Origin of the sequence: Litorilituus lipolyticus, assembly GCF_006439335.1 — a bacterium.
GTDB classification, from domain to species: Bacteria; Pseudomonadota; Gammaproteobacteria; order Enterobacterales; family Alteromonadaceae; genus Colwellia; species Colwellia lipolytica.
This window is the reverse complement of the sequence record NZ_SAWY01000009.1, coordinates 1-227,456: the sequence shown is the minus strand read 5'-3', so window position 1 is coordinate 227,456 and position 227,456 is coordinate 1. Positions and strand designations below refer to the sequence as shown.

Sequence of the window (227,456 nt, the reverse complement as noted above, 5' to 3'; positions counted from 1 at the left end):
AGGCCTCATATGGCCTTAAAATACAAAACGCCTGATGAAATTCATCAGGCGTTTTAGAAAAAAGTGTCAACCTATATCAGGACAACACAGGTCTTTAGAATATCTCATCTAGGAAAAGTAATACCCGCTTTAAAAAGCTCATCATAAATACTCTTCATTGCAATAGTGTTTTCAGTTAAAGAATCATTCCATTTACTTCTTTTATCAAAACCTAGCTCACTGATTTTAAAATAATGATCCGTATTTAAACCACTTGCATCAAGGCATGACTTTGTACACCCTAAATCACAACCATCGATGGCAATGATAGTTCTTCCTGACTTAGCAAGCTCTAAAATGGGTGGGACTTTGCCGATCACACCTGAAATACATGACATTTCAGCGATACCATCACCATCGAGGTTTAAAGAGATGTTATGCGCCATTTGTGCCAAGTTAGAGCAACCTGAACATGAATAAACAATTGGTTTTTCTTTGTTATCGTTATTTATTTTATCTCTGATATTTACGATATTTTCCACAAATTACTGCTCTCTTTCTAGGTGCTGCTATTAGCAAACACTATTATGAATATTTTACCTTTCGCAGTATAGCAACGAGCTAGTTAAAAGATTTGATTTAGATCAACACAGAAACAATACCCATATAAATAGTCTGGTTAATGGATAGCTGCTCAAAAAACTTCATAGAAAATAAGTTAGCGAACTTCATTACTAAGTGTGAGAGTCAACATTTCAGTTTCCTTATATTTCACTAAATAATAAAGCTTTTAGTCACCGGTATCATAGATGAGTGTATTCTATGGATAGTTTAATGTTTATTAATAAATAAAATGAAGTGGTAAAGAATACAAGAGATATAAATAAAAAGTCCATAATGAAGACATTACGGACTCGATATTTTTGTAGTGATTAGTTTTTCAGATCTTAATCTGAATAATTTATTTACCTACTCTAGAAATTACTCTGATAGCAGAAACATAGCAAACAAACATCAATAAAAAGCCCATGAGAAGTAAAGTTTCATTAACCATGAAGTGCTCGCCCGCTAAACCAATTGACGACATAAAAGTTGCAGCTAAAGAAATAACTACCAATGTTTGTTTTGCACTCAACCCTGCTCTTTGTAGTAAGTGGTGTAAATGATCTCTGTCAGGTTTAAACGGAGACTTGCCATTTTTATATCGGCGTACTACGATAGCTAGCATATCCATTAGCGGTATAGCACATATCCACAATGCTGTTACAGGCCTAAAAGAAGCTTGCTCTCCCTGAGTTCCCATTGTCAATAACCATATAACACTCAAACCAACAAACATACTACCAGCATCGCCCATAAATATCTTTTTAGTTTCTTGCTTAAATATTCCTAAGTTGAACATTAAATAAGGTAATGTGGCTGTCGCAAGTATCAAGGGGTAGCTTAAATAATCAGTTTGACCACTCATTAAGAATAAAATGGCAATAGAAACAAAGGTATTAATACTTAAACTACCAATTAATCCATCTATACCATCAATCATATTGTAAGCATTAATTACCACGATAATAGATAAATAAGTGAAAACAATACCAAAGGGACCGAGGGAGATATTACCTAATTGAAACAAGTTCCCTAAGTTCTCAATATAGCCACCAACGCCATATATCATAAGGCTTGCGATAATTATTTGACCGACTATACGTACTCTAACTCGAAGATCAAACTTATCATCAAGCGCACCTATAAATACCATCATAGCAGATGCTATCAAATACATGCGTAATTCAAGAGTGTTTGGTAACCATAGTAAACTTGCAGCTAAAACAGCGAGAAAAATAGAAATACCGCCAATAAGTGGAATGTTGCCATCATGCAACTTTCTGGCACTTGGCTTATCAACTAAACCAACTTCTATGGCTACTGGTTTAAAAAACTTAATTGCAAAAAAAGCAAAGAAAAAAGTAGTTATGATTGTCGCAAGAATATACATTCATCATCCAAGCAGTTTTAGTTATGTTATCCAACATCAATGGAGTATCTGCTCTAAATAAAGCAAATTTTTCCGTATTATAAGCTAAACAAGGTAAAAGTAAATGTATAACTCTAAATCACTACCAAAAACAAACACTTTTAATACAATTTAAACAGTTTTTAAATAAGATACCTAATTAATAATCACTTAACTCTAGACGAGTATTGCATATAATCAATAGCATTGCCTTATCGATTTCTTTAGCTATTTTATTTATCTGCTTGATAACGTCTATATTCCACTTATAGCTGCGATAGCAACGGCAGTGTTATACATGATTGTCGTTGCACTGGTCCATAGTGACAAATTGTTCATATATTCCGCATCTAATGGTACAACTACAGTATCGCCGGGCTTCATATTACTACTAGCATCACTTGCAAACCAGTTGGCACTTTCCATCATTTTAATACTGCCATTTGCTGAAATGATATATATCCTATCATTATCTGCTCGTTTCTTGGTGCCACCACTTTTAGCCAGATAATCTTCTGCAGATAAGTTTTCATCATAAATATGTGATGATGTCACTTGTACTTGACCAATAACATTGATTGAATTTTTCTTAGTGGGTACATAGAGCACATCACCATCTTCTAATAAAATATCATAATTATTTTCTTCTATGACATTAGGTAAATTTACAACTAAACGACCAACTGGCTGGACTTTAGCCATATCTGCTAACATCTTCTGTACTTCTGCATAAGATTGGGAATAATCGGTATCAGACAATGACTTTGATGCCATTTCAATACGCAAGTCAGCAGTCAACTTTAATAAGTTTTGCTGTTCTAACTCTCTAAGTTGCACACGCGTAAAAACAGAGCCTTCTTGATGAGCAAAAGAAGTAAAGCCACCTGCTTTCTCAATCAAATCAGATAAGCGTTCACCACGACGGATGGTGTATTTTCCTGGGAAGACAAACTCTCCACGAAGCTCGACCACGTGGTTTTCACTCCATGCAGGAATTTGATGTATATTCAATCGATCTTTTGAAATAAGTTTTATGTTCTCTGTACCATCTTCTTGTAATGCCTTCCCTAAATCAATTCCAAGCGACTCTTTTACAACACTCTTATTTTGTAGTTTATTTCGTGTAATATCGGCTTTTGCTAAATAAGCTGATTCGGTCAAACCTCCAGCAGCTACAACTAGATCATCAACTTTAGCATTGATAGTTAACGGGTATATTCCTGGAAATTTTACTGCACCATCAATTTCAACTAATTGAATCGGCGCCCCAGCTCTACCTTGCTGCTTAAGCTTTTCAATAATAGGAATTAATAAACGTTGTCTAGAAAATAGTGCTAGCTGCTGAATATCTACTTCTTCTTCAAGCTCACCACCAGTCATTTGTTCAATAGATTGCTTTAATAATTTTTCAGTTTCTGCTGCCGCTTGTTGCTCTAAAGTAAATGCTTCAATACTTTCTTCATCACCATACTTTTCCCAAAACTGTTTGGTTTTATAGGAATCTTTAGCTAATTGTTGCTCTTTTCTTGTTAACTCATCTTGAGTGTAAGCTAAATTATCTAGCTCTATATTTGAGGTTGTCATTTTGGAAAGTCGTGAAAATATCACAATTTTATCATTTGAGTTTAACTCAATATTATCTTGGGAAGCTGAGCTTGATAACGCCTTAACTATATCAAATTGCAATACTTCAATATTTTTAGCTAAATCAATTTCGCGAATAACTAAGCAATAGTTTAAATCTGCATCTGCAAGAAAATGTGAATCAATACCTTTAAGGATATCGGTCACTTTAATACCTTGATGCCATTGGTATTTTCCTGGTCGACTGACTGCACCCAGTAAAGTAATCGATTTATCAAACATACTTGATGACTTTAATACCCTAATCTCATCACCAGCTTGCACTAATTTAGCTAAATCAGCTGGTTGAGATAAATCAACATTAATAACACTTCTTAAAGATTGCTGACTAAATCGCTCGACAATCGTTGATTTGGCGAATGCTGAAGGCAGTAAACCACCAGCCATAGAGACGACATTTTGAAAATCATCACTATCAACAAGTTCATATATTGCTGGACGTCTAACCTCACCTTCAATGCTTACACGACTCCCTACAGGTGAAACAAAAACAACATCGCCTGATTGAAGTAACATATCATCACTTGAATCCCCTTTTATCAGCAAGTCATACAAATCAAGGGTCTTTATAAGCTTTCCTGCCCGTTTAAGTTGTATATTTCTTAACGAACCGATCTCACTGATACCACCGGCAGCGAAAATAGCATGTGTGATACTAGATAACGAACTCAAGGTATAGGGGCCTGGCTTATGCGCTTCACCTAAAACAAAAACACGCATTGAACGCAATTCTGCCATACCAATAATTACTTCAACACCAATAACTTTTTCTTTAATTTTAGCTTTTAGTAAGCGAGTCATATCTGCATATGTTAGACCTGCTACGTTAAAAGGCCCATAGCTCGGAAAAATAATAGTACCTTCTCGAGTCACTTCAAGCTCAGCTTCTCTATTTTCTTTACCGAAAACTTGGACAGATATACGGTCACCTGGCCCAACAATATAATCAGCGGGTATAGCAATATCCATTGTCGGTGCAAATGTCTGTGGCGCATTTGCAAAAACCTCATAGCCAAATGGCTTTAACTCTTTAATTAATTCATCTTCTTCAGCTTCATCTTGCTCAGGAAACATAGGATTTCCTTGCGCATCAAACTTAGTCCCTCTGGGGTAAGATCCTGTTGGTTCAATTGCAGATGAACTTGAATCGCTTTGAGAAAGTTGCTTGCGTATAGTGTTGATATCAACCCCCATACTTTTTGCAAGCGCTTCTTGTTGTGCCGCAGGGAGTTTTTTGAATTGTTCTATTTGCTGCTGACTTACTTGCATTGCATCTGCAGGTAAAATCATAGAAAAACTTATTAACAAAATGAACACGAAACTCAACGAAAAGTTATCGATTAAATGATTTTTTCTTCTTAGTAAAAGTTTAAGCATCAACTCAAAGTCTTCCTGTAATACATGAAACTGATCGCATCAATAAGTCTTATTAAAAAATAATCAAACCAATACGATAAAAGCAGCCACGAAGTTTATCAGCATATTTACAACTGAACAACAAAGGCTCTCAAAATATTCATTGGTTTACCTTTTCATATTAGCGACATATAAATGACATAAAATCATGGCGATTATATTTCTAGATTCTATAGGAAAGATTTCTCTACAATGTTTTATACTTTTAAGCTATTGATTAGAAGTCAGACTTGCCTTTACCTACTCACACAGGTATAACAGCTCACTAGATTCATTTTTTCGATTGAATTAATGCATTTTGTCAATGCAGATTACGCAAGAATTATAAAATTTAGGATAATTATATGAACAAACCTAATGTTGGAACATTTCTAGGCCACCCGAAAGGATTATTCCTTTTATTTGGTACAGAGATGTGGGAACGCTTTAGTTACTATGGTATGCGCGCAATTTTAGTACTTTATCTAGTAGATTTAGTCGAGCGTGGTGGTTTAGGCTTCACTCGTGGTGACGCTTTAAGCTTGTATGGTACATTTACCATGCTTGTATACTTAACACCGCTCATTGGTGGTTGGTTAGCTGATAACATATTAGGACAAAGACGTTCTATCATTATCGGTGGTGTCTTAATGGCGCTTGGGCAATTTGCTTTAGGTACACCACACGCATATGTTCAAGGCATGGAACTTGAAATGTTCTATTTAGGCTTAGCATTACTTGTTTGTGGTAATGGTTTATTTAAGCCAAATATCTCTACCATGGTAGGTGACTTATATAATGAAGGTGATCATCGTCGTGATGGTGCTTTTACAATTTTCTATATGGGTATTAACTTAGGTGCTGCAATTGCACCATTAATTGTTGGTACTATCGCTGAAAAAGGCGAGTGGCAATATGGCTTCGTTGCAGCTGGTGTTGGTATGGTTATCAGTGTCATTATGCAACTTACATTTGGTAAAAAATATTTGGGTGATATCGGTGTTGAGCCCGCAGCCAAATTAGCGCTTAAAAACAGTACATCTGATAAGAAAGAACCATTAACAGCTGAAGAAAGAGACCGTATAAAGGTTATCTTTATCATGGGTGTATTTACTATCATCTTCTGGGCTGGTTTCGAACAAGCCGGCGGTCTAATGAACTTATTTGCAAACGAATATACCGATAGAATGATTGGTGCTTTTGAAGTACCAGCGAGTTGGTTCCAATCTGTTAATGCTATCTTTATCGTTATCTTTGCTCCTATCATTGCATCCGTATGGGTAAAAATGGGCGATAATGAACCCACTTCCCCAGTTAAGTTTGCCTTAGCTCTAATTTTATTAGCTGTTGGTTTCTTCTTTATGATTGGTGCTACATTACAACAAGGTGGTGATGTTAGCGTAAAAACCTCTATGATTTGGTTAATCTTAGCTTACTTATTCCATACCTTAGGTGAATTATGTTTATCTCCTATTGGTCTATCAATGGTAACTAAGCTTGCTCCTCTTCGCCTTGCATCATTGTTAATGGGTATTTGGTTCTTCTTTACTGCACTTGCAAACAAAGTTGCAGCCTTTGTTGGTTCATTTATCGGTGAAGGTAATGAAGCTGCGAATAATGCTTTAGCTATATTCTCTGGCATTGCTATTACTGCAATTGTTTCAGGTATCATTATGTACATGATCAGTGGCAAGTTAGTTGACTGGATGCATGGCGCTGAAGGTACTCACACTGATAACATAGAAGAAAAATTAGAAGAAGAATTAGAAGTAACTGCAACACACGAAGGTGTATCTAAGCAGCATAGTTAATTTAAAATCTAATATTTAAAGATTGATAAAAGCTGGTAGACTTCTACCAGCTTTTTTTATACCCGTAATTAATGAAATGACTGAAGACTTAAGAACCACACTACGTAAAAGCATTCGCAGTAAGCGAAATCAGCTTACTAATGCAAGTCAATTACAAGCAAGCCAAAACTTGACCAAGCAACTTACATGTCATCCTAATGTACTATCAGCTAAGCGAATCGCTATTTATTTAACTAACGACGGTGAGTTAGACCCTCATCCTTTCATTGAGTGGTGCTGGCAACAACAAAAAGAAGTGTATTTACCAGTCATTCACCCATTTAATAAGCATAACCTACTCTTTTTGCGCTATAAAAGCGATACAGAGCTGATAAAAAACAAATTTAACATTAACGAACCTAAGCTTAATGTTATTGACGTTTGCCCCAGTAAAAAGTTAGACATCATATTTACGCCGCTAGTTGCCTTCGATAAAAATGGTGCAAGGCTTGGTATGGGAGGAGGCTTTTACGACAGAACATTATCAAGCTGGTATAACAACTCAACTAAAAGTGCCAATTACTACCCTATTGGACTTGCACATGATTGCCAAGAAGTAGAGCAAATACCTGTAGAGTGTTGGGACATTCCACTTCCTGAAATTATTACCCCAACAAAAAAACTGCAAACGAAAGTTCTTAGTAAGTAATCATTGTTGGCAATGGCTTTATTAACTGACGGTGATATAATCGCCTGCCACAAATTAAGTAAACAAACAGTGCCTTCTCACTTTAATTACTTAGAACATTTTAAATTCGCTTAAACAAAATATTACTATTAAGGGTAGCGTAATGACTCAAGATGAAATGAAAAAAGCCTCAGCTGTTAAAGCATTAGATTTCATTGAAAATGACACTATTGTTGGTGTTGGAACAGGTTCAACCGTTAATCACTTTATCGATGCTTTAGCTACCATAAAACATAACATTAACGGTGCAGTTTCTTCATCAGAAGAATCAACCAAGCGATTGCAAGCACACGGTATTGAAGTTTTTGACTTAAATAGCATTAATACTCTTGATGTTTATGTCGATGGGGCAGACGAAATAACAAAACATATGAGTATGATAAAAGGTGGTGGAGCTGCATTAACACGGGAAAAAATCGTTGCTGCTGTTGCCAAAAAGTTTATCTGTATTGCTGATGACTCAAAACAAGTAAAAGTATTAGGCAACTTCCCACTGCCGGTAGAAGTAATTCCTATGGCTAGAAGCTATGTCGCCCGAGAATTAGTAAAACTCGGTGGAGACCCTGTTTACAGACAAGGTGTGGTTACTGACAATGGTAATGTTATTTTAGACGTTCACAATATGAGTATCGTTGATCCTAAAGCACTTGAAGATTCTATAAATTCCATTGTTGGAGTGGTAACTAATGGCTTATTCGCCCAGCGAGGTGCAGATATATTAGTACTGGGTTCAGCACAAGGCGTTGATATTATTAAATAAAATCAAAGCCACACAATAAAAACCAATTTTTTAGCATAATTATCTAACATATAGCAAATTTTCACTTTAGAGTTTATATTCTATATGCTATGTTTAATTCACTTTAGATATCTAGACATCTAAAGTGAATTGCTAAATAGATAAATTTAGCTCAACCTTAATAATTATTTCTACTAAGAAACAACCAGTGAAGCCTATTCTTATGAACAATGTGAATCAAAATTCATTAGCGAAAGACAAAATAAAAATTTTATTACTCGAAGGAGTCCATGAAAGCGCATTGGAAGAGTTGAAACATAAAGGCTACTCCAATATTGAGTACTTAAAGACTTCACTTTCCCAAGAAGAATTAATTGAAAAAATCACCAGTGTGCACTTCATTGGTATCCGCTCAAGAACCCAATTAACTGATGAAGTATTAAGCCATGCCAAAAAACTTGTTGCCATAGGCTGTTTTTGTATCGGGACAAACCAAGTAGACATCGGCGCGGCACAACGTCGAGGTATTCCTGTGTTTAATGCACCATTCTCAAACACACGCTCAGTTGCTGAACTCGTTCTTGGTGAAACGCTACTATTACTACGTGGTATTCCGGAGAAAAGTGCAAAAGCTCACCGTGGTGAATGGTTCAAATCAGCCGCAGGCTCAGTTGAAGCCAGAGGAAAAACATTAGGTATTATTGGCTATGGCCACATTGGTACTCAATTAGGAATACTTGCAGAAACCCTTGGTATGAGAGTTCGCTTCTATGATATTGAAACTAAATTACCTTTGGGTAATGCAAGTCAGGTGTTTTCGTTACCAGCTCTACTGGCTGAAGCAGACGTTGTTAGCTTGCATGTACCTGAAACAACTCAAACTCAAGACATGATCGGTTCAAGTGAGTTTGCCGCCATGAAAGATGGTGCAATATTCATCAACGCTTCTCGTGGTACTGTTGTCGATATTGATGCCTTAAGTGAGGCCTTGAGTAGCAAAAAAGTCGCTGGTGCAGCAATCGATGTATTTCCAGTTGAGCCAAAAGGTAATGATGAAGAGTTTATTTCCCCTCTTCGTGCTTTTGACAATGTTATTTTGACACCACATATTGGTGGTAGCACTAAAGAGGCACAAGCGAATATTGGCCTTGAAGTAGCAAGTAAACTAGCTAAATACTCAGATAACGGCTCAAGCTTATCTGCTGTAAACTTCCCAGAAGTTTCATTGCCTGAGCATTTTGTGCCGGGTGAGGCAAGTATCAGTCGATTATTGCATATTCATCATAACCAGCCGGGTGTATTAACCAAAATTAACCAAGCTTTTGCTGAGCACAATATTAACATTGCTGCACAGTATCTACAGACAGATGATAAAATTGGCTATGTGGTTATTGATATTGAAACATCAAATAGCACTCAAGCTTTAAAATCACTTAAAGCAATTGATGGTACGATAAGAGCAAGAATACTCCACTAGTAACTAGTTTTTTAATACAATAAACATTACAAAACCTCAAAAAAATGGTCACTCTTTAGTGACCATTTTTATTTACATCATCGTTTAAGTACTTTAGCTATTTACAATATCAAAATAACTATTTTAAACTGATTGTTGTATGAATGGTCGAACCATCTTGATGATCTGGTTCAAACCAACGTGCAGTAACAGATTTAGTATAAGTCCAAAAACTGATCACTTGTTTACCATTAGGTCCTAAGTCACCTAATTTTGAACCTCTTGATCCTGTGAAGCTGAAATAAGCAACTGGTACTGGAATAGGTACATTAATACCCACCTGACCCACATCTATATCATTTTCAAACTTTCTAGCAGCCCAACCTGATGAAGTAAATATTGAAGTACCATTACCATTTGGATTTGCATTAATAATTTCAATAGCTTCGTCTAACGTTTCGGCTTCAAGTACACATAATGCAGGCCCAAAAATCTCCTGTGTATAAATATCCATATCGGTGGTTACATCAGTAAATAGTGTTGGACCAACAAAGTTACCATCAGGATAACCTTCAACCTGACAATCTCTGCCATCAACTAATAATGTTGCACCTTGTTCAACACCTGAATTTAAAATATTCACGATTCGGTTTTTTGCTTGTGGTGAAACCACTGGTCCTAAATCAGCATCACGTTGTGTTCCTGGTCCAACTTTCATTAACTTAGCTCTTTCTGCTATTTCAGGAAGCCACTTCCGAGATTCGCCAACCAAAATTGTTACAGGGTTAGCCATACAGCGTTGACCCGCTGCACCAAATGCTGAACCAAGCAAATCATTAATCGCACGATCTTTATTGGCATCAGGCATAATAACCATATGGTTCTTAGCCCCCATCATTGATTGCGCTCTTTTGCCATGCTTAGCAGCGTGATTATATACTTTAGTACCTATATTTGTTGAGCCAATAAATGAAACAGCTTTAACTTCTTCACTTTCAATTAATTGATTCACAACATTAGCATCACCGTGAACAACATTTAACACACCAGCCGGGATGCCCGCTTCAAGAGCAAGCTCGACAAATCTAATGGTTGAAGAAGGATCTTGCTCGGACGGCTTCAATACAAAGGTATTGCCACAAGCAATTGCCGGAGGAAACATAAAGGCTGGTAACATTAATGGGAAGTTAAACGCGGTTATACCTAAACCAACACCCAAAGGCTTGTTAAGTGTATAAGTATCAACACCCGTAGCAGCATTATTTGCCATTTCACCTAACTGTAAGCGCGTTACCGAACAAGCATTCTCTATCGCTTCTAATGCTCTACCCACTTCACCTTCTGCGTCGGGTAATGTTTTACCGTGCTCTAAGGTAACTAGCTCTGCTAGCTCTTGTGTATGCTCTTTCACCAACTGTTGAAAATTCAACATAATACGCATTCTATTGGTTAGTGACACTTTAGACCAAGACTTAAAGGCTTCTTGCGCAGAGGCAACAGCAGCAGCAACTTCCTCAGTAGTAGCTACAGGCACTCTTGCGACAACTTCTTGCGTTGCTGGGTTTAATACATCTAACCAGGTATCTGATTTAGAACGAACTTTTTCCCCACCAATAATCAGTGGAACTTCTTTAATAGTCATAGCAGCCTCAATTAATAGTAATATAGTATTTAATTTATTTATCTATCTAAGGTAGTTTGTATAGTTCTCAACCACAATAAACATAAGCGCAACATACTTTGCATTTTTGCAAATGGCACATTATTTATGTATTATTGCACCATGAATTGGGATGATATAAAAATATTTCTAGAAGTTGCCAGAAGTGAGCGTTTATCAACTGCGGCTAAGCGGCTCAGCATTGATGCGTCTACACTCTCTAGACGAGTGCATAAGCTCGAAGAAAAATTATCAACTAAACTTTTTGAGCGTACGGTTGAAGGTCATAAGCTAACACAAGATGGCGAAAAACTATTACAATATGCTAGGCAAATGGAACTTAATGCCAATCAAGCGCTAAAGAACATAACTGGCGATAACATTCATAATAGCGGACAAGTTAGGATTGGGGTCACCGAGGCTTTTGGTAGTTTCTTCATTGCCCCACATTTAATTGAACTTCAACAATCATTTCCCAACATTAATGTCGAACTTTTACATTTTGCCCGTAATATAAAAATCAGCAGGAATGAAGCTGATATTGCAATAGCTGTAGAAAAACCTAAAAACACCTCAACTATTATAAGCAAACTATGTGATTATCAGCTGCAGCTCTATGGACATAAAAGCTATTTAGATAAAGTAATGGGACGAATAGATCCATCACAGTTCTCAAGTTATCGCTGGATCAGTTACGTTGATAACTTGTTATATACTGAGCAGTTATCCTATTTAAAAGAGCTAGATGCCAATATTAAACCTCACTTTCAAAGTACCAGTATTACTAGCCAATACACCGCAATAAAAAGCGGTTTAGGTATTGGCATACTTCCCTGCTTCCTCGCTGAACAGGATAACTCTCTGATCAAATTGTGCCCTAATGAAGTAAACGTCATGCGAAGCCTATATTTAGTAACTCACCCTGAAAGTAAAAGGCTATCTCACGTAAATACCGTTTGGCAATACTTAAAGCAACTGGTTAGTGATCAAAAAGCACTCCTACTGCCAGAGCATTAGTAATGCACGCTAAAATATTTTACGTTTAGCTTAATGTGTTTATATATGCCTGATAGTTCTCAAGTGCTTTGGGGTTGCCCTTATTACGTTGGCAGACACTTTTTTGATATTGATAGTTAAAAACATCAAACCATAAATCAAGTAATTTGGCATTTTGCTTCTCACCAAGCATATCTAAAACTCTGGCAGCGACATCAGCCGTTGAGAATTGGTGCTCTAACTCTGTTTTTCTCACTGTATATCTCGAGTCTTCGCCTACAGGCGATTGTTGAGTGTCATGCGATTCTTTATAGGTTTTCGCATCAAAGCTAACCAATGGGAAATTATTTAGATACGGGCTTTTACGAAACATTTTTTTTGCTTCTCGCCAACTGCCATCGAGCATGATAAATAATGGTTTTTTTCCTTTTTCACAAACAACCTTATTCGTTTGTACTTTTCTTTCCGCACTTGCATATTCACTCGGAAATATAATCATAGGCTGCCACTTTTCATCATTCAATAATGCCAGTAACTCTTGGTTTTCTTGAGTTCTAGACCACAAATAGGCATATGTGTCTGGGATAATATCAGCAATGAGTTTACCTGTATTGCTCGGTTTCAGTACTTCCGTATCATACATTAGCAATAAAAAACCAGCATTAGACTGCAGAGTATTACATGCATGCTTTGGTGCCAAAGAACATATACAAAAACGCTTTGCTAATCGGCAATACTCACAACGGATGACCCTTTGTCCTCTTGCTTTGTATGTGGTTGTACTTAAACTTTTACGATATTGATATAAATGATGAACTGCGTGCATAAAAATAGTGAAATAAAAAAAGGCCTATCAATTATACCAGTGATAGGCCTTAAAGTTGAGTTTAGTTACGTTTGAGAACACTCTACTTCTTTTATATTACATTAATTGTTCATCTTTTTTATCATGAGCATCATGGTTATTTGAGTTAGTCGAAATAACATTTATTGTTGATAATTCATCAATACTTAATTTCATTTTCTCTTCTAACATATCTATTGCTAACGCTGAATCACATAATGCCTCTGCTTTTTCCTCTATCTTTTCTGCACGTGCTTCCATTTGATGCTCGATATTTTCACCGAAATTTTCCATCCGGGCTTCAAAGGCATCTGTGTCACCGCCTGAGAATAGCATTTCTTGTCCTACTGCAACCAATAAAGTTCCCATAGAATTCATCACGGCTTTTTCAACTACCGATTCAATCCGCTCTTCAAATTCTTCACCAAAAAACTCACCATCATTGATGCCATTTTCTCCAATAGTAAAACCGTGCTCCTCAGAAAACTTGGTAGATACATCTTCACGAACCAAGGTTAATTCACGTGTTAACTCTGTCGCAATATCATTACCTTCCCCTAGTAATTCATTAAACGCTAAGTTTACTCCCGTTACCGCTAAATCAACGCCCTCAATAGCAATAGATTGTATTTCAGGTACCATAGCTCTAATACTGGTTGAGTATTCATTGACTAATTGCTGCTGTGAGTCATTTAATTCTACTGCTTCACCTTGAACAATCAGCTCATTGTTATCGACTATTTTATAAATTGTTTCATCATGCTTATCTAAAAATGCAATAGTGCTTTTATCAATACGAAAACCTGTATCTAGTTCAACATTACATGAAGAGTCATGTGCAAATACAGCGCCTGAAGTTAATGTGGCTGCTAAAGTTGCTACTACAATCGATTTATTAAATAATGTACGGCTGTTTGATAAAGTCTTCATATGATAATCCTAGCTTATTTAGCATTTAAAAATTGTAGTTAATTATTGCAATTAACTTAATTGACTTTAATTACAATCAAAAGTGATGCCAAAAATAAAAACACTGCAAAATCAACATAATAAGTAAAAATAGTAATATTCCATTGCAGCGAGAATAAAAGTAATTAGTCAAAAACACTAAATACTGGTCAATAATTTATTGATTGCATTTCATGCAAACGAGATTGACAACGAGCAAATTCAAAAGCAAGCTCTTGCCCTTTATATAACTGGTCAATAGGCACTGCTGCACTGACTATCAGCTGAATGTTTCTATCGTAAAACTCATCAACTAAAGCGATGAAACGCCTTGCTTCATCATCAAGTGCCTGTAATTGATCCAAGAAATGACCTTTTCTTTGATAACTATCTTCTACACCTGAAGCCACTTTAGAGAGAGTTTTACCACTAAATTGTGGGATATTACTGATGAAAACAATCTGATATTCATTGGCAATATTAATATAATCAAGCTGACTTCTTGGGCCTGAGCATAAATCGAAAAAATCAAACCAAATTAACTTTCCTGTACGACATATAAATTTAATTTCACGATTGTTTACTTCAATACAGTGGTTGTGCTCAATATTTTCTTCTCTCAACATTAGTGAATTAAAATACTGTGCTATCTTTTTATTACCTTGCTCCGCCACTGAAAAATATCGTTTGTCGATATCAGTTTCATCATGAGTTAATCGATGATCGGTATCACCATCAATTGAAATAATATGACAATGTTTTTGAATTTGTTCAATTGTCGGGATAAAGCGCTCTCGTTGAAGTCCATTTTTATAAAGTTTCTCAGGATGACAATTTGATGTGGCCACAATAATAACACCATTATTGAATAAGGCTTCAAACAGGCCTGCTAAAATCATAGCATCACCAATATCAGCAACAAAAAACTCATCAAAGCACAACACTTGCACGTCTAGCGCCCAGCGCTTAGCAATTTTCTCTAAAGGATTTATTTTATGCTTATCTCTGGCTGAAATTATTGCCAGCTGATGATGGACATCAGCCATAAAGCGATAAAAGTGAATACGCCTTTTACGAGGAGTTGTTAATTTTTGGTAAAACAAATCCATTAACATGGTTTTACCTCGACCTACACGCCCATGAAAATATAGTCCTTTTATTGGGGTGTTCACTTCAGGGTAAATGCTGTGACTAAAAAAATAACTGCTTAAACGAGTTTTTAACGATGAAAAAGGAAAAGTAGGCGTTTGAACAGCTTTATCATGCTGTTCAATATCATGAATTAAATTATCTAATGCCTCAACAGCAAGAAGCTGAGCCGTATCAATATCAAGCTCACCTTCCTCAATTTTTTGTTGATAAGCGACTTTCATAGAAAGTAGGTTAACTGACTAAATGTCTCACTTTAAAGCTCTTCCCTTTCATTTTGCCATTGGCTAATTTTTTTAACGCAGGTTTTATAACAGTTTTCCTAACCGCAACATAAGCTTTGTTGTCAAAGACGTTAATTTTACCGACTTGATTGCCATTAATGCCTTTATCACCTGTCAATGCCCCTAAAATGTCACCAGGACGCACTTTCTGCTTTTTACCGCCATCAATTTGAATGGTTGCCATATTAGCGCTAGGCCTTGGCAAGGATAATACTTCGTTCGAAGGCAGTAACTCAGGTTGAATAACTTTCTCTAAGTAGTCTTCTAATAACGCCACTTTATAGCTTTCTTTATCGCTAAATAGTGAAAAAGCTAAACCTTTATTTCCAGCTCTGCCTGTTCGACCAATTCGATGAACATGCACTTCACTATCTCTGGCAATATGATAATTTACCACCAAATCTAAATTATCAATATCTAGTCCTCTCGCGGCTACATCGGTTGCAACCAGTATTGCCGCACTTTTATTGGCAAAGCGTAATAGGGTTTGATCTCTATCTCGTTGTTCTAAATCACCATGTAAAGCAAGCACACTAAAACCATCACTATGGAGCATGCTAGCAACGAGCTGAGTTTCTTTCTTGGTATTACAAAATATGACGCTTGAATCAACTTGATTATCAAGTAGTAATAACCTTAATGCACCTAAACGATGTTCATCATCTTCTACTTTGAAAAACTTCTGCTCAATATTTGACTTTTCATCAGTTGAAGTAACTTCAACCATAACAGGATCAGTCATAATGCTGTCACTAATTGCTTTGATTTGCTTTGGATAAGTTGCACTAAATAACAATGTTTGTCTTTGTGTAGGGCTTCTATCAATTATATTATCTAAGGCTGCTTGAAAGCCCATTTCAAGCATTCTGTCAGCTTCATCTAATACAAGTAAATTCAAATCATCAAGGTTTAATGTCCCTTTAATCACATGCTCTTCTATTCTACCTGGCGTACCAACAATAATATGTGCGCCATGCTCTAATGAACCTATTTGTGGACCAAAAGGTGTGCCGCCACACAAAGTCAGAACTTTTATATTATGAATAGCTCTGGCAAGCTTTCTAATTTCTTTCGCGACTTGGTCGGCAAGCTCTCTTGTTGGGCATAACACCATAGACTGAATACGAAAACGTTTAACATTTAACTTATTTAACAATGCTAAACCAAAAGCTGCTGTTTTTCCTGAGCCTGTTTTACCTTGGCCAATGACATCTTTACCTGCCAACATATCTGGTAATGATTGAGCCTGAATAGGAGTCATCTCATGATACGCTAATGATTTTAGGTTACTAACCAATGCATTATCTAAAGTTAATGATGAAAATGACTTATTATTGCTGGCACTATTGCTCATGGATATTCCTAAGTTTTTTAGCTCATGACTTTTATGAGCAACTATTTGCGCGCATAATAGCAGCAAAGTGCTATATACTCTAATGAATTAAATTTTAAAGTGTCACTGACTTAACGTAATTGTGCCAAGAATATACTCAGCAATGAATTCGCTTAATCAAGCTAGCTGAAAATCAAGAGAATAAAATGAACAGAAAGAAGAAAATTAAAAATACACTGAAATTGAAAGCAAAAAAAGCCAACGCTAAACTACACAAAAGTAATAAGCCAAAATATATTTCAAAAGCTGAGCGCGCTAGAATCGCACAAGAGCAGCAAAAAGAGTTCACTACTCCCTCAGCAGAACAGCCTATTACCGAAGAAAAGGCTTAATAACGCTAGTTTTCTAAAAAGTTTAGACAAAAAAAACGCTTAGCTCTCACTAAGCGTTTTTTAGCAATGAAGTTTAATTAAGCTTCAGTTTGCCCTTTTAATTTTTCACGCATTCGCTGTACTAGCATATAAAAATACGGAACCAGCAGAGTACCTAATATAGTCGCTGAAATCATTCCAGCTAATACCGTGATACCAAGAGAAACCCTACTTCCTGCACCTGCGCCAGTTGCGAACACTAACGGTAACACCCCAAGAATGAAAGAGAAAGCCGTCATTAATACCGCTCTAAAACGCATTTTAGCTGCAATTAATGCCGCATTAAATATAGTTTCTCCAGCAGCGCGTTGCTCCATGGCAAACTCAACAATAAGTATTGCTGTTTTAGTCGATAGCCCTATAAGTAAGACTAAACCTACTTGAGCATAAATATTGTTAGCTAAACCAACAGTATAAAGTGCTAACATCGCGCCAAACAATGCTAACGGCACAGCTGAAATCACAGAAAACGGTATACTCCAACTTTCATACTGCGCGACTAAAAACAAGTACACAAATACAATAGCTAAACCGAAAATCACTGGTGCTAAATCACCCGCTTCAATTTCTTGTTTAGACTGGCCTGCCCATTCATAAATAAAACCTTGAGGTAATTTATCTGCTAACTCTTCCATGACTTGAATCGCTTGACCTGAGGAGTAACCTTCAATTGCTTGACCTGTAATACTCGCACTACGATATAAATTAAAGTGACTTATCGTCGTTGGCCCTAATATCGGGGTAAGTTTAGCTAAAGTCGTTAATGGAACCATTTCATTATCATTGTTACGAACATAGTAATAACGCAAATCTGAAGGCTCTTTACGATATTTAGTTTCTGCTTGAATAGTCACACGATACGTTCTACCAAACTGACTAAAGTCATTTATATACAAAGAACCTAATTGTGCCTGTAACGTGACAAAAATATCTGACAAAGCAACACCCTGTGCTTTAGCTTTATTCCTATCAACTTCTAAAAAGTATTGCGGTACATTGGCTCTGTAAGTACTAAATACCCTTGTTAGTTCTGGACGCTGATTCGCTTCATAAATAAGGCCATTCATCACTTGCGCAAGCTGTGCAGGATCACGACCCTCACTGTCTTGAAGTTTAAACTCAAAGCCTGAACTATTACCTAAACCAGGGATTGGCGGCGGGTTAAACACCATAATTTGTGCATCAGGCATTGTCCATAATTGCCCCATTAATCGAGGTATTAACTGCCTTAAGCCAAGCTCAGGTGCAGTTCTATCTTCCCAATCTTTCAGAGTAATAATTGCTAAACCATTATTCGAACCAGCACCACCTAACAGTGAAAAACCTGAGACGGTAATTAAATCTTCAACCGCCTCATCATTAGTAATAATAGGGGTAATTTTATCTAACACGGTTTGTGTTCGATTACTTGAAGAAGCATCTGGTAATTGAATATCAACAAACAAGTAACCTTGGTCTTCATCAGGTAAAAATGCTGTAGGCACTGTTTTAGTCAACAAACCTGCACCTATAAAGACGATTACAACAAAAATACCAACACGAGCCACACGTTTTAGAAAAAATGATACAACTTTACTGTAGCCTGCGGTTGAATTAATAATGATTCGTTCAAAAGGTTGCAACCACTTGATTGGCTTCATTGTTTCGGCACTAAGCAATACACTACATAGCGCAGGACTTAATGTCAGTGCATTAATTGAAGAAATTATTACAGCAAAAGATATTGTTACAGAAAACTGCTTATATAGCTCACCAGTAATACCCGGCATAAACCCTACAGGAACAAACACGGCAAGTAACACTAAGGTTGTAGCTATGATTGGCCCTGAAACTTGCTCCATAGCCTTTGTAACAGCTTCTTTAATCGGCAGTTTTTCTTCTTTTAAGATACGTTCAACATTTTCAATAACAATGATGGCATCATCAACGACAATACCGATAGCAAGCACTAAACCAAATAAAGTAATGGTGTTAATTGAATATCCCATTAAAAGCATAAAGGCAAAGGTACCGATTAACGATACCGGTATTGCCAATGTAGGAATAATTGTTGCTCGCCAGTTTTGCAAAAACAAAAATACTACAAGAACAACAAGCGCTACCGCTTGATATAATGTTACTTTTACTTCTGCAATAGAGCGATCAATAAACTCTGTTGTATCATAAGGAATGACATACTCTAAACCATCAGGAAAACGCTCAGAAAGCTTTGCCATTTCCTGCTTAACTAAATCTGCGACTTCAGTCGCATTAGCATCAGGCAATTGATAAATAACCAAGAAAGCTGTTTCTTTTCCATTTAACCTTGCTTGTGTTGAGTAATCTTCCGCACCGAGCTCTAATCGAGCAATATCAACCAATCGCACAAAGTTCCCATTTTTTTGCGCTTTTATAATTGTCTGACCAAATTCTTCAGGTGTTTTTAAGCGCCCTTTTGCTTGAATTGAATATTCAAATTGTTGATTTGGAAGAGTTGGGCTTGAGCCTAACTTACCCGCAGCAACAATCATATTCTGCTCTTGTAATGCTTGTTGTACTTCTGCAACGGTTACATTTAAAGATGACATTCGTTCTGGGTTCAACCATGCTCTCATGCTGTAGGTCATTTCACCCATAACTTCAGCCGATGCAACGCCGTTAATCCGCCCTAAAGGCTCAACTAAATAATTTGTCGCATAGTTACTTAAAAAGAGTTGGTTGATTCCAGGTTGATCAGAATATAAGTTTACCCCTAGCAACATACTGCTAGATTTTTTCTTTACGTCGACACCTTGACGCGTAACTTCGGATGGCAATGAACTCGTAGCTAGTGCAACTCTGTTCTGCACATTAACTTGAGCAATATCACCATCAGTACCCACTTTAAAAAATACGGTAATAATAGCGGCACCATTATTACTGGCTGAAGATTCGATATAGAGCATATCTTCAACACCATTAACTTGCTCTTCAATAGGTCGAATAACAGACTCTTCTACTACTTGAGCACTTGCTCCTGGGTAGACAGCAGCTATTTGTACTTGCGGGGGAGTAATTTCAGGGTACATATTTACAGGCAATACGCCCATAGCAATCAGACCAGCAATAGAAATAACAATAGAAATTACAAAGGCAAACTTAGGACGATGTATAAAGGTTTTACTAATCATCAAATTATCCTTTACTCATTAGCACTTGACGGTAAGTCAGACGGTTTTTCATCGCTTATAGTCCCAGTAATCGCATCAACATACTTTTCAATGCCCTGCACTTCTATTCCTGGTCTTACTTTTTGCAATCCTTCAATGATAACTTTCTCACCAGCTTTCAACCCTTCTTCTACAACCCACATAGCATTAATTCTACGGCCTAAAACAACATGACGCTGCTTAACAGTACTTTGCTCGTCTACAACTAGAACAAATTTACCTTGTTGCCCTTCTTGAACTGAAGCCTGTGGAATTAACGCCATAGTTTCCTTTTGCTTGCTTTCAGCAATGAGTGTGACGAATAAACCAGGAAGAATGATGCCATTTGGGTTATCAAATACAGCTCTTAACTCCACTGTTCCCATTCCTTGCTCAATACTTGTATCAGCAAAATCCAACTGGCCTTCATGTGGGTATTCTGAGTTATTTGGCAAACGAATTGATATGTTTAGTTCAACATCCTCTGCGGCCCTAGTTTTTTGATGTGATTGTAAATAGGAGATATAAAGGCTCTCTTCAACTTGAAAACTAACATACATAGGATCTGTCAGTGTTAATGTTGCTAATGCATCGCTTGAAGGACCAACAACGTTACCTACGTTATAGTTAACCTTACCTATTCGCCCTGTAAATGGTGCCTTAATTGTGGTGTAGCTTAAATTAAGCTCAGCTTTTTCTAATGCGGCTCTTGCAGATTTGACTCCTGCTTTAGCTTGAGATTCTTCAGTGGTTAACCTATCAAAATCTGATTGTGAAATGTAACCATCTTCAATTAATTCTTTTGCGCGCTTTAGGTTTCTAACTGCATTATCTTCACCCGAGAGTTTGCTATTCAAGTCAGCTTTAGCGGATGCTAATGCAGCCTTATATTCTGCTGGGTCAATTTTTAACAGTATTTGTCCTTCTTTTACTAAAGTGCCTTCTCTGAAGTGACGTTCAAGCAACTCGCCTTCAACCCTAGCGCGTAAATTCGCCTCTCTTGAAGCCTCGGTTCTTGCTACAAACTCACGGTAAGAGCCAATTTCTTCAGTACTAATTTGGTAAACAGATACTGCTGGTGCTGGCATTTCTACTTTTTCTTGTGCTTCACCACAAGAAAACAGGCTTATCGATAAAAAGCTAACGAAAAGCGCTGAAGCGATATTTACCTGTTTAAATGAATGCTTAAACATCAATATTTTTCCTTTTAATGATACAGTGTCGAACTTGTATGATTATGACACAACTCTTTATCAATAGAGACTTTTTAATTAAGATTAATATCTAGAAAATGTTAGGTAACTATAATTTAAAGGCAAAAAAAAACTGCGAGATAATCGCAGTTTTTTATATCTAATGTTAAGACTAAACTAAATTCATCTCTTGAACTTTCTCATGAGCTATATCTGGGGTTGTCGTATCTGGTTTAGCATGTAAATTTGCTTTTAATTGCCCTTTTCGATGCTTTAACGCCGCATCAAGCTTTTTAGCAGCTGAAGAAATTGCAGGATACATAACATCATCACTTCCTGTAGCTGATATTCGACCGCCTTCGTAATTTGTGGTTAGCTCTACTTGGTGCTTATTATGAACTTTCGAAATAATCACATCTAAAGTAATTAATGTTGGGAAATGGCTAGCTATTTTTGAAAATTTTTCCTCGATATGTTCTTTGATTGAATCAGTAACTTCTACATGATGACCAGAAAGATTTATTTTCATAGGTATTCCTTTTAAACGGTTACTTAGTGTTCTAATGCTATTTAATTGAGTGGGATTAACCACTTAATATAGAACTGAGGGCAAAGAAGAAAAAATCAATATAAAGTCTCACTTTATTCTCCATTACCCTGTAATAAAAATAGCGTATAACTTTCAGGATTACTATTGATCTGATTCAATAATATCAATTTAAATTAACAAATTTTTCAGATTGTGTAGCAAATGGCTTAAAAAACAAACTGCATCACAATTAAAGCAAAGAGTCCTGCCAAAATATCATCGAACATAATGCCAAAGCCACCTTGGAGTTTTTTATCAATAAATGATATTGGCCACGGTTTAATAATGTCAAAGAAACGGAAAAGTAAAAAACCTAAAATAAGGCTTTCTATTGAAAAAGGAACCATAAACATAGTAATAAGAAAGCCTGCAATTTCATCCCAAACTATCGCAGGATGGTCATGCACACCTAGCTCATCTGCTGCTTTACCACAGATATAGACACCTGCAATACAAACCAAAATGGTAGCCAAAGCATAAAACAGTGTGGAAAAGTTTATAAGCACTAAATACAAAGGAATCGCGGCAAGCGTTCCAAAAGTACCCGGCGCTTTAGGTGCTAACCCACTACCAAACCCCAATGCTAAAAACTGTATCGGGCTCGCTAAATTAAACAAGTTCTTTTTATCATTTGATGTCATGTTAATTCAATTATTAAGCTTAAACAGAGCTCAATTAAGAGAAGTGCTCAAAGCCTGCTGAGTTGATAGGAACAGCTTTGTTATTTAACGTTGTGGTTATAGTTTGGGTTGCATTCAACTGCCCTATACAAGTTAAACGTACCCCAGCGTTAGATAACGCAGTTTCAACACCAACTTTATTTGCTTCTGACACAGTAAAGAGCAATTCATAATCATCTCCGCCTGCTATAGCAAGGTTAATTGCATCTTCTTCTAATAAACTATTTGTTAGTTTTTCAGATAATGGTAATGCGTCTAGAACTATGTTTGCTCCCACATTTGATGCTTGGCAGATATGACCTAGGTCAGAAATAAGTCCATCGGATAAATCAATGGCGGCTGATGCATAGTCTCTAATAATTTCACCAGCAAGCACTCTAGGTTTAGGATAATTAAGTTTTTCTATAAGAGGACCAACAAAGTGCTCCTCAACAGTTACTTTCCCTAGAATATGTTGCAAAGCGAGTGCAGCTTCTCCTAGTTCACCTGTAACATATAACCAATCCCCTGCTTTAGCCCCTGCTCTTGATAAATATTGATTCTCAGGAACTAATCCTTGAGCAGTAATAGTGATACTCAAAGGACCTTGAGTCGTATCACCACCAATTAATTCAACATTAAAGAATTCGCACAGTTCAAACACACCAGCACAAAACTCTGCAATCCAAGCCTCATCAACACTGGGTAAAGTTATAGCTAGTGATATCCAACTAGGTTGAGCACCCATTGCTGCTAAATCAGAAAGATTTACCGCAACCGACTTATGGCCTATAGCTCTGGCTTCAGTATCTTTAGGAAAGTGAACACCTTCAACTAGAGTGTCTGTTGTCACGACAATGTGTTGGTTCTCACTTGACGCAACAACAGCACAATCATCACCAATGCCCATAACAACATCTTTTCGTTTTACATTCTGCTCTGCAAAAAAATGTTTTATTAATTCAAACTCTTTCATATCTACTTATTCTTGAGGGCGAATTAACTTAACTGCTTTATCCAAAACGCCATTGACGAACTTATGACTATCATCCGCAGCAAAAGATTTAGCTAACTCTATAGCTTCATTAATGACCACACGATAAGGTACATCCGTGCAATCTTTTAGTTCAAAAACAGCAACACGAAGGATCGCTTTTTCAACTTGATCAATATCATCAAGTGGACGATCAACATGAGGTGAAATTAATGCATCAATCTCACTAATATTACTCGTTACGCCGCGCAACAATAACTGAAAATATTCAATATCAAAACGTCGTTTGCTGTTATCCGTTATAAAGTTAACTTCAACATCCGATACTGAATTTTGACTAAGTTGCCATGAATAAGTAGCTTGAACGGCTAATTCACGTGCTTTTCTTCTTGGGGATGGTTTCACAATAGATTCCAGTTAATTTTAAAATTAAATTTTAGCGAGTACATTGACCATTTCAAGAGCACCAAGTGCAGCTTCTGCACCTTTATTACCTGCTTTGGTCCCTGCTCTTTCAATTGCTTGTTCAATTGAATCAGTAGTAATGACACCAAAAGAAACAGGTATCTCAGACTCTAAACACACTTGAGCTAAACCCTTATTACATTCACCTGCGACAAAATCAAAATGCGGTGTACCACCTCTAATCACTGCACCAATAGCAATAATTGCATCATAACTACCTTTATTTGCAGCTTTCTTAGCGACTAATGGCAGTTCATAAGCACCTGGAACTTTCACTATTGTGATATCTTCATCTTGAACATTTCCGTGACGCTTTAATGCATCAACAGCACCATCTAATAAACTGTCTACAATAAAGTGATTAAAACGTGATACTACGATAGCAAACTTCTTTCCTTTTGCTTCGAATGAACCTTCAATAATATTCATTTATGTATTTCCAATAAGGTTGTAAAAAAATTTTGCGCAATTCTATCAAATTGCGACTTGATTAGGTACTCGTTTATCAAAATTGAGATATTTATTTATAAACCAAAAGTCTATTCGTCAAACTCATCAAGCAATGCATCAATTTCTGCTTCTTGATCTTCATCAATTATAATAGGAGGGTTACCATCATATAGTCGGTAATTCATATTTTGAAAATATGCATTTTTAATAAATTCATATGGATCAGCAGACTCTAATAATATCTGCTCTTGGTCTCTAACAGCTGCACGTTTCTCTAGGGCTAAAATACTTAATCGCGCGATATTTGGCCAAAAATCTATTACCGCCATCGGCCAATATAAACCATCAACGTAGTCACCAACCTCTTCTCTAACAGAACTTGGACCAAGACCTGGAATGACCAAAAAAGGGCCGTTACCTACTCCATAACTTCCCAAAACTTCACCAAACTCTTCTTGTTCTCCACTCCAACCAAAATCACTGGCTGGATCATAAAACCCGAGTAACCCAATGGTGGAGTTTAAGGTAAACCGACCTGTACTTTTAGCGGCCTCTTTAAATTTCAGTTGCAATAAATTGTTAATAATACTCGCAGGTTCATTTAAATTGAGCGCCATATTGTACAAACCAGTACGTACAAATGGTGGAGTATAAGTGACGTATAGTTCTGATGCTGGCTTAGCTAAATATTTATCTACATAATCCCATGTAAAAGTCCACAACGGGCGGTTTATTACCTCTAATGGATCACGGCTATCATCATAACTAACTGTTACTTTTTCACCAGATACTTGTTCCTCTTCTATTGCCGAAGTTGATGAACATGCTGATAAAGATAATAAAAAAACACATAAAGAAAGCCGAATAAAAAATGTCATCATGGTATTCACTAAGCTTAAATCCTTGCCTTAGTCTGTTAGGGGTTAGAATGTAATGAGATAGCCTCATCACAGAATAAAAATTTTGCAGAGTTTAACATGGAATTCTGTTCACTGCTAAAGGCAGTTTTAAAGATTTATATGGTGCTATTTCGTTGAAGGTAGACAGAGAGTAACATTTCTGCTTCAGCACGTGGAAGTTCGCATTCAGCCATAATTTCTTCTATATCAGCACCTTTTTCAGCCAATTTAAAGGCTCTAGCATAAAACTTGTCATGACCTTCGCCTTCTTGTAGCTGCTGTATTTGTTGCTGATAAGACTGTAACTGAGCCTGTATTGTTTTTATTCGATGCTCTAACTGTTTTGATACTTGGGTTGTTTCAAGTAAGTCATGCTCACTTTTGCTGACAACATTATTTACTTGTAACTGTAATGTATTCACCACTCCTTGTAACTCATTAACCATTAAGTCATTTGCTTGTTGCTGAGCATGCAAAAGCTTAACGCTTTTATTTTGTTTTTTAAAAGTAAAAACACAATAGATAACAACAAGCAGTGAAACCAATAAGCCACACACTGCAATAATAGGAACAGCCAATAAAGACATTAAAGTTAATACCCAGTTTGAAGGAAAGTTGATGATTTTACCTTAAAAAAAATAAATTCATCAACTTTAGGCAAATGATGTGACGTTTTAAAACTGCTTTAACTCATCCCACTCATCATCAGAGAGTAGTTTATCTAAATCCACAAGGATTAATAATTCTCCATCTCTGTTTGAAACACCTTGAATAAATTGTGCACTTTCTTCATTACCAACATTTGGTGCAATATCTATTTCAGAAGCTTTTAAATAAACAACCTCAGCTACACTATCGACTAATATACCTATTACTTGCTTTTCCGACTCAATAACAACAACTCTGGTATTATCAGTAACATCGCACGGTTCGAGGCCAAAGCGCGAGCGTGTATCAATAACGGTTACAACATTTCCTCGTAAATTTATAATCCCTAATACGTACAAAGGAGCGCCTGGAACAGGGGCAATTTCACTGTAGCGCAATACTTCTTGTACTTGCATAACATTGATGCCATAAGTTTCATTCTCTAACTTAAAAGTGACCCACTGCAATACTTCGTCGTTTACGTCGATATTCTCATTGGAAATTCGTCTTTCATCAGACATAACATTTGCCTCTTATATTATCAAAACCACTAAATTTATTTATCTTGATGGATACCACTACCATCATCTAATAATTTTATTAACGCATTCACATCTAAAAGTGCACACATTTTTTCTTTTACCAAACCCGCTAACCATGGTCGCTTACTTGATGAGTCAAGCCACTTTACTTCGTCTTGTGTTAACGTCACTGTATCTACTAAATGTTCAGCCATCAATCCCCAATGGCTCTCGTTTAACATTATAACATATTGATAGTTCAATGAATTAACAAGTTGTTCATCACATTTCTCAGGCATGACCCAACGAGCAGTATCTACAACATTTATTTTCTCATCACGGTGCAGCATAACACCTTTAAACCAATCAGGTTTCCCCATTAAGCTATTGGTTTTATGAACTTTATGTATTCCACCGAGTTCAATTAACGGAACAGCAATCATCAAACCTGCCACATCAAAAAACATCGCCTGAAAATCACCTTCTCTATATGTTTTCTCTTTGACCTTCGCTTGTTGAGTACTTGCCAGACTTTTCTGTGTTGTAATAGGCTCTGCCACTTTATTAGGTTTTGCCGTTACAGGGGCTTGCTCAACTGGCTCTACAACACGGGGAGTCGTGTCAACTTGCTCAATAGAGGGCTGAACATTATCAAGTAGTTTTTCTAAAGATTTATCTTTTACTTTTTCTGTTCGAGGAACCCTATTTGATATTATAGATTGCTGTTTTGAAGGCTTGATTTCATTTTTTTCAGGTAAGTCAACATCTGTCAATAATTCTGACAGATAATTTTTCATTACTTTTTTACTGGCAGATAACGATTTAGCCATTTAACTGCTCGCCTTTATTCTGTTTTTCATTTGACTCATTAAATAATCCAATAAACTCTTATAAGCAAATGTACCTCGTGAATTTGAGGCATAGTCTGATGGTACTTGCTGAGCCACACTTGCGTTTCTAAAGTTTGTGTCAATTGGCACAACACCTGGCCATACTTTATCAGTATAGACTTCCTGCAATTTTTTATATGCTAAAATGGATGCTTTTGTCCGCTTATCAAACATAGTTGGCACTATGGTAAATTGAAATGGCTCATCTTGTTCACCTTGCATGATCTCCATGGTTTTAATCATTCGATCTAAACCTTTTAATGCAAGAAACTCTGTTTGAACAGGTACAATAATTCGATCGGCAGCCGCTAATGCATTGACCATTAGCACCCCTAACACAGGCGGGCAATCCATCAGCACATAGTCATAATCATCTTCTAGCTTCTGAATTGCTTTCTTCAAAACTAAGCCCATACCACCTTTAGTACCTAATGAGCGGTCCAATGTTGCAAGCCCCATTGTTGCAGGTAAGATATCAATATTACTATATTTACTAGGACAAAGACTTTGAAGGATTTGCTCTTTTGACGACACCTGTACAAATAAGTCATACACACTTAAATCTAAATCTTCTGATTCGATGCCAAAATAGTAACTTAATGATGCATGAGGATCTGTATCTACTAGCAATACACGATGATCACGCTCAGCTAATAAGCCAGCTAAGGCAATAGTAGTCGTTGTTTTTCCAACGCCACCTTTTTGATTTGCTACAGTCCAAACTATCAAGAGTACATCCTAATTATTATCATTATCTTGTTTTATATTACTATCTTCTTTCTTCTGTGCGCTTTTTTCAGTAGCGCCATCGTTTCTTGTAGTAATTCTAATCCCGCCATTATCTAATCGAATCACTTTTATCGAATTATCAACTTCTTGTAATTCATTATCTTGCTTTATATTTTCAACTTCATCTAAACTTATAGTAGGTGTATTAAGTAAATTTGACTTTTCTAACCCATATTTAGATATGGCTACTACAACTTTTCTATTTTGTGCTCTGCCTTCAGCCGTTTGATTATTAGCACTGGGATAGTACTGTCCATAACCTTCGATAGCCATTCTGGCTGAATTTAACTCAAGGTCTTCAAATAATCTCAAAATAGCTGTAGCACGATGTACTGACAACTCCCAATTTGATGAATATATTTCATTATTTATAGGTTGATTATCCGTATAGCCTCTCACTCTAATGAAGTTACTGACACCACCAACAACATCATTTATTACGCTAATTATTGCCTTTGCCGAATTTGTTGGCGATGAAGATCCACTGGGGAAAAGAAGACCACTATTCAACTCAATTTCTAGCCAATCCCCGTCTATTTGCAATTGCGCATAGCCAGACTCAACAATGTCATATAAAGCAGTACTTAATTCTTCTTGCAATGAATCTAGGTTTGAACCGGTAACTGCATCTGAAATATTAGATAAGTCTTGCTTACCCGACACTAATTCAGGACCAGCTACATCAAGAATACTATCACCGTATAAACGTTTATTGGTTTTGCTACTATTTACCATAAGCAAATCATCGCCATGCCCTACATTCTTTGGCAATAGTTCATTTGCTTGAAAAATTCTACCTATCGACTCTGTTATCGTCTCAAATGGTTTCTCATTAACCATCGCCATGGCATATAACACAACAAATAAAGCAAAAAGTAATGTCATATAATCAGCATAAGAAATAAGCCAACGATGGACATTGTCATGCTCTATTGAATGACGTCTACGTCTGAGACGATTCATTAACTCAACCTAAAAGCCGATAGTTTATTTTCAATAGCATGAGGATTTTCACCATTTGCAATTGAAACTAGACCTTCACAGATCATTTCTCTATACATAGTTTGCTGATGAATAATTGCCCTAATTTTATTTGCTATAGGCAAATAAAGTAAATTCGCAAACCCGACACCATATATTGTCGCTATAAACGCAGTTGCAATTCCTTGACCTAAAAGCTCAGGCTCAGTTAAATTTGACATAGCATGAACTAAGCCTAAAACAGCACCTAAAATGCCAATAGTAGGACTATACCCACCCATTGATTCATATACATTTGCAGAACGAAGATTATGTTCGCGGTATAAATCTAAATCTAACTCAAGAGACGTACGAAAGTTATCTAACTCAACACCATCTACTAACAAATCCAACCCTTTTTGTGTATATGGTTCCTCTACATCAAGTGCAATATCTTCTAGTGCTAAATAGCCCGATTCTCTTGCCTTCTCTGCCCAAAACACAACATCTTCTATTCCCTGCTCAACATCGTAATTTGGAGGAAAGAAAACCCATTTTAATAAAGATAAAGCATGCTTAAACTGACTTAAAGAAGATTGCAGCATGACTGCGCCTAATGTCCCACCAAAAACAATGATGAAAGCGGGTAATTCAAAAAGCGTAGAAAGAGCCCCTCCGTCTAGAGCAAAACCTAAATAAATTGCAATAATCGCAATTAATAAACCGGCAATACTTAACTTATCCACAGCCAACTTCCTTGCTCATCGAACTAGACATGGCATCTAACGGTAAAGATAATGCGGAAATCCCTGCTTTATCAATTGCTTGAGGCATTCCATAAACGACACATGATTGCTCATCTTGAGACCAAATAGTTGCACCTCGAGCCTTTAACATTTTTGCACCATCTCTACCATCTGACCCCATGCCAGTTAAAATGACGGCTAACACCTTACCAGAGAAAATTTTCGCTGCTGAGGCGAAGCTAATATCTACACTCGGCTTAAATGTTATTTTTGCAGAGTTATCATCGACAATTTTTATTTTTGGGGAGGACTCTGATCCAGATAAAATCATCTGTCGCCCTCCCGGAGCTAAATATGCACAACCAGGTTTTAATACATCACCATCACTAGCTTCTTTTACAGAGATTTTGCACAAACCATTGAGTCTATTAGCAAAAGCGGAAGTGAATGCCGCTGGCATATGTTGAACAAGAATAATAGGTAGAGGAAAGTTTCTATCAAATTGGGTGAGTATTTTTTGCAAGGCAACAGGCCCGCCTGTTGAAGTTCCTATGGCGAGTAATTTGTATTCCTTCCCCGAGCTTTTTTTAACAAAGTTTACTTTATTGTCATTTTCAACTCGAGTTGTTCTTTCTGTACGAGGAGAAGCAATTGAACTCTTTTGAGTTACATCTTTTGTTGAAGCTTTAGCAATACTCGAACTAAATACACGTTTAGGTCGAATTGAACTTCTCTTTCTTGCAATTTCAACTACTCGTTGTCTTAATAAATTTCCCGCTTCATCACTATCTTTGGCAATGTCACTAAATTTTTTGGGTAAAAAATCCAAAGCACCTGCGTCAAGCGCCTCTAATGTTGCTTTTGCTCCTTGATGAGTTAAAGAGGAGAACATAAGAATGGGAGTTGGAGACTTCTCCATTATCTGTTTCACGGCATCAATACCATTGAGTACTGGCATTTCAATATCCATGGTAATGACATCTGGTTTCAAGGACACAGATTTATCAACGGCTTCTTGCCCATTAACAGCAACATCAATAACCGTTAAGTTTGGATCTTTGTTAATTATATCAGTGACTCTACGTCTGAAAAAACTTGAATCATCAACAACAAGTACCTTATATGGCATTTAATATCTCTACATAAAATAAAACAAATTACTTGCTAGAATCAAAAAAGTTAAGAGCGTAGCTTCTTATTAACAGGTGATTTTTTAGCATAGAATTTCAGCATATTTGGAATATCTAAAATTAAAGCAATGCCACCATCACTAGTAATCGTAGCACCCGCCATACCTGGTGTACCGTGTAACAACCTATCTAACGGTTTAATTACCACCTCTTCTTGACCAATCAACCTATCAACTACAAAGGCAACTTGCTGGTTTCCTAATTGAACTATAACAACGTGACCTTTTTCTCGTGACTTATCAACAAAGTTACGTACAAGCCATTGATCTAAATAAAATAGTGGTATCGCTTTTTCTCTAACAATAATAGTAAGCTGACCATCAACACTATTAGTATTAGATAAATCCAAATGAAATATTTCATTTACAGCTGCAAGAGGTAAAGCAAAGGTTTGCTCACCAACAACAACCATTAAGGTAGGCAAAATGGCAAGTGTTAAAGGCACTTTAATCTCTAAAACAGTACCAACACCGAGTTCTGAATCTATGTTAACTGTACCATTTAATTGTGTGATTTTTGTCTTTACAACATCCATTCCCACACCGCGACCTGAAACTTCTGAAATCTCCGTTTTTGTCGAAAACCCAGGCGCAAATATCAAGCTGAACGCTTCTTTATCAGACATTCTAGCAGCAGCATCATGATCTAAAACGCCACGCTCTATTGCAATTTCTTTCAGTTTTTCAGCATTCATACCTGCACCATCATCTTTGATGGTTAACAAGATGTGATCACCTTCTTGTGAGGCTGATAAGACAACAGTACCCTCTCTAGGTTTACCTAAAGATTCTCGTATATCAGGTTCTTCGACACCATGGTCAACAGAATTTCTAACTAAATGCACCAAAGGATCAGCTAACGCTTCAACTAAGTTTTTATCTAAATCAGTATCTTCTCCTTCTAATACTAATTTAATATCTTTCTTTAAGCTTCTCGCTAAATCTCGTACAACTCGAGGGAAACGGCCAAACACCTTCTTAATAGGCTGCATACGAGTTTGCATGACAGCGCCTTGTAAGTCCGTTGTAACGGCATCTAAGTTTGATACAGCTTTCGTTAGATCTTCATCATCCGAAGTCAAGCCAAGACTAGTTAATCGGTTTCTTACTAAGACCAACTCACCTACCATATTCATTATTTGGTCAAGGCGTTTTGTATCCACCCTTACGGTGGTTTCGCCTTGAGAGCTTGCTTGTTGAGGAGCTTTTTTAGCAGACTCTTGTTTTGGTTTTTTAGCTGCTTTAGGAGCAGTAGAGGAAACAGGACTAGGCTTAGGAGTAGGTTTTTTCGCTGGTTTAACAGCTGGCGGAATATCTACTTTGGCCACATCTTGCTTAGATGACTCAACGATTTTTGGCGCATTACCTTTTCCATGCAATTCATCTAACAGAGATTCAAACTCATCATCGTTTATTTCATCGCTTGAACTTGCCACTGCCGAACTAGATGAATCACTAGATTCAGCAGAAAAGGCACCCTGACCATGAAGTTCGTCTAAAAGCGATTCAAATTCATCATCAGTAATTTCATCACTGCTGCTATCTTGCGATACTTGGGCGGAGGTTTCTTCAGTGTGCGAAGATGTTCCTGAACTTACTGCTTGAACACTTCCTGAGCCATGTAATTCATCAAGTAACTTTTCAAATTCATCTTCTGACATTTCATCAACAGCACTGTCTTGGCTATCATTTCCTGAAGACTCAGAGACAGGTGACACAACGGGAGTATCAGCAACAGGTGCTGCAGACACCTCTTCTTCCCCTTCAGGAGTACTTAAACGATGTAGTTCAGCAAGTAAATCAGCATCAGCAGCAACTAGAGGCTCTCTATTTTGCACTAACACAAACATATCATTGACAGTATCAAGCGCTGATAAGATTGTATCCATTAATTCTGGAGTAACGCTTCTTTGACCGTTGCGAAGCAAATCAAAAATATTTTCAGCACCGTGACATACATCAACAAGTTCAGTTAAGCTCAAAAAGCCCGCGCCACCTTTAACCGTATGGAAGCCACGAAATATTGAATTAAGTAAGTCAGCATTATCTACGTCATTTTCTAATTCAACCAACTCCTCTGAAAGTGATTCTAAGATTTCACCCGCTTCTACTAAAAAGTCCTGTAAAATTTCTTCATCTGCTTCAAAAGACATGCAGTAACTCCCACTAAAATCCTAAACTAGATAAAAGATCATCAACATCATCTTGATCTTCTACAACATCATCGCGATTATCTTTGTTAACAATAGGCCCTTCAACAAGGTTTTCCCCAACCTTAGGTTGGTTACTTTCTTGGTTATTACTATCTTCAGATGCAATACCAAACGCTGTTAACATATTAATTAAGCTGTCTTCGACTTCTCTAACTAAATCAATAACTTTTCTAATAACTTGCCCCGTTAAGTCCTGAAAATCTTGAGCCATCAAAACGTCGGTCATTAAAGTATGAATTTGCGTTGTTTCACGATTAGTTATTTTTAAAAGCGTATCAATATCTAAACAAAGCGCTTTGAACTCTTTAAGATCAAGCTCATTATTCATTAACTTATTCCATGAAGGGTTAACTTTTTGTACTTGATCTGAAATAACATCAACAACGGGAAAAATCGATTCAACAGCATCCATGGTTTTATTTGCCGCTTCTTCTGTACGATCAATAACATAATTCAACCGCTCTTTAGCATCTGGTATGTCGGCAGTTGCTAAGTCATTTAGTCTTGAGTCCAGTTGAAAATTAGTTAATGAATCATGAAGCTGGCGAGTAAGCTTACCTATTTCAGCAAAAAGCTCAGAGTTGATTGGATTTTGAATTTCAGCAATTAACTCATCAGCTTTATCTTGCTGATCAGTTTCCAAATATTCAACCAATGACCTAGCTTGCTCTAAAGAGATCCGCCCCATCATAGCTATACTCATGCAAAGTCCTTAATACTTATGCAAACTTACATTAGTAAACAAAAAGTTATGCTGTATCACATATGAGAAACCAGCATAGCTTATCTTGTAAACCAGTTAGTGCAAAAATCAACCTAATCGTTCAAAAATTTTGTCCAATTTGGTTTTCAGTGTCGCAGCAGTAAATGGTTTTACAATATAGCCATTAACACCCGCTTGAGCAGCCATAACGATTTGCTCTTTTTTCGCTTCTGCTGTAATTAGTAACACTGGTATATGAGCCAAACTAGCATCGGCACGAATTGCTTTTAATAGGTCAATTCCTTGCATGCCAGGCATATTCCAATCAGTAACTACAAAATCGAAATCACCACCTTGAAGCATTGGTAGTGCGGTACTGCCATCATCAGCTTCTTGAATGTTGGTAAAGCCTAAATCGCGCAACAAATTTTTCACTATACGTCTCATGGTTGAAAAGTCATCAACAACAAGCACTTTCATATTTTTATCCAAGGCACCCTCCGGCGAAACATTCAAATTTATAAATATTAACGGTAATTATTAGTTTACTCAACTTTGCCAAGATTGCATACGAGCTTTTAATCGATGCATTGCTTGACTATGAATTTGGCTAACTCGAGATTCACTAACATCGAGAACTTGTCCAATTTCACGTAAGTTTAATTCTTCATCATAATATAGTGACAGTACTAAAGCTTCTCGCTCTGGTAAAGACTTAATACATTCAGATAAACCTTTTTTAAAGGCTGTATGCTCAATGTTTTGATATGGATCATCGACTTGAACTGAATCACTATAATTAATAGCATCTTCATTCACCCCTAAGTCATCAATGCCCAAGATCTTACCTGTACTAACCTCACTTAATATATGATGGTAGTCATTTAATGAAATATCAAGTTTTTCAGCAACTTCTACATCAGAAACATCACGACCTAGTTTGGCCTCCAGTTGCTTGATTGTTTCACTAACCATTCGACTATTTTTATGAACAGAACGCGGTGTCCAATCACCACGTCTTATTTCATCTAGCATAGCACCACGGATACGAATACCTGCGAAGGTTTCAAAACTAGCGCCTTTAGTATTATCAAAATTATTGGCGGCCTCGAAAAGGCCAACCATTCCCGACTGGATTAGATCATCAACTAAGACACTTGCCGGTAACCTCGCAAGTAAATGGTAAGCAATTCTTTTTACTAAAACAGTATGCTGCTCTAACAATTGCGACTTATCAATTTGGTTATTGTAAGTAATAGCTTTTACCACGTAATTTAATTCTCACTATATAGTTCAAATTTAATGGGTTATTAATTGCTCTATAAAAAACTCTAAGTGCCCTGATGCTTGTTGGGGTATTGGCCAATCATTTACTTTCTTTGCTAATTTTGTAAATGCTTGTGCAGCAGGGGATTGAGGATACGCTTCAACAATAGCTTGTTGTTTTCTTACGGACTTCCTAATATTTTCATCAAAAGGAACCACAGCGACTAACTCTAAAGCCACATCTAAAAACCTATCTGTTACTTTGGTTAGTTTAGCAAAAAGTTGTTGACCTTCATTGGCAGATCTAACCATGTTTGCCACAACTTTAAACTTAAATACTCCATGATCGCGACTCAATAATTTCATTAAAGCGTAGCAATCTGTAATTGAGGTTGGTTCATCACAAACCACTAACACAACATCTTGTGCTGCTCTTGTGAAGCTTAACACCATATCAGAAATACCCGCAGCGGTATCAACTAGCAAAACATCAAACGATGTTTGTATCTCACTAAAGGCTCTAATTAAACCAGCATGCTCTGAAGGGGTTAAATCTACCATCGATTGAGAGCCTGAAGTAGCAGGAATAATTTTTACGCCTGCTGGACCATCAATAATGATATCGTCCAACTCGCACTCTCCCGATAGTACATGAGATAGATTACGCTTAACTCTCAAACCGAGCATAACATCAACATTAGCTAAGCCTAAATCAGCATCTAATACCAATACGCGTTTACCTTGTTGACCTAAAGCAATTGCGGTATTTAATGAAACATTGGTTTTACCAACTCCACCTTTACCACCTGACACAGCAATAACTTTAACTTTTTGTAATTCTTGCATTTTTCTTAAGCCGCTCGCTTGATCGATCATTAAAATACTACTTCTATAATAACTTTTAGCTTAACATAGCTAAACCATTGCTGCTCCGGGAATAGGCATGGACTGCATACGGGCAGAATTGGCTCTCGCTGATTTAGTTGCCATCTTATCTGCAAGAGTAACCAATTTCTCAGCATTTGCAACTTTAATATCTTCAGGAACCCTTTGTCCATCAGTAAGATAACCTATCGGTAAACCATTTTGTACAGAAGTGGTAATTATTTCACCAATACTTAAGCTTTCATCGAGTTTGGTATAAATGCAACCTGATAACGGAACTTTTCTAAACCTATCAACATTTTCTTGCATTACTGCTTGCTGGGTATTTGCTGCAAGTACAAGGTAATTTCTGATACGAACGCGAGCATTTGAAACAAGAGCCGATAGTTGCTCAGCTAACCTCATGTCTCTTTGCCCCATTCCAGCAGTATCAATTAAAATGAGTTTTTTCTTAGCAAACTGCTGCAAAAGCGTATCTAACTCTTGACTATCTTTCGCTAACTTAACCTGACAACCAATAATTTTTCCGTAAGTCGATAATTGTTCAAAGCCAGCAATTCTAAATGTATCTGTTGAAATTAGCGCGACTTGCTCATGACCATGTACTTGAGCAAAACCAGCTGCAAGTTTTGCAATAGTTGTTGTTTTACCCACACCTGTAGGTCCTACTAGAGCAACGACACCACCACGCTGTATGATATCATTTTGTGTGGTGTTAATTTGTTTAGCAATAAGTTGTTTAGCCTGTTCCCATGCAACTTGTTCACCGATTTGTTCAGGGACATATCCTGCTATTTGATCCGCTATCTGTTCACTTAAGCCAAGGTTTAACAGCTTGTTCACTAATACCGCTCTTTGAGGATCTTTTTGAGCCATATCTTGCCACATCAAGCCAGAGACTTGATGCTCCAATATAGCCCTTATAGATGCCATCTCTTGCTGCATTTTATTAAAGTCTTGTGTTGAAACCTGATTACTTTCTTGTTGAGCGCTATTGCTGCGATAAGCCGCTCCTTTAATTGAAGGTACTGATGTTATGCAGTCATCGGTATCATCTAACGTATCATTGCTCTCACTTGCTGATACCGGTGTTTCAGTCGGTGCAGGAATAATGCCTTCAGGGGTTGAATGTTTAAGACGTTCTGTGAAACTTTTCAACTGCTGCTCAATATCATCTTCTGGCATAGCAACCTTTTCGATATTACCGATACTTGGTTGCTCTTTTTGTACTTGCCTTCCTAGTAGGGCAGCTAAACTATCAACTGGAGGTTCCGACTGATTGGCATTATCAGAAACAGGAGCTGGTGCTTGCTGACTTAGATGGACAACATCTTCATTTATTTGAGGGGGTTGAGGAGGTGTTGCTATTTGAGGCTCAACTGCTGAAGGTGCTTGGTTGTAATCAACCGCCGCCATTAACTCAATACCTTCAGGTATTTTCTTATTCGACATAATTACAGCATCAACACCTAGCTCTTCTTTAATCTGTGCTAATGCAGTGCGCATATCTTTGGCAACATAACGTTTAATTTTCACATCCAACCCCTTAATACATCGATAACTCAGCAATCACTTTAGCGAAAGTACAATATTATTGACCTATGGCACTAACAATCCTAATTTGTTTATCGTCTGGCACCTCTTGGTATGAGATAACGCGTAAACTTGGTATTGTATATTTCACAAATTTAGAAAGGACCGAACGTAATATTCCAGATGTTAGTAGTATCGGACTATCTCCAGCCATTTCTTGCTGTTGTGCACCATCAGTTAATGATTTTTGCAAGCGCTCTGCCAAACCTGGCTCTATACCTGCACCATCATCTCCCGCCATTTGCATTGACTGATGCAACATCTGTTCCAGCTCTGGCGCCAAAGTTATGACAGGTATTTCTTGTGCTGAGCCTACAAGGTCTTGAATGATAAATTTCCGTAATGTGATCCTTACTGCAGCCGTTAACACTTCTGGGTCTTGGCTCTTGGGACCATATTCAACTAGAGTTTGCACAATAGAACGCATATCTCTAACAGCAACACCTTCATTCATTAAGCTTTGTAATACTTTTACCACCGTACCTAGAGTTAACGTATCTGGTATAAATCCTTCGACCAATTTAGGGTAACTCTTCGCGAGTAAGTCTAGTAAATTCTGTACTTCCTCATGTCCTAATAATTGTGCGGCATTATTCGTTAATATTTGACTTAAGTGAGTCGCTAACACAGTAGCAGCATCAACCACGGTATAACCAAGTGTTTGAGCTTGTTCACGCTGATTTTGATTAATCCATACAGCATCTAGACCAAATGCAGGATCTTTGGTCATAGTACCTTCTAATTGACCAAATACTTGACCAGGATTAATAGCTAATTCTTGATCATGTTTAATTTGAGCTGTTCCAATTGTCACACCCATTAAAGAAATTTGATAACTATTAGGATCTAAATCGAGATTATCTCGAATATGTACAGCTGGAACTAAAAAACCAAACTCTTGTGATAATTTTTTTCTCACCCCTTTAATACGACCTAGCAATTCACCACCTTGGGCTTTATCAACTAGAGGGATTAAACGATAACCAATCTCTAAACCAATAACATCCACATGGTTAACGTCATCCCAATCTAATTCTTTTACCTCATCTTCTTTTTGCTTAGTTTCAGCCTCTTCTTCATGAGCAATTTGCTTTAATTCAACCGCTTTTTTTGCCTTATGTTTAGCACCAAAAAATGCACTACTTGCTATAATCGCTGCAAAGAATAAAAAAGCAAAGTGTGGCATACCAGGAATGATACCCATAATAAACATTACGCCAGCAGCAATATAAAGTGACTTCTCTTGGCCAAGCTGTGAACTAACTTGCTCACCCATATCTTGTGAGGTATTTTGACGTGTAACCACAATTGCGGTACCAACCGATAGCAGTAATCCTGGGATTTGTGCAACTAAGCCATCACCAATAGTTAATAAGGTATATATTTGAACCGCTTCATCAAATGAAAGGTCATGCTGTACCATACCTATTACAAGGCCGCCAACAATATTAATAAAAAGGATTAAAATCCCAGCAATGGCATCACCTTTTACAAATTTACTTGCACCATCCATTGAGCCATAGAAGTCAGCTTCACTGGTCACTTCAATACGACGTTCTCGTGCTTGATCTTGGGTAATAAAGCCAGCATTTAAATCCGCATCTATTGCCATTTGCTTACCGGGCATCGCATCTAGGGTAAATCGAGCTGTTACCTCGGCAATTCGCCCCGCACCTTTTGTTACAACAACAAAATTAATAATTATTAGAATTAGGAAAACGACGAGACCAACAGCATAATTGCCACCGATTACCACGGAGCCAAATGCCTCTATCACCTTACCTGCAGCTGCAGTTCCTTCATGCCCCTCTAGTAATACAACACGAGTACTTGCAACGTTTAAGGCTAAACGTAAAATTGTTGCCACCAGCAATACAGCCGGAAACGAGCCAAAATCAAGAGGTTTCAAGGTGTAAACGGTGATTAGTAGAACGACTAAAGAGAGCGCTATATTAAAAGAAAACAATATGTCTAGTAGCCATGGAGACATGGGTAAAATGACCATACCAAGGGCGGCCATAACCAATAATGGTGTTCCAAGACCTGTAAAATGGTTTAATTTCTTTTTATCAAATCGATTAAAATAAGCAGCTAATTGCATTGAATACTTCATGTTATTTTTTTGACACTAAGTTGGAATCAGCAAAACTTGTACCAAGAAAACACTTTAGATTTTTACGAGCAATTTTTTAGCTGTTAATACTTAAATTCGTCTGGAATAGGTAGGTTCTTTGCGATTGGAATAGGCCTTTTAGCTCGACCTTTTTTATGTTCATTTAACTGGAATATAAAGGCTAGAACTTGAGCAACAGCAGCGAACAGCTCTTCAGGGATATCTTCTCCTACCTCTGCACTATAATACAGAGATCTGGCCAAAGCGGGGGCTGGAATAATTTCAATTTGATGCTCTTTAGCTATCGTTCTAATATGAATTGCCATTTCATCTACACCTTTAGCAATGACAACTGGCGCTCCTCCAACCTTGGCATCATATTGCAAAGCAACTGAGTAATGAGTCGGGTTAGTAATCACCACATCAGAATTAGGCACATCAGCCATCATTCTTCGCTGAGAAAGTTCATATTGTGTGCGCTTAATACGTCCTTTAATTTCTGGGCTACCTTCCGTAGATTTATGCTCATCTTTTATTTCTTGCTTTGTCATTTTTAACTGACGTTTATGATTCCAAACTTGATATGGCGCATCGATAACGACAATAATGCTAACAGACAACGCTAGCACTAAAAACATCCATAACAACATGTTAGATGCATGGGCAAAGTTATTGGGAATGTCTTCAAGACTGAGTGCTAAAATTTCTTCAAATAAACCACTTAGTAACAAATAAGCCGAGATAAAAACAACGAAAAACTTTAATAATGATTTGATAAATTCAACCGCAGCCTGAACACCCAGCATACGCTTAAAGCCCGCAATGGGAGATAATCGACTCGCTTTCGGGGCCGCAGCTTCCCAAGAAAGACTAACTCCTCCCAAAAGAACATTTCCGACAAATGCTGCAAGAACAACAATAAAAAATATCCATAGTAAAGGCGCAACCACCAAACTCACGCTATCATAAATCACTTTGAATAGGGCATTTACATCCATCACTTCTTGGCGAGATAAACTGAACATTCTTTTCATCATGGAGGCAACAGCATTAGCTAATGAATTGCCCATTAACAACATGGCACAAGCAGCACCCACTAAAACGAATAATGTTCCCATATCCTTTGAGCGAGGTATTTGCCCTTTCCCGCGGGCGTCAGAAAGTTTCTTTGCCGTGGGGTCTTCGGTTTTTTCACCGCTATCAGAATCAGCCATATTAGTTACCTATTGCACCGCACAATCAATTAAATAACAGCTAAAATCTAAGGCCCTTTGCCATTGCATTTCGAAATGAGTATAAAAATTACCAAAAGTTAACCACATTATGATCAGACCCGCTGTCATGGTAATGGGAAAACCAATAGCAAATATATTAAGCTGTGGCGCTGCTCTGGTCATAATACCAAATGAAAAATTAATTAATAACATCGCCGTTAATGGCGCTAAAGCTAAAGAGAGCGCTGTAGCAAACATCCAACTGCCCCACTCAACAAGTTCACGATATTTAATGCTAGATAAATGCTCAGTTGGAATTGGCAAAGTTTCAAAGCTAGCCACAATAAATTGCAAGTAAGCTAAGTGACCATCCATCACCCAAAAAAGTAACGACGATAAAATCAAAAAGAATTGACCAATTGCAGGAACATTCATACCACTTGCAGGATCAACAAGTGAAGCAAAGCCTAAACCTGATTGCATCGCGATGATTTGCCCAGCCATAGTAAAGGTATTTACCACCATGATGGTCACAAAGCCTAACATAGTACCAATGACAATCTGCTGAAGAATAATTATGACAGTTTGAAAAGAGAACAACTCACCAACATTGGCAGGAGGTATGGCAGGCATTACCGCAATGGTCACGGTAACACTTAAAAAGAGTTTGATACGACCAGGTAATGTCTTTGAACCTAATCCTATCATTGCCATAACTAACGCAGAAATACGAGTAAATGGCAGAATAAAATCCGCAAGGTATTGGTTAATGACAGATTCAGTGAATTCCATCAACTTACCACACTAGGTATGCTCTCAACTAAACGAATGGTGTAGTCCATGAGTTTTTGGACTCCCCAATGGCCTCCAAAGATTAACGCTAATAAGGTAACAATTAAACGCGGTAAAAAACTTAAGGTTTGTTCATTGATAGATGTAGCGGCCTGAAAAATCGCAACAATAAGACCTACGCATAGGCTAGGCACAATAACAGCACTGACTAGAACAATCACCAACAACAGCGCGTCACTTAAAATATCAACAAATACTTCAGGACCCATCACAATCCCCTAATATATTATGAACGAGTAATGCTGGTTTCATATTCATCATCAGCTGCCCATACCATAGCTGGTAGCAATCGTTCCTATAACTAAATTCCAACCATCTACTAAAACAAACAACATAAGCTTAAATGGTAAGGAAACTATCATAGGAGATAACATCATCATACCCATGGCCATTAAGATACTCGCCACAACCAAATCTATAATGAGAAAAGGAATAAACAGGATAAAACCTATTTGAAAAGCCGTTTTTAACTCGCTAATAATAAAGGCAGGGATGATAACGGTCATAGGTAAATCAGTTGGCTTATCAACGGTTTCTATACCGGCCATCGCTGATAAAGTATCTAAATCTTTTACTCGAGTTTGCTCTAGCATAAAGGCGCGCAGTGGGATTTTTCCTCTATCTATCGCTTCAACTGAGGTTAATTGGTCGGCTAAATAAGGCTGAATCGCGGTTTCATTTACCTGATTATAAACAGGTGTCATGATAAATAAGGTCAGAAATAATGTTAATCCAATAATAACTTGATTAGAAGGTGTCTGCTGTAAACCAAAAGCTTGACGTAAAATTGCCATCACAACAACAATACGAGTAAATGAAGTCATCATGATAATAGCGGCGGGTATAAAACTCAGCGCCGTCATGAAGATTAAAATTTGCAGTGTTACGGAATACTCTTGCGAACCGTCGGGGTTGGTGGTCAATGTTAAAGCTGATAAAGACAAATCATCTGCTGCATATACACCAAAGCTTGATGCTAAAACACAAACCAAAACCGTAAGTGCTAGTGCGACCTTTTTCATAGAGTCCCTTTTGTCAGTAAAATACGAGGTAGCATGTTAATCGCTACCTATAATAAGTTGAACTCAAACCACTTTTCAAAGAAAATTTCTTGTAAAACAATATCACTAATTAACTTTTTCCGTATTATTTTTTTGCTTAAAAAATTTAGCAATATTTGCAGGTAATTCTACCGGTGGACTTTCGTTTACGATCATTTGCTCAATAGTGCTATCAATCAAAGTGATTTGTGAAGAGGTTACACCTAATAGCAACTGCTTTTCTCCTACCTGTACAACGACTAGTTTTTCTTTTGTTCCAATCGGTAAACTTGCAATCACTTTAAGTTGACCGGAGTTTTGCTGCACAAAGTTAAATCGCTTTAATAGCAAAGCGCTCACAACAATTAACGCTAATACCATTAATAAAGACAAAATCATACTGCCTGAATCCATGTTTGCCATCACATGTTTGCCCACCTCCGGGGAGGCCTTTTCTGTGGCCTCGGCTGCGTAAGTTATCGTAATATAGGCATTAATAATTAAAAAGATAGTTAGCTTTTTGATAAAACTTAATAAAGACAACATAAAGAATGCTTATTTTAACTTTTTAATTCGTTCAATTTGGCTAATAACATCCGTTAAACGAATACCAAATTTATCATTAACAACAACAACTTCACCATGAGCGATTAATGTGCCATTGACTAAAACATCAAGGGACTCACCAGCAACTCTATCAAGTTCAACCACTGAGCCTTGGTTAAGTTGTAGCAGATTTCTAATGCTAATATGGCTTCGTCCAACTTCCATTGAAATTGTCACTGGAATATCGAGAATAGCATCTAATTTTCGCTTTTCTTCGCCTGTTATTGGAGACTCATCTTCAGTTAACTCTTCTAACTCTACAGGCTCGGCATTTTCAGAAGCTTCTTTTGCCTCAGCTTGCTCATCAAGTGCTTCATCCCACATGCTCAGATCTTCATCTTTTTCACTCATACCATTTGCCTCAACTTAACAATTCTTTATTTACTAACGATAACAATGCTATTTATAAATCATCTTCAAGCAGATGTAGCTCTGCATCACTATCAAGGCGTTTACCGCCTTTTGTTAATATCGTTAGTTCTGATTTAACCGATTCAGGTCGTTTAATTTTTGATTCTATTTTCAACGCTACGTTGTCACGACTGCGACCTAGTTTAGCTCTAAATGTTGGAAGATCTTCAATCAACACTGTAATACTTTCAGGCATTTCAATAGGGATTATATCTCCCGCTTGAAGCTCCATCACTTGGCTTAAAGGAATATCCACTTCTAAAAATTTAGTATTAATGGCTACAGGAACATCCATAATTTCATCACGCAAAGCTTTAGACCAACGCATATCGGTATCTTCTTTATCACTTTGCACACCGGCATCCAGCAATTCTCGAATAGGCTCTAACATTGAATAAGGTAATGCCACATGAAAATCACCGCCACCGCCGTCTAATTCAATATGGAAGGAACTGATAACCACCACTTCAGTAGGGCTAACAATGTTTGCCATAGAGGGGTTTACTTCTGAATCTAAATATTCAAATGACACATCCATCACTGGTGACCAAGCTTCTTTATAGTCTTCAAAAATAAGTTTTAACAACATTTGAATGATTCGACGCTCAGTCGGAGTAAATTCTCGCCCTTCAATTTTGGCATGATATCGACCATCACCACCAAAAAAGTTATCAACCAAAATAAAAACTAAGCGCGCCTCCATGGTAATTAAGGCTGTACCTTTAAGTGGGCGAAAGCGCACCATATTTAAACTGGTCGGTACAAATAACGTATGAATGTATTCTCCAAACTTTATCATTTGGATACCATTAATGGAGACTTCTGCAGTACGGCGCATCATATTGAATAAACTAATACGCATATGGCGAGCAAAACGTTCGTTAACCATTTCCAAGGTTGGCATTCGGCCACGAACAATTCTGTCTTGTGAAGAGAAATCATAATCTGAGGTGCCATCGTTTCGTTCGACAACATCCTCAATTATTTCCTCTTCTTCAACGTCATCAACACCATGTAACAACGCATCAATTTCGTCTTGCGATAATAAATCACTCACACGCTTTTCTCTTTATTTGTAGTTAAACAACTAAAATAAGTTATTAATACATATATTAGTTACTGCATTACAAAGCCAGTAAATAATACTTTCTCAACAGTTTTATTACCTTCTACATCAGTCATCACTTTCTGTACAGCAGCTAATGACTGTTGTTTTAAAGTAACTTTTCCTGCACTGGTTGCTAAATCATCAGCATTTGCTTGCGAAAAAATACCCAACAATGTGCTCTCAATTAACGGAATATGCATTTTGGCATTTTCTTCGTTGTCACCACCACGCACTAAAAGTTGCACTCTAATTTCAACAAACCTATCTCTAGCGGCACCAGGCACATTAAAACGAAACGGCCTTGGCATAGGAACGTATAATGCACTTCCAACTTGCGGTCCAGCATCGGGGTTTGGTTGACTTTCTCCCGCCTCACTACCACCTTCAGTAGTTGCTTGTTCTTGTGCAGCAGGTTCATCCCCGCCAGCCATAAAGAAAAAATAGCCACCTGCTCCGCCACCTAATAACACCACAACGGCAATGATAATGATGATCAGCTTCTTTTTACCGCCAGATTTATCAAGTTCTAACTCACCGTCTTTACCTTTTTCTTTATCTTCTGCCATTACAAACCCTTTTTAAATTCTCTTCGCTATACTGCTAAGTCATTATTACTGATAATATATCCTCGAAAAGCCCTCTAGCCAATGGCTTTTGCAAAAGTTAATCACATTTAAAGTGATTATGCGTAATAATCAACACTCATTGCTGAAGAATCAACCAAATTAGGTGATAATATATGCTCCACAGCATCATCAGCATCTTGAGTTGCAAAGCCATTTTGAGCTTGATGACTTAATTGCCCTTGCTCAGTTTCACCGTCTTGCTTACTTTGTTGTTCTACATTCGCGCCACCAACATCAACGCCTTGTTCAGCTAGCATATCTTTAAGCTTGTGCATATTTTGTTCTAAGGCGTCTTTTGCCTGCTGATTTTGCACGATAAAATTAACGGCAGCCTGCTCTCCTTGCAAATTAACACGTACTTGCATATTGCCGAACTCTGGTGGATCTAACGAAATATCAAACTGTTGAAGTTTTTGTGAAATCACTAGCATCACTTTGTCTTTAACTGCATCTGCAAAATCTTTCCTAAAGATAGAAATAGTCTCTTGATGGAGTTGAACGTTAGATTTTTGAATCTGCGCAGTATCAGAAGCAACATTATGATTAAGTACTTCACTCGCTTGTTGCGCGACAAAATTATTATAATTTTCTAGGGTTGAACTGCTAGAGGCTATTGTATTTCTATTATAAGAAGCAAGTGTTGCAGGGTTTACTTCATTTTTATTGGTTATATTTTTTGTCGTATTATCAATAGATGGGGTAACTTTTCCATTAACTAGCTCATCACTTGCCAATTGCCCTACAACCTCTTCCATAGCCATTTTCTCCTTATTGGAAGATATTACTTCATCTGCTATGGTAGATTGGACAACTTTTTGAGACTCAGACTTTATTTGTTTAACGGTATTATTAAACAAACTTTGAGGTTGCGCTTCTTTACCTGTAACTGACTTGTTATTGGACTCATTAGTCGACAAACCAACTGAGTCATCATCGTGCGGAGATAAGTTAGCTAATGTTGCCGCTAATTGCTGCTGATCATCTGTTATATTGCCAATAGCAGCAACTTTTGCAGCTTCCGGTAAAATAGCACCGGATGACTGACTGATATTTTGCACTTTGACTAAGTTACTCTCATCAAATGAAGAAGGTGTACCTACGTATTTATGAACCTTTTTATCGTGTGGAGATAAGTTAGCTAATGTTGCCGCTAATTGCTGCTGATCATCTGTTCTATTACCAATAGCAGCGACTTTTGCAGCTTCTGGTAAAACAATACCTGATGACTGAGTAGCATTTTGTGCTTTTATTAAAGTTATTTCATCATGTGACTTAGGTAAGCCCGTATGTTCATTTTTCTCATTTGACTTTAAACTAGCAAGTTGAGCTGCTGAAAGGATTAAGCGTTCATCACTAGCAAGTTGTTTGCTACTAGCCCCTACTCCCATACCTTTCGCATTAATAACGCTTTGCTCTGAACTCACTCCCCTTGCAATGCCTTGCTCTGAATCTATTGTTTCTACAATACTTTTCTCTGCATTTTTCACGATAACCTTAGTAGGCAAGACATTATCAGACGAACTAATATTAACTTTTGAAACTTTATTTTGAGTAGCAGTATCGGCTGTTTCTTCTATATCAAGATAATCAGCTACTGCTTCAGCTTGTTTTTGATGTAAAGCAGCATCTTTTAAAATAGGGTTTAAAGGAGCTTGCTCAAGCTTTTGTTTTGCATCCGCGCCATTATTAGTTATCGATTTTCCTTCAACATTCTTTGCCGCATTCTGCTCAAGCTGTTCAATAGTTCTGTTTTGAGGTAACTGTGCTTTGGTTGGAGATGATTGTGCTTCACCTTTTACCCCCTCAACAAACGCTTTTAAACTATGATTTTCAGATTCACCATTCTGATCTGAGGAGCTATCTAATGCTAATACATCATTTGATAGTTTTGTATCAGCCTTACCCTCGTCAAACTTAGGATTACTCTGTCCCTGCTTTTTCAGCGTGTTGTCTGCATTATAAAGTAAGGTTATCAACTGCTCTGATTTTTTTAGTGACTCACTGTGTGGTTCAGCTTCAGCATTTTCTGCAACGTCTTGAGCAAGTTCAGCGGTTTCACTCTCGTTTGATTGCTCTTCATTACTTTGATTCAACAAGGTTTCTTTTTCTTTAGATGCATCGTGAGTTGACGATTTTTCTTCATCAGCTGAAATTTTTGAATGATCATTATTGCCACTGTTAGTTACTTTTGATTCATTCTTTGCCGCTTGAGAGTTTTGCTCTGCTTTGCGCGTACTTTCCGTCATGCCATGTTGACTTTGCTTATTGCCTTTTTTGTCCATATGCTGTTCAACAAAACTAGAAAAGTCACTTCCTTTTTCTGAAGAAGTGGCCTGGTTAGATATATCTTTACTATTTATATCAGTATCTTGTGACAATAAAATAGATGAAGCACTTACTTGTTGCATAAAAACCTAGCCTTTAATAAATGAGACACAAAAACGCGCTATTCGATAAAATAACTTAGTAAGAAATTGACAATAAACCACACATGTTATTGGTGATATCGCTCTAAACTAAGCTTAAATTTTTCATTTAACTTAACAATAAATATTCTTATCTTAATTAAAAGCAATATTCATTCCACCTAAGTTAAATTTAGTATTTACTTTATTAAGAAGCGATTTTCCTTTGTTGAAGTTAACTTGTTTTTCTGCGGATAAATTGTTGTGTCGCAATCTCATCAAACATAGCTTGCTCTTTCTTATTCGCTATTATCATTAATTTTGCATTTCTTTTATCTTGTAATGACTCTACGGCTTGAACTTTTTGACGTTGCTTTAACCAAACTGCTTTACATTGTACAACAAGCGCTTGTGCCTGTTTCATCGCAATTTCTACTTGTTCAGAAGCATTATCTAACTTAGCAATAAATGCATGATAATGACTGTACGTTGAGCTATCTAACCCTTGCTCAGCTCTTTGACTTAGACGTCTCATATATTCAAGGCGGTAATCAGCAACCCCTTGTAAACGAGAGACATTTTGCTGATATTCATTTTCAGCTTGCTGTAACTGCTCAATACACGCTCGCTCTTTATCTTTCTCAAACTTTAATAAGGTTTCTAATTGGTTTTTCGCCATGATGCTTATCTCTTATCAATTAGTGAGAAAATCAACCCTGTGCTGGATTCTGATTCTGGTTATGCGCATGTGCTGCGGCAATAATCTCTTGGAGTTGCTCTAAACTTTGTTCATAAGGAATAACTTCATTAATTTTTTGTTGTAAGAAGAAGTTAATCACAGGAACAACGTTAATAGACTGATCTATTCTTGGATCATTTCCTTTGGTGTATGCACCTATTGCTATTAAGTCCTTATTCTCTTGATATAAAGCGTAAATTTGCTTGAGCTGTCTTGCTAACTCTTGGTGTTCTTCGCTGGTAACCATAGGCATTACCCGAGAAATAGAGCTTTCTATATCAACTGCTGGATAATGACCAGAATCAGCTAAATCTCTCGATAAAACAATATGACCATCTAGTATAGCTCTTGCAGCATCGGCTATTGGATCTTGCAAATCATCACCTTCAGTTAACACCGTATAAAATGCAGTTATTGAGCCCTGTCCATCACCACCGTTACCCGCTCGTTCTACCAATTGAGGTAGTTTTGAAAAGACTGAAGGTGGATAACCTTTCGTTGCTGGCGGCTCACCTACCGCTAATGCAATTTCACGTTGTGCTTGAGCATATCGAGTTAGCGAATCAAGCAGCAATAAAACATTTAAACCTTGATCACGAAAATATTCACTAATTTGTACTGCAGTTTCACATCCTTTCAATCGCATTAGCGGTGAATTGTCTGCTGGAGCTGCAACCACTACTGAACGTTTACGGCCCTCTTCACCTAAAATCTCTTCTATAAATTCTTTTACTTCTCGACCACGTTCACCAACAAGACCAACCACAACAACATCAGCCGTTGTTCCTCGTGTCATCATGCCTAATAACACACTTTTACCTACACCCGAGCCAGCAAACAAGCCCATACGCTGCCCTTGGCCAACGGTATTAAAGCTATTGATAGAACGCACTCCAACATCAAGCGGCTGAGTAATGGCTCTTCTAGATAGCGGATTAATAGGCTTACTGTCGTGAACATAGTCATTATTAATCGGTATAGGCCCTTGGCCATCAAGTGGCTTTCCTACACCGTCAATAACCCGACCTAATAACGACATTGATAAAGGTAACTGCAGCTTAGTACCTATAGGGAGAACTCTGGCACCGGGTAAAACACCTTTTAAACTTTCTTCAGGCATTAAGTAAGTTATTTCTTGAGCAAATCCCACAACCTCAGCGAGTAAATCCCCTTGCGCAGTTTCAACAAGACATTGGCTTCCAACAGGAGCTTTTACACCAACGGCTTCAAGTGTTAAGCCAACAACCCTGACAAGTCGGCCAGCAACAGGTTGTTTAAAGTCATGGACAAATTTTTGACTTTGCTTTAATCGCTCAGTAAGACGAAGACTATCCACCATAGAAGACACATACCTATAAGAAAGTAAAAGCGAATAAACTAATAATTTATATCGCTATTTATTGATGTAAAGCATCTTGCAAGAACGATTCCAACACCTGCTTTAAACGAGACTTCATTTGAAGATCAATATTAGAAGTGCTGTTTTCAATTTGACAACTGCCTTGAGTAAACTGCGGTGCAGGCAGTAATCGCCAGCCCTGCTCACTAATATATGTTTCGCCAAACTCTTCCTCTACAAGCTTAATGTCATCAGGGTTTAAATAAATTTGAGTTTGTACGTCTTGGCTAGGTAGACTTTTAATTCCTTGTGATATCGCGGCTGTTAAAATATCAGGGTTGGTTTTTGCTTCCTGCAGAACAACCGCTTCAGTTAACTGCACAACGAGTGTTAATAGCTGTTCTTCAACATTTTTTTCAACGCTATTTAAAGGCTCATGGAGCTGTGAAATTAGCTGTTGCCATACCAAAGATTGCTCACTAATGGTTTCCTTTCCTTGCTCTAAACCTAAGGCATTACCTTCTTCTATGCCTTTAGCCTTACCGTCTTCTAAACCTTGCGCTTTTCCTTCTTCATAACCTTGGCTAAATCCTTCTTCTTTACCTTGATTAAAGCCTTCATCGTGGGCAGCTTGACGTATCTCTTCAATTTCTTTTGCTGTTAACGGCTCTGGCTCAGGAGCAACTTCCTCGGGCGGCTCATATCGCCAGCTCGATCTTTTACCCAACGCATTAGTTTTTTCGTCATTTATCTCAGCATCTTTGTCTTGAACATTAGGTAAATTCCAAACATCAAGATCCTCTTGTTGCTTTGCTTTAATAATTTTAACTGGTGGAGCACCGTATTCAGTCATTATTACAACCTTTAAACCACTTTAGTTTTTTGAATCACTTACGGGATAAGTTCTTATAAGAACTCATCACCACCACCACCGCCACCAAGCATAATTTCACCAGCATCAGATAAACGACGAGCAACTGAAAGAATTTCTTTTTGGGCCGCTTCAACTTCACTTATACGAACTGGCCCCATTGCTTCAAGATCATCAGCTAACATTTCAGCAGCACGTTTAGACATATTACTTAAGATTTTCTCTTTCAATGCTTCATCAGTACCTTTAATGGCTTTCATAAGCGCTTCTTGCTGAACTTCTCGTAAAATGGCTTGCATACCACGATCATCCACATCGGCAAGATTCTCAAAGACAAACATTAAGTCTTGAATTTGTTGACTCATTTCTTCGTCATTTTCACGAATTGAATCCATCAACATACCTTCAACATTAGTATCTAAGTAGTTCATGATATCTGCAGCAGCTTTTAATCCACCCATCTTCGCTGCTTGTGCACCCGCTTGGCCTGCAAATTGTTTCTCCATAATCTCATTTAACTCTTGCAGTGCCGCTGGTTGAACTTCTTCTAAATTAGCAATACGCATCATTAAATCTAAACGCACTTTTTCTGTAAACTGGCCAATAATCTCTGCTGATTGTTCTGGTTCTAAATAAGACAAAACAATGGTTTGGATCTGAGGATGCTCATTCCGAATGATATTGGCTACTTGCTTAGAATCCATCCATTTCAATGAATCTAAACCTTTAGCGCCACCACCCATCACAATTTGATCGATTAAATTACCAGCTTTGTCTTCACCTAACGCGGCAGTTAACGCTTTTCTCACAAATTCTTCACTTTGGAAACCAATAGTAGAGAAGTTTTGAATTTCATTAATAAATAATTTATGAACAGCAGTGATTTTTTCTTGAGTAAAATCTTCCATTGCAGCCATCACAGTACCCACTTGTTGAACCTGTTTCGGCTCTAAGTGTTTTAAAATTTGCGCGGCATCTTCTTCCGATAAACTTAATAATAAAATGGCTGCTTTTTCCGCACCTTCAAGTTTGTCAACATCAAAACCTGTTGGCGCAGCGGCTAATTCACCGATTTCTTGGGTTTCATCACTCATCTTCGTTCAACCAACTTTTCACTACTTGCGATGATAATTCTGGTTCGTTTGCCACTAGTGCTCGAACCGCTTTTAATACATCTTCATCTCGATGAAGATCTGGTAATTGTAAACTGCCATCTGGTGCAAAGCCCACAGCGCCAGCATCAAAATCAGACGTTAACATATCCATAGTCTCATCACCTAAGTCAATATGACTATCTAGTGACTTATCACCATAATCTGCAGGTGTTTGGTCTGGATAAATTAAGCGTTTCAACATTGGACGAACAACAGCAACAATCAAAACAATAATCACTAAAGCACCCAGTGCCAATTTAAAGTATTTTAAGAACCATGGCTGTTGCCACATAGGTAATTCGACTTGACCAATAACATCAGGTCGATTAAATGGGATAGTCACCACTTCTAAAATATCACCGCGCTGTAAATCAAAACCAATACTGCCTTGTAATAAGCGACGTATACTCGCAATTTCAGCAACAGAACGTGGTGCGATAACTGGAGCAGCTGCAACGCCTTCTGCATCTCCTTCAGGAGCAGGATTTGCTTCATTTATGTAATCAAGGGCAACTGAAACGCTGACTCTTCTAACAATACCCGCTTGTTGCTTTGTATGGCTTATTGCTTCATCTAGCTCATAGTTTTTCGTTGATTCACTATGTTTGCGACTTGGCATAGCTTTTTTCTGACCGCCTAAGGCATTTTCAGGAATAGCTGACTCTAACGGTGGCTGATTGGTTAATGCCCCGGCAATACCACCAATGTCGCCACCTACTGTACTATTTTCCACTTTCATTTCGCTACGAAGTGCGGGTAAATCGGAATTATAACGACGCTGTGTTTCTTCAACATTGGTAAAGTCCATGGTCACATCAACTTGAGCCGTATAGTTACCTAAACCAACAACGGGGATCAAAATACTATCAATTTTGTCTAAATACTCTTGCTCTCTTTTTTGCTCAATTTCAAATTCTTTGCGTGAACGAGATGAAATTGAATCTTGTGAACCTGAATTTAATAAGCGACCATTTTGATCTGTTACAGTTACTCTGTTAGGACTTAATCCTTGTACTGCAGAGGCAACAATATCAACAACAGAATCAACTTCCTCTTCTGAGAGTATTCGGCCACGCTGCATGGTTAGCACGACTGTGGCGGATGGGTTTTTCTCGCGTCTTGCAAAAATATTGTCACGTGGGATCGCTAATAAAACTTTTGCTTTTGCAATACTTTGCAATTGCTCAATTGTTTTAGCTAGTTGTTGTTCTCTGCCATACTTTAAACGCTCTCTTTCTAATCGCTGACTAACACCAAAGCCCATGTCTTTCATTAAAATTTCATCACTTTCTACTGGCTCATTGGATAAACCTTCACGAGCAAGTAATAGCTTTATATTTTGGTACTCATCAGCAGGCACTGAAATAGTGTTGTTTTCTTGACGGTATTCAACATTGCTGGCATCTAAATGATCCATAGTTTTAATCAATTGCTCTGTCGGCAGTTTTGATAAAACACGATATTCAGGCTCATTGGCTAAAATAATGACAAAAATCGCTATAGCCAAACAAATACTTAAAGCAACAACTAAGGTTATTTGTCTTAAAACATCTACATTTCCTAAGGTTGCTGAAAAGCCTGACTTTTGCTCTTCAACAGAACCATCACCTTCATTGGCAAGCAAGTCTGAACTGCTATCTGAGCTTATCATTGCATTGGTATCTGACACGTTACTTCTCCGCTAAATTTGTCTTAGCATATTCAAAAAGGGAAAGCCTACTCTTAAACAGGCATACTCATAATTTCTTTGTAGGCTTCTACAAATTTATTTCTTACTTGTACAGTAGCATCAAGAGCAATGCCAGATTTCGAAGAAGCAATCATTACCTCTGCTAGGGAAACATTTCGATCACCCATTTCAAAAGCAGCTTTCTTATCGCCAGCTTCTTGTTGAAGTTCGTTTACTGTTTTTAGTGCATCGGTAAGCATATTGCCAAAATTACTGCTTGAAGGGTTAGCTTTATTAACGCTATCTATTGATGCAGAGTCAGCATTAATTGCTGTGGTGCTTTGCCCCATTGCTTGTAAAGACATGGTCTGCATTTGTGCATAAAGTGAGTTGCCTTTGATATCCATGATAACCCTCGCTGTGTCAATTTTTTCACGTTAATACGATTAAGAGAGGGAGCTGCAAGCATAATGCCAAGAAACGCGAGACATGCTTTAACCAAAAATGGCGAAAACAATAAATAATGAAAATTACTTATTTAACAATTTGTTATAAAATCAATAAAAGAAAGAAAAAGTATTTATCAGGTGGTTTTATCGTTCAAAAAGTAAGGTCATCACGACAAGATGAGCAAACCAGCGAGTATGAATTTACATGAGGTTTGTAAGTTATTCACTCATATAGGTTAGATACGCCCTATAAATGCTAGCTATCAAGTGCTGTATTTTTTCATATTCCTAAACAATTACTTAAACATACATAGAACATATAATAGTTCTATGTATGTCCTAATTCGTGTAGGAAACGTTAATAATTAAGCAGGTATTTCAATGCCATCTTCTCTCATACGAGCAATTTTATATCGTAAAGTTCGCGGACTAATGCCTAAACGCTCAGCAACTTCTTTTCTACTGCCATGACATGCCAGTAAAGTATCGAGAATAATTTGATTTTCTTGTAGTTTAAGTTCGCTACCTAGTTTGTCCTCGCTACTCTCATTGCTTTGTTTATCTTGGACAATCGTTGTTTCAAAGTTTTCAATGAGTAAGTCTTTGGCATCAATCTCGTTGTTGTCATGTAAAATTAATGCTCGCTGAACAACATTATCTAACTCCCGAACATTACCCGGCCAATGATACGCATTTAGCTTGCTACGCGCTGCTCCAGTAAATTCAGGAATAGCTTCGCCACTTTTTTGACAATGGCGTTGCACTAGGTGCTCTGCAAGTACAATAATATCATCTACCCGCTCAGCAAGTGGTAACCAAGTTAACGGAAATACATTTAAGCGGTAGTATAGATCTTCTCTAAACACACCTTCGGCAACTGCATCCTTTAAGTTTCGGTTACTCGTTGCAATAACTCTGACATCAAGACTAATCGTTTTTCTGCCGCCTAACCGTTCTACTTCTCTTTCTTGCAAGACTCTGAGTATTTTGGCTTGTAAGCCCAAGTCCATTTCAGTAATTTCATCAAGCAAGATAGTCCCTCCCTGAGCTTGCTCAAACTTACCTGGACACGCTTGAATAGCCCCTGTAAATGCACCTTTTTCATAACCAAATAAGGTTGCTTCAAGCATATTTTCAGGAATTGCTGCACAATTTATCGCGACAAAAGGTTGCTCAGCTCGTGCAGAGTTATTATGAACAAACTGTGCTAATACTTCTTTACCTGAGCCACTAGGCCCCAAAATCATTACCGAGGCTTCAGTAGTCGCGACTTTTTTAGCTAATCCTAATAACTCTAAACTATTTTTATCAGCTACCACAGGTGAGTTAGCATTAATAGCTTGTACAGGTAAATACTGACTCACCATATTTAATAACACTTCAGGAGCGAAAGGTTTTGCAATGTAGTTACAGGCTCCATCTTGCATCGCCTGAACAGCATCATCAATGGTTCCATAGGCTGTCATTAACAGTACAGGTAAATTAGCCTGTTGGGCTTTAATACTTTTTAATAATGATAACCCCGACATGCCGCCCATTTGCACATCACTAACAACTAAGTCAATTAACTGATTTTTTAATTGCAATAAGGCCTCTTCACCTGAATTCGCTTCTGCACATTGATATCCAGCTAAAGACAAGGTATCGACGAGAGCTTCTCTTAAGCCTTCATCATCTTCTACCACTAATATTTTGCGATCATTCATGATAACTCTCCCATCGTTGTTACTGTCTCTAACTTGGGTAACTTGAGAATAAAATGTGCTCCCTCTCCTGCTTGACTAATCAGATTCACTTCGCCTTGATGTGCATTGATAACGGATTTAACAACCGCTAAACCTAAGCCAGTTCCTTGGCTTGAAGAAGTAAAAAAAGGTTGGAATATTTTATCTTTAATATTGCTAGGCACACCTGGGCCATTATCTTTGACACTGATATAAACATCAGAGTCACGGTAGTAAACCTGAATCGCAATTTGTGCCTTTTCTTCAATAAGCTGTAATGCATTATGAATTAAATTTTGAATAGCGCCTGTTAAGGCATTTTTGTTACCGAGGATTTGACCACTTTCTTCGGGTAACTGTACTTTCACTTCTGCGCCAGCTTTGTTCACCAAGGCTTCTACACCTTGAACCGCATCATTTAGTAGTGCATTAACGGTTATTGGCGCGACAACTTGCTCTGTACCACTTTTAGAGAACAGCAACATATCATTAACTTGTTGCTCTAAATCTTTTAATCGTGAATTTAGCTTATCTTGAAATTTTATCCGCGCATGTTCTGACAATTGATGATTTGATAAATTTGCACCATATAGTATCGCCGCTGATAATGGCGTTCTGATTTGATGCGCTAGCGTTGATACCATTTTTCCTAGGGAAGACAAACGTTGCATTTGACCAATCTTATCTTGCAACAATCGAGTTTCAGTCAAGTCAGTGATCATGATCAACTGACCCGGTTGATCCCCTAAACTTGAAATTTCCAGCTTAACTCGTCGACCATCTTTTAAAGAGACTTCATGCCAATCATCTTCTCTTGGTTTGAATGAACGAGTAATAACATCAAACCATGCTTGCCCTAATATAGGCTCTTCTAAAAGTAATCTCGCCACTTTATTGATCTTAGTGACAATACCATTACCGTCTAGAACAACGAGTCCTGTAGGCATCACTTCAATGAGTTGATCGGCTAGTTTATGCTGTTTAGCATTTTGTCGCTTAGATAAGGCACTTTGAGTGAGTGGTTGTTCTATGGAATTTTTTGAGTATTGAGCGCGCAGTGCTGCTAATTCACCAGGAAAAGCCTCTTGCTCTAATGATTGCCCTGCATCAGCCAAAGAAGCATTGGCTATATTAAAACGGTTGCCTGTAGAGGTTTCTTCGATTGAATGTACTGCTAATGCCATAATATGGTACTCAATTAAACATAGTAATTAAGTACCATAAAGCATTTAATGTGCCATTTTTAAAGCAACATTATTTCAATAGGTTACAGCAATAATCATGACATTTATCTTAGTCAAATTATTGTCTATTTGTTATTCGCTAGGTTTTTGCAAGTCATACTTACGCATTTTCTCAACCAAGGTTGTACGACGCATACCCAGCGTTTCAGCAGCTCTTGCTACAACCCAGTCATGCTTTTCTAATGACTGATTAATTAATGACACTTCAAGCTCTGCCAAGTGCTCTTTAAGGTTAATTCCTTCGTCAGGTAACAAACCTGTATTAGATGAAGTTTCTTCCATGCCAATAAGATTTGAACCATTGTCATCGTTTTCTTCACAGCTTTCTTCATCGTAATCAAAGCCCGAGAATAATTCATTTATTGCATCTTGCTCTTGCAACTCTTCAGGATATTCTGGTTCGTATGCTTCAACATCAATATGCTGATATTTATTGGGCAGTTCAGCTACATCAACAATTTGTTCACCATACATAATAAGCATACGTTCAATTAAGTTAGATAGCTCTCTTACATTTCCTGCCCACGGATGTTCCATTAACGATTCAATCGCTTTCTCTGTAAAGCGCACTGTTTTGCCTTGCTCATGCTCAAATCGTGTTAACAGCTCTTTTAATAGCAACGGTATATCTTCTTTACGCTCACGTAATGCAGGAGTTTCAATAGGGAAAACATTTAATCGATAGAAAAGATCTTCCCTAAAGTCTCCTGTTTTTATCATATCTTCAAGCTGTTGATGCGTTGCTGCAATAATACGAACATCTGCTTTGATACTTTTACTACCACCAACACGTTCAAAAGTTCTTTCTTGCAACACCCTTAAAAGTTTTACTTGCATGGGTTGCGGCATATCACCAATTTCATCTAGAAATAATGTACCACCTTCTGCTAATTCAAAACGCCCTTTTCTAGTAGAGATAGCACCAGTAAAAGCGCCCTTCTCATGACCAAATAATTCACTCTCTAAAAGTTCAGCTGGAATAGCACCACAATTTACTGGCACAAATGCGTTATCAGAGCGCTCTGAAAGATTATGAATATTTCGAGCCACCACTTCTTTACCAGTACCAGATTCTCCAAGCACTAAAACACTCGCTGGGGTTTTCGCCACCTGCTCAATGAGAAATCTCACTTGTGTCATGGGTTCACTTATGCCGACTAATGAGCGAAACAAAGCGCTACTAGCTAATTTAGCGCCTTGGCGTGGCAATTTATTATGATATTGATGACAATGATGGATCATTTGCGTCAATTGCGCATAATTTAGTGGTGTTGATAAAGAGCCAATCACATTCACATAGTGATTTAAGGCATTAGCATCAACAACCTCATGAAGTAAAAAAGGAATGGCAGGGTTATCTTTTACAAGCTTTTCAGTTAATGAAGATAAATCACCACAAAGTACAACAGATAAAATATGGTCACTTTGTTTGAGGTAATTTGATACTTCTTCCTGAGAGCACAAAGTATAGTGCTCTCCTACAAATGAAAATACCGTCGCTATTTGGTGTGCTCTGGCATTATCATTATCAACCACTAAAATTTGTTTGTGGCCATGAAGTATCGAAGTATCGGTCATAAAATCGCTCTTTAAAATGCTTATTATTAAAAAGGGGTTTACCAGTTCATTTATTGTGATTCTAGCCAGAAGATAATAATAATCAACAAATTATTGACACTTTTTTGCTAAATGGCGTTTTTTTGACACCAAACTAATTAACTTCCTATTTAATCAGCTAGTTATTCAATAATTTTTACCAAACTAGAGGTGCTCGTTTTTCATACAATTTCGACCTATACTTAATTTGACGCACATAACTTAATGTGAGCACAAGTTTAACTTTTTGAATGTTGTTATTTAAGTAGAATTAATCATGCCAGCATTATCACCATTAACAGCGGGAATAGAAATTAATCGGGCTAATACCTCAACAGCCGATACTTCTACTAAAGCACCGTATTTACAGTCTACTTTTGGTCAAAACGCGAGTGATGTAGTTAACATATCAAGTTTAGCGCGCGAAAAACTACAACAAGAAAATCAGCTCGAAGCTTCTCAGCAAATCAATGAAATTGCCGATGATGTCATTAGAGTGACATCTACCATTGGCCGGGCAAAATCTACCGGTAATTTATCTCAAAGCCAAGCAACAGAGTTGTACAATAAAATAGCTAACCTATTATAAAATCTTCGCACTATGACAACCCCTTTATTCACACCATCATCAAATTAACAATATTTTTTTGACATAAACTTTTCTGTTAAGGTTATCAACATAATCATTGCTCGCGGCTATTTCGTTCTTCCTGATGCTAACTGGCTGAAAATAAACCAGCTTTTTAACAAGATTTTGCTAAAATAGTAATAAATAGTTGTATATCTAGATCGCTAGGCACATAATTTGCTAATCACTACTAAATGATATGACGACACTTCTTATTCTTCTGTAATAGTTAAAGAAAATGAAGTGGTGGTTAGTATTAAATCGTTCCATAAGAAAGAATGAGGCACAAATGGCTAAGTCAATGTTCGAAAATAAAAGTATTTTAATCACCGGGGGCACTGGCTCTTTTGGGAAAAAATACGTTGAAACGTTATTAAAAAGTCATAACCCGAAAAAAATTATCATTTATTCACGGGACGAATTAAAACAATTTGAAATGCAGCAAGTGTTTAATCACTCTTGTATGCGATATTTCATTGGTGATGTAAGAGATAAAGCGCGTTTAATCAGAGCCATGCGTGGCGTTGACTTTGTCATACATGCTGCGGCTATGAAGCAAGTACCTGCTGCTGAATATAACCCGATGGAATGTGTAAAAACTAATATAAATGGTGCAGAAAATGTGATTGATGCCGCGTTAGATAATGATGTTGAAAAAGTAATTGCACTATCAACTGATAAAGCAGCCAATCCAATCAACTTATATGGCGCGACAAAACTTGCCTCTGATAAAATCTTTATTGCAGCTAATAATATTGCAGGTGGTCATAAAACCTCTTTTGCGGTAGTGCGTTATGGTAATGTCGTGGGTTCACGTGGTTCAGTAGTACCATTTTTTGAAAAACTTATTAATGAAGGTTCTGATCACTTACCTATTACCCATGAAGACATGACACGCTTTTGGATCACCTTACAACAAGGTGTCGATTTTGTGCTGAAAAACTTTTATCGCATGTCCGGTGGTGAGATCTTTGTACCTAAAATCCCCTCAATAAAAATTACCGATCTTGCCACAGCCATGGCGCCAGAGTTAACGCAAAAAATTGTTGGTATCAGGCCCGGTGAGAAATTACACGAAGTAATGTGTCCGGGTGAATTATGCTATAACACTTATGAATTTGACGATCATTTTGTAATCTCTCCTGCGATACGTTTTTTTAGTCGTGAAAATGATTTTTCCAGTAACGCCCTTAATGAAGTAGGAAAACCCGTACCTGAAGGTTATGAATACGACTCATTAAGTAATCCTGACTTTTTAACTGTCGATGAAATTGCCAAATTTAATCAACAGGCGTGTTTATGATCCCTTACGGTAAACAGCACATTTCCCAACATGACATTGACGCTGTTGTTGATGTTTTAAAATCAGATAGATTAACTCAAGGTCCTAAAGTTCCTGAATTTGAGCAAGCCATCGCACAATATTGCCAAGCTAAATTTGGCGTAGCAGTTAATAGTGCGACCTCTGCTTTACATATTGCTTGCTTAGCCCTTGGTGTAGGCCAAGGTGATATTGTATGGACTAGCCCTATCACGTTTGTTGCTTCAGCAAATTGTGCTCTTTATTGTGGTGCCAGTATTGATTTTGTTGATATTGATACTGACACAGGAAATATCTCCACCTTGGCATTGGCAGAAAAATTGAAACAAGCCCAAATTAATAATGCCTTACCTAAAGTACTTATTCCGGTTCATTTAGCGGGTCAATCGTGTGATATGCAAGCCATTAGTGAGCTTGCTCAGCAATACAATATTAAAATTATTGAAGATGCCTCACATGCTATTGGTGCTAGCTATCAACATACCCCTGTTGGCAATTGCCAATTCAGTGAAATAACGGTATTTAGCTTCCACCCAGTGAAAATCATCACTAGTGCAGAAGGCGGAATGGCAACGACTAACAGCCCTATTCTTGCACAAAAAATGCAACAACTTAGAAGCCATGGCATAACTGCTGAACAAGAGCACATGACCGAAGTAAGTCATGGTCCTTGGTACTATCAACAAATCGCATTAGGCTTTAATTACCGAATGACCGAATTGCAAGCAGCGCTGGGCTTGAGTCAATTATCCGCATTAGATAGTTTTGTAGAAAAGAGAAATCAACTTGCTGCATTTTACGATGAAGCCTTTACAAAATTAGAGTTATCACCTTTAGTGCAAATGCCCCACAGCTATAGTGCTTATCATTTATATATCATTAAATTACCCAAGCCAGATAAACAAAAACATAAAGCCCTTGTTGAGCAATTAAGGGAAAAAAACATTTTCGCGCAAATTCATTATATTCCTGTGCACATGCAACCTTACTATCAACAACTTGGATTTAACCTAGGGGATTTTCCTAACGCTGAGAGTTATTACCAACAAGCATTATCCCTACCGCTCTACCCTGATTTAACACAAGAAGAGCAAGAATATGTCATTAGCACGGTACAATCATTGATATGAAACTAGCATTAGGCACTGTTCAGTTTGGTTTAAATTACGGGGTAAGCAATACTCAAGGTCAAACACCTCTTGAAGAAGTGTATCGCACTTTATCTTTTGCACATAAAGCAGGCATTACAACCCTCGATACGTCGTCAAGTTATGGAAACGCTGAAGCTGTGTTAGGCAGTTATGAACCTTTAAACTCACAATTTGACATCATTACTAAATCGATTGCGATTAATGATTCAAACATCGAACAACACCATATAGAGACAATACTCACTTCACTAAAGCGCTCAATGGAGCAATTAAAAACAGCCAAGTTAGCAGGTGTGCTTGTCCATCAATGCGATGATTTATTTAAAACTAACGGCGAACGAATTTATCAAGCACTAACAGAACAAAAATCACAAGGTAATATCAAGCGCATTGGTGTTTCTGTTTATCATCAACAGCAAATTGAACAGCTTTTAGCGCATTACGATGTCGATGTAATTCAATTACCTTTTAATATTTTTGATCAACGCTTACTTAAAAGTGGCACCTTAGATGAATTGAAGAGTCGAAATATTGAAATTCATGCCCGTTCAGTCTTTTTACAAGGGTTATTTTTTGCGGATCAAACTACATTAAATCCTTTTTTCTCTCCTGCTTTTATCCCGTTAAATCAGCTAAAAACCTTTGCTAAACAAAATAACTTGTCATTAATAGAGTTAACCCTTAATTTTGTTAAAAACACTTCGCAAATAGATAAACTAATATGTGGGGTCAATACATGCGAACAACTTGAACAATTGGTTAATGCTATTGAGAAGGACATTATTATTGATAATGCTGAGCAATTCGCTTTATCAGATGAAAATATTTTATCGCCAACTAACTGGCCTTAACGATAGGACTCGATGCAAATGAATACTCCAATACCTAATAACAAAACATTCATTTACGGTGCCTCGTACCTAGGTTTAGCCCTTGCGCAATTATTTGATCAGCAAAATACTCATTATGAGTTCATTGATGCTTATGCTCCACGCGATAGGGTCAAAGGCAAATACATGTATCGACCTGATGAAATTAAAGCCGAAGATAAAGCACATGCAACAGTCTATATTGCAGTATTACTTCCCCCTGTAAAATCGGGTGTAGATGAGGCTTTGTTTGAACAACTTAGCCAAATGGGCTATACACATTTAGTTTCACCTTATCAAACCATGAGTGAATTCCCTGAGACTTTATCTATCATTAGTCATGATGGTTTACTCTGGAGAAACCCTCATGATGAAAACTTTGTTAACCAGCAAGGTTTTGAAACCGTTTTAAGTTTTTTTAATGATGAAAGAAGTAAAGCACTATTAACTAATATTGCCAATTTCAGGCAATCTTTTGCTGTAGAAGATTATATTAAACCCGATTACTGTGAAGAGTATTTTCCTCCAGAAATAGATTTATGTACTGGGCTAGATGACCTACATATCCTTGACTGTGGTGCTTTTGATGGAGATACCATCAAACAATTTTTTGCCGTTTTCAAAGATAAAATAAAATCATATGCAGCCTTTGAGCCAGAGCTAGATAATTATCATGCACTGACTGCTGCTGCTAGCAAAATCAAAAATGACTTTCCTCAAGCCAATATTAATTGCTTCCCTATGGGCGTAGGAAATATCAATAAAGTACTACGGTTTACTTCAGGCGATGGTGCTGCTTCACATATAAGTGATGAGGGTGAAACAGAGATTTTTGTCACTAAACTCGATGACACTCATGCAAACTCAACGGTGAACCTAATTAAAATTGACGTTGAAGGCGCTGATTTAGATGTGATTACAGGTGCTACAGAACTCATCAAGCAACAACGACCTAATATCGCTGTATCTTGTTACCACCAACCTAGCCATATTTGGGAAATCCCACAATTAATCAAAGCGATAAACCCCGATTACCAACTTTTTTTAAGACAGCACGGGCATTATGGCTTTGAACTAACGCTGTATTGTATCGACAAAAGTCGTTTCAATTATTCAAATTAAACCATTTTATTACTAAAGGTATTATTATGTTTCTAAGAATAACTCCATGGATCGCAGATGCCTCAATTCAATTTTTAAATAACTTATTTAAATGGTATCCAACATTAATTAATGAAAAGTTATCAGTGCTGGAATGGGGTGGCGGCAATTCAACGTTATATTTTTTGCAGAAAAAGTGTCAAGTACTCACTATAGAAAGTGATGACAGCTTTATTAGTGATTTATGTTTACTTGCTGAAAAGGCAGGCTTTTCCGTTGCGGTAACCGATAACCTATCAAGTGCAATTAGCGCTTATGCAGATCATGATTTAACCATATTAAAAGCCCAAGATTACAGTGAAATTGGCGATGGAATTTTTGAGCTTAATCCATGGTCACTTGTTGTAAATGACGGTATATCAAGAAAAGAAGTCATTGAAGCGATTACCGAAAAGGCTACTCAAGCAATTGTGGTATTAGATAACGTTGAATATTGTGCCAACTGGGGAAGACTTGCTCGAAGCAGTGGTAAAACAGAAACGGTTCGAGCATATCGAAAGTTCATTCGTAATACCCAATGGCAAAAAGTTATGTTTGAGCAAAGTGAAGGCCGAAATGGCCATGGCTCACCTGACTCAACAGGCTGGGAAAGCCCTAATCGTCAAATAACTGGGATTCACTGGCAACAAGATCATCTTTTAAATGAATTAATGGTTTCTCAACTTGGTCTTCCTTTGGTCAACCTTGAAGGTATTGAGGATAAAGATTTACTGTCTGTTGAGGAAAGATGCCCGTTTGATTGGCAGAAGAATGAGTGGGCAATTGAAGAATACCCCGATAGCCTTGATTTAAAACTAACTAGGCGTTTTGACTAGCGCCATTAAGTGTCACCACAAAATGCAAGATTAAACTTATTCTTACCCTGACCGATACAAAGGTAATATGGCCTTTGTATAAGGGTAAACTAATGCTTAACCATTCCATAAATCGGTTAAATGAACAAGATTGCAAAACTGTCGAGAATACGACAAAAAATATTGAGCAAAATAACCATCATGCTGAGCAACTTCGCTCGGTTACAAATCCAGGTGAAACCACTCTAAGTGAAGCAAAGCTAACAGAAACAAAATCGAGTGAAAGAAAGGCGACTAAATTAACTGAATCCCCCCTCATTACACCAGAGCAATTAAAACAACAACTCATTGTTTCTCCCTTCACTAAAACATTCATCAAAGACAGTCAAAAAACAATCAAGTCCATCATCAACAATCAAGATGATAGGTTGGTAGTGATTATAGGCCCCTGCTCTATTCATGATCCCGCTGCTGCCTTAGAATACGCAAAGCAACTCAAGTTAATGAGTCACGAATTTTCTCAAGAATTACTCATTGTAATGCGAGTATTTCTTGAAAAACCTAGAACAACCCTTGGCTGGAAAGGCTTGATTAATGACCCTCATCTTGATCAAAGCTATGATGTCAACGAAGGTTTATATAGTGCAAGAAAGCTGCTTTTAGCGATTAATGAATTAGGTCTAGCAACGGCAACAGAGTTTTTAAATATAAATGTGGCTAGTCATATTAGTGATTTAATTAGTTGGGGAGCAATTGGTGCTCGCACCTCGCAAAGTCAATCCCATAGAGAGTTGGCTTCTCTGTTTGATTTTCCTATAGGTTTTAAAAATACTACCGATGGGAATACTCAAATCGCTATTGATGCCATCACCTCAGCAAAAGAAAGCCATACACTCTATCTTCCTAACAACCAAGGGCAACTATCAATTTGTACCAGTGTAGGTAATAAAAACAGTCACTTAATATTGCGAGGTGGCAAGCAGCCTAATTATTCACAGCAAAGTATTGATAATGCATGCCAACAGCTTAAAAAGGCGAAGCACTTATCAAGGTTGATGGTTGATTGCAGCCATAGCAACAGCGACAAAGATCATTTAAAGCAAAAACTAGTTGCCCGCGATATTGCAAACTACATAAAACAAGGTAGCCAAACAGTATTTGGTTTAATGATAGAGAGCTTCTTGGTGCAAGGAAGACAAAGCTTAAGTGATATTACCCAGCTAACTTACGGGCAAAGTACCACCGATGCTTGTATAAACCTTGAGCAAAGCCATGATATTTTAACGATATTAGCTAAGGCGATTAAACAAATGCGTGATAATAAGGCACATACTTCCCCGATTTTATCTGTAAATACAGGGTGAAATTATGCTTAATAATCAATATACTCAACAGATGAACAGCTAAGCTTATCTTCAACAAGTCATAAACGAAAAGTAGGTGTCATATTAACGTTTGTATCATTCCCGCTCGTGGCGGTAGCAAAAGAATTCCTAGAAAAAATATCAAAAACTTTTGTGGCAAACCTATTATTGCTTACGCTATTGAAGCCGCAATAACTTCAGGGTGTTTTGATCAGGTTATTGTATCTACCGATGATCAAGAAATAGCAGAAGTTGCGAGAAAATTTGGTGCGAAAACCCCTTTCATCAGGCCTGCTGAATTATCTGATGATCATTGCGGTACATTAGAAGTTATCAACCATGCTATTAATTGGTTAGCTGAAGCTGGCACGCCTGCAAATTACGTATGTACACTCTATGGTACTTCACCATTTGTTAAAGCCGAGTCATTAAAAAAAGCATTAAGCATACTCACTTCACAAACAGAAAAAATATACTGCTTTGGTGTCTGTGAGTACCCAGTTCCAATTCAACAAGCATTTAGTATTTCAGATAAGCAGAAAATAGCCATGTTTGAACCAGATTCGTTTGGTATTAGAACTCAAGATCTTACTCCTGCCTATTTTGATGCAGGACAGTTTTATTGGGGCACGGCACAAGGTTTCTTGTCTGAAAAGTGTATGTTTTCTGATGCGGCAATACCTTATATTTTGCCAAAATATGAAGTCCATGATATTGATAATAACGATGATTGGATTTTGGCTGAAGCAATGTATGTTGCCTTAGAGAAAATCGCGTTAGAAAATACGCCTTAGAGCCAAACAGACAATAATGACCTCAAAAACTACCACTATCATAAGAACCAATGCAGGTAAAAACACAGGCATTGGTCACCTTGTTCGCTGCCTACAGCTTGCTAAAGCATTAAAAAAGCACCAAAGCAAAGTCATCTTTGTATTGGACTATATTGAGCAGACAATACAGCCTTTTTTATCACACATAGAAACACAAGCACTTTATTTAGAGCCACAAGAAAAACTTAATGAAGTGGAAGATGCTCAAAAGTGCTTAGCCTTACTCGACCAATATCAAGCAGCCAATATCGTCATCGATGATTACCGGTTAGCAAAATCATGGGAAGAAACAATTTATCAAAACGCTAAAGACAATATTCAGCTGTTAGTTATTGATGATTTGTTACGCGAGCATCAATGTGACATTCTCGTTGATATGAAATGGCGCGGTCTGCAAACTCAAACAGCCTATGACGCCCTTATTCCCAACAAAGCTACCAAACTGCTAGGCCCAGATTATGTGTTACTTGATGAAAAATACCAAAATCAAATACAGCATAATCAGCTAAAACCTACTCCCGAAAATGAATTTACTATTATGCTTGGCTTAGGTGGGGCTGGTGATTTATTACAATGCCAGCAATTAATCGATTTCCTATTATCACAACAAACATTCGATTTTGATTTTAAATTACTGGTTGTGTTGGGGCCCTTAGCTCATAACAGCGAGCGCTTTATTGAACATTATGAAAATAACAATAAAGTCGAGTTACTTGTAGGTAAAACAGATTTATACCTTTACTTAGAAAACTGTCATTTATATATTGGCGCTGCAGGCGGTATTATCTACCAGTTACTGGCATTAAAAATTCCTGCATTAACCTTTGCTATTGCAGAAAACCAACACTCAGAAAAAGCGCAGTTAGCTCAATTAGGCCATTATTTTCACTTAGATTCATTCAGTGAAATTACCGCTGAGAATTTAACGTATTTCGTCAATTCAGCATACACACATTATGCTCGTATAAAATCTTTAATACTTAATGCTGAACAGCCCATAGATGCCCTAGGTACCGAGCGTGTTGCCAAACAATTATTAGCTCTACCTGCTCTGTTTGAAGGTTCGCAATCAAAAAGCAGTCAAACTGAGCAAAACAATTGTTCGAGTGAGCATCAATATCTTATCGACTCAAACAGTTACACCTTACGAGCAGTAAATGATAGCGATATAAACCATTATTTACAAAGTCGTAACTTACCCAACAATTGCCAAAACATGATTCAAGCTGAGCCAATTCCATTTCTCTCTCATTATGCATGGTGGTTCAATACAAAGCGTGATTCATATTTACTCTCACACCAAGGTAAGCCTGTGCTGTATATATGGCATGAAATAAGAAAAATTGAGGATAAAGCCTTTTTAATTGGTGGCTGGTTTATATGTGAACGTGATATTGGTTTTCAAGAGGCCTTATTAGCACTTAATTGGCAATTAGAGCATTGTAAAAACCTCTACCCTACAACACCTTGGGTAGCCGTTATTCACAAAGAAAATAAATTTGTTCGCTTGCTAAATAAATACTTAGGTTTTTCGGATATTGGTACAGACCATGCATACGATAAAGCTATTAAAACACTGTTTAATGGTGCCGAACGCGACAATTTTCATTATGTGACTTATTGTCCAAATAGTAATACAGACGAAATTAACCGTTAATGATGGTTAATTTTATATATACGAATACGTCGCTAGTTAAACGTAAGTTAAAGAGATTTTTATGATCACAGCTTCACAAAACAAAAAGCCGTTAAAGCTCGGTTTTATAGGCGGCTCTATAAAATCAGCCGTTGGCCACGCACACTGGGTAGCGTGTCAATTAGATGAAAGATGGCAAGTTGCTTCAGGTTGCTTTAGTCGAGATGAAGACACAAGTATGGCAACAGGTAAAGCATGGCATTTACCTGAAGAGAAAGTTTATCATGATTGGCAACAATATATTGAACATGAAAAGCAGCACTTAGATGCCGTAGTTGTTCTAACGCCAACACCTCATCACCAAGAAGTGGTTTGCCAATTACTTGAAAACGATGTTGCTGTTATCTGTGAAAAAGCCATGGCAGCAAATATTGAGCAATCAAACAAAATTAAGCAAGCATTAGATAAAAGTAAAGGCTTCCTAGCTGTCACCTTCAATTATAGCGGTTATCCTATGGTTCGAGACTTGCGACGCCATATTGAATCAGGAACTCTAGGGAAGCTAAAACAAATACAAATTGAAATGCCTTCAGATGGGTTTATTCAAGCTGAAGAAAAAATGTGTCCGCAAGCGTGGCGATTGCAAGATGGTGACATTCCAACCCTATTACTTGATTTAGCCGTGCATATTCATCACTTAACGGGTTTTATCACTGATTTAAAACCACAAAGTATCAATGCTGATTTCCATCACTTCTCGATTTTTGATGGTATTGTTGACGATGCCTACATGTGGGTAAACTACGAGCAAGACTTTCGAGCTTCAATGTGGGTAAGTAAAACAGCATTAGGGCATAGAAATGGTTTAAAGCTAAGAATATTTGGTGATCAAGGTAGTGCAGAGTGGTATCAAGAAGAACCTGAGCGCTTACATATTTTTAATAAAGATTCTAGCCGTGTAACCTACGACAGAGGTAATTGTCAGTATCAAAATGAAGTAAGAGATCGTTTTAAGCCAGGTCATCCATCAGGCTTTATTGAAGCTTTTGCCAATCTATATACTGACATGGCTGATGCCCTTGAACAATTTAAAGCCAAAGGCGAGCATGATTCACCTTATGTCTATGGTTGGTCACATGCACACGAAGGATTAGCACTTTTTCAAGCAGCCAATGTTGCTAATAAAGAAAGACGCTGGATAGATTTAAGCAATTTTGAAAAGACACAATAATATGATGAATGATATAAACATTGGCTCAATAGCCATTGGTAAAGACCAACCCACTTACGTGATTGCTGAATTATCTGGCAACCATGGAGGTGAAATCACCAAAGCCATTGAAATGATCCATGCGGCACATAAAGCCGGCGCTGATGCGATTAAAATTCAAGTTTATCGACCTGACACCATCACACTAAACAGTGATAAAACAGATTTTGCAATTGCTAAAGACAATGCTTGGGCGGCCTATAAAAACCTCTATAACTTATACGAATATGCGCACACCCCATGGGAGTGGTTACCTGAGCTATTTAAACATGCAGAAGAGTTAGGCATAGAATTGTTCGGTTCTGTCTTTGATGAAACATCAGTTGATGAATTAGAGCAATACCCAGTGAAAGCCTATAAAATAGCTTCGCCTGAAATAGTCGATTTAGCCTTACTTGAAAAAGTGGCTAAAACGGGCAAGCCAGTAATCGTATCGACAGGCTTGGCAAATATTGGCGATGTTTTTACTGCAGTGAGTCATTTAAAAGCACATGGTTGTAAGGATGTTATCTTATTAAAATGTACAACGGCTTACCCTACACCGCCTGAAGAAGTAAACCTAAAAACCGTCGCAAACCTTGAAGAAACCTTCAATTGCCACGCAGGTTTATCTGATCACACTATGGGCATAGGCGTCTCAATTGCCGCCGTAGCTCTTGGCGCTAAGGTCATCGAAAAACATATAAAATTAGCTGATGAAGTCGAAACAGTAGATAGCTTCTTTTCTTTGACCATTGAAGAATTTCAACAAATGATTATTGAAATCAGACGAGCTGAAAAAGCTATCGGTAAAGTTGATTATGATTTAACTCCAGCGGCAAGCTTGAATAAAAATGGTCGTCGCTCTCTTTATGTGAGTGCTGACATTAAAAAAGGTGAAGCCTTTACTGAGCAAAATATAAAGTCGGTTCGCCCAGGGTTTGGCTTATCAACCAAGTATAAAGACATCGTGTTGGGCAGAGTAGCGAGCCAAGATTTAACACTTGGCGATCGTTTATCATGGGATGTTATACAATGACAGCAGTTATAGATCAGGTTGAACAATTTATCATTGAATATATTGAAGACAACACCACAGAAGATAACATCTCTGTTAGTGGCAGCAGTAATTTTGTTAATGAACAACTGCTCGACTCATTTGCTACATTAAGTATGATAATGACCTTAGAAAGCGAATATGCTATCAAACTTACACCTATGGAGTTAGCTGATGAAAAAATGCGTGTTGTTCACGCATTAGCAGAGAAAGTTGCGAGTAAAATTGCACCACAATAATAATTGTCTACTGTAGTATCTAAGTCACAATGGATAAACGAGCTGTCATTGGAACACCTAATTTTCATGGGTAGCTTTTATTGATAGCTTACATTAGTCACTTAATTAAACCATCCTTTAGAAATACATTAAACCAACAGGTAACTAGCTATGACTGTTCTTTTTCATACGTTTCAAAAAATAGCGCAAGCGTATCACAATAAAACAGCCATAATATCAGATAACAAGCACTATACTTATCAAGCACTCGAGCAGCTTTCTTTACAATGGTCAGCAACATTAGCATCACTTTCCTCAACACCCAGAGTTGCCTTACTTACAGAAGCTCCTCTTAATACCGCTGCGCTCTCATTAGCTATAGCAAAACTGGGGACGACTTGTGTGCCCACAAACCCTCAATTAACAAAAGAGCAGTTAGCCAGTGGCTGGCAAGCAACCGATGTTAGTATTGTTATTTATGAACAAGAGTTTTCAGCAAAAGTACAACAGTGCATGTCTTTGCCCAGTATGGAAAGTGTTCAATTTATTAACGTTGAAGCATTGATCGAACAAGCTAAACAAGGATCAAGTAGTATAAAAAGCACTGAGCAAAATGCATCTGATAATAAACATACTGAACACTCATCAGATCAAGATGACTTCATTATTACACTTTCATCGGGCTCAACGGGCGCACCTAAGCCTATTGCTTTATCGCAACAATCAAAATTATCTAGGGCACAACAAAGTTGGCAGTTATATGATATTAATGAAACTGATACGGTATTATGTGCTTCACCTTTTTTTCACTCTTTAGGTCAACGACTCTTTTTTGTTCCATTACTCAAAGGTTGCACCCTCGTTCACCTGAAACATTTTACTCCTCAACGGTGGCTTCTAGCGGTTGAAAATCACAAAGTGAGTAAAGTCATTAGCGTTTCTTCGCATTTATACGCTTTAAAAGACGAATTACTGCTTAATGCCAAGCAATTACAGTCATTAAAAACCATAGTCACGTCCTCTGCGCCTATTGATAATCATTTTAAAGAACAACTCTTCAATGCTGTTGGTTGTGATTTTCATGAAATGTACGGTGCAACGGAAGTTGCTACCGCAACTAATCTTTACCCTAAATATGCTAAAGAAAAACACACCAGTGTTGGTACACCCTGCCCCAATGTTGCCATTAAAATTCTTGATGAAGATAAAAGCGAATTACCCTGTAATAGCATTGGTGAAATCGCAGTAAAGTCACCTTTAGTATTTAACGGTTATTATCATAAAAAACAGCTAACGCAATCATCATTTAAAGATGGCTATTTTTTAACGGGTGATCTAGGTAAGATTGCCCAAGATGGCTTTTTAACTTATGTTGGCAGAAAGAAGGATATTATTATTTCTGGCGGGATCAATATTTACCCTAAAGATATTGAAACGACGATTGCAAAACATCAAGCAGTTAAAGAAGTAGCCGTTATAGGAGTTGATGATAAATTTCTTGGTGAAGTAATATTAGCGGTTTGTGTCGCACAATTTCCTGCTGAAACGGATCAACAGCAAGCCGTAAAATCGCTTGAAAAAGAACTACGACGTGTCGCCAATAAAACTTTGGCACCTTTTCAGCGACCATTAAAGTACTATTTTGAACAGTCGTTACCGCTCACCGCCTCAGGAAAAACTTCTAAGTTATTATTAAGAGAGCAATACAATAGCTTAGATGAAGATTGGTCAGCGCCACTTAGGGCGATGTTATTTAGGTAAGATTTAATAATGAGTTTATTGAGAGAATCTGATGAATGTGCTGGATATAACCAGTCACATTCATCAAGCCTTTAATTATAATTAAAAAAACTTAGTTGTACTTTCTAAATACAGGCTTCACTATATCGCCTTCGACATAACCTGCAATATTGTCTTCTTTTCTTGCTTTATTTATCACAGCAAATGCTTCTGTTATTTTTTCCATCGCACCATCAATAATTTGTGGACTATGCGAAAAGCTAGGCACAATATATGGCATTAACACGCCACGCTTTATTGTCTCTTGTAAAAATAATGTTCTGGTGATCATGCAAGGCTTACCGTCATTACCCAACATAGCAAAAGCTGGCTTACAATCATAACCACCCACTTCTACTAAGTCGCTAATACCTGCACTTTCAGCAGCTTGACTCAAACCTTGCTTAATTAATCCACCAGTTTTCCATATGTGATCAATGATATTATATTCTTTTAGGGTGTTAATGGTTTTCAATGCCGCCGCTATAGAGTGGGTTTCACCACCGTGAGTGGTTGATAATAAAAAGACTCGTTCTTGCTCGCCTTCAATACCACCTAACTCCATAATATCTCGTCGCCCTGCTAATGCACTGACTGAAAAACCATTAGCCATGGCTTTTCCAAAAGCAGCTAAATGAGGTGTCACGCCACAATATTCTTGCCCACCACCCAATGAAAACCTAAAACCTGAAACCACTTCATCAAAAATCAAAAGAGCGCCATTAATTTCACATAAATCTTTTACCGCTTGTAAAAAACCAGGCTCTGGCTCAATAAAAGAAATCGGCTCAAAAATAACACAAGCAATTTCATTAGGGTATTGCATGAATAAAGCAGAAAGAGAATCAATATTGTTATATTCAAATTTTAATGTCAGATCTTTGACGGCTTGTGGCACACCTCTATCAACAACTGTTGAGCCAATAAACCAATCATGCACGGCATTGAAAGCATCAGCTGAACAGCGAATAACCCGCTCTTTTCCGGTATAGGCACGGGCGAGTTTAATAGAAGCCGTTGTCACATCACTACCATGCTTAGCTAATTTTACCATTTCTGCGCAAGGCACAATATCGCAAATTAACTCAGCTAATTCCCCCTCAATTATTGAAGGCCTAACAAAGTTAACGCCTTTAACTAACTCATTACGGACCGCTTCTAATACAGGCTCATATGCGTGACCTAAAACAACTGTACCTAATGATAGGGCAAAATCAGTAAATTGGTTATCTTCTGCATCCCATACATGACACCCCTTTCCTCGAGTTATTACTGCGGGTGCATTCGCTGGAAACTGATCATCTCCTTTACTATAAGTATGTGCGCCACCTGGAATAAAACGCTTTGCACGGTCAGCGTAAAATTTATTATCATGTTTAGCCAAGGTTTGCTCCAATTTATCTATGCTTATAAACAAGTTATGCGATTAATCTAGCAAGTCCCATACCATCAAAAGACCAACTTTTTCTGGCGCTTCTATAAGTATTTTTTCAATCTCAACAAAGCCAATTTTCTCATAGGCTTTTACAGCAGCAGTGTTTGCACTGTCCACACCTAAAATTATTTGTTTTGTACCAAAGTGTTCAACAAAATAGCGTGATACGGCAATAATAGCCTCTGCAGCAACCCCTTTGCCTCGCCATTGCTGATCGCCTAATAAAATCCCCATGTCGACTTTATCATGGCCATTGTAGGCAAACTCATATCGAATATTACCAATATGCTGCGCTGAATCATGAGGAAAAATGCCAAAGAGATAGGCCGTTGGATCGGCTTGATTATCTTTAATATAATTTGCAAGCTCGGCTAAAGTAGTGGGCACATGGGTTATATAGCGAGTAATTTCTTCCTGCTTAAACCAGTCTAAATAGTGTTGACTTGCATCATCGCTGGTAAGCTCTCGAATATAAAAACGCTCAGTAGAAATTGAATGAGACATAATCACTGCCTTTTCATTGCCATAATATCTAAGAATAGATTAACAAATTACAATTGCTGAGTTAAAGTATTTAGCGTAAATAATAAGATAAACAACTCATTAGCTAATAAGTAAGGGTGATTTTTGCAAAACTTTAATCAAATCGGTACAAAAATGTACCAATGGGCAACCGATCTTTTCCCAATTTGTCGAAGTTTAACTGGCCAAGGCGTTAGGGACACCCTATCTTACCTACAACAACAAATTCCCGAATTAACCATAGAATCAATAAAGTCTGGAGAACAGGTTTTTGATTGGCAAGTGCCACAAGAGTGGAATATTAAACAAGCTTTTATTGAAAATGAATCAGGTGAGCGTGTTATCGATTTTGCCAATTCGAACCTTCATGTTATGGGTTATTCAGAGCCTATAGATAAAATAATAGAGTTAGAAGAGCTCAATGCCCACTTATACTCTTTGCCTAATCAACCTGACGCTATTCCTTATATCACTTCATATTATCAACGGCGTTGGGGATTTTGCGTAACAGAAAACCAAAGAAAAGCCCTTAAACCTGGCAAATATCGAGTAAAAATAGACAGTACCCTTGAAGATGGCATTTTAAATTATGGTCAACTTCTTATAAAAGGCCGCTCTGACAAAGAAGTCTTATTATCGACTTACGTGTGCCACCCTTCATTAGCTAACAACGAACTTTCAGGTCCCGTTGTTACTACAGCCTTAGCGCAATGGTTAAAGTGCTTAACAACTACAGAATACAGTTATCGAATAATATTTGTACCAGAAACTATTGGTGCCATTACCTATGTAAGCCGACATTTTGAGCATATGAAAGCCAATACCATAGCAGGGTTTGTGGTTACTTGTGTTGGTGATAATAATGATTACTCATTTGTACCATCACGTAGCGAAAAAAGTTTAGCTGATAAAGTAGCCCTTCATGCGCTTAAGCATTCTGTTGATAGCTTTCAACAATACACCTTTTTACAACGAGGCAGTGACGAGAGACAATACTGCGCTCCTGGTGTTGATTTACCGGTATGTTCAGTGATGAGAACCAAATACGGTGAATACCCTGAATACCATACCTCATTAGATAACCTTGATGTTATATCGCCAGAGGGTTTACAAGGTGGTTTTTCAATTATTCAGCAATGCTTATTGTTACTTGAAAGCAATCATAAATACCAAGTTACCGTACTATGTGAACCACAATTGGGTAAACGAGGGCTATACCCTACATTAAGTAGCATGACTGAAGATTATACTGATGTAATTACCATGATGGACTTTATCGCTTATTGTGATGGCGAACATGACCTTATTGATATTGCTAATAAAATTGGTTGCTATGCTACCGACTTAATTGCTTTAGCTAATAGACTATTTAACGAAGGCTTACTTAAAAAAATCACTGAATAAGGTATTAGGTGCTAGATATTAGCTATTAACTGTTTGAACCTGATACCTTATGACAAAGGTGTTGCTATCTCTTGACCATTTTCAAAGTGATAATAATTTTGAGGAGTGTGCGCTAATAAAGCGAAAGGGTTTTCAGTGATTAAAGTTTTGACCTCTGTAAACAATTCTTTTAATTTAACAGCATAAATAACACCTGCTCCCAGCGAAACTTTAGTCATTTTATTGCTACTGAGCAATCGCTGCTCAAGTAAAGAATAATTTTCACGATACTCATTATTAAACGGGAAACAAAAATGATAATAATTTCCTGTCACCCGCTGACCATTAGTTAATACTAAATCACCATGAAAAGGTTTTAAAAATCGGTATTTAACATCTAACATGGCTTCACATTGCACCACCACTGTAGCAACCCCAATATGAGTTCCCTGCAACACTAACATTGCATCATTTTCAATTAATCGAGCCATGGTACTGTTTTTTGCAAAGCTATCAAATTCAGCAACTTCTGGCTGACATATATCTACAGCCTTAGGGCCATAGCCACAATAAGAAAACATCGGATGAGCAGAACGCACCACATCTGCTTGTTTTCTAAACCATTCAGGCCATACACCTACACAAGTTGGCTGACTTCGTAAATCGACCTCACGACTTGCAGGAAAGCTATAGTCAAATGCTGGCATAAAGACATTTCCTTTAGCCCCTATAACATTTGTTAATGCACTAAAAAAACTAGCAGGTAAATTAGCTACAGGCTCTTTATTGATAATACCCGTTTTCAATAATGATGAGTGAAGAACAACAAACTCTTCACTAGAAAGTCCTAACTGATGATACGCTGTCTCTATATCTGACTTTTCAATCAACTTCATAGAAAATCCACATTACCATTTGCTTGTTTGACTTCTTCATAAATAGCATCAATTCGCTCACTAAATGCTTTATCTGCCCATGGTTTACCTGTCAAAATCATCCACTCGTATTTGGCAATAAAACGTTTTTTACCTTCATCATCTAAATTATCAATAAAATCCGCCATCTTTGTTTTCAAACGAGTGACCAGCTCTTTTAAGCACATGAAAATAAACACAACTTGTGGATCTGCTAGCAGCGGTTTTAAGTTAACCGTCAATTCATCTTTGACTTTTTTCGCTTGCTCACGCACTAATGTGCATTTGTGGTTTTTATCGGGATCTCGATAAAACAAATCCATTAATGCTGAATATTCAAAACCTTCAATCATGCCAAAGGCATCAACAAGTGGAAAATAAGGATAGATTCGGCAAATTAGTGGCCGAGCATTGTGCGGATTACATAGCCCACCACAACTACAAGATAAAATATAGATTGAAAATGATTTACCATTAGTTAAGGTAAAGGTTCTTTTTTTTGCCGGCTCGGTAATATTTTTAATACCACCTATAGATTTATAATATTCATATTCGCTTTCTAATAAGGGTAAGGCTACGCCAGTTTTATCAAGAATTTTAAAGTGTTCACCGTAAAAATTTTTACAACAATAGCCACCACACGTTTTCCAACAATCGGGGGCATGGATAAACTCATTGTTATAAACTTTTTCCCAATTAACTGGTGGCATTCACTTCTCCTGCAAGTAATAAACATAAACCTTGAATCGATGTAAACGTTATAGGGTCTACATCTTCAAAATCTAAATCTAATCCAAATTTCATCTCTAACTCCATTAACATAGAAATAAAATCTAAAGAGTCCAAAATACCATGCTCAATTAAATTTAAATTCTCATCTAGTGAAGCGGCTTTAGTCTCACCAATTTTATTGGAGACTTTTTCCATAATAAACTGATAAAAAGCTTCTTCTTTAAAACTCATAACTACTCCAACATTGCTCTGAGTGCATTGCGATCAATTTTTCCATTTAAATTTAACGGCATACTTGTTAACCAAACAATCTTTTTAGGTTGCATATAGTGTGGTAACTGATTTTTCATATGTTCAATAATTGCTTGTTCTGTGTCTTCATTTTTACTTGCTTGAACAAATAAATAAATGCTTTTATTAAAACTACTGATTTCTTTCGGCCAAACAAGTGCTTTTACTAAGTTATTCTTTAAAAAAGCCTTAGCGATGGCCTCTATCTCAGGAAGTTCAACTCGATAACCTTGAATCTTAACTTGTTCATCAAGTCGGCCTTTATAGATAAAGTAACCATCTTCATGTTGCGCTACTTTATCACCGCTATAGTACCAAGTAACGTTTTTACCCTGCTCTGATAATTCTTGTCGAAAATTTTCATTCATTTTTACCGTTGCTTCTAAATACCCAGAAGTAACTTGTTCGCCAGCAATTAACAACTCTTCATTTGAAGACATAGCAAAAGACATGTGTTCAAACGCTTTGCCAATAGGGACAACTTGCTGTTCATTATAATCGTTAGGTACCTCAAAATAACCACAAGCAATGGTTGCTTCTGTTGGCCCATAGAAATTAACAACCTTACTATTAGGCGCTGACTTTTGCCATGCTAGTGCCATACTGGTGGGTAGTGCTTCTCCGCAAAACAAGCTCAACTTTAATGAAGGGTAAGCATGCGCTTTTAACATGCCAAACTTCTGCATAATTGCCCCTGTAGATGGCACACTAAACCAAGCCGTTAACTGGTGCTTTTTAATAAACGCTCCTGGTGAAAACAACGCACTTTCAGGTAAAACATACAAACAAGCACCACTTAACCAAGTTACAAATAAGTCATGTACACTTAAATCAAAAGTTAAATCAAAGGTTTGGCTTGCTCTATCATCGGAAGATAATTCACAGTACGGAACAACAAAATCAAGATATGCTAATAAATTACCTTCTGAAATGGGTACACCTTTAGGTTTACCTGTTGAGCCAGAAGTGAACATGATATATCGAATGCTATTCGATAACTTTTCTGCCGTTTCAAATGGAGTGATATGATTAGATGCATTTAGAAACAGCTTTGATTCTTCAATCAAGATAAGCTCAAGCGCCGGTAAATGTGTTTTTATCTCTATTGCCAAATGTTGATACTGGACGCTAACAACCAAAGTGTTTATTTGCGCTGTTAATAACATACTTACTAAACGTTCTTTCGGTGCTTTTACGTTTAATGGCACATAGGTTTTATCAGCCATAACACAAGCAACAATCGCCGCATAAGCAGTAATCTCTCTGTGAGATAAAATGGCTATGTGATCTGTTTTCTGTGTCGAAGCTTTCGGTAATAAACTCGCAACATACAGGCTCATGCTATGTAATTGCTCATAACTAACTATCTGTTTATTTACATAAAGCGCATCACAACTTGCATTGTTGCTCATCGTTTCTTTGAGTTTATTCTTTAACGTCAGCAATGTACTACCTAAGCATATTTAATGGTTAATAATTATTAAGCAATTTTCTCAGCAATTATTCGATATTCAGCATGATGATAATCTGTCTGCTGTGCTTGTTCTTTATCGGTAATGTGTCTAAAAGACAAAATTTTCCAGCCCGTCGAGAACATTTCTTTAATGATTTCATCATTAACAAAAGACAGCTTGCCTACTTTTCGTAAAGGGCCTTGAGTGATCGTTAAATAACACTCCTCATTAGCTAACTGCTCATCAAAACAACTATGCTGTTGAGAAAATGGAGTAAATAAGAATTTTCCGCCTTCATTCAATAATTGATGAATTTGTTTAATTGCCATTTTAATTTCTGATAATGGTGCACAAACTAATGCCCCCCTATCAATAATAAGATCGTATTGTTTGTCTTCTTCAGGTAACTGGTCAAAACTACCGACGGCAAAACTTCCCGATAAATTTTCATTATCAAATCGTGTTTTTGCGTAATCTATTGCCGCGGCACTAAAGTCAATACCGGTAACATTAAAGCCTTCTCTTGCTGCAAACCACAAATTGTTTCCTGCACCGCAACCTACCTCTAAGATTCGAGTGTCTTCTCGAGGTTTATCAGGCTTACAAGCAAAGACGAATGACACAACACTATCCCACGGATAGCGATTTAATTGCTGACCTTGAGCATAAATATCTTGCCAAATCTCTTGCTGTTCCATTACTTACTCTCCGTAAAGACAAAATCATGATCACTTAAAACGTTCCAACGCTCACGATATTGCTCTGGCGCTATTTTTAAGAAATCTATCCAGTGGGCTAACGCTTCTTTAAAATACGGAATAATATTTTTTTCATCACCAAAATTAAACAACAAGCTAAGCAGCACACTGTTTATATACAGCGTCTCCCCTTCAAGAATCAAATAAAGATGAAGATATCTTTCTTCTGCCTTAAAGGACATTAAATACCTTAAATGCTCAATAACATTTTTCAATGCATCGCCACGATTGTTAATTGGCTGCTCAAGGATTTCAATCATGGTATTACAGATTTGCTCAAAAATATCAAAAGAAAGTAAATCTTCAAGGGAACCTTGTAAATTGAGCTTTTTAAAAGCATTCTCTTTAACAAAGTTAATTGCTTGCTCTTTTGAGGTAGCACTACTGCCTAATATAATTTCAGACGATCTCAGTGGTGTTGCGCCTTCTATTTTTGCACCGTCACTACAGTTATAACATTGCAGGTTTGTTCCCGCAAAAGAGCTAATTAACCTGTCCATTTGCTCTTTTCCTGTGTAAAGAAACGGCTCTGTTATTACAGTCTGACCAAAGTTGCCTTCTACCTCAAATTCAGCGCCCATTTTAATGGAGTCTAATTTAGAATTACCTTCTTCATCATAATAAAAGCTCGCTTTAGAGTGATGATGTGCTTCGTCAACATAACCATTATCAACGCCAAATAAATAAATATCTGAAAAACCTAAATGAGCAAAGAAACTTAATGCAGTATTGCCTACTAACGGATTTGAATAGCCAATAGTTGGCATTAGCGTTTTTGACTCAAGAAATACACCTAACTGAAAAAGCACCGTACCAGGTTCACTGCCCTTAAGGGCAACCCCACTCCAACCAAACAAATCGAGTACATCAGGGTACATTACATTTAGCACAAGTAAGTTAATTTTTTGACGTTCTTCTTCTGAAATAACCGCTTCAAGTAAATCGTAGGTTTCTTTAGTACGCTCCAATGCAACATGAAAGTCAGGACAAATACCTTGTGTTAATAAAGCGGTACTTGCTGAATTACAAGCAACTACAATGACTTTATCTATATGCGATTTTATAAACTCAATGTCTTTATCAAGGGACGGGCCATTAGCCACAATAAATATTGGAAACTGCTCAACCGGCTTTGGCAGTTTAACTGCTTGGTCTAGCATGTTAGGATTTTTTTCAGCTACACCGATAGAGTGCGCAACACTCATTAGAGCATCATCAACAAAGCCCCAGCCCATAAAAAACTGGTGAAAATTTTCCTTTATTTTTGATACCAAGTTGGCAACTGATTGCGATTTATAATGCAAATAGAAAAATGAATTACTTATGCTAAAAGCACCAATGCTTTTTGCGCGTTGATAAAGGGTTTGGTACATATCTTCTTCAGAATCACCAATACCTATATATAAATAAGAACCATCATCATCAACTTGCTTTAAGTATTTTGCCCAATCAAACGAGAACAAACTTGCAAAAAAGTAGTCCTCATTCGGCTCAAAAATAGTGATATAACACGCTTTTGTTGCTTCAAGTAACGGCTGTAAATGATAGCCTAAGCCGATACCAAAAATTACTTTGCTCGGTATGGTTTTATCGACTAGTAAATTCTCTTCTAGTTCAGCTTTAGCTTTGTTAAAAGCCTTACCGACTTTATTCATAACACGAACATGTAAAAAATCGGCAGTATCTTCGATAAACTCAACTGATGAGAAATCTACTCGACTTAGCTCTGGCTTAGCCAAAGTTTCCTTTACTTGTGCCTCAACTTGCTCAATAGGTGTTTGCGAATACATCGGCACTTTCGTATCGTAATCTATGATATTTGCTGTGCCATCAGGGTTAACATCAAGTTGAAAATCTTGCTTAGGATTGTACGCAATAAAACGCTGATAGATGTCAGGAAAATACTTTTCAAAGGCACGTAAGTTTTGTTCATAACGAACATTCGCTTTTTTAGCAAAAGCTTCTTCTAAAGCAATTTTATCCTGAAGCTTTTCGAGTTTATTTTCTACGTCACGTAAATTTTGTTCTAATGAATCCACAGTGCACCTAATATTTTTAGACTATTAACTAAATTTAATTGTTCACTAAACTAAATTGCACATTAAGAATGACAAAATAATAAAGCGACTAGAATAACTATATAAAGCAATAGTTAAGCCAAGCTTATGAAGAATATAAGGTAATTAACAAGATTTAACTATATTTTTTGAAAAGAGAAGCGAGTTTGCCGAGTATTTAAACGAATATAGCTTAAGCCCCGTATGCTTTTTTCATTTTATTCGCTGTTTTTAAAGAGGATAGTTCTTTAACAATGTTTTGCGATGCAAGTGTCAAATTTTTAACTTCATGTTGTAAGAAACTATCAATATCAATTAACAACTCTCTTAGAGCTAAGTTATCTTCATCAGGGTGTAAAAATATCTCTCGGTCAAAGTCAGCACTTGTTATAAGTGCTGTCATTAACTGATGCAAGAGCGTCACTTGTTCACTTGCTTGCTCAAACTCTTGCTCTGCGATTAACTTTTTGGCTTGCTCAAGAGTTTGGCTTAGTTGCGGTTGATTAGCCAACATTCGCAGTTGCTGCCCTTTGCTGCTCAGCTTCTACACGCGCTTGCATCGGGATTTCATCCCAAGCAGACTTAATTTCTCTAAACAATGACGCCACTTCATCAACGGCTTCAGTATCTTTTGCTACACTTGCATCAACTAAACGTTCAGTCATATATTCATATAGCGCATTTAAGTTATCAGACACTTCACCACCAACACTAAAATCTAAGCTAGATCTTAACGCGACAATAATAGAACTTGCTTTAGAAATTGAACGGCTCTTTTGCTCTAAGTCTCCTCGTTCAATACTGCCTTTAGCGAGCGCTAAGCTATCCATAACGCCAACCATTAACATTTGAATTATTTGATAAGGTTCAGCATCTGCCATCTGCGTTTTAGTGGCTTCTTTTTGATAATGTTTTAATTTTACATTCATAATTAAATCTCTACTTTTATACTTATCAATACGTTAGTGATTATTTTTCTCTAGTAAATCCAGGTAAACTGGCTAACTGCCCACTTAAGAAGTCACCAGAGCTTTTCATTTGTGCAATTAACACATCTAAACTTGAATATTGCTTTCGTAAACGAATCTCAAGTTGCTCCATGCGATAAGCATGGTTACTTCTATCATTTTCAAGCTGCTTTAATTCCGCATTGAGTGAATCTTCACGAAATTTCATCGCACCATCGCTTTCTAAATAATTATCTAGTAAGCCTGAAAATACAGTGGCAATACCATCAGGAGCTGTAAAAATAGTACCTACATCATCATATGAATCAGTTAAGGCATCATTTAAACTTCTCACCAATGAATCTTTCTCTAAATCACCTTCTTTACTTAAACCGATACCGATATCATAGAGCGTTTCAAAATTACCTGCTCCAGTCACCATACTTGATAACGTATTTACTAATTGTGACTTCAAGCTTCTCATAGCACTATCACCGTTTAGTGCTGCGCCAATCTGCGTATGATAATCAATGGTGTCGATAACATTGTTAAACTTTTCAATAAATTCGTTAATGTTAGCTTCAACAGTTGCTTTATCTACATCAACAACTAAACCTGCCGTTTCGTTGTTTTCACTTTCTTTTAACGCTGTGATCGTGAGATCTTGAATCGCATTAGTAAACTTATTTGTATCACTGGAAATCGATATTCCGTCAACTTCAATAATGGCATCGTCTGCCATATCATCAGCTGCAATTTTTAAGCCACCTTGAGTTATACCGTCATTAGCTAAGGTAGAAACATTATCCAATTCTGCCGTATCGTTTGTAATAACGAGATCATTACCTAACCCCGTTTCATCTGAGGTCAGTACTAGTTTTGACGAGGTTCCATCATTTATTATATTGGCCGTAACGCCAAAATTATCATCTGAGTCATTAATAGCAACGCGAAGCTCTTCTAACGTTGCACCAGCTGCTAAATTGATTGAAAAGTTTTTTGTACCTGCAGTAAAGGTTAAATTACCACCTGAGGCTGTAACCACATCGGTGGGGGCGCTGAATAGGTTATCATCCATTACAGCACGACTGCCCTGTGCTAATTGAATAACTTCAACATCGAATGAAGCACTGGTTGATTTTGACGAAGTAGAAACTGAGATTAAATCACCGCTGGCGGGTTGAGTAACCGTTGCAGTACGCTTATTGAAATTATCAATATCGGCAAGTTTTTCCATGATACTGTCAAGACTAGACAGTGAAGATTTAATAGCGCCTACACTAGATAAGCTAACGCTAAGCTCTTGCTCTTTTTTGGTGAATTTTGATAATTTAGGTAAGTTTTCAGCATCAACGGTTGCCGAAATGATTGATTCAAGATCTAGCCCTGAGCCAACGCCTGCTGATGTAATTAATGCCATAATAAAGCTACCTCTAATACCAAGTATTTACCTTAAGATATCAAGCAACTTTTTAACAATAAAAGCTAACGTTAAAAGCTCTTAAACTTCTGAATTAAATAAAGCGCCTGTCTTAGTAATACTATCGGCCATATCATTCAAAGCTTGAGTGATCTTTCTAAGATTTTTAGGTGGTATTTCCCTAATAATCTCTTCTGTATTTTTATCTACTACTTTAACTATAGGTGGTTCGGCAATATCATCAAACTCAAAAATTAAATTAGTATTTTTTAATGGAAGCAGTTCATTAATCACTTCTAGTGACTGCTCTACTTCTTCTTTATTCTCTGCTGATTCTTTTTCTTGCTCTGCTAATGCAGCCTTTTCCATTTGCTGCTTTTCCAATAGCTTTTCAGCCTGAGCCGCTATTGGTTGACTTGTTGAATTTTCAAGTTCAGGTTTTTCAGCTGAATTTTTCTGTGCTAACGAATTTTCTGCGTTAGCGTCTAGGCTTTTCAAACCTGATAGCGATACCAAGGTTTGATCTGTGGGTACTTGTTCTACAGACATAATACCTCCTACTCCTTCGCAAAAACTAGCAAATATTAAGCCACTAATTTAAAAGAATGCTAAAAACTTGGGAAGCGATTCCTACCTCCCAAGTTGATTCTATAGTCGCTTACCTTTGACTAGCCTAATAATGATAAGGCCATTTGTGGTCTTTGGTTAGCTTGACTTAAAATTGAAGTACTTGCTTGTTGCAAGATTTGGTTACGAGTTAACGCAGCCGTTTCTGCAGCAAAATCAGCATCTTTTACTCGAGATTTCGCAGCTGATAAATTCTCAGAAATATTTGATTGGTTACGAATGGTAGATTGGAAACGGTTTTGAACCGCACCTAATTCTGCACGTTTCTTATCAACTACTGCAATTAAGGCATCCATACCTGCTAAAACTTCTTGTGAATTACCTTGCGATGAAACACTAATAGCCGTTGCAATAAAGGCTGCTGCGAAAGTAGCATCATTGGCTGCACCTGAGATAGCAGAAACACCATCAGCAAGACCAGATAATGTATTACCCGTTACCATACTCGCTATGCTAGCTATACCTGATAAAGTAAAACCACCATTCACAGATAGAGTACCGTTAACCGTACCACCAACATCTTTCATACTGAAACCGATAGTTTGAACCGCATCAGCACCTACTTGGAAGCTAGCATCATAAGTACCGTCAAGAAGATTTTGACCACCAAAAGTTGTATCTGATGCAACACGGTTAACTTCAGACATTAGTGAACGAATCTCTTCTTGAATCGCTAATCTATCTTCATCTGTATTTGAACCATTTGAAGATTGTTGCGCCAAAGTTCTGACACGTTGGAACATAGATGTCATTTCATCCATAGCACCTTCAGCAGTTTGTGCTAAAGAAATACCATCGTTTGCATTTCGGTTACCTTGGTTTAAACCGTTAATTTGAGAACTAAGACGGTTTGAGATTTGAAGTCCAGCAGCATCATCTTTTGCGCTGTTAATGCGCAAGCCTGACGATAAACGTTGGAATGATGTATCAAGTGCGCTGCCAGTTTGGTTTAATTGACGCTGTGCGTTCAATGAACTGACATTAGTATTTACATAAATAGCCATAGAGCCTCCGCATATTTTAAATTCGACTTAGTAATTTGGTACCCCTACCAAGATTAAAAAGCTTTGGGAACTGATTTAAGTTTCCTAGACACTCTATCGACCCACTTTAAAATAGCTTTAACACTTTTTTAAATTATTTTTATATTTCTTCATAATTCACTTTAGTTAAGTAAGCTCAAAGCCAGTTGTGGCCTTTGATTGGCTTGCAATAAAATACTACTACTTGCTTGCTGTAATATTTGGAATTTTGTCAATTTTGCCGTCTCTGCCGCAAAATCTGCATCTTGAATTCTCGATTTAGCTGCTGATAAGTTTTCACTGGTATTGGATTGATTTCGAACCGTTGATTGAAATCTGTTTTGCACAGCACCCAGCTCTGCTCTTTTTTTATTCACAACGGCAATTAGCGAATCGACTCCAGCTAAAACAAACTGCGCATTAGTGGTACTAGAGATACTTATGGAGCTTGCTCTAAATTTAGTTGCGAAATCATCATTAACACCAATGGCAACCCCTGAAATATTTGAAATACCTGCCGCAAGTGAGGTAAGCCCTTGGTTATTAATTTCACTGGCAACACTAGCAATACCTGAAAGGGTAAATCCCCCATTTACCGTTAAACTATTAACGGCAGCACTTCCTCCAACTGACTTCATATTAAATGACACAACTTGCATTGCATCTGATCCCACTTGAATGGTGGTTGAAAAACTTCCATCAAGAATTTTACTCTTGGCAAAGGTTGTATCCGTTGCAATGCGGTTAACTTCAGCCGATAGCGCTCTTACCTCCTCTTGTAAAGCTAGTCGATCACTACCTGAGTTTGTTCCATTAGAGGCTTGTGATGCTAAAGTTCTTACCCTGCGCAACATGGTAGAAACTTCTTCCATCGCACCTTCAATTGATTGAGTCAAAGAAATGCCATCATTAGCATTTCTATTGCCCTGATTCAATCCAAGTACTTGTGATGCAAGCCGGTTTACTATTTGCAAACCTGCTACATCATCAACTGCACTGTTAATCCTTATGCCAGTAGACAAGCGCTTAAAACTCACATCCATTTCGTTTATAGCGCCTGCCATTTTCCGTTGAGAAAATAGGCTACTGATATTGGTGTTTACATAGAGAGCCATAATATACCCCCACTAAACCTCAGTATTAACCTAATAAGCTCAATGCAGCTTGTGGTCGTTGGTTCGCTTGACTAAGAATCGTTTGACTTGCTTGTTGCAAGATTTGATTACGTGTCAATGAAGCTGTTTCAGCAGCAAAGTCGGCATCCTTAATACGTGATTTCGCAGCAGAAAGGTTTTCAGCAATGTTAGATTGGTTACGAATCGTTGATTGGAAACGGTTTTGTACCGCACCTAACTCTGCGCGTTTCTTATCAACTACGGCAATAAGTGAATCCATACCCGCAAGGACTTCTTGAGCATTACCTTGTGATGAAACACTTATAGCTGTTGCAATGAAAGCTGCGGCAAAGGTAGCATCATTCGCTGCACCAGAAATTGCTGATACACCATCTGATAAAGCCGAAAGCGTAGTTCCTGTTACCATACTCGCTACACTAGCAATCCCTGATAAAGTAAAACCACCATTTGTTGTCATTGTACCGTTTACAGTACCGCCAACATTCTTCATGCTAAAACCGATAGTTTGCACAGCATCAGCACCTACTTGGAAACTAGCATCATAAGTGCCATCAAGAAGGTTTTGACCACCAAAAGTCGTATCAGAAGCAACACGATTGACTTCTGCCATCAATGAACGGATCTCTTCCTGAATAGCTAACCTGTCTTCATCAGTATTTGAACCATTTGAAGATTGTTGCGCTAGTGTTCTTACACGCTGAAACATGGAAGTCATTTCATCCATAGCACCTTCAGCAGTTTGCGCGAGTGAAATGCCATCATTTGCATTTCGGTTACCTTGGTTCAAACCATTAATTTGTGATTGAAGGCGATCAGAAATCTGCAAACCAGCAGCATCATCTTTAGCACTATTAATTCTTAAACCAGAAGATAAACGTTGAAAAGACGTATCTAATTTACTGCCAGTATTGGTTAATTGACGCTGAGCATTCAATGAACTGACATTGGTATTTACATATAAAGCCATAATGGCCTCCTTTGGTTAACGTTATACGTTATAAAATTGTTATTTGAATGCGATAAAAATCTTATAAAAACCTTATATTCAAACCACTTACAAATAACGACTACTTTTATTTTTCAATAATTCTTAATTAACCTAGTACTAAATAAAGTGTCAAAAAAAAGTTGGCACGTTATTAGCTTTACTCTTATTAGCTTGCTAAACATAGCTCGCTATTAATGAGTACTTAATTGCTTTGCAGCCTCCGCGCATACCAGTTAATTTTCATTAATGTGCGCCCTTAACTACTACCCCGTTCGTTAAGGGCGCGCCTCCACACTAAAGCTGTGAATATCTTTCAAAACCCTATATTTCAAGCACACTACTCCTCTATAACCGATGCATGCATTGGCTTTGATGCTGAGCGGCAACACCTTGCCGCTACTGAGGAATATTTGCCCTGCCTATAGGACGATTAAACTAACCGATTAAGTTTTTTCATTAACCTAGTAAACTTAATGCGGCTTGTGGACGTTGGTTCGCTTGACTAAGAATCGTTTGACTTGCTTGTTGCAAGATTTGATTACGGGTCAATGAAGCCGTCTCTGCAGCGAAATCAGCATCTTTAATACGCGACTTCGCAGCGGATAAGTTTTCAGAGATGTTTGATTGATTTCGTATCGTTGATTGAAAACGGTTTTGCACCGCACCAAGCTCTGCACGTTTTTTATCAACAACGGCAATTAACGAGTCCATTCCCGCTAATATTTCTTGTGCGTTACCTTGAGAAGATACACTAATAGCAGTGGCAATAAAGGCTGCAGCGAAAGTGGCATCGTTAGCAGCACCTGAAATAGCAGAAACACCATCAGAAAGCGCTGATAAGGTATCACCGGTTACCATACTCGCTATGCTTGCTACACCTGAAAGGGTAAAACCACCATTAACGCTTAATGTACCGTTAACCGTACCACCAACATCCTTCATACTAAAACCAATGGTTTGTACTGCATCTGCACCCACTTGGAAGCTGGCATTGTAAGTACCATCAAGCAAGTTTTGACCACCAAAAGTAGTATCTGTAGCTACACGATTAACCTCAGCCATTAACGAGCGGATCTCTTCTTGAATAGCTAACCTATCTTCATCAGTATTTGAACCGTTAGCTGATTGTTGCGCTAACGTTCTTACGCGTTGGAACATTGACGTTAATTCGTCCATCGCACCTTCAGCAGTTTGTGCTAGAGAAATACCATCATTAGCATTACGATTACCTTGATTAAGACCTTGGATTTGAGATTCTAATCTATCAGAAATTTGTAGACCTGCCGCATCATCTTTAGCGCTGTTAATGCGTAAACCTGATGATAAACGTTGGAATGAAGTGTCTAACTTGCCGCCAGTATTGGTTAATTGGCGCTGTGCATTTAGTGAACTGACGTTAGTATTAACATATAAAGCCATAATGGTATCCTCAATAATCTTTGTTGGTTCAACGGCTTCATTGAACCGTTAACAATTTGCTGTTACTGCTTTGTCAAAATTATTGCAGTAATAACATCACTCAGATTAATGAGTACTAACTTGGCGATTGCTCCGCGCATACCAGTTAACTCTATATGCCAATTTTTTCCTACCCCTAGAAAAGAAGTGACATGACAAAAAAATATATAATTCCTTTGTACACACACTTTATCGGATAAAAATAAATTAACTTGAGACTTTTTTTTATTTTTTTGAATAAAAAGCAAAAACAACAATAAAAACACTAAAATTCAATAACTTAAAATTAAACTCAAACAAATACATTTCACTTTTAAAGAATAACAGCCCTGTATTATGGACAAATAATTAGTTTTTGGGTTTGGGTTTGGGTTTGGGTTTGGGTTTGGGTTTGGGTTTGGGTTTGGGTTTGGGTTTGGGTTTGGGTTTGGGTTTGGGTTTGGGTTTGCCAGATAAAAACAAAAAAGCTCAACTAAGTAAAGCTTAGTTGAGCTTAATAAGTTAAAAGTTAATAAATACTGAGAAAATTAACCTTGTAATAAACTTAATGCTGCTTGCGGTCTTTGATTCGCTTGTGAAAGAATCGTTTGGCTAGCTTGTTGTAAAATTTGTGCTCTGGTTAATGTTGCAGTTTCTTTTGCAAAATCAGCATCTTTAATACGTGATTTTGCTGCTGATAAGTTTTCTGAAATATTAGATTGATTTCGAATCGTTGATTCAAACCTGTTTTGCACCGCACCAAGCTCGGCACGTTTTTTATCTACAACTGCAATGAGTGAATCCATACCTGCTAGCACAAACTGGGCATTTTCCTGACTCGACACACTGATAGTGGCAGCTCTAAACTCTGTAGCAAAGCTACCAGCACCTTGCGCAGCACCTGTGATAACACTTGTACCTGCTGCTAGAACAGATAATGCTTCACCAGCTACTGCACTAGCGATACTTGCGATACCCGATAAGGTAAAGCCACCTTCGGCACTAAGAGAGTTAACAGTACCGCCAACATCCTTCATACTAAAGCCAACCACCTGTACGGCATCAGCACCAACCTGGAAACTAGCATTATAGCTACCATCAAGTAAGTTTTGGCCACCAAAAGTCGTATCGGAGGCTACACGGTTTACTTCTGCCATTAATGAACGAATTTCTTCTTGTAGCGCCAATCTATCTTCATCGGTATTTGAACCGTTAGCTGATTGTTGTGCCAATGTTCTGACACGCTGAAACATGCTGGTCATTTCTTCCATCGCACCTTCAGCGGTTTGCGCTAATGAAATGCCATCATTCGCATTTCGATTACCTTGGTTTAAACCTAGAATTTGAGATTGCAAACGGTCAGATATTTGTAGACCCGCCGCATCATCTTTTGCACTATTGATTCGTAAGCCTGATGATAAACGCTGAAAGGCCGTATCTAAATCACCACCAGATTTGCTCAACTGGCGCTGTGCATTTAATGAACTGATATTACTATTTACATATAAAGGCATAATTTACCCCTGAGTTTAAATGGTTTAAGAAAGATACAACGCAAACTTCTCTTGATTGTTCGCTATACCGTCACTACGAACATAAAAGCAATTGCTGTACCAACTTTAAAATTGATTAAAAAATTATCGAATGTAATTGAGTAGTGACAAACCTTGAACTTTAGAAAAAGTCAGCTGCGCCGCTTGTAGGGCAACTTCCGACTGCTCTAAACGTGTGGTTGCTTTATAGAAATCTAAATCTTCGATTGATGAACGACCTTGCTCTAATGACAGGTTGCTATCTAAATGTCTGCTTTCTTGACTCTCTATAAGCTGTAAATTAATACCGGCTTTACCTTGTTGGGCAGAAATATGGCTTGCTGCTTCATTAAGCTGGCTTAATATATGACCGTAATCCACTTCATGTTGGCTAGTATTTGCCGCACTGCCACCTACCTCTAACCAGTCGATTGCCGCTTTAAGTGTCTCAAAAACACTAACTTTATTATCTTCATTTAAAACGATTTGATCGCCAATCTCTGGCATACCATCAATAGTGACTTCGACACCAATAAAACTAAATGCTTGACCAGGGACAAAAGGATCTATTGTTGTCACCGCACCTGCCGTTGAATCAGTAATAACAACTTCTAACTGTCCATTTGTATCTGCATCGGTAAAATCTAAAGTATAACCTGGCGGAAAAGTGGCGGTATCATATGTGCCTCGATTAGCAATGACAGCATTAGACACCGTAGCCCCGCCAACATTGTTATTATAACTTGGACTAAAATCTCCGATAACATTATCTATTTTTTCAAACGCACTATCCCCAGGCATATTTATGTCAACAAATACGTTATTGCTAATAGATAATTCATTAACGCCACTATCTCCTTGGTAGGTCACCGAATTATCTACTTGGATAGCAAAAGGTTGCGTGTCTATTTGATAACCTGAGAAAATATAACCGCCAGTTTCATCTTTACTGTTAGCGATATCTAGTACTTGAGACAAGTATTGTTTCATTTGCTCGGCAATTGATAATCTATCTTCGTCAGTTAATGCGCTATTATTTGCTTGAATGAAGCGCTGCTTTGCTTGTAATAATGTCTCTTGTACCAATGAGAAAGACGTTTCAGTTAACGCATTATGATTTTTACTTTGGGTAATATTCCGATTGTACTGCTCAATACGACTGATACCTTCTTTGTAGCCAGATAAACTACCAAAGGCAACAGCATCATCTTTGGCTGTCAATACACGCTTTCCACTTGATATATACGCGGTTTGCTCATTAACTTCAGAACTCTTGTTCATCATGTTTAAGCTGCTTTGGTGATAAAATTGTGATGTAGATACGCGCATGATTAACTCCTTATCTCACTGCTGATAAAATGGTATCAAATATAGTATTGGCTACTGATACAATTTGAGAGGCTGCTTGATAAGCTTGTTGAAATTTTAATAAGTTAGCGGCTTCTTCATCTAAGTTAACGCCTGAAGTCGATTGGTTCCGATTATAGGCTTGTGTATATAATGCTTGGGCGGTATCTGCTGATAATTCTGCATTACTTGCTTTAGAGCCAATTTGAGCGGTAGTAATTGATAAACTTTGACTAAATGTCTCTTTGCTATTACTTAATACGCCTTGGTTTTGTGTTAATGATGTCGCTAGAGCGTTTTGACCATTGCCAGAACCAAATGCATCTTTGAAGTAAAATATTTCAGGTGCATTTGGAGCCACTCCTGAAGGCGTTCCTGAAATAGTTACTTCAAAAAAGCCATATGAGATAACAGTTTCAGGTGGCGTATAAAAGTTTGTAGAAGTAATAACACCTGCTTGATTATAAAGCTCATAAATATAAACACCAGGAGAAGATTCATAAAGCTCAAATCTATCAGCTCCTGCACCTATCAATGTTAAAGGATCTGTAACCTCTGATATTTCAACCTCCATATTACTAACGTTATTATCTGATGACGCAATTTCCATCGCACTACTAGCAGCTATAGAATCACCGTTTGTCAATGTTACTTTCATCAAAGCCGCACTATTTTTTGTCGGCTTAATCAAATAGCTATCATCAGTATTTGGTGTACCGCCTGTCTCAACAAATTCAAAACCAAATGGAGTTACATGGGTACCCGCTGGAGTACCTGAACCTGGAGCACCCAAGTTTGTCGTTGTTTTGTCTGTCAAATTCATCATGATAAAATCAGTACCGTCAAAACGAATTTCAAACTCGTCTGTTGGCACTAATGACACATCAGAAATATTCACATGAGCAGCTAAATTACCACTATTGCTCTGCGGTGATAGCACTCTACCTTGTTGCAAGGCCGAAATATTAATATCAGAAAATATATTCTCACCTTGTAAGCCATTCAAATCAAGCCCACTAGCTTGACTGTCATTAATAATTGAAGAAAAAGCCATGGCAAGGCGCTCAACTTCAATGTTTGCCTGTAATAAATGTACATCTCTAAACTCAAAATTTGCTGCTAATGCACCACCAACATCTGCACCATATAATGCAGTTGAACTATTTGGACTATTTAACCTCAACTCAGTTTTTAATGGATCTGGATCCCCTGAAACAACGCTAACCGTTAACGGAGTAATACCCGCAACAAGTGTTGTCCCTTGGCCTATCATTACCGACATCACACCATTTTGATCTTCTATGGTATTTACCCGAGTGTATTCACCAAGTTCTGCCACTAATTGATCACGTTTATCTAATAAATCGTTAGGCTTACCTGTCTGACTATTATTTTGCGAGTGTAAAATAGTTTCATTGATCTTGGCTAATTCAAGTGAAATTTCAGAAATTTTACTGGCCATCTGTTCAATTTCGCCATTTACAGCCTTTTGCATTTGAGCAAAATCACTTTGCAATTCAGAAAAGTCATTGCTTAAAACACTCGCTTGATTTAATACAATGCTTCTTAATGCTGGATCGCTAGGATTATCGGCGACACCATTCATCCCTTGATAAAATTTATGCATGGATTCAGATAATGTCGCACCTGAGGAGCTCATAATCTGATCAAGTTGAGTCAATTTACTATGAAGAGAATTTGCACCACCTAAATTACTTTGATTAAGTAGCTGCTCTTTATAAGAAAACTGATCGTAAAGTCTTGTAATATCTTGAATGTAAGTGCCAGAACCAATGTAGTTATCACCATTATTTAACCCTACAGCAGCATTTTGCTCTGCTCTTTGACGGTTATAGCCTTCGGTATTTACATTTGAAATATTATGACCCGTAGTCGCCAGCTGTTGCTGAGCACTTAACAACCCACTCACACCGGTTTGATATAAACTAACAGTCATTAGTGACACTCCTACAAACGATCAAATCATTCAATCAGCATTGCCGCTTATATGCTTGAACACCGTGTTAATGGCAGCATGTATATTTAATTCGACAAACTTATTTAGTTAATAAGTTACCAACTTTCTTCAATGTGCCAAGGATCTTGTTAGCGTATTGAGGATCTGTTGCATAACCTGCTTTCTGAAGGCTATGCAGGAATTGTTCCACATCACCAGGTTGTTGAAGTGCATCTTGGTAACGGTTATTTGTTGAAAGGAAGTTTACGTAGTCATTGACGCTTTCAGTAAGCGATTGGTACATTCTAAATGGAGCCGTTTTCTTAACCATCGCTCCATTTTCAAATTCTAAAGTATCTTTTGAAACTTTATTGCCAGACCAGCGAGCATCAGCCTTGATGTTAAATAAATTATTTGAGCTGGCACCATCTGCATCTTTAATTATTTTTTGTCCCCAACCTGTTTCTAATGCCGCTTGAGCAATAACCACTTCAAAAGGGACACCTAATTTTTCTTGCACTTTTTTGGCAGGTTTTATTAGTGCAGAGACAAAATCTTTTGGCTGTTCAAAATTAGGTGTTGAAATTTTGACGTTTTGTTTAGCCATGTTATCTGATGTAGCAAGAGGGATTGGCGTAGCATGAACTACCCTGTTACTAATCGCGGCCAAAGCACTACCAAATGGATTATTGACTAAATTACTATAATGCTCTTTATTTTGATTAAACACGGTTTGCTCTGCACTAAGCTCATGTAAAGTCGAGTTTGCACTGTTCCCAAAAGATTTTTTCTCATCAGGCTCTTTCTCGACAGATAAAGCGCTTAACAAACTATTAGCAGCATTATTTGTGCCCTTAGCTTGAGTTGCGGGTAAATTACCATCATTTCTTAATACAGAACTTGGTTTGTAATCTTCTCCACCACCTAATTGTCTAACAATAAGGTCGGTTAAACCTAATGTGCCATTTGATGAGAGCTCAACCGCCATTTGTTGATCATGCATATCGCGGTAAAATTTTGTCGACTGTGAGTTGAACGGGCTATCTGACTCTAAAACTTCTTGAGCCTTGCGCATACTTGAAAGTAGCATCCGCATAAAAATAGCTTCAAATTGCTGAGCTGCCTCTTTTAATGCAGCATCTTTTTCTTTAGCATCAGTTGATCTAGACTGAGCACGAATATCGTTTAAGCCATTTAACTCTAACGCATTGCGCGCTTGGTCAAATGCATGTGCTTGATTAATATTTGTATCCATAACTATAAGCCTTTTGCTTTAGAATAGTGAAAGCAATTTTTTAAATAACAATGAGTTCACCACGAATAGCACCTGCTTGATCAAGCGCTTCTAATATTGCCATAACATCACCTGGTCCAGCGCCCACTTCATTAATGGCTCTAACTAACGTGTCTAAAGTAACACCCGGTTCAAAAACAAACATTCTGGCATCCGTTTGGCTTACATCTATGGCAGATTCATTAGTTACTACGGTTTCACCTTCAGCAAAAGCATCAGGTTGGGAAACATTTTGAATTTCATTAATAGTGACCGTAATACCACCATGAGTAATCGCAGCAGCAAGTAGTTTCACTTCAGAGCCAATAACTATAGTACCTGTGCGTGAATTAACAATTATCTTTGCTGCAGGTGATGCAGGCTCAAATTCTAAGTTTTCAATCACAGATAAAAAGCTAACTCTGTCTGAAATATCTCTTGGTGCTGTTACTCGTACAGAGGTTGCATCAAGTGCTTGAGCAGAGCCTTCAATTAATTCATTTATCGTGTCAGATAAGCGTTTTGCTGTAGTAAAGTCTGAATTCCTTAAATTAAAGGTAATATAATCACCTGATGAAAAAGGTGATTTAACTTCTCTTTCAACGGTTGCACCGTTTGCTATCCTACCAACGGTTGGAATGTTAACGAGTACTTGAGAGCCATCTAAACCTTGTGCTCCTAAGCCACTTACCACTAAACTACCTTGCGCTACGGCATAAGCATTGCCATCAATACCCATTAATACGGTTTGTAATAACGTACCACCACGTAAGCTTTGTGCGCTCCCCATACTCGATACTGTTACATCAATGCTTTGTCCGGGTTTGGCAAAAGCATTTAACTCGGCGTGTACAGCTACTGCAGCAACATTCTTAATTTTAGGTTTTAAATTATCTGGCATGGTAATACCAAAATTACTCAACATCGTTTTAAAACTTTGTTCAGTGAAAGGGCTTTGCTCACCGGTACCTGGTAAACCAACAACTAGGCCATAACCAATTAATTGGTTTGACCGCACGCCAGCAACATCAGCTAAATCTTTAATACGCTGAGCGTAACTAGCATTAACCAGTACTAAGCTACACAGTATTATTGTAATTTGTCTTAACGCTTTCATTTGCTTACTACCTATCGTTGACAATGTAAAAGTAAATTAATCAGTATTCGTTCCATCACTAAATACCTTTGGGGTAAATAGTTTGCGCTGCTTAAAGTCTAAATTGGCCACCAAGCGCCACTGAAAAATTTGGTTAGCCAGCCTTGTTCATTAACATCAGCAAATGTTCCTGTTCCCGCGTATTGAATACGGGCATTAGCAACTTTCGTTGATTGAATAGTATTATTTGAATTTATATCTTTTGAACGAATAACGCCCGTTAAGCGAATATATTCATCACCGTTATTTAAAGTGATCCATTTTTCACCACGAATCATTAAGTTACCATTAGGTAATACCCGTAAAACATGCACTGAAATATTCCCACTTAAGCTATTACCTTGATCCGCTTTTGAATCACCTTTAAAGGCAGAGTCTTGCTCTAAACCAAACTGTAATGCTTTACCATTGACAGTTACAGGATTGCCACCTAAACCGCTCACTGCACCAAGTTCAAACTCATTCTCTTTTTTAAGCTCCGTTTTAGCATTCTTTTTAGCTTGAGTATTTTCACTTAAAATCACTGAAATAATATCGCCAACACGATGTGCTTTTGAGTCAGAGTAAATATTATTGACGTAGTGTTGATTAAATAACGAACCACTGGGCACAATAGCTTCTTCTTCAGCTTCTGGCATAATTGGCGCAAAATCTGGGTCATCTGGCAACGCTTTACTTAGCTCAATAGTGTTACTACAACCTGAGACTAATACGATAAAGATACTGGCTATACAAATTTTATTCATAGATTTCATTCTCATACCCTCACCTATATCAACGGTTATAACTGTTGATTAATGTAGCTAAGCATTTGATCAACCGCCGAAATAACTTTTGAGTTCATTTCATAAACACGCTGACTTTCAATTAAATTCACTAGCTCTTCCGTAGTATTTACATTGGAAGTTTCTAAAGCGCCTTGCACTAACATACCGTAGCCTTCAAGCCCAGGAACGCCCTCTTGTGGCGCGCCACTAACTGCCGTTTCTGTGAACAAGTTTTGTCCGATTGGCTCTAAACCTGTTGGGTTAACAAAATTAACTAGGTTAATTTGTCCAACAACGGCTGGGTCTGCTTGACCTTGTAAAGTCACTGACACTTCACCATCTTGTGAAACAATAATACTCAGTGCATCTTCTGGAATCGTCACTTGTGGTTGAATTAAATAACCAGCACCTGGAGTCACCATATTACCTTCTTCATCCATGGTAAATTGACCATTACGACTATAAGCCGAGCTTCCATCAGGCATTAAAATTTCAAAAAAACCTTCACCTTGAATCATTAAATCAAGAGCATTGTCGGTGGTGATCATATCACCTTGGGTGTGAATTTTTTGTGTTGCCACTACCTTAGTACCCGCACCAAGCATTAAACCAGAAGGCGCCTCAGTATCTTGAGCGGTTCTCCCACCAGGTTGATTAATATTTTGGTAAAGCAAATCTTCAAATACTGCTCTACTCTTTTTAAATCCTACCGTACTGGCATTGGCTAAATTATTAGAAATTACCGCAATATCTTTGTTTTGCGCATCTAAGCCGGTTTTACTTATCCATAATGCTGGGTTCATAAATCACCTCTTTTGCTAATCATTGTTATCGAGACTCTCAAGTTAGAATGCTCTTAATAAAGCAGAAGCACTTGAGTCTATCTCTTCTGCGGTTTTCATCATTTTTAATTGCATTTCAAATTGACGTTGCAATGCAATCATTTCAGTCATTTCATTAATAGGGTTAACATTACTCGACTCTAATGTACCGCCGAGTACTTTAACGTTTATATCAGCAACTAAAGCTTGACCGTTTTTAGCTCTAAATAAACCATCATTACCCTTTTCAACAAGTCGAACGTCAGTATTAACTAACTTAATACGCCCTGCTTCTTCTTGAACATTACTAGGAGCACCTTCAGGTTGAACCATAATGGTTCCATCTCGACTTATTTGAATGTTATTCACTGGCAGTGGTAATTGTATGGGACCATTTTCGCCTAATACCATCTCGCCGGAATTTGTTTCTAAAGTACCTTGCTCAGTCACTCGCAAATGACCGCTGCGGGTATACGCTTCTTGACCGTTTCCAGCTTGCACTGCAATAAACCCATCACCTTCTATGGCAATATCAAGGGATCGACCTGTTGTTAACATAGAGCCCGAGTCAAAATTTTGGCTGGCTCTTTCAGTCATGGAAAAAACTCGTGTTGGTAAACCTTCACCGTAAGCTTGCATTGCTCTAGCTTGTGCAAGATCAGCTTTAAAGCCAGTAGTTTTAGCATTTGCTAAGTTATTGGCATTGATTGATAAAGCGTGCATATTTTGTTTCGCACCGCTCATAGCGATATAAAGCAACTTATCCATGATTAATTCCTGAAAACTCTTTAATGAACTATCTAATAAGTAATCTGCAAGTTAAGTGCCAGAAGTGCTATCACCTAAATTTTATAGGGCTTTGAAGGAAAGTAAGCTTTTGCTTGAAAGACATGTTGAACGGGAGAAACAAAAAAACCAATATCAAAATAAACGTCTTCGATATTGGCTTTTGGGTAAATATGATAACTTGCTAACGAAAATGATCCGCTAGCTTATGATGTTAACTATCTAATTTGTAAAATAGTTTGGTTTAACTGGTTATCAACTTCTAGCGCTCGTGAGTTGGCTTGGAAGTTACGCTGCGCTGAAATTAAATCAATTAACTCAGTAGTTAAATTAACGTTTGATTGTTCTAACGCTGAAGAGTTAATAGTACCAAAAGTACCTGAACCCGCTTCACCCGCTAAGGCTTCACCTGAAACAATACTTTCTTTCCAACCGGTATTACCAATTTGTGTTAGCCCTTGTTCATTGGCAAAGTTCACCATGGCAATTCTGGATAATGGCTGAGAGGTACCGTTACTGTATGTAGCGCGAACAAGACCATCTGTACCAATATCAATGCCGGTTAAGCGACCTACTGCTAAACCATCTTGGTTTAATGCCGTCACTTCAAAGTTTGAAGCGAACTGAGTTGGTTCGTTCGGGTTTGGTCCTGTTGGATCTAAATTAAAATCAATTTGTACTCTTTGTAATATATCAGCGCCGTTAGGTAGGTGATTAGTAAAGTCTTCTGTGATGATACCACCATCAGCTAAGGTTGGAATTTGCGAAATAAAATCCCCCGAAGCATTAAAAGTTAACCTAGCCCCACCAACTCCACCAGTTGGTTGAAGAGGCCCAGAAACATTACCACCAATAATTCCAGTAGCAGAAGGAGGAACTGTACTGTCGTCAACTAAATTAATAGGCTTACCATCCACGGCAGCGAATAACATCCACTCATTAGGGTTAGTGTTAGGGTCATCTTTTACAAAGAAATAAGTCATTACATGACTATCACCCAAAGAGTCAAATATTGTAACTGAGGTAGAATTATTAAAAGTAAGTGGATCATCAGGATCGAAATTACCTGGTGCTCCCGCAATATATGAATCACCCGCAGGTAAATTCATCCGTACATCCACTTCACTGGTTTTAGTCGGTGCGCCCGAGGCTGTTGGAATCCGAATAGGCTCGGCAGTACTTAAACTTACTGACGCAGATGAACCATCAGGGTTTACAGGAAAACCTAATAAATGACCTCCTTGTGAATTAACGACAAAGTTATCAGCATTTAATTTAAACTGCCCAGCTCGAGTATATGAAGTTTCAAGTGAACCAAGCTCTGGTACTGTAGCAAAAAAACCATTTCCAGTTACCGCTAAATCAAGAGCATTATTGGTAAATTGAATGCTACCTTGAGAAAACTGTTGAGCAACATCAGCGGTTAACACACCATCACCCACTTTAGTTTTGCCAGAGGCAAGTAATGATGCGGCATACACATCGACAAATTCAGCACGAGATTCTTTAAACCCTACCGTATTGACGTTTGCAATATTATTTGATGTCACATCTAAATCTTTTTGCGCTGCGTTTAAACCGCTTAATGCTATGTTAAATGACATAATCTAACCCTCTTTAAATATTCTGTTCTATGCTGGCATGTGCCTAATAAATCAATTTATCTAACAATAAATTAACCTGAAAAATGCTTAAGTTTCCGATACTTCAACGACATCGGCTAATGCCATAGCACTGCCTCCATTTAAGTTGAGCATGATGTTACCGCCAGCGCCTGCTAAGGTCACACTATCTACTTTACGATAAGTCATCGCTTCTAACTCTGAAGCTTTACCCTCAACTAAACCTACAACTCTAAAACGATAGGCTCCTGCTTGTGCTGCTTCACCATTAGATGTTTGGCCATTCCAAGTAAAGCCAAACTCACCTTTATCAACACTACCAACAGGGACTGTCTGAATAACTTCACCTGCGGTATTTTCGACATAAATAACCACATTACTCGCTGGCTTATCTGTCACTAACTTGCCTTTGACGTTTTCACCTTCATTCATACCAAAAACATTATCTTTTACCAATACACTTCGACCAACTAACGATGATGCTTGTAATGCTTGACTTGATGTCATCGAGCTAGCAAATGAGTCAAATTGATCATTGAGTTTTTGCACACCATCGGTTGTAGAGAATGCAGTCATTTGTGAAATCATCTCATTATTATCAACCGGCTTTGTTGGATCTTGATTCGCTAGTTCTTTCGTTAACAAAGCAAAGAAGTCTGCTTGCGTCAGCATGCCTCTATCTTGCTCAGCAACTTTGTAGTCATCTTTTTGCCAACGCATAGCTTCTAGTGGGTTGCCACCTTTAACTGTTTCCATTTTGCACTCCTAAAAGATTTAAGCCAGTCATTAACGTTGACCTAAAGTTAATGTTTTATTGAGCATATTCTTTGCTGATTCAGCTAGCTGAACATTGGTTTGGTATGAGCGAGATGCCGATATCATATTTGTCATTTCTTCAATAACATTGACATTTGGCTTATAGATATAGCCGTCTTTATCTGCCATTGGGTGACTTGGTGAGTACTCCACATTAAGCGGCTTATCACTTTCGACAATACCTAACACTTTAACACCTGTAGCACTTTGTTGACCGGCGGCAGCTTCTTGCATTGCAGCGGCAAATACTGGATGGCGAGCTCGGTAAGTTTCTCCTGCACTACTACTAACACTGTCTGCATTAGCAATATTACTTGCTGTGGTATTTAAACGCGTTGATTGTGCGCTCATACCACTACCACTGATATTAAATACGTTAAATAAGCTCATGATTACTGACCTCCACTTATGACTTTCTTATAGGCTTTTATCTTGCCATTAAGAAACTGCACGCTAGCTTGATACTCTAATGAATTTTCTAGATACAAGTTTCGTTCCATTTGTACATCAACTGTATTTCCGTCACCTGTATCTGGTTGATCTGGTACACGATATTTTAGGAAATCCTCTGAACCTGTTCGTATATCAAAATGTTTCTCGTTGGTTTTGTAGATGGTACCTTGCTGCTGTCTTGAGGCTTGAGCTAGCGCTTCTTTAAAGTCCATACCTTGGGCTTTATATCCAGGGGTATCTGCATTCGCGATGTTGCTGGCAATCACTTCTGCTCTTTGTGTTCGCAGAACCATACCTTGAGCATGCATTTGAAAACCTTTATCAAATCCTACTGCCATAGCAGCCTCACTTACCTTAAACGGTTAACATTTAACTATGAGTAAGAGATATTCAATAATTATGCCAATTGACGCGTCAAAAAATACTTCTGTGTTTGTTTTAGAAATTAGGAAGGAAAAATATAGGAGGCAAAACAACAAAGCCTTACCAAGTAAACTTGTAAGGCTGGTAATGAAACTAATTTTTTTGGTAAACAATCCCCGGGTTACACCGGAGCATATCAAAGTCTTGGTTTATTCCTGATAATGACTCAGAAGCTCCTAAAAATAAATAGCCTTCATTATTTAGCACACCATGAATTTGGCTAATAATTTGCGCTTTAATTTCTGGAGCAAAATAAATCAACACATTACGACAGAAGACAATATCAAAACGCCCCATCAAACTATAACTGTTTAACAGATTAAGCGGTCTAAAGTTAACCATTGACTTAACGTTTTGTTTAACTCTTAACATGCCATTATCGCCTTGTTCAAAAAACTGACGTTTACGTTCTGCTGAAAGCCCTCGAGCGAGTGCTAAACTATCATAATGACCATATTTACAATGCTCAAGCATCGTTGTTGATATATCTGTACCAATCACTTGCACTCCGCGAGGAAATGCGCCGGGATTAGCTTGTTGATATTCTAGCACTGACATTGCTATTGAATACGGTTCTTGACCTGAAGAGCTTGCTGCAGACCAAATTTTGACAGGAGTTTTTCTGTTGGCGAAATCAGGGAGTAATCTTGATTTCAACAATTTAAAAGGATAATCATCACGAAACCATAGCGTTTCATTCGTTGTCATAGCATCTATAACAGCGGCACGCAATTGCCGCTCCACAGGAGACAAGGTTTTTGAGACTAACTCTCCCAGTGAAGCAATTTCAAATTTTACCATCAATGGAGCTAAACGACTTTTGACTAAGTACTGCTTATTTTCACCGAGCACAATGCCGCACTGTTGCTCGAGAAATGTTCTAAATTCGTGATAGCTTTTTTCGTCTAGTTGTCTTGCTGACACTCGATATTTCCTGTTAACTCAACTTAATATGAAAAGGTTAAACTTAAAGATGTTAATCATCTAGTTTAAGCCATTTTTTCACTGCCGTAGCAAGTTCATCGGGATGGAATTTGGGAATAAAATCTTCTGCCCCAACTTTTTCAACCATCGCATTATTAAACACCCCACTAAGCGAGGTATGCAAAATTATTGGCATTTTAGCCATGCGATCATTACCTTTTACTTCTGCTGTTAGGGTGTAACCATCCATCTCTGGCATTTCTATATCAGAAATCATCAAAGCGACTTTTTCGGTGATACTATTTTGACAGGTTTGTTCAATTTCTAACAATTGATTAAGTGCATCTTGACCATTTTTGGCCAAAACCATTTTTATACCAAGAGGCTCCAAAGCGCGCTTAACTTGATTACGAGCAACAGTCGAATCATCAGCAATCATCACCAGTTTTTCACCAAGATCTTCGCCAACACTCGAATCAGCAACATCTTCACTTAATTCAGTTGAAACAGGGTTAATTTCATTTAAGATTTTTTCAACATCAAGAATTGATATCATTTCATTATCAATTTCTGTTACTGCGGTTAAATAACTCGACTTACCAGCTCCCTCTGGCGGCGGCATTATATCTTTCCAACTTAAAGTAACAATGCGTTCAACACCTGCCACTAAAAAACCTTGAACACTACGGTTATATTCAGCAATGATAATAAAGCTGTCATCAGTTTGAACAATTGGCGGCCCACCTGTCGCTTTACTTAAATCAATTACTGAAATAGTTTGCCCGCGAATATGAGCGACACCTTTTATGTATGAATCTTGCTTGGGTAGTGAAGTTAACGGTGGACATTGTAATACCTCTCTCACTTTAAAAACGTTAATTCCAAAGCGTGGCCTTCCAACCAATTTAAAAAGTAATAACTCCAGTCTATTTTCACCAACTAATTGGGTACGTTGGTTTACTGAATCTAAAATGCCTGCCATAAAAACCTCATTTGTATACGTGCTTTATAGTATTCTTATTCGCCCAAAACACATAAGGGCACATTTCTTGAAAGTAACATGAATATGCGTCTGTTAATTGACACAAAACAAAATATGCTGACTTAACCTAAGCATAGACGACAATTTGTATTTACCTATATATAGACAACAAAATATATGCAATATAATCAAGTAATTTTATCATTTTCTTTGTTATTGCTCGCTTTCTCGACACAAAGCTATGCTTTAGAGTTTAAAAGAGAAGAGATAGAGCAATTAATTAAAAGCCACGTAGAAAAAAACTATGTACCAGAATCAGAAGGAAAAATGACGGTTTCGGTGGCAAAGCTTGATCCTAGAATTACTATAAAACCTTGTCAAATGCCTCTACAAGCAAATATACCTGAAAAAAGTACAGGTAGAAATGTAAATGTGAAAATAAGTTGTGATGATTCAACACCATGGAAGATGTATTTATCCGCAAAGGTCACTATGACCTACCCTGTTCTTGTGGCAAAACAAACCATAGAAAAAGGTAACAGACTAAGTAATGAAAATATCGAGTTGCGATATTTACCTGAAAATAAAATTAGAGGCGAAAAGCTTACAGATTTTCACTCTATAAAAGGTGCAAAAGTAAAAAGACGAATAGCTAAAGGAAAAGCAATCAACAACAAAAACCTGTGCATAGTATGTAAAGGTGACAGGGTGACAATAATTGCTGAATCAAATAGCTTCAGCATTAAGACTCAAGGTATAGCACTAAATTCTGGCAATATTGGTGAACAAATTCGTGTTGAAAATTCACGTTCAGGTAAGGTTATAACTCCACAAGTTATTGCTATTAAACAAGTTGTTATTAATCTATAATTTTATTAAAGTATTTTAGTTAGATGCCGATATATAATTATTAGGATAAATCTACAATATAAGTTAATTGTCGCGGGACATAATTATGGCTATAAATATCAATAACTTAAACAATGTAACTCAGGTTCAGCAAAATCAAAAAGCCCAAGTTAAACAGCAGGCTTCTGAATCAGCAAATACTCAAAGCCAAGTTAGAACAGTAGGTAAAGATTCAGTTTCAATTACGCCACAAGCGAAGCAACTGAACGAGTTACAGAAAAAATCATCTGAAGGCCCTGGAATTGACCAAAAGAAAATAGATGAATTGAAAAAAGCAATAAGTTCAGGTGAATATAAAGTTGATCCTGAGAAGCTTGCGGCAAGTATAGCTGACTTCGAGTTTAAATTATTATAATCGAACTTAGCGAGCATCCTTTTATAAGCTATATCGCTTCTACATGAATCTGCTTTAAAAACAGTAAAGAAACAATCTAAGTTTAAATTGTTTCTTTACTCTATCAGCAATTGTTTTTATGGTATGACTATATACCGTCTATTGATAAATTAAGGCTACTTTATGTCACAAGGATTATCTCCCGAGCAACTACTCGCGCAACAACTGCAACAATTACAAACCTTAGAAAAACTCATAGAGACTGAAAAACAAGTACTTCAACAGCACGATCCTGAAGCTTTGTTATCAATTAGCCAAGACAAAAACCAACAACTGCTAGCTATTGAAGCCCTTGATAAACAAATTAGCTTAGATCAACAGTTTGCAAAAGATAAAGCGGCTGGATTATTAGAAGATAAGCTTAATGAAATAACCAATCTGTTAGCCCACTGCCAACAACAAAACCTTGTTAACGGCCAAATAATTCAGCAGTCTCAACTTGCGGTTGAACGAATGAAGACAAGCTTATTGGAAAATCATACTAAAAATACTATAACGTATGATAATAAAGGAAAGAAAAGTGGTGGATTATCAAGTATTGGAATAAAAGCATAAGAGAATAAATCAGCAAAGGTAAGGTTTTTAACCTTACCTAATCGTTCAGTTTATTTAGTGAACTACAACTTAAAAATAAGTCACTTCCTTAATTTCTTTTCTATTTAAACTTGCCTGATAAATAGAATACACATCTTCAAAATTAAGCTGTAACTCAGTGGTATATGTATCACCGACAGGATAACTTTTTACCACTTTAGCCGCTCTTATAATACCACTTACAGACGCTGACAATCGGTCATCATTGACTAACAAGTCAGCCATAGTAACGTTACCACTCACTTGCTGCCCATATACTTGTTCAGCTAACTCGGCATATGCAGCAAGTTTAGATGCTTTGATTGCCATTAACATTCGTTGTGTTTCATGTGTGGATTTTTGCAAACTGATAGGCGCATAACCTACTCCATGTAACACTGGAAAATGTTCAGGTTTAACGGTTTCCCATTCCACATGCTTGTCATATAAACTCGAGCAAGCCGATAAGAATAAAATTGCCATGAGCATAATTGTGACTTTATAGCATTTATTAAACATTACCTTTACCACCACTTGATAATTAACACATTAGGGTTATTAGTTTTGAATGCTGACAGCGCGTTGATCTTCAATCAGCATACTATTTGTTCTAATTAACAGGCCATCTTTCATTTTCACGTTTTCATCAGGATTAAGTTCATCCCCCAAAACCCAATTGGGAATAAATGACTGTGCTGTAGCAACAACAACTTTCGATTGAATGCCAATCATACGGGCATTAATTAATATGCCACTTTCTTGCTCAACCATAGTACCAGCGACAACATAGTCAATAATCTGACGTTCAGGTAGTTCCTTCCAATCACGACTAAAAACATAATCACCTTCTTTGGTGACTCGAATATGCCCTGTGGTTTTATAATCAATAACCACCAAGCCATGGCGCTGCAACTCATGGACGAAACTTTCAGCTAATTGATTACCTAACCAATTAGTACTCTCAAGAGAAGATAATTCAACAAATGATGTGACAGCAACTGGCGTTTTGGCATTGACAAAACTGCTACTTTCAAGCATTTGATAAGCAAGCCCTTTTACAACATCATTTATCGCATGTTTAGGCAAGTTATAACTATCAATTTCACCTCTATCTACCTTAGTAGATTGATAAAAACCATCATCATACGTTGACTCGCAAGATAGCAAAGCAGGTAACAATAATGGTATAAGCCATTTCTTCATGGTGTTCCCCTTAAAAGCCAATTTATTTCTAGCTTAATAACATAAATTAGGTAGCTTGAGTTGGCTAACACTAAATATTTCTTAAAAATACAATGCAGTTTTCACGCCAAGCTAACAAGCAATGATAATAAAACATATAATTAATTTCGTTATTTTGAATTAGGCATAGTATATGCATATTTCCCATAATGATGTTTCTATCTAGCTATCGAAGAAACTAACGATTAATTTAAGCAATAGTCATGAGATTTATCATAATGAATTACTGTAGAAAAACACTGTTATTAATTATAGGCTTATTGCTTTGTGTAAGCCCCTATAGTGCACACGCCCAATGGTACGAAACTCAAGGACACGCTCGATTAGATAAAAACACCGTTGAAATTGCTCGTACTAAAGCCATGGAAAATGCGTTAAAAAAAGCCTTACTAATTGCTGGTGCAAGTGTTTCAAGCGTTCAACAAGTTATCAACGGACTATTAACGCAAGATCAATTAAATATTAGAGCTACAGGTAGTGTAAATTCTATAGAACTGGTCGATGAAACATACAACGGTGATTTACTCACCGTGACAATTCGTGCTGATATCTTTCCTCAAGAGCGAAAGTGCTTTGCCGTAAACTTTAAAAAATCTCTGTTAATCACTAAAAGTAATATAATGCATAGGCAGCAAGCAAATATTGGCAAAATATACTCTATAGATAAAGCCGTCCCACAGCAGCTTAGTAAACAACTTAGTGAACACTCAGCTTACACCACACACTCCAGTATTCTTAATAATAAAACACAGTTTTCTCGATTAAATAACAGTTTAGCCAACGACAAAATAGCAGAGTTATCAAAAACTCTCGCTCATTCTTCAAATAGCCAATATATTTTGTTTAGTGAAATTCATGATATTTCATTCGAGCAAGAAGCCACTAATAACTGGCAATTTTGGCAGCAGGGAATATATCCAAGAAATTTCGTAATGAACTTCTATTTATATAACGGCATAAATGGAGAATTAATGTGGCAAAATGAATACCAAAGTTCAGCACCATGGGAATTTACTAAACGCCTTACCATAGACCCTTTTAGTATTAAATTTTGGCAAAGTAAATACGGTACTATGATCAGTAGCCTACTTGAAAAAGTAGTAAAAAATATTGATGAAAATATTATGTGTGAACCAAGTCGCGGAAACATTATTCAACTAACGGGAAATCAAATCACTTTTGATTTAGGTAGACAACACGGAGTAAAAATTGGTGATGAGTTCACCGTTTTACAACGACACAGTTTCAGCAGTAATGACGGTAAAAACTATACTGGCTTTAACGCCAGCCCATATAAAGTAAAAGTCACTCAATTGACTCGAAATACCGCCGTTGCACAAACACCTGATGGCGATCTATTTGGCAATATACAGGTAGATGATTTAGTGGTTAGGTATTAGCTTACAAGGTAAAAATCTCTTTTTAAATAATTAATATTCAGATAGAATTTAATTATGTCCTCATAGTTTAACTGGATAAAACTGCGGCCTCCTAAGCCGCTGCTCCAGGTTCGAGTCCTGGTGGGGACGCCACCAATCACGATTGGTAACCCTTAATAAAATCTCATTTCTCTACAATATTTTACTATAAAATTGAAAGAGTTGAGCGTTAATATTTACAAAATTTTAACCCCCTTCATACTTGATTCACCTTAAGAGAGTTTGATCTCAATATGAAGAAACTATGACCTTTTTATGGCTCTCTAAAAGGTATTCAACATATCCATATATTTCAAATGAAAACAAAGCTAAATCCATTAAATAAAATTTAATTCCTTATCCCTGTTATCAATTCACTTATTATGTATCGAAATAATTCAACTGCAATCACTACCTTAACCAATAACATTTTGAAAAATAGACTTTTAACATTAAATGTCATTCAATATACTACATTTTGAATTTTAAGTTTATTGTCAATTTAAACTAGGCAAAAAATACGCTAATGAAACAATAGAACTACCACATAATTATGTATCACTATGCTTGATTAAATAAATTGCTTGCTTGGGTTCTATTATTGACGTTAAGTTTTGAAAAAATAGCACTTACATGGTTTTTTACTGTTTTTTCTGCAATATTGAGTTCACGTGCTATTTGCTTATTAGTATGTCCAGATGACATAAGGTTTAGTACTTTAAATTGAGAAAGAGTCAACAACCTAAGCCTATTATCATCATTTCTATTATCAACAGTTTGTGAGGACGGATACCTATATTCCCCATTTAAGATTTGATCAATTTTTGCTACGAGCTCATTAACATTTGTCGATTTTGAAAAAAACTCTGACGCACCGTGTTCTAGGCACCGAATTCGAACGTCAATAGTATCGTGAGCACTTAAAATAACAATTGGTAACTCTGGAAAGCGTTGTCGAATATATAAAAGACCTATTTCACTATTCGCTCCTGGCATTTTTAAATCCATTAACAAAACGTCTAAATCTTCCCCATCAGTTTCTAATTGAGAAAATAAATCTAAATAGTTGCTAGCTGTTTGAACAAGAGTAAATGTGAGGTTTTTAATAATGGCTGAAGATAATCCTTCTAGGAAAAGAGGATGATCATCCGCAATAATAATACGACTTTCTTGCATTTTATTTCCAAGCCTTTAGTTATCTGATTGTTGTAATAGCCACGCCAATCTACTTCGTTTAATCGGCTTGTTTAAAAAGTAAATAGGCTCTCCATGCTCTAACAACTCTTTAACTGTAAAATCTTCTGATATTAAAATCACATTTTTAGCGGTCAATACAATATCCTGTAATTCATAACGTAATATTTGCAAACCATTTCGTGGAAGTCCTAAATTAAAATCACAAACTATTAACTCAAATCTATTTTTATTCCCAATGTGATCAATTAATTTCATGTCATCAATTATAGTTAAATTATATCCCATAGATTGTAGTTGGTTTGCTATAGAATTGGCATAAAAGGGGTCATCATCAATAAGCAAAGCACTTTTTTTAACATTATTAGTTATTTGTGATTCTAAAGAGGTAACTTGAGGAAGCTGCATGTAAAAATGGCTTCCTTGTTGATTTGAAACTAAACATAACTCAAGCTTTAAAATTTCTGCTATTTGCTTAACAATAGTTAACCCTAGACCTGAACCAGGGTATTTCTCTGTTCCTCGAACAAATGATTCAAACAACTTAGATTGAATATGACTTGGAATTCCGGGACCATTGTCTTGTACAGATAAACATACATCGCCTTCTTTTGTTTTACAGGTTATTGAAACAAAGCCTTGAGATTCTAAGTTTTTAATTGCATTGTCAACAAGGTTGTTTAGGACTCGTGATAATAGAAAACGATCACTTAAAACACTTATATTTTCAACGTCTAAATCAATTATTAATTCGATATTTTTTTCATTAGCTACACTTGTGAACCTATGACATACCTCGTTCAGCAATTCCCTAAGACAAAAAGAGCTTATATTTGGAGTAATGATTTTGGCATCAAATTTGGATAAATTAACAATTGATTCAACTAACCCATCTAATAACATTAGTTCTTCCATTATTTGAGGTTTGTCTACATGTTCATGAGGTAATACTTGTTCTAATTTCCAACGAATCGCATTAAGAGGCGCTCTTAAATCATGGCTTGAACTAGCAATGAAACGAGTTTTTTCCAAATTGGCTTTAATTGCCAATTGTTGTTGTTCTCGGTAGCCCTTTGTTTTCTCCTGGACTTCTTTCGCCAGTTTTTCGGTATATAAATTTTGTTGTTTAGCCCTTAATTCAACCAACTTAAGTTTAGAGTTTTTTAATCTCAATTTATATGAAAATAAGAGACTTACAACTAATACTGCAACGATAAGGTATAAACTGAACATGAGAGGTGTTCGCCAAAATGGTAATGTTATACTGAAATCTATTGGGTAAACAGATGATACTGTACCGTCAAACCTTTTAATTCTAGTTTGTAATTGAAAGTTACCTGTATTTGGACGTACCAAATTAATTTCAGGCCTTGGAGTTTCTATCCATCTACCTATTGATTGACTATATTTATTTGAGTTCTCTACTAATCTGTATTGAATTTTATCTTGCTGAGTTAATAACAATGTCGGCGAAGATAAAGTAAAAGTTAATAAATTGGGCTCAATAAATAAGCGCTTTTCATTTTGTTTTAAAACATTTTGTTCAAGACTCATTTGAGCAAGTTTTATTTCAATTGATTGAGGTTGATTTAATGCAGATTTGGTATCCACAATAACAACATCTCTATCAGCAGAAAAGTAGACTTGCTCTCCTACTCTTCCACACTCGAATCTTTTGAAAGATTGTGGTTTTAACCCATCCCCCTGGCTAAAACTACGTAATTTTTTATCCGATAATAAAAATGTCGAAATACCATATCGAGCAGAAAACCAGAAACGACCAGTATAATCCTGTGTTAAACAAATGACTTGTTCCAGATTATCACTATTTCCAAATGTGAATTTTTCAAATTTGTTGTAATTTTGACTAGGTTTCATTAAATATAGCCCATCGTCAAAAGTTAATGCCCATAAGTTATTCTGATGATCTATATACAAATCAATAGGTACTTTAGGACCGTCAACTTCTTCAAATTTTGCGAAACTATTCAATAACTGTGAAGTAGATAAAGCCTGTATACCAACCTTTTGACTCGCAAAAAAGATTCGTTCACCCATAACTGCAATATCGACGATTAAAGTTCCTGGAAAAGTCAATGTATTTAATAATTGTAATTTATTCTTATTCTGTCGCACTACAAATAGCTGATTCTTACTTATAAGTATGATTAGATTTAATTTAGGTAGAAATTTAGCCGTTGTGATCACTACATTCTGGGGTAACTCATCTACTTGTAAAGGTATTATTTTATTATTATTAAATTGCGCTATAAGACCAGATTCATAGACTAAAATATCCTCATTTATTTTATAAGGTGAACTAGAATAACCAATATTGGCTACTTCTTTAGAATGAATACCGAAATTATTAGAAATTTTGTGACCTATCACCTCGTCTTTATTGAAAGTAAATAAAGTATCTGCGCTTGAAATAGTTGCTCCAATTGATTTGTTTAGAGGGACTCTACTTTCTTGAGATAGCCATTTAAAGCTGGGTTTTAAACTTATTCTAAAAGCACCAAGTGTTGTGCCTATCATTAAACTATCATCAGCTAAAATTCGAGCCGACAGTGCCATCTCTGCATTCAAATATTTGCTATTGAAACTATCTGGTAATATTGTTTTACGTTGATTAAGGTTGTTTACATTAAATATTTCAACACCTTTCCCAGTTACAGCATAAAGCAAATTATCATCGATAAAGAATTGAGAAATCATGTTGCTTAACATAGTTTTAGATTCTACGTTAAATTCATGACTCAATTTACCATTCTCAAAGACCAAAATTCCTTTGCCCAAAATACTGAGCCATAAACGGCCTTTAGGATCTATTATGGATGCTCGAATATCATGATGCTGAGGATTAAAGTCATTTAAGAATACTGGAGTAACATCCTCAGAGGCACTGTCATAAATGGCATATCCTTTTTCTGAAGTAATTAAGAATGTACCTTTATTAATTTTAGATACCACCTGAATTTGATTATCTAAGCCAATATTTGAAATGTTTTTAATAGAACGCGTTTTATAATCAATTTGGAGTAGTCGTCCTCTGGAAATAACCCAAGCAAACTCTTTAAAGAAGTGCACGTTATTAGCTCGATTTAACAAACCTTTAGGATCAAAAATGTGTCTAGCTTTTAATGTATGAATATCAACTAAATCAATACCATTAAGACTTAAAATCCACATTTCACTGTCTTTAGCTGCAACATGTGTAATTGCATTTGAACTAATTGAGCTAGAATTTGTAGAATCTTTTTTTAAATTGGTAATACCAACCCCATCTATTATACTGACACCGTTAGGGGTCGCCAACCAAACTCGGTTGAGCTTATCTTGACTAATTCCATATACATAATTACTCGGTAAACCATTCTCAACTGACCAATGAGCAGCATACGGGCGTATAACTTCAAAAGCCTGTGCTGCCTCTATATGAATAAGAACTAGAATTAAAATATTAATCAATAGGTTGGGAATTTTCATTGGTTCGCTTATAAAACGAATGAGCCTCTAATTAGAGGCTCATTATAGTTTGTTTAATGGAAGTTATTTTAAATCTTTCTAACTCTAAAAATTAAAGGTAGACATAACAATAACCATAGTATACCACCACCAGATGATTTTTCTTCAACAGTAACTTTAACTGTTTGAATTACTTCGAATTCTCCATCAGAAACTAAAACTTCAAATTGGAGAATATGATTTTCTTCAACGCTGGGTGCAGTAACAACAACCTCTGAGGTGCCCTTAAAACCTTCAAAGGCTGGGGCTCCAGAAGTTTGACGCCATTGATAAGTTAACGAATCATTATCAACGGCTTCTACTGAAAGTATAAAGTTTTCCCCTTCGACAACTTTAGTTTCCGAAGCAGAAGCTGTTACTAATGGCGCTTTATTAGTGTTAATTTGTTGTACTTTGCCTTCAAATACTTTACTAGACTTATTACTAGTCACGGTATATTTATGAATAAACTCCCCTGACATAGCTACAGTCATTTTAATAGGTATATCAACATTACTGGCAGTTGTTTGATTTGCAGCTAAATTTTTACTAACCGTTAAGGTATTGCCATTAACAGAAACTCCTTCAACATTTTGTGCTAATTCAAATCCTTCGGCTAAAGTAATTGAAGTTGTTAAATTTAAACTTTCACTTAACGTATTTGGAGAAAATGAAATTATTAATTCACTAATTTCATTACCTTTAATTGATTGTTCAGCAGTAACCATTACTGGAGCCCCTTTTTGTGAAACAACCAAACGACTGCTGCCCCATGAAGAAATAGTCCCAGTGTAATCTGACTCAAAAACTTTAATTTCACCATAATAGTTTTGGTTATTTTCCAACTCTCCACTCCATAAAACTGAAACAGGAAAGTTTAAATAATCTGAAAAACTATTTGATTTAATGGCATTAAATGGCAATAAAGTGTCTGAAGTTCCATTAACAACGTCTACAGTAATTTTATCTTTAAGAACTATATCTCCATCTTGTTCAGCGACAGCATCAGAAGCAGAGTAATTCCAAACTAGAACCCAATAAGTACCAGCTACACTACCGTTAACGGAGCAATTTTCACCAATATTAGCAGAGCCTGCTGATACACATAAACGTTCTACTTCTTGAGGTTTACCATCATAATTTGAATCAAAACCAACAAATAAATCAGTGTCTTTGTTCGTCGCTCCTGACACATAAAAATCAAGTTGGGGTGAATTACCATCGTTCTCAAACGTAAAGTAAGCAACGCCATCTGATAAGTCATTAAATGGAGTAACAACTTTACCTTCTTCTTCACTATCTACATCAGAGTCTTGGGCAGCCTCAACAGTAAAATTTTGTCCTTTAATTAATGGGCCATTCGTGAATGAAATCATTTCAGGACGGCGAAACATAAAACTTTCAATATCAAAGCCAGCTTCGTTGAAATAGTAGTCTTGTTGAACTAATTTAGGAACAATAGCAACTAAAGGCTTAACTCGAATTGGAATTAACAACTTATCAACGGATGCATTTGATGAAGTTAATTCAATTTGTGAATCATACCAATCATCTGAAGCCGAATCTAATACCTCAGCCGTTATTTCAACCTCATAAGTTTCACCTGCTTTTACTTCTAGCGTTTCAGGTGAAAAAGAGATTTTCACTGGCGGGAATCTGCTCCATGGTAAACCAAATCGCCAAGTAGCGTCTTCTGTTGCTGTGAATGTACGTCCAAAAGTACATATTCCGGCACAGTTAGGTTCCACTATATAAGCCGTATTTAATTGTGAAAAATCATTACCTTCAGCAGGATCAGAATTTAAATATTCATCTTGAGTTATATCTAGAATTAAAGGAGAGTTAACAGCTTGATCAACCCTAATCATACCCGAGCCACGATCCCAAACATCTGCACCAGTTTCTCGATCTTCTTTAAGCATACTTGGATTTGCTGTCATCATTAATGCTGATTGCATTTGCGATGCACTCCAGTCAGGGCGAACTTGACTTAAAAGAGCTGCTGCTCCTGCAACGTGAGGCGCAGCCATAGATGTTCCTGATAGAAAGGAAAAATCACTTGGAGCAGGATTGTTAGAAAATGGCATAAAGTCACTATACGCAGCATAGATGTCTGTACCTGGTGCAGCTACATGTGGAACCATTAACTGAGGATAATCAGAATATGGACCTCGTGATGAACTAGGATTTAGAATATTAGCATTTGCGTCGTCACTTAATGCCATACCAGCAGAAATCGTCACTTCTGGCGTTGAGATATTGTCCATCCATTCTTTTAATGACTTACCATCTTGTTCGTCAATTTGAATGCCTGGGACAGGATAGTTTATAGAATATAAAGCCGTTGCCGAACCAGAGAAATTTCGAATTACGACACCAACCCCACCTAACTCCTGTACAGCTAATGCTTTCTCATAAAGACTATTACCACCGCGATCACATAGTACCACTTTACCCTTCATATCAGGTAAATTACTTTGATCATCTGTATCAAAATTACATTGACGTATAAAGGCCCATGAGCGCTTAGCTCCAGCGTATACTAGTTCTCCAGTTATTTCAGAGCTTATCATGCCAGTACCTTCAATTTCATTAAAAGGTGTTTCTGCATTAATACTAGAACTTAGTGTTTTACCGAAATAACGACCATGAGTGGCATTTGCTACTACTGTATACCAAGGTGCTAAATGACCAACTGTATTGGCACCAGAACCAGAGTTACCCGCAGAGATTGAAGCAAAAATACCAGCCTCGTTTGCGGCTAAATAAGCCATATCTAGAGTGTTTAACCAAGGGTGAGGTCCCTCGCCATTTGGCCCAATAGACATGTTAATAACATCAACACCAATTTCAATAGCATCTTCTACAGCTTTAACCATTGCTCCTACATTACAGCCACCGGTATGACCACAAACTTGGAAAGAAACGATGTTTGCATGTGGAGCAACGCCAGACATTTCAGGAATATTGGAGCCGACAATTGGGTTTCCATCATGAGATTCTTTATTGCCTGCTGTATAATAAGGTAGGTCTCGTAAAACATTACCGGCAGCAGTAGAAGCCACATGAGAGCCATGACCATTAAAATCCTCTCCTACGTGAGGAACTTTATCACCAAATGTTGCTGTAATTGATTCATAACTGTAAACACCTATCAGTTTATCATTACAAAGCGCTTCAAAGCCCTCTTTTTTACAATCCCCAAAATATTCTTCCTTAGGGTTAGAGTGGGTATATCCATCACCACCCAATGCAGCAAAAGAAGGATGATCAGTATTAATACCTGAATCAATAATACCTACTACTACCCCTTCACCTTTATGACTTACACCAGGTGTTGCACTCCAAACAGTTTTAGCGCCAATATGATCTGGCCCTTCTTCAGTATGTAACTTATATTCTACTTGACGGATAACCTTTAAGACTTGAGGCATCGAAACCATAGCTTTAGCTTCTTGTTCTGTCATCTTGATAGAGAAGCCATTAAAGGCGGTCGTGTAGTTAAATTGTACGTTTAGTTGTTTACCCAATAAAATCTTAGCTGCCGTTAAAAACTCGGCTTGCTCTTCTTTTAGGCTACTTACACGGTCTTGAATAACTTTCGAATGAAAAACTAATTTTTCACTATTATCTCTTGGTGCGTTCTTGACAAATGCTGCTGGCATTTGACGCAATTGTACAAAATAATGATTTGTTGCATTTTCTGCATTTAGAGAAACGACTTCATTTATCTTACTTTCATAAGCATAAGGCTTAGCTATCGTTTGGTCGCCCCAATTCGCGGAAGCGCTGCCACACATTAACAATGAGACAGCTAAAATGGATTTTTTTAACATTTTTTTATTCCTATTAACTTTGTTTACGGACAACTTTACGTATCGATAATCCAGCAAGGCATAACAATAGCCCCCAAGAATTAGTACCACCTGAAGAGCTTTTTTTACTTTCGATAGTTACGCTTACTTGTTGTGATGTAGTTTGACCTAAAGAATCGGTTACCGTTAATTCAAGTACCGCTACTTCATCTGAACGAACAAATGGAGAGGTAATATTTAAATTCAATTGTTCTGTTGACGCTAAAGTCAATTCTGCGCCAGAAATTTTTCTCCAGTTAACCGTTTTGATGTTAGCAAGTCCTGATAAAACAGGAGAAATAACAGTTGTTCCACCTTCGATAACAGAAACATTAGGCATCCTAATAGTTGGCTCTTTATCATTAGTAACATTGACTATTAATATTTTGCTTACACTTGATTCAGTATCACTCACAATTAACTCAAACTTTAATTCTGTATCCTCTAATAAAACAGGAGTTTGAAATGATAGTTGTGATTGTTCAGTGGAGAAATCTACGGATTGACCAGAAACCTGATTCCATGTGATAGATAAGTTTTCATTATCAACATCTACAACATTAGCGACGACATCAACCAATGTATCTTCGCTTGCAGTAATGGTTTCAATTAAGTCGATAGTTGGCTCATCATTTACATTTGTGACATATAGTATGTAATCATTTGTAGTAGTTCGAGTAGAGTCTATCGAGTGTGTTGCCGTGACGCTGACTTTAATCTGACCAGAAAATTCTGCCTTAGGAGCTACAGTTAATAGTATTTCACCATTTTCAAGTTGTGCTTCAACAGTATGTTCATCATCATCAGAAAGTGCCGTAACAGAATAACTCTCACCTTCCAAAAGCTCGTTAGTATCTGCAATTTGCAGTACTGTTGAAAATATATTGTCTTCAGCAACAAACCAAGTTGTTTGAGGCCATGAAAGTCGTACTCCTTCTGATATACCTATAGTCCCTTCTGGTGTAACACTTTGTAAATATGTTCTATCTGCTCCTTCAGTTTGAGCCTTATCACTACTTACCTCTAAACCAGCTTTAAACGTAGTAATTAATTCCCCAAACGGAGAAATAACAGGTGATACTGTACTCAGCCATAAATTAGGGTTAGCAACGCTAACATCCCTAACAATTTCACCATCAAGAGTAAAGTCTACCCTGCGAATTTCAGCTGCTGTCTGCGAATAATCTGTAGACTTAGCATAAGCAATTGAAATTTGGTCTTTGTAGACACTAATGTGTCCACCAGATAATACGCCTAAATCCTCATCGATATTACCTTCCACAGGCTCAAAATCCTGTACTTTGATTATAGCTTTCGGGTTTTCGAGCACAAAGCTGCCATCTCGATTAATCCCTTGATAAAACACCGCATAATCATAAAAAGGACCAGCTCCTCCAAGAGCCGTCCACCCTACAACGAAAGTTTTATCATGCAACGCTATAGTAGGGTTAGCAACATCATAATATTCCGAATCAAAATTACTCGAAATACGCGCACCAGCCCCTTTGTATAAGCGATCACCGTTTGCATTTACATGTTGAAAATATAAATCTCCAGCAAAGTTTCCGGGTAAACGTGTTGCATAAGCTACTCCGCCTAACCCGTCATCCACTAGATGTATTACTGGAACACCTGAGCCAGGTAGTTTATTTGGGCCATCCATTAATAGAATCGGCTCTTCTCCCCAAATTTCATTCCCTTCAAAATCATATTTTTGTGCATATAACGCATTGGCCCCGTCTTCATCTCGTTGTCCCATAGACAAAACAATAATACCGTCATTAACTGTAATAACATCCACGCTAGTATATGATTTATCAGTTGATGAAAACGGTTTTACCCAATAGGCCTCCCCTGCGATGATTTCTTCTATAGGTTCTTCACCTTCAAAGGTTTCTGATCCTTTGAAACCGTCATCACGAATAAGGCCAACATCAAATTGTGTTATGTAGTTGTAATCTCTATAACGATGAGTGAAGGCGACACCGTGGTCATTTGGATGTATTCTCGCTAAATTAGAGCGGCTGACACCAGCTTCTGAGGCAAAGCCTGGTTCAACCATCCAAGCTAATGTTCCATCAGAATTAGTTTTTGCTATGTAAGTTTTAGATGCCCATACATCATCAAAAGCAGTATAAATAGCATCGTCTTTACCGATCTCTAAATCCCACTTTAAGATGAATGATGTATTTCTATCTTTAACTAGTACAGACTCACCATTCCAAAGTTGGTTGCCTTCTCGGTCGAACTTAGCTAAATGAAAGTCGAACCTTTCACTAACAACAGAAAAACCAGTGATTATATTACCTTTACTATCAACCGCTGATTTTGAGGCGTCTGCTTCTTCAGCGACAGTAAGGTAACTTCTGGGGTCACTGCCCCACTGGGACTCAGCAAAAACCAGTGGTGATGACACTAGTCCTATTGTGAGTACTAGGTGATTGATGTTCAAAATTTTTTCCCTCATCGTTTTTGTTATAATCAAGATATTATATTGAGATAAAAATGAGGAAATTCATATCGACCTAAGTACCCATAAACTATGGGTATTTAGTCCTAGGCATTATTATTTTTACTTTAATATAAAGTTTTAATGCTTCTTTAATTAATGTATTTTTCTATGGCCACTGCACCAAGACTTAAATCCTATTAGGTACTCCATGACTTATGACGAATAAAAGCAAGATAACTTTCATTCCTCCACCAATTTATACTATTTGCTTCTTCACAAACTATTATTACCAAAGTTACAAGGAGTTTTCCTTCTGCTTTTCTTCAAAAACTGTAGCCGTCTAACTTTATAGTTTATAAGCTAAAAGTGTGCTTTCACACAAAATAATACTCGTTGTTTTGCTATAATTAATAGTGTTCAAAACACGTTTCGCTTTTTCAACGGCTATAATGAGGACAAAATGAAGCAAACTAAGCTTTATGATGCTAAAACTTACTTATCTATAATAGAAAGTTCCGCAGAAGGCATTATTATTATTCAGAGTGTAGTGGCATACTGAATTTGGCCACCTAGTTAGAGGTGATATGATCACCTCATAAAGTTTATTAGGTGACAAAATGACAAGAACAGGAAAGCGCAATTTCACACCAGAATTTCGATTAGAAGCCGCTCAATTAGTTGTTGACCAAGGTTACTCCATACGAGAAGCTGCTGAAGCGATGAGTGTTGGCAAATCCACGATGGATAAGTGGGTTAGACAGCTTAGAAACGAGCGTAAGGGTGTGACAAGCAAAGCAAGTCCTATGACGGCAGAGCAGCGTAAGATTAAAGAGCTTGAGAAAAAGATAAAACGTATTGAATTAGAAAAGGAAATTCTAAAAAAGGCTACAGCTCTCTTGATGTCGGACTCGATGAACAATTTAAAATAATCAAACGACTCAAAGAGAGCTATGCAGAATTAACGGTTTGCCAAATCTTTGATGTTCATCGAAGTAGCTTTAAGTATTGGAATAAGCGCTCGAAAAGGCTCAGTAGTAAGCAGCTGAAAGAAATAGCGGCTGTTAAGCAGATTCATCGAGAAAGTAATGGCTCTGCTGGCTCTCGAACTATATCAACCATAGCTATTGATCGTGGCTTTGATATATCACGCTTCTGGGCTAAAGGCTATATGAAGCGCTTGGGATTGGTCAGTTGTCAGCAACCTAAGCATAGATATAGGAAAGCGACTCAGGAACATATAGCAATACCTAATCATCTCGATAGGCAGTTTGATGCTGTTAGACCAAACCAAGTTTGGTGCGGTGATGTCACTTACATTTGGGTAGGCAATCGTTGGGCTTATTTGGCGGTTGTTATTGATTTATTTGCTAGAAAACCAATTGGTTGGGCAATGTCGTTATCGCCTGATACTGCACTGACAAGCAAGGCCTTGAGTATGGCTTATGAAATGCGAGGTAAGCCTAAGGGGGTAATGTTTCATAGCGATCAAGGTACGCATTACACGAGCCGTAATTACCGACAGTTATTATGGCGCTGTCAGATAAAGCAAAGTATGAGTCGCCGTGGAAATTGTTGGGATAATAGCCCAATGGAGCGGTTCTTTAGAAGTTTGAAAACTGAATGGATACCAACAACAGGATATCGTTTATTTACTGAGGCTAAGGCTGAAATAACACATTATATTGTTGGGTATTACAGCTCAGTTAGACCACATCATTACAATGCTGGTTTAACACCAAATGAGTCAGAGAAAAGATACTGGCTTGAATACAAAAACGTGGCCAATATTAGTTGACCACTACACTACTTAAGTAAAAAGAACGGGAGAAACAGAGTTACCTTCTACCAAAGTGAAGAAGAAATTTTTAATTCATTAACAAATAATATTTATTTTTATAATTAAATTATGTGAAAGTGCCTTCAATTAACTTTCGCATTAAATGTAAAACTACTTTCTTAGTACTCAATGCCTTTCAATTATTGGCAACTCACAGTTATTAACCTAAAGAGGAAAAATGATTAATACGCAATTAAAGAAAAGCCCTACAACATAAAAGTATAGGGCTTATATATTTTAAATCCGCTTAGCCTTGCAATCAACGAATAAACTATTCAGATTGCGATTGTTCTACATCCATGTCATCGGCTACAGAGGTGTTACTAAGTATCGCTGAAACGGCCATGATAAGTACTGCAAATATCACCGTAGTCAGCTTTAATCCTCGTGAAGATGACTTATTCATTCTATTACCTATTAGCTGCACTTAGTTATTATTAATTTGCTTACATTTACAGCGTGTCAAAAATCTAATTGATTTAAAAACAAATATCAAGGCTTTGGTGAATAAAATGTTTAAAAATCAATCAAAAGTTTGACATAGTTTATTCATCAGCACTATTTTGATCGAACGAGTCAGCTTGATGTATTCTTTGTTCTTCATCTGAAGATATAGTTACCCTAATAGAAGCACTTAGCATACCGCCACCTGAGTTAAGCATACCTAAATTAACATTCCCCTGAAGTAACTGACTGACTTCTTTGACCATCGCCATTGAGGTACTATACCCAGCGAGATCCTTTTTAGCTAAAGACCTTAAAATTTCATCGCTATCTGCTGCGGTAGCTTCATCTTGGTGAGAAAAGATAAAAAATAATGTTGCACTACGCTTATGGTGTGTATGAACTTTTATAGATAGTCTTAGAGAGTCAGTTTTAAACAACTGCTGTGCGCTCTTAATAAATGCTGTCAGTAATTTTTGAATACGTAGTTCATCACTATTAATATAATGTGGTACTTCCTTATCAATTAAAAAGAAAATTGATTTTCCTGCCATCAAATTATTTGCTTTAACCATTAACTCTAAACGATTAATGAAACCATAAAAATCGAAAGGCTCACTTTTCACCGAAATTCCGCCCGACTCAATTTCTGATAAATCCATCATAGTATTTAATAATTGTTCGATATTATTTGAGGCATGATTAATGCCCAAAACCTGCTTATTATTAATCCCTTTCTGTTTAAACTGCTCAACAAAAGCTCTAATGGCATTTAACGGTAGACGTATTTCATCGTTTAATGTACGCAAAAATCGAATTTTTGCTGAACTACTTTGTTCAGAGTGTTCTTTAGCCAATATTAATGCTCTGGCTTTGGAGTCAACCTGCTGTGTTAATTCACTAGAATAAGCAGCCATCATAAGAATCATTAATTGAAAAAAGAATCCGCCGAATGTGCCACCAAGTAAGATGCTCCATGTTTTCAGCGACTTATCTTGTACAAACCATGGTTCAGACTCAGCTACTTCTAGGCTCCAATAACGAGATAGCACTGGAATTTCTACCCTACGACGAAGTCGATTTTCAAGATCTAATGCTTTACCAAATAATACATAAGGTTCTGAAGATGAAACATCCTGAATAGTAAACTTTACTATATTTTGCTTTTCTTCATCTATTTGCCGTAAAAAATCATCAAACTGCACTACAGCGACGACAAAACCCAGTAAATCATCCTGTTTTTTAGGCAGCTTATAATTCAAAATTGGTTGAGTATTTTCTTGAGCCCTATGTTCAAATACGGCTTTACTAAATAGCACCCCCGGCTTTGTATGATCATCCTGTATTAGTGAGATAGGTGCACTTGCCAAAAGAACATCACTATGGAAAACACTCGTCATCGAAAGTGTATTTACAGGGTTAGAATATACATCAAGCCCTAACACGACTTCATTCCCTTCACTTGGATAAATATAATACAGTGGAGCATATCGCTCTCTTTCAGCAGCTGGCTGAAGGTTATTTCCTTTATTTCGCTCTTTTATTACAAAATGGTGCTGAAGTAGATCACTGGCATTATCTTCAAATGACTTCCTTTCTGAAGCCTCAACTATTGGAGCCCACTCAAGAGCCCTGATACTGGTTTGTTCACCTAATACTTTTTCACTAAAAATATTAAACTCATAAAGATCTACTACTTCACTGGCCTGAAAAAATGCCGATAGGCTATTTACTTGTTTTTCGACTTCTTGAATTTCTTGTTGAATAACTCTTGCTATTTCAGCTTTCTCTTGTTCAAACAGCATCAACCTATCAAGTTGTTGTTCATCTTGAGAAGTTTTGATGATAAGCAAAATGGCAAAAGCCCCAATAAATGAAGCAAATAAAATATAGAGTTTTTTACTAACATGAAACACCATTGAATCGCGTTCTTGTCGTAATAACATTGTCGGAACAAAAAAGACGGCTATCAATAAGCTGCTAGACCAAGAAGATAAAAACGTATAAACAAATGAGCCTGTTAAAACTTTATTATCTAGCATTGAAATTATAAGTACTGCGGAGGCCGAAACCAATCCTGCAATAGGTCCAACTTTAATTAAAAAAGCAAACAACCAGCGTCTAGATTTTAGCCATTTCTTGTAAAATACATATTGATAAGTTAATTGCTTAGCCCAATAGCTTTGCAAGATGATTGCTAAAGTTGAAATCAGCACTAAAGAAACATCAACATCAAGGTTTAAGTAGTGATAAGAAAAGATTGGAAAGGCGATGCTCATCAGTAAGATTGCAACAAACGCAGCATTTCCCCATATAATAATCAAACAACTAGCTACACCTGCAGCAGGACCAACATAATTCACAAAAGAAAAAGGAGTCATAATCAACAAAGCACCAACACATGTAGAGAAAAAGATGATGGCTGAGGTTAAAAATTGTTGGATATGGTTTGGTAGCATAAAGTGAATAATGAACGAAATATCATAAAATTACTCTGATATTATCAGAGTTTATCCTTTAAACAATTATAAACTTTAGTGTCCATAAATAACTAATATTCATCTTATTAGTTAACTAAAGCCAAAATAATATAAAAAATACGGTAATTAAATTTGCGCTGATGGGCTTGGTAAGGGAAAATATGCCTCCAAAATTTAATTATTATCAACAATAACTATAAGAATCGATGTTTATAAACGTAATTTAGGCATTACTTTCTTATAAAAAAAGACTGGAGCTACTATGTCGTCGCGTCAAGAGTTGGCAAATGCCATTCGAGTTTTAAGTATGGATGCTGTTCAAAAAGCAAAATCAGGGCATCCTGGTGCACCTATGGGAATGGCAGATATTGCCGAAGTACTATGGCGTGACTTTTTAAAGCATAACCCAACAGATCCAAACTGGGCTGATCGCGATCGATTTATTCTTTCAAATGGCCATGGCTCAATGCTTATTTATTCGCTATTGCATTTATCAGGTTATGATTTATCAATTGAAGATTTAAAGAGCTTCCGTCAATTGCACTCTAAAACACCTGGCCATCCAGAATATGGTTACACGCCAGGTGTTGAAACGACAACAGGCCCTCTAGGTGCAGGTATTTCAAATGCGGTAGGTATGGCTATTGCTGAAAAAACTTTAGCGGCACAATTTAACCGCCCTGAACACGATATTGTTGATCATTTCACTTACTGTTTCTTAGGTGATGGTTGTTTAATGGAAGGCATCTCACATGAAGCTTGTTCTCTTGCCGGCACGCTTGGCCTTGGTAAACTCATTGCTTTTTGGGATGACAATGGTATTTCAATTGATGGTGAAGTAGAAGGTTGGTTCACAGATAACACCCCTGCTCGTTTTGAATCGTACGGCTGGCATGTCATCAGCGTAGATGGTCATGATACTCAAGCTATTGCAAAAGCAATCACAGAAGCAAAATCAGTAACTGATAAGCCAAGCATGATTTGCTGTAAAACTATCATTGGTTTTGGTTCACCAAATAAAGAAGGTACACATGACTGTCATGGTGCACCGCTGGGTGATGAAGAAATCGCTGCAACGCGTGAAAAGTTGAACTGGACGCACGCACCGTTTGAGATACCTGCTGATGTTTATAGCCAATGGGATCAAAAAGCAAAAGGCCAAACAAGTCAAACAAGCTGGAATGAAAAATTTGCCGCATACCAAGCTGCACACCCAGAGCTTGCAAGCGAATATGAACGTCGTGTTATCAAAGGCGAATTACCACAAGACTTTGAAGAAAAAGCCAACGCTTTCATTCAACAATGCCACGAAAATGGTGAGAACATTGCTTCGCGTAAAGCATCGCAAAATGCGATTGAAGCTTTTGGTAAAGTCTTACCTGAAATGTTAGGTGGCTCTGCAGATTTAGCTGGTTCAAACTTAACGTTATGGTCTGGTTCAAAAGGTATCGAAACAGACCCTGCTGGTAACTACATTTTCTACGGTGTACGTGAATTTGGTATGAGTGGCATCATGAACGGTATATCGTTACACGGTGGTTTCATTAATTATGGTGCAACCTTCATGATGTTTATGGAGTATGCACGTAATGCTGTACGTATGTCGGCATTGATGGGTGTGCAAAACATATTTGTATACACTCATGACTCAATTGGTCAGGGCGAAGACGGTCCAACTCACCAACCGATTGAGCAATTAACTAATTTACGTACGACTCCAAATTTAACAACATGGCGCCCATGTGATGCAACGGAATCAGCAGTAGCATGGAAAGCTGCGGTTAAAAACCAAAAAGCGCCAACAGCGCTTATTTTTAGTCGTCAAGGTTTGCCTGCTGTATCTCGCACTGCTCAACAGCTTTCGAGCATAGAAAAAGGTGGTTATGTTATTGCTGACTGTGAAGGAACTGCAGACGTTATCTTAATTGCTACCGGTTCAGAAGTGTCTTTAGCACTTGATTCTGCAAAAGCATTAACAGAACAAGGTCAAAAAGTACGTGTTGTTTCAATGCCTTCTACCAATGTATTTGATGCGCAAAGTAAAGAATACAAAGAGTCTATACTTCCAGCCTCTGTTACAAAACGCGTTGCCATTGAAGCGGCACATGTTGATTTTTGGCATAAATATGTCGGTTTACATGGTGCTGTTGTTGGTATGACAACCTTTGGTGAGTCAGCACCAGGTAATGCATTATTTGAACACTTTGGTTTCACTGTTGATAACGTAGTAAATACTGTTAATCAATTGTAAGCAACATAACAAGGCGGGCAATTAACCCGCCTTGTTACTTTTTCTACAGCACATTCTTGCTAACTTAGTGATTACATGACTATTAGAATAGCTATCAACGGCTTTGGCCGAATTGGCCGCAGTATCGTTCGAGCATTATATGAAAGCGGCAGAACAGACGAATTCACTTTAGTTGCTATTAATGAATTAGCGCCAGCATCAGGCATCGCTCATTTATTAAAATATGATACAACCCATGGACAATTTCCTTTTGATATCACACATCATGAGCATTCATTACATATAAGCAATGAATATTTGGGCCACAATAACCCAATTTCTGATGAAATAGTATTAAGCCATCATAAGTCTTTAACTGATCTTCCATGGAAAACATTAGATATAGATTTAGTACTCGATTGTACAGGAAAATACGGTAATAGAAGTGATGCTATGGTACATATTGCACAAGGTGCAAAAAAAGTACTTTTTTCACACCCTGGCAGTCAAGACCTTGATGCCACCATTATCTATGGCATTAATCACTTAAGCTTAACGCAAGACGATAGAATTGTTTCTAATGGCTCTTGTACCACCAATTGCATTGTACCGGTAATTAAAGTGCTTGATGAAGCTTTTGGCGTAGAAAGTGGCACTATTACTACCATTCACTCGTCAATGCATGATCAACAAGTGATTGATGCTTATCACCCTGATTTACGGCGCTCCCGTGCAGCAAGTCAATCCATCATTCCCGTTGATACTAAACTTGCTGCAGGTATAGAGCGGATAATGCCAAAGTTTAAAGGGCGTTTTGAAGCTATTGCTGTAAGAGTACCTACGGTAAATGTAACTGCGATGGATCTTAGCATCACAGTGAATCAAGATGTCACTATCGATGATATCAACAAGGCAATTTTTCAAGCACAAGAGCAGCCTATAGAGCAACATGGATTAAAAGGCATTCTTGCTTATACTGAAGAGCCATTAGTTTCTATTGATTTTAACCATAATCCACACTCCTGTATTGTTGATGGCAGTCAAAGCCGTGTAAGCCATAAACGCTTAGTAAAAATGCTATTATGGTGTGATAACGAGTGGGGTTTCGCCAATAGAATGTTAGATACAGCCCTACAGATGAAATAAATAGATACTGAATTAACTTTTATTATTTACTAATAACAATTTTTTGGAGACCAGCATGTCAGTTATAAAAATGACAGACTTAGCACTTAACGAGCAGCGTGTTTTAATTCGCGAAGATTTAAATGTTCCTGTGCAAAATGGAAAAATCACCTCAGATGCTCGTTTACGTGCGGCATTACCAACATTAAAACTTGCGTTAGAGGCCGGTGCAAAAGTGATGGTTATGTCACATTTAGGCCGTCCAACTGAGGGTGAAGCAAATGAAGAATTCTCTTTACAACCAGTTGTTGATTACTTAGCCGCAGCGTTAAATTTCCCAGTAAGGTTAGTAAAAGATTACTTAAATGGTGTGGATGTTGCTGCTGGTGAGTTAGTGGTTTTTGAAAATGTCCGTTTTAACAAGGGCGAAAAGAAAAATGATGAAGCATTAGCAAAAAGCCTTGCCGCGCTTTGCGATGTGTTTGTCATGGACGCTTTTGGTACCGCTCATAGAGCTCAAGCGAGTACCTATGGCGTAGCACAATTTGCACCTGTTGCATGTGCAGGTCCTTTGCTTGCAGGCGAGCTTGAGGCGCTAGGTAAAGCACTAGATAACCCTGCCCGTCCTTTAGTGGCAATTGTTGGCGGTTCAAAAGTTTCGACTAAACTTACTGTTTTAGATTCGCTATCAGCTATTGTTGACCAATTAGTTGTAGGTGGTGGTATTGCTAATACTTTTATTGCTGCATCTGGCAATAACGTTGGTAAATCATTGTTTGAAGCAGATTTAGTTGAAGAAGCAACACGCTTAACTAAACAAGCTCAAGCAAATAATGGTGATATTCCAGTACCAACTGATGTCGTTGTAGGTACAGAGTTCTCTGAGTCAGCGACTGCAACCTTAAAAAATGTTAATGAGGTTTCAGCTGACGACATGATCTTTGATATTGGTCCTGATTCAGCAAAAGCCTTGGCAGATATTATTGCCAACGCAGGCACTATTGTTTGGAATGGCCCTGTGGGTGTATTCGAATTTGATCAATTTGGTGAAGGCACAAAAATCATAGCTCAAGCTATCGCGAACAGCTCAGCATTCTCAATTGCTGGTGGTGGTGATACTTTAGCCGCAGTTGATAAATACGATATCGCTGATAAAGTTTCTTATATTTCTACTGGCGGCGGCGCTTTTCTCGAGTTTTTAGAAGGAAAGAAACTCCCTGCTGTTGAAATTCTTGAACAACGCGCAAAATAAAAACAGTCGTTTGAACGATAACAACGTTAAAAACAAGACTGATTTGAAACGAGTACTTATATAGTACTCGTTTTTTGTTTCTAACAGATAAAATATAGAATTCTTTGCTATTGTACTACGTCTTATTTTATTTTTCTCTATGCTTTCGAAACTTTACAGTCAACCCCAACCAAGTAAACCTAGCCAAACAAAACCAAAACGAAAGACAAACGAAAGTTACAACACCTATGGTAGTAAACTTTCAATCATAATGTTAAAGCATGTATCTTCTAATAGGTAGCACCGTCGCTAATGTTGTTATATTTGAACAAAATTTAAAACTAAAAAATAAAATCGTTTAAAACGCAAGTTTTACTAAATTATTCTGTAAGATAAGCTTTCGCTTTGCTATAATTCTGCCCATCAAAATAAAAACTTTCACCCATTACAACAAAACTTATCTAGGAGTAAGTAAATGGCTTTAATTTCAATGCGCCAAATGCTTGATCATGCGGCAGAAAATGGTTACGGTATTCCAGCATTTAACGTTAATAACTTAGAGCAAGTACGTGCAATCATGATTGCTGCGGATAAAACCAATAGCCCTGTAATTTTACAAGGCTCAGCTGGTGCACGTAAGTACGCAGGTGCTCCTTTCTTACGCCATTTAATTTTAGCAGCAATCGAAGAGTTCCCTCATATTCCTGTTGTAATGCATCAAGATCACGGTACATCACCATCAGTCTGCCAGCGTTCAATCCAATTAGGTTTTTCATCAGTTATGATGGATGGTTCTCTAATGGATGATGGTAAAACACCATCAAGTTATGAGTACAATGTTGACGTAACTCGACGTACTGTTGAAATGGCACATGCCTGTGGTGTTTCGGTTGAAGGTGAGTTAGGTTGTTTAGGCTCTTTAGAAACCGGTGAAGCTGGTGAAGAAGACGGTATTGGTGCTGAAGGTAAACTTAGCTTAGAACAAATGCTAACTGATCCTGAAGAAGCAGCCGATTTTGTAAATAAAACTCAAGTTGATGCTCTAGCGATTGCCTGCGGGACATCACATGGTGCTTACAAATTTACACGCCCACCTACAGGTGACATTTTAGCGATTGATCGGATCAAAGAAATTCACAAACGTATTCCAAATACTCACTTAGTTATGCACGGTTCGTCATCAGTACCTCAAGAATGGCTAGCAGTAATTAATGAGTTTGGTGGTGCTATCCCTGAAACTTATGGTGTGCCTGTTGAACAAATTTGTGAAGGTATTAAGCATGGTGTGCGTAAGATAAATATTGATACTGATTTACGTCTTGCTTCTACCGGTGCAACCCGTCGTTTCTTAGCGCAAAACCCAAGTGAGTTTGACCCGCGTAAATTTTTAGCGAAAACGACAGAAGCGATGACAGATATTTGTATTGCTCGTTATGAAGCATTTGGTACTGCTGGCAATGCTAATAAAATTAAACCTATCTCATTAGATACTATGTTTGATCTTTACGAAAAAGGTGAGTTGAAAGCCGTTGTAAAATAATTGGCTTTTCATATTAATCTTCTTAAAAGGGCTTCGGCCCTTTTTTTATTTAACCGCCTTATGCCCACTCATGCATAATTCGTTAGGTTAGTTACTTTTTAGTAAAGTAATTATCATTGCGCTCTGATAAAAAGCTTAGTTATAATACGTCGTTTACCTGCTGGTAGTTATTTGTTCTAATCGAATAATTATTCACCTTAACTCGAAATCACTTAACAATAATAATAAAACCATGAAGTATTATTTAAACTGTCTAGTCGTAATTACCCTGTCTTTTTTTTATTCATTAAATGTAACAGCCACCACATACCCTGAAAATGCAGTAGAGAAAAGTTTAATATCGGCTGAACAAGCAAGTTCAGCTGACATTTTATCAAGCCTTGAGAAAGCAGATGAAAAACCAGAAAAAAAGAAATCAACTTTCTCTGCCTCAGCACAGTTAGGCTTACTTTATCAAACAGGTAATACTAAAAGTGGCGATGTCAAAGCTGGTTTAGATCTTCGCTACGAGAAAAACTTATGGCGCAGCTTGTTTATTTTTGACGCCTTATTGAAAAAAACAGAAATTGTAAATAGTGATGGTGAAGATAACTTTGAAACAACAGATAACAAATGGAGCGTGGTAACTCAAACTAACTACACTATCAATAGTACAAAAAGGAACTATTTATACGGAAACCTTTTTTATGAAGAAAACCGTTTTTCAAGCTTTGATTCTCAAGCGTCTCTTTCAACAGGCTGGGGAAGACGTTGGTATGAAACTTCATCAACGAGTTTTGATGCCGATGTTGGGCCGGGATTCAAAAGGGATGTTACAAGACCAACAACAGCAGAACGTGAAGAGGGAATTGGCAGTGAAACCCGCGACAGTTTAATCTTACAAGCTCAGGCTCTGTATATTCAAAAAATCAATGAGCATATTGAATTCAAGCAATTACTCGTTGCTAAACACGCTATTGAGAAGGGTGAAAATAGTCTTTATAAATCTGAAACCTCTTTAACCAGTAAGTTAATTGATTCTTTGCAAATAAAGCTTAGTTTTATTGTCGATTACAACTCTAAAGTCGACCCTAACAAAGCTAACACAGATACCCAAACTGCTGCAGTGCTTGTCTATAGCTTCTAGCACGAATACAGTCATAATTCAGATAATTACCTGCAATATTATTAGTGCAGGTAATTCTTAAATCTTAATAAATGATTCCAATATCACTAATTAAATATTATTTACTCTCTTACCTCTGTGCTGATTAAGCTTTTAGTTGCCTAAACACCGATAGAATCCTAAAATAGCTGGCAATTAATTAATAATACTTAAAAAGGTTTTCTTATGGCTCAGCCGCTTCCAGATAAATTCATCATGTCGATGAACCGTGTGTCCAAGGTGGTTCCACCAAAACGTACTATTTTAAAAGATATCTCACTATCATTTTTCCCTGGAGCCAAAATTGGTGTATTAGGTTTAAACGGTTCAGGTAAGTCTACCCTACTTCGTATCATGGCTGGTGTAGATACTGATTTTGAAGGTGAAGCGAAAGCCCTTGCCGGTACTAATATTGGTTATTTACCACAAGAACCTGAGCTTGATGAAACTAAAACGGTACGTGAAGTTGTTGAAGAAGCTGTATCAACGGTTAAAAATGCCCTTGCACGTTTAGATGCTGTTTATGCTGAATACGCGGAAGAAGGCGCCGACTTTGATGCTCTAGCAAAAGAGCAAGGTGAGTTAGAAGATATTATTAATTCTCAAGATGGTCACAATATTGATAATGTTTTAGAGCGCGCTGCTGATGCGCTTCGTTTACCTGAGTGGGATCAACCAGTAAAAGTATTAAGTGGTGGTGAACGTCGCCGTGTAGCCTTATGTCGTTTACTACTTCAAAAGCCAGACATGTTGTTACTTGATGAGCCAACTAACCACTTAGATGCAGAATCTGTTGCTTGGTTAGAACGCTTCTTACATGATTATAATGGTACTGTTGTTGCTATTACCCATGATAGGTACTTCTTAGATAATGTTGCTGGTTGGATACTAGAGCTAGATAGAGGCCACGGTATTCCTTGGGAAGGTAATTACTCATCTTGGTTAGAACAAAAAGATGCCCGTTTAGAGCAAGAAAGTCGTAGTGAAAATGCCCTACAAAAGACCATTAAACAAGAACTTGAGTGGGTACGCTCTAACCCTAAAGCCCGTCAATCTAAAAACAAAGCACGCATGGCTCGCTTTGAAGAGTTAAACAGTCAAGAACATCAAAAGCGTAATGAAACGAATGAGCTTTACATTCCGCCTGGGCCTCGTTTAGGTGACAAAGTACTGGATGTTAACAACTTAACCAAATCATTTGGTGATAGGGTGTTAATTGATGATCTTAGCTTTAGTATTCCAAAGGGCGCTATCGTAGGAATTATTGGCGCGAATGGTGCCGGTAAGTCAACGTTATTTAAAATGATGTCGGGTGCTGAACAGCCAGATTCAGGTACAGTATCGTTAGGTGATACCGTTAAATTGGCCAGCGTTGACCAATTTCGTGATGATATGAATAATGAAAACACAGTTTATCAAGAGATTTCTCAGGGTAATGACATTATTCAGATTGGCAATTTTGAAATTCCTAGTAGAGCTTATGTGAGTCGCTTTAACTTTAAAGGTACTGATCAACAAAAAATCATCGGTGACTTATCAGGTGGTGAAAGAAACCGTGTTCATTTAGCGAAGCTTGTTCAAACAGGTGGTAACTTATTACTACTAGATGAACCAACCAATGATCTTGATGTTGAAACACTCCGTGCGTTAGAAGAAGCCCTACTTGAGTTCCCTGGCTGTGCCATGGTTATTTCTCATGACCGCTGGTTTTTAGATAGAATTGCAACACATATTTTAGATTATCGTGATGAAGGACAAATTAACTTTTTCGAAGGTAACTTCACCGATTATGAAGAGTGGTTGAAAAAAACTCTGGGTGCTGCAGCAATCGAACCTCACAGAATTAAGTATAAAAAAATAGGTTAATCCTTTTCTAAAAATTAAATATAAAAGGCAGCTAAAATAGTGATTTTAGCTGCCTTTTTCACTTTTACTTTTCATAAAATAGGGCTATGCTAAGAGAACAATCTTAAAAAAAGTCATTGTTTCAATGGAAAATAGACGACAATTCACCCGCATATTGTTTTCAATTACAGCTGAACTCAATGTAGACGATGTAATCTACCCTGTATCTATTCACGATATTTCACTTAACGGCGCGTTAGTCACTGCAATTGACAGTGAAAATTCATTAAAAGGAAAACTTGGAACGTTAAGTTTTAACTTGTCAGATGGTGAGTCTGAGGTTGTAATGCATATTGCTGTAGTTCATGAACATGAACATGAAACAGGATTACAGTGTAACGCTATAGATATTGACAGCGTGACACACCTGAGGCGATTAGTTGAATTAAACCTTGGTGACAATGATCAACTCAATAAAGAGCTTAGTCAATTATCTCGTATAGATTAGTGTTTTCTTAAAAATCTTTGCTATCTTTTTCAATAAATGTGTTTTCAAAAAACATAAGGAAGTCGTATGAATCATCTTATTATTTCATGTATAGGTCCTGATCAAGCAGGCATTGTTGACCAATTATCAAAAGTTATTAACCAACATCAAGGCAACTGGCAAGTAAGTAGTTTACATCATTTATCTGGTTTTTTTGCAGGTGTAATTGAAGTAGCAGTGAGCCCTGAGAAAACTGACGATTTAAAAAATGCATTAGGAAATATTCAAAACTTAAATTGTCAAATTGAATTAGCTGAACCTAATTTGCCTAAAGTAAGCAGTAATTTAGTGTTAGAATTAACCGCTAACGATAGAGCTGGCATAGTGCAAAATGTCTCTTCAGTTATTCACCATCAAGGTGGTAATTTAATAAAACTAGTTAGTTCACAAAGCAGTGCTGCACATACTGGCCAAGTCATGTTTAAAGCTAAGGCACAAATAGTAATTAACGAAGAAAAAGTAGACGAACTTGTCTCTGCATTAGAGCAGATTGCTGACGATTTAATGGTTGATATTAGTCGTTAAACAGTTCGAAATACTATAATTGATTATTAAACGAAAAAAGCCTAACAATTTTGTTAGGCTTTTTTATATTCTACTTTAACTCACTATTACATGGTAAAGCCTAGCTTTTTAAACTCTTTCGCTACGACTTTACTTGGTAATGGAATATAACCATCTTTCTCAACAATCTTTTGACCCGATTTTGATAAAATCATTTTCAAGAATTCTGTTTCCATCGGTGCTAAAGGCTTATTTGGGTGTTTGTTAACATATATGTATAAATAACGCGATAATGGGTATTTACCAGAAATAGCATTATCCATGGTTGCTTCTACGTAGTTTGTACCTTTCTTTGCTAAAGGTAATGCTCTTACACCTGAAGTTCTATAACCGATACCTGAATATCCAATACCATTTAATGAGGCTGACACTGATTGTACAACAGAAGCTGATCCAGGTTGTTCGTTCACATTATTTTTAAAGTCACCTTTACACAAGGCTTTCTTTTTGAAGTATCCATATGTACCAGAAACTGAGTTTCGGCCATATAATTGAATATCCTTGCCAGTCCAAGCACCTGTTAAGGCTAAATCACCCCAACGATCAACATCCTTATCTGCGCCACACTTACGATTATTTGAGAAAATAGCATCAACCTGTGCAATAGATAAACCTTCTAACGGGTTATCTTTATGAACAAAAACTGCTAATGCATCAATGGCAACACGTACTTTCGTAGGCTTATAACCGTAACGTTTTTGAAATGCTTCAATTTCACGAGATTTCATCTTACGACTCATTGGTCCTAAGTTTGAAGTAGCTTCAGTCAATGCTGGTGGAGCAGTCGAAGAGCCTGCCGCCTGAATTTGAATATTTACATTTGGGTAAGTTCGTTTAAAGTCTTCAGCCCAAAAGGTCATCATATTTGCTAAGGTATCAGAGCCGACAGATGAAACATTTCCTGATATACCACTTACTTTTTTATATTCTGGTAAAGTTTCATCAATAGCTGATGCTGAAAAACTGATTAAACTAGCTAAACTCAAGGTGGCTAGTGCTTTTTTAAAACTCATAATATTCTCCAATAAGAGCTTAGTTATTATTGTAAAGAGCAACTAACTGCTCAATTTCAGTTACTATACAAAGCTAATATGACAATTATATTTAAGTTGTGTGACACAAATATGACAACTCAATAGATTAAATAGCAAAAGGACAAGTTTAATGTTTAGCTAGTTATTTGAGTAACACTACTAGAGTCGAATATTATAGAGAATTCACTGCCCTGCCCCCAGTGACTGGAAATTACAAGTTCAGCTTGATGATGATGTAAAACATGCTTCACAATAGCTAAACCTAGTCCTGAACCGCCAGTATCACGTGAACGAGATCTGTCAATACGATAAAAACGCTCTGTTAAGCGATTAAGGTGTTCAGGTCTTATACCGTCACCATTGTCTCTAACAGAGAACTTCAACTTATCACCAATTTGCTGCCAACTTACTGCAACCTCACCACTCGGTGGTGTATAAGCGATGGCATTTGAGATCAAATTTGCGCAGGCACTTTTTAGTTCTGTCTCAATACCGATTACACCTAGCTGAGTTGAAATATCAACACTTAATTTATGATGCTTTTCTTGATTAAGCCAACTCGCATCTTCAACTAAATTATTCACAAGTAAAGCCATATCTACTGGCTGTTTCTCATCATCATTATTATTTTCAACTTTCGATAAATTTAACAGTTGTTCTACTAAGCGATCCATACGAGTTACTTGCCCTTCAATGGTAGAAAAAGCTTTTACCCAATGCTCATCAAAGGTTCCCTCTGTCGCCTGTATCATCTCAACATAACCTCTTACAACAGTCAGCGGTGTTTTTAATTCATGAGAAACATTTGCGACAAAGTCTCGCCTCATTTCTTCAAGCCGATGAATGTTAGAAATATCTCGTGCTAGCAATAAAACATCATCTGCACCATAAGCCATGATTCTTATTTCTAATTGCACTTCAGAGTTTACTGGTGAGATAAGCAGGCAAGGAGATTCAAAGTTTTCTTGAGCTAAATAATCTGCAAATTCAGGGGCTCGTATTAAGTTATCAATACGTTGGCCGAAATCATCGGGCCAACGAACACCTAATAAACGCTGAGCTTTTTTATTACTCCAACCAATAGTAAGTTCATGAGATAACATTAAAGCAGCATCAGGTAATGCTTCAGCGCCATCTCTAAAGCGCCTAATTGTTTCATTTTGCTGCTTTTGCTTACTTCTATGCCGTTTATTTTGACGATACAAACCATCATAAATCCTACCCCAAACGCCTTCTGCTTGAGGGGGAGATAATGATTTACTTTGCCATAGCCAATTAGCCAACTTAAATAAATGGTGATAATGCCAAAATAACAGCGTTATACAGGTAATAAGAATCGCGAGTAGTGTATAACCAAAGAGAAAGCCTAAAAAGCCACTGAGGGAAAAAATCACCAGTAATCGAGTGGCTATGTCTTTAATTGATAAGCTAAAATGCATAAACTATTTTTTCAATTTACCTGAAAAGCGGTAGCCAGAACCACGCACTGTTTGCACAAAGTCTTCATGGCCAGCGCCAGAGATTGCCTTTCGCAAACGTCTAATATGAACATCTACTGTTCTATCTTCAACATAAACATTAGTGCCCCAGACATTATCTAATAGTTGCTCACGAGAGTATACTCGCTCTGTATGCGTCATAAAAAAATGTAGTAATCTAAACTCTGTAGGGCCTAAATCAATCGCTTGTTCATTGATAGAAACTCGATGAGCAACAGGGTCTAATTTTAAGCCATGGAACTCCACCTCTTCTTCTAAAGAAGTTGGAGAAACGCGTCGAATGACCGCTTTTATTCTGGCAATTAACTCTTTAGGTGAAAATGGTTTAGTAACATAGTCATCTACCCCTGCCTCAAAACCTTTTACTTTGTCATCTTCATCAGCTCTCGCTGTTAACATAATAATGGGAATATTACGGGTATATTCGTTCTGTTTTAACGACTTAGCTAGCTTAACTCCTGTACCACCTGGTAACATCCAGTCAAGAATAATTAAATCTGGATAAGGGTCTTTAATTTTCTCTTGCGCTTGGTCAATATCTGACGCTTCAATTGTATTAAAACCATTTTGTTCTAATACAAAGGTGATCATTTCCCTGATCGGGGTTTCATCTTCAACCACTAAAATTTGTCTGCTCATACAAACATCCTGAAAAACTATTAACCTAATAACGAGTTAACGCTATTAAACAATTAAAATTAAGGTAATAGTATTGTGCAAAAGAAAAATGACACTTTTATGACAAAGTGAGAAATTGCTAACATAATTAACTATATTAATTACTTTGACAACTATGTTCTGTATATATCATCAAGTAAATCAACACAACAGCTCATCTGATAGATGAGCACCTTTATTAACAACAAAAAAAAACCGTTAATAAAAACTTATTAACGGGCCTATTTAAAGTAACTATCTACTTTAGTTTAAAACTTTTGTTCCATACCGAAAGCAAAATAAGTCCCTTCTGTTGCCTTCTTAATGGTTTCTCCATTAAAGCTTAAACCTTCTCTGTCAGTGTACCAAGCAAACACTTTTGTATTTTTTCCAAGCTTATAATCTACACCAACATTAATGGCATCAGCTCCTGCGAACTCTTGATACTGAACTTTAGCCAATGCTTTACCTAGTTTATAGGATGCATTTACGGCAAAACCATTTTCACTTGCACCTATTAAATCAGTATCAGTTGAATCACTTACATCAGATATTTCACTTTCAGTTAAAATAGCTCCTAAGCGTAAATCCCCAAACTTATACATACCTACTAAGCGTGTCGTTTCATAAATCGCACTTTTTCCCTGCATATTTTGATCATGAGCAAGTGAAACAAAGAAATCGGTCTTTTTCAAACTACCATCACCGAATTGAACCCCCACTGAAAAAGGGTCGTCCAAGTCACTATCTTCTGACAAAATATAACTGGCCAAAAACTTTACGTTGCTAAAGCTAGGTGACTTATACGTTAAAGCATCGGTGACTCGATTTTCCCCGATAAAAAGGTTTTTTAAATCGCCTTCATAATCGTTGAATAAGTCAAATTTACCTTGAGAAACTTTTAGAGTAGTATCTGAGCGACCAACAGTCACTTCACCAAAATATCCTTTTATTCCAACCCACTGATTTCGAGCTGTTAAAGTGTCTTTTGAGTCATCGTCAACATTGACTTGCCACTCTAATTTATAAATAGCAGTTAAGCCGTGATCTAGTTTGTATTTACCTTTAACGCCGACTCTTGATGCATTACTTTTTAACTCATTAAAAGAATCACCGCCTTCCTCTGAGGCCTGTAATGAAATATTTAATTTACCGTAAAAGTCGATAACTTCTTTCATTTCATTTTTTTTATCAGCTGCGACAGCAGGTAAAGCCAAAGCTGAACAAATTGACAAGATCAAAGCTTTCTTAATTAGTTTCATGTTGTTAAACCCTATTTTTTAAATATTAATGACTGTTAAGTGACATTTTTATGATTATTTTATGGCTCGTTTGTGACACTATTATGACAACGCAGCAATTTTACTATTATTTTCTTTAGCTGGAATAGTATTACTTTCCTTATCCATTTGTTTTATGTCATGAATTACTAAATTATCCTCCTAAACATACTAGACTAAAGAAGCCATCTTTGCCTTGTTAAGCGCACTATCAACAAAATATATCCAAAAAAGTTTTAAATGCTTGATAAAACTAGCTAGAATCAAATGAAGTGATTATGAATAAATGTTTGGTATTTTATGGCGTTAATGAAAGTAACCAGTATTTCTAGAAAACTCTTAACTCGGGTTTTATCCGTCTATTTCATTCTCACAGTCAGTGTTACTGGCATTCAAATTATTGCGGAATACTTTAATACTAAAAGTCATATCAATAGCGAATTATTAACCTTACAAAAAACCATTAGCGGTAGTTTAACCCGTGCTGTATGGGAACTTAATACGCAACAAGCTATAGATATTTCAGAAGGCTTAATTGCAATACCTATGATTAAAGGTATTACCGTAAGTGATGAGGCCAATAACATCATTACTCAGTTGGGAGAAGTGATTACTGAAACAACCTTAGCAGAGGGTGACGAACTTGACCTTAACTCAGAACACCACAGTGTAAGTTCTTTAAGTGATGGCCTATTCGGTCATTCTTTCCCATTAATTTTTGAGTTTTCAGGTCGAACAACCACTGTCGGCACCGTAACACTGCTATCAAGTAACGATGTAATCTTTAGCCGAATTGAGGTGGGTATATATTTCCTTATCGGAAATGCCATGGTTAAAACAGCGTTTCTCGTGTTTTTATTTCTTATTGCCTTTAATAAACTTCTAACACAACCTTTACATGAGTTAACAGAGCAAATAAAGCAATTAGACTTAAATGACCCAGAAGCTTCTAAACTTCATACCATGAATTACGAAAAAAATGAGCTAAATATTTTGGAAGACGCTTATAATAACCTTATTGATGAACTGGTTGCATTTAAAGATAAACTAGCCTTATCGCAAAGAGAAACCAACTCCGCTAATGATAAACTAGATGAACAAAACTTATTATTAGAGCAAGAAGTAGCCAGAAAAACATCAAGTTTAAGTAGTAACATGCTGAAAATGGAACTACAACAGAAAGAGATGTTGAATCAACAAAAACAATTAGAAGATGAAAACACACGCAGAAGAAAAACAGAAGACACCTTAATAACAACCAATAAAGAGTTAAAAAGTTCAATTTTAGAGTTAAGTAAAGCGCAAGATAGATTACTTGATGCAGAGAAAATGTCTTCTTTAGGCTTACTAAGTGCCGAAGTTTCTCACGAGATAAATACCCCTATAGGTATCAGTATCACTTCAACGAGCTATTTATCCGATATTATTGGTAAATTAGAACAAGATGTAAGTGAGCAAAAGATTTCTAAACGCGCATTAGAAACGTTTGTTAATAATGCTAATCACAGTATTGAATTACTTCTCAATAACTTAACTAGGGCATCTGAATTAATTGCCAGTTTTAAACAAGTTGCAGTTGATCAGACCAATGACAAAGTAAGATTAATCAACGTCGCTAAATTTATCGATGAAATAATACAGTCACTTCACCCTAAACTTAAAAAGACAAATCACAGTATTAAAGTTCATTGTGATCAAGCTATTGAAATATATAGCCACCCAGGAGCAATTGCTCAAATACTTATTAATCTTATTATCAATTCAATTTTACATGGTTTTGAAAAAATCAATCGAGGTGAAATTGATATTGATATCATGATGGAAAATCAACGCTTACATCTTCGTTATACTGATAATGGCCATGGCATTGACTCAGAACAACTACAACAACTGTTTACCCCATTCTACACCACTAAGTCTGAGCAGGGCGGTACAGGTCTCGGTACACATATCATCAAGAATTTAGTTGTAGATACATTAAACGGTAGCATTAAAGTACAAAGTACAGTAGGTGAAGGACTGAGTTATCAAATCGATTTCCCTGACATGAGATACATTTAAATGACTTAATAAGCAGTAACAAATTGAGTAAAACAATGCCTGATAATTTTTTTTCAGGTATGATAAAGCGCAAAAATCCCCTTATATTTTTAGGAAGTTATTTATGTGGTTTAAAAACCTCTATTTTTTCGCTTTTACGCGCCCTTTTGAATTATCTGAACAAGACTTAGAAAAGCATCTATCTGAACATTTATTTACTCCATGTGGCTCTACAGAGTTAGCGCATTTTGGTTGGGTAAATGCACTTGGTAAACATGGAAATACATGCGTACATGCTGCCAATGGTAATTTTTTAGTTTGTGCCAGAAAAGAAGAAAAAATACTTCCAGCCCCTGTTATTAAAGACTTACTTGAAGAGAAAGTCGCTCAACTTGAACAGGAGCAAAGCCGTGGTGCAACAAAAAAAGAAAAGGAACAATTCAAAGAGGATATTATTTTTGAACTGTTACCCAGAGCATTTTCTCGCATAACCGATACTCATGCTTATATATCACCAGCAAATAACATCATAGTGATAAATTCAAGTTCACGTGGAAAAGCTGAAGACTTACTTGCCTTGCTAAGAAAGGTTATTGGCACTTTACCTGTAACCAGTTTTGATCCTGATATCAGTGTTGATGAAACCATGACTGATTGGTTAATAGAAAAGAATTTAGGTGAAAAATTTCAGTTAGGTATGGAAGCTGAGTTTAATGCATTAGGTGACGATGGTGCAGTTGTCCGTGTTAAAAATCAAGACTTAGCAAGTGAAGAGATTAAAGCTCACTTAGATGCTGATAAATATGCGGTCAAAATAGCCCTAGAATGGGATGAATCATTATCTTTTATTCTTTGTGATGATTTAGCTATAAAACGATTGAAGTTTTATGATGTACTGCAAGAGCAAAATGATGATATTGATAGTGATGATGTCTTAGCTAAAATGGATGCTGACTTTGCCTTAATGGCCGGGGAATTAAATCGCTTTATAGTCGAGTTAATTGCAGAGTTTAATATGACAACAACAGATTATCTAACTAAAGAGTAATCGCTACATTGATGCTATGCATATAGCTTAACATCAAGCAGAAAGATGAAGTGTAAAAATAAAAATGGTCGCATAATATGCGACCATTTTTTAATTGAAATATATAGCCTTAGCTAAACATCGCCTTAACATCATTACACATGTCTGCAAATTCATCACACTGCATGTAATCAACTTCCGGCAAAATACCTTTCTTAGTATAACTGGTTAATAGTGCTTCTTTGGTTGATTCATTTTTAAAGACATTATGATATATAGCGCCTGCACGAATAAAGTCTAAATAATGTACTTCTGCGGGTAAAATAGTTAAGTCACTCCAGCTCTCCGCAAGTTCCGTAAATTCATCTGAGAAACCCCATGCGCGAGTTATAGTACCACTGATTTTACCTGACAATTTTATAATAGCTTGTTGTAAAAATGTTGGATTAGCAAAAACATCTTGGTGATTTTCTGCTTCAGTTAAAATAGGTAAAACACCAATATTATGAACCAATGCAGCCAAGGTAATAGTATCTAACGTTAAAGAAGTATGCTTGTGATCTTTCAAATAAATTGTCATCAAGCTAATGGCGACAGAAGCAATATCTATAGTTTTCTCCCATGATTTTTTCATATACATGGAGACAATTTCGTTTTTTGAAACAAAAACTTGCTCAATTGCCATCGCCGTAGCAATACTCTTAATTTGTCTTAAACCTATACGAGTGACGGCCTGATTCACCGTTTCAACTTTAACACTTCTGCCTAAAAGAGCACTATTTGCAACTTTTAGCATGCCTAATGATAAAGCGGGGTCTTGTGCGATAATATCGCTCATTTGCCCCAAATTAATATCAGGATCATCAGCAGCAGTCCTTACTTTTAAAGCAACTTCCGGTAATGTTGGTAACACTAAAGTATCTTGTTTAATCTTTTCTACTAATATCGTGTATAAGGCATTTTCAGTTGCCATAAAGCCCACCTTTATTTTTATTGTACTTACCTTTTAAAAGTAGCACATCTTTACCGTCCTAAAAGGTTTTTTTTAAGAATTTTCAATATAGTAGCTTGAATATAGTAAATGACTTTTTCATCATTCGATAAAAGTCATTTTTAAAAGCTTTTGCTTGCCGAAAAATCAACCAATTATCATTGCCCAGTGTTGCGCTTTTCCTTATAATGCGCACCCTAACAAACCACAAGCAATAACTATTGTTTGCGCTCATTAACATTAAGATAAGTTAACACCATGATAAGACCTGAACTCCTTTCTCCCGCTGGTAGTTTAAAAAACATGCGTTATGCCTTTGCCTATGGCGCAGATGCTGTATATGCAGGCCAACCGAGGTATTCATTAAGAGTACGTAATAATGAGTTCAGCCTTGAAAATATTAAAATAGGTATTGATGAAGCACATCAATTAGGTAAGAAATTTTATCTTGTTAATAATATTGCCCCGCACAATGGTAAATTAAAAACATTTCTTAAAGATATCTCTCCAGTAATTGACATGAAACCTGATGCCTTGATTATGTCTGATCCTGGCTTAATCATGATGGTAAGAGAAAATTTTCCTGATATGGCAATACACCTTTCAGTACAGGCAAATGCTGTTAACTGGGCTACAGTAAAGTTCTGGTACCAACAAGGTGTAGAGCGAGTCATTCTATCAAGAGAATTGTCATTAGATGAAATTGAGGACATTAGATTTCATTGCCCTGAAATGGAGTTAGAAGTTTTTGTTCACGGTGCCTTATGTATGGCATATTCTGGCCGTTGTCTATTATCTGGCTACATCAATAAGCGAGATCCTAACCAAGGTACATGTACTAATTCATGTCGATGGAAATACGATACTCATCAAGCAAAAGAAAATGAAACTGGCGACATAATCGCTGTTTCACCTGCTGATTCTGGCAACGGCGACACGCAGATTTATACACCTGAGCAAGATATCATCATGCCAGAACAAAAGCCTGTTGACGATGTTGTATTGCTTCAAGAACAAGGTCGACCTGGAGAGTACATGCCCGCCTTTGAAGATGAGCATGGTACCTATATTATGAACTCGAAAGATCTTCGTGCTGTTGAACATGTTGAGCGTCTGGTAAAAATGGGCGTTCACTCACTGAAAATTGAAGGACGAACTAAATCGTTCTATTACTGTGCAAGAACAGCACAAGTTTATAATCAGGCCATTAATGATGCAATGTCTGATAAGTTATTTAACCAGCAGTTAAATACTGACTTAGAGCATTTAGCGCACAGAGGTTACACAGAAGGTTTCCTACAGCGTCATCGTCATGGTGATACACAAAACTATGATTATGGTTATTCAAAAAGTGATACTCAACAATTTGTCGGTGAAGTCATTGGCAAGAATGCAGAGTCTGGCTTAATAGAGATCGATGTTAAAAATAAATTTTTGCTCGGCGATCAACTCGAATTAATGACACCAAGTGGCAATCAAACTTTCACTCTAGAGTATATGGTAAATAAGAAAGGCGAAGCTATTGATGATGCCAAAGGCTCAGGCCACAAAGTAGCAATAAAACTAGATACAGATCTTGATTTGTCATTTGGCATTATTATGCGTTATTTAGATGCGGGAGGCACTACTCGTCACCCTTTCGCTCAAAATCAAGCAGATGTTTAGGTAATTAACTCGTGGCTCTGATCATTGAACAAGCATGCATAAACTGCGATATGTGTGATCCTGAATGCCCAAACGAGGCTATTGCACTTGGCGAAGAAATTTATGAAATTGATCCCGACAAATGTACAGAGTGTGTTGGTCATTATGATAAACCAACATGCGTTAGTGTTTGCCCTATAGATTGCATTAAGCCAGACAGTAATCATGTAGAATCAGAGGAAGAACTATTAGCAAAATTTCTATCTATGCACGGTTAACTCTATGGATATTAATTAATCAATAAAAAAGCAGACATATTTGTCTGCTTTTTTTGTAGGTTTAATGACAATATATTAGCGCGTTGGCAGCTCAATATCTTTAAGTAGCTCATCAACCTCATGATTGTTTTTCAACAGCATTGCTCTTGTCACAATATCTTTGGTTAAATGCGGCGCAAAACGTTCAATAAAGTCGTACATGTAACCACGTAAAAAGCTACCTCGTCTAAAACCAATTTTCGTTGTACTTGATTTAAATAAGTGACTAGCATCAATTGCTACTAAATCACTATCAATTCTCTCATCAACAGCCATTGAAGCAATTACACCAACCCCGACACCAAGCCTTACATAGGTTTTAATAACATCAGCATCTGTCGCAGTAAAAGCTATTTTAGGCTCAGCACCCGCTGCGTCAAAAGCAGCATCTAGCTCAGAGCGACCAGTAAAACCAAATACATAAGTTACCAAAGAATACTTAGCGACATCTTCAATAGAAATATTTTGCAGTTTAGCTAACGGATGATCAGGTCGTACGATAATACTACGGTTCCAGTGATAACAAGGTAACATCACCAAATCATTATATAAATGCAAAGACTCTGTTGCTATTGCAAAATCAGCATCACCTTTAGCTGCAGAATCACTTATTTGAGCTGGCGTACCTTGTGACATTTGCAATGAAACTTTATTGTACTTCTTAACAAAGCCTTGAATAACTTCAGGTAAAGCATAACGCGCCTGTGTATGTGTGGTAGCAATTCTTAATTTACCTTCATCTGGCTGAGTATGCTCTCTGGCAACAGCCTTTATACCTTCAACTTTCGATAAAATTTGTGTCGCAATGTTGATTACATCTTGCCCTGCAGAAGTTACATGGGTTAAATGCTTGCCACTTCTACCAAAGATTTGAATACCTAACTCGTCTTCAAGCATTCTTACTTGCTTTGAAATACCAGGTTGTGAAGTAAATAAACTTTCAGCTGTCGCTGACACATTGAGGTTATTATTTAATACTTCGACGATATATCTTAATTGTTGTAGTTTCATAATCAGGACTTAAAAACTGCTTTTTTATGCCAAAATAATATACTTAATTGAACATTTATTCCATAATAATTTTCAGTTTTCGTAAATATTTTTCAACACATGAGCCAGTTTACTTCCATAACTTTTAAAACTAACTTATGCTTTTACTAATAAGCAAATGAATTAAAATGGAAAGTTTAATATTTATAGCTTTTTTATTCGATTAAATGTAACTAGCGCTATGCTTCACAATACATTTTTTGTAGACTGCAAAGAGTAAATGATATGACTTTTATTAAAATAAATAGAACTAAAACAAGAGTGCTTTGAATGATTGCTATTATTGTCGGCTTACTAATTGCCTTAATTATCTTTGTTGTCGTGGTAAGTTCCATCCAACAGCATAAAGAAAAATTAGAAGCTGAAAAGCGCGTTAAGGTATCAAGACAAAAAGCCATCATCGACGAAAATGAAGAGCTAATATTGCATTTAGCTAACCTCCCAAATAATCCGAACATCGTCAGGATTCTGAACAGTCGAAGCTTAAATGCCGCAAAAACCATGCAAGAGCTAATGCCTGGAGTTAAAGGTATAAAGAATAGAGTACAAGAACTTACTTCCAGACTTAAAGCTTCAGAAGAGCTTGCTACAACACAAGCAGGGGGTGAAGAACACTTCACCTTACCGGATAATGAACAACAGCTGGTTGCTATTCTTCAGTGTATCAAAAAGCTTCGTGTCACCTTAAAATCAGAACAAAGTAAAGGGGCGCTTGATGCACAAACTTTCACCCACGAAGATAAATTACTGGCGGCAATGCAACTTAAAATTAATATAGAAAGTTTAGCTAAACGTGGCACCCAAGCACACAACAAAGAGATGTTAGGATCTGCTCGTCAATACTTTGAGAAAGCTTTGCAAAGTATTGCAGATAGCCCCGTTAAAACAGATTATGTGCTAACACGAAAAGCTGAAATTGAAGAGCAACTTGAAGAAATCACCAATGCATTAAAAAGCACAAATGCAAAAGATGCAGCGAAGAAAGCTAAAAGTGAGGAAGATGAATTGGATATGTTATTTCAACCTAAGAAAAAATGGTAAAACACAGTATTCATTCGAATCCATTTATTTTATGTATAAGAACATATTCTATATTCGCGGTGTCAAACTACTGTGGCTATAACACTCCCCATACAAACAATAAACTTACCTTCGTTTCTAAGACGAACATTGAAAGCATATGCTCTAAAGGCTCATATTCGTGAAATAGGCTGTGAACTTCAACGTATAGGCCGTTCAAGAAATTGGTTATTAAAAGCTAACTTTGAACAAATACAAGGAATTATTGCTTTTATTGAAGCTGAAGATGAAGCGAGTTGGCATTGGTTAGCAAAGCTACTTCGCTCTCAATACAAGCAATTGAATCATAGTGCATTACTTACAATTGCCCATCGGATACCTCAAGTGACTGTCGCAAAGCTAGTCACACAAACAGATTGCACTCTCGCTCAAGCAAGAAAAATTATCGACGAATTAGAAGGTCTTGATTAAGCTTTACCTGCTGCTCAAGACATTAAAAACAAAAAAGGTAGCTGACGCTACCTTTTTCAATTCTTCAATCAGCTATTATTTCTTCACTGTTGTTTTTTTCTTCGTAGCTTTTTTCTTCGCTACTTTCTTTTTAGGTAATTCTTCTACCCACTTTCCATCAATGTATTTTGCTGTCCAGCCTGTAGCTTTACCTTCAACTTCCGTCATAACGTATTGTTCTTTAGATTTACGACTATAACGAACAACGGCAAAGTTACCATCTTGATCTTGCTCTGGAGCATCAGCTAAGTAATAAAACTTACTTGATATTCTCTCTCTAAAGCGTTTTAACTCAGCAACTTTTGGCGCTCTGGTCTCTCTAGAGCGTGGAAAAGTATTTGCCGCTAAAAAGATACCGGCAGCACCGTCTCTTAAGACAAAGTGTGCATCAGACTTCTCACAAGGTAATTCAGGTAACTGTACTGGGTCTTCCTTAGGCGGCGCTGCTTCGCCATTAGCTAACAGTTTACGCGTATTCTTACACTCACTGTTAGTACAATCAAAGTACTTACCAAAACGACCTGATTTTAATTCCATGTCCGATTGACAACGATCACACTCTAAAACAGGCCCATCGTAACCTTTAATTTTGAAAGTGCCTTGTTCAACTTCTATACCATCACAGACCGGATTATTACCACATACATGCAGCTTTCTTGTTTCATCAATTAAGTAGCTATCCATCGCGGTATTACATTTACTACAGCGATGCATTGCACGTAAAGCTTCTGTTTCTTGATCTTCAGACAACACACTGACCGCTTCTTCACCTGGCGTTAGGTTCATTGTGGTCGTACAACGCTCTTTTGGTGGTAGTGCATAACCTGAGCAGCCTAAGAAAACCCCGGTAGAAGCCGTTCTAATCCCCATTTTACGATTACAACTTGGGCAATCGATATCTGTTAAAACAGGGCTATTGTTAGGCATACCGCCATCTTCAGATTCTTTATTTGCTAAGGCGAGTTTTTTACTAAAGTTTTTGTAAAACTCATCTAGTACATCTTTCCAGTTAATTTCACCTTCAGCAATCGCATCTAGCTCTTGCTCCATATTAGCGGTGAAATCATAGCTCATTAATTTATTAAAACTAATTGATAAACTATCTGTCACAATTTCGCCCATTTTCTCAGCGTAAAAGCGCTTTTTATCTAACCTTACGTAACCACGATCTTGAATTGTAGAGATAATAGATGCATAAGTTGATGGACGACCAATGGAACGTTTTTCTAACTCTTTGACTAATGATGCCTCACCAAAACGCGCTGGTGGTTTAGTAAAGTGCTGGCTCGGCTCAAGCTTATCTAAGGTTAGCTTCTCACCAACACTCAGATCGGGTAAATGCTTATCATCACCTTTAGCTAATTGAGGGTGAACTTTTGTCCAGCCGTCAAATTGCATTACGCGACCTTTCGCTTTTAAATCAAAACTTGCCGCACTAATGGTTAAAGTACTAACGGTGTATCTAGCTGCAGTCATTTGACAAGCTACAAATTGACGCCAAATTAATTCGTAAAGCTTCTTAGCATCGGCATCCACACCTTCTAAAAGTGCCGCTTCTAGTTTTACATTTGAAGGGCGAATCGCTTCATGAGCCTCTTGTGCCCCTTCTTTTGAACCATAAATTTTCGCTTTCTCTGGTAAGTAGTTATCACCAAATGTTTTACTGATATAACCACGACACATTTCTACAGCATCTTTGCTCAAATTAGTTGAGTCTGTACGCATATAAGTAATATGGCCCGCTTCATATAAGCGTTGAGCTAAGCCCATAGTTCGCTTAACACCATATCCTAACTTAGTACTTGCCGCTTGCTGTAGTGTTGAAGTGATAAATGGCGCTGAAGGAGTACTTTTTGACGGCCTATCTTCGCGTTTACTAACCTGATAATCAGCAGACTCTAAAACACTTAGCGCTTTATTTGTATCAGCTTCGTTACTCGGCTTGAAGGCTACACCATTTTCATGTGTTACTGCTAGTTCAAGCACTTCACCAGTTAGAGCATGAGTATCAGCAGTTACTTCCCAAAACTCTTTTGGATCAAATGCTTTAATCTCTCTTTCACGTTCTACCACAAGTTTTACTGCTACAGACTGTACTCGACCTGCAGATAAGCCGCGCGCTACTTTTTTCCATAACAATGGGCTAACCATAAAGCCAACGACGCGATCTAAAAATCGACGTGCTTGTTGTGCATTAACACCAGGCATACTTAACTCACCAGGTGTTGAAAAGGCTTGTTTTATTGAACTTTCAGTGATCTCATTAAAAACAACTCGGCGAAACTTTTCATCTTCACCACCAATGATTTCTTTTAAGTGCCATGCTATTGCCTCTCCCTCGCGATCCAAATCGGTTGCGAGATAGACAGTATCAGCTTTGTCAGCTAACTTTTTTAACTCTGTTACGACTTTCTCTTTGCCTGGTAGAATTTGATAATCTGCTTGCCAGTTCTTTTCAGGGTTTATGCCCATTCGGTTAATCAGCGCTTGCTTATCACGCTTGGCTTTATATTTTTCTTTAGCAGCTGGTGTCATTTTTCTAACTTCAGCAGGCGATTTAGCTGCTACTTTTTTTCCAGTACTGCTATGTGGTAAGTCACGTACATGACCTACACTCGACTTCACAATAAAGTCTTTCCCTAAGTATTTGTTAATTGTCTTAGCTTTGGCTGGGGACTCGACAATAACCAGTGATTTTGCCATAAAAGTTAATAATCCTACGAAAAGGCTAAAATTTTTTATGCTTTTTTATTCAAACAACAATAGAGAGCGCTATTTTGCGAGCATATACGCTACTCTGTGACTTCATGTAAAAAAAGCATAATTTTTTAAAAAGTTAATTGCATAACTATTTATAGGTATATCTATAAATATGCAAACTGACAAGTAAATATTTTAATGCATGCTCGGAGGCATTCACCTGTTTCACTGTTTTAGCTATAATAGCCAAAGTCAATTTTCTGCGGCAATCATAATAGACTTTGCCATAAAACATAAAGCGCTTTTTTTAAATTCCAGCTAAAAAGGTAAAAAAAGCCATCACTTTAGGAAAATTGTTAATAGAGTAAGAAACATTTGCCTCTACATCCTTATTTAATCATTCCACGTATATGAGAACTTAAATGACTAATGAAACCAAGCAACAATCAACTGATTGCATAAAACAAAAATTAGCACAGTGTTTATGTCCTCCTGGCAATGGCGTATTTACCGTCAATACAGCTAAAGAGCGAAAAGAGCAATTACATCAGCGAATATTTGGTCAAGCGACCGATGTTGAACAATTATGGAAAGAGTCCTTAAATCAGCTTCCTAGCTCTTCTAACGCGGTTATCTTAGGCATAGCTTCAGACTGTGGCGGTGGTATTTTACGTGGAGCGAATTGGGGTCCATTGTTTTTACGTTCTACATTAATAGAAAATTACCCTGACTTAACTGCGTTTGATATGGGCGATGTCAGAGTTATCCCACATTTATTAGCTGATAAGTATTTGAACGATGCAACCATTGCAAATTGTCGTAAAGCACTTTATCAAGATGAAAATAGTGATTATTGCGTGAGTCCACTTAGTATCACTGAGGATGTACTTCATGACTTTTATGCAACCTACCCTGAAAAAGGTATTTTTGGTATTGGGGGTGATCATAGCATCAGTTACCCATTAACCAAGGCTTACCTTCAAGCTAAGAAAAAACAAGGCAAGCGTGCAGCCATCATTCACTTTGATGCACACACTGATTTATTAGTTGAGCGTTTAGGTATTGATTTATGTTTTGGTTCTTGGTGTACACATATATTAGATGACTTACACGAGAAACATCATCTTATTCAAGTGGGAATTCGCTCAAGTGGCAAGCCTAAAAGCCACTGGGAAAATACCTTCGGAGTGAAACAACACTGGGCTGATGAAGTTAAAGAACAAGGAGTTGAGCAAACTATTGTTAACATTCTCGCTCAATTAGAAAATGAAGCAATAGATGAACTTTATGTTAGTTTCGATATTGACGCCATTGATGATAGCTACGCTAGTGCAACAGGCACACCAGAGCCTGATGGCTTAATGCCAGAAGAAGCTATGAGTATATTAAGAGCGTTGGCTGCAAAGTACCCTATTACCGGTGCTGATATGATGGAAATAGCCCCATTTACTGACAGCTCTGGTCGAGGTGAAGTGGCACGAGATAAAACATTAACTGTAGGTGCTGAAATTTCAGCATTTTTACTTGAAGAGATGAGTAAGGCTTAATTTAATTATATTCATATTTGTGTAATTGCTAAGTTTTTACAGCAATAAAAAAGGCTCCTGTTGGAGCCTTTTTTATATCAAATCACAAATTATGGTGTTCCGTCGATGTTTGGATCCTCTGAAATATTTAAACTACAATCATTTAATAATCCAAATGGACCTCTCATACCTATACCTTGTAATGGTGGAACAATATCTTCATTAACCACATCTGCAGCCAGGGTAGGTAAATTAAATATTGTTTGGGTTGAACTTTCACTACCATTTACTTTGGTTGATGCAATTAATTTAACATCTAACCATTCTCCATAACTTTTCGAATAGATAATCTGTACAACTGCCCTACCGCTTTCATCTGTTGTAATCGTTCCGTTTGCAGATACAACATTACCCGGAGTAAGCATTTCATCTCCATTGTAATCCTCGCCAACATCTAATATCCCATCTAAGTTCAAATCTTCATTTTCACAACGCTTAGCTGGTAAATTTGGGGAGGTTGGAGGAGGTGTTAAACCAACCCAAACTTCAAGAGCATCAGCTCCCCTAGTTATCCATCGAACAAACTCACCTTCTTCATCAAGTCCAGCAGCCCAATAGCCCTTATAATAACGGTGTGGGATTGCTGAAATGGTTAAATCAACATTATTTACAGGATTGGAATCAGCATCAGTAACAAATACTGAGTATTCTTTTACATAATCAGTAGTACCAAGTTCTGCTACGGAATTACCTGTGCCTAAAGAGATAAATAACTCTCGATCTGAAACAGTTAAACTAACTTCGTCTGTCACTACAGGTGCCGTCCCTCTTACTGACGCACTAATTTTTATAGCATTTTGTGCAGAAGTATTCTTAGAAGTATAAACTGTCGATGCAGCACCATTACTATCCGTTACTGCTGTAGCAGGAAAGATAGAACCACCACTAACATCAGTTAAAACAAAATCTATCGTCTTATTTTTAACTAGATTTCCCTGAGGATCTCTAAGTACAACAGATATCGTTGACGTTTGCTCATTTGGTCCTATTGATTTAGGAAACGCTTGGGCAATTATTCTAGATGCAGTATCGGCAACAAATTCAAACTCAAGTTGATTACTTAGCTCTATAGATTTTCCATCAACAGTATCACTTCCTGTGAAAGTAACTAATGCCTTACCTGCATTTGTGGAAGTCAAAGTAGTTGTTACAACACCATTTACCGTTGACGCTGAAGTTGAGCTTAATGAACCTCTTGTCGTACTAAAGTTCACCACTGTACCATCTGGTACAATTACACCAGATCTTAACCAAGTTAAACTAACCGTAGCTGTTTTAGATAATAAAATGTCTGGAATCACTGGAGATGGACTACCCGACGGGTTAACATTATTCATTCCATCACCGAAGTCAGTAAACAGAAATGAGTCAGCTTGTACAGCTACACTTTGACTTGTAATAGCTCCCAACGCTTCAGCCACTATAGTATTTGTGCCACCACTAGTACCTTTCACTATAACATTAGCTTGACCAGAAAAGTCAGTAGTCACTGAAGTTGGCAACTCTATTGTGGCAACCTCTCCTGATGGCGTTTCTGTTGATTCATTTGTTAGTGATAATGTTACATCAACATTAGAAATTGCGGTACCGTCAGAATCTAATACTTTAACTATATAACTATTATTATCATCTAATGCTAACGATGTTGACCCAGTTAAAGATACTGATGTTCCTAATACTTGAATTTCTAGTGAATCCATAACTGCACCACTAGTAGCAGATGTAGAAATAATTCTATTAGTAGGCTCCGCTACAGTAGTTAGTTTTACCGCAACTCGACCATCGGAGCCTGTCACATTTGTATCATCAATTTTTTCTAATGCACCAGAATCAGCTGCAAAACTAATAGCTACCCCTTCTAGCAGGTTATTATTTATATCTTTTGCAATTGCTGTAAGCACTATTTCTTGTGCGCCACTTGAAGCTAACTGCTGACTACTAGCAAATAAGGAAATATTCGCAACATCAGGTGAGCCACCTTCATTACCATCTCCTAAGCTATTAAATGTTGTAGATGCCAAAGTCACGCCGTTAATACTAGCTGAAATCGTACCTGCGCCAGCTGTTCCTGCTGCAGTAACTACAATAGTAGCAACGCCCTGCTCATTGGTACTTGCTGTACCAGTTTCAGGTAAGAAGCTTGCTAAGTCTGAGTTATCAACAGAAAAAGTAACAAGTTGATCAGCCACTGCTTGACCACCGTAAGTCACAGTAGCTGTTATTGTAGGAGGGTTACTAGCAGAAACTTCTTTACTCGTCATAGACAGAGAAATAGCAAGCGCATCTCCCTCCCCGCCCGTTCCACCGCCAGTACTATTAAAGCCAATAGAGACTGGATCTGCTTCTGATATTTCAGCAGTAACTTCAACACCACCAGCTAGACTGGTTGCTTTTACAGTAATTGAAGCAACACCATTGGCATCCGTTACCGCAGTTCCTGCCGCAGGTGAAAATGTAGCCAGAGTTTCGTCTGTTAAACTAAAAGTTACCAATTTACTCGCAACAGGAGAGTTTCCTTGTTTAACTAAAGCACTAACAACAACATCGTTTGTTCCAGATAAATCCCCATCTGATTTACTGACTTCAATAGTGTAGGTATCGGTACCGCCACCACCACCGCCACCTGATAGGTCTCCCCCACTACCACCACAAGCAACCAATGTCATTAAAGACATCAGCAACATCGTAAAACTTAAACGTCGAAGTAACTGCATAAAGCATCCCTATTTTGTTTTTCTTTGTTCATAATTAACCATATTAACCGATAAATAACAAAAAGGTACTGGTTAAGGTAAAATTATTGCAAAAAAATCGTAATTGTTTAGTTAGTTAGCCTTGTTAATACAATAATGAGGCAAATTAAGACAGATAAATTAGTTTTTAAGGCCTTTAATTATTGTTAATCTATTACAAAAGATTTATTTAAGTAGAATGTAATCACTTAAAATAATTACAATAACAGCAACTAACAATAGAGTATTTATGACTTCTAATTCAACTTCCCCCATTAGCCATAACAAACAAAAGATGAGTCTAACTGGGCGCATAGTTATCGGCATGATTGCCGGCATTTTACTTGGTAGCCTTCTTCAATGGTTAATGCCCAATGGTTCTGACAAAGTATTTAACTTGTACTTTTTTGATGTTTCACTACGCAGTTTATTTGTTGATGGCTTTTTAGAAGTTATCGGTCAAATATTTATGGCAAGTTTGAGAATGTTAGTTGTTCCACTTGTTTTTGTATCTCTTGTGTGTGGTGTTTGTTCATTAAAAGATACAAGCAAACTAGGTAGAATTGGTGGTAAGGCCATCGCTTTGTACTTAGCTACAACGGCTATCGCCATTAGTTTCGCTATTTTTGTTGCCTTAATAATATCTCCTGGTGAAGGAGTAAATATGCCAACAAGTAGTAGTTTTACTAGCAGAGAAGCTCCTTCTCTTGCTCAAGTTATCATTCAAATGTTTCCGACCAACCCTTTTGCATCATTCGCCCAAGGTAATATGTTGCAGGTAATCGTTTTCGCCTTACTTTTTGGGATTGCAATCGCATTATCAGGAAAGGCAGGAGAAAGAATAGCGAGCTTGTTCGAAGACTTAAACGAAGTAATTATGCGTTTAGTAGCAATTTTAATGAATATAGCCCCTTACGGTGTTTTTGCATTACTTGCGACTTTATTTACGACGGTTTCACTTGAAACCTTCGGCAATCTTATTGTTTACTTCTTAGTCGTCTTCTTTGTTTTATTGCTTCACGCTACGGTAACTTATCCTGTAATTTTGAAACTATTGACGGGCTTAAACCCTGTTATATTCATCAAAAAAATGCGCGATGCTGCAATTTTTGCTTTTTCAACAGCAAGCTCCAATGCCACTATTCCTGTCACGTTAGAAACCGCAACGCGTAAAATGGGAGTAAAAAACTCAATAGCTTCGTTTACTGTACCACTAGGCGCAACCATTAATATGGACGGAACAGCAATTATGCAAGGTGTTGCCACGGTATTTATTGCCCAAGTATTCAGCCAAGACTTAACATTGGCTGATTACATTACCGTCGTATTAACAGCAACACTTGCATCAATTGGTACGGCTGGAGTACCTGGTGTTGGTTTAATAATGCTAGCGATGGTACTTGAACAAGTAGGTTTACCTGTTGAAGGGATTGCATTGATTATCGGTGTAGATCGTTTACTGGATATGACGAGAACCGCTGTAAACGTAACAGGTGACAGTATGGTCAGTATTATAGTAGCTAAGAGTGAGGAACAGTTTGATGAATCTATGTATTTAGACAGTCAAGCTGGTCATACAATTGAAGATATCGACTTTCACCATTTAAATAACGAAGAAAGCAAGTAAACAGGTACTACTTTCAAAAATCAAAGGCTTACCATATCAGAATACTAATTTTCGATATGGTAAGCTCATTTCTAAGTGATAAAAAACGACTAACCTGGAAGTACTTTATTTTTTTGAAATAATTTTCCTAAGCAAGCATCAATTGACATTGATGCTGCTTTAGAAAATTTTTCAGCAAGTCCTTTCTTCACTTCGTATTTTATTGCCACAATCTTGTGACTTTTATTCTTACTTTGTAAATAATCATCACTGGTTGAGATTTCATCAACCAAGCCTAATTCATGTGCTTTTGTACCAAACCAATGTTCGCCTGTGGCCACAGAGCTTATATCTAAACTTGGGCGGTGATTACTCACAAAGTCCTTAAATAGCACATGTGTTTCTTCTAATTCTTCGATAAATTTTTCACGTCCCTTCTCAGTATTTTCACCAAACATAGTAACAGTACGTTTAAATTCACCAGCAGTAAACTGTTCAAAATCAACATCATGCTTTTTAAGTAATCGGTTAAAGTTAGGTACTTGAGCAATAACGCCTATGGACCCTAGAATAGCAAAAGGAGCAGAAATAATTTTATCCGCAACACATGCCATCATGTAACCACCGCTAGCAGCAACTTTATCTACAGCAATAGTTAATGGAATATTGTGTTGTTTAATTCTATCTAATTGTGATGACGCCAAACCATAGCCATGCACTAATCCACCACCACTTTCTAAGCGTACAAAAACTTCATCCTCTTCTTTAGCAACAGATAAAATTGCCGAAATCTCTTCTCTTAACGATGAAACTTCTTTTGCATCAATACTGCCGGTAAACTCAACCACAAATAGGTGTGGTTTGCTTGGCAGGTTTTCACCATCTGCCAGTGCCTTTTTAGCATCTTTTGCTTTTTGCTTTTCTGCTTTTTTATCTTGTTTTTCCTTCTCTTTTAACTCTTCCTTATTAAGAAGTGCATGAATGACTTCTTGCTCAACTTCTTCAAAGTGTTCAGATAAATCAGTGATCTCTAACTCACCTTTTTTATGCTTTTGCTTTATAGCAGAGGCTGCTGCGACAGCAATTAATGCTATAACAGCTAGAACAAAAGTGACTGTTTTGGCTAAAAATAGACCATATTCATATAAAAATTCCAAATGTACTCTCCTGAGATCAATAGATATCATCAATATATGGGGTTACGAGTTAAAATATCAATTCTTCGATTAAGTCATTTAGTAATTAATATCTTATACATACAAAAAAGCCCTCAGCTGAGGGCTTTTAAATTTGAACTATTAACTAAAGTTACGGCTGAACAACGTCAGTATTTGTCACTGTAATTAATTGTCCCATTGAAGCAAAGAAACCTACAACTTGACCTTGCATCTCTTGTGTGGCTGCAGCGGTCTTCATTGCATCAGGTGCAGAAGGTGTTGCACTTGGGCTTAAGATTGAACCGTGATGACCATAGGTAAACCTAACAGCACCAGAACCTTGAGCTGTAGAGCCAACGCCTGGTAAGCCAAGTAGCTTAATCGCGCCTTCTGTACCACCAAATAAGCTTGTTGAAACAGAATTTGGAATAACTTGGTCAGAGCAGTTATCTGTCACTAAAATATCTGTGCAATCAGTAACACCATTACCTACTACTTCAATTAAGTGAGTTGGAGTGGCTAACGACTTCATAATTGGCGCGTAGTTAGCAGGGTCACCAGAATCAGTAACTGTTTGTGCTGCAAAAGCAAATTCACCAAATACACCATTTAAACCAGCTTGCTGCTCAGCAGATAAAGCATTATAGAATGTAAGGTATGCAGCAACCATTTCTTCTTCAGTTGCTGTGCTGTTGCCATTTTCATCAACAGGGTACATAGCGTCTAACATTGCCTTGAATTCAGGCGACTGAGCATAAGTTAAACTGGCTTTGATCACATTACCAAATGAACCTGACTCCATTAAGAAGTTAGCCATCATAGTACCAGGCATTGCTAAAGAGTTTGTTTTTATGGCAAACAACCCATCTAATAGCTCATTCATTGGGGTATTAGCTAGAGTAACAAAATTAATACCTGTGATTGCACCAAGGGAATGACCTAAGAAATGTACATTACTATTATCAATGATAGGTAAAGTCGCTAAACCTAATCTAAGACCTAACATATCAATAGTTGATTGACGCAGGTTATCACGCGTGGTTAATAAGCTCGCTAAGTTCATATAATGGGTTGCAGATACAGTAGATGCATTAATATCATCAGTGCCATCAGCATTTAAATCAAAACCACGGCTACCATGAAGTGGGTGGTCAATGGCAATAGTTGCAAAACCAAAAGTAGATAACACACCTGTAATGGCAAGCATATCTTCTTTTTTAGAAGTAATACCATGCTGTAAAATAACTGTTGGCCAGCCAGTTGCGGGCATTGCTGTTAATGGCGGTAACCCATAGCTAGCTCTAACCGCATCAGTTACGGGTGAAATATCTGGCGTTGTCATTTGTACATCTAAAGTGCCTGGGTGTTTAATCCAAGGCATATCACTTGGCATTGTTGGCGCAGGTACTGGGCTATATTTAGTTAAATTACGTTCAACGTCTAAATCCATCACTGAACTTAAATCACGAAGACCGGGTGCAGGCAATTGTGCAGCAGCCGATACAGCCATACAAACACCGTCAGACTCAGAAAGTGGTCCTTCAGGAATAGCACCTGGATTTGCAGCTGCTAATCCAGCTAACATAGCTCCTGAATCACATAAGCCTTTCCAGCGCTGATTTACTGGCGCCATTGGATTCGCCATCGATGGAATCCCAGAATAATACGGTAAAGTAACGCTACCTTTTAATAAGTTTGCCGTTGAATAAAGCGCATCTAAGCTAGGTGGCAATACAACGCCTTGCATTGCAAATGCTTGCGCTACAGAAATTCCCGTATCATTCATTGAAATAACTGGCGGTAAACCACCTTGAGCTAATGGAGCTGCCAATAAAGACTTGGCTGTATACAACACATCAACTGTCGATTGCGTTGTCATTGCCATAGTGTAAATAATACTATCTTTTTCAACGCCTGCGGTTGTTACTGCATTTTCATAGCTATTTACTAAACCTTGCAATAATAACTGACTTTCACTACCTAACGGTTTTTCGTTAATATCTTCACGAACAAGTTCATAAGTTGAAGAACCAGCAAGTGGCTTATCATTTGTATCTTTTAAAGTATTGGTTAAAACAACTAGATAAGAAGTTTTTGCTTTTAATGGTTTAACAGGAATAACTGTTAGGTTATTTCCTGAAGCTTTACTGACAAAGTCAACACCAAAAGCAAGCTCACCAACGACTTTACACGCAAGTCCTCGGGTTAACTGTGCACATGTTGCATCAGAGCTATCCCCACCCATTAAAGTTTCAAATACTCGAACAGAACCGGGCGTTGAAGCAGATAAGGCATTTAAAGAAGCGCCAGAAGGATATTCAAGATTAATAGAAAAGGCATTCGTTGTTGACCATCCATCAAGGCCACTAATTGCTACAGAAGGATCTGAAACATCATTTGGATCATCAACAGGTGTATTTAACGTACCATCTTGACTTCCACTAAATAGCAAATCATTCGGTATAGACATAACACCATTAGCTGGGTCGAAAATTACACGTGATGTCGCCACTATCGGCGTACCATTTTCCTCAACATCTTTCTTAACATCTTCAATCGTCTCGCTACCGCAACCACTTAAAGAGAGTGCACTAACAATTGCAAGACTTAGAGCTAACTTTTTCATTATATTTCCCCAATGCCTAAATTTATTTTTAGTGATACTTATTTTTCTGTCATTCAAATAAATATCTTGTTTATATTTTTTAACCTTTGAACAAGCTGTCCAGTAAACCGCTTTGTTCTGTAATACGACGTTTTTTTTAGTTATGGTTGCTTTAATGATAGCATCAAAACAAACTAGTTAGACCAGTTAAACTTAACGCAAGATCTCTCAATGTGCTAGCTATTTTTTTACTTTTGGGCTTAATTTTGTGAAATCTTTGAAGAAAAAGACATTTAACAGCTTTTTTACATAACCACTAATTATTAATCCAACATTTTTCCTCGTTTTATAACATCGAGTTGCGTAGAATAGTACGCATTGAAAATGATATAACTCGATGAGAACAACATGTACAACCATAAAATAAAAGCTGACTGTTTAAAGAACAAAACTATTTTAGTGACAGGTGCTGGTGCTGGTATTGGTAAAGCAGCAGCCGTTACTTACGCCAAGCTTGGCGCAACAGTTATTTTACTTGGTAAGACAGTAAGTAAGTTGGAAGCGGTATACGATGAAATTATCAATTTAGGGTGCGAAGAACCCGCTATCATTCCTTTAGATCTGAAAGGAGCTACAAGACAAAACTATGTAGACATGTCTGAAACCATTGCGCAACAATTTGGTAAGCTAGATGGCGCCCTACTTAATGCTTCAATGCTTGGCGAGCTATCTCCTTTCACTCAAATTCACGAGCAGATTTTTGATGATGTTATGAACGTGAATGTAAAAGCTCAAATGCTTATCTCTCAAGCACTTATTCCAACACTTCAATTAGCAGAACACGCCTCGCTTATTTTTACATCTTCGGGTGTCGGCAACAAAGGTAGAGCTTATTGGGGGCCTTACAGCTTTTCTAAATTTGCAACAGAAGGCATGATGGAAGTAATTGCAGACGAGTACGAAAACTCTAATTTACGTACGAATGCCGTTAACCCTGGCGCGACAAGAACAGCCATGAGATCAACAGCATACCCAGCAGAAGATAAAGACGCACTACCAACACCAGAAGAAATCATGCCGTTATATGTATATTTAATGTCTGATGAAAGTATCAATACAAATGGTAAAACGTTAAAAGCGCAATAATACGTTTAACAAAAACTTAATTTGCAAATTTAAACATATCCACTACTTTTAATAATACTCCAAGTTTAACACTAGCAGGGAAGCTAGTGCATGAACTTATGATGAAATTCTACAAAGCCTAATTAAGAATGATTTTAATCAATTTGTGTATAAGCTTTTATCAGATTAAGACTAGATGCTGACATATCATTTTCAGTTTCGGTATTATTATCCATCAATGATAAAACTTGCGAGCTCAGTTTCTTTCCTAACTCAACTCCCCACTGATCGAATGAGTTTATCTGCCATAATGCCCCTTGTACAAAAATTTTATGTTCGTAAAGAGCCATTAATGCGCCAACACTTTCAGGAGAAATCGACTCCAATAATATGGTGTTACTTGGTGTATTCCCTTTCATTTCTTTATGTGCTGCTAATGAAAATTTCTCATCAGAAACAATCTCTGCCTTAGCTTGTTCTAACGACTTCCCTTTCATCAATGCTTCACTTTGAGCAATACAGTTTGCTAAAAGAACTTTATGATGCTCTTTGTATTTGCTATTCCCTCGCAAAGCAACAATAAAGTCTGCTGGAGTAATATCCTTACTTTGATGCATTAATTGCATGAAAGCATGCTGACCATTGGTCCCTTCTTGGCCAAAGACTATGGGTGCTGTTGACCAAGAAATTTTCTTTCCTTCATTGGAAACTGATTTTCCATTACTTTCCATATCTATTTGCTGTAAGTAAGCGGGAAAGATCCGCAAAGAATGCTCATAAGGTAAGACAGCTAAACTTGAGTAATTAAGAACATTACGATTCCAAATACCCAGAATAGCTAGTAATACAGGCATATTTTGGTCAAAATCAGCTTGTTGAAAGTGCTTATCCATTTCATAAGCACCTTCTTTAAACAAACTGAAATTATCGTTACCAATAGCAAGAGCAAGAGGTAAACCTACAGCAGACCAAATAGAAAAACGGCCTCCGACCCAATCCCACATAGGAAGAATATTATCTTTTTTTAGACCAAAAGCTAATGCTTTTTCGACATTTGAACTCACAGCAAACCATTGCTGAGTTATTGCCTCTATTGACCGTAACTCACCTGTCATCCAATCTTTTACAGTTTCTGCATTTAACAATGTTTCTTGAGTGGTAAAGGTTTTGGATATAACAACCACTAAAGTTGTTTCAGCATCAAGTTTTTCTAGCTTATTTGCTACAGCTCTTCCGTCGACATTAGCAAGTAAGTGAACTTTCAAGTTTGTAGAGTTATATTGTGACAATGCACTTAATGCGACTTTAACACCGTAATAAGAGCCTCCAATACCAATAGCCAATACATCAGTGTATGTCTTCCCTGTGAAGCTTTTATACTTTCCCTCGCTCACATTTTCGACAATTAATGCCATCTGTTTTTCTGCATTGTGTATTTCTAAAGAGAGGCCTCCAAACATTTCATTTCTTATTTCAGTAGGGACTCTCAAAATAGTATGCAATACGGAGCGCTTCTCAGTATTATTGACTTTATCACCTGAAAACATTGAGTTTATTTTTGAAGTAAGATGACTTTTTTTAGCCCAAGTCATTAAATCGGTTAATTCACCACGATTAATATTTTGCTTAGAGTAATCAAGAAGCAAGTTTGCTGCGCAAACTGAGAAATCACTGGCTCTTTCTGAGTCATCAAAAAGCTCCATTATGCACTGGTTTCTTTGACTCTGCTCTTTTGCTATTTTATTTAAAAAATCCATTAAAAACCTTTTACCAACTCAATAAGATAATTTTTAAAATCCTTTTCCAACTCTTCATGCCTCAGAGCATAAGCCGTATTAGCTTTCATATAGCCTAGTTTTGAACCACAATCGTGAGATTTTCCTATCATATGAAATGCTTCAACTGTTTCAAGCTTCATTAAACTCGCAATAGCATCAGTTAACTGTATCTCGTTACCAGCGTCAGGTGGTGTAAACTCCAAAAGGTCCCATATTTGCTTTGATAATACATAACGACCAACTACCGCCATATTCGAAGGTGCATCATCTACGTCAGGCTTCTCAATAATTGCTGTCATAACTGTAGACTCACCTACTAAAAGCTCTTCACCACCACAATCTACTACACCATAATTGCTTACAAGCTCTGTGGGCACAGGTTCAACCATTATTTGACTTACTTCAGTATTATCAAACTGCTTAATCATTGCCGCTAGGTTATCTCTTTTCAAGTTTGCTGCTTCATCATCAATTAATACATCAGGCAAGACCACAACAAATGGTTGATCACCTATAATCGGCCTTGCTTTTAAAACCGCATGCCCTAAGCCTTTTGCTTCACCTTGCCTCACATGCATAATGGTGACATTTTTCGGGCTAATTGCTTGTATTTCGTCAAGTAACTGCCTTTTGACACGTTTTTCAAGGGTGGTTTCTAGCTCAAAGGATTTATCAAAATGATTTTCTATCGCATTTTTAGAAGAGTGTGTCACTAATACTATTTCAGTAATACCTGCTGCGACACATTCATTAACAATATACTGAATCAAAGGCTTATCAACAATAGGCAGCATTTCTTTAGGAATCGCTTTAGTTGCTGGGAGCATTCGAGTACCAAGCCCAGCAACGGGAATTACGGCTTTGCTTATTTTTTGAGTCATATAAGTTCTTTATAGTTATGAATAATTACTTCAATAGTTGCTTTAATAAAATATGTAGATCTTGCTTTAGTCATCATCTTTAATCACTTCCAAATAAATCTCTTGTATAGACTTTATCTACAACATCGATTAATTCATCAGCCATACGATTAGATACGATAACATCACTTAGCACTTTAAATTCAGCTAAATCGGTAATAATGCGCGAATTAAAAAATAGCTCTTGAGGCAAGCTAGGTTCAAAAATTATCACCTCAATTCCCTTAGCCTTAATTCGCTTCATAATGCCTTGAATGGATGAATCTCTAAAATTATCAGAGCCTGTTTTCATAATTAATCGATATATACCTACAACTTTAGGCTGCTTTTTAATTATTGAATCTGCAATAAAGTCTTTACGAGTTACATTTGCTTCAACAATAGCTCCAATAAGGTTATTCGGAACATCTTGGTAGTTAGCTAATAATTGTTTGGTATCTTTAGGTAAACAATAGCCCCCATAACCAAAAGAGGGGTTATTATAGTGGTTTCCAATACGTGGGTCTAAGCCAACACCCTTAATAATTTGCTTCGCATCTAAGCCATGAGTTTCAGCATAACTGTCTAACTCATTAAAATAGGAAACACGCATAGCTAGATAAGTATTTGAAAACAGTTTCACGGCTTCAGCTTCCGTTGAATCGGTAAACAAAACATCTATATTATCTTTAATAGCTCCTTGTTTTAAAAGTTCGGCAAACCTTATGCCGTTTTCTGACTTACCGCCAACAATTATGCGCGATGGGTATAAATTATCATAAAGCGCATGGCCTTCACGTAAAAACTCAGGCGAAAACAATATATCTTGGTTTTCAAATTTCTGCTGTATTCTCTTTGTAAAGCCTACCGGAACAGTTGATTTAATAACAATAGTTGCTTGAGGATTAATCGCTAATACATCAGAAATAACCGTTTCAACTGAAGACGTATTAAAGTAATTAGTCTCAACATCATAGTCTGTTGGTGTAGCGATAACGACAAACGCTGCTTGCTGATACGCCAATTGCTTATCTAAAGTAGCGGTAAAATTTAATGACTTATTGTGTAAAAAGTCTTCTATTTCTGAGTCAGAAATCGGTGATTTGTTATCATTAAGTAAACTCACCCTATCTTTAACTATATCAAGAGCGACAACTTCATTATGCTGAGCCAATAACATAGCATTTGATAATCCAACATACCCCGTGCCGACAATGGCTATTTTCATTAATTAAAACCCAGTGAAGAACAAATAAATTCGCTAGAAGCTAACATAAAAAAAATGGAACTTCTGCATAAAAAAACAATAGTAACATTCTTACCTTCAATAGATAATAAAATTCATTTAGCTCATCTTTAACAGTATCATTTGGCGGGATCAATTTTAAGGATTCTCACTACTAACTATAAGTAAATCAAAATCCCCTCAATGTGGCAACAATAAGTAATAAAGGTTATTATACAGAACAATTTATTAAGTATATATGAATGTAGAATTTCAAGAATGGAAGTATTTTTATTAGGGGCGGGAAGACCAGCCCAAGGCCACAAACCTGCTGCGCTGAGAACAATTGCACTAAACACTAAAGCAATGGACTGGCAATTGCACAGTTTCAAATCCATTGTAAATATAAACAATATATCATTTCTTGGCGGTTATCACGTAGAAGAAGTTATTAAGAACTATTCATACCTTAAATACCAAGTAATACCTGACTGGGAACAACAAAGTGTACTTCATACATTACTGAGAGCCCAATTTTCTGGGGACTCTATTTTAACAGCATATTCTGACACGCTTTTTCGTAAAGAAACGATTGAAGAACTGGTAAAAATTGATGCTGATGTAGTATATGCTGTAGATAGCTGTTGGAAAGAACGATATGAATCTCGTTCCGTTGAAGACATAAAGTCTGCTGAAACAATGCTACATGAAGATATAAAAGTTGAATTCACAGGACTAATTCATTTTTCTGCAGCAGTAGCTAAAAAACTAACGAATGTTACTGAAGGTGAAATTGGCCGTACTTTAATTGACCTTATCCATTACTTAGAAAAACAAGGCTTCTCCACGTCTGCTTTTGATGTTGCTGGCCATTGGGCTGAATTCAACTCTCCACGAGATATTGCACACTTTATTCTCGGTACCAAATCAGAAACTCTAGCTCGTCTTGAGCCTTTAGTTAAATTAAGCCATATTGGCAGCCAAGTTAGTTTTACTTCGTTGAATTGGTATAACAATCAAGTACACGTGCTGAATGAAATTCGACAAGAATTTGCAGATAAACGATTAGTTGTTCGCAGCAGTTCAAAGGGAGAGGATAACTGGTACAGTTCAAATGCTGGCGGCTTTGAGAGTATTCTCAATGTTGATGGTAGTAAAGAGTATATTGTAGCAGAGGCAATCGAAGAAGTAATAAACTCATTTGGTAAAGAAAAAGCGAGTGACGATCAAATATTGGTGCAGGAGTTCCTTAGTGAAGTGCGTTGTGCTGGTGTTGTATTCACTTGTGATTTAGAAACAGGTGCGCCATATTATCGCTTTAATTTTGATGACAAGACACAATCAACAGAATCCGTTACCGCCGGTACTCATTGTGATTTAAGAACAGTAATATTGAGCCGCTCAACACCTGAAAAATTAATAGACGTCGCACCAGAGTTGCAACCAGTATTAACAGCAATCCAAGAGTTAGAGCAGTTGTTAGGATTCGATAAGCTTGATATTGAATTTGCCATAGCTAAAACAGGCCTAGTCCACATTTTTCAAGTAAGGCCTATAACAGTCAATCATGATAGTTACGCCATTGAAGAAGATAAAGTAATTAATCAACTAAACAATGCTACTTCACAATTTTCCAAGCAGCAGCAGCCAACACCTTTTATTTATGGGAAAAAAAATATTTTTGCCAATATGCCTGACTGGAACCCAGCTGAAATAATTGGTACTCGCCCTAAACCACTAGCATTTAGCTTATATCGTCATTTGATAACCAATGATGTATGGGCCAAGCAACGAGCTGAATTTGGTTACAGGGAGGTAAGCCCTGCACCTCTGCTTGGTTCATTATGTGGTCAGCCATATATTGACTGTCGTGCAAGCATTAACTCTTTTATTCCTGCATCATTAAACGAAGACTGTGCACGACGACTAGCGGATGCTTATTTATCAATACTTGCAGATAACCCACAGTTTCATGACAAAATAGAGTTTGATGTTCTATTCACGGTATGGACACCTAATTTTTTATCTGCAGCGGAAAAACGACTTATCCCCTATGGCGTATTAAAGGCTGATGTAGCTAATTTAGAAGTTGCACTAAAGGATATCACTTGTAACGCACTTACTCGCCTAAAAAACGATATTGCTTCAGTTGATACTCTAAATAGACGCAGAGTTCAGCTCATAGATTGTCAACTGCCAGCTATAGATAAAGCTGTTGCGTTATTAGATGACTGTAAACGATTTGGTACTTTAGCATTCTCTCATGCTGCTAGAGCAGGCTTTGTTGCCACCTCTTTGTTAAAAGCTTTTGTTGATAACAATATTTTAAGCGATGAACGACGACTAGAGTTCCTAAGAAGTTTTGATACCGTTGCTGGAGACTTTACTAAAGATAAACTATTACATACTAACGGTGAAATTGAGCTTTCACAATTAATTGATAAGTATGGTCACTTACGTCCTGGTACATACGATATTACCACCCAAGCTTATTGGGAAGATCCTGATCGCTATTTAATTTCAGCAAGTGATGACACATCGCCTCATGAAACTAACTTTATATTTACTAGTACTGAGCTTTCGGGAATTGAAGACACATTAGCTCAACTTGGCTCAACAGTAACGCCAAAACAATTAGTAAATTACCTAGTTGAATCGACCCAAGCAAGAGAGTTTGTTAAGTTCGAGTTTACTCGTAACCTGAGTAAAGCACTCGATTACTGCATAGAACAAGGCAAGCATTCAGGTCTATCAAGAGGTGATTTAGCATTTTTAGAATATAACGACCTGAAGAACTGGAAGCTCAATGTCGCTTCGATCTCAGAACTAAAAACATTAATTGCTATACGTAAAAAGCAATACGCTATTACTTCTGCGATTGAGCTGCCTCAATTCATTCAACACGAAGTTGATTTAACTTGTTTTGAACGCCTTTCATCACAGCCAAATTTTGTTAGTGCTTTAAAAGTAGTAGGCACAATTCAATGCTTAGATAATCAGCAAGAGCAAGAGTTACAAGGAAAAATAGTCCTAATACCTCAAGCTGATCCTGGTTACGACTGGTTATTTGGTCACGATATTGCGGGGCTAATCACTCAATATGGTGGGGCTAATTCACATATGGCCATTAGAGCTGCTGAAATAGGTTTACCTGCGGCAATTGGTGTTGGAGAAAAACTTTATGAAGAAGTTTCATTGATGCACCAAATAGAATTAGATTGTGGAAATCAACTTATCAGGGAAATATCTTGAAGCGAATAGGGATAACTCAGCGAGTTGAGCTAATAAAAAACTATGGAGAGCGAAGAGACTGTTTGGATCAACAGTGGTTTAACTTTGCTTTCGCTTTGGGCCATATCGCAGTTCCTTTGCCAAATGTATCAGCAAAATACGCAGCAAGCTATATTGAAAACTTTAGACTTGATGGCATCATTTTAAGCGGTGGTAATTCCATAGCGACTTTAGATTCTAGTGCTGAAGATGCTGCACCAGAACGCGATGAGTTTGAAATAGCCTTATTGACTGCAGCATTAGATAAAAGCATTCCTGTACTAGGAGTTTGCCGTGGTATGCAAGTTATTAATGTAGCTTTAAACGGTAAACTTGAACCAGTGTCAGGACATGTAGCTCAAAAACATCAAATATTCACATGTTCTAGCGACTTTACTCTCCCTGATATAGTCAACAGTTTTCATAACTACTGCATTCCAGCTAAGGGACTAGCCAAGACATTAACTCCGTTAGCTACTGATAATGCAGGAAATATCGAAGCTTACTTTGATAGCCAACGCTCAATACTTGGCGTTATGTGGCACCCCGAACGGGAAATTCCTTTTTCTCAACTTGATATACAACTATTTAAAAGATTTTTATTATGACCCGAGTTTTAATTTTAGCAGCTGGCGAAGGAACACGTCTTCGACCACTAACCAATGACAAACCTAAATGCATGGTACCATTATTAGGTACCTCTTTAATTGAACGTCAAATATCCTGCCTGAAGCGACATGGAATTAAAGATATCCATATTGCGACCGGTTACCGCGCCGATCAAATAGAAACATTAGGTTACCCAACATCGTATAACAAGCGCTATAACAAAACCAATATGGTCAGTACCTTGTTTTGTGCTCTAGACTTTATTAACCAAGAGGGTGATTTAATTATCGCCTATGGTGATATTGTTTATAACGATGAAAACCTTGAAACACTATTAGCTTGTGATGACGATATTGCGCTAATGATCGATAAAAAGTGGCGTGATTTGTGGTCTTTACGATTAGAAAACCCACTTGATGATGCTGAAACATTAGTGATGAACGAACAAGGCTTTGTAACCGAATTAGGCAAGAAGCCTGAAAATTACGACCGTATTCAGGGGCAATACACTGGCCTAATCAAAATAAGCGCAAGCAAAATAAAAGAACTAGTTAAGTTCTATCAACAACTTGACCGTAATGGGTTATTTGATGGTAAAGATTTTGACAACATGTACATGACCAGCTTTTTACAAGCACTTATTGATGCGGGTTGGCAAGCAAAAGCAGCAATTGTTAATAATGGCTGGTTAGAAATAGATTCTGTTGACGATTTAGAAGAATACGAGTCTATGGCAAAACAAGGTAAGCTTGAACAATTCTATCAAGCATAAAAATTTGAGTGATTACCAACCACAATAGAAAAGGAAACCTAGCGCTTGGGTTTCCTTTTTACTGCGTTTTTATTGTAGATTTACCCGATAACGTTCACTCGTACACGTTTCGCTATCGCCATTCTAACCGACAGTAACGTTAACAAATACATTAACAGCCAAGCCATGCTACCACCGCTGGATGATTGCTCCTTTTGCACTACAGACTCAGGTTTATTAGTAATTAATACACTGACACTTTCGGTCGCACTTAACTCACCATCAGTCACAGTAACTTCAAAGCTATAACTTCCATCTGCGGTAACACTAGGTGCAGTAAACGTTAGCGCGTCATTAGCATTACTTACATCAATAGCTGTTGAACCTGCGATTTGTAACCAAGTAATAGTTAATTCATCACCGTCTATATCATTTACCGTTGCAGAAATGGTTACTTGATTATTTTCATCAACGCTCTCTGGCGCATCAAGTGCTAGCGTGGGTGCTTGGTTAACATGAATTACCGATACCTCAACTGTCGAGATAGTTTCTGCATATCCATCACTTACGGTCAAAGTTAAAGTTATCGTTTGATTTTGGCTCACCTCTGGGGCAGTAAAAGTGATGATACTGGCTGATTGATCAGAAAGCGTTATTGGAGGACCTGACATCTGTTGCCAGTGGAAAGAAAGCTCATTGCCGCCAACACCAGACGTTGCAGAGGCATCGATGGTAACTTCGCTACCTTCATCAATAGTGATATTATCCATTTCAGGTATAATTGGCGCGGTATTTTTTAAAATTACCACATTCACTATTTCCTTGCTTGATGTTACGCCATTACTCACCGTTAATAAAAACGTTAATGTTTCATTGCGTGTAACTTCAGGCGCTTGAAAGGCTAAACTATGACCATTAGAATAGTGAAGAACTACAGGGGGACCAAATTCCTGCTGCCATATATAGCTCAACTCCCCTCCTAGTGGATCAAATGACGAAGAACCATCGAGCACAACAGTACCAGCTGAAAAGGTCGAAACAGGCGGCACAATAGATATAAATGGAGACCTATTATCATACAAACTAAACATTTCAAAACCAGTTAGTCCATTATCACTAGTAAAAAGTAACTGGTTATTATATTTAATCGGGAAAGTAGTATAATCAAAATATAAGTGCTCATATTTAAGCTCTTCTCCAGAAGAGTCTGCCACTCCTAGAACGCCATAAGATCCATATCGCCAGCTATTCTCACTATCAAAATAGTAAAGTTTATTTTGATAGCTTGATATTAAGTACTGTATGCCTTGAGGGTCATGAAATAATAGTTTACTTTCAGTTTCACTGTTATAACGCCACAATTCTCTTTTATAATTATTAAGGTAATAAAGCTGACCATCAACAACTTCCATTCTAGATGTGCCAAATCCATAACTTAACCTTGTATCAATTTGACTAAAACTATCAGTACTGTCATCAAACGCCCATAACTTATTTTCCCTTGAATCATCAACATCATCTAAAGCAAAGAAATATAATTTGTTATTGTAAATAGTGAACCCTTTTGGCTTGTACCCTTTATACGACTCATCATTGATAAGTTCAGCCTCATAAGTACTGGAATTAAGTCGATACAGTTGAGGATTTTCTTGTACATCCGATGAAGCTGAAAAATAAAGTTGATTATTAAACAAAATTGATTCAAGCATAGTATCTATACCAACAATTTCATTAACTGCACCAGTGTCGCTATTATACTGCCATACTTTTTCATCGGCATTAAAATAGAAATTATTATCAACAGCAATTAAGGGGATGATAGTATTCAGCTCTGCACTCGCTGAAATCTTGGTTTCTAATCTAACTGAATTATATTCATCTTCATAAACCCAGAGTTTTCGCCCGTTAACGCCATCATCAGCGGTAAAATAGAGTTTATTTTGAAAAGCTACAAAATGTGTTGGGTCACTAGAACTATTCTCACCCCGCCAACTATCTACATTTCTTGTGGAATTAATGTCATCAATCATTTCGATTTCTATTACCGAGTTTTTATCGTAAACCCAAAGCTCGTTACCATGAATGCCGTCTGTAGCAGTGAAAAACAATTTGTCTTGAAAAACAATCTTGAAATTAATATCACTCGATTCGGTAAATTCAGATTGCTCGTCCGTAATTAGTTCGGTTAAAGAGGTGCTATCGTCAAAAGCGCTAATTTCTTCACCATTACCTTCAAAGTTTCCGTACCTATAGTCTGGGTAAATAAAATGAAGTTTGTCATTAAATACGGTTAGTTCGGTATAAGTATGAGAATTGTATGCATCTATGCCAGGGGAGTTAACAGCAGTGGACGATACGCCTGTTTCGCTATCATAAGCATGAATTTCATAATCCAGTTCTATATATTCAGTGTCACCTGCCCAACTAGAATCATAATAAGTAAGTAGATTGAAATATAATTTGCCATTATATACAGCAAAATGGGGGTGAGTAGGGTCCGCGTAGGGATCATACTTAAAGCCAAATTGACTAACTAAAACAGGCTCATTAGTCACATTGTTATAGCGCCAAAGTCCAGCACTATACTGAAAATACAATTCTCCATCGTAAACAATAATACCTCTTTTATAGAAACCATTTAATTCAGTCAGCTGTGAGAGTGAGTCACTAGTAGAATCGTAGCGCCACAATTCATCATAAACTCCATCGCCTTGGGCAAAAAAATACAATTGTTGATCGTAGATAGCAAAGTAAGCTTTATGACTGTTATAGGTAAAGTTACGGTAGTCTTGGCTAAAACTCACATTTGCTTTAAATTCGACGCTATCAACTACATGATTATATGACCAAAGTGCTGTTTCATCATTTTCATCCAAAGCAAAAAAGAATAGCTTGTTATCATAAATTATCGTATCTATTGGAGTGTTGGAATCAATAGATAGCTGAGTAACAGCGCTAGCTTGATTAGTCGCAGTATCAAAGCGAAATAAATGCTTTGTTGTAGGCGCTCCCGATGTACCTAAAGAAGCAATAAAATACAATTGATTATTATATAGCGTTAATGAAATCGGTGAGCTTGAATTATAAGAATATGAACCCTCTGCTCGGATATTAATAGCTAATTCAGCTATTTCCGTGGCACCATCAAATAACCATAATTCAGTGCCATGAATGCCATCATTATAAACAAAGTACAGTTTATCATTGAATACCAAAACATCAGATGTTCGGTTGTCTGTAGAAAATTCGAATTTTAAAACATTGTTTTTTGTTTCAGGATCATGTGCCCATAACTGGGTATGCTCTTCGCCGGCAGGTTTGGCAAAATAATAGAGCATGTCGTCATATTCAATCAGGTTATAGGGATTAGTACTAGGCGATGAGTCGGGTACTTGGTTAATATCAGCAAGGTTTTCGATGGTTATTGTAGAGGTATATGCATTCAATGAGAGAAAGAAAATTAGCGTTATTGCCATTTTACAATATTTGATAAAGCTAGATGTGACATTGCATTTTTCGAGACGCTCATATGTTAATGATTCCTTTTAACATTTTCTTTTCATTTATTATAGTTTCATAAATAATGCTAAACCCTTCCTAACAAAGGTATACATATTTTAAAATTGAATATTATAAGAGATTGAAACGGCCTTAAATCAATGATAAAAGGAATTATAAGACCGTTATTTTGCATTATAGATAATATTTATGGCTTTAATGGATCGTTATTTTATCCTTATAAGCAGAATATAAACTGCTATTGCCCGCAAAAATAGCGATTTCATGATCTCCCGCTACATTTGGAGTTTCCCAGCTAATCACCATTTTATCGTCAACTTTATTTATCGTACAATCACCCACCGTAACCATGCAAGTATATTGTAATGGCAACATATTTTTCCCTATAATTTCATATTGAATAATACTTGCAGCAGGTACTTTATTATAATTTTGTTCAATATCAATCAACAGGTTGCGATTTAAACTAACATAGCCTGATCTTTTACTGTTAGGTTGGTCCCATGTTCCTGCTGCCACATAAACAAAATTATCATCATGTGTGATTGAACTAGCATGAGTAGTAAAAAACTCCCCCACTAACGCCATATCTCTTGGGTTTGAAATATCAAATAGGGTAACACCGTTATCTCCGTTCGCTACGTAGGCTATGTTATCACTTATAGTAATATCATCACCATTTTGGACATAAAATTTTCCTATATCAATTTCACCAAGAATAATTGGGTTGACGGGGTCAGAGAAATCAATGCTTGTTAAATAATCTTTGTAATCAGTAACAAAGGCAATTTCATTTTCTATCGCTAATGTGACCGCATTTGAAATATTAATACTATTTAGCAAACGAGGTAATTCTGGGCTAGAAATATCAACAATGCTCACTTTATTTTTAGACACCGCAAATAGGTTATTTTTTTCGATAACAAGTGAAGTTACTCTATTATCTCCCAAACCTAGATCGAAGCTCTTCAGTAAGCTAGGGGCAGCAACATCACTGAGTTCAATTATTTTTAAATGATCTTTATCTGAGTCTCCCCCTACATAAGCATAGTTATTACTTGTAGCAATACTTAATGTCTTATTTAACCCTACATATAAGGTATTTGTTAAAATAGGCATTGCGCTATCGGTAACGTCAATAAAATTGACGCCGTAATTATTAGCAATTAACGCGGTATTGTTATGCAATTTAATATCAGCGCTTTGTCGCCCAAATTCGAGGTTGCTTAATTGCGTTGGCTCTAGTTCATTAGAGGTATCAATGATATTTAATCCATTGTCATAAATAACATAGGCCTTGTTATTGCTAACCTGCAATTTTTTTGCTGCCTCTATGCTTAAAACTGACTTTATAGATAAAGATGGAGGTTCGTAGAGAACAGTTAAATCCTCTTTGTTATTTAAAAACAAACCTGAATCAGTACCAACATATATAAAATCATTTTCAACAGAAAACACCTTAATATCATGTCCTACTTGATACGCACCTATTACTTCTGGGCTTGTGACATCATTAACGTTAATAACTTCGATACCATCTTGAGTTGCAAGGTATAGCTTATTTTCATCAAGCACCAATTCTTTCGAGCCACTTGTTGTTGTTAGTTCACTTTTTAAAACTGGACTTGCTGGGTCGGCAATATCGAATATGGCAAGCCCTTGAGAGGTGCCAATATAAGCCATATCATTCTGCGTAATTATCGATTGCATGTCAGGAAAAGTGAATTCACTATATAAAGCAGGTTTACTTTTGTCTGAAACGTCAACAACGACGAAACCTTTTAAAGAATCGAGCATGAAAACCAAGTTACCTTTTACCGAAAAGGAAGTGAAACGCCCTTCTGGTTTAAAACTTGATAATTTTTGTGGCTGATTGGGGTTTGAAACATCAAAAAGGGTTAAATAACTAAACTCAGGTGAGTAACCATATGCAATGGTATGAACATAAAGTATCTCATCAATCACCGTCATTTTCGGATTTCTAATCCCAAATGTATAAGGAAGACTACCAAGAGCTTTAAGCTCTGTGGGTATCGTAATATCAACAACTATAACCTCAATAGACCCGCCTCCCATCACTCGATGAAATGCTGAAATGTATGCTTTATTACCATCAATAATTAAAGACTGAAGATCTCCTGGCAACTCCCCTAGTAGTTCTTCATCTGGCCCTGTAACTTTTCTAATAAATACAGGCGCTTGAGGTGAAGAAACATCGAGTATTTGTAGACTATATTCATCTAAAACGTAAGCGATATTGTCTTTGATGACAATATCGATAATATCAGTAGACATTAATTGTTGTATAGCACCTGCGGGTTGTGAAGGGTTTAACTGATCAGTCCAATTAACTTTAGCCCCTGTATATTCTCTTGCGAAAATAGTGACCTCATCAGAGGCGCTCTGTTTACCATCAGAAACAGTTAAGGTTAAATCAAAACTTCTGATTTCATTCGTTAAAAAAACTTCAGCACTACAACTGTTTGGGTTATCAATAACAACATCATCAGGTGTCGACGCAGACTTTTGCCAATGGTAACTTAACTCTTCACCATCTGGTTCATAACTATTACTACAGTCGACAATAACTTTTTCATTTACAAGAGAAGAAATATCTTCACCTGCATGTGCCACAGGAGCTTCATCAACCGCTTGAACTTCAATATTGACAGTATCGCTATGAGTGCCTCCATCGTTATCTGTTACAGTTAAAGAAAGACTAACCGTTTGAATACCTTGACTTGCCAAAACCGTTGGAGCAATAAAATGGCTATTTAGTGTTGATACACTTTCTAAATTAACCGTTGGCCCTGATATTTGTTGCCACAATATTGTCGCTATATTCCCATCACTATCACTGACATTTGCGGTTAAATTTACTTGTTGCTTCTCATTAACGAGTAAGTCTTCACCGATTGATACTACAGGGGGGGTATTTTCTTTAGAGTTAGTGGAGCCTCCACATGCGGTATTTAACAGCAGTAAAACTATTAAACAAAAGGTTTTCTGAAAATTTTTCATCAGTTTTAGTTCCTTTAAATTACGATCCATTTATCACAGCCTAAAGTTAAATCAATAAATAAACAATGGCTACATATTATTTCTCAAGCTTTATACATAAGACTATTAGCGTGCATACTTTATCTATTTAGTACGCACGCTTTTCTTGATATTAATCAATAAGTTGAATAATAGGGGTATCTACGTTAGTTAGATCAATACTAATGGAAAAATCAGCAGCGACAATTGTAAAACTTTCTGAGCCACTGCTTTTAATAATATTAAAATTTGAAACCGTGCCTGTCTGGTTAATTTCCGTTAACGACCAATAATTTTTACTATAATTGCTGTATTCAAGTACAGGAGCAGGTAATTCTAAAGCGTATTTTGGTGATACCCAACCTCTTTTATTTTGAAGTTCCACCGAGCCATCACCATGATAATAGTTCTTGTGTAAATCACTACTTGAAATTACAGTCACATCAAAAGATGTTCCAGATGATAATCTTACCCTATCAAATGATGAATGATTGGCAATAACACTATCTACAGGGAAGTGATATAGCAATTCAAAATTGTGTAATTCACTGCTTCTGACATGATCAAATATATAGGTCATTGGCTTTGAATCTCTTGTTGCGATTATTACTCTACTATGAGTTGTGCCCCTCTGGGTTATTTGCCCCGCTGTATAACAAATGCTTGGCAAACATTCTGTATCATGTAATACAGAATCATTAATATCTTCTTCTACCCCATCAATAATTAATGCATTATGAGCATATTTAGAACGAAAGTGTGCTCTGTACGCTGAGGTGTAAATAAAAGGTCCTCCTGAATCAACAAGTAGTGACTCTCCATCATTGAAAAGGGTAAAGTTTAATGCATCATAATGACCATGGGAGTGTTTCTTTTTTCCTGCATCAAAAAACAATACCGTTTGATCATGCCAATTATAATCAATTTCTGGTCTTAAAAGAACATAACCTGAGGATGTAGAGGCAAGTATCGTTTGTAATGACTCCCCTTCCACTCCTCCAGAGTTAACGAAATCTAGAAAACTAGACTCTATACCTTTATTTTCGATAGCTTCATTTAGACGGGTTAAATATGTAATATCACCGTAATTTGAATCTCCCATCGTTGGTGCGCCACCGTTGGGATATAAAAGGTGAGCAGCAAAATCGACCATTTTACTAATACCTTCCTTTAATTCCTCATCATAAACGCCTGATAAATTTGACATTAAGTCATTTGACGTAGCAAATAATTTAATAGCCCCTACATGATAGGCACTTGATTGTTCAACAGAAATACCTGACTCACCATCAACCATTTCTTCATGAAGCTCTTTCATGCGCTGCTTTGCTCTCTCCCTGTAATCAAAGTTCATACTCTCTACAGGTAGTGCAAAAGAATAATTATACAGAGATAATGCATGAAACATTGAATGGTTATGGGCAAAATACCTTTTATCATCCAATAACTTTCTTAATTCTGCTGCATGCTCTTTAACTCCAGAAAGAAATAAACTTTTAGTGTCATCATCCCAAGTTTTTTTGAAGAATTTTGTGTAAAGATAAACTAAATTATCCGTTCTCAAGGCTACTGTGTGATCATTCCAACTCATTGGGTTTTTTGGTGAACTTTGCGGTGAAGACGCTAAGTAATTTAATAAGGTTTTTTCAATAACTTCTATATACTCAACGTTGCCAGACACCTCATAAGCGTACTCATATGCGTACAACCAAGTTAATGAGTGATAATACAATAACCAACTATTATTATTATAAGGGTTTTCGGTCCAGGTTGGTTCATCTGGAATAGTCCATACGGGGTAATTCATCCAGCTTAAGCCAAATGCCCGTCTTTCGACGATACTTTTATAGTCTTTTGAGTTATACCAAATGGTTTTTATTGATTGATGAAGTGAATCCGGGTTAGGAGTACCTATTGAATCATACTTTTTTTCTATTTTGTTCTTTTCATTAACCTCGAGATAGGCTATTAAAGTATGTTCTTGGCGATAATCTCCTGGAAGCTCATCAACGTAATGTTCGTAAGAAATGCTCAGTTTATCTTCACCCTTTTGCAGAAAAAATTTCTTCGTACCGAATGTATGATCTACTTCACCATTAATCATTCGCTCTAAGATTATATTTTGATCTTCAAAAAGTGGTTGAAATAACTCAACTTCAACTGAATATGTATTCCCCTCTTCCAAAAAGTTTACTTGAGGCAATAATATATTGCTAACTTGATTACTCAGTTCGATAGTTACATTAGCAATTGCGGATGTTTGTCTGCCTTGTTTCAAATAATAAGAGAAGGAATCAGTTTTCAAGTTTGTGGTATTTACATTATAAATCACTCTATTATCTTTAACTTCTAAACTACCGTATTCAGTCTGATTTTGTATGACAATTTCAACACTACCGGTATATACATCATTTCCAAGTACATCAATCTCTAAATTATTAACCCAAGTTTCTTCGATGATATCTGTATTCGCAATTAAATCAGGTGACTTTTCAGAGCTATTCCTCCAGTCACAGCCCGTTAATAAAAAACTTATTAAGAATAGTTTCAAAAACACTTTTAATGAACATCCATTGTTGTATTGCAAATACATACTTCTCGATCCTAAGGTAACATATTGAATTAATTAGTTGATTATAAGTAAAAATAGACAATTAGATAAAGCAATTTTAAAAACTAAAGCTAAAATTTTCTATGACAAACAATAATAAATGAGCCTTAGCAGTTAGTATCGCTAAGGCTCATTTTATAAACATTTAGCTTTCAAGTTAAACTCTAAAAGTGTTGTCTTTATTTACTTATTTAGAGAAATTTATACGATATTATCAAGCATAAATAGTTTTTTGATTATTAACTTTAAAACAATTTTGATAAGTAAACACTACACTTTTAGCGTTCACACTAATGAGTGATCATCCGTCATATAGTCATAATCAGAAATTGGAGTTTTCCAATTACTTCCATACCTAAACTCTAAATACTCTTTTGTTTCAGCTGGTACATTAAAATTAACACCGTAAAAGGAAAACTCTTCAAGTTTATTAAAGAAATGTTCCGGTATATTTATTTGTTTTGTTTGTTCAGAAATAACACTTTTATCCAGAAGCCAATTAGGGATAATTGAAATTAGTGCCCTTAACTTAAGCATTGATGCTTTAAAGCTATAAGTAAATGTGTGCCCCTGACAATATATAAGTTGCCTACTCTTTATCTTTTTCAACAAATACAAAAACCTACTTGCGAGTTCTATTTTACCAAATTGGTTAATATAGGATTGATTACTATGACGATACAGCATTATACCTATAGCAATATCGGGATCTTTGTAAATATAAATTGCATCTTGATGATAATTAACATTATACCCTGCGTGATAAATTGATTTAGCAACTTTTAATAATGTTTGTTTGTTGTAGTCTTTATCAAGCAAACTAATATCAATATCATTATCCCAAGGAATAAATTGTCCATCTCTAACAGCGCCCAATAATGTTCCTGTATCGAGAAAACTATTAAGATTATGTTGCTGCAATATAGCTGTTATTTGCTCTAAGCTGTCCAACCATCTCTGGCTTTTATCTGTCATATTTTTGATCTTTTAAGTAAAAAAAATGTACCGAATTCTTTCTTAGTTAAGTTCATTGTTAAAGTGTAAAGTAAACAATGACCAAGGATTAAGCTTATTAAAGCTCCATTGATCTTGTACAACGGTATAAGCCAGCTCTCAAGAAGAACAATAAAAAGTAACGTTATTGCCAAATACAACGCTCTTTTCTTCTGGTTACCTGAACAAGTTAGAAGAGTATTATATGTAACCCCAAAAAAACGTAAAAAAATAAAAATTGAAAATAGGGCAATATAACTATTAAGTTCAATCATCGAATTTCCATAAAGTAACAAAATAATTAACTCAGAGAAGAAATATAAAATAACAGAGCACAAAGCACCTATAAAAATAACTATTTGATTATAACGTTGTACTAACTGAATAAACTTATTTGGCTCACCGTTTATTGTTGAAGAAAATTTAGGTATCAATACATCATAGAAAATGCTTATAGCTAATGAAGACGCCATAACTAATCGCATACCTGCTTGATAAACACCTATTTGATCTGATTCAACATAATTAGCTAAAATTAAAGTATCTATTTGAATCATCAATGTTGCAATAACTGCATGAACAGCATACGGTGCCACGCGCTGTATTTCTTTTGTTATTCCTCGCTGATAACTCCAGCGAAAATTAAATTCTTTTCGAAAGTTTAAAAAAGCACAAATAAAAAAGAGCAACCTTGCAAGCATATATATATAAGCTATTAGCATAACTTCAGCTTGTACAATCATAACCAAAATAGCCATTACACTTAACGATATATGCTGAACCATTAAGTACTTAGTTTCAATATGAAAACGATTTAAGCTTCTATAAGGTAATAAAAATGTATTACCAAAGGACACTAAAATAGTAGAAAAACAAAAAGGTAATAATAAAGCTAAATCACCTACAATTATTTCTAATTCATGCCCTATAAAAAGAGCTGAAAAGCTCAACAAGGATAGAATAACTTTAACTATCAAAGCATTAGATACTAATTTTGTAATATCGTTATTCTTTTTTGTTGCCTCTTTAGGTAAATATAACGTGTATCCAAAATCTACAAACAAACCAATAACTGTTGCTATTACAATTGCATAAGTTAATTCACCGAATTCACTTGGATTGAATACTCTCGCATAAATAAAAAATAATATAATACCAGAAAATAACTTTAAAGCATTGGAGGCTGCAGAAAAAATAAAGTTCTTTTTCATTATTCTGTCAGCTTATTCAATCTAAGATTCTTGAAATTTTCAGTTGTTCTTCCAGGATTACCATCTGTTTTAACTATAGCTTTATTCATAGTATTTCGTCTCTGAAGTTTATAAGAGGCAACGATAACCAGGGTAAACAAGAAAGCAGGATAAGTATTCATAAAGATTGGAGTAGTTATACAGTATGCAGATATTAGTAGGTAAATCACGAAACGAAATTCTGATTCAGAGTTATTTGAACTTTCACCTCTGAAAGGTGCATTAATCACTTTATAAAAAGCCCAAAAGTATAACAGCAAACCTATATAGCCAAACTCACCTAAAATACTTGCAAAATTGCTATCATAAATACCATCTTTATCAATAAAGAACCTACTATTTTGTAATCCAATTTCTGCGTAAACGGCACTATCATCTGACATTACTGTGCCATATGTAGCTGCTCCGGTACCAAGAGGGAACCTGTCAGCTGCTAAATCAAATGCAAAGTAAATCATAATTCCTCTGATATACGAGGATGCTACAGGATCATCAATTGTCCACTCTATATTTTCTATTGTTATATTAATCATTTCATCCATATAGTTACTGGAACTAATGAAAAATACTGAACTGATTAAAAGTACTATCGCAATGAAAAACGATTTAATAGAATCTCTTAACCACCATAGTACTACCAACGGTATAAGAACCAAGCCAGTTCTGGTACTAGACATAAGGATAAGCAGTGTAAATGCAATTAATATTGCAACTTTTGCCCAACGGCTAGTTAACTTATTTCCACAAACAAAGAGACAGCCTAGCAGTGAAAATGTTATGCCTAAATTTCCAGTGTCTGCTTGTATTCCAATTGGCCTAACTAACTCGGATCTTAGAGTTATTTTTGTTTCAAAAATTTCATTAAACAAGCTTCCACTAAGTAAGTTTAAAAGCAAAAACATTATAGTTACCGCTAGGGTAGCATATGCCAATTTCAGGCAAGTGTCTGGACCGACAAAAGACCACAAAAATATAAAAAAAAGCATATACTTTAGGTGGATGAAGGTTTGTAATAATATTTTAAATATACCTACATTTGGTGAACTTAGCATACTCATTAATACATATATAATAAACAACGTACCAAAAACTAGAAGTACATATTTTATAACATCGTCTGAGAAGCTCTTGTAAATTGCATACAATAAAATACCAAATAAAACCAACTCATCAAAAAAGCTAGGAATAATAGATAGTTTTGTTAATGGCGCAATTAACAATATACATAGAACTACTACTCCAATAAAAATGACTCTATAAAAAGTAAGGAAATTTGAGAGTTTCATGGACTGCAATGTCACGTTTTAAGACCTAAATATTCTCAAGGTAATCAAAGCAACCATCCCAAGAAAAGTCCCCAACATTGTTATTACTGCACAAATTATAGCTCTGCTTGGTGCACTCTTTTTTGAAGCAATCAAAGGTGACTCAATAAACCTTAATGCATACTCTTCTCTTGTATTCGCTAATGCTAGTTTCTTATATTGTTCTTCCATAATTTGTTGCAATGCGAGTTTAACCTCAGAGTAGCTTGTTTTTGCAAGCTGCTCTTGTAGATAAGAAAGACTTAACATTGAGTCTTTTACATCTTTTTTTCTCATATAATTGTTAAAGAAAATCACAATATCGTCGACTACCTTCTTTGAAAACCTAGGAGAATATGATGAAAATGTTAAGGTAATCAACTTAGTTTTACGGTCATATTTTACATTAAAGTTTTCTTTGAATTTATCAGATAGCTCTTTGTCATTAGGCTCTAGAGTTTGGGGGAATTTAAACTTTCTAACCCATTTATTGTTCGACTGATCAAATATCTTTTCATCATATTGAAAAGCATCTGAATTAGGGTCATAACTTGTAGCAGCAATCACTTCTTTTTCTATATTATACTCTTTAATAAAGGAAGACAAAAAAGAAGCTGACGTCATAACTTCCTTTAAAACTTCTGGGGATAAACTTCCCCCTCCCAATGAAACACCGGCCAATGATGCTAATCCACCCAAATTAGCTAAAGCTCCGCTCATTGGTTTACTTGAAGATAAGTTGGAAGTCACTTTTGCATTCGAGCTATATAAATTCTGTAGACTTAACGCATATAGAACTGATATAACTGCAAAAAAAATCGCGATAAAAACTATTTTCCAAAAATCCTTACGTAACCATCCAAAAACTAGACTAGTGGTTATAGGTAACATTATTAATCCTTATTATTAACAAAAATCCAGGAGATAAAAAATCACATCAATAAAAATAAAAAGTAAGAAATAAAAGAATCAAAACAATTGTCACATGAATACAATTTGATGAGAGTAAGTCTTTTATTTCACTTTTCAATAAGTGCAACAATCCGCCCGATTGCAAATACTTTAATCTTATTGTTGATATTCTTTTGAAGTATCTAGAAAAGAACAGCCTCAATTTCAAATTGAATAGGCCATACTTTATAGATGTAAGCAAATTAAGGAAGCTAAATTTATCACCATTAATTTTCTTCTTATAAAACTCAAAGTTTTCTTTATTTCTTTTTAACATCAGTTTTTCATGTTTCTTAGAAAATATAGCTATTGCTTTCATTTTATTATCAACAGAAGATATATGCTCAATATTCTGATCACTATTAACTATATACAAAGGTTTACCTAACCTATAAGCAGTTCCATAATTTGAAATAAGCCTGATCCATAAATCGTAATCTTGCAAAGCTGGTAAGCTAACATCAAAGCCACCAATATCAATGACCCTTTTTCTATTTACTAATATTTGATTCGAGCATTGGTTTAAGTCAAAGGCATCTGAAAGAGTTATTTCTCGGTTTCCCTTAAACAGAGGCTTTTTATATGTTCCATAATCCCAATAATAACCACTACAAACAAAAGAATAGTTATCATCATATACAGACAATAATTCAGTTAATCGTTCAGGTAAGAAAGTATCGTCGTCATCTAAGCCTGTCACAAGCTCAGTATCCAAAAAATCAATTGCATCATTTCTAGAGCGACAAGCTCCCATTGGCGATTTATGCTCAATAAAACTGATTCTGGGATCTTTTAATGATTCTAAATATGCTTGAGTACCATCACTCGACCCATCATTTACAATGACTAATTTGAAGTTTTGATAACTTTGCGCCAAAACTGAATTAATTGCTTTTTTTAGCAATTCTACACGGTTATGTGTAGGCATATAAATACCAATAGTTTTATCGTACATCTCAAACTTCACAAAATTGATTAGGGGTTAAGTTTTGTTTTATTATGTTTTTCACATTTACTACACAATTTAGGAAATATTTAGGTTGATTTAATACACGGAGAATATTCAAACAACAATTACTCATATTTTATTAAATATATACATATAGATAAACTTGAATAGCCTCAATTGCCTGAAAAATCGCTTAGGCTCTTTCAGTAACCTATATAACCACTCCAAATTTAGATTAATCCAAAAACTAGGAGCACGTTTGACATTACCAACATATACATCAAAGCTACCGCCAACCCCCATATAAAAGGCGTTAGGGTGCACTTTTTTACAATGGTTGATAAAAACTTCTTGCTTTGGCGAGCCTAACGCTACAATAACAATACTTGCACCACTAAAATGAATCTCTTTAATCAATTTTTCTTGTTCAGAAAAGTAGCCATCTGAAATACCAACTATATTCGAATCTAGTTCATCAACTAGTTTTTGAGCGCATTGGTTTATTATATTTTTTTTGCTGCCTAGTAAAAATATTGGCTCACCACTAAGCGAAGCTTTCTTTAAAACCTCTAACCACAGTTCTGATCCTGGAATTCGAGCAAGCTTTTGCTTCGATTTTTTTTCCATCACTTTTACAACACCAATTCCATCGGCATAAGGGATAGTAGCATCGAGTAATATCTGCTTTATTTCATCAGACTCTAAACTTTTTAATATTTTCTCAGGATTGATTGCGATAGCAACACCAGGAATAACTTTGTACTTCTCATCAAATATAGATTCAAGGACATGCTCAAATGATGTGTAAGGTTTTACCGGAATATTAGCTATATTAATAGGTTTGATCATATTCTCTTTCACTAATTAATAATCTCTAAATATATTTTTTTAATTTCTTTAACAACAAAAGAAAGTTGATATTTCTTAGTGCTTAACTTTGCATTATCAGAAAGTTGGTTATATTTATATCGTGAAGTTTCAGAGATTAATTTAAAAATATTACCCGAGATCTTTTCATTTTGTTGAATAATATATCCATTATGATTTTCTATAACTTGACTCAATGAACCATCAGTTTTAGTAGCAATAACAGGTAAACCGCATGCCATAGCCTCAGTTATGACCAAACCAAAAGACTCATTGTAACTTAAATTTATCAGCCACTTAGATTTTTGATATAAATTTACTAGCTCTTCAGCACAACTAAACTTAAAGTATTCTACATTATGATTTTTTGATAAACCCTCAAGTTCTCGCTGAAACTCCCCTGTCCCAACCACAGCTAACGAAACAGAATCAGGAAGTTGCCCTAAAAGTTCTATTAATCTCAATGCACCTTTATTTTTATTTAATGTACCAACAAATATTAAATCATATTCTTTAACTTTTTTAGCTTCAGCTTTAAATACAGGTAAGATACCAGCACACAAAACCGAGTAGGAGATATTTTGATTATAAAAGCTTTGTTTTAATCTTTCAGTCACAAAAATTGAGTGGTGCACAAATGAAAAGCTTATTCTATACCACCAGGGTGCATGTCTATATGCATAGACATCATTGCCATGAAAGGTAGTAATGATTTTTACTCTTGGATTTCGAAATATTTTATATGCAATTGCAAGTAAAATTGTAGGGAAGAAGAAATGTACATGCAGTATTGAGAATTTCTTTCTTGAAAAAATATATTTTGTAAAAAAGGCACTAACAAAAGTTAAATAACGTTTTGTACTCGAGTTGGCATTTGCCACTTCCGATGGCATCTCAAAGTATGAGAATAAAATTTCATCCTGAGTAATCGATTTTAATGCAGCTAATTGACGCCTGACAAATTCCCCTGAGGCTGGGGCTTTATCTGATCGCCCCATGTTGGTTATAAGTAGAATATCCAAAGTAATAAAAAACCAAATTAGCACGCAAGCATATAGACTATGTGACGCATTGCTTAAAAAATTGAGGTGACATTCTACAGTAATGAAATAAAACTAGAAAGAAATGAATTAAATTATGTTATCAAGTCTCTTCAAGAATACTAATACTTTTAAAGATATAAGTTCATTTAAATTTACTTATAAAACTGTATACAAATCATCCCATGAAGCTCATCTAATTTTTTGACTAAACAACATACTCAAAACAACAAAAACATTTTTAAAGGTTTGATAAGTTCGTGATATATTAAACAGCTAAAAACTATCTTTTAGAATACGAGGAAATAATGATAAAAACATGCTGCTTTCAATAAACATAAAAAACAGCATTTTGCTTATTCTTGGTAAAATTGTACTTTTAGCTATAGCTTTTTTAACCACTATACTAATGGCGCGAGTAGCCGGTCCAGAGTTTTTCGGGCAATATAGTTACATAACCTCATTTAGCGCTTTATTCATACCCTTTTGTGCAATGGGGTTAGCAAGTATTACTACCAAATATTTTGTAAAATACCCAAAGCATAGCCATCACTTTTTTTTAACCGCTTTAATTATTAGAAGTACTGGAGCACTAGGTTGTATCATTATTGGCTCAATAAGCGTTTATTTATTGGGTTTTAGTAAAGAACAAATCATCTATGTAGTAAGTCTATTGGCTTTACAAAGTTTTACTCTATTTTATGTAATCGAGCACTATTTTTTAGCTAAAAACAAAGTAACTCAAACATTACTAGTTAAACTAGTCGTTTGCTTAATAGCTGGTGTAGCTAAAATCACAGCCATTTTTCTTGGAGCTGGGGTATTCACATTAATAGTTATTCATGGTTTAGAATTTGCGTTCATTGGTTCTGGTTTTTTAGTGCTGTATTATAAAAAAAAATCCCCAATGAACATACAACTTAAAAAATCATTATCTAGGAAAAGTACATTAATCCTTTTCGATAAAGGCAAGTGGTTATTGTTTTCTGGTATAGCAGCAGTTTTATATCTCAAAATAGATCAATTGATGATTGCAAAATTTCAAGGTACTGAGCAGGTAGCATATTATGCTGCTGCGGCTAAACTTTCAGAATTTTGGTACGTATTCCCTGTTCTTATTGCCAATGCATTTAATCCTAAACTGATAAAAACAAAACAACAATCACAGGAACGATTTAATGAGTTATTAACGGTAATGCTAAGCTTCATGTTCATATCTGCCCTTATAATAAGTATATTAACGTTCTATTTCTCTAAACCATTGATTAATATAATCTATGGAAGTAATTATCATAGTAGTGCTTCAATTTTGAGTATACATATTTTTGCGACAATATTTATTTTTCAAAGAGCAATTTTGAGCAAGTGGTTAATCATAGAAGGAAATTATAAATTTAGCTTAATAAGCCATATTGCTGGTGCAATTAGCAACATCCTTCTTAACTTATGGTTAATTCCTATTTACGGTGGAGTTGGAGCAGCTTGGGCCACATTAATTTCTTATATAATCGCAAGTTTTATCAGCCTAACGCTAACAAAACCGACTCGAGCATTTATGATATTCATGATACGTGCTATGTTTATGTGGCCAAAGCACTTACTAAATGGGCACAGAGTAGCTCAAAGATAACGACCATATTTCCATGACAATGCTAAAAACACACTTTAATTTCAGTTAAAAATATAGATGAAGAAAATAATTAATTACTTACCTGCGAAACTAAAAATAAAACTGTTTAAATTAAAGCTGTATTTAAAAGCACCTTTCTTGTTATCACTAACTGATAAAAGCTTCAAGTCAGTAACTTCACCTGTAGTTATTTTATCATTGCCCCGTTGTGGTTCCAGTTGGGTTGGCTCAATTATAGGAAGTGGAGAACAAGTTCGTTACCTAAGAGAACCTATCACAACAAGCTACATACAAAATAAAGCATCTCGCATTTCTGTATTTGATCATTCAAGTTGTGATAACTGGTCTGAATATCAAACATATATTGATAGAACCTTTGCTGGCACTCCAAACTTTACAAACTCAACTATTGCATTTCCTAAACAATGGAAGAATAGTGCAATCCCAAAGACGCTTGTGATAAAAGAAGTTAATCCTCTTATTATTGACTCCTACCTTTCTAAATCAATAAACTTAATATATTTATTGAGACACCCTTTTTCTGTAGCAAAAAGCTATCAAGCATTGGACTGGCAACCTAAAGATATTTTCTCAAAAAAATTTAGTAAAGAATCTTTGGCAATCATAAATAGCTTTAGCCCTAACATCACATCACATAGTTTCCATTATCAAATGGGTTATCTTCAAGGATGGGTTGAAGCCCTAGTTAAATATAAAGTTTGGTGTATTAAAGAAAAAAACGCTGAAAATAATTCAGCCGTTATAGTGTTATATGAGGAAATATGTAAAGAGGCAGAAATAAAGTTCAAAAACTTATTTTCTACTTTAAATATTCCTTTTTCCAAAGAAATAGTTCAAAGGATAAATAATTCAATATCAGGTAATAAATCCATCTCTGTGGGAGACTTCTCTTTAGTAAGACAAGTAGAATCTTTAAGCAAAATCACAATAAATACTAATGAATATGAAGACTATGCAGAATTAATGGCAGCTTATACTAAGGCAGGTACAAACTTTTGCTCTCACATTGGTATAGATAAAAGTAAGGTAGCACTTTCTTATCAAATTTACTCTCCTTTGGTAGAGTTCAACTAGCTTATTAAGCACTGTATATCTTACTTAATAAAATATAAGCCTAACTTTACTTTTTAATGTTTTGCAATACTTTAAGTTCGGCTTCTAGTATAGCAAGTTTTTGAATAATACGATCTTGTGTAATGTTTGACTTATTTTGCTGAATATCCATCAACATTATTTTTATCAATGCCGCCCCTAAACCAACAATAACAGGAATTATAGGAGGGTAAGCTATCCCTACGGTATAACCAACCCAATCAATAATAACGGGGAATGTACCTAAAACAAGTATAGCTGTCGCGACCAACACCCAACGTAAAGCTTGCTTTGGAGCTAAATGATCTCGACGAACTAACCAGTAAATAACAACAGCTAAAACTAAACCAATGATAGAGGATACAATTTGAGGGTTATTCAATGTCTTTTAACCTTGTAATTCTTTTTATATATTTACTTTTATTGGTAGGGAATGCTTTAGCTAAGGAAAGCAAGCCACTATAGGCTAAATAATAAGCTACTGCGAACCATGAATGAAAAATACGTGAAATACCAGTTTCTCGTTTATTCATTGGCACCGATGTTTCAACAATTTTTAACTCCATATTGCGCATCATCAATAACACACCTATGCACTGATATTCAAACATTGTAGCTTGTGGTGAAATTAAACAAGGTAAAGCTTTTGCACTATATAATCGAAAGCCTGAGGTTATATCACTTACATTTAAACGGTTAATGTATTTAAAAAAACTCCACGCTAGATGTCGACTAGCACTTCCTCGTTCAGTGCAGTTTCCTATAACAACATCCGCACCTTTTTTATGTTCATTAATCAATATGCTAATATTCTCAGCATTATGCTGACCATCAGCATCCATAGTAACAACGACATCAAACCCTAACTGCTCAGCATATCTAAGGCCAGCTTGAGTTGACTTCCAAGCGCCTATATTTTGGATGTTTCGTAACACCGTAGCCCCAGCTTCCTCAGCTACAATAGCTGTGCTATCCACACTTGCATCATCAATTACAATAATTCCATAGCCTAGCATTAAAACAGAGCGGACAATAACTGCAATTGTCTTCTCTTCATTCATTGCTGGTATTACTATACAAATATGATTGTTTTTCAAACTGATTTAGCCAAATTTAATTATCGGTGATAATTATACTGATTTTTAATTATTCTGCGAGAAATAAGTTTTTGAACTGTATATTGGAATTTACTTTACTTTACTACTAGTTATTTTATAACCTAATTTATTTGAAGGTTTTTCTATACCGTGATAAGTAATAACTGATAAAAGTATAGTTCCAAGTAATACTCCAATCATATACCCCCCTAAATGTTCCCCTTTTAGCACTCCTCCAAATGAAGAGTTTATGGTGATAGTGACCCCTTTAATGATTATCGGGTGAAATAGGTACAATGAATAACTAATTGCCCCCAAATAGACAATTATTGAAGGCACTTTATCAATAACAGATAAGCCTAATAAAAAAATCGTAAGAGCTAAAAGGTGGGATAATCCAAACTGGATACTTCGATCATTAACACTCAATCCAATAACCTCTAGAACCAATATTAATGCAGGCAAGGAAAAACATACCAAAGTAGCTAGCACAGTATAGCGATTACATTGTATTTTTTGTAATTTATGATCGTAAAAAGCTCTATAAATAGCACCTAAAAACATTATACTTAACATATAAGGAATTAACTGAAACTCTTTACTCACTGATATTTCTTCGTGAAGTACAGTTGTAGCTAATTGCAAAAACATAAATATGATAGTACCTGTTAAAACGAGAGCAGTAAGTACTTTTATATTTTTTAATAAGCTAAACTTAAATAAGAGTGCTGCAAAACAATAAAATATAAGTTCAATTTGAAGTGTCCAATATAATCCTAAAATATGCGACTCTCTAAAGAAACTTTGCAACATAGTAGAGTTGGCCAATATAGTGAAATGACTATAAGAGTTATTTGCGAGAGTCCCTAATGCAACTGCTAACAGAATTGATGACCAATAAATAGGATATAACCTAAAGAATCGTCGTAGAGCAAATGTCCACACAGTCACAGTATTAGTACTATAGAAGCTAGTAGGGATAACAAAGCCACTAATCAAAAAGAAACACACAACTCCGATACGACCGAAATCAATCTGCCAAGCTATGTCAGCTAAATAAAAACCACTTCCAGCAAGATTATTAAAAGATTCAGATGAGTGTTGCCATACAACTAATAATGCTGCGAGACCTCTCAAAGCATCAAGTGAGTCAAACCTATTTACTTTCATTTATTTCACTATACTCCTAATCTAAAAAATTCTATCGGAGTGTAGTTCTCTATATAAACTGCTAACTCGATGACTCACTTGCTCGATGGAAAATTGCTTACTAAAACGCTGAAAACCAGCTATAGCATAATCATCAAGCAAATGCATATTATTCAAAATATCCGTAAGTTTTGCCACTAAATCATCTACATCACCATGCTTAACAACAAAGCCCGTTTCATCTTGTTTTACAACCCAACTCATTCCAGAACCGGGTACATCAGATACTAAACAGGCTTTACTTTCACGCATAGCTTCTAATAATACTACTCCAAATGCTTCAGTTCGTTCAATTGAGGGTAAACAAAGCAAATCACACTGTTGCATTTCACTAACCAAATCTTCATCTGACAACTTACCGAGCAAATGGACGTCTTGAATAAGGCCAAATTTCTCAATATCCGACTCAATTTCGTTTAACAATTCACCAGTACCTACAATATTCAGTTTTAACGTTTTACCTTGACTCTTTAATCTTGCTATTGCTTCAATAATTAAACTATGACCCTTGTAATATGTTAAACGCCCAACCATAAGTAACTTGAGAACATCATCTTTTTCACATCCTATGTTTGACGTTTCATCGACACTAACTTTCGCACCGTATTGACTTAAGCCTAAAGGAATTATTTGGGTTTTTTTCTTATATTTTTGCAAAGGCAAGCTAGAGGATAAATACACAGGAGAAGTAGCAATAATTTTTTGAGTTTGCTTTAATAACCTTGATTCAAAAAATCGATAAAAAGGATACAGTAACTTAATTTTCATATCTGGTACACTTCCTATTACATCAGCATGCCAATGAATAACCCAAGGGATTTTCATCGCGCTAGCTAACAATAAACACCAAAACGCTGATAAATTAGGCATATGAAGGTGTAATATTTCAGGCTGTTGCTCTTTAATGATTTTATTAAGATATAAACCAAAAGACGGAGATATCGGTGCATAGGCCAGTTGCCCAAAACAAGGAACTCGAAAGATTTTTACGCCCTTATCCACCTCTTCTACATAAGATTTCCCTTTTTGGTGATGATGTACAATAGCCGAAACATTATACCCATCAGCAACCTGTTGCATCATCAAGTCAGCCATAAAATTTTCAATTCCCCCCATAAAAGGAGGGTGATATTTACCAATATGGAGTACTTTATATGTTTTACTTTTATTCATTTAACTTGCATCAACTTCTTTTGCAGTGGTTACAAGGTCACAATCCTTACAATTTAATAATGCTTGCATTTTCTCAATAAAAATTTGAGCAGAAAAGGCTTTAGCGCGCTCAATACAATTTTCTCTTAAATATATAGCGTATTCTTCAGTCAATTGTTCAACCGCAAAAACAACATCACAAATTTTAGGTGATTCAGGGCATAATATACCAGTTTTATTTTGTAGTACGGTTTCTTTCACTCCCCCTTCATTAACTCCTATTACAGGTTTACCCGCAGCCATAGATTCAACAGGAGATATTCCAAAATCTTCATCTATAGGTAGGTAGATAGTCGCGATACAATTGTTGACCAAATCAATCAAAACCTGTTCATCACACCACCCTGTAAAAGTGATGTTATTAAAGCCTGTAGCCAATTGTTTTAATTCTTCTAACTCGGAGCCTCCAGAGGCTACTATCAATTTTTTGTCTGGCATTATCATAAATGCTTTAACTATTAATTTAATTCGCTTAAAAGGTTCTACTCTAGCAGTTGATAGGTAATAGTCTCCCTGAGACTTCCATTGATATTTGTCAATATGACAAGGAGGATAAATTACAATTGAATCTTGATTTAAATGATTTTTCAACCTTCTCTTCACATTTACAGAATTAGCTATCACCAAGTCCATTTTTCTAACAGAATGCTCATATTTAGGTTTGAGGAATCTAATTAATAACTGTAAAAATGGTCGTTGCCAAAATGGCAATCTGTTTAAGTAGAAATATTTAAGGTCATAAACAAACCTAGGGGGTGTGTGGCAGTATAATATATTGCAGCCAAATGTACTATTATTAACAGCCAAGGGTGCATAAGAACCACTAAAGATTACTTTCTCATAATTGCAAAAATCAAATTTAGTCGATTCAAACGCTCTAGATATAAAAAGTGCTTGCAGAACTGGGTGAGAATATTTTTTTCTAAGGGAGTGTAGTTTATTCGCAGATAGTGACAAATGAGAGAAGTTTCTTTGTTCAATAAAACTTACCAACAGTTCCATATTTTCAGTTTTCGAACATAAATCAATAGAAAGCGCTTCGGCTCCCCCTTTAACCAACAAAAAATCATAAACAAGTAAAGATTTGGCTAAATTCAAATTACCCCCCTTTCTAGACATTATTTGTAGAAAAATTAGCTTTTATCACACTATAAAAGATATCTTCGCTAAATTGGTTGGCATGCTCGATCCTAAAATCAATATCTGATTGAGTTATTGTTTTTAGTGCCACGGTTTCTATCGCATTTTTCAACATATCAATAGTCACAGGTAGAGGCAAAATTTCTCCACAACGAGGATCATTTAAAGTATCTATTAACCCTGCCTCACGCACACCAATGACGGCTTTACCTGCAGCCATAGCTTCAACAGCGGCGATACCGAAGGCTTCATTCTCAGGAATAAAGACTAAAGCAGTACAATTATTATAAAAAGAGACGACATCTTCAGCATGTTTCCAACCAATAAACTCTATATTTTTACAATGACTATATTTTATTCTCATTTCATGTTCAGCGCTGCCACCACCAACCAGCTTTAATTGATATTGAGGCAATTGCTCAAAAGCTGACAAAACTATATCTATTCTCTTACTATGCTCAATCCTTGCTGTAGATAAGAAATACCCTTTTGTCGGCATGCACTTTAATCCTTTTGTAACAACTGGCGGATATAATACTTCACAATCAATACCTATTTCAGCAAATAAAGCCTGAGTACATTTAGAGTTACAAAACACACTACCTGAATGCTTTATTGCCCTTTTCAGTAGTAGCGAATATAAAACAATAAAGATTCTATTAACAAAACCTCTAAAAAAGCCGTATTTTCGCATTACTTTCTTCAATGGCCAATTTATAAAGCTCGGAAACATATGAAAATAAACAATAGTTCTTTCTAGAGATTTCCTTTTAAATAATGCTAAAGGAGCGAATAACCCTGAAACGATAAAGTTATCAGAATCTTTAGGTGGCTCATAACCAAATAAAAAATACCACAACAATCTAGCAGAGCTAGGTACTTCAAAGTTTTTTTTTATATTTAAATTAAGTAGTTCTTTGTTTGCAATCTCTACTGAAAATAAAGTTTCATCACTATATGCTGTTTGTATTTCACTGTTTGAAAGGTGACGAGCTAATTGCAAAGAAACATTTTCTGCTCCCCCTTTAGCGATAAAATGGTCATATAAAATAATAGTTTTCATCGAGCTCCCTTTGTCTGCCATGTTAATAAAGCTAACATCAAAGTGATACTAATCTCAGCAACAAAACGCGCCGAAATAACACCGTACACCTCAGCTTGCGGAATGAATATCACACTAATAAGTAAATACATAAACAAAGCAAAAAAACATACCAATACGTAGCTTTTCTCTTTATTGAGTAATATTAAATAGCTGGATAAGATATAATTAACGGAGACAGGAAATAATACTAATAATAACAACGTCACTTTATCTGTTGCACTAACATACTGCGGAAAAAATAATTCAAGCAAATTAGTGCCTATTATTTTCCAAAGTATGATGCCTAAAGATACCACCCCTAACATTAAACCAATGTATTTTACTAACAGTGTTAACTGGAACTTTTGATTGTGGCCATTTAAACTTCCCGCTAACTGATTGAAAAAGAAGTAACTTATAGGTGCTAACATTAATATTCCCGCCTCCAGGAGCTGGATAGAAAAAAAATAATCCGCCGTTTGTTTAACAGGTATTTCAAAATATTTCAGTAGAGGCATATCAACTCGAGTGTAAGCAACTATAGCCAACTCTATCCAAAAAAACTTAAGCATTGTAGATGACGGTAATATCCAATTCTCTTGTGTAGAAGAGCGAATAAAATGAAATGTTTGCGAAAAATTTAGTAGAATAATGATTGATAAAGTAATTAATGTTGCAGCTAGTGCTGACGAATAGACATGCCAAAAGTTAATTTCACCAACAAAGTATACTGAAGTTATAATAAACGCTAACCATAACATTCTTTGTAGTGGTAAAGACAGTGCGTCACTATAGTAGTTTTTCCAACCTCTATTAAAGCTATTAACCGCTAACAAAGAAGCAGTAAATATAAAGCTAAGAGCAACAATTGCAATCTGAGAGTTAAAAAAGGAAATTACTATCGCAAGTAAAACCCAAGAGAATTGCCACTTTGCAAACCAAGCTATTGACGACAATAGCTTTTCAAGGTTCATTGTACTCGCCAATTTAAAAAACGTTTCTTTAGCGCCTAAATTAAAAAGAATAAGTAGTAAAGAGAATATCGAGGTAACTAAACCATAAGTTGCATAGGATGATTTAGATAAATAGTTAGTTAATATGACTAATATTGCATAACTAACTACTATATTGACAATAGTTGCCAACGTATAAAATATAATTGGTTTAGAATTTTTATTTAATTGCACTAAGTCATCTTATATTAATGAATTTAAACACCATATTATCAATATTTAACCTAGTGATTGTTCTTTGTCACTATCACTTACTAACGTTAATGGCATGTTAGCTTCTAAGGTTTTCTTTTCTTTCAGCCACAAACTATCAGAGATTTCTGAAGAAGGGTTAAATCCTAACGGAGCTTCTATTAATAATTGACGCACTAATGCAATATCTCCACCATCCATAGCAGCTTTAAGTTTGGCTAAGAAATCTTGTAAGTGATCCCAGGTCATTGAACTCTCTCTCGCTTTCATTATTCGTTTATGTTTAGTTCCTTCTACATTTTCACCTATTAATAATTCTTCATAAAGCTTTTCACCTGGTCTTAATCCGGTATACACAATTTCAATATCGCCATCATAGTTATCTTTGCTTTTAACTGTTAACCCCGACAAATGAATCATTTTTTCAGCAAGGCTGTTAATCTTAACAGGTTTTCCCATATCAAGAACATAAACCTCTCCCCCTAAACCCATTGCTCCTGCTTGAATAACTAATTGAGCAGCTTCAGGGATAGTCATGAAATAACGATTGATATCCGGATGGGTAATAGTTACGGGCCCCCCTTCAGTTATTTGTTTTTTAAATAAGGGAACTACGGAGCCAGAAGAACCTAAAACATTACCAAATCTAACCATACTAAAATTAGTTTCTGAATCTTGGTCGGCTAATGCCTGTAAACATAACTCAGCTATTCGTTTAGATGCTCCCATTACATTTGTTGGTCGGACGGCTTTATCCGTAGAAATAAGCACAAAATTTTCAACTCCACATTCTTTAGCCGCTTGTGCAGACGTTAATGTGCCCCATACATTATTTCTAATTCCACTAACAACATTGTGCTCAACAATAGGAACATGTTTATAGGCAGCTGCATGATAAACAGTATTAACATTAAAGTTTGTCATTACATTTTGAATTAGAGCTTTATCTAGAGCATTGGCTAAAACAGGCAAAACTTTAATTGAACTATTATCAGCTAATAACGATTCATTTAACTCTTTTTCTATACTATATAGTGCATATTCAGAAGCCTCAAACAGCACTAAACTACTCGGATTATTTTTAATAATCTGACGACAAATTTCGGAGCCAATAGAGCCACCTGCCCCTGTAACTAATACATTCTTATTTTCAATACAACGCCTGAACAATCTATCAATAGGTTTTACTGAATCCCTACCTAATAAATCAACAATATCAACTTTTCGTAACGTATCTATTTGTAATTTACCGCTAACTAAATCTGCAGAACCAGGTATAGTCAACACTTCTATTGAGTAACTTTCTAGCTGATTTAACAACCTTTTACGGTGCTTACTTGACATGCTTGGCATTGCCAACAATATTTTTTTCACATCATATTTTTCGACCAATATTTTAATTGCTCTAGAAGTAAAAACTGATAAACCTGCAACTGTAATTTTTTGTAGCTCTTTATTATCATCTATAAATGCAACAGGACTAAATTCAGCGCCGTGCTGCAAAGATAGCGCTAATTGACGACCAGAAGATCCTGCCCCATATATAATAACAGGTAATTTACCTTTCCCATTTTGAGTATTAATTAAACCACGAATGACTAGTCGAGAACCACCAACGAATATTAACAATAGTGAAATGTAGATAAAAGGAATTGAACGCGGCATTTTTGCATTTAAAAAGTATGAAGATACTACAAAAATGACACCTGAAAATAAGCAAGCAACAAAAATAGTTGATAGTGCTTTAGTGTCAATAAAACGAATAACGGCACGATACAAACCAATACGTGAAGCTATAAACAAGGTACTGAGCATTGTTATTAAAATGGCGTAGTATAACTCCGTAGACACCCATATTTGTATATCATCAACTCTAATTATAAATGCACTATAGATAGCTGTTGCTATAAAGAATAGATCAAACAAAGCTGTAACAGTACGCTTATATATTCTCGGAATCTCAAAAAATTTAAAAATAAAAGTTTTCAACATTATCAGAAGCTCAAAAGTAAATAACCAATAAGAAGTTTTGTTTGAAGTTTTATAAATCAGACGTGCTTATTTTAACATATATACCTAAACCACCTCAATATTTGAGTTGCAGTTCAACCATGCACGTATTTAGAGATCCATTGATTTAAGGTAAAAATCCATTTTATAATTCTATAGAAATGTATTAAAAGACCATTTATTCAAAGAGCAATATAAAATGGGAAGTAATTTAACACTTCCCATTTTAAGTTCAACATGAGCTTATTGTTTGACAATCTTAACTTTATTTATAGTGATAATTAAGAAGAGTAACAGTAATAAAATTGACATTGAACCACTACTTTTCTTTTGCACAGGTATAACAACTGGTTTCTCATTGATTGTTACCTTAGCTATTACCTCATTATTTGTAAGGTCGTCATCAAAGCTTGCTGTTGAAACAAAAGCGGTATGTTCTGACTCACCAGCTGATAAAGCACTTACAGTTATAACAAGAGAGTATGTATCGCCAATATTAAGTGTAGGAATTTTACACTGAATACTGTTTTCAATTAACTCACAATCTAAAGTTGTATCAGAAATTGAAATAACTTCGCCCTTGCTTAAACCATATTTTAATAGCACCGTGTCAGCATTTGCTAAGCCATTGTTATTTATTCTTAACGTCACTTGATAGTTATCATTAACCATGACTGAGCTACCTGCTGAAATTGTAACACCTATATCAACGGTTTGAGCCCCAAAATTACCATTGCCATGATTAAAACGAATTTCATCATTAATTTCTCTGCTCTGACTGGTTAGTACAATATCTAAATCCCCATCTCCATCCATGTCCGCTAAACTAAATCCGTCGACTAAATTAGTTACTAGAACATTTTCCTTCCTAATAAACTTACTATTATCATTTAAAGTATAAAAAGTAATTGAACCATGCTCATCTAGTAACAAAATATCTAAAATTCCATCAAGCTCAATGTCAGCTATAGCAATATCCATCACCTTAAGAGCTGAAATAGGAAGTAAATCATAAAATTCAGTCCCCCCTATAACGACAGTCACACCAATATTATTAGCAAATAATACATCGTCAATTCCATCACCATTTATATCAGCTACTTCAATCGTAGTAGTGTTATTAGTGTTTTCGACCAATTCGCTGGTAAATATCCCTGTACCATCATTTAACATTATATCTAATGGACCGTGATCAACAACAAAAACTAAGTCTACATATCCATCACCATTAAAGTCTCCTGCTTTAACAGCTAATGTATTCTTACTTTCCACATGATCATTTTCTGAAATATTCTGGTCTTGTTGGAAGTTTTGTAAAACTACTTGATGTTCACCACTTTGTGCAAACGGTTGTATATATACTCTATGCTCATAACTACCTAATTCACTAAAAGCAATATCTGATAAACCATCATTATTAAAATCACCTGAGGTAACATCTGTCGAGTCTATTGTACCCAAAGAAATAATACTTCCGAACATCCCATTACCATCATTTAGATGATAGCCACTAGCAGACTCCTTTGAATTTGCAATAACTATATCTAAAAAGCCATCATTATCTAAATCAACTAGATCGATAGCGTTAGCAACAGTTCCTTCAGAAAAAACTTGGACTACATTAAAGTTACCTGCTCCTATATTAAGAAGAACGGTATTACCTTGCTCCGAGTTAGAACTTACCAACACCAAATCAATTTGACCATCATTATTTAAATCACCTAAAGCATGATCTGATGTATTTAAATTATCAACAAGTTGCAGACCTTCTTCATTGTTAATCATATTTGCAACAACAACCGTATGATCTTTGGATTGAACTGTATCTGAGGTCAACTGAGTAACACTCATTTTACTTGTTATTTCACCCGTTCCAAATTCTGATACCGAAAGTGATAATGTTAACGAGAACGTATCAGCCATTGCCAATTGTTCTGGTAGAGTACATGTTAAGGTATTTCTACTTTCAAAAGATTCAAGTTCACATGACTCAGGAATAATATTTACATTACTAGCCCCGTTTATTTCTATAGTTAATACATCTAATAAGGCTACTTCAACCCCCAAATTATCTACAGTGTAAGTTAGATCAAATTCACTACCAACTAGAACGGGAGCTACACTCGATGTTTGTATTAATAATAAGTTTGATTCAACGGTATTATTGACATTAACCGTAAGTTCGTAGGTTTCTCCAACTTCTGATACGCCATCATCAATTGTTATTTTGATCATATATTCAGAATCTACGTCTTCAATTTGAGGTGTACCACTTATCGTATCTATACCATCAAAAGACATCCAAGGAGCTAAACCTGAAGCATTAAATTCAATAAAATCATTATCAACATCAACTGCTCTCATCTGATATGAAAAAAGTATCAACGGTAGTGCTGTTACATTTTTTTCACTCACTAACACTGGTACATCGTTCACATTTGAAACATCAACGCTCACATTTGCCTCATTTGATATCATCTTCGCTGTATCAAGCACTGTATAACTAAAGCTATCTGTGCCATAGAAATCCTTAAAAGGCTTATAAATAACTTTTCCGTCATCGATTGTAGCTTCCCCGTTAGTTGGCAAAGATACTAAAGCAAGAGTTTGTGGGTCAATATTATTTTCACTGTCAAAATCATTTGCTAAAACATCAATTATCACAAATTTATCTTCGACTACTTCTACTCGATCGTTTGAACTTACAGGAGCACTATTTCCGACGGTAAAGTTAAAAGTAGTTTGATCAGTAATACCCGCGAAAGAGTTTCCAGCATTGTCAATAAATGCACCTGGAGTAACTTTAACAAAGTAATCCACACCTTCCTCAAGTTCTACAGCTTCAACTAAAATAACTGAATTATTTTTAACATCAACTGCGCTGCTTAATGCAAGTACAGAAGAAACTACTTCAGTTCCTTCCTTAAATATTTCAATTAACTTATCACCACCTGCTACAGCAGTAATATTCTCATTAAAAATGAAGCCAATTTGCACACTGCTTGAAACAGAGTCGTTATTCTGAGGTAACGTACTTGTTAGGATAGGGGCGCTTGTATCATAAGTAACGGATAAAATATTCGAACTAGTATTCAAATTCCCCACGCTATCTTGAGTAACATTAGCACCTACAGATAAATTGACTTCGCCATCACCATTAGGCGTCACTAGAATAGTATAAACTTGAGCACTATTCTCACTAAATTGAGATAGACTCGCATTACTAACAGTGACGTCGCTAATAGTAAAACCAATGACATTCTCACTAAAATTTACAGTAGCGATAAATGCAGTATTATATGCTTCCTTTGATGAAGTTACAGAGACTGTAGGACGCTCAGATTCATAGCTAACAGATAAAGTATTCGATTTAAAATTAAAATTACCAACACTGTCTTGAGCTGAATTAGCACTAACAGTTAAAGTTACATCACCTGATTTAATAGGCGTGACCCGAACAGTATAGAACTGCGCATTTGTTGCATTAAATTGAGATAAACTCGCGTTACTCACAACTATATCACTAACATCGAAACCACTTACATTTTCACTGAACTCAATAACGGCTGTAAATGTTGAAATATAGGTATCTTTTGATGAAGTAACTGAAACTGTTGGTCGCTCTATTTCATAGCTTACTGTCAAAATATTTGAGCTAGTATTAAAATTACCGGCGCTATCTTGAGCTGCATTTATTTCAACAGATAAAGTCACATCACCAGTATTTACTGGCGTGACCAAAACAGTATAAAGCTGAGCACTATCGCCACTGAATTGAGACAAGGTCGCATTATTTACAGCTAAATCATTAATATTAAATCCGCTAACATCTTCACTAAACTCAATTACAGCCGTAAATGCTGAGTTATAGGCATCACTTGATGACGAGATAGAAACTGTCGGTCGCTTAGTTTCATAGTTCACTGACAAAATATTCGAGCTAGTATTATTATTTCCAGCACTATCTTGAGCAATATTAGCAGCAACAGATAGAGTAATATCACCAGTACTAACAGGTGTAACAACAACAGTATACAATTGACTACTCGTCGAGCTAAACTGAGATAATGTCGCATTACTAACCGTTAAATCACTGATATCAAAACCAATAACACCTTCATTAAATGAGATGGTTGCAATAAAGATTGAATTTACACTGTTAGATGTAGATGTTAACGAGGCACTAGGAGCTGATATATCATAATCAACTAATAATAAGTTCGACGCTAAGTTTAAATTTCCAGCAACATCTTGGACTTTATCGGCTCCCACTGAGATAGATACTTGGCCACCTGCACTTGGAGTAACTAGCACTGTATATTCACTCATATTAACTGAATTAAAGCTACTCAATACGCCATTAGTGATACTAAGATCATCAATAGTAAAGCCTGTAACATTCTCATCAAAATTAATAGTTGCTGTGAAAGCTGAGTTATAAGCACCTGCTGAAGAGGATATGACTACATTAGGCTTACTACCATCGAAACTCAGGGCAAATTTTGCTGCTTCTGTATTACTATTTCCATGGTCATCTTGTGCAACACCTGCTGCAATATCTAGCATCACAACGCCATCACTTATTGGGTGAATAGTCGCAGAATAACTTCCTGCGCTTCCCGTAAAATTGGTAATTGTTGCATTAGTTAACGAGATATCATCACTAGTAAAACCGCTAATGCTGGTATCTATGCTACTTGTTATAGGATTAGTAAAATCAAAAAAAGCAGTAAACGAAGCGTTTGTGGGGTTTAGTGATGAACTCGTTATAGCTACTGAAGGTTTAGTATTATCTATACTGAATGATTCAGCACTGTTTGCTATGAGGTCTACAATCCCTTGACCATTTCTTGCTGTCTCCTCATCAATACCAATAGTCAGGGTTCCATTCCCAATTAAATTAGCAATTTGAATTACAGGGTTGGCAGTATCTCCATTAATAACCGAGATATCAGGATTTGATGTTTCATTATCAACAAAGCTTGCTGTGCTGGCTGTACCGGTAAAATATAAATTAATCTTATCAGCTGTAAGGAAGTGCTCAGTAGCATTCACGTAAGTCACGTTTGCAGTTACCGGACCAGTATTAATTTTAACATCAGCGGGCACCACTATTGTGGCTGACGGTAACGCTACCGTATCATAGGCTACAGAAACAATATTTGAAGCAACGTTTTGCTGCGTCCCTACACCTAATTCATCAACCTTATCTGCTAGTAACTGTACAGTGGTTGTCTCTCCATCTGTAGGAGAGCTCACTTCAAAAGTATAATGACTATCTGTAATTTTAATAACACTGTTTACGATACCTTTGCTAACAGTAAGATCTGATGCAACAAAATTCTCTATATTTTCTGAAAAAACAATCTCAAAAGGGATAGGTGAAACACTTGTAAGAGGAGCAACACTTGACGAAATCGTTGCAAGAATATCATCATCTTCTGCTACAACAAGTTTAGCTCGCATAGGTTCAGCGGTAACCCCTGCACTATTTTGAGTAAAAGTAATGTTGCTAGTTGATGAAGTATAAGTATCTACAGCAGCTCCTGCAGGTACCTGTAAACTAACAGTGATATCACAACTTGAATTAGCCTCAACACTACCACTTGTAAATATTAAAAAAGATGTGCCGCTACTAGACAAAGTTGAACCACTACCACACTGATCAGATACAGGTAGTATGGCTGGGGTTACTACTAAACCAGAAAGTACCCCAGATAAGCTCATGTTAAAACTTAATCCGGTAATATCATTCACTAAATCCGTATTTTGTAAGGTAAAAGTTAAATCAACTAAATCACCAGGCTGAATAATAGTGTCAGTATCCAATGCATCAGGAGCAAAAGCCATCGAAGTGACCAAGGTTGAAACTTGAAATGAAGTACTCGCTGAGACATTTACAACGGGCTTAGTTGCAACATTTGCTGTAACCGCACTTGAGTTTAAATTAATAGATGCAGAAGGTGCATTTGCAGGCACAGTTATTATTACATCAAAGCTACAAGTAGAATTAGCCGATAAACTTCCAGATGAAAACGTTAATAAACCAGTTCCTGATATTATTGATCCAGCGCCACAAATATCTCCTGTCGGTAAAGAAGTTGCCGTTAACCCTGAAAGGGCAACATCCAAATCAACCGTAAATCCAATAGCAGAAGCACCGTTAGTTAAGTCACTATTACTTAAGGAAAAAGTTAAGACACTGGTGTCTTGTGATGTTAACGATGTATCAGATAAAGACATTGTTAGCTGAGGAGCTGCAACAATGCTAATAGAATCATTACCCCCTGTGGTATTAATATTACTGCTATCAATAACGGATGACAGTTCTGATGTTGATAAACTATAAATACCCGGAGACAATGATTGCTGTAAGGTTATTCCTACAGTAAAGGTACAACTGGTACTACCCGCTAGATTAGCTCCTTTTACATCAAGCCTAAAGTCATCAGTATTATAATAAGTATTTGCGAAGGTAGAGCCTGCTCCACAGGAATTGGCTGCTGGCAATGTTGTAATAGCACCGATACTATAACTGATGAAGTCATTTATAGAAGCATTAAATTCAATATCCGTGGCTGCATTAATAGGATCAATATTCGTAATAGTAAAATCTACAAACGCTTCGTCCCCAGCTGCATAAACAGATTGTTGGAAACTCAGTGATAACTGTGGGCCATTGGTAATTGTTAGCGAACTTGAAATAGGATCTTCCGTAAGAGAGCTACCATTTAAGTCATAGGTGAAGCTACTTGTTGTATTTGTATAAGAACCGAAAGTAGCATTTGACGGAATAGAGACAGGTACATCAATAGTACAAGAAGTACCACCCGCTAGGATGCCCCCAGATAAGGAGATTGTGCTAGTACCAGACAGGGTCGAACCTGAACCGCACACATTAGAAATTGGTAAACCTGTAGCAACTAATCCACTGAGTGCAGCATCTAAATCATTTAAAAAGCTAATGTTTGTTGCTGCAAAATTTCGGTCATAATTCGTTAGGGTAATACTCAGTATCGCATTTGAGTTTGGTGTGACAGGGTTAGGGTTAAATGACATCACACCAAAAGCTCTATTTACGGTCAGTAATGTACTTGCAGTACCAACATTAACATACTCCTGAAGTAATGAGGAATTGATCACAAAATCCCCTAGTGCTCCATTACTTTTTACATCAACAGTGATTTGGCAACTTGTGTTCAAATGATATTTGGATTTTCCTAAATCAATTAAAGAAGAATTTGCAGATGCAGTGGCAGGAGTATGTACTGACCGAATTCCTGAACAATTACTATCTAAATTTGGAACATCAGCAACCTCGATGCCCCCTGGCAAATTAATTACACCACTTATGTCAGCGCCACGATGAGGTTCAGGCCACCCAGGATTGACTGCACGTAAATTTGTAATATCAATCGTTAATGTAGAAGCTCCACCTTGAACAATTTGGTTATTAGAAAGGCTAAGTGCGTAAGTTGCATATTCTACATTAACCGTTAAGTTTCCAGTTGCAGTACCACTATTACCTTGATCTGAAGTTAAATCATCAGTCAGGTTTGTATGTGTCCCCACTGTTGTGCTCGTTACATTAACAGACACCGTACAACTGGCATTAGAGGCAAGCGTACCTCCTGAGAAAGTTATAACATTATCATTTGCTGATGCTGAAAGTGAACCATTGGTACAAGTACTGCTGTTACTTTCAGGGTCAGCAATAGTGACCCCAACTGGTAAGGTATTTGTAAATGCTATATCTCTAATACCGAAACCATTAGAATTGGTAATGGTATAGCTCAAAACTGACTGATTACCCGAGCCAATTGTATCAGGTGTAAAAATTGCGGAAAAGCTTGGTGTGGCAGCATATGCTAATGTACTAAAGCTAAAGGTAGTAAAAACAGCAATACTTTTCATAACGTTTCTAGCGACGCTATTGAGTCTTTTAAACGTAAGATAGCTTAGCAGGTTCATCATAATTATTATTCTTTTAAAGTTTTATATAATTAGCATTATACGCAATTGTAATATTTTGTTAACCTACCTAGCTTAGAAATGTTTAGAATTTAAAATAGCCTTAGATACAAGGTTTATAACTTGAGATAACCAATGCTTTATTTAAAAAAACTATTTTTAGTTACTTTTGTTTTATTTATAGTTAATGGGTGTACAGCCATTCAAAAAAAAGAAGAACTCCCTTCCCCTCAAGTATTTAGAATTAGTAATGGTCTGGAGGTGGCTATGACTCCTCCTCCAAGTTTCAATATTACACAGGAGCATTATGGTTTTGTTCAACCAGAAAGCTTTTCAAGAATTCGTATAACGGAGAAAGAAGTTGCCTATAACAACTATATTACTCAATTAACCAAAGAGAACCTACTTAAAAACCAGTACCAGCTTATTAAAAATGAGCAGATAGATATTAGCGGTGCGCTATGTACACTACTCACTTTAAGGCAAAATATCTCAGGTATTTACTTCGAAAAAATGTGGCTTATATCTGGGGATAATTTATCTAGTATACAAATAGAAGCAAGTTATCCTGAAAGCTCGCCTAATCAATTAAAAAATGCCATAAAATCAAGTTTACTATCTCTTTCTGTTGCAACTAACCAGAACCTTCGCTTATATACTGGTTTACCATTCCAGTTTAACCAAACTCCTAACTTTAAGATTAAACAACGCTACGCCAATTCGATTGTTTTACTTCCAAGCGATAGTAATGACAGCAAGACGTCTGTTGTAGTTAGTCATGGTAAATTAAATCAAGAAATTGAAGATATTAAAGTGCTGTCAGATCACTTTTTAAAAAATGGTAAACATTATAAAGATGTAGAAGTGTTACAGTCTGAAATGATAAAGATTGATAATATCCCTGCCCTTGCTGCCACAGCCTACGTAAAATTAAATGATCAACCAACTTTTGTCTATCAGGCTTTATCTTATCAAAAAGGTAAATTCTTGCTGATTCAGGGACAAACAACTAAAAATCAAAAAGCAAAATTTAAACTTCAATTAAGTAAGCTATTGGAACACTTTTCTTTTAAATAACCTTTTAAAAAATAGCATGGGAAATTTATTTTCCATGCTATAACTACTTCATATTTCTATATCACTTTGTAGGCAAGTAAAAACTTAGCTTTTCAGGCAGTAAACATAATTTATCACTACAAGCTTGAAGCTTGAGCTCTACTTTTTCACCTAAGCTACTTTTACCATGAATATTAGCGCTTATTTGAAAATCACCATCAAATAAACTCAACTGAGTTTTACTAAAGCCGAGCTTCTTAATTTTTGCTTCAGGGTATCTCAATTGACTAATTGAGCCATTTACACTGCTTACTTTCGTTGGAATTAAATACTTCTCAAGTGGCATATTTGAATTTATATGCCAACCATCATCTAGCTGAATATATAAGGTAACTTTATTAGCAAGCTTAATGAGTTTTACCACACCTTTACCTTGAGCAAAGTATTGTTTGCTATCAAACACCCCAAATTCGTTCTTTAAAAAAAGTTCATGAATTGCAAAGTGACTACCTGAACTATTCATAACTGCTTGCTTCAGCTTTAACATTTGGGGTTTTAAAGTATCGCTATTATTCTCTCCATATGCTCTTAACTTTAAACCTAAAGACATCAACACTGCATGCCCTGAAATCATTTCGCCATCGTCAAGTAAATTACTTTCAACAAGCTCATTTCCTCGGTAATTTTTACCAAAAAGCTCACTTCCTTTTTGATAAAATTGCACTGCCAATTGGTACCACTTATCTAACTTTGTATCCTGATATAGCTGAAACATTGCATAACCTAAATAGGCATAGTCACTTAGAACAGCATCTCCAGAGGCTTTACCTAAATAATTAATCCTAGTGAGTTTACCAATCCCATACATATGCTCCTCAACCAATACTTCAGCTAACTTTTTAGCTTGGCTTAGCAAAGTTACATCGTCAAAAGCGCTATATGCATCGATAAGAGCAGAAACCATTAATGCATTCCAAGCGGTAATAAACTTCTTATCTATATGAGGTTTAGCTAGTTGAGACTTTTTCGTTAATAGCGCTTGTTTTGCGCGGTTATTATTAGTTAATTTCGAAGTAGAACAAGGGAAACTAAGCTCTGTGAGGTTAAAACTACACCAGACAAAACTCTCTTTATAAATTTCTTTAACTGAAGCCAATTCTTGATTTGTAAATAAGTAATAAAGCCCTTCCTTTCCTTGGTAATCAGCATCTATTGCGCTGTAAAATCGTCCATCACTTGATCTTAACCATTGATTAACAAAGCTGATAGTATCAAAAACGACTTGTTTATAACTTTCATCATTAAATAGTTGATAAGCTTTGCTAAAGGTAGATATTAATAAAGCTTGATTATACAGCATCTTTTCAAAATGAGGTTGCTGCCATAGAGTGTCTACAGAATAGCGATAAAACCCACCATGTAAATGATCTCGGATCCCTTGCGTTGTCAACTTATCTAGGAAATGTTTAATATGAGATTTAACTGTATCATTCGGGTTTAATTGATATTGATACATTAATAATTGCACTATTGTCGCACTCGGAAATTTTCTATCTCCTTTTAATCCTCCATGCACTGGATCTATATTATTAATTAACCCTTTAACTATCGATATTGACTTATCAATACTCCAACTAACTTCAGAAGAGGCATCTGTAGTTTTTAACTGACTGCTAAAGTTTTTCGCTACCTGACTTATGACTTGAGGTTTAACTTGCCAAACTTTAGCTAACCTCTTGATTGTTTTTGAAAATTTATCGGGCGATAAATAAGAGTCTATCCAAACAACATCACCATTTGGAGTTAACACTGCATTTATTGGCCAGCCAGCACTACCTGTTGCTAACTCTAATGCTTGGGTAAAGTATTGATCTACACTCGGAGTTAGCTCTCTATCAAGTTTGATAGAAATATAATCACTATTGAGGGCTTTTGCTATTTCGAGGCTTGTAAAGCTCTCTTTTTCCATAACATGACACCAATGGCAAGTAGAATAACCAATAGAAAGAAAGAGCAGCTTATTCTCTTTTTTGGCAGTAGCTAGTGCATCCTCATGCCATGAATACCAATTCACCGGATTTACAGCATGCCTTAGTAAATAAGGCGACGCACCAAAGACTAAACGATTTATATAGGTAACAGATGAAGAGGATTTGTCACTATATTGAGCCAAATGACTAATGTTTTGGGCCTGCTTCAAGAACTCTTGTTGCCAACGAGCAAACTCCGCTTCTCCTACTTCAACGCCAACAGGTGGTTTATAAACATTGTCCGCTGAATTTGCTGAAAATAACGGCGTACAATAGATGACAATAACGAGAATCAAAAAATGCATATTTTATCAATACCTAATAAAAACAATTGAGGCACCAAAAGAAAAACCGAGCTTGTTTATTACAGCTCGGTTTGAGTTAGTGCTATTTAAAATGCTACAAACTAATTTCTAAACGTTGATTAGCCTTGACCTGCTTTAAAGCCTGATGCTTGCCATTTGGCCAAATAATATCTATATCAACAAGCTCCGCCGTTCCTAATCCCACATGCTGCTCTTTTGGATGAACTGACATATAACCATCGGTACTTCTAACCTCACGCCAAATTTGCGTTTTATTTGGCAAGCTAACTAAAATTTTAGCGCCAATAGCATCAAGTGAAACATTTTGCTTTGGATCCCCTTTGAGCTTCACTTTAAGCCAATGACTATTACTTTGTGCTAGTTGGTTATCAAATAATACCGCTTCTTCGTGATAGTTATTAATTATAATATCTAAGTCACCATCATTATCTCGATCAAAATAGCTGGCACTTCTTGAGTTACTTAATAACCCTAGACCACTTTTCTCAGTAACATTGTTCAATTTACCGGCTGAATTTTCAAAAAACACATTTTTCTCTTTTGCACTAACAGGCATAACCGCCTGCTTTACTTGATTATTTTTTGGATCTCTATAATAAGGGTTTTTGCTGCTGTACAAGTTGAACTCATTCATGCCATTTAAAACATATAGATCATCATCACCATCTAAATCATAATCAAAAAAGTCGGCATCCCAGGACCAGCCCGTAGAGGAGTAACCTCGCCCAACATTGCGACTTGCTATATATGTCTGCTTATCACCCCCGATAGAAGAAATAAATAGATCATTCGCCTCTATCACTTTCATGTGCGCTAACTTATCGGCATTAAATTTTAATTTAGTGTCTTCATTTGGCAGAATGTAACTTTCGTCTTTATTCATGGTAACAATATTAGAAATATAAAAATCAGGTAATGCATCAGAATTAAGATCACTAATACCAATGCCCATAGTATAAGAAGGTTTATCTGTTGATAGCTGATATGATATTTCATCAAAATGACCTTTTTTATCGTTAATGTAATAACCATTAACGCCAAAATCATTTCCAACAATAATATCTTGCCAGCCATCATTATTAATATCAGTATGTGCAACAGCTTGTGCCCAGCCTGTATTATCAAGCCCTGAACCCACAGTAATATTTCTAAATTTGAAGTCACCAATATTTTCAAATAACTGGTTAGCTTCTCCATTGCTATTTCTTCTTTTTAAGGTCGGTAAATCGCCACGTAAATAGTTTCCGAAATAAGTGATATATAAATCTAAATCACCATCGTTATCAAAATCGAACAACGTCGCTGGACCACCTACTTGGTTTTTGCCGCCAATATTTGCAATATGCGTGACATCTTCAAACCTATTTCCTGAAATATTTTTGTAAACTCTATGACTGTCATCCACATAAGTTATAATTATATCTTGCCAGCCATCATTATTAATATCAGCAATTAGAGGCTGTCTAACTTCTCCTGGATGGTTATCTTCTTGACGAATCCACTCGAGCCCATACGCCCTTGTTTTATCAATAAAACGACCATTTTTTTGATTTAAAAACAGTTTATTGCCACGCCCACCTAACAGTAGAACATCAGCAAAACCATCGGAATTTATATCTTCTACAGCAACACCTGAACCACCAAAAGCAGGCGGAATAGTAATAATTCCTGAAGTAGCATCTTTTTTAATAAATGAGCGCAGTTGCCTATTTAACCAATCTGACGATTTATGCTCAAAGCTTATCCCTGAGCTTTTAGTCACATTTTCAAATGGAGTCCTCGTTGCTAACACTTGGATATTATTCTCTTCTTTTACGGAGTGAATACTTACTTCACCTACCGCTTCAGCTTTTCTATTGAGGTGTAAGGTAACCTTTTCATCAAGTAGTTGCTTTGCCAGCTCAAGATGCTTCACTTTCAGACGCTGATCACCCATGTTAATTGCTTGTGTACCTGCAACCCTTAATAATAAGACGCCATATTGAGCAATATTTTCAACAATAAGCTCTGCTGCAAAAGGGTCTGGCTCAATATAAACATCAAAGCTAGGTGAAAAAATCGCTTTAGTTAAATATTGCCAATGAACCCCAGCATCACGAAAGGCGTCCATATCATAAGATTCAAGATATATTTGTTCTGTTTTAGGTAGATTAGGGAAAAACAAAACATCCTCATACTCATTTAATTGATGCGGAATAAATTGCTTGGCGAAATCATGTACTGACTTCTCAGAAATGACTGTTAAGTTATTACTCATGGCCTTTTGCTGAGCACCAGCATATAAATCACCAGAAAATACAGAAGCTATCTCAGTAAACTTTTTGATAATACGTGCAGACTCAGCTTTATCTTTTGGCCAACTAACTCGGGCAAAGTATACCTGAAGGTTGCGTAAGAATAGTTGATTGTTAACTTTGTTGTAAGTGGCGTAAGCTGAAAGCTTTTTGTTTGCCATTTGCTTAACTAATACAGGATCAATTTTCTGATACTGAGTTTTTATTTCAGTCGCTTTCTTTACCGAGATATCCCCTAACTCTTGCCAAACTGTTGCGATATTTTTTACAGTAATCAAATGTTCATTATCTATCTTTGCTTTATTGTCGGCAACTTTAAGCGCTGCTAAGGTATAGAAGTCAAGATTATCTTTAAGCTGCTCTATGGCATTCTCACTTAAAGGTAATAGGGATGACTCAAAGTTTAACAAGTTATTCTGTTGCACTGCTAAAATAGCTCTAAGGGAATATGCAATACTGGCGTATTGGCGTTTATCATCTTTATGAATGGTTAGCTCATCACCACCATTAAACGTCAACAACCAGTGCCCGTGGGAGTTTTGCTGTTTTGTAAACAATCCAAGTACAGAAGCTGTTATATGTGAAGATAAAATAATATCTTCTTGCTCATTCATGGCGAGTCTAGATGCTTGTTGCCATATTTTTTCGATAAACTGCTTTTGTAAAATGTTTTTGGTAAAACGTGCATCATCATCAAGTGGCGTTCCAAACATAAAATCTTCAAGCCGAGATGCCGTAGCATAACATTTAGGTTCAGATTTTTTCTCAAGCTTATTAATTGCATTCAAAATCTCAGCAATTGAATTTTCAAATGCGTAACAATTTAAGGGCATCAACAAAGAAAAAGTAAATAAACTGCCAAATAACTTTATCATTTCTCTTGTACTCTTCATGAATAGAGACTCAATTATATATTTCTCTTCATTGTCTCCTAAAAACAGGTTATTGCCAATGAGTTATCCCCTTTAAGACATCCGACATCTTCTTTTAGAACTACAATTGACTATCATTTTCTTTTAGGTTTGTTACAATTTGTAATAGTTCTATGTGCCAACATGATTAAATGATGGTCAACCAAATATTAGCTAAAGGTTAAATTATGAAAAAAACAATAATATTATTTGCAATTGCGGCATCAATGCCAACCTTTGCTCAACAAAATGTTTATGAATTAACGCAAGTGAAAGCTGGCAAATTAACTGCTACAAAAACGAATCAATTTATTAGTCTTATGACTGAAAAGACTTATGATAAATATATAATTTCTGTCTCTGGTGATGGGGGCTACTCACATCAATTTGAGAGTGACTCACCAACATTGAACATTTCAGATTTAGACCTTCCATATAACGGTTCATATAACTATGAGATCAGATCTGTAAAATTTGTGTCTGATGCGCAGAATACTATGAATAATGGTCGTTCTGAAGATGCTAGAGGTAAAGTAAGCATTATTGATGTTCAAGCAGGAAAGTTTGAAGCAAACTACGGACAAATCAAGGCCGCTCAGGATATCCAAGAACCTAGAAAAAATAGCTTTCCAAACGCTGAAGAAGAAAAATAATTAAGGAAGTCATAATGAATATAAAAAACATAACAAAATTAAGTGCTATTTCACTAGCTATTATCTCTTCCTATACTGCACAAGCTGATCAAGTTATTTTAGATGATCTTATTGTTGATGGTAGCATCTGTGTTGGTCAAGACTGTGTAAATGGTGAGAGCTTTGGTTTTGACACTTTACGATTAAAAGAAAATAACCTTAGAATTAGAGCAGTAGATACAAGTAATAGTGCCTCATTCCCTACTCGAGATTGGCAAATCACTTTTAACGATTCATCTAATGGCGGTGCGAATAAATTCTCTATCGACGATATTGATGGTGGCCGCACTCCTTTCACTATTGAAGCTGGTGCACCAAGCCACAGCTTGTATGTTGATGATGCTGGTCGCATTGGACTTGGCACTTCAACACCGGTTGTCAATATTCATGTGAAAGAAGGTAATACACCTACTTTACGATTAGAACAAGATGGCTCGTCAGGTTTTACTCCTCAAACATGGGATGTTGCAGGTAATGAGGCAAACTTCTTTGTACGTGATGCAACTAATGGCAGCACTTTACCATTTAAAATAAAGCCAGGTGCTCCCACTGATAGCGTAATTATAAATTCTAGTGGTTATGTTGGAGTAGGTACAACTAATTTCACCGAGCATTACACTGCAAAACCAGTTTTATCAGTATCTGGAGATAATAATGCACATAATGCAATAACATTTGACGCTCCAACAGATACTTTCACTTCATCATTTATTTTTTCAAAATCTAATACACCGCAGTGGTTATTAAGTTCAAGGAATGACTATAGCAATGATCGCTTTGTAGTTTATGACTCTTCTGTTGCCGAGGTCATTTCTTTTGAGCAAGGTGGTAAAGTAGGACTTGGTGTATCATCTGTTGATGCTTCAAAAGATATCCAACATAGAAACGGGGCTTATTTATCGACTTCTGGTGAATGGATGTCTAATTCAAGTCGCTCTTTGAAAGATAACATTGTCAATCTTAGTTTAGATATGGCAATAGATACTCTAACGAATTTAAACCCAGTAACCTATAACTATAAAGTATCGCCAGATGATAACCATGTAGGATTTGTTGCTGAAGATGTGCCAGAACTTGTAGCATCTGAAACACGAAAGCATTTGACGGCTATTGATATAGTTGCAGTGTTAACAAAAGTTCTTCAAGAGCAGCAAGAACAGATTAAAAGCTTATCCGCAAGGTTAGAAGGTATTGAGTCCTTAAAAACCCAATAACAACTACTTTTAATAGTTTTATTATACGCATTAAGCCATAGATATTAAATTGGTACCTAAAATATCAATGGCTTACTTTGCGCCAAACCTAAGGTTAGCTAAACAATTAGATATAATAAAACTTGATATCTACTGACTACTTTTTATAAAAATCCCTAACTATATAAAGTGGTCTGCGTTTAACTTCGTTATAAACTTTATTCAAGTAAATGCCCACGGTTCCCAATCCTGCTAACAAGAGTCCACCAATAAACCAAATAGATACCATCAATGATGTCCAGCCAGGTTCAATTTGCCCATTTAGAAATACCTTTTTCATAAATAAAAAAGTCCCCAGCAGAAAAGCTGAAATTGACATTAAAATTCCTATATAAAAAATAAACTTTAATGGATAAGATGAAAATGCAGTAACTCCTTTAACCATAAGACTGACTCGATGCCTAAAACTATATGCACTCTCCCCTTTGTAATCTTTTTTTACTGTAATACTCTTTTGTAAAAATCCTGTAATATGTAAAATACCAGCCATAAACAATTCTGTTTCCTGGTGAAGTAGCACAGCATTGACATATCGTCTACTCATCATTCTAACAGTTAAGGGATTAGCTTCTAGGTTGACACCTGAAAAGAGATTAAACATTTTATAAAATACTCCCCCTCCCACTTTTTGAATCCAACTTCCCTTTCTTAGCTCCTGAACACCAAAAACTGAATCTACTGCACCATTTTTTTTATTAAATTCTTCATAAAAGTCAAAGATTAACTCTGGAGCCTCCTCAAGATCACAATCAATTAAAAAAACCTTCTCTCCCACAGCATGTTGAAGACCTGCCATCACGGCTTTATGATGACCAAAGTTACGACTTAAATCTACAACTTTAACCTTGTCATTCTCTTTAAAAAATTTCAATGCAATATCTAAAGACTTATCCGGAGAGCCGTCATTAACTAAAACAATTTCATATTCATTAGTTATTTTCATTACTGACTGGGATATTCGTTGATAAAATGCATGTAAATATTTTTCGGACATATACATAGTCGAAACTATTGAAATTTTCATATTAATTTCACTTATAATAAACTGGACTTAAATTAACACCGTTTATCCACGGGTAATTACAATTCCATAATCTGAGTGGCTGCCAGAGTGCTTTGCGGGAATACCTTTATAACGACCAAACTTTTCAGTATTAGATGTGAGTACAGCTCCCGAAATCAAAAAACTTTCATCGTTAATATTGAGACCATCAATGGTTGTTACTCCGTTACCAATAAAACATAAATCTCCAACATAACAATTCCCAGCAATTAAACACTTAGCTGAAATATAATTATGATCACCTATAACTAAATCATGACCCAACAATGTATCCGACCAAATAACATTGTTATTACCTATAACAACAAAGGGCTCCACATTACACCCTCCCATAATTACATTATTTTCACCTAGTTTAAAATTACTATACTTTAATGCATTAGAACTTATATAGTTTGCTAAGTTATAACCTAGGTCCTTTGCTTTTTTAAAAAGTGCTCGACGGTTCCTCATGCACCTATATCCTATTGCGACAAACATCTTATATTCTTCAGGCGAAAACTTTTTATCTATATCTTCAAAAGGCAAAACAGGAAGGTCACAAAAACTATGAGTAGAAATATATTTTCTATCAACACAAAAACCTAAAACTTCATAATTTGAATCTGCACTAAAGTAAAAGTGCATTAGTTTTGCAAAGGGTCCGATACCGTAAATTATTAACTTATGATTTTTATTCATTTTTTAACTCAAAAAAAAGAGAATTGGCCATTTCAGGGTATTTACATGCAATATCATCAAGCGCTAATAGTACTTCTCTTTTCAAATTTAAACTCTCAAGTTGACTTGTAGAAAAAGGTTTTAAACTTAATCCTTCGCTTCTTACTATATTAAAATTTAATGAACTAAATAGTGCAATCCAGTCTTCAAATGTAAAGAAACGCTTATGCCCAAATTTAAAGTCAGTTTCAGACATCATTCTGATATCATCGAGCAAACCAGCCCTATTAGCTAACATTCTATGTAAAGATGACGCACTAGGTACTCCAACAAAGATACTACCCTGCTTGGATAAAAACGTTCTAAATTGTGTCAATACCTGAGCGGGATCATCTACATGCTCTAATATAAAGCCCATACCAATATTATTAAACTTCTCTAATGGTTCATATTCCTCAAACATTGTCTCATAGACACTTACATTGGGGTGTGCATCAGAATATTCCTTTACAAGACTAGGAGCCCCTTCAATGACAAGTGTATGTTCAAAATTTTCAGACAACTTATTTAAGACCACTCCGTGTCCAATACCTAATTCCAAGTATTTTTCTTTATTAGAGCTGTATTTTACACACCTATCAACATAAGCATTCAGCATTCGCTTATTTTCTGCAGCAAAAGGATCTTCTATATATGTGGATAAATAATCTTCCAAGTTTTCTTTGTACTTCATAATTTAATAGCCTAATAAACAACTAACATAAAAACATTTTTTCATTTAATTATAACTGCAAGTTTTAGCTACCTTTCCCTAAAATAATATAAGACTCTGAATACATTGACTTCAAATAGAATACTACTTAAAAGTCATCATATAGTATTTTGCTCTAGGCCCTTCATTAAACAACAAATCTAAAATACTTACAGTATGTTCAAATTGATATCCTAATTGGTCATATTCTGGATATGACATATATTCGAACCAAGAAACGTGGATGTTTTTCTCTTCAAATATTGACTCATTCAAATATGATTTAGCTGCTGGTGCTGAAACGTAAGTAGTTGCCTGCAATTGCTGACAAATTGCTAATAATTTTTCTGATTGACCAGAACCATGCTCAAATGTATCATCAAAGCAAATTTCAGTTTCAATTCCTAGAACTTTATTTACAAACAAAATAAATTTGTAATTAATTTTAGATAAAGACATTTCAGTCTCTAATGAGTGGTATAAATCACATAATGGTTGACGATACAATTCAAAGAACTTTGCTTTACAATATAGTTGCTCAATAGTTTTCCAATGCTTTTTCCACCAGATATTATCAGCTGTTTGAATTTGCTTGATTTGAAGTGAGGTACTATGATGAACGGGTATAGATAACCATTGTTTACCTCTTTTAGACATTAGTAGATTTCTATTTCGCCAGTCATTTTTGGTATATTGAGCGCTATCGTATAGCACAAAAACATCAACACTATTAATTAAATCAAAATAACCTTTCCATGGAATATAATTTGATTGACTGATTGCAATTTTTTTTATTACTTTACTCACATCGACCCCATTTAAACAGAAAATAGCTCATATTTATACAGCTACAACATCTAAACACGTTTCCTACATAAAACACTCTAGCATTAGTCGATTGATATGCTCAGTTTATAAACTTTACTCACAATACTATCATTAAAGTATGTGGAACTAAGCACTATCATGACTTCGGCAACGAAAACTAACATTACAAAAATATGGTTCTATTAACCGTTTTTAAAAAGCTATCAATTACCGGGCACTAATATTTTAAAATCATCACTTTCCCAGTAAATAACGTAATTATTTTTTTCTAAAAACTGTTGAATGACATCATTCATAGCAGGGTTACTGGATACTCTATTTGACTCAACTGGCCATTCCTTCCTTGAAGTGTCAGTCTTTGCTGATACTACTATAGGTAAACTTTTAACTTCAGAAGCTTCTTTTAGTTTTATTTCTATTTTATTCGACGATTCAAACAAAGGATTAGGGTTATCTATATATTGTTTTTTGTCACTTAAATACTGCAATAAAGGAATACGTCCAAATGTAAACATGTACTCATAATTTTTCTCTATAGATTTCAAAGCATTTAAGACATTTGTCAATACATCTGCTCTTTGTGGAGTAGTATATTTAAACTTTAATAATGGGTGTTCAATACTAGTAAGCATTTGATGTTTTTTACGACTATCACAATATGAGGCAAAATAAAGTGTTGATGTTATAAGAGAAAATATAGCTATTGAACTTAGCAAACAAATCCTTAAATATTTGACTGTTGAGTTATTGAGAATAATCAAACGGACATTCAAAGATTTAACCAGGTTGAGATAAATCAATATGACAGGCAACCCAATATACATACCAGATATAGCCTTACGCAAACTTGTATTCGATCCTAATGGAATTAAGACAGTTATTAATAAAGAAAGCAATGCGATAGTAGAGAAGTCAGGCATACTCTTAGATGTTTTAAAAAGAACAAATCCAAGAAGGATATAATAAACACCAAAAATTCCTTTATCTAGATAGTAATAATTATGGTTATCAAAGATATTACTTATTTTCATTAGATATAAAGCTATCAATACTGAGGTCAAGAAAACTACAATTGAAAATAAAACTTTTTTAAAAGCACAAACCTGACAACACCATGCTATTAAAAGTAAACATAGAGTAAGAAAGGCTCCTTCTTTGATAGCGTAAACGTAATCAGATATAAAACTTTGGAGCAAAGAGCTCACTTTGTGACCTTGTGATGAATCTCTCGACTTCTCTAATAACTTACTCAACCCATCCAAATAAAAATCAAAGTGTCCTATAAATTTCATAAAGCCCAAAACGGCAACCACAGTAATTAAGCAACCAAAGAAGACCCAGCTAATTCTTTTTACTGTATTAACATTAAGACTGTTTGATATGTAGTCAAAATATAGGATTGAAATAATTAGAATCAAACCTAACAAATTGGGAAGTCTGATAAATATATTTAAACCAATGACAACACCTGAAATTAATAAATATCGATTTTTCCTCTCTGACAACCCGATATAAATAAAATAAATAGCCATTAGATAGAATAATGCTGTTAACGCATCATAATTAACGACGGTTGATGCATCTATATTGACAAAAACTATGGTAACGCTAAGTAATATCAATAAAAATAATTTGGATGTGTAACTCCTAAGTAGCCGATATATAAAATACAATGATAAGTACATTGTAATAATTTGAGCAATATTAAAACCAAATACACCAAACCCCCCCAACAAAAAGTTGGTAACAGATCCTATAATTAAACTAAACCATACAGGGAAGGCATTGATTGCGGACTCAGGTGTATCAAAAAAATTTTTATAATAGGTTAACCAAAAACCTGTATCAGTTAAATCGACACCATTTCCTACAAAGTACCAAGGGTAAAAAACAATAAAACCAAATAGAAATGTTTCAATAGTTTTTGCGTTTCTCTCTATAAAACTCACACAAAACCTCCACTACTCTTTCTTTATCCTCATTACTGATGTTGTAATACAAAGGTAAACGTATTAGCTTTTCACTTTCTTTAGTTGTATAAATGTCTTCAAGAATACATGTTTCAAACTCGATACCTGCAGGAGAAGAGTGCAACGGAATATAATGAAATACAGCCAAAATACCTTTATACTTAAAAGCATCTAGTAATGCGGCTCTAGTTATCAAATCTTTTACCTTAATGTAAAATATATGTCCGTTTTGTTCACACTCATCAGGTATAACAGGCAATTCAATATCCCCTTTGATTTTAAGCTCTTTCAAACGCTTAAAATAAAAAAACCAACTGTTAAGTCTATTAGTTTTTATTTTGTCTGCGAGTTCCAACTGCCCCCAAAGATAAGCAGCACTAACATCATTCATAAGGTACGAACTACCTATATCAACCCATGAATACTTATTAACCATCCCTCTGAAAAACTGACTTCGGTTTGTTCCTTTCTCACGGATGACTTCTGCACGCTCAATGAAGTTTTCATCATTAATAATGAGCAATCCACCTTCTCCTGCCGAGGTGTAATTTTTTGTTTCATGAAAACTGAATGTACCGAAATGTCCTATAGTACCAAGAGGCTTCCCATTATAAGAGCTCAACATTCCTTGCGCTGCATCTTCAACCACAAAGAGACCATATCTATCAGAAATAGCCATAATGGTATCCATATCACATGCAACACCAGCATAATGTACAGGCACGATGACTTTTGTTTTTTCTGTAATAACAGCTTCAATTTTACTTTCATCCATATTCATAGTATCTGGACGAATGTCAACGAAGACAATTTTTGCACCACGCATCACAAAAGCATTTGCTGTAGATACAAATGTATATGACGGCATAATAACCTCATCGCCTTCTTGTATATTCAAAAGAATGGCTGTCATTTCAAGGGCATGAGTACATGAAGTTGTTAACAGGACTTTTTTACATTGTAGCTTTTCTTCAAACCATCGCTGACATTTCATTGTAAAAGGTCCATCACCTGATATTTTGGAGCTATTGATGGATTCAATGATAAATTTTTCCTCATTTCCTGTGAGGGTAGGCTTATTGAATGGAATTTTTGTCATCTAACTTTCCTAGCTATGATAAATAAACTTCCACCAAATAAGTTTACTAACAAGCTATTTAGTTTATTTTCAACCCTTGAAATAAAAAGTAGAACGCTGTTTATTATGGGATTTATTGTGATGTTTACATTAACCTCTTTGTTAGTAACAATAGAATTGTCGTCCCTATTTAAAATGGCCCTCAAATAAAGCAACGGAACAATACTCATAAAGAAATAGCTTGCATTTGTAATTTCAAATCCATTGCTTGTAAGCTTATTAATTAGCTCTTTTTTGGTGTACCTTCGTTTATGTCCAGCGATAGCATCATCTCTATTCCATAGCCACATATGCGCTGGTACAGTCAATACTAAGTAACCATTTTTTGTTAGGCTTTTAGAGGCATTTTGAAGAGCTAGATCGTCATCTTTTATATGCTCGATAACATCAAACATGCAAATTGTATCAAATTCATTTTCAAACGGAGTTTGTAAAAGGTTGAATTGGTAGCATGATTGCATTCCGTAGCTTTTTGCATATTTTAACCCACTCATATGCATTTCACCGATAGAAATATTTTGATACCCATTTTTCTTTAAATATCTTGATACATTTCCAGTTCCAGCACCAACTTCAATAATATTTATCGCTTTGGGGAGTACTTTATTCATTTGTTGATAAATAAACTCTTTTCGTGCAATAAACCAAAAGTGCTTTTCTTCTACTTTATAAAGGCTATCTAAGCCTTGAGAATTATAGTCATCATGATCTTCGGTGATATGACTATCAAAAACCTTTACCCCATCCATGACTTTAAACTCTCTAATGATCATAGGGAATTTTCACTCAAAAAATAAACGCCAATAATAATAAAAAGTAATCCCGTAGCTTTTAAAAGACTATATGATTCCTTTAAAAAAATAACAGCGAATATACTTGTAAGAATAGCTAAACCACCAACAATTAGAGGGTATGCGTAACTAACTTCAAACTTTGTCATTGCAGCTATCCAGAAAAATGAGGCGACAAATGCTGCAAACAAACCGCTAAAAATCCATGGGTCTAATAGTAATTTAAATAGAAAAATTAATTGTTCTGAAAATTGTTCTGGAAAGTCTGCTACTTTGTTGACTCTCCATTTTAGGACAATCTGTCCATACACAGTAAAAATGATGGTTCCTAAGATATAGAAATAACCCATTTAATTCTCTTCTTAATTAAAAATATTCCAATCTACATCATAAAAAGTATATTTTTACTTTTCTTTGACTTTCTATCATGAAGAGACATTTGTGACTACATATTCACTTTTTATTGATTTAATGATTTAAGACTTTTCAAATATCACGTCTATTCTTGGTACCATAAACCAACTTAATTGCCTGTTAATGAATTCACTAGGAAAACATTAAAATTAGTGATTTACAGCATCACCACTCCCACTACCTGTAGCTGTTTGAATGATATATTTAAAATAATTTTTAACTGTAATGCTTTTTATCATTTCTTGATCTGTTTCTGCTAATAATTTTGGAGAAGACATATCTATATTATTAACTTGTGCCAGGCCAGTTATTCCTGGAAGCACACTATATACATTACGGCTACTGCGTTCATTAATCAGCTCTTCTTGGTTAAACAAATTAGGACGAGGCCCCACAAAGCTCATTTCACCTTTTAATACATTTATTAACTGTGGTAATTCATCTATTTTGCTTTTACGTAGAAACTTTCCTAACCCTGTAATTGAGGCAGAGTTAGCAAGATGACTTGCAACTGATTTAGTATCGACTGTCATTGTACGAAACTTAATTAAATTAAATGGTTTTTTATTTTTGCCAACACGTTGTTGAACAAAAATAGGTGAGCCTGTATCAAAATAACCAATAACGCTCACAATGAGTAAAATAGGAAAAGTTATAATCAAGCCAAAGAAAGCCATCAGAAAATCAAGTGTACGGGTTAAGGTGTTATTCATAAATTCTTCTATTTTATTAGGGTATTACTGAGAAAAGCTCTACGCATAAATTACGGAATAGCTCACCAGAATTAATTAATGAGATTATACACGCAACATACCTTCAAGCAATGATAAAACATTTTGAATTTTGAAGTGAGTTACAGGCTAACAGTATTAAAAGTTTATTAGCATTAACTGCATAAATTCATCAATTCTCCAGTTATTTATCTGTTTTAAAATCCATTTAGGGTGAAAATAATAGATTGTATAAATATTTAGTTAGATTCCAAAAAATTGTCCGCTATTTTTTTCATGCAATGACTGTGACTAAAGGGAGGCTTCCAACCTAGTAAGCTTTTAGTTTGGCTTATATCAACTTGTAAAGACCCACATAACCGCTGAGATATCGCTGGTTTCCCAACTAAATTTGCGACTATAGTAATCCATGATGCTGGAATTGGTATCAACTTACTTGATACATTTAAAGCTTCAGCCATAGATTTCAGTAAGTGGGTTGTAGAAATATCATCGTCATCAGAGACTAAAAATATTTGATTAGCAGCCTTAGGGTGGTCAATACAAGTTTCTATTAAATCAACGAGGTTTTCAATAGCAACTAAACTGCGTTTGTTTTGTTTAATTCCGCCTAATGGTAAAGGTATGCCTTTTACAGTGAGCTTTAATAGAGATGCAAAATTTGCTTTAACACCTACCCCATAAACTAGAGGAGGGCGGATTATAACCACCTCCATACCTGTTTTTTGTGCAATTTTGCGTAACCCTACTTCGGCTTCATATTTGCTTAAGCCATAAGGATCTGAAGTTATATAATTATCATTAGGTTTAAAAGGTTTACCCAGTTCAGTAAATTCGCCATTAACTTTAATTGTACTAATAAAAATAAAACGTTTTATTCCAGCATCAGCAGCCTGTTGAGCTAAATTCAGCGTACCATATGTATTTATTTCACGGAAAGACTCTAGGGGGTTGGAAGAATTATCATTCATTACATGTACACGAGCGGCGCAGTGAATAACAACTTCACAGCCAGTAAAAACCTGTGAAAAATCACTTTTCGGGCCTATAGTAGGAACAATAACCCCCCCCAGAAACAAGTCATTTTTAGCGCGTAACATTGCCTTTAATGAATACCCATTGTTTTTTAAATGTGCAAATAATTGGCTACCTAAAAAACCGGTTACGCCGGTGACTAAAATACTCAAAAAAACACCTTATATTTGATTATATATATCTAAATGCTTTTTAATTACATCATTAATATCAAACGCCTGTTCTGCAAGAGCTCTACCATTAATAGCAAATTGCTTTCTTAACTCGTCATCATTAATTAATTGTAAAATAGCATCGGCTAATGGTTTATCTTTTTTAACAGGTACTAATAAGCCTGTTTTATTAACTTCAATTGCATCCCTACAACCAGGCACATCGGTTGTAATAACAGCTCGACCACAAGCAGCAGCCTCAATTAAAGATTTGGGTAAACCTTCGCGATAAGAAGGTAACACAACAATATTGGCTTTTGACATAGTTTGAGCAACATCATAGCTATACCCCCAATGCTCCACAATCCCGCTCGATACCCATTTATCAAGTTCCTTGGGAGCAATCGATTTAGGATTTTCTAAATCAGTATCACCGACTAATACCATCCTAATATTGGACACATTAGATTTCATTATTTTGCTAGCAGAAATAAACTCATTTACACCTTTATCAATTAGCAATCTTGCCACAAGCATTACAACGGGCGTACCTTCTGGTTCATTAGTAACTGGATATAAGTCTAAATTCACACCAGAGCCTCTAATAAAGACCTCTTGTTCAGAGTTAATAACACCTAACTTCTTTAATATATCTCTATCTGATGTGTTTTGAAATATTACGGATGTAATGCCTCCAAGAGCAACTTTATAAAAGGTGGAAATAAATGCTCTAAAGATTCTTGCTTTAAAACCAGCAGCAATAAATACATAACCAAGTCCGGATATAGAAGAAACCCTAACAGGAACCCTTAAGATACGCGCAACAATATTTCCGTATAACACAGGCTTAATTGTAACTGAATGCACTATATTTGGTTTTACGGACTTAACTACAGAATATAGCTGTTTCAAAGCTATTAACTCATTAAATATACCAACGCCGCTGCGGGACAAAGAAAGTGGGTGCAAAAAGATACCTAATGACTCTAATTCCTTTCCTTTATCCGTGACAGCGCAGCTAAGATGTACCTCGTAACCACACTTTATTGCAGCTAAAGCAATTGGTAAACGATGAGAAACAAAAAACCAGTCGACATTTACAATAAATAATATCTTTTTCTTCATTAATCTTGTTCTTTGCCTTTATTTTTTTTCTTCTTTTTATTTAGGTCCATAACTTTCGGACCTTCACCTAAAGGAACATTCTCAAAACCAAATTCTGGAGCTAGTGCATCAGGGTCATAAAAGCCAATATCCCCTGTTTTCTGATTTTGCTCCGCTTCTGATTCAGGTGCTTGGGCTGTTTCATCATAAAATCCCCCCATAATATCAACTGGGGAATTTTTCTGTGGCAAGACATACTCAGTTTTAGGTAGGGAAATATCTAATTTATCACTAACAGATGAACGCTTTTCAGCCTCAACATCGTGCTCTTTTATAGGAGATAATCGACTCACCACCGCCTGTTCACTTTGCTCATTTTTTATAGGCTCATATGAGGTAACAGATTGTTCTTGCGAGTTATAATTTAATAAAAACACCATGAACAATATAGCAAGAGCTGATGCAACTATAGCAACACTACTTTTCGTCTTTAACATTTACAACCTTCTCTACTGTTATACTTATTATTCAATTGATAATAATGCGCTATTACCGACAAAGTGTAATCTTCCCACAACAAGGAGTGAGCATAGATAATAAATCACTTTGTAGTTTATCTGCTATCACACTTAAGCCGGTAAAAGGCAGTAATAAATTATCAATAAAACAAATCTAATAAACACATATTAACACTTCAAGCCAAAATGAACCTATAAAAAATTATAAGCCTTCTATAAACTACAAATGAGTTATTAATTAACTAAACGCCAATCCATCTCAATCACCTCAGAGTCTCCCTGACCAACAATAGCATTGCCATTCATCAGGTACATATAAGTAGAGCCACTGCTTTGGTTACGCCACAAAATATCAGCCTTACCATCGCCATCAAAATCGGCCATATCAGCCATCTGCCACTGCGTATCTGCTATGCGATTAATCTGTAAACTTTGATTGATTTGACCATCTCGCATCAACCAACTCCAGTTTGTG

Annotated in this window: 183 protein-coding genes and 1 tRNA gene; 51 read left to right on the top strand and 133 right to left on the bottom strand. The window is 36.4% G+C overall.

Annotation, left to right across the window (positions count from 1 at the left end; all coding sequences use genetic code 11):
* Positions 1 to 104: 104 nt before the first annotated feature.
* From EPA86_RS05915 to EPA86_RS05905, 3 genes are all read right to left on the bottom strand, one after another.
* Complete coding sequence (locus tag EPA86_RS05915) at positions 105 to 521, bottom strand: putative zinc-binding protein (protein WP_211664908.1); 417 nt, start codon at positions 519 to 521, stop codon at positions 105 to 107.
* Between the two features lie 419 nt (positions 522 to 940).
* The gene (gene wecA, locus EPA86_RS05910) at positions 941 to 1,972 is read right to left on the bottom strand and encodes a UDP-N-acetylglucosamine--undecaprenyl-phosphate N-acetylglucosaminephosphotransferase (RefSeq protein ID WP_140602491.1); all 1,032 of its coding nucleotides are present in this window, start codon (positions 1,970 to 1,972) and stop codon (positions 941 to 943) included.
* A 273-nt stretch (positions 1,973 to 2,245) separates the two neighbouring features.
* On the bottom strand, positions 2,246 to 4,924 hold the full coding sequence (locus EPA86_RS05905) for a polysaccharide biosynthesis/export family protein (RefSeq protein WP_246058279.1): 2,679 nt from the start codon (positions 4,922 to 4,924) through the stop codon (positions 2,246 to 2,248).
* Positions 4,925 to 5,394: 470 nt separating this feature from the next.
* Between EPA86_RS05905 and EPA86_RS05900 the strand changes: the two genes are divergently transcribed.
* The 4 genes from EPA86_RS05900 to serA all read left to right on the top strand — a co-directional run bounded on the left by EPA86_RS05900 (position 5,395) and on the right by serA (position 9,783).
* Positions 5,395 to 6,840 carry a peptide MFS transporter gene (locus EPA86_RS05900; protein WP_140602489.1) on the top strand — a complete coding sequence of 482 codons (1,446 nt, stop codon included), beginning with the start codon at positions 5,395 to 5,397 and terminating at the stop codon, positions 6,838 to 6,840.
* 76 nt (positions 6,841 to 6,916) lie between these two features.
* Positions 6,917 to 7,528, top strand: coding sequence for a 5-formyltetrahydrofolate cyclo-ligase (locus EPA86_RS05895; protein WP_140602488.1), 612 nt, complete (start codon positions 6,917 to 6,919; stop codon positions 7,526 to 7,528).
* 142 nt (positions 7,529 to 7,670) lie between these two features.
* Positions 7,671 to 8,327, top strand: a complete 657-nt coding sequence (rpiA, locus tag EPA86_RS05890; protein ID WP_140602487.1) for a ribose-5-phosphate isomerase RpiA — start codon at positions 7,671 to 7,673, stop codon at positions 8,325 to 8,327.
* A gap of 211 nt (positions 8,328 to 8,538) precedes the next feature.
* The gene (serA, locus tag EPA86_RS05885) at positions 8,539 to 9,783 is read left to right on the top strand and encodes a phosphoglycerate dehydrogenase (RefSeq protein WP_140602504.1); all 1,245 of its coding nucleotides are present in this window, start codon (positions 8,539 to 8,541) and stop codon (positions 9,781 to 9,783) included.
* A 118-nt stretch (positions 9,784 to 9,901) separates the two neighbouring features.
* Here the strand turns inward: serA and EPA86_RS05880 are convergent, their stop codons facing one another.
* Positions 9,902 to 11,404, bottom strand: coding sequence for a CoA-acylating methylmalonate-semialdehyde dehydrogenase (locus EPA86_RS05880; protein WP_140602486.1), 1,503 nt, complete (start codon positions 11,402 to 11,404; stop codon positions 9,902 to 9,904).
* A 126-nt stretch (positions 11,405 to 11,530) separates the two neighbouring features.
* Between EPA86_RS05880 and EPA86_RS05875 the strand changes: the two genes are divergently transcribed.
* Positions 11,531 to 12,439, top strand: coding sequence for a LysR family transcriptional regulator (locus EPA86_RS05875; protein WP_140602485.1), 909 nt, complete (start codon positions 11,531 to 11,533; stop codon positions 12,437 to 12,439).
* Positions 12,440 to 12,464: 25 nt separating this feature from the next.
* Here EPA86_RS05875 and EPA86_RS05870 read toward each other — a convergent pair whose 3' ends face one another.
* From EPA86_RS05870 to dbpA, 4 genes are all read right to left on the bottom strand, one after another.
* Positions 12,465 to 13,244 (bottom strand): tRNA-uridine aminocarboxypropyltransferase, encoded by a 780-nt coding sequence (locus EPA86_RS05870; protein WP_140602484.1) that lies wholly within the window; start codon positions 13,242 to 13,244, stop codon positions 12,465 to 12,467.
* 96 nt (positions 13,245 to 13,340) lie between these two features.
* The gene (locus EPA86_RS05865; protein WP_140602483.1) at positions 13,341 to 14,192 is read right to left on the bottom strand and encodes a DUF2884 family protein; all 852 of its coding nucleotides are present in this window, start codon (positions 14,190 to 14,192) and stop codon (positions 13,341 to 13,343) included.
* Positions 14,193 to 14,380: 188 nt separating this feature from the next.
* Complete coding sequence (gene zapE / locus EPA86_RS05860; RefSeq protein ID WP_140602482.1) at positions 14,381 to 15,583, bottom strand: cell division protein ZapE; 1,203 nt, start codon at positions 15,581 to 15,583, stop codon at positions 14,381 to 14,383.
* 10 nt (positions 15,584 to 15,593) lie between these two features.
* Positions 15,594 to 16,997: an ATP-dependent RNA helicase DbpA gene (gene dbpA / locus EPA86_RS05855; protein WP_140602481.1), complete on the bottom strand. Its 1,404-nt coding sequence runs from the start codon at positions 16,995 to 16,997 to the stop codon at positions 15,594 to 15,596.
* Positions 16,998 to 17,182: 185 nt separating this feature from the next.
* Between dbpA and EPA86_RS05850 the strand changes: the two genes are divergently transcribed.
* Positions 17,183 to 17,368 (top strand): DUF2986 domain-containing protein, encoded by a 186-nt coding sequence (locus tag EPA86_RS05850; protein WP_140602480.1) that lies wholly within the window; start codon positions 17,183 to 17,185, stop codon positions 17,366 to 17,368.
* A 77-nt stretch (positions 17,369 to 17,445) separates the two neighbouring features.
* On the opposite strand, the gene EPA86_RS05845 is transcribed toward EPA86_RS05850, so the two are convergent.
* The 40 genes from EPA86_RS05845 to EPA86_RS05650 form a co-directional block, all read right to left on the bottom strand.
* A complete protein-coding gene (locus EPA86_RS05845) occupies positions 17,446 to 20,556 on the bottom strand; it encodes an efflux RND transporter permease subunit (protein WP_140602479.1) in 3,111 nt (1,036 codons plus the stop codon).
* A gap of 11 nt (positions 20,557 to 20,567) precedes the next feature.
* The gene (locus tag EPA86_RS05840) at positions 20,568 to 21,767 is read right to left on the bottom strand and encodes an efflux RND transporter periplasmic adaptor subunit (protein ID WP_140602478.1); all 1,200 of its coding nucleotides are present in this window, start codon (positions 21,765 to 21,767) and stop codon (positions 20,568 to 20,570) included.
* A gap of 172 nt (positions 21,768 to 21,939) precedes the next feature.
* Complete coding sequence (gene hpf / locus EPA86_RS05835) at positions 21,940 to 22,296, bottom strand: ribosome hibernation-promoting factor, HPF/YfiA family (RefSeq protein ID WP_140602477.1); 357 nt, start codon at positions 22,294 to 22,296, stop codon at positions 21,940 to 21,942.
* 227 nt (positions 22,297 to 22,523) lie between these two features.
* Positions 22,524 to 22,997: a phosphatidylglycerophosphatase A family protein gene (locus EPA86_RS05830; RefSeq protein ID WP_140602476.1), complete on the bottom strand. Its 474-nt coding sequence runs from the start codon at positions 22,995 to 22,997 to the stop codon at positions 22,524 to 22,526.
* A 34-nt stretch (positions 22,998 to 23,031) separates the two neighbouring features.
* On the bottom strand, positions 23,032 to 23,991 hold the full coding sequence (gene thiL, locus EPA86_RS05825) for a thiamine-phosphate kinase (protein ID WP_140602475.1): 960 nt from the start codon (positions 23,989 to 23,991) through the stop codon (positions 23,032 to 23,034).
* A 6-nt stretch (positions 23,992 to 23,997) separates the two neighbouring features.
* Positions 23,998 to 24,414 carry a transcription antitermination factor NusB gene (gene nusB, locus EPA86_RS05820; RefSeq protein ID WP_140602474.1) on the bottom strand — a complete coding sequence of 139 codons (417 nt, stop codon included), beginning with the start codon at positions 24,412 to 24,414 and terminating at the stop codon, positions 23,998 to 24,000.
* Between the two features lie 24 nt (positions 24,415 to 24,438).
* Positions 24,439 to 24,903 carry a 6,7-dimethyl-8-ribityllumazine synthase gene (ribH, locus tag EPA86_RS05815; RefSeq protein WP_140602473.1) on the bottom strand — a complete coding sequence of 155 codons (465 nt, stop codon included), beginning with the start codon at positions 24,901 to 24,903 and terminating at the stop codon, positions 24,439 to 24,441.
* Between the two features lie 110 nt (positions 24,904 to 25,013).
* The gene (locus tag EPA86_RS05810; protein WP_246058277.1) at positions 25,014 to 25,805 is read right to left on the bottom strand and encodes an MlaA family lipoprotein; all 792 of its coding nucleotides are present in this window, start codon (positions 25,803 to 25,805) and stop codon (positions 25,014 to 25,016) included.
* A 134-nt stretch (positions 25,806 to 25,939) separates the two neighbouring features.
* On the bottom strand, positions 25,940 to 26,410 hold the full coding sequence (locus EPA86_RS05805; RefSeq protein ID WP_140602471.1) for a DUF2802 domain-containing protein: 471 nt from the start codon (positions 26,408 to 26,410) through the stop codon (positions 25,940 to 25,942).
* A gap of 87 nt (positions 26,411 to 26,497) precedes the next feature.
* On the bottom strand, positions 26,498 to 26,992 hold the full coding sequence (locus tag EPA86_RS05800) for a chemotaxis protein CheW (RefSeq protein ID WP_140602470.1): 495 nt from the start codon (positions 26,990 to 26,992) through the stop codon (positions 26,498 to 26,500).
* A gap of 35 nt (positions 26,993 to 27,027) precedes the next feature.
* On the bottom strand, positions 27,028 to 27,822 hold the full coding sequence (locus tag EPA86_RS05795) for a chemotaxis protein CheW (protein ID WP_211664907.1): 795 nt from the start codon (positions 27,820 to 27,822) through the stop codon (positions 27,028 to 27,030).
* Positions 27,823 to 28,611, bottom strand: a complete 789-nt coding sequence (locus EPA86_RS05790) for a ParA family protein (RefSeq protein WP_140602469.1) — start codon at positions 28,609 to 28,611, stop codon at positions 27,823 to 27,825.
* A 9-nt stretch (positions 28,612 to 28,620) separates the two neighbouring features.
* Positions 28,621 to 29,634 (bottom strand): flagellar motor protein MotB, encoded by a 1,014-nt coding sequence (locus EPA86_RS05785; RefSeq protein WP_140602468.1) that lies wholly within the window; start codon positions 29,632 to 29,634, stop codon positions 28,621 to 28,623.
* Positions 29,634 to 30,377, bottom strand: coding sequence for a flagellar motor protein (locus EPA86_RS05780; RefSeq protein WP_140602467.1), 744 nt, complete (start codon positions 30,375 to 30,377; stop codon positions 29,634 to 29,636). Before EPA86_RS05780 ends, EPA86_RS05785 begins: the two co-directional genes overlap by 1 nt.
* A complete protein-coding gene (locus EPA86_RS05775) occupies positions 30,370 to 31,506 on the bottom strand; it encodes a protein-glutamate methylesterase/protein-glutamine glutaminase (protein WP_140602466.1) in 1,137 nt (378 codons plus the stop codon). The genes EPA86_RS05780 and EPA86_RS05775 overlap by 8 nt, the downstream gene beginning before the upstream one ends.
* Before the next feature lie 50 nt (positions 31,507 to 31,556).
* A complete protein-coding gene (locus EPA86_RS05770) occupies positions 31,557 to 33,719 on the bottom strand; it encodes a chemotaxis protein CheA (RefSeq protein WP_140602465.1) in 2,163 nt (720 codons plus the stop codon).
* 13 nt (positions 33,720 to 33,732) lie between these two features.
* The gene (locus EPA86_RS05765; protein WP_140602464.1) at positions 33,733 to 34,482 is read right to left on the bottom strand and encodes a protein phosphatase CheZ; all 750 of its coding nucleotides are present in this window, start codon (positions 34,480 to 34,482) and stop codon (positions 33,733 to 33,735) included.
* 108 nt (positions 34,483 to 34,590) lie between these two features.
* On the bottom strand, positions 34,591 to 34,974 hold the full coding sequence (gene cheY / locus EPA86_RS05760; protein ID WP_118959975.1) for a chemotaxis response regulator CheY: 384 nt from the start codon (positions 34,972 to 34,974) through the stop codon (positions 34,591 to 34,593).
* Positions 34,975 to 35,031: 57 nt separating this feature from the next.
* A complete protein-coding gene (locus tag EPA86_RS05755) occupies positions 35,032 to 35,751 on the bottom strand; it encodes an RNA polymerase sigma factor FliA (RefSeq protein WP_140602463.1) in 720 nt (239 codons plus the stop codon).
* A gap of 30 nt (positions 35,752 to 35,781) precedes the next feature.
* Positions 35,782 to 36,624 (bottom strand): MinD/ParA family ATP-binding protein, encoded by an 843-nt coding sequence (locus EPA86_RS05750; protein ID WP_140602462.1) that lies wholly within the window; start codon positions 36,622 to 36,624, stop codon positions 35,782 to 35,784.
* Between the two features lie 39 nt (positions 36,625 to 36,663).
* A complete protein-coding gene (flhF, locus tag EPA86_RS05745; protein WP_140602461.1) occupies positions 36,664 to 38,169 on the bottom strand; it encodes a flagellar biosynthesis GTPase FlhF in 1,506 nt (501 codons plus the stop codon).
* A 55-nt stretch (positions 38,170 to 38,224) separates the two neighbouring features.
* Complete coding sequence (gene flhA, locus EPA86_RS05740; RefSeq protein ID WP_140602502.1) at positions 38,225 to 40,327, bottom strand: flagellar biosynthesis protein FlhA; 2,103 nt, start codon at positions 40,325 to 40,327, stop codon at positions 38,225 to 38,227.
* Between the two features lie 95 nt (positions 40,328 to 40,422).
* Entirely contained in the window at positions 40,423 to 41,553 is a 1,131-nt protein-coding gene (gene flhB / locus EPA86_RS05735; protein ID WP_140602460.1) for a flagellar biosynthesis protein FlhB, read from the bottom strand.
* A gap of 9 nt (positions 41,554 to 41,562) precedes the next feature.
* Complete coding sequence (gene fliR / locus EPA86_RS05730; protein ID WP_140602459.1) at positions 41,563 to 42,345, bottom strand: flagellar biosynthetic protein FliR; 783 nt, start codon at positions 42,343 to 42,345, stop codon at positions 41,563 to 41,565.
* A complete protein-coding gene (gene fliQ, locus EPA86_RS05725) occupies positions 42,345 to 42,614 on the bottom strand; it encodes a flagellar biosynthesis protein FliQ (RefSeq protein WP_140602458.1) in 270 nt (89 codons plus the stop codon). Before fliQ ends, fliR begins: the two co-directional genes overlap by 1 nt.
* Before the next feature lie 51 nt (positions 42,615 to 42,665).
* A complete protein-coding gene (fliP, locus tag EPA86_RS05720; RefSeq protein WP_140602457.1) occupies positions 42,666 to 43,427 on the bottom strand; it encodes a flagellar type III secretion system pore protein FliP in 762 nt (253 codons plus the stop codon).
* A gap of 105 nt (positions 43,428 to 43,532) precedes the next feature.
* Positions 43,533 to 43,991, bottom strand: coding sequence for a flagellar biosynthetic protein FliO (gene fliO, locus EPA86_RS05715; protein ID WP_140602456.1), 459 nt, complete (start codon positions 43,989 to 43,991; stop codon positions 43,533 to 43,535).
* Positions 43,992 to 44,000: 9 nt separating this feature from the next.
* The gene (gene fliN / locus EPA86_RS05710; RefSeq protein ID WP_140602455.1) at positions 44,001 to 44,402 is read right to left on the bottom strand and encodes a flagellar motor switch protein FliN; all 402 of its coding nucleotides are present in this window, start codon (positions 44,400 to 44,402) and stop codon (positions 44,001 to 44,003) included.
* A gap of 52 nt (positions 44,403 to 44,454) precedes the next feature.
* A complete protein-coding gene (gene fliM, locus EPA86_RS05705; protein WP_140602454.1) occupies positions 44,455 to 45,519 on the bottom strand; it encodes a flagellar motor switch protein FliM in 1,065 nt (354 codons plus the stop codon).
* A gap of 59 nt (positions 45,520 to 45,578) precedes the next feature.
* On the bottom strand, positions 45,579 to 46,136 hold the full coding sequence (fliL, locus tag EPA86_RS05700; protein WP_140602453.1) for a flagellar basal body-associated protein FliL: 558 nt from the start codon (positions 46,134 to 46,136) through the stop codon (positions 45,579 to 45,581).
* Between the two features lie 116 nt (positions 46,137 to 46,252).
* On the bottom strand, positions 46,253 to 48,604 hold the full coding sequence (locus EPA86_RS05695) for a flagellar hook-length control protein FliK (RefSeq protein ID WP_140602452.1): 2,352 nt from the start codon (positions 48,602 to 48,604) through the stop codon (positions 46,253 to 46,255).
* Positions 48,605 to 48,836: 232 nt separating this feature from the next.
* On the bottom strand, positions 48,837 to 49,280 hold the full coding sequence (fliJ, locus tag EPA86_RS05690) for a flagellar export protein FliJ (protein ID WP_140602451.1): 444 nt from the start codon (positions 49,278 to 49,280) through the stop codon (positions 48,837 to 48,839).
* Between the two features lie 31 nt (positions 49,281 to 49,311).
* On the bottom strand, positions 49,312 to 50,679 hold the full coding sequence (fliI, locus tag EPA86_RS05685) for a flagellar protein export ATPase FliI (RefSeq protein ID WP_140602450.1): 1,368 nt from the start codon (positions 50,677 to 50,679) through the stop codon (positions 49,312 to 49,314).
* Between the two features lie 58 nt (positions 50,680 to 50,737).
* Positions 50,738 to 51,532 (bottom strand): flagellar assembly protein FliH, encoded by a 795-nt coding sequence (gene fliH / locus EPA86_RS05680; RefSeq protein ID WP_140602449.1) that lies wholly within the window; start codon positions 51,530 to 51,532, stop codon positions 50,738 to 50,740.
* A gap of 53 nt (positions 51,533 to 51,585) precedes the next feature.
* Positions 51,586 to 52,644 (bottom strand): flagellar motor switch protein FliG, encoded by a 1,059-nt coding sequence (fliG, locus tag EPA86_RS05675; RefSeq protein WP_140602448.1) that lies wholly within the window; start codon positions 52,642 to 52,644, stop codon positions 51,586 to 51,588.
* Complete coding sequence (gene fliF / locus EPA86_RS05670) at positions 52,637 to 54,355, bottom strand: flagellar basal-body MS-ring/collar protein FliF (protein WP_140602501.1); 1,719 nt, start codon at positions 54,353 to 54,355, stop codon at positions 52,637 to 52,639. Before fliF ends, fliG begins: the two co-directional genes overlap by 8 nt.
* Before the next feature lie 71 nt (positions 54,356 to 54,426).
* A complete protein-coding gene (fliE, locus tag EPA86_RS05665) occupies positions 54,427 to 54,780 on the bottom strand; it encodes a flagellar hook-basal body complex protein FliE (protein ID WP_140602447.1) in 354 nt (117 codons plus the stop codon).
* A 407-nt stretch (positions 54,781 to 55,187) separates the two neighbouring features.
* Positions 55,188 to 56,528, bottom strand: a complete 1,341-nt coding sequence (locus EPA86_RS05660) for a sigma-54-dependent transcriptional regulator (RefSeq protein ID WP_140602446.1) — start codon at positions 56,526 to 56,528, stop codon at positions 55,188 to 55,190.
* The gene (locus EPA86_RS05655) at positions 56,525 to 57,730 is read right to left on the bottom strand and encodes a sensor histidine kinase (protein WP_140602445.1); all 1,206 of its coding nucleotides are present in this window, start codon (positions 57,728 to 57,730) and stop codon (positions 56,525 to 56,527) included. The genes EPA86_RS05660 and EPA86_RS05655 overlap by 4 nt, the downstream gene beginning before the upstream one ends.
* Positions 57,731 to 57,862: 132 nt before the next feature.
* Positions 57,863 to 59,368 (bottom strand): sigma-54 dependent transcriptional regulator, encoded by a 1,506-nt coding sequence (locus tag EPA86_RS05650; RefSeq protein WP_140602444.1) that lies wholly within the window; start codon positions 59,366 to 59,368, stop codon positions 57,863 to 57,865.
* A 295-nt stretch (positions 59,369 to 59,663) separates the two neighbouring features.
* Here EPA86_RS05650 and EPA86_RS05645 point away from each other — a divergent pair, with 295 nt between their 5' ends.
* From EPA86_RS05645 to EPA86_RS05585, 13 genes are all read left to right on the top strand, one after another.
* The gene (locus tag EPA86_RS05645) at positions 59,664 to 59,975 is read left to right on the top strand and encodes a hypothetical protein (protein ID WP_140602443.1); all 312 of its coding nucleotides are present in this window, start codon (positions 59,664 to 59,666) and stop codon (positions 59,973 to 59,975) included.
* Between the two features lie 340 nt (positions 59,976 to 60,315).
* A complete protein-coding gene (gene pseB / locus EPA86_RS05640) occupies positions 60,316 to 61,317 on the top strand; it encodes a UDP-N-acetylglucosamine 4,6-dehydratase (inverting) (RefSeq protein ID WP_140602500.1) in 1,002 nt (333 codons plus the stop codon).
* A complete protein-coding gene (gene pseC / locus EPA86_RS05635; RefSeq protein WP_140602442.1) occupies positions 61,314 to 62,465 on the top strand; it encodes a UDP-4-amino-4,6-dideoxy-N-acetyl-beta-L-altrosamine transaminase in 1,152 nt (383 codons plus the stop codon). Before pseB ends, pseC begins: the two co-directional genes overlap by 4 nt.
* Positions 62,462 to 63,337, top strand: a complete 876-nt coding sequence (locus EPA86_RS05630) for an aldo/keto reductase (protein WP_140602441.1) — start codon at positions 62,462 to 62,464, stop codon at positions 63,335 to 63,337. Before pseC ends, EPA86_RS05630 begins: the two co-directional genes overlap by 4 nt.
* An 18-nt stretch (positions 63,338 to 63,355) precedes the next feature.
* Positions 63,356 to 64,477 (top strand): FkbM family methyltransferase, encoded by a 1,122-nt coding sequence (locus EPA86_RS05625; protein WP_170309578.1) that lies wholly within the window; start codon positions 63,356 to 63,358, stop codon positions 64,475 to 64,477.
* A gap of 26 nt (positions 64,478 to 64,503) precedes the next feature.
* Positions 64,504 to 65,331: a hypothetical protein gene (locus EPA86_RS05620; protein WP_140602439.1), complete on the top strand. Its 828-nt coding sequence runs from the start codon at positions 64,504 to 64,506 to the stop codon at positions 65,329 to 65,331.
* Between the two features lie 92 nt (positions 65,332 to 65,423).
* Positions 65,424 to 66,674, top strand: a complete 1,251-nt coding sequence (locus EPA86_RS05615; protein WP_140602438.1) for a 3-deoxy-7-phosphoheptulonate synthase — start codon at positions 65,424 to 65,426, stop codon at positions 66,672 to 66,674.
* Positions 66,675 to 66,757: 83 nt separating this feature from the next.
* On the top strand, positions 66,758 to 67,468 hold the full coding sequence (gene pseF, locus EPA86_RS05610; RefSeq protein WP_140602437.1) for a pseudaminic acid cytidylyltransferase: 711 nt from the start codon (positions 66,758 to 66,760) through the stop codon (positions 67,466 to 67,468).
* Positions 67,469 to 67,484: 16 nt separating this feature from the next.
* Entirely contained in the window at positions 67,485 to 69,164 is a 1,680-nt protein-coding gene (gene pseG, locus EPA86_RS05605) for a UDP-2,4-diacetamido-2,4,6-trideoxy-beta-L-altropyranose hydrolase (RefSeq protein ID WP_140602436.1), read from the top strand.
* 61 nt (positions 69,165 to 69,225) lie between these two features.
* Complete coding sequence (locus tag EPA86_RS05600; protein ID WP_140602435.1) at positions 69,226 to 70,374, top strand: Gfo/Idh/MocA family protein; 1,149 nt, start codon at positions 69,226 to 69,228, stop codon at positions 70,372 to 70,374.
* Between the two features lies 1 nt (position 70,375).
* Positions 70,376 to 71,431, top strand: coding sequence for a pseudaminic acid synthase (pseI, locus tag EPA86_RS05595; RefSeq protein ID WP_140602434.1), 1,056 nt, complete (start codon positions 70,376 to 70,378; stop codon positions 71,429 to 71,431).
* On the top strand, positions 71,428 to 71,688 hold the full coding sequence (locus tag EPA86_RS05590) for an acyl carrier protein (RefSeq protein ID WP_140602433.1): 261 nt from the start codon (positions 71,428 to 71,430) through the stop codon (positions 71,686 to 71,688). Before pseI ends, EPA86_RS05590 begins: the two co-directional genes overlap by 4 nt.
* Positions 71,689 to 71,838: 150 nt before the next feature.
* Complete coding sequence (locus tag EPA86_RS05585) at positions 71,839 to 73,428, top strand: class I adenylate-forming enzyme family protein (protein WP_140602432.1); 1,590 nt, start codon at positions 71,839 to 71,841, stop codon at positions 73,426 to 73,428.
* A 91-nt stretch (positions 73,429 to 73,519) separates the two neighbouring features.
* Here the strand turns inward: EPA86_RS05585 and EPA86_RS05580 are convergent, their stop codons facing one another.
* Complete coding sequence (locus EPA86_RS05580) at positions 73,520 to 74,830, bottom strand: glutamate-1-semialdehyde 2,1-aminomutase (RefSeq protein WP_140602431.1); 1,311 nt, start codon at positions 74,828 to 74,830, stop codon at positions 73,520 to 73,522.
* A gap of 42 nt (positions 74,831 to 74,872) precedes the next feature.
* A complete protein-coding gene (locus tag EPA86_RS05575) occupies positions 74,873 to 75,385 on the bottom strand; it encodes a GNAT family N-acetyltransferase (RefSeq protein ID WP_140602430.1) in 513 nt (170 codons plus the stop codon).
* 123 nt (positions 75,386 to 75,508) lie between these two features.
* Between EPA86_RS05575 and EPA86_RS05570 the strand changes: the two genes are divergently transcribed.
* Entirely contained in the window at positions 75,509 to 76,807 is a 1,299-nt protein-coding gene (locus EPA86_RS05570) for a DUF4910 domain-containing protein (RefSeq protein WP_211664906.1), read from the top strand.
* A gap of 47 nt (positions 76,808 to 76,854) precedes the next feature.
* Here EPA86_RS05570 and EPA86_RS05565 read toward each other — a convergent pair whose 3' ends face one another.
* From EPA86_RS05565 to EPA86_RS05430, 28 genes are all read right to left on the bottom strand, one after another.
* Positions 76,855 to 77,682 carry an AAC(3) family N-acetyltransferase gene (locus EPA86_RS05565; protein ID WP_140602429.1) on the bottom strand — a complete coding sequence of 276 codons (828 nt, stop codon included), beginning with the start codon at positions 77,680 to 77,682 and terminating at the stop codon, positions 76,855 to 76,857.
* On the bottom strand, positions 77,679 to 78,410 hold the full coding sequence (locus EPA86_RS05560) for a hypothetical protein (protein WP_140602428.1): 732 nt from the start codon (positions 78,408 to 78,410) through the stop codon (positions 77,679 to 77,681). Before EPA86_RS05560 ends, EPA86_RS05565 begins: the two co-directional genes overlap by 4 nt.
* Positions 78,397 to 78,663, bottom strand: coding sequence for an acyl carrier protein (locus EPA86_RS05555; RefSeq protein WP_140602427.1), 267 nt, complete (start codon positions 78,661 to 78,663; stop codon positions 78,397 to 78,399). Before EPA86_RS05555 ends, EPA86_RS05560 begins: the two co-directional genes overlap by 14 nt.
* A 2-nt stretch (positions 78,664 to 78,665) precedes the next feature.
* Positions 78,666 to 80,135 (bottom strand): AMP-binding protein, encoded by a 1,470-nt coding sequence (locus tag EPA86_RS05550; RefSeq protein WP_140602426.1) that lies wholly within the window; start codon positions 80,133 to 80,135, stop codon positions 78,666 to 78,668.
* A gap of 68 nt (positions 80,136 to 80,203) precedes the next feature.
* On the bottom strand, positions 80,204 to 80,875 hold the full coding sequence (locus tag EPA86_RS05545) for a class I SAM-dependent methyltransferase (RefSeq protein ID WP_140602425.1): 672 nt from the start codon (positions 80,873 to 80,875) through the stop codon (positions 80,204 to 80,206).
* On the bottom strand, positions 80,875 to 82,974 hold the full coding sequence (locus EPA86_RS05540) for a motility associated factor glycosyltransferase family protein (RefSeq protein ID WP_246058276.1): 2,100 nt from the start codon (positions 82,972 to 82,974) through the stop codon (positions 80,875 to 80,877). The genes EPA86_RS05545 and EPA86_RS05540 overlap by 1 nt, the downstream gene beginning before the upstream one ends.
* A 211-nt stretch (positions 82,975 to 83,185) precedes the next feature.
* Positions 83,186 to 83,506 carry a hypothetical protein gene (locus EPA86_RS05535; protein WP_140602423.1) on the bottom strand — a complete coding sequence of 107 codons (321 nt, stop codon included), beginning with the start codon at positions 83,504 to 83,506 and terminating at the stop codon, positions 83,186 to 83,188.
* Entirely contained in the window at positions 83,496 to 83,921 is a 426-nt protein-coding gene (gene fliS / locus EPA86_RS05530; RefSeq protein ID WP_425462564.1) for a flagellar export chaperone FliS, read from the bottom strand. Before fliS ends, EPA86_RS05535 begins: the two co-directional genes overlap by 11 nt.
* A gap of 40 nt (positions 83,922 to 83,961) precedes the next feature.
* Positions 83,962 to 85,359: a flagellar filament capping protein FliD gene (fliD, locus tag EPA86_RS05525; protein WP_140602421.1), complete on the bottom strand. Its 1,398-nt coding sequence runs from the start codon at positions 85,357 to 85,359 to the stop codon at positions 83,962 to 83,964.
* 81 nt (positions 85,360 to 85,440) lie between these two features.
* Complete coding sequence (locus tag EPA86_RS05520) at positions 85,441 to 85,908, bottom strand: flagellar protein FlaG (RefSeq protein ID WP_140602420.1); 468 nt, start codon at positions 85,906 to 85,908, stop codon at positions 85,441 to 85,443.
* A 119-nt stretch (positions 85,909 to 86,027) separates the two neighbouring features.
* Positions 86,028 to 86,990, bottom strand: coding sequence for a flagellin N-terminal helical domain-containing protein (locus EPA86_RS05515; RefSeq protein WP_140602419.1), 963 nt, complete (start codon positions 86,988 to 86,990; stop codon positions 86,028 to 86,030).
* Between the two features lie 161 nt (positions 86,991 to 87,151).
* Positions 87,152 to 88,123, bottom strand: coding sequence for a flagellin N-terminal helical domain-containing protein (locus EPA86_RS05510; protein WP_140602418.1), 972 nt, complete (start codon positions 88,121 to 88,123; stop codon positions 87,152 to 87,154).
* A gap of 25 nt (positions 88,124 to 88,148) precedes the next feature.
* A complete protein-coding gene (locus EPA86_RS05505) occupies positions 88,149 to 89,111 on the bottom strand; it encodes a flagellin N-terminal helical domain-containing protein (protein WP_140602417.1) in 963 nt (320 codons plus the stop codon).
* Between the two features lie 477 nt (positions 89,112 to 89,588).
* Positions 89,589 to 90,551: a flagellin N-terminal helical domain-containing protein gene (locus EPA86_RS05500; RefSeq protein ID WP_140602416.1), complete on the bottom strand. Its 963-nt coding sequence runs from the start codon at positions 90,549 to 90,551 to the stop codon at positions 89,589 to 89,591.
* 566 nt (positions 90,552 to 91,117) lie between these two features.
* Positions 91,118 to 92,083: a flagellin N-terminal helical domain-containing protein gene (locus tag EPA86_RS05495; protein ID WP_140602415.1), complete on the bottom strand. Its 966-nt coding sequence runs from the start codon at positions 92,081 to 92,083 to the stop codon at positions 91,118 to 91,120.
* Positions 92,084 to 92,206: 123 nt separating this feature from the next.
* Positions 92,207 to 93,430 carry a flagellar hook-associated protein FlgL gene (gene flgL, locus EPA86_RS05490; protein ID WP_140602414.1) on the bottom strand — a complete coding sequence of 408 codons (1,224 nt, stop codon included), beginning with the start codon at positions 93,428 to 93,430 and terminating at the stop codon, positions 92,207 to 92,209.
* 10 nt (positions 93,431 to 93,440) lie between these two features.
* Complete coding sequence (gene flgK, locus EPA86_RS05485) at positions 93,441 to 95,405, bottom strand: flagellar hook-associated protein FlgK (protein ID WP_140602413.1); 1,965 nt, start codon at positions 95,403 to 95,405, stop codon at positions 93,441 to 93,443.
* A gap of 100 nt (positions 95,406 to 95,505) precedes the next feature.
* Positions 95,506 to 96,660 carry a glucosaminidase domain-containing protein gene (locus EPA86_RS05480; RefSeq protein ID WP_140602412.1) on the bottom strand — a complete coding sequence of 385 codons (1,155 nt, stop codon included), beginning with the start codon at positions 96,658 to 96,660 and terminating at the stop codon, positions 95,506 to 95,508.
* A gap of 40 nt (positions 96,661 to 96,700) precedes the next feature.
* Complete coding sequence (locus EPA86_RS05475; protein ID WP_246058275.1) at positions 96,701 to 97,795, bottom strand: flagellar basal body P-ring protein FlgI; 1,095 nt, start codon at positions 97,793 to 97,795, stop codon at positions 96,701 to 96,703.
* 98 nt (positions 97,796 to 97,893) lie between these two features.
* Positions 97,894 to 98,589, bottom strand: a complete 696-nt coding sequence (gene flgH, locus EPA86_RS05470; protein WP_140602497.1) for a flagellar basal body L-ring protein FlgH — start codon at positions 98,587 to 98,589, stop codon at positions 97,894 to 97,896.
* 26 nt (positions 98,590 to 98,615) lie between these two features.
* A complete protein-coding gene (gene flgG / locus EPA86_RS05465; protein WP_140602411.1) occupies positions 98,616 to 99,404 on the bottom strand; it encodes a flagellar basal-body rod protein FlgG in 789 nt (262 codons plus the stop codon).
* A gap of 42 nt (positions 99,405 to 99,446) precedes the next feature.
* On the bottom strand, positions 99,447 to 100,190 hold the full coding sequence (gene flgF / locus EPA86_RS05460; RefSeq protein ID WP_140602410.1) for a flagellar basal-body rod protein FlgF: 744 nt from the start codon (positions 100,188 to 100,190) through the stop codon (positions 99,447 to 99,449).
* Between the two features lie 236 nt (positions 100,191 to 100,426).
* Positions 100,427 to 101,812, bottom strand: coding sequence for a flagellar hook protein FlgE (flgE, locus tag EPA86_RS05455; protein ID WP_140602409.1), 1,386 nt, complete (start codon positions 101,810 to 101,812; stop codon positions 100,427 to 100,429).
* A gap of 87 nt (positions 101,813 to 101,899) precedes the next feature.
* Entirely contained in the window at positions 101,900 to 102,586 is a 687-nt protein-coding gene (locus tag EPA86_RS05450; RefSeq protein WP_140602408.1) for a flagellar hook assembly protein FlgD, read from the bottom strand.
* Between the two features lie 30 nt (positions 102,587 to 102,616).
* A complete protein-coding gene (flgC, locus tag EPA86_RS05445) occupies positions 102,617 to 103,036 on the bottom strand; it encodes a flagellar basal body rod protein FlgC (RefSeq protein WP_140602407.1) in 420 nt (139 codons plus the stop codon).
* A 2-nt stretch (positions 103,037 to 103,038) separates the two neighbouring features.
* Entirely contained in the window at positions 103,039 to 103,437 is a 399-nt protein-coding gene (flgB, locus tag EPA86_RS05440) for a flagellar basal body rod protein FlgB (protein WP_140602406.1), read from the bottom strand.
* Between the two features lie 178 nt (positions 103,438 to 103,615).
* Positions 103,616 to 104,446 carry a CheR family methyltransferase gene (locus EPA86_RS05435; RefSeq protein WP_140602405.1) on the bottom strand — a complete coding sequence of 277 codons (831 nt, stop codon included), beginning with the start codon at positions 104,444 to 104,446 and terminating at the stop codon, positions 103,616 to 103,618.
* Between the two features lie 52 nt (positions 104,447 to 104,498).
* Positions 104,499 to 105,428 (bottom strand): chemotaxis protein, encoded by a 930-nt coding sequence (locus EPA86_RS05430; RefSeq protein ID WP_140602404.1) that lies wholly within the window; start codon positions 105,426 to 105,428, stop codon positions 104,499 to 104,501.
* A 177-nt stretch (positions 105,429 to 105,605) separates the two neighbouring features.
* On the opposite strand from EPA86_RS05430, the gene flgA reads away from it, so the two are divergent.
* From flgA to flgN, 3 genes are all read left to right on the top strand, one after another.
* Positions 105,606 to 106,298: a flagellar basal body P-ring formation chaperone FlgA gene (flgA, locus tag EPA86_RS05425; RefSeq protein ID WP_140602403.1), complete on the top strand. Its 693-nt coding sequence runs from the start codon at positions 105,606 to 105,608 to the stop codon at positions 106,296 to 106,298.
* Positions 106,299 to 106,383: 85 nt separating this feature from the next.
* A complete protein-coding gene (gene flgM, locus EPA86_RS05420) occupies positions 106,384 to 106,692 on the top strand; it encodes a flagellar biosynthesis anti-sigma factor FlgM (protein ID WP_140602402.1) in 309 nt (102 codons plus the stop codon).
* Positions 106,693 to 106,854: 162 nt separating this feature from the next.
* A complete protein-coding gene (gene flgN, locus EPA86_RS05415) occupies positions 106,855 to 107,286 on the top strand; it encodes a flagellar export chaperone FlgN (RefSeq protein ID WP_140602401.1) in 432 nt (143 codons plus the stop codon).
* Between the two features lie 69 nt (positions 107,287 to 107,355).
* Here flgN and EPA86_RS05410 read toward each other — a convergent pair whose 3' ends face one another.
* On the bottom strand, positions 107,356 to 107,823 hold the full coding sequence (locus EPA86_RS05410; protein WP_140602400.1) for an LPP20 family lipoprotein: 468 nt from the start codon (positions 107,821 to 107,823) through the stop codon (positions 107,356 to 107,358).
* Between the two features lie 39 nt (positions 107,824 to 107,862).
* Entirely contained in the window at positions 107,863 to 108,507 is a 645-nt protein-coding gene (locus EPA86_RS05405) for a FlgO family outer membrane protein (protein ID WP_140602399.1), read from the bottom strand.
* A gap of 242 nt (positions 108,508 to 108,749) precedes the next feature.
* On the opposite strand from EPA86_RS05405, the gene EPA86_RS05400 reads away from it, so the two are divergent.
* Both EPA86_RS05400 and EPA86_RS05395 read left to right on the top strand, forming a co-directional pair.
* Positions 108,750 to 109,946, top strand: a complete 1,197-nt coding sequence (locus tag EPA86_RS05400; RefSeq protein ID WP_246058274.1) for a flagellar assembly protein T N-terminal domain-containing protein — start codon at positions 108,750 to 108,752, stop codon at positions 109,944 to 109,946.
* 56 nt (positions 109,947 to 110,002) lie between these two features.
* A tRNA-Arg gene (locus EPA86_RS05395) sits at positions 110,003 to 110,078 on the top strand.
* A gap of 447 nt (positions 110,079 to 110,525) precedes the next feature.
* On the opposite strand, the gene EPA86_RS05390 is transcribed toward EPA86_RS05395, so the two are convergent.
* The 4 genes from EPA86_RS05390 to EPA86_RS05375 all read right to left on the bottom strand — a co-directional run bounded on the left by EPA86_RS05390 (position 110,526) and on the right by EPA86_RS05375 (position 120,971).
* Positions 110,526 to 111,140, bottom strand: coding sequence for a response regulator transcription factor (locus tag EPA86_RS05390; RefSeq protein WP_140602398.1), 615 nt, complete (start codon positions 111,138 to 111,140; stop codon positions 110,526 to 110,528).
* Between the two features lie 15 nt (positions 111,141 to 111,155).
* Complete coding sequence (locus EPA86_RS05385) at positions 111,156 to 114,647, bottom strand: hybrid sensor histidine kinase/response regulator (RefSeq protein ID WP_140602397.1); 3,492 nt, start codon at positions 114,645 to 114,647, stop codon at positions 111,156 to 111,158.
* A 68-nt stretch (positions 114,648 to 114,715) separates the two neighbouring features.
* The gene (locus EPA86_RS18440; protein ID WP_140602396.1) at positions 114,716 to 118,501 is read right to left on the bottom strand and encodes a S8 family serine peptidase; all 3,786 of its coding nucleotides are present in this window, start codon (positions 118,499 to 118,501) and stop codon (positions 114,716 to 114,718) included.
* A gap of 13 nt (positions 118,502 to 118,514) precedes the next feature.
* Positions 118,515 to 120,971 (bottom strand): hypothetical protein, encoded by a 2,457-nt coding sequence (locus tag EPA86_RS05375; RefSeq protein WP_140602395.1) that lies wholly within the window; start codon positions 120,969 to 120,971, stop codon positions 118,515 to 118,517.
* A gap of 617 nt (positions 120,972 to 121,588) precedes the next feature.
* Between EPA86_RS05375 and EPA86_RS05370 the strand changes: the two genes are divergently transcribed.
* Positions 121,589 to 122,766, top strand: a protein-coding gene (locus EPA86_RS05370) for an IS3 family transposase (RefSeq protein ID WP_140602394.1) whose coding sequence is annotated in 2 segments (ribosomal slippage) — positions 121,589 to 121,856 and positions 121,856 to 122,766 — 1,179 coding nt in all. Because the reading frame shifts where the segments join, the coding sequence is not laid out codon by codon here.
* A 313-nt stretch (positions 122,767 to 123,079) separates the two neighbouring features.
* Here EPA86_RS05370 and EPA86_RS18435 read toward each other — a convergent pair.
* Both EPA86_RS18435 and EPA86_RS05365 read right to left on the bottom strand, forming a co-directional pair.
* Entirely contained in the window at positions 123,080 to 123,214 is a 135-nt protein-coding gene (locus EPA86_RS18435; RefSeq protein ID WP_281284860.1) for a hypothetical protein, read from the bottom strand.
* Positions 123,215 to 123,353: 139 nt separating this feature from the next.
* Complete coding sequence (locus EPA86_RS05365; protein WP_246058273.1) at positions 123,354 to 125,633, bottom strand: CHASE domain-containing protein; 2,280 nt, start codon at positions 125,631 to 125,633, stop codon at positions 123,354 to 123,356.
* A gap of 361 nt (positions 125,634 to 125,994) precedes the next feature.
* On the opposite strand from EPA86_RS05365, the gene tkt reads away from it, so the two are divergent.
* The 8 genes from tkt (at position 125,995) to EPA86_RS05325 (ending at position 135,919) form a co-directional block, all read left to right on the top strand.
* Positions 125,995 to 127,983 carry a transketolase gene (gene tkt / locus EPA86_RS05360; protein ID WP_140602392.1) on the top strand — a complete coding sequence of 663 codons (1,989 nt, stop codon included), beginning with the start codon at positions 125,995 to 125,997 and terminating at the stop codon, positions 127,981 to 127,983.
* A 75-nt stretch (positions 127,984 to 128,058) separates the two neighbouring features.
* Positions 128,059 to 129,108 (top strand): erythrose-4-phosphate dehydrogenase, encoded by a 1,050-nt coding sequence (epd, locus tag EPA86_RS05355; protein WP_140602391.1) that lies wholly within the window; start codon positions 128,059 to 128,061, stop codon positions 129,106 to 129,108.
* 55 nt (positions 129,109 to 129,163) lie between these two features.
* Positions 129,164 to 130,339, top strand: coding sequence for a phosphoglycerate kinase (locus EPA86_RS05350; protein ID WP_140602390.1), 1,176 nt, complete (start codon positions 129,164 to 129,166; stop codon positions 130,337 to 130,339).
* Positions 130,340 to 130,793: 454 nt separating this feature from the next.
* The gene (fba, locus tag EPA86_RS05345) at positions 130,794 to 131,858 is read left to right on the top strand and encodes a class II fructose-bisphosphate aldolase (RefSeq protein WP_140602389.1); all 1,065 of its coding nucleotides are present in this window, start codon (positions 130,794 to 130,796) and stop codon (positions 131,856 to 131,858) included.
* A gap of 232 nt (positions 131,859 to 132,090) precedes the next feature.
* Complete coding sequence (locus tag EPA86_RS05340) at positions 132,091 to 132,984, top strand: DUF481 domain-containing protein (RefSeq protein ID WP_140602388.1); 894 nt, start codon at positions 132,091 to 132,093, stop codon at positions 132,982 to 132,984.
* 204 nt (positions 132,985 to 133,188) lie between these two features.
* Positions 133,189 to 134,868 carry an energy-dependent translational throttle protein EttA gene (gene ettA / locus EPA86_RS05335; RefSeq protein ID WP_140602387.1) on the top strand — a complete coding sequence of 560 codons (1,680 nt, stop codon included), beginning with the start codon at positions 133,189 to 133,191 and terminating at the stop codon, positions 134,866 to 134,868.
* A gap of 124 nt (positions 134,869 to 134,992) precedes the next feature.
* The gene (locus tag EPA86_RS05330) at positions 134,993 to 135,355 is read left to right on the top strand and encodes a PilZ domain-containing protein (protein ID WP_140602386.1); all 363 of its coding nucleotides are present in this window, start codon (positions 134,993 to 134,995) and stop codon (positions 135,353 to 135,355) included.
* 66 nt (positions 135,356 to 135,421) lie between these two features.
* The gene (locus tag EPA86_RS05325) at positions 135,422 to 135,919 is read left to right on the top strand and encodes a glycine cleavage system transcriptional repressor (protein ID WP_140602385.1); all 498 of its coding nucleotides are present in this window, start codon (positions 135,422 to 135,424) and stop codon (positions 135,917 to 135,919) included.
* A gap of 86 nt (positions 135,920 to 136,005) precedes the next feature.
* On the opposite strand, the gene EPA86_RS05320 is transcribed toward EPA86_RS05325, so the two are convergent.
* The 4 genes from EPA86_RS05320 to EPA86_RS05305 all read right to left on the bottom strand — a co-directional run bounded on the left by EPA86_RS05320 (position 136,006) and on the right by EPA86_RS05305 (position 140,410).
* Positions 136,006 to 136,971, bottom strand: coding sequence for a PstS family phosphate ABC transporter substrate-binding protein (locus EPA86_RS05320; RefSeq protein WP_140602384.1), 966 nt, complete (start codon positions 136,969 to 136,971; stop codon positions 136,006 to 136,008).
* Between the two features lie 155 nt (positions 136,972 to 137,126).
* Positions 137,127 to 138,431 carry a phosphate regulon sensor histidine kinase PhoR gene (phoR, locus tag EPA86_RS05315; RefSeq protein ID WP_140602383.1) on the bottom strand — a complete coding sequence of 435 codons (1,305 nt, stop codon included), beginning with the start codon at positions 138,429 to 138,431 and terminating at the stop codon, positions 137,127 to 137,129.
* Positions 138,432 to 138,434: 3 nt separating this feature from the next.
* Positions 138,435 to 139,130, bottom strand: a complete 696-nt coding sequence (phoB, locus tag EPA86_RS05310) for a phosphate regulon transcriptional regulator PhoB (RefSeq protein WP_140602382.1) — start codon at positions 139,128 to 139,130, stop codon at positions 138,435 to 138,437.
* Positions 139,131 to 139,417: 287 nt separating this feature from the next.
* Entirely contained in the window at positions 139,418 to 140,410 is a 993-nt protein-coding gene (locus tag EPA86_RS05305; protein ID WP_140602381.1) for a porin, read from the bottom strand.
* Between the two features lie 327 nt (positions 140,411 to 140,737).
* Here EPA86_RS05305 and EPA86_RS05300 point away from each other — a divergent pair, with 327 nt between their 5' ends.
* Together EPA86_RS05300 and rdgC are read left to right on the top strand one after the other, a co-directional pair.
* The gene (locus EPA86_RS05300) at positions 140,738 to 142,489 is read left to right on the top strand and encodes a sensor histidine kinase (protein ID WP_140602495.1); all 1,752 of its coding nucleotides are present in this window, start codon (positions 140,738 to 140,740) and stop codon (positions 142,487 to 142,489) included.
* Positions 142,490 to 142,592: 103 nt separating this feature from the next.
* The gene (rdgC, locus tag EPA86_RS05295) at positions 142,593 to 143,516 is read left to right on the top strand and encodes a recombination-associated protein RdgC (RefSeq protein ID WP_140602380.1); all 924 of its coding nucleotides are present in this window, start codon (positions 142,593 to 142,595) and stop codon (positions 143,514 to 143,516) included.
* A gap of 109 nt (positions 143,517 to 143,625) precedes the next feature.
* Here the strand turns inward: rdgC and EPA86_RS05290 are convergent, their stop codons facing one another.
* On the bottom strand, positions 143,626 to 144,468 hold the full coding sequence (locus EPA86_RS05290) for an HDOD domain-containing protein (RefSeq protein WP_140602379.1): 843 nt from the start codon (positions 144,466 to 144,468) through the stop codon (positions 143,626 to 143,628).
* 276 nt (positions 144,469 to 144,744) lie between these two features.
* On the opposite strand from EPA86_RS05290, the gene trhP reads away from it, so the two are divergent.
* Positions 144,745 to 146,151 carry a prephenate-dependent tRNA uridine(34) hydroxylase TrhP gene (gene trhP, locus EPA86_RS05285; protein ID WP_140602378.1) on the top strand — a complete coding sequence of 469 codons (1,407 nt, stop codon included), beginning with the start codon at positions 144,745 to 144,747 and terminating at the stop codon, positions 146,149 to 146,151.
* An 11-nt stretch (positions 146,152 to 146,162) separates the two neighbouring features.
* Complete coding sequence (locus EPA86_RS05280; RefSeq protein ID WP_140602377.1) at positions 146,163 to 146,408, top strand: YfhL family 4Fe-4S dicluster ferredoxin; 246 nt, start codon at positions 146,163 to 146,165, stop codon at positions 146,406 to 146,408.
* Between the two features lie 75 nt (positions 146,409 to 146,483).
* On the opposite strand, the gene cysB is transcribed toward EPA86_RS05280, so the two are convergent.
* Complete coding sequence (gene cysB, locus EPA86_RS05275) at positions 146,484 to 147,458, bottom strand: HTH-type transcriptional regulator CysB (RefSeq protein WP_140602376.1); 975 nt, start codon at positions 147,456 to 147,458, stop codon at positions 146,484 to 146,486.
* Positions 147,459 to 147,767: 309 nt separating this feature from the next.
* On the opposite strand from cysB, the gene EPA86_RS05270 reads away from it, so the two are divergent.
* Complete coding sequence (locus EPA86_RS05270; protein ID WP_140602375.1) at positions 147,768 to 148,538, top strand: hypothetical protein; 771 nt, start codon at positions 147,768 to 147,770, stop codon at positions 148,536 to 148,538.
* A 72-nt stretch (positions 148,539 to 148,610) separates the two neighbouring features.
* Positions 148,611 to 148,988: a ribosome recycling factor family protein gene (locus EPA86_RS05265; protein ID WP_281284859.1), complete on the top strand. Its 378-nt coding sequence runs from the start codon at positions 148,611 to 148,613 to the stop codon at positions 148,986 to 148,988.
* 75 nt (positions 148,989 to 149,063) lie between these two features.
* Here EPA86_RS05265 and topA read toward each other — a convergent pair whose 3' ends face one another.
* Positions 149,064 to 151,730: a type I DNA topoisomerase gene (topA, locus tag EPA86_RS05260; RefSeq protein ID WP_140602374.1), complete on the bottom strand. Its 2,667-nt coding sequence runs from the start codon at positions 151,728 to 151,730 to the stop codon at positions 149,064 to 149,066.
* 419 nt (positions 151,731 to 152,149) lie between these two features.
* Here topA and EPA86_RS05255 point away from each other — a divergent pair, with 419 nt between their 5' ends.
* Complete coding sequence (locus EPA86_RS05255; protein ID WP_140602373.1) at positions 152,150 to 153,274, top strand: arginase family protein; 1,125 nt, start codon at positions 152,150 to 152,152, stop codon at positions 153,272 to 153,274.
* An 89-nt stretch (positions 153,275 to 153,363) separates the two neighbouring features.
* On the opposite strand, the gene EPA86_RS05250 is transcribed toward EPA86_RS05255, so the two are convergent.
* The gene (locus tag EPA86_RS05250) at positions 153,364 to 156,027 is read right to left on the bottom strand and encodes an Ig-like domain-containing protein (protein WP_140602372.1); all 2,664 of its coding nucleotides are present in this window, start codon (positions 156,025 to 156,027) and stop codon (positions 153,364 to 153,366) included.
* Between the two features lie 268 nt (positions 156,028 to 156,295).
* On the opposite strand from EPA86_RS05250, the gene EPA86_RS05245 reads away from it, so the two are divergent.
* Positions 156,296 to 157,672 carry a dicarboxylate/amino acid:cation symporter gene (locus EPA86_RS05245; RefSeq protein ID WP_140602371.1) on the top strand — a complete coding sequence of 459 codons (1,377 nt, stop codon included), beginning with the start codon at positions 156,296 to 156,298 and terminating at the stop codon, positions 157,670 to 157,672.
* Positions 157,673 to 157,761: 89 nt separating this feature from the next.
* Here the strand turns inward: EPA86_RS05245 and sohB are convergent, their stop codons facing one another.
* Positions 157,762 to 158,808, bottom strand: coding sequence for a protease SohB (gene sohB / locus EPA86_RS05240; RefSeq protein ID WP_140602370.1), 1,047 nt, complete (start codon positions 158,806 to 158,808; stop codon positions 157,762 to 157,764).
* Between the two features lie 151 nt (positions 158,809 to 158,959).
* The gene (locus EPA86_RS05235) at positions 158,960 to 161,434 is read right to left on the bottom strand and encodes a VolA/Pla-1 family phospholipase (RefSeq protein ID WP_140602369.1); all 2,475 of its coding nucleotides are present in this window, start codon (positions 161,432 to 161,434) and stop codon (positions 158,960 to 158,962) included.
* Positions 161,435 to 161,821: 387 nt separating this feature from the next.
* On the opposite strand from EPA86_RS05235, the gene EPA86_RS05230 reads away from it, so the two are divergent.
* Positions 161,822 to 162,559, top strand: a complete 738-nt coding sequence (locus EPA86_RS05230) for a YciK family oxidoreductase (protein ID WP_140602368.1) — start codon at positions 161,822 to 161,824, stop codon at positions 162,557 to 162,559.
* Positions 162,560 to 162,693: 134 nt separating this feature from the next.
* Here EPA86_RS05230 and pgi read toward each other — a convergent pair whose 3' ends face one another.
* From pgi to EPA86_RS05215, 3 genes are all read right to left on the bottom strand, one after another.
* Positions 162,694 to 164,295, bottom strand: coding sequence for a glucose-6-phosphate isomerase (gene pgi, locus EPA86_RS05225; RefSeq protein ID WP_140602367.1), 1,602 nt, complete (start codon positions 164,293 to 164,295; stop codon positions 162,694 to 162,696).
* Positions 164,295 to 165,197, bottom strand: a complete 903-nt coding sequence (gene galU / locus EPA86_RS05220) for a UTP--glucose-1-phosphate uridylyltransferase GalU (protein WP_140602366.1) — start codon at positions 165,195 to 165,197, stop codon at positions 164,295 to 164,297. Before galU ends, pgi begins: the two co-directional genes overlap by 1 nt.
* A gap of 79 nt (positions 165,198 to 165,276) precedes the next feature.
* The gene (locus EPA86_RS05215) at positions 165,277 to 166,443 is read right to left on the bottom strand and encodes a nucleotide sugar dehydrogenase (protein WP_140602365.1); all 1,167 of its coding nucleotides are present in this window, start codon (positions 166,441 to 166,443) and stop codon (positions 165,277 to 165,279) included.
* Positions 166,444 to 166,719: 276 nt separating this feature from the next.
* Between EPA86_RS05215 and EPA86_RS05210 the strand changes: the two genes are divergently transcribed.
* From EPA86_RS05210 to EPA86_RS05200, 3 genes are read left to right on the top strand one after another with little or no spacing between them, the layout of a single operon-like run.
* Positions 166,720 to 169,692: a PEP/pyruvate-binding domain-containing protein gene (locus EPA86_RS05210; RefSeq protein ID WP_140602364.1), complete on the top strand. Its 2,973-nt coding sequence runs from the start codon at positions 166,720 to 166,722 to the stop codon at positions 169,690 to 169,692.
* The gene (locus EPA86_RS05205) at positions 169,689 to 170,318 is read left to right on the top strand and encodes a type 1 glutamine amidotransferase (protein ID WP_140602363.1); all 630 of its coding nucleotides are present in this window, start codon (positions 169,689 to 169,691) and stop codon (positions 170,316 to 170,318) included. Before EPA86_RS05210 ends, EPA86_RS05205 begins: the two co-directional genes overlap by 4 nt.
* Positions 170,315 to 171,091: a phosphocholine cytidylyltransferase family protein gene (locus EPA86_RS05200; RefSeq protein ID WP_140602362.1), complete on the top strand. Its 777-nt coding sequence runs from the start codon at positions 170,315 to 170,317 to the stop codon at positions 171,089 to 171,091. The genes EPA86_RS05205 and EPA86_RS05200 overlap by 4 nt, the downstream gene beginning before the upstream one ends.
* An 80-nt stretch (positions 171,092 to 171,171) precedes the next feature.
* On the opposite strand, the gene EPA86_RS05195 is transcribed toward EPA86_RS05200, so the two are convergent.
* From EPA86_RS05195 to EPA86_RS05150, 10 genes are all read right to left on the bottom strand, one after another.
* Positions 171,172 to 174,546, bottom strand: a complete 3,375-nt coding sequence (locus tag EPA86_RS05195) for a PKD domain-containing protein (protein ID WP_140602361.1) — start codon at positions 174,544 to 174,546, stop codon at positions 171,172 to 171,174.
* A gap of 238 nt (positions 174,547 to 174,784) precedes the next feature.
* Entirely contained in the window at positions 174,785 to 177,610 is a 2,826-nt protein-coding gene (locus tag EPA86_RS05190) for an LVIVD repeat-containing protein (protein WP_170309577.1), read from the bottom strand.
* Between the two features lie 151 nt (positions 177,611 to 177,761).
* Entirely contained in the window at positions 177,762 to 180,179 is a 2,418-nt protein-coding gene (locus EPA86_RS05185; protein ID WP_170309576.1) for a heparinase II/III domain-containing protein, read from the bottom strand.
* Between the two features lie 345 nt (positions 180,180 to 180,524).
* Positions 180,525 to 181,214 carry a LicD family protein gene (locus EPA86_RS05180; RefSeq protein WP_140602358.1) on the bottom strand — a complete coding sequence of 230 codons (690 nt, stop codon included), beginning with the start codon at positions 181,212 to 181,214 and terminating at the stop codon, positions 180,525 to 180,527.
* Positions 181,211 to 182,443 (bottom strand): oligosaccharide flippase family protein, encoded by a 1,233-nt coding sequence (locus EPA86_RS05175; RefSeq protein ID WP_140602357.1) that lies wholly within the window; start codon positions 182,441 to 182,443, stop codon positions 181,211 to 181,213. Before EPA86_RS05175 ends, EPA86_RS05180 begins: the two co-directional genes overlap by 4 nt.
* Positions 182,443 to 183,768, bottom strand: a complete 1,326-nt coding sequence (locus EPA86_RS05170; protein WP_211664905.1) for an O-antigen ligase family protein — start codon at positions 183,766 to 183,768, stop codon at positions 182,443 to 182,445. The genes EPA86_RS05175 and EPA86_RS05170 overlap by 1 nt, the downstream gene beginning before the upstream one ends.
* Positions 183,769 to 183,786: 18 nt before the next feature.
* Positions 183,787 to 184,677 (bottom strand): Wzz/FepE/Etk N-terminal domain-containing protein, encoded by an 891-nt coding sequence (locus EPA86_RS05165; protein WP_140602355.1) that lies wholly within the window; start codon positions 184,675 to 184,677, stop codon positions 183,787 to 183,789.
* Positions 184,678 to 184,723: 46 nt separating this feature from the next.
* Positions 184,724 to 185,665: a glycosyltransferase gene (locus tag EPA86_RS05160; RefSeq protein ID WP_170309575.1), complete on the bottom strand. Its 942-nt coding sequence runs from the start codon at positions 185,663 to 185,665 to the stop codon at positions 184,724 to 184,726.
* 150 nt (positions 185,666 to 185,815) lie between these two features.
* Complete coding sequence (locus EPA86_RS05155) at positions 185,816 to 186,535, bottom strand: WecB/TagA/CpsF family glycosyltransferase (protein WP_140602353.1); 720 nt, start codon at positions 186,533 to 186,535, stop codon at positions 185,816 to 185,818.
* Positions 186,536 to 186,546: 11 nt separating this feature from the next.
* Positions 186,547 to 187,551, bottom strand: coding sequence for a glycosyltransferase family 4 protein (locus EPA86_RS05150; RefSeq protein WP_140602352.1), 1,005 nt, complete (start codon positions 187,549 to 187,551; stop codon positions 186,547 to 186,549).
* A 361-nt stretch (positions 187,552 to 187,912) separates the two neighbouring features.
* Between EPA86_RS05150 and EPA86_RS05145 the strand changes: the two genes are divergently transcribed.
* Together EPA86_RS05145 and EPA86_RS05140 are read left to right on the top strand one after the other, a co-directional pair.
* Positions 187,913 to 189,223, top strand: a complete 1,311-nt coding sequence (locus EPA86_RS05145; protein WP_140602351.1) for a flippase — start codon at positions 187,913 to 187,915, stop codon at positions 189,221 to 189,223.
* 57 nt (positions 189,224 to 189,280) lie between these two features.
* Positions 189,281 to 190,318 carry a sulfotransferase domain-containing protein gene (locus EPA86_RS05140; RefSeq protein ID WP_140602350.1) on the top strand — a complete coding sequence of 346 codons (1,038 nt, stop codon included), beginning with the start codon at positions 189,281 to 189,283 and terminating at the stop codon, positions 190,316 to 190,318.
* A 46-nt stretch (positions 190,319 to 190,364) separates the two neighbouring features.
* On the opposite strand, the gene EPA86_RS05135 is transcribed toward EPA86_RS05140, so the two are convergent.
* The 9 genes from EPA86_RS05135 to EPA86_RS05095 form a co-directional block, all read right to left on the bottom strand.
* On the bottom strand, positions 190,365 to 190,718 hold the full coding sequence (locus tag EPA86_RS05135) for a DUF2304 domain-containing protein (protein WP_140602349.1): 354 nt from the start codon (positions 190,716 to 190,718) through the stop codon (positions 190,365 to 190,367).
* Positions 190,711 to 191,433 (bottom strand): glycosyltransferase family 2 protein, encoded by a 723-nt coding sequence (locus tag EPA86_RS05130; RefSeq protein ID WP_281284858.1) that lies wholly within the window; start codon positions 191,431 to 191,433, stop codon positions 190,711 to 190,713. Before EPA86_RS05130 ends, EPA86_RS05135 begins: the two co-directional genes overlap by 8 nt.
* Positions 191,434 to 191,523: 90 nt before the next feature.
* Positions 191,524 to 192,603, bottom strand: a complete 1,080-nt coding sequence (locus tag EPA86_RS05125) for an acyltransferase family protein (protein WP_140602348.1) — start codon at positions 192,601 to 192,603, stop codon at positions 191,524 to 191,526.
* A gap of 21 nt (positions 192,604 to 192,624) precedes the next feature.
* Entirely contained in the window at positions 192,625 to 193,815 is a 1,191-nt protein-coding gene (locus tag EPA86_RS05120) for a glycosyltransferase (RefSeq protein ID WP_140602347.1), read from the bottom strand.
* The gene (locus EPA86_RS05115; protein ID WP_170309574.1) at positions 193,816 to 194,952 is read right to left on the bottom strand and encodes a glycosyltransferase; all 1,137 of its coding nucleotides are present in this window, start codon (positions 194,950 to 194,952) and stop codon (positions 193,816 to 193,818) included.
* 13 nt (positions 194,953 to 194,965) lie between these two features.
* A complete protein-coding gene (locus EPA86_RS05110; protein WP_170309573.1) occupies positions 194,966 to 196,057 on the bottom strand; it encodes a glycosyltransferase family 4 protein in 1,092 nt (363 codons plus the stop codon).
* Entirely contained in the window at positions 196,054 to 197,052 is a 999-nt protein-coding gene (locus tag EPA86_RS05105) for a polysaccharide biosynthesis protein (RefSeq protein WP_140602344.1), read from the bottom strand. Before EPA86_RS05105 ends, EPA86_RS05110 begins: the two co-directional genes overlap by 4 nt.
* Before the next feature lie 258 nt (positions 197,053 to 197,310).
* A complete protein-coding gene (locus EPA86_RS05100; RefSeq protein ID WP_342777391.1) occupies positions 197,311 to 199,086 on the bottom strand; it encodes a polysaccharide biosynthesis protein in 1,776 nt (591 codons plus the stop codon).
* 450 nt (positions 199,087 to 199,536) lie between these two features.
* Positions 199,537 to 207,207 (bottom strand): Ig-like domain-containing protein, encoded by a 7,671-nt coding sequence (locus EPA86_RS05095; protein WP_170309572.1) that lies wholly within the window; start codon positions 207,205 to 207,207, stop codon positions 199,537 to 199,539.
* A gap of 192 nt (positions 207,208 to 207,399) precedes the next feature.
* Here EPA86_RS05095 and EPA86_RS05090 point away from each other — a divergent pair, with 192 nt between their 5' ends.
* Positions 207,400 to 208,341 carry a hypothetical protein gene (locus EPA86_RS05090; protein ID WP_140602341.1) on the top strand — a complete coding sequence of 314 codons (942 nt, stop codon included), beginning with the start codon at positions 207,400 to 207,402 and terminating at the stop codon, positions 208,339 to 208,341.
* Positions 208,342 to 208,402: 61 nt separating this feature from the next.
* Here EPA86_RS05090 and EPA86_RS05085 read toward each other — a convergent pair whose 3' ends face one another.
* On the bottom strand, positions 208,403 to 210,655 hold the full coding sequence (locus tag EPA86_RS05085; protein ID WP_140602340.1) for a DUF255 domain-containing protein: 2,253 nt from the start codon (positions 210,653 to 210,655) through the stop codon (positions 208,403 to 208,405).
* Between the two features lie 94 nt (positions 210,656 to 210,749).
* Positions 210,750 to 213,845 (bottom strand): CRTAC1 family protein, encoded by a 3,096-nt coding sequence (locus EPA86_RS05080; RefSeq protein WP_170309571.1) that lies wholly within the window; start codon positions 213,843 to 213,845, stop codon positions 210,750 to 210,752.
* Between the two features lie 224 nt (positions 213,846 to 214,069).
* Here EPA86_RS05080 and EPA86_RS05075 point away from each other — a divergent pair, with 224 nt between their 5' ends.
* Both EPA86_RS05075 and EPA86_RS05070 read left to right on the top strand, forming a co-directional pair.
* On the top strand, positions 214,070 to 214,534 hold the full coding sequence (locus EPA86_RS05075; protein ID WP_140602338.1) for a hypothetical protein: 465 nt from the start codon (positions 214,070 to 214,072) through the stop codon (positions 214,532 to 214,534).
* A gap of 14 nt (positions 214,535 to 214,548) precedes the next feature.
* A complete protein-coding gene (locus tag EPA86_RS05070; RefSeq protein WP_140602337.1) occupies positions 214,549 to 215,787 on the top strand; it encodes a tail fiber domain-containing protein in 1,239 nt (412 codons plus the stop codon).
* Positions 215,788 to 215,923: 136 nt separating this feature from the next.
* On the opposite strand, the gene EPA86_RS05065 is transcribed toward EPA86_RS05070, so the two are convergent.
* From EPA86_RS05065 to EPA86_RS05005, 13 genes are all read right to left on the bottom strand, one after another.
* Positions 215,924 to 216,850, bottom strand: coding sequence for a glycosyltransferase family 2 protein (locus EPA86_RS05065; protein WP_140602336.1), 927 nt, complete (start codon positions 216,848 to 216,850; stop codon positions 215,924 to 215,926).
* A gap of 42 nt (positions 216,851 to 216,892) precedes the next feature.
* Positions 216,893 to 217,570 carry an acetyltransferase gene (locus EPA86_RS05060; protein ID WP_140602335.1) on the bottom strand — a complete coding sequence of 226 codons (678 nt, stop codon included), beginning with the start codon at positions 217,568 to 217,570 and terminating at the stop codon, positions 216,893 to 216,895.
* Positions 217,563 to 218,282, bottom strand: coding sequence for a class I SAM-dependent methyltransferase (locus EPA86_RS05055; RefSeq protein WP_140602334.1), 720 nt, complete (start codon positions 218,280 to 218,282; stop codon positions 217,563 to 217,565). The genes EPA86_RS05060 and EPA86_RS05055 overlap by 8 nt, the downstream gene beginning before the upstream one ends.
* A gap of 123 nt (positions 218,283 to 218,405) precedes the next feature.
* On the bottom strand, positions 218,406 to 219,107 hold the full coding sequence (locus EPA86_RS05050; RefSeq protein ID WP_211664904.1) for a WbqC family protein: 702 nt from the start codon (positions 219,105 to 219,107) through the stop codon (positions 218,406 to 218,408).
* 224 nt (positions 219,108 to 219,331) lie between these two features.
* Complete coding sequence (locus EPA86_RS05045) at positions 219,332 to 221,077, bottom strand: glycosyltransferase family 39 protein (RefSeq protein WP_140602333.1); 1,746 nt, start codon at positions 221,075 to 221,077, stop codon at positions 219,332 to 219,334.
* Positions 221,043 to 222,197, bottom strand: coding sequence for a dTDP-4-amino-4,6-dideoxygalactose transaminase (gene rffA, locus EPA86_RS05040; protein ID WP_140602332.1), 1,155 nt, complete (start codon positions 222,195 to 222,197; stop codon positions 221,043 to 221,045). The genes EPA86_RS05045 and rffA overlap by 35 nt, the downstream gene beginning before the upstream one ends.
* Positions 222,194 to 223,009: a class I SAM-dependent methyltransferase gene (locus tag EPA86_RS05035; protein ID WP_140602331.1), complete on the bottom strand. Its 816-nt coding sequence runs from the start codon at positions 223,007 to 223,009 to the stop codon at positions 222,194 to 222,196. The genes rffA and EPA86_RS05035 overlap by 4 nt, the downstream gene beginning before the upstream one ends.
* Entirely contained in the window at positions 223,006 to 223,377 is a 372-nt protein-coding gene (locus EPA86_RS05030; protein WP_140602330.1) for a DMT family transporter, read from the bottom strand. The genes EPA86_RS05035 and EPA86_RS05030 overlap by 4 nt, the downstream gene beginning before the upstream one ends.
* 213 nt (positions 223,378 to 223,590) lie before the next feature.
* On the bottom strand, positions 223,591 to 224,154 hold the full coding sequence (locus EPA86_RS05025) for a sugar transferase (RefSeq protein ID WP_140602329.1): 564 nt from the start codon (positions 224,152 to 224,154) through the stop codon (positions 223,591 to 223,593).
* A 257-nt stretch (positions 224,155 to 224,411) separates the two neighbouring features.
* Positions 224,412 to 225,359, bottom strand: a complete 948-nt coding sequence (locus EPA86_RS05020; RefSeq protein WP_140602328.1) for a UDP-glucose 4-epimerase family protein — start codon at positions 225,357 to 225,359, stop codon at positions 224,412 to 224,414.
* Positions 225,360 to 225,368: 9 nt separating this feature from the next.
* Positions 225,369 to 226,484 (bottom strand): glycosyltransferase family 4 protein, encoded by a 1,116-nt coding sequence (locus EPA86_RS05015; RefSeq protein ID WP_140602327.1) that lies wholly within the window; start codon positions 226,482 to 226,484, stop codon positions 225,369 to 225,371.
* Positions 226,484 to 226,960, bottom strand: coding sequence for a hypothetical protein (locus EPA86_RS05010; protein WP_140602326.1), 477 nt, complete (start codon positions 226,958 to 226,960; stop codon positions 226,484 to 226,486). Before EPA86_RS05010 ends, EPA86_RS05015 begins: the two co-directional genes overlap by 1 nt.
* A 255-nt stretch (positions 226,961 to 227,215) precedes the next feature.
* A partial coding sequence (locus EPA86_RS05005; protein ID WP_211664903.1) for an FG-GAP repeat protein occupies positions 227,216 to 227,456 on the bottom strand: 241 nt, incomplete at its 5' end.

Coding starts and splice junctions, on each gene's coding strand:
- wecA (WP_140602491.1), bottom strand. CDS start 1,972: ATGTATATTCTTGCGACAATCATAACTACTTTTTTCTTTGCTTTTTTT.
- EPA86_RS05905 (WP_246058279.1), bottom strand. CDS start 4,924: ATGATTTTACCTGCAGATGCAATGCAAGTAAGTCAGCAGCAAATAGAA.
- EPA86_RS05900 (WP_140602489.1), top strand. CDS start 5,395: ATGAACAAACCTAATGTTGGAACATTTCTAGGCCACCCGAAAGGATTA.
- EPA86_RS05895 (WP_140602488.1), top strand. CDS start 6,917: ATGACTGAAGACTTAAGAACCACACTACGTAAAAGCATTCGCAGTAAG.
- rpiA (WP_140602487.1), top strand. CDS start 7,671: ATGACTCAAGATGAAATGAAAAAAGCCTCAGCTGTTAAAGCATTAGAT.
- EPA86_RS05880 (WP_140602486.1), bottom strand. CDS start 11,404: ATGACTATTAAAGAAGTTCCACTGATTATTGGTGGGGAAAAAGTTCGT.
- EPA86_RS05875 (WP_140602485.1), top strand. CDS start 11,531: ATGTATTATTGCACCATGAATTGGGATGATATAAAAATATTTCTAGAA.
- EPA86_RS05870 (WP_140602484.1), bottom strand. CDS start 13,244: ATGCACGCAGTTCATCATTTATATCAATATCGTAAAAGTTTAAGTACA.
- EPA86_RS05865 (WP_140602483.1), bottom strand. CDS start 14,192: ATGAAGACTTTATCAAACAGCCGTACATTATTTAATAAATCGATTGTA.
- zapE (WP_140602482.1), bottom strand. CDS start 15,583: ATGAAAGTCGCTTATCAACAAAAAATTGAGGAAGGTGAGCTTGATATT.
- dbpA (WP_140602481.1), bottom strand. CDS start 16,997: ATGAGCAATAGTGCCAGCAATAATAAGTCATTTTCATCATTAACTTTA.
- EPA86_RS05850 (WP_140602480.1), top strand. CDS start 17,183: ATGAACAGAAAGAAGAAAATTAAAAATACACTGAAATTGAAAGCAAAA.
- EPA86_RS05845 (WP_140602479.1), bottom strand. CDS start 20,556: ATGATTAGTAAAACCTTTATACATCGTCCTAAGTTTGCCTTTGTAATT.
- EPA86_RS05840 (WP_140602478.1), bottom strand. CDS start 21,767: ATGTTTAAGCATTCATTTAAACAGGTAAATATCGCTTCAGCGCTTTTC.
- hpf (WP_140602477.1), bottom strand. CDS start 22,296: ATGAAAATAAATCTTTCTGGTCATCATGTAGAAGTTACTGATTCAATC.
- EPA86_RS05830 (WP_140602476.1), bottom strand. CDS start 22,997: ATGACATCAAATGATAAAAAGAACTTGTTTAATTTAGCGAGCCCGATA.
- thiL (WP_140602475.1), bottom strand. CDS start 23,991: ATGAAAGAGTTTGAATTAATAAAACATTTTTTTGCAGAGCAGAATGTA.
- ribH (WP_140602473.1), bottom strand. CDS start 24,903: ATGAATATTATTGAAGGTTCATTCGAAGCAAAAGGAAAGAAGTTTGCT.
- EPA86_RS05810 (WP_246058277.1), bottom strand. CDS start 25,805: ATGATGACATTTTTTATTCGGCTTTCTTTATGTGTTTTTTTATTATCT.
- EPA86_RS05805 (WP_140602471.1), bottom strand. CDS start 26,410: ATGTCTTTATTGGCTGTTCCTATTATTGCAGTGTGTGGCTTATTGGTT.
- EPA86_RS05800 (WP_140602470.1), bottom strand. CDS start 26,992: ATGTCTGATGAAAGACGAATTTCCAATGAGAATATCGACGTAAACGAC.
- EPA86_RS05795 (WP_211664907.1), bottom strand. CDS start 27,822: ATGGCTAAATCGTTATCTGCCAGTAAAAAAGTAATGAAAAATTATCTG.
- EPA86_RS05785 (WP_140602468.1), bottom strand. CDS start 29,634: ATGAATCGTCTCAGACGTAGACGTCATTCAATAGAGCATGACAATGTC.
- EPA86_RS05775 (WP_140602466.1), bottom strand. CDS start 31,506: ATGCCATATAAGGTACTTGTTGTTGATGATTCAAGTTTTTTCAGACGT.
- EPA86_RS05770 (WP_140602465.1), bottom strand. CDS start 33,719: ATGTCTTTTGAAGCAGATGAAGAAATTTTACAGGACTTTTTAGTAGAA.
- EPA86_RS05765 (WP_140602464.1), bottom strand. CDS start 34,482: ATGAGTATAGCTATGATGGGGCGGATCTCTTTAGAGCAAGCTAGGTCA.
- EPA86_RS05750 (WP_140602462.1), bottom strand. CDS start 36,624: ATGATCGATCAAGCGAGCGGCTTAAGAAAAATGCAAGAATTACAAAAA.
- flhA (WP_140602502.1), bottom strand. CDS start 40,327: ATGCAATTAGCTGCTTATTTTAATCGATTTGATAAAAAGAAATTAAAC.
- flhB (WP_140602460.1), bottom strand. CDS start 41,553: ATGGCTGATTCTGATAGCGGTGAAAAAACCGAAGACCCCACGGCAAAG.
- fliR (WP_140602459.1), bottom strand. CDS start 42,345: ATGGAATTCACTGAATCTGTCATTAACCAATACCTTGCGGATTTTATT.
- fliQ (WP_140602458.1), bottom strand. CDS start 42,614: ATGGGTCCTGAAGTATTTGTTGATATTTTAAGTGACGCGCTGTTGTTG.
- fliP (WP_140602457.1), bottom strand. CDS start 43,427: ATGAAAAAGGTCGCACTAGCACTTACGGTTTTGGTTTGTGTTTTAGCA.
- fliO (WP_140602456.1), bottom strand. CDS start 43,991: ATGTTGTCTTTATTAAGTTTTATCAAAAAGCTAACTATCTTTTTAATT.
- fliN (WP_140602455.1), bottom strand. CDS start 44,402: ATGAGTGAAAAAGATGAAGATCTGAGCATGTGGGATGAAGCACTTGAT.
- fliL (WP_140602453.1), bottom strand. CDS start 46,136: ATGGCAGAAGATAAAGAAAAAGGTAAAGACGGTGAGTTAGAACTTGAT.
- EPA86_RS05695 (WP_140602452.1), bottom strand. CDS start 48,604: ATGCAACAAGTAAGTGCTTCATCTATTTTATTGTCACAAGATACTGAT.
- fliJ (WP_140602451.1), bottom strand. CDS start 49,280: ATGGCGAAAAACCAATTAGAAACCTTATTAAAGTTTGAGAAAGATAAA.
- fliI (WP_140602450.1), bottom strand. CDS start 50,679: ATGGTGGATAGTCTTCGTCTTACTGAGCGATTAAAGCAAAGTCAAAAA.
- fliH (WP_140602449.1), bottom strand. CDS start 51,532: ATGACTGAATACGGTGCTCCACCAGTTAAAATTATTAAAGCAAAGCAA.
- fliG (WP_140602448.1), bottom strand. CDS start 52,644: ATGAGTGATGAAACCCAAGAAATCGGTGAATTAGCCGCTGCGCCAACA.
- fliF (WP_140602501.1), bottom strand. CDS start 54,355: ATGATAAGCTCAGATAGCAGTTCAGACTTGCTTGCCAATGAAGGTGAT.
- fliE (WP_140602447.1), bottom strand. CDS start 54,780: ATGGATATCAAAGGCAACTCACTTTATGCACAAATGCAGACCATGTCT.
- EPA86_RS05660 (WP_140602446.1), bottom strand. CDS start 56,528: ATGAATGATCGCAAAATATTAGTGGTAGAAGATGATGAAGGCTTAAGA.
- EPA86_RS05655 (WP_140602445.1), bottom strand. CDS start 57,730: ATGGCATTAGCAGTACATTCAATCGAAGAAACCTCTACAGGCAACCGT.
- EPA86_RS05650 (WP_140602444.1), bottom strand. CDS start 59,368: ATGACCGATACTTCGATACTTCATGGCCACAAACAAATTTTAGTGGTT.
- EPA86_RS05645 (WP_140602443.1), top strand. CDS start 59,664: ATGCCAGCATTATCACCATTAACAGCGGGAATAGAAATTAATCGGGCT.
- pseB (WP_140602500.1), top strand. CDS start 60,316: ATGTTCGAAAATAAAAGTATTTTAATCACCGGGGGCACTGGCTCTTTT.
- pseC (WP_140602442.1), top strand. CDS start 61,314: ATGATCCCTTACGGTAAACAGCACATTTCCCAACATGACATTGACGCT.
- EPA86_RS05630 (WP_140602441.1), top strand. CDS start 62,462: ATGAAACTAGCATTAGGCACTGTTCAGTTTGGTTTAAATTACGGGGTA.
- EPA86_RS05625 (WP_170309578.1), top strand. CDS start 63,356: ATGAATACTCCAATACCTAATAACAAAACATTCATTTACGGTGCCTCG.
- EPA86_RS05620 (WP_140602439.1), top strand. CDS start 64,504: ATGTTTCTAAGAATAACTCCATGGATCGCAGATGCCTCAATTCAATTT.
- EPA86_RS05615 (WP_140602438.1), top strand. CDS start 65,424: ATGCTTAACCATTCCATAAATCGGTTAAATGAACAAGATTGCAAAACT.
- pseG (WP_140602436.1), top strand. CDS start 67,485: ATGACCTCAAAAACTACCACTATCATAAGAACCAATGCAGGTAAAAAC.
- EPA86_RS05600 (WP_140602435.1), top strand. CDS start 69,226: ATGATCACAGCTTCACAAAACAAAAAGCCGTTAAAGCTCGGTTTTATA.
- pseI (WP_140602434.1), top strand. CDS start 70,376: ATGATGAATGATATAAACATTGGCTCAATAGCCATTGGTAAAGACCAA.
- EPA86_RS05590 (WP_140602433.1), top strand. CDS start 71,428: ATGACAGCAGTTATAGATCAGGTTGAACAATTTATCATTGAATATATT.
- EPA86_RS05585 (WP_140602432.1), top strand. CDS start 71,839: ATGACTGTTCTTTTTCATACGTTTCAAAAAATAGCGCAAGCGTATCAC.
- EPA86_RS05575 (WP_140602430.1), bottom strand. CDS start 75,385: ATGTCTCATTCAATTTCTACTGAGCGTTTTTATATTCGAGAGCTTACC.
- EPA86_RS05565 (WP_140602429.1), bottom strand. CDS start 77,682: ATGAAGTTGATTGAAAAGTCAGATATAGAGACAGCGTATCATCAGTTA.
- EPA86_RS05560 (WP_140602428.1), bottom strand. CDS start 78,410: ATGCCACCAGTTAATTGGGAAAAAGTTTATAACAATGAGTTTATCCAT.
- EPA86_RS05555 (WP_140602427.1), bottom strand. CDS start 78,663: ATGAGTTTTAAAGAAGAAGCTTTTTATCAGTTTATTATGGAAAAAGTC.
- EPA86_RS05550 (WP_140602426.1), bottom strand. CDS start 80,135: ATGAGCAACAATGCAAGTTGTGATGCGCTTTATGTAAATAAACAGATA.
- EPA86_RS05545 (WP_140602425.1), bottom strand. CDS start 80,875: ATGGAACAGCAAGAGATTTGGCAAGATATTTATGCTCAAGGTCAGCAA.
- EPA86_RS05535 (WP_140602423.1), bottom strand. CDS start 83,506: ATGTTGGCTAATCAACCGCAACTAAGCCAAACTCTTGAGCAAGCCAAA.
- fliS (WP_425462564.1), bottom strand. CDS start 83,921: ATGAATGTAAAATTAAAACATTATCAAAAAGAAGCCACTAAAACGCAG.
- fliD (WP_140602421.1), bottom strand. CDS start 85,359: ATGGCATTAATTACATCAGCAGGCGTTGGCTCAGGGCTAGATCTTGAA.
- EPA86_RS05520 (WP_140602420.1), bottom strand. CDS start 85,908: ATGTCTGTAGAACAAGTACCCACAGATCAAACCTTGGTATCGCTATCA.
- EPA86_RS05515 (WP_140602419.1), bottom strand. CDS start 86,990: ATGGCTATTTATGTAAATACTAATGTCAGTTCATTGAACGCACAGCGT.
- EPA86_RS05510 (WP_140602418.1), bottom strand. CDS start 88,123: ATGGCTCTCTATGTAAACACCAATATCAGTAGCCTATTTTCTCAACGG.
- EPA86_RS05505 (WP_140602417.1), bottom strand. CDS start 89,111: ATGGCTTTATATGTAAATACCAATGTCAGTTCATTGAATGCTCAGCGT.
- EPA86_RS05500 (WP_140602416.1), bottom strand. CDS start 90,551: ATGGCTTTATATGTTAATACTAACGTCAGTTCACTAAATGCACAGCGC.
- EPA86_RS05495 (WP_140602415.1), bottom strand. CDS start 92,083: ATGCCTTTATATGTAAATAGTAATATCAGTTCATTAAATGCACAGCGC.
- flgL (WP_140602414.1), bottom strand. CDS start 93,430: ATGCGCGTATCTACATCACAATTTTATCACCAAAGCAGCTTAAACATG.
- flgK (WP_140602413.1), bottom strand. CDS start 95,405: ATGACTGTTAGTTTATATCAAACCGGTGTGAGTGGGTTGTTAAGTGCT.
- EPA86_RS05480 (WP_140602412.1), bottom strand. CDS start 96,660: ATGGATACAAATATTAATCAAGCACATGCATTTGACCAAGCGCGCAAT.
- EPA86_RS05475 (WP_246058275.1), bottom strand. CDS start 97,795: ATGAAAGCGTTAAGACAAATTACAATAATACTGTGTAGCTTAGTACTG.
- flgH (WP_140602497.1), bottom strand. CDS start 98,589: ATGAAATCTATGAATAAAATTTGTATAGCCAGTATCTTTATCGTATTA.
- flgG (WP_140602411.1), bottom strand. CDS start 99,404: ATGAACCCAGCATTATGGATAAGTAAAACCGGCTTAGATGCGCAAAAC.
- flgF (WP_140602410.1), bottom strand. CDS start 100,190: ATGGATAAGTTGCTTTATATCGCTATGAGCGGTGCGAAACAAAATATG.
- flgE (WP_140602409.1), bottom strand. CDS start 101,812: ATGTCATTTAACATAGCATTAAGCGGTTTAAACGCAGCGCAAAAAGAT.
- EPA86_RS05450 (WP_140602408.1), bottom strand. CDS start 102,586: ATGGAAACAGTTAAAGGTGGCAACCCACTAGAAGCTATGCGTTGGCAA.
- flgC (WP_140602407.1), bottom strand. CDS start 103,036: ATGAGCTTATTTAACGTATTTAATATCAGTGGTAGTGGTATGAGCGCA.
- flgB (WP_140602406.1), bottom strand. CDS start 103,437: ATGGCAGTAGGATTTGATAAAGGTTTTCAAATGCATGCTCAAGGTATG.
- EPA86_RS05430 (WP_140602404.1), bottom strand. CDS start 105,428: ATGGCAGGCATTTTAGATTCAGTAAACCAACGTACCCAATTAGTTGGT.
- flgA (WP_140602403.1), top strand. CDS start 105,606: ATGCAATATAATCAAGTAATTTTATCATTTTCTTTGTTATTGCTCGCT.
- flgM (WP_140602402.1), top strand. CDS start 106,384: ATGGCTATAAATATCAATAACTTAAACAATGTAACTCAGGTTCAGCAA.
- flgN (WP_140602401.1), top strand. CDS start 106,855: ATGTCACAAGGATTATCTCCCGAGCAACTACTCGCGCAACAACTGCAA.
- EPA86_RS05410 (WP_140602400.1), bottom strand. CDS start 107,823: ATGTTTAATAAATGCTATAAAGTCACAATTATGCTCATGGCAATTTTA.
- EPA86_RS05405 (WP_140602399.1), bottom strand. CDS start 108,507: ATGAAGAAATGGCTTATACCATTATTGTTACCTGCTTTGCTATCTTGC.
- EPA86_RS05400 (WP_246058274.1), top strand. CDS start 108,750: ATGAGATTTATCATAATGAATTACTGTAGAAAAACACTGTTATTAATT.
- EPA86_RS05390 (WP_140602398.1), bottom strand. CDS start 111,140: ATGCAAGAAAGTCGTATTATTATTGCGGATGATCATCCTCTTTTCCTA.
- EPA86_RS05385 (WP_140602397.1), bottom strand. CDS start 114,647: ATGAAAATTCCCAACCTATTGATTAATATTTTAATTCTAGTTCTTATT.
- EPA86_RS18440 (WP_140602396.1), bottom strand. CDS start 118,501: ATGTTAAAAAAATCCATTTTAGCTGTCTCATTGTTAATGTGTGGCAGC.
- EPA86_RS18435 (WP_281284860.1), bottom strand. CDS start 123,214: ATGAATAAGTCATCTTCACGAGGATTAAAGCTGACTACGGTGATATTT.
- EPA86_RS05365 (WP_246058273.1), bottom strand. CDS start 125,633: ATGACTCCTTTTTCTTTTGTGAATTATGTTGGTCCTGCTGCAGGTGTA.
- tkt (WP_140602392.1), top strand. CDS start 125,995: ATGTCGTCGCGTCAAGAGTTGGCAAATGCCATTCGAGTTTTAAGTATG.
- epd (WP_140602391.1), top strand. CDS start 128,059: ATGACTATTAGAATAGCTATCAACGGCTTTGGCCGAATTGGCCGCAGT.
- EPA86_RS05350 (WP_140602390.1), top strand. CDS start 129,164: ATGTCAGTTATAAAAATGACAGACTTAGCACTTAACGAGCAGCGTGTT.
- fba (WP_140602389.1), top strand. CDS start 130,794: ATGGCTTTAATTTCAATGCGCCAAATGCTTGATCATGCGGCAGAAAAT.
- EPA86_RS05340 (WP_140602388.1), top strand. CDS start 132,091: ATGAAGTATTATTTAAACTGTCTAGTCGTAATTACCCTGTCTTTTTTT.
- ettA (WP_140602387.1), top strand. CDS start 133,189: ATGGCTCAGCCGCTTCCAGATAAATTCATCATGTCGATGAACCGTGTG.
- EPA86_RS05330 (WP_140602386.1), top strand. CDS start 134,993: ATGGAAAATAGACGACAATTCACCCGCATATTGTTTTCAATTACAGCT.
- EPA86_RS05325 (WP_140602385.1), top strand. CDS start 135,422: ATGAATCATCTTATTATTTCATGTATAGGTCCTGATCAAGCAGGCATT.
- EPA86_RS05320 (WP_140602384.1), bottom strand. CDS start 136,971: ATGAGTTTTAAAAAAGCACTAGCCACCTTGAGTTTAGCTAGTTTAATC.
- phoR (WP_140602383.1), bottom strand. CDS start 138,431: ATGCATTTTAGCTTATCAATTAAAGACATAGCCACTCGATTACTGGTG.
- phoB (WP_140602382.1), bottom strand. CDS start 139,130: ATGAGCAGACAAATTTTAGTGGTTGAAGATGAAACCCCGATCAGGGAA.
- EPA86_RS05305 (WP_140602381.1), bottom strand. CDS start 140,410: ATGAAACTAATTAAGAAAGCTTTGATCTTGTCAATTTGTTCAGCTTTG.
- EPA86_RS05300 (WP_140602495.1), top strand. CDS start 140,738: ATGAAAGTAACCAGTATTTCTAGAAAACTCTTAACTCGGGTTTTATCC.
- rdgC (WP_140602380.1), top strand. CDS start 142,593: ATGTGGTTTAAAAACCTCTATTTTTTCGCTTTTACGCGCCCTTTTGAA.
- EPA86_RS05290 (WP_140602379.1), bottom strand. CDS start 144,468: ATGGCAACTGAAAATGCCTTATACACGATATTAGTAGAAAAGATTAAA.
- trhP (WP_140602378.1), top strand. CDS start 144,745: ATGATAAGACCTGAACTCCTTTCTCCCGCTGGTAGTTTAAAAAACATG.
- cysB (WP_140602376.1), bottom strand. CDS start 147,458: ATGAAACTACAACAATTAAGATATATCGTCGAAGTATTAAATAATAAC.
- EPA86_RS05270 (WP_140602375.1), top strand. CDS start 147,768: ATGATTGCTATTATTGTCGGCTTACTAATTGCCTTAATTATCTTTGTT.
- topA (WP_140602374.1), bottom strand. CDS start 151,730: ATGGCAAAATCACTGGTTATTGTCGAGTCCCCAGCCAAAGCTAAGACA.
- EPA86_RS05255 (WP_140602373.1), top strand. CDS start 152,150: ATGACTAATGAAACCAAGCAACAATCAACTGATTGCATAAAACAAAAA.
- EPA86_RS05250 (WP_140602372.1), bottom strand. CDS start 156,027: ATGCAGTTACTTCGACGTTTAAGTTTTACGATGTTGCTGATGTCTTTA.
- EPA86_RS05245 (WP_140602371.1), top strand. CDS start 156,296: ATGACTTCTAATTCAACTTCCCCCATTAGCCATAACAAACAAAAGATG.
- EPA86_RS05235 (WP_140602369.1), bottom strand. CDS start 161,434: ATGAAAAAGTTAGCTCTAAGTCTTGCAATTGTTAGTGCACTCTCTTTA.
- EPA86_RS05230 (WP_140602368.1), top strand. CDS start 161,822: ATGTACAACCATAAAATAAAAGCTGACTGTTTAAAGAACAAAACTATT.
- pgi (WP_140602367.1), bottom strand. CDS start 164,295: ATGGATTTTTTAAATAAAATAGCAAAAGAGCAGAGTCAAAGAAACCAG.
- galU (WP_140602366.1), bottom strand. CDS start 165,197: ATGACTCAAAAAATAAGCAAAGCCGTAATTCCCGTTGCTGGGCTTGGT.
- EPA86_RS05215 (WP_140602365.1), bottom strand. CDS start 166,443: ATGAAAATAGCCATTGTCGGCACGGGGTATGTTGGATTATCAAATGCT.
- EPA86_RS05210 (WP_140602364.1), top strand. CDS start 166,720: ATGGAAGTATTTTTATTAGGGGCGGGAAGACCAGCCCAAGGCCACAAA.
- EPA86_RS05200 (WP_140602362.1), top strand. CDS start 170,315: ATGACCCGAGTTTTAATTTTAGCAGCTGGCGAAGGAACACGTCTTCGA.
- EPA86_RS05195 (WP_140602361.1), bottom strand. CDS start 174,546: ATGGCAATAACGCTAATTTTCTTTCTCTCATTGAATGCATATACCTCT.
- EPA86_RS05190 (WP_170309577.1), bottom strand. CDS start 177,610: ATGAAAAATTTTCAGAAAACCTTTTGTTTAATAGTTTTACTGCTGTTA.
- EPA86_RS05180 (WP_140602358.1), bottom strand. CDS start 181,214: ATGACAGATAAAAGCCAGAGATGGTTGGACAGCTTAGAGCAAATAACA.
- EPA86_RS05175 (WP_140602357.1), bottom strand. CDS start 182,443: ATGAAAAAGAACTTTATTTTTTCTGCAGCCTCCAATGCTTTAAAGTTA.
- EPA86_RS05170 (WP_211664905.1), bottom strand. CDS start 183,768: ATGAAACTCTCAAATTTCCTTACTTTTTATAGAGTCATTTTTATTGGA.
- EPA86_RS05165 (WP_140602355.1), bottom strand. CDS start 184,677: ATGTTACCTATAACCACTAGTCTAGTTTTTGGATGGTTACGTAAGGAT.
- EPA86_RS05160 (WP_170309575.1), bottom strand. CDS start 185,665: ATGCCTACACATAACCGTGTAGAATTGCTAAAAAAAGCAATTAATTCA.
- EPA86_RS05155 (WP_140602353.1), bottom strand. CDS start 186,535: ATGATCAAACCTATTAATATAGCTAATATTCCGGTAAAACCTTACACA.
- EPA86_RS05150 (WP_140602352.1), bottom strand. CDS start 187,551: ATGGGGCGATCAGATAAAGCCCCAGCCTCAGGGGAATTTGTCAGGCGT.
- EPA86_RS05145 (WP_140602351.1), top strand. CDS start 187,913: ATGCTGCTTTCAATAAACATAAAAAACAGCATTTTGCTTATTCTTGGT.
- EPA86_RS05140 (WP_140602350.1), top strand. CDS start 189,281: ATGAAGAAAATAATTAATTACTTACCTGCGAAACTAAAAATAAAACTG.
- EPA86_RS05125 (WP_140602348.1), bottom strand. CDS start 192,603: ATGAAAGTAAATAGGTTTGACTCACTTGATGCTTTGAGAGGTCTCGCA.
- EPA86_RS05120 (WP_140602347.1), bottom strand. CDS start 193,815: ATGAATAAAAGTAAAACATATAAAGTACTCCATATTGGTAAATATCAC.
- EPA86_RS05110 (WP_170309573.1), bottom strand. CDS start 196,057: ATGAAAACTATTATTTTATATGACCATTTTATCGCTAAAGGGGGAGCA.
- EPA86_RS05105 (WP_140602344.1), bottom strand. CDS start 197,052: ATGAACCTTGAAAAGCTATTGTCGTCAATAGCTTGGTTTGCAAAGTGG.
- EPA86_RS05095 (WP_170309572.1), bottom strand. CDS start 207,207: ATGAAAAGTATTGCTGTTTTTACTACCTTTAGCTTTAGTACATTAGCA.
- EPA86_RS05090 (WP_140602341.1), top strand. CDS start 207,400: ATGCTTTATTTAAAAAAACTATTTTTAGTTACTTTTGTTTTATTTATA.
- EPA86_RS05085 (WP_140602340.1), bottom strand. CDS start 210,655: ATGCATTTTTTGATTCTCGTTATTGTCATCTATTGTACGCCGTTATTT.
- EPA86_RS05080 (WP_170309571.1), bottom strand. CDS start 213,845: ATGATAAAGTTATTTGGCAGTTTATTTACTTTTTCTTTGTTGATGCCC.
- EPA86_RS05075 (WP_140602338.1), top strand. CDS start 214,070: ATGAAAAAAACAATAATATTATTTGCAATTGCGGCATCAATGCCAACC.
- EPA86_RS05070 (WP_140602337.1), top strand. CDS start 214,549: ATGAATATAAAAAACATAACAAAATTAAGTGCTATTTCACTAGCTATT.
- EPA86_RS05065 (WP_140602336.1), bottom strand. CDS start 216,850: ATGAAAATTTCAATAGTTTCGACTATGTATATGTCCGAAAAATATTTA.
- EPA86_RS05060 (WP_140602335.1), bottom strand. CDS start 217,570: ATGAATAAAAATCATAAGTTAATAATTTACGGTATCGGACCCTTTGCA.
- EPA86_RS05055 (WP_140602334.1), bottom strand. CDS start 218,282: ATGAAGTACAAAGAAAACTTGGAAGATTATTTATCCACATATATAGAA.
- rffA (WP_140602332.1), bottom strand. CDS start 222,197: ATGACAAAAATTCCATTCAATAAGCCTACCCTCACAGGAAATGAGGAA.
- EPA86_RS05035 (WP_140602331.1), bottom strand. CDS start 223,009: ATGATCATTAGAGAGTTTAAAGTCATGGATGGGGTAAAGGTTTTTGAT.
- EPA86_RS05030 (WP_140602330.1), bottom strand. CDS start 223,377: ATGGGTTATTTCTATATCTTAGGAACCATCATTTTTACTGTGTATGGA.
- EPA86_RS05025 (WP_140602329.1), bottom strand. CDS start 224,154: ATGAATAACACCTTAACCCGTACACTTGATTTTCTGATGGCTTTCTTT.
- EPA86_RS05015 (WP_140602327.1), bottom strand. CDS start 226,484: ATGAAGAAAAAGATATTATTTATTGTAAATGTCGACTGGTTTTTTGTT.
- EPA86_RS05010 (WP_140602326.1), bottom strand. CDS start 226,960: ATGTTAAAGACGAAAAGTAGTGTTGCTATAGTTGCATCAGCTCTTGCT.